Annotated in this window: 192 protein-coding genes and 13 pseudogenes (2 of these 205 only partly in view); 98 read left to right on the top strand and 107 right to left on the bottom strand. The window is 69.8% G+C overall.

Annotated elements, in window-relative coordinates; genetic code table 11:
• The 5 genes from ACIPSJ_RS40930 to araD form a co-directional block, all read left to right on the top strand.
• A protein-coding gene (locus tag ACIPSJ_RS40930; protein WP_401353552.1) for an alpha-N-arabinofuranosidase crosses the window boundary here: on the top strand, window positions 1-1080 show its 3' portion. It extends 426 nt beyond the left edge of the window; only the last 1080 of its 1506 coding nucleotides appear in the window; the start codon falls outside the window, past its left edge; the stop codon is at window positions 1078-1080.
• A 55-nt stretch (window positions 1081-1135) separates the two neighbouring features.
• On the top strand, window positions 1136-2677 hold the full coding sequence (locus ACIPSJ_RS40925; protein ID WP_401353550.1) for an alpha-N-arabinofuranosidase: 1542 nt from the start codon (window positions 1136-1138) through the stop codon (window positions 2675-2677).
• A gap of 90 nt (window positions 2678-2767) precedes the next feature.
• A complete protein-coding gene (gene araB / locus ACIPSJ_RS40920) occupies window positions 2768-4453 on the top strand; it encodes a ribulokinase (protein ID WP_401353548.1) in 1686 nt (561 codons plus the stop codon).
• A 46-nt stretch (window positions 4454-4499) separates the two neighbouring features.
• Entirely contained in the window at window positions 4500-6017 is a 1518-nt protein-coding gene (araA, locus tag ACIPSJ_RS40915; RefSeq protein WP_401353545.1) for an L-arabinose isomerase, read from the top strand.
• 31 nt (window positions 6018-6048) lie between these two features.
• Complete coding sequence (gene araD / locus ACIPSJ_RS40910; RefSeq protein ID WP_401353543.1) at window positions 6049-6753, top strand: L-ribulose-5-phosphate 4-epimerase AraD; 705 nt, start codon at window positions 6049-6051, stop codon at window positions 6751-6753.
• Between the two features lie 401 nt (window positions 6754-7154).
• Here araD and ACIPSJ_RS40905 read toward each other — a convergent pair whose 3' ends face one another.
• Entirely contained in the window at window positions 7155-8219 is a 1065-nt protein-coding gene (locus ACIPSJ_RS40905) for a sensor histidine kinase (RefSeq protein ID WP_401353541.1), read from the bottom strand.
• A complete protein-coding gene (locus ACIPSJ_RS40900; RefSeq protein WP_401353539.1) occupies window positions 8216-8956 on the bottom strand; it encodes a response regulator transcription factor in 741 nt (246 codons plus the stop codon). Before ACIPSJ_RS40900 ends, ACIPSJ_RS40905 begins: the two co-directional genes overlap by 4 nt.
• Window positions 8957-9156: 200 nt before the next feature.
• Between ACIPSJ_RS40900 and ACIPSJ_RS40895 the strand changes: the two genes are divergently transcribed.
• A complete protein-coding gene (locus ACIPSJ_RS40895) occupies window positions 9157-11397 on the top strand; it encodes an MMPL family transporter (protein WP_401353537.1) in 2241 nt (746 codons plus the stop codon).
• Window positions 11398-11672: 275 nt separating this feature from the next.
• Here the strand turns inward: ACIPSJ_RS40895 and ACIPSJ_RS40890 are convergent, their stop codons facing one another.
• Genes ACIPSJ_RS40890 through ACIPSJ_RS40880 form a run of 3 tightly spaced genes read right to left on the bottom strand, consistent with a single transcriptional unit; the run spans window position 11673 to window position 13950 of the window.
• Window positions 11673-11909, bottom strand: a complete 237-nt coding sequence (locus ACIPSJ_RS40890) for a ferredoxin (protein WP_401353535.1) — start codon at window positions 11907-11909, stop codon at window positions 11673-11675.
• Entirely contained in the window at window positions 11909-13102 is a 1194-nt protein-coding gene (locus tag ACIPSJ_RS40885; RefSeq protein ID WP_401353533.1) for a cytochrome P450, read from the bottom strand. The genes ACIPSJ_RS40890 and ACIPSJ_RS40885 overlap by 1 nt, the downstream gene beginning before the upstream one ends.
• An 11-nt stretch (window positions 13103-13113) precedes the next feature.
• A complete protein-coding gene (locus tag ACIPSJ_RS40880; protein WP_401353531.1) occupies window positions 13114-13950 on the bottom strand; it encodes a mycofactocin-coupled SDR family oxidoreductase in 837 nt (278 codons plus the stop codon).
• A gap of 441 nt (window positions 13951-14391) precedes the next feature.
• On the opposite strand from ACIPSJ_RS40880, the gene ACIPSJ_RS40875 reads away from it, so the two are divergent.
• Both ACIPSJ_RS40875 and ACIPSJ_RS40870 read left to right on the top strand, forming a co-directional pair.
• Window positions 14392-14985, top strand: a complete 594-nt coding sequence (locus ACIPSJ_RS40875; RefSeq protein ID WP_401353529.1) for a TetR/AcrR family transcriptional regulator — start codon at window positions 14392-14394, stop codon at window positions 14983-14985.
• A gap of 232 nt (window positions 14986-15217) precedes the next feature.
• Window positions 15218-15826 (top strand): TetR/AcrR family transcriptional regulator, encoded by a 609-nt coding sequence (locus tag ACIPSJ_RS40870; protein WP_401353527.1) that lies wholly within the window; start codon window positions 15218-15220, stop codon window positions 15824-15826.
• A 173-nt stretch (window positions 15827-15999) separates the two neighbouring features.
• Here the strand turns inward: ACIPSJ_RS40870 and ACIPSJ_RS40865 are convergent, their stop codons facing one another.
• A complete protein-coding gene (locus ACIPSJ_RS40865; protein WP_401353525.1) occupies window positions 16000-16581 on the bottom strand; it encodes a TetR family transcriptional regulator in 582 nt (193 codons plus the stop codon).
• A 160-nt stretch (window positions 16582-16741) separates the two neighbouring features.
• On the opposite strand from ACIPSJ_RS40865, the gene ACIPSJ_RS40860 reads away from it, so the two are divergent.
• The 3 genes from ACIPSJ_RS40860 to ACIPSJ_RS40850 all read left to right on the top strand — a co-directional run bounded on the left by ACIPSJ_RS40860 (window position 16742) and on the right by ACIPSJ_RS40850 (window position 19867).
• Window positions 16742-17509, top strand: a complete 768-nt coding sequence (locus tag ACIPSJ_RS40860; RefSeq protein WP_401353523.1) for an SDR family NAD(P)-dependent oxidoreductase — start codon at window positions 16742-16744, stop codon at window positions 17507-17509.
• A gap of 43 nt (window positions 17510-17552) precedes the next feature.
• Entirely contained in the window at window positions 17553-18413 is an 861-nt protein-coding gene (locus ACIPSJ_RS40855; RefSeq protein ID WP_401353521.1) for an aldo/keto reductase, read from the top strand.
• A 632-nt stretch (window positions 18414-19045) separates the two neighbouring features.
• On the top strand, window positions 19046-19867 hold the full coding sequence (locus ACIPSJ_RS40850) for an SDR family NAD(P)-dependent oxidoreductase (RefSeq protein ID WP_401353519.1): 822 nt from the start codon (window positions 19046-19048) through the stop codon (window positions 19865-19867).
• 147 nt (window positions 19868-20014) lie between these two features.
• Here the strand turns inward: ACIPSJ_RS40850 and ACIPSJ_RS40845 are convergent, their stop codons facing one another.
• Window positions 20015-20599 carry a helix-turn-helix domain-containing protein gene (locus tag ACIPSJ_RS40845; protein ID WP_401353517.1) on the bottom strand — a complete coding sequence of 195 codons (585 nt, stop codon included), beginning with the start codon at window positions 20597-20599 and terminating at the stop codon, window positions 20015-20017.
• A 115-nt stretch (window positions 20600-20714) separates the two neighbouring features.
• Between ACIPSJ_RS40845 and ACIPSJ_RS40840 the strand changes: the two genes are divergently transcribed.
• From ACIPSJ_RS40840 to ACIPSJ_RS40825, 4 genes and pseudogenes are all read left to right on the top strand, one after another.
• Window positions 20715-21551, top strand: coding sequence for an EamA family transporter (locus tag ACIPSJ_RS40840; RefSeq protein WP_401353515.1), 837 nt, complete (start codon window positions 20715-20717; stop codon window positions 21549-21551).
• 42 nt (window positions 21552-21593) lie between these two features.
• Entirely contained in the window at window positions 21594-22241 is a 648-nt protein-coding gene (locus tag ACIPSJ_RS40835; protein ID WP_401353513.1) for an FMN-binding negative transcriptional regulator, read from the top strand.
• Between the two features lie 53 nt (window positions 22242-22294).
• Window positions 22295-23002 (top strand): B3/4 domain-containing protein, encoded by a 708-nt coding sequence (locus ACIPSJ_RS40830; RefSeq protein ID WP_401353511.1) that lies wholly within the window; start codon window positions 22295-22297, stop codon window positions 23000-23002.
• A 219-nt stretch (window positions 23003-23221) separates the two neighbouring features.
• Window positions 23222-23536 (top strand): annotated as a pseudogene (locus ACIPSJ_RS40825) (PLP-dependent transferase); the annotation flags it as partial.
• Between the two features lie 14 nt (window positions 23537-23550).
• Here the strand turns inward: ACIPSJ_RS40825 and ACIPSJ_RS40820 are convergent.
• The 5 genes from ACIPSJ_RS40820 to ACIPSJ_RS40800 all read right to left on the bottom strand — a co-directional run bounded on the left by ACIPSJ_RS40820 (window position 23551) and on the right by ACIPSJ_RS40800 (window position 27041).
• On the bottom strand, window positions 23551-24648 hold the full coding sequence (locus tag ACIPSJ_RS40820) for a HoxN/HupN/NixA family nickel/cobalt transporter (protein ID WP_401353509.1): 1098 nt from the start codon (window positions 24646-24648) through the stop codon (window positions 23551-23553).
• 150 nt (window positions 24649-24798) lie between these two features.
• Window positions 24799-25107, bottom strand: a complete 309-nt coding sequence (locus tag ACIPSJ_RS40815; RefSeq protein WP_401353507.1) for a nitrile hydratase accessory protein — start codon at window positions 25105-25107, stop codon at window positions 24799-24801.
• A 46-nt stretch (window positions 25108-25153) separates the two neighbouring features.
• Entirely contained in the window at window positions 25154-25777 is a 624-nt protein-coding gene (gene nthA, locus ACIPSJ_RS40810) for a nitrile hydratase subunit alpha (RefSeq protein ID WP_401353505.1), read from the bottom strand.
• Window positions 25774-26526 carry a nitrile hydratase subunit beta gene (gene nthB / locus ACIPSJ_RS40805; protein WP_401353503.1) on the bottom strand — a complete coding sequence of 251 codons (753 nt, stop codon included), beginning with the start codon at window positions 26524-26526 and terminating at the stop codon, window positions 25774-25776. The genes nthA and nthB overlap by 4 nt, the downstream gene beginning before the upstream one ends.
• Window positions 26523-27041, bottom strand: a complete 519-nt coding sequence (locus ACIPSJ_RS40800; RefSeq protein ID WP_401354046.1) for a DUF1097 domain-containing protein — start codon at window positions 27039-27041, stop codon at window positions 26523-26525. Before ACIPSJ_RS40800 ends, nthB begins: the two co-directional genes overlap by 4 nt.
• 547 nt (window positions 27042-27588) lie before the next feature.
• Between ACIPSJ_RS40800 and ACIPSJ_RS40795 the strand changes: the two genes are divergently transcribed.
• The 8 genes from ACIPSJ_RS40795 to ACIPSJ_RS40760 all read left to right on the top strand — a co-directional run bounded on the left by ACIPSJ_RS40795 (window position 27589) and on the right by ACIPSJ_RS40760 (window position 35363).
• The gene (locus ACIPSJ_RS40795) at window positions 27589-28662 is read left to right on the top strand and encodes a GlxA family transcriptional regulator (RefSeq protein ID WP_401353501.1); all 1074 of its coding nucleotides are present in this window, start codon (window positions 27589-27591) and stop codon (window positions 28660-28662) included.
• Window positions 28663-28856: 194 nt separating this feature from the next.
• On the top strand, window positions 28857-29705 hold the full coding sequence (locus ACIPSJ_RS40790; protein WP_401353499.1) for an alpha/beta fold hydrolase: 849 nt from the start codon (window positions 28857-28859) through the stop codon (window positions 29703-29705).
• 300 nt (window positions 29706-30005) lie between these two features.
• Window positions 30006-30626 (top strand): PadR family transcriptional regulator, encoded by a 621-nt coding sequence (locus tag ACIPSJ_RS40785; RefSeq protein WP_401353497.1) that lies wholly within the window; start codon window positions 30006-30008, stop codon window positions 30624-30626.
• 46 nt (window positions 30627-30672) lie between these two features.
• Window positions 30673-31287 (top strand): nuclear transport factor 2 family protein, encoded by a 615-nt coding sequence (locus ACIPSJ_RS40780; protein ID WP_401353496.1) that lies wholly within the window; start codon window positions 30673-30675, stop codon window positions 31285-31287.
• The gene (locus ACIPSJ_RS40775) at window positions 31284-32408 is read left to right on the top strand and encodes a Rieske 2Fe-2S domain-containing protein (RefSeq protein WP_401353494.1); all 1125 of its coding nucleotides are present in this window, start codon (window positions 31284-31286) and stop codon (window positions 32406-32408) included. The genes ACIPSJ_RS40780 and ACIPSJ_RS40775 overlap by 4 nt, the downstream gene beginning before the upstream one ends.
• Window positions 32409-32431: 23 nt before the next feature.
• Window positions 32432-33352, top strand: a complete 921-nt coding sequence (locus ACIPSJ_RS40770) for a PDR/VanB family oxidoreductase (protein WP_401353492.1) — start codon at window positions 32432-32434, stop codon at window positions 33350-33352.
• A 98-nt stretch (window positions 33353-33450) separates the two neighbouring features.
• Window positions 33451-34311 carry a dioxygenase gene (locus ACIPSJ_RS40765; protein WP_401353490.1) on the top strand — a complete coding sequence of 287 codons (861 nt, stop codon included), beginning with the start codon at window positions 33451-33453 and terminating at the stop codon, window positions 34309-34311.
• Window positions 34308-35363 (top strand): maleylacetate reductase, encoded by a 1056-nt coding sequence (locus ACIPSJ_RS40760; RefSeq protein ID WP_401353488.1) that lies wholly within the window; start codon window positions 34308-34310, stop codon window positions 35361-35363. The genes ACIPSJ_RS40765 and ACIPSJ_RS40760 overlap by 4 nt, the downstream gene beginning before the upstream one ends.
• An 83-nt stretch (window positions 35364-35446) precedes the next feature.
• On the opposite strand, the gene ACIPSJ_RS40755 is transcribed toward ACIPSJ_RS40760, so the two are convergent.
• From ACIPSJ_RS40755 to mhpD, 13 genes are all read right to left on the bottom strand, one after another.
• Window positions 35447-36832, bottom strand: coding sequence for an FAD-dependent oxidoreductase (locus ACIPSJ_RS40755; protein WP_401353486.1), 1386 nt, complete (start codon window positions 36830-36832; stop codon window positions 35447-35449).
• 125 nt (window positions 36833-36957) lie between these two features.
• Window positions 36958-37842 (bottom strand): fumarylacetoacetate hydrolase family protein, encoded by an 885-nt coding sequence (locus ACIPSJ_RS40750; protein ID WP_401353484.1) that lies wholly within the window; start codon window positions 37840-37842, stop codon window positions 36958-36960.
• Window positions 37843-37853: 11 nt separating this feature from the next.
• A complete protein-coding gene (locus tag ACIPSJ_RS40745) occupies window positions 37854-39605 on the bottom strand; it encodes a hydantoinase B/oxoprolinase family protein (RefSeq protein ID WP_401353482.1) in 1752 nt (583 codons plus the stop codon).
• Complete coding sequence (locus ACIPSJ_RS40740; RefSeq protein ID WP_401353480.1) at window positions 39602-41656, bottom strand: hydantoinase/oxoprolinase family protein; 2055 nt, start codon at window positions 41654-41656, stop codon at window positions 39602-39604. Before ACIPSJ_RS40740 ends, ACIPSJ_RS40745 begins: the two co-directional genes overlap by 4 nt.
• 31 nt (window positions 41657-41687) lie before the next feature.
• The gene (locus ACIPSJ_RS40735; protein ID WP_401353478.1) at window positions 41688-42068 is read right to left on the bottom strand and encodes a hypothetical protein; all 381 of its coding nucleotides are present in this window, start codon (window positions 42066-42068) and stop codon (window positions 41688-41690) included.
• Window positions 42068-43009: a LysR family transcriptional regulator gene (locus ACIPSJ_RS40730; RefSeq protein WP_401353476.1), complete on the bottom strand. Its 942-nt coding sequence runs from the start codon at window positions 43007-43009 to the stop codon at window positions 42068-42070. The genes ACIPSJ_RS40735 and ACIPSJ_RS40730 overlap by 1 nt, the downstream gene beginning before the upstream one ends.
• Before the next feature lie 125 nt (window positions 43010-43134).
• Entirely contained in the window at window positions 43135-43680 is a 546-nt protein-coding gene (locus tag ACIPSJ_RS40725; RefSeq protein WP_401353475.1) for a 3-phenylpropionate/cinnamic acid dioxygenase subunit beta, read from the bottom strand.
• A complete protein-coding gene (locus ACIPSJ_RS40720; protein ID WP_401353473.1) occupies window positions 43677-45005 on the bottom strand; it encodes an aromatic ring-hydroxylating dioxygenase subunit alpha in 1329 nt (442 codons plus the stop codon). The genes ACIPSJ_RS40725 and ACIPSJ_RS40720 overlap by 4 nt, the downstream gene beginning before the upstream one ends.
• 97 nt (window positions 45006-45102) lie before the next feature.
• The gene (locus tag ACIPSJ_RS40715; protein ID WP_401353471.1) at window positions 45103-46386 is read right to left on the bottom strand and encodes an NAD(P)/FAD-dependent oxidoreductase; all 1284 of its coding nucleotides are present in this window, start codon (window positions 46384-46386) and stop codon (window positions 45103-45105) included.
• A 74-nt stretch (window positions 46387-46460) separates the two neighbouring features.
• On the bottom strand, window positions 46461-47324 hold the full coding sequence (locus ACIPSJ_RS40710; protein WP_401353469.1) for a fumarylacetoacetate hydrolase family protein: 864 nt from the start codon (window positions 47322-47324) through the stop codon (window positions 46461-46463).
• A gap of 90 nt (window positions 47325-47414) precedes the next feature.
• The gene (gene dmpG, locus ACIPSJ_RS40705) at window positions 47415-48431 is read right to left on the bottom strand and encodes a 4-hydroxy-2-oxovalerate aldolase (RefSeq protein WP_401353467.1); all 1017 of its coding nucleotides are present in this window, start codon (window positions 48429-48431) and stop codon (window positions 47415-47417) included.
• Entirely contained in the window at window positions 48428-49429 is a 1002-nt protein-coding gene (locus ACIPSJ_RS40700) for an acetaldehyde dehydrogenase (acetylating) (protein ID WP_401353465.1), read from the bottom strand. The genes dmpG and ACIPSJ_RS40700 overlap by 4 nt, the downstream gene beginning before the upstream one ends.
• Window positions 49426-50211, bottom strand: a complete 786-nt coding sequence (gene mhpD, locus ACIPSJ_RS40695; RefSeq protein WP_401353464.1) for a 2-keto-4-pentenoate hydratase — start codon at window positions 50209-50211, stop codon at window positions 49426-49428. Before mhpD ends, ACIPSJ_RS40700 begins: the two co-directional genes overlap by 4 nt.
• A gap of 307 nt (window positions 50212-50518) precedes the next feature.
• On the opposite strand from mhpD, the gene ACIPSJ_RS40690 reads away from it, so the two are divergent.
• The 10 genes from ACIPSJ_RS40690 (at window position 50519) to ACIPSJ_RS40645 (ending at window position 60423) form a co-directional block, all read left to right on the top strand.
• Window positions 50519-51310 carry an IclR family transcriptional regulator gene (locus ACIPSJ_RS40690; RefSeq protein ID WP_401353463.1) on the top strand — a complete coding sequence of 264 codons (792 nt, stop codon included), beginning with the start codon at window positions 50519-50521 and terminating at the stop codon, window positions 51308-51310.
• A 10-nt stretch (window positions 51311-51320) separates the two neighbouring features.
• A complete protein-coding gene (locus ACIPSJ_RS40685; RefSeq protein WP_401353461.1) occupies window positions 51321-51923 on the top strand; it encodes a TetR/AcrR family transcriptional regulator in 603 nt (200 codons plus the stop codon).
• Window positions 51924-52335: 412 nt separating this feature from the next.
• Window positions 52336-53658, top strand: a complete 1323-nt coding sequence (locus ACIPSJ_RS40680) for an aromatic ring-hydroxylating dioxygenase subunit alpha (protein WP_401353459.1) — start codon at window positions 52336-52338, stop codon at window positions 53656-53658.
• The gene (locus tag ACIPSJ_RS40675; RefSeq protein ID WP_401353457.1) at window positions 53655-54200 is read left to right on the top strand and encodes an aromatic-ring-hydroxylating dioxygenase subunit beta; all 546 of its coding nucleotides are present in this window, start codon (window positions 53655-53657) and stop codon (window positions 54198-54200) included. Before ACIPSJ_RS40680 ends, ACIPSJ_RS40675 begins: the two co-directional genes overlap by 4 nt.
• Window positions 54201-54213: 13 nt before the next feature.
• Window positions 54214-54597: a bifunctional 3-phenylpropionate/cinnamic acid dioxygenase ferredoxin subunit gene (locus tag ACIPSJ_RS40670; RefSeq protein ID WP_401353455.1), complete on the top strand. Its 384-nt coding sequence runs from the start codon at window positions 54214-54216 to the stop codon at window positions 54595-54597.
• The gene (hcaB, locus tag ACIPSJ_RS40665) at window positions 54584-55387 is read left to right on the top strand and encodes a 3-(cis-5,6-dihydroxycyclohexa-1,3-dien-1-yl)propanoate dehydrogenase (RefSeq protein WP_401353453.1); all 804 of its coding nucleotides are present in this window, start codon (window positions 54584-54586) and stop codon (window positions 55385-55387) included. Before ACIPSJ_RS40670 ends, hcaB begins: the two co-directional genes overlap by 14 nt.
• Before the next feature lie 22 nt (window positions 55388-55409).
• A complete protein-coding gene (locus tag ACIPSJ_RS40660) occupies window positions 55410-56255 on the top strand; it encodes an alpha/beta fold hydrolase (RefSeq protein WP_401353451.1) in 846 nt (281 codons plus the stop codon).
• Between the two features lie 28 nt (window positions 56256-56283).
• Window positions 56284-57180 (top strand): VOC family protein, encoded by an 897-nt coding sequence (locus tag ACIPSJ_RS40655; protein ID WP_401353449.1) that lies wholly within the window; start codon window positions 56284-56286, stop codon window positions 57178-57180.
• Between the two features lie 234 nt (window positions 57181-57414).
• The gene (locus ACIPSJ_RS40650) at window positions 57415-59265 is read left to right on the top strand and encodes an FAD-dependent monooxygenase (protein ID WP_401353447.1); all 1851 of its coding nucleotides are present in this window, start codon (window positions 57415-57417) and stop codon (window positions 59263-59265) included.
• A gap of 270 nt (window positions 59266-59535) precedes the next feature.
• On the top strand, window positions 59536-60423 hold the full coding sequence (locus ACIPSJ_RS40645; RefSeq protein ID WP_401353445.1) for a pirin family protein: 888 nt from the start codon (window positions 59536-59538) through the stop codon (window positions 60421-60423).
• A 286-nt stretch (window positions 60424-60709) separates the two neighbouring features.
• Here ACIPSJ_RS40645 and ACIPSJ_RS40640 read toward each other — a convergent pair whose 3' ends face one another.
• Genes ACIPSJ_RS40640 through ACIPSJ_RS40630 form a run of 3 tightly spaced genes read right to left on the bottom strand, consistent with a single transcriptional unit; the run spans window position 60710 to window position 63359 of the window.
• The gene (locus tag ACIPSJ_RS40640) at window positions 60710-61423 is read right to left on the bottom strand and encodes a maleylpyruvate isomerase family mycothiol-dependent enzyme (protein ID WP_401353443.1); all 714 of its coding nucleotides are present in this window, start codon (window positions 61421-61423) and stop codon (window positions 60710-60712) included.
• Window positions 61420-62247 (bottom strand): fumarylacetoacetate hydrolase family protein, encoded by an 828-nt coding sequence (locus tag ACIPSJ_RS40635; RefSeq protein ID WP_401353441.1) that lies wholly within the window; start codon window positions 62245-62247, stop codon window positions 61420-61422. The genes ACIPSJ_RS40640 and ACIPSJ_RS40635 overlap by 4 nt, the downstream gene beginning before the upstream one ends.
• Entirely contained in the window at window positions 62244-63359 is a 1116-nt protein-coding gene (locus ACIPSJ_RS40630) for a cupin domain-containing protein (RefSeq protein ID WP_401353439.1), read from the bottom strand. The genes ACIPSJ_RS40635 and ACIPSJ_RS40630 overlap by 4 nt, the downstream gene beginning before the upstream one ends.
• Before the next feature lie 94 nt (window positions 63360-63453).
• On the opposite strand from ACIPSJ_RS40630, the gene ACIPSJ_RS40625 reads away from it, so the two are divergent.
• From ACIPSJ_RS40625 to ACIPSJ_RS40600, 6 genes and pseudogenes are all read left to right on the top strand, one after another.
• Window positions 63454-64185 (top strand): IclR family transcriptional regulator, encoded by a 732-nt coding sequence (locus tag ACIPSJ_RS40625; RefSeq protein WP_401353437.1) that lies wholly within the window; start codon window positions 63454-63456, stop codon window positions 64183-64185.
• Window positions 64186-64628: 443 nt separating this feature from the next.
• Window positions 64629-65531 (top strand): annotated as a pseudogene (locus ACIPSJ_RS40620) (cytochrome P450); the annotation flags it as partial.
• Window positions 65515-65946 (top strand): cytochrome P450, encoded by a 432-nt coding sequence (locus ACIPSJ_RS40615; protein WP_401354043.1) that lies wholly within the window; start codon window positions 65515-65517, stop codon window positions 65944-65946. The pseudogene ACIPSJ_RS40620 and the gene ACIPSJ_RS40615, both read left to right, overlap by 17 nt.
• 57 nt (window positions 65947-66003) lie before the next feature.
• A pseudogene (locus ACIPSJ_RS40610) lies at window positions 66004-66964 on the top strand (PDR/VanB family oxidoreductase).
• Window positions 66965-67087: 123 nt separating this feature from the next.
• Complete coding sequence (locus ACIPSJ_RS40605; protein WP_401353435.1) at window positions 67088-67489, top strand: nuclear transport factor 2 family protein; 402 nt, start codon at window positions 67088-67090, stop codon at window positions 67487-67489.
• 1019 nt (window positions 67490-68508) lie between these two features.
• Window positions 68509-70041 (top strand): MFS transporter, encoded by a 1533-nt coding sequence (locus ACIPSJ_RS40600; RefSeq protein ID WP_401353433.1) that lies wholly within the window; start codon window positions 68509-68511, stop codon window positions 70039-70041.
• A 188-nt stretch (window positions 70042-70229) separates the two neighbouring features.
• Here ACIPSJ_RS40600 and ACIPSJ_RS40595 read toward each other — a convergent pair whose 3' ends face one another.
• The gene (locus tag ACIPSJ_RS40595; RefSeq protein WP_401353431.1) at window positions 70230-72683 is read right to left on the bottom strand and encodes a SpoIIE family protein phosphatase; all 2454 of its coding nucleotides are present in this window, start codon (window positions 72681-72683) and stop codon (window positions 70230-70232) included.
• Between the two features lie 321 nt (window positions 72684-73004).
• Here ACIPSJ_RS40595 and ACIPSJ_RS40590 point away from each other — a divergent pair.
• Window positions 73005-73481 (top strand): annotated as a pseudogene (locus ACIPSJ_RS40590) (IS110 family transposase); the annotation flags it as partial.
• A 108-nt stretch (window positions 73482-73589) separates the two neighbouring features.
• Here ACIPSJ_RS40590 and ACIPSJ_RS40585 read toward each other — a convergent pair.
• A complete protein-coding gene (locus tag ACIPSJ_RS40585) occupies window positions 73590-74303 on the bottom strand; it encodes an isochorismatase family protein (protein WP_401353429.1) in 714 nt (237 codons plus the stop codon).
• A gap of 495 nt (window positions 74304-74798) precedes the next feature.
• Here ACIPSJ_RS40585 and ACIPSJ_RS40580 point away from each other — a divergent pair, with 495 nt between their 5' ends.
• On the top strand, window positions 74799-75299 hold the full coding sequence (locus tag ACIPSJ_RS40580) for a flavin reductase family protein (protein ID WP_401353427.1): 501 nt from the start codon (window positions 74799-74801) through the stop codon (window positions 75297-75299).
• Window positions 75300-75760: 461 nt separating this feature from the next.
• On the opposite strand, the pseudogene ACIPSJ_RS40575 reads toward ACIPSJ_RS40580, so the two are convergent.
• Window positions 75761-76012 (bottom strand): annotated as a pseudogene (locus tag ACIPSJ_RS40575) (5,10-methylene tetrahydromethanopterin reductase); the annotation flags it as partial.
• Window positions 76013-76240: 228 nt separating this feature from the next.
• Between ACIPSJ_RS40575 and ACIPSJ_RS40570 the strand changes: the two are divergent.
• Window positions 76241-77194, top strand: coding sequence for a VOC family protein (locus tag ACIPSJ_RS40570; RefSeq protein ID WP_401353425.1), 954 nt, complete (start codon window positions 76241-76243; stop codon window positions 77192-77194).
• 85 nt (window positions 77195-77279) lie between these two features.
• On the opposite strand, the gene ACIPSJ_RS40565 is transcribed toward ACIPSJ_RS40570, so the two are convergent.
• From ACIPSJ_RS40565 to ACIPSJ_RS40555, 3 genes are all read right to left on the bottom strand, one after another.
• A complete protein-coding gene (locus tag ACIPSJ_RS40565) occupies window positions 77280-77510 on the bottom strand; it encodes a zinc-binding dehydrogenase (RefSeq protein WP_401353423.1) in 231 nt (76 codons plus the stop codon).
• The gene (locus tag ACIPSJ_RS40560) at window positions 77504-77869 is read right to left on the bottom strand and encodes a zinc-binding dehydrogenase (protein ID WP_401353421.1); all 366 of its coding nucleotides are present in this window, start codon (window positions 77867-77869) and stop codon (window positions 77504-77506) included. Before ACIPSJ_RS40560 ends, ACIPSJ_RS40565 begins: the two co-directional genes overlap by 7 nt.
• A gap of 1038 nt (window positions 77870-78907) precedes the next feature.
• Window positions 78908-79924: a CE1758 family FMN-dependent luciferase-like monooxygenase gene (locus ACIPSJ_RS40555; protein ID WP_401353419.1), complete on the bottom strand. Its 1017-nt coding sequence runs from the start codon at window positions 79922-79924 to the stop codon at window positions 78908-78910.
• A gap of 548 nt (window positions 79925-80472) precedes the next feature.
• Here ACIPSJ_RS40555 and ACIPSJ_RS40550 point away from each other — a divergent pair.
• The 3 genes from ACIPSJ_RS40550 (at window position 80473) to ACIPSJ_RS40540 (ending at window position 82299) form a co-directional block, all read left to right on the top strand.
• Window positions 80473-80898 (top strand): DoxX family protein, encoded by a 426-nt coding sequence (locus tag ACIPSJ_RS40550; protein WP_401353417.1) that lies wholly within the window; start codon window positions 80473-80475, stop codon window positions 80896-80898.
• Window positions 80899-81098: 200 nt separating this feature from the next.
• Window positions 81099-81665 (top strand): NADPH-dependent FMN reductase, encoded by a 567-nt coding sequence (locus ACIPSJ_RS40545; protein WP_401353415.1) that lies wholly within the window; start codon window positions 81099-81101, stop codon window positions 81663-81665.
• 166 nt (window positions 81666-81831) lie between these two features.
• On the top strand, window positions 81832-82299 hold the full coding sequence (locus ACIPSJ_RS40540) for a MarR family winged helix-turn-helix transcriptional regulator (RefSeq protein ID WP_401353413.1): 468 nt from the start codon (window positions 81832-81834) through the stop codon (window positions 82297-82299).
• A gap of 419 nt (window positions 82300-82718) precedes the next feature.
• On the opposite strand, the gene ACIPSJ_RS40535 is transcribed toward ACIPSJ_RS40540, so the two are convergent.
• Complete coding sequence (locus ACIPSJ_RS40535) at window positions 82719-83147, bottom strand: acyl-CoA dehydrogenase family protein (protein WP_401353411.1); 429 nt, start codon at window positions 83145-83147, stop codon at window positions 82719-82721.
• A 449-nt stretch (window positions 83148-83596) separates the two neighbouring features.
• Between ACIPSJ_RS40535 and ACIPSJ_RS40530 the strand changes: the two genes are divergently transcribed.
• Both ACIPSJ_RS40530 and ACIPSJ_RS40525 read left to right on the top strand, forming a co-directional pair.
• On the top strand, window positions 83597-84076 hold the full coding sequence (locus ACIPSJ_RS40530) for a MarR family winged helix-turn-helix transcriptional regulator (RefSeq protein ID WP_401353409.1): 480 nt from the start codon (window positions 83597-83599) through the stop codon (window positions 84074-84076).
• 120 nt (window positions 84077-84196) lie between these two features.
• Complete coding sequence (locus tag ACIPSJ_RS40525; RefSeq protein ID WP_401353407.1) at window positions 84197-85957, top strand: MFS transporter; 1761 nt, start codon at window positions 84197-84199, stop codon at window positions 85955-85957.
• A 218-nt stretch (window positions 85958-86175) separates the two neighbouring features.
• Here ACIPSJ_RS40525 and ACIPSJ_RS40520 read toward each other — a convergent pair whose 3' ends face one another.
• Window positions 86176-86958 (bottom strand): IclR family transcriptional regulator, encoded by a 783-nt coding sequence (locus ACIPSJ_RS40520; protein WP_401353405.1) that lies wholly within the window; start codon window positions 86956-86958, stop codon window positions 86176-86178.
• Between the two features lie 159 nt (window positions 86959-87117).
• On the opposite strand from ACIPSJ_RS40520, the gene ACIPSJ_RS40515 reads away from it, so the two are divergent.
• Window positions 87118-87828, top strand: a complete 711-nt coding sequence (locus ACIPSJ_RS40515) for a CoA transferase subunit A (protein WP_401353403.1) — start codon at window positions 87118-87120, stop codon at window positions 87826-87828.
• A gap of 11 nt (window positions 87829-87839) precedes the next feature.
• Window positions 87840-88508, top strand: coding sequence for a CoA transferase subunit B (locus ACIPSJ_RS40510; RefSeq protein WP_401353401.1), 669 nt, complete (start codon window positions 87840-87842; stop codon window positions 88506-88508).
• A 131-nt stretch (window positions 88509-88639) separates the two neighbouring features.
• Here ACIPSJ_RS40510 and ACIPSJ_RS40505 read toward each other — a convergent pair whose 3' ends face one another.
• From ACIPSJ_RS40505 to ACIPSJ_RS40465, 9 genes are all read right to left on the bottom strand, one after another.
• A complete protein-coding gene (locus ACIPSJ_RS40505; protein ID WP_401353399.1) occupies window positions 88640-88846 on the bottom strand; it encodes a fumarylacetoacetate hydrolase family protein in 207 nt (68 codons plus the stop codon).
• 592 nt (window positions 88847-89438) lie between these two features.
• The gene (locus tag ACIPSJ_RS40500; protein WP_401353397.1) at window positions 89439-90200 is read right to left on the bottom strand and encodes an SDR family NAD(P)-dependent oxidoreductase; all 762 of its coding nucleotides are present in this window, start codon (window positions 90198-90200) and stop codon (window positions 89439-89441) included.
• On the bottom strand, window positions 90197-91165 hold the full coding sequence (locus ACIPSJ_RS40495) for a fumarylacetoacetate hydrolase family protein (RefSeq protein ID WP_401353395.1): 969 nt from the start codon (window positions 91163-91165) through the stop codon (window positions 90197-90199). Before ACIPSJ_RS40495 ends, ACIPSJ_RS40500 begins: the two co-directional genes overlap by 4 nt.
• A 21-nt stretch (window positions 91166-91186) precedes the next feature.
• A complete protein-coding gene (locus ACIPSJ_RS40490) occupies window positions 91187-92215 on the bottom strand; it encodes a cyclase family protein (protein WP_401353393.1) in 1029 nt (342 codons plus the stop codon).
• A gap of 173 nt (window positions 92216-92388) precedes the next feature.
• On the bottom strand, window positions 92389-93522 hold the full coding sequence (locus ACIPSJ_RS40485) for an FAD-dependent monooxygenase (protein WP_401353391.1): 1134 nt from the start codon (window positions 93520-93522) through the stop codon (window positions 92389-92391).
• Window positions 93523-93621: 99 nt separating this feature from the next.
• Window positions 93622-94647 carry an amidohydrolase family protein gene (locus ACIPSJ_RS40480; RefSeq protein ID WP_401353389.1) on the bottom strand — a complete coding sequence of 342 codons (1026 nt, stop codon included), beginning with the start codon at window positions 94645-94647 and terminating at the stop codon, window positions 93622-93624.
• A complete protein-coding gene (locus ACIPSJ_RS40475) occupies window positions 94644-95702 on the bottom strand; it encodes a fumarylacetoacetate hydrolase family protein (protein WP_401353387.1) in 1059 nt (352 codons plus the stop codon). Before ACIPSJ_RS40475 ends, ACIPSJ_RS40480 begins: the two co-directional genes overlap by 4 nt.
• Window positions 95699-95986: a hypothetical protein gene (locus ACIPSJ_RS40470; RefSeq protein ID WP_401353385.1), complete on the bottom strand. Its 288-nt coding sequence runs from the start codon at window positions 95984-95986 to the stop codon at window positions 95699-95701. Before ACIPSJ_RS40470 ends, ACIPSJ_RS40475 begins: the two co-directional genes overlap by 4 nt.
• A complete protein-coding gene (locus ACIPSJ_RS40465) occupies window positions 95983-96861 on the bottom strand; it encodes a hypothetical protein (RefSeq protein ID WP_401353383.1) in 879 nt (292 codons plus the stop codon). Before ACIPSJ_RS40465 ends, ACIPSJ_RS40470 begins: the two co-directional genes overlap by 4 nt.
• A 364-nt stretch (window positions 96862-97225) precedes the next feature.
• Between ACIPSJ_RS40465 and ACIPSJ_RS40460 the strand changes: the two genes are divergently transcribed.
• On the top strand, window positions 97226-98191 hold the full coding sequence (locus tag ACIPSJ_RS40460; protein WP_401353381.1) for a LysR family transcriptional regulator: 966 nt from the start codon (window positions 97226-97228) through the stop codon (window positions 98189-98191).
• Between the two features lie 339 nt (window positions 98192-98530).
• A pseudogene (locus tag ACIPSJ_RS40455) lies at window positions 98531-98760 on the top strand (hypothetical protein); the annotation flags it as partial.
• Window positions 98761-98779: 19 nt separating this feature from the next.
• On the opposite strand, the gene ACIPSJ_RS40450 reads toward ACIPSJ_RS40455, so the two are convergent.
• From ACIPSJ_RS40450 to ACIPSJ_RS40425, 6 genes are all read right to left on the bottom strand, one after another.
• Window positions 98780-99580, bottom strand: coding sequence for an alpha/beta hydrolase family protein (locus tag ACIPSJ_RS40450; RefSeq protein WP_401353380.1), 801 nt, complete (start codon window positions 99578-99580; stop codon window positions 98780-98782).
• Between the two features lie 124 nt (window positions 99581-99704).
• Window positions 99705-101249 carry an FMN-binding glutamate synthase family protein gene (locus ACIPSJ_RS40445; RefSeq protein WP_401353379.1) on the bottom strand — a complete coding sequence of 515 codons (1545 nt, stop codon included), beginning with the start codon at window positions 101247-101249 and terminating at the stop codon, window positions 99705-99707.
• A gap of 162 nt (window positions 101250-101411) precedes the next feature.
• Window positions 101412-101795 carry a DoxX family protein gene (locus tag ACIPSJ_RS40440; protein WP_401353378.1) on the bottom strand — a complete coding sequence of 128 codons (384 nt, stop codon included), beginning with the start codon at window positions 101793-101795 and terminating at the stop codon, window positions 101412-101414.
• A gap of 777 nt (window positions 101796-102572) precedes the next feature.
• Entirely contained in the window at window positions 102573-103568 is a 996-nt protein-coding gene (locus ACIPSJ_RS40435; RefSeq protein ID WP_401353377.1) for a zinc-dependent alcohol dehydrogenase family protein, read from the bottom strand.
• A 102-nt stretch (window positions 103569-103670) separates the two neighbouring features.
• Entirely contained in the window at window positions 103671-104633 is a 963-nt protein-coding gene (locus ACIPSJ_RS40430; RefSeq protein WP_401353375.1) for an AraC family transcriptional regulator, read from the bottom strand.
• A 467-nt stretch (window positions 104634-105100) separates the two neighbouring features.
• The gene (locus ACIPSJ_RS40425) at window positions 105101-108502 is read right to left on the bottom strand and encodes a glycosyl hydrolase (protein ID WP_401353373.1); all 3402 of its coding nucleotides are present in this window, start codon (window positions 108500-108502) and stop codon (window positions 105101-105103) included.
• A 292-nt stretch (window positions 108503-108794) separates the two neighbouring features.
• Between ACIPSJ_RS40425 and ACIPSJ_RS40420 the strand changes: the two are divergent.
• Together ACIPSJ_RS40420 and ACIPSJ_RS40415 are read left to right on the top strand one after the other, a co-directional pair.
• Window positions 108795-109325: pseudogene (locus ACIPSJ_RS40420) on the top strand (hypothetical protein); the annotation flags it as partial.
• Window positions 109285-109968, top strand: coding sequence for a hypothetical protein (locus tag ACIPSJ_RS40415; protein ID WP_401354041.1), 684 nt, complete (start codon window positions 109285-109287; stop codon window positions 109966-109968). The pseudogene ACIPSJ_RS40420 and the gene ACIPSJ_RS40415, both read left to right, overlap by 41 nt.
• On the opposite strand, the gene ACIPSJ_RS40410 is transcribed toward ACIPSJ_RS40415, so the two are convergent.
• The 6 genes from ACIPSJ_RS40410 to ACIPSJ_RS40385 form a co-directional block, all read right to left on the bottom strand.
• Entirely contained in the window at window positions 109921-111819 is a 1899-nt protein-coding gene (locus tag ACIPSJ_RS40410) for a DUF2264 domain-containing protein (protein ID WP_401353371.1), read from the bottom strand. The genes ACIPSJ_RS40415 and ACIPSJ_RS40410 overlap by 48 nt on opposite strands.
• Window positions 111816-112823 (bottom strand): hydroxyacid dehydrogenase, encoded by a 1008-nt coding sequence (locus ACIPSJ_RS40405; protein WP_401353369.1) that lies wholly within the window; start codon window positions 112821-112823, stop codon window positions 111816-111818. The genes ACIPSJ_RS40410 and ACIPSJ_RS40405 overlap by 4 nt, the downstream gene beginning before the upstream one ends.
• Window positions 112820-115489 (bottom strand): family 78 glycoside hydrolase catalytic domain, encoded by a 2670-nt coding sequence (locus ACIPSJ_RS40400; RefSeq protein WP_401353367.1) that lies wholly within the window; start codon window positions 115487-115489, stop codon window positions 112820-112822. Before ACIPSJ_RS40400 ends, ACIPSJ_RS40405 begins: the two co-directional genes overlap by 4 nt.
• A gap of 244 nt (window positions 115490-115733) precedes the next feature.
• The gene (locus ACIPSJ_RS40395; RefSeq protein ID WP_401353365.1) at window positions 115734-116486 is read right to left on the bottom strand and encodes a sugar phosphate isomerase/epimerase family protein; all 753 of its coding nucleotides are present in this window, start codon (window positions 116484-116486) and stop codon (window positions 115734-115736) included.
• Between the two features lie 93 nt (window positions 116487-116579).
• Window positions 116580-118361: a family 43 glycosylhydrolase gene (locus ACIPSJ_RS40390; RefSeq protein WP_401353363.1), complete on the bottom strand. Its 1782-nt coding sequence runs from the start codon at window positions 118359-118361 to the stop codon at window positions 116580-116582.
• A gap of 126 nt (window positions 118362-118487) precedes the next feature.
• On the bottom strand, window positions 118488-119516 hold the full coding sequence (locus ACIPSJ_RS40385) for a LacI family DNA-binding transcriptional regulator (protein WP_401353361.1): 1029 nt from the start codon (window positions 119514-119516) through the stop codon (window positions 118488-118490).
• A gap of 288 nt (window positions 119517-119804) precedes the next feature.
• Between ACIPSJ_RS40385 and ACIPSJ_RS40380 the strand changes: the two genes are divergently transcribed.
• From ACIPSJ_RS40380 to ACIPSJ_RS40360, 5 genes are all read left to right on the top strand, one after another.
• Window positions 119805-121139: an ABC transporter substrate-binding protein gene (locus ACIPSJ_RS40380; protein ID WP_401353359.1), complete on the top strand. Its 1335-nt coding sequence runs from the start codon at window positions 119805-119807 to the stop codon at window positions 121137-121139.
• Window positions 121139-122050 (top strand): carbohydrate ABC transporter permease, encoded by a 912-nt coding sequence (locus ACIPSJ_RS40375; RefSeq protein WP_401353357.1) that lies wholly within the window; start codon window positions 121139-121141, stop codon window positions 122048-122050. The genes ACIPSJ_RS40380 and ACIPSJ_RS40375 overlap by 1 nt, the downstream gene beginning before the upstream one ends.
• Entirely contained in the window at window positions 122047-122940 is an 894-nt protein-coding gene (locus tag ACIPSJ_RS40370) for a carbohydrate ABC transporter permease (RefSeq protein ID WP_401353355.1), read from the top strand. The genes ACIPSJ_RS40375 and ACIPSJ_RS40370 overlap by 4 nt, the downstream gene beginning before the upstream one ends.
• Before the next feature lie 28 nt (window positions 122941-122968).
• Window positions 122969-124867, top strand: coding sequence for a hypothetical protein (locus ACIPSJ_RS40365; protein ID WP_401353353.1), 1899 nt, complete (start codon window positions 122969-122971; stop codon window positions 124865-124867).
• A gap of 199 nt (window positions 124868-125066) precedes the next feature.
• On the top strand, window positions 125067-126566 hold the full coding sequence (locus ACIPSJ_RS40360) for a DUF5605 domain-containing protein (protein ID WP_401353351.1): 1500 nt from the start codon (window positions 125067-125069) through the stop codon (window positions 126564-126566).
• 243 nt (window positions 126567-126809) lie between these two features.
• On the opposite strand, the gene ACIPSJ_RS40355 is transcribed toward ACIPSJ_RS40360, so the two are convergent.
• The 5 genes from ACIPSJ_RS40355 to ACIPSJ_RS40335 all read right to left on the bottom strand — a co-directional run bounded on the left by ACIPSJ_RS40355 (window position 126810) and on the right by ACIPSJ_RS40335 (window position 130626).
• Window positions 126810-127847: an alpha/beta hydrolase fold domain-containing protein gene (locus ACIPSJ_RS40355; protein WP_401353349.1), complete on the bottom strand. Its 1038-nt coding sequence runs from the start codon at window positions 127845-127847 to the stop codon at window positions 126810-126812.
• Window positions 127847-128251: a metal-sulfur cluster assembly factor gene (locus ACIPSJ_RS40350; protein WP_401353347.1), complete on the bottom strand. Its 405-nt coding sequence runs from the start codon at window positions 128249-128251 to the stop codon at window positions 127847-127849. Before ACIPSJ_RS40350 ends, ACIPSJ_RS40355 begins: the two co-directional genes overlap by 1 nt.
• The gene (locus tag ACIPSJ_RS40345; RefSeq protein WP_401353345.1) at window positions 128251-129321 is read right to left on the bottom strand and encodes an amidohydrolase family protein; all 1071 of its coding nucleotides are present in this window, start codon (window positions 129319-129321) and stop codon (window positions 128251-128253) included. The genes ACIPSJ_RS40350 and ACIPSJ_RS40345 overlap by 1 nt, the downstream gene beginning before the upstream one ends.
• 54 nt (window positions 129322-129375) lie before the next feature.
• Window positions 129376-129777 carry a heme-binding protein gene (locus ACIPSJ_RS40340; RefSeq protein WP_401353343.1) on the bottom strand — a complete coding sequence of 134 codons (402 nt, stop codon included), beginning with the start codon at window positions 129775-129777 and terminating at the stop codon, window positions 129376-129378.
• A gap of 66 nt (window positions 129778-129843) precedes the next feature.
• Complete coding sequence (locus ACIPSJ_RS40335) at window positions 129844-130626, bottom strand: ester cyclase (RefSeq protein ID WP_401353341.1); 783 nt, start codon at window positions 130624-130626, stop codon at window positions 129844-129846.
• A gap of 308 nt (window positions 130627-130934) precedes the next feature.
• Between ACIPSJ_RS40335 and ACIPSJ_RS40330 the strand changes: the two genes are divergently transcribed.
• From ACIPSJ_RS40330 to ACIPSJ_RS40320, 3 genes are all read left to right on the top strand, one after another.
• Window positions 130935-131348 (top strand): winged helix-turn-helix transcriptional regulator, encoded by a 414-nt coding sequence (locus tag ACIPSJ_RS40330; RefSeq protein ID WP_401353339.1) that lies wholly within the window; start codon window positions 130935-130937, stop codon window positions 131346-131348.
• Between the two features lie 156 nt (window positions 131349-131504).
• Window positions 131505-132212 (top strand): alpha/beta fold hydrolase, encoded by a 708-nt coding sequence (locus tag ACIPSJ_RS40325; protein WP_401353337.1) that lies wholly within the window; start codon window positions 131505-131507, stop codon window positions 132210-132212.
• A gap of 19 nt (window positions 132213-132231) precedes the next feature.
• Window positions 132232-132507 (top strand): muconolactone Delta-isomerase family protein, encoded by a 276-nt coding sequence (locus ACIPSJ_RS40320; protein WP_401353335.1) that lies wholly within the window; start codon window positions 132232-132234, stop codon window positions 132505-132507.
• A gap of 30 nt (window positions 132508-132537) precedes the next feature.
• Here the strand turns inward: ACIPSJ_RS40320 and ACIPSJ_RS40315 are convergent, their stop codons facing one another.
• The 7 genes and pseudogenes from ACIPSJ_RS40315 to ACIPSJ_RS40285 all read right to left on the bottom strand — a co-directional run bounded on the left by ACIPSJ_RS40315 (window position 132538) and on the right by ACIPSJ_RS40285 (window position 138346).
• Complete coding sequence (locus tag ACIPSJ_RS40315) at window positions 132538-133497, bottom strand: amidohydrolase family protein (RefSeq protein ID WP_401353333.1); 960 nt, start codon at window positions 133495-133497, stop codon at window positions 132538-132540.
• An 81-nt stretch (window positions 133498-133578) separates the two neighbouring features.
• On the bottom strand, window positions 133579-133854 hold the full coding sequence (locus tag ACIPSJ_RS40310) for a hypothetical protein (protein WP_401353331.1): 276 nt from the start codon (window positions 133852-133854) through the stop codon (window positions 133579-133581).
• A 51-nt stretch (window positions 133855-133905) separates the two neighbouring features.
• Window positions 133906-134265, bottom strand: coding sequence for a hypothetical protein (locus ACIPSJ_RS40305; RefSeq protein ID WP_401353329.1), 360 nt, complete (start codon window positions 134263-134265; stop codon window positions 133906-133908).
• The gene (locus ACIPSJ_RS40300) at window positions 134262-135143 is read right to left on the bottom strand and encodes an extradiol ring-cleavage dioxygenase (protein WP_401353327.1); all 882 of its coding nucleotides are present in this window, start codon (window positions 135141-135143) and stop codon (window positions 134262-134264) included. Before ACIPSJ_RS40300 ends, ACIPSJ_RS40305 begins: the two co-directional genes overlap by 4 nt.
• On the bottom strand, window positions 135136-136008 hold the full coding sequence (locus ACIPSJ_RS40295; RefSeq protein WP_401353325.1) for a citryl-CoA lyase: 873 nt from the start codon (window positions 136006-136008) through the stop codon (window positions 135136-135138). Before ACIPSJ_RS40295 ends, ACIPSJ_RS40300 begins: the two co-directional genes overlap by 8 nt.
• Window positions 135998-137210, bottom strand: a pseudogene (locus tag ACIPSJ_RS40290) (CaiB/BaiF CoA transferase family protein). Before ACIPSJ_RS40290 ends, ACIPSJ_RS40295 begins: the two are co-directional and overlap by 11 nt.
• Before the next feature lie 98 nt (window positions 137211-137308).
• Window positions 137309-138346, bottom strand: a complete 1038-nt coding sequence (locus ACIPSJ_RS40285) for an AraC family transcriptional regulator (protein ID WP_401353323.1) — start codon at window positions 138344-138346, stop codon at window positions 137309-137311.
• Between the two features lie 244 nt (window positions 138347-138590).
• On the opposite strand from ACIPSJ_RS40285, the gene ACIPSJ_RS40280 reads away from it, so the two are divergent.
• A complete protein-coding gene (locus ACIPSJ_RS40280) occupies window positions 138591-140192 on the top strand; it encodes a bifunctional 3-(3-hydroxy-phenyl)propionate/3-hydroxycinnamic acid hydroxylase (protein WP_401353321.1) in 1602 nt (533 codons plus the stop codon).
• Entirely contained in the window at window positions 140189-140617 is a 429-nt protein-coding gene (locus tag ACIPSJ_RS40275; protein ID WP_401353319.1) for a nuclear transport factor 2 family protein, read from the top strand. The genes ACIPSJ_RS40280 and ACIPSJ_RS40275 overlap by 4 nt, the downstream gene beginning before the upstream one ends.
• 14 nt (window positions 140618-140631) lie before the next feature.
• On the opposite strand, the gene ACIPSJ_RS40270 is transcribed toward ACIPSJ_RS40275, so the two are convergent.
• The 9 genes from ACIPSJ_RS40270 to ACIPSJ_RS40230 all read right to left on the bottom strand — a co-directional run bounded on the left by ACIPSJ_RS40270 (window position 140632) and on the right by ACIPSJ_RS40230 (window position 151178).
• Window positions 140632-141489 (bottom strand): class III extradiol dioxygenase subunit beta, encoded by an 858-nt coding sequence (locus ACIPSJ_RS40270; RefSeq protein ID WP_401353317.1) that lies wholly within the window; start codon window positions 141487-141489, stop codon window positions 140632-140634.
• On the bottom strand, window positions 141482-141841 hold the full coding sequence (locus tag ACIPSJ_RS40265; RefSeq protein WP_401353315.1) for a protocatechuate 3,4-dioxygenase: 360 nt from the start codon (window positions 141839-141841) through the stop codon (window positions 141482-141484). The genes ACIPSJ_RS40270 and ACIPSJ_RS40265 overlap by 8 nt, the downstream gene beginning before the upstream one ends.
• A gap of 149 nt (window positions 141842-141990) precedes the next feature.
• Window positions 141991-142644 (bottom strand): response regulator, encoded by a 654-nt coding sequence (locus ACIPSJ_RS40260; protein ID WP_401353313.1) that lies wholly within the window; start codon window positions 142642-142644, stop codon window positions 141991-141993.
• Window positions 142645-142663: 19 nt separating this feature from the next.
• The gene (locus ACIPSJ_RS40255) at window positions 142664-144292 is read right to left on the bottom strand and encodes an ATP-binding protein (protein WP_401353311.1); all 1629 of its coding nucleotides are present in this window, start codon (window positions 144290-144292) and stop codon (window positions 142664-142666) included.
• Window positions 144292-145173 (bottom strand): dioxygenase, encoded by an 882-nt coding sequence (locus ACIPSJ_RS40250; RefSeq protein ID WP_401353309.1) that lies wholly within the window; start codon window positions 145171-145173, stop codon window positions 144292-144294. Before ACIPSJ_RS40250 ends, ACIPSJ_RS40255 begins: the two co-directional genes overlap by 1 nt.
• A gap of 17 nt (window positions 145174-145190) precedes the next feature.
• Window positions 145191-145688, bottom strand: a complete 498-nt coding sequence (locus ACIPSJ_RS40245) for a MarR family winged helix-turn-helix transcriptional regulator (RefSeq protein ID WP_401353307.1) — start codon at window positions 145686-145688, stop codon at window positions 145191-145193.
• Between the two features lie 288 nt (window positions 145689-145976).
• Window positions 145977-147050 (bottom strand): DUF5060 domain-containing protein, encoded by a 1074-nt coding sequence (locus ACIPSJ_RS40240; protein WP_401353305.1) that lies wholly within the window; start codon window positions 147048-147050, stop codon window positions 145977-145979.
• A gap of 305 nt (window positions 147051-147355) precedes the next feature.
• Entirely contained in the window at window positions 147356-150013 is a 2658-nt protein-coding gene (locus tag ACIPSJ_RS40235) for a family 78 glycoside hydrolase catalytic domain (protein WP_401353303.1), read from the bottom strand.
• Between the two features lie 106 nt (window positions 150014-150119).
• Window positions 150120-151178, bottom strand: a complete 1059-nt coding sequence (locus ACIPSJ_RS40230) for a LacI family DNA-binding transcriptional regulator (RefSeq protein WP_401353301.1) — start codon at window positions 151176-151178, stop codon at window positions 150120-150122.
• 340 nt (window positions 151179-151518) lie between these two features.
• On the opposite strand from ACIPSJ_RS40230, the gene ACIPSJ_RS40225 reads away from it, so the two are divergent.
• The 6 genes from ACIPSJ_RS40225 to ACIPSJ_RS40200 all read left to right on the top strand — a co-directional run bounded on the left by ACIPSJ_RS40225 (window position 151519) and on the right by ACIPSJ_RS40200 (window position 160240).
• The gene (locus ACIPSJ_RS40225) at window positions 151519-152853 is read left to right on the top strand and encodes an ABC transporter substrate-binding protein (protein WP_401353299.1); all 1335 of its coding nucleotides are present in this window, start codon (window positions 151519-151521) and stop codon (window positions 152851-152853) included.
• The gene (locus ACIPSJ_RS40220) at window positions 152853-153758 is read left to right on the top strand and encodes a carbohydrate ABC transporter permease (RefSeq protein WP_401353297.1); all 906 of its coding nucleotides are present in this window, start codon (window positions 152853-152855) and stop codon (window positions 153756-153758) included. Before ACIPSJ_RS40225 ends, ACIPSJ_RS40220 begins: the two co-directional genes overlap by 1 nt.
• On the top strand, window positions 153758-154657 hold the full coding sequence (locus ACIPSJ_RS40215) for a carbohydrate ABC transporter permease (RefSeq protein WP_401353295.1): 900 nt from the start codon (window positions 153758-153760) through the stop codon (window positions 154655-154657). The genes ACIPSJ_RS40220 and ACIPSJ_RS40215 overlap by 1 nt, the downstream gene beginning before the upstream one ends.
• Window positions 154658-154708: 51 nt before the next feature.
• On the top strand, window positions 154709-156580 hold the full coding sequence (locus ACIPSJ_RS40210; RefSeq protein WP_401353293.1) for a hypothetical protein: 1872 nt from the start codon (window positions 154709-154711) through the stop codon (window positions 156578-156580).
• Window positions 156581-156648: 68 nt separating this feature from the next.
• A complete protein-coding gene (locus tag ACIPSJ_RS40205; RefSeq protein WP_401353291.1) occupies window positions 156649-158766 on the top strand; it encodes a beta-galactosidase in 2118 nt (705 codons plus the stop codon).
• Between the two features lie 100 nt (window positions 158767-158866).
• Complete coding sequence (locus ACIPSJ_RS40200) at window positions 158867-160240, top strand: glycoside hydrolase family 5 protein (protein ID WP_401353289.1); 1374 nt, start codon at window positions 158867-158869, stop codon at window positions 160238-160240.
• A 25-nt stretch (window positions 160241-160265) separates the two neighbouring features.
• Here the strand turns inward: ACIPSJ_RS40200 and ACIPSJ_RS40195 are convergent, their stop codons facing one another.
• Complete coding sequence (locus ACIPSJ_RS40195; protein ID WP_401353287.1) at window positions 160266-160820, bottom strand: TetR family transcriptional regulator; 555 nt, start codon at window positions 160818-160820, stop codon at window positions 160266-160268.
• A gap of 156 nt (window positions 160821-160976) precedes the next feature.
• Here ACIPSJ_RS40195 and ACIPSJ_RS40190 point away from each other — a divergent pair, with 156 nt between their 5' ends.
• Window positions 160977-162164 (top strand): MFS transporter, encoded by a 1188-nt coding sequence (locus ACIPSJ_RS40190; protein WP_401353285.1) that lies wholly within the window; start codon window positions 160977-160979, stop codon window positions 162162-162164.
• A 199-nt stretch (window positions 162165-162363) separates the two neighbouring features.
• On the opposite strand, the gene ACIPSJ_RS40185 is transcribed toward ACIPSJ_RS40190, so the two are convergent.
• The 4 genes from ACIPSJ_RS40185 to ACIPSJ_RS40170 are packed head-to-tail and all read right to left on the bottom strand — an operon-like array spanning window position 162364 to window position 167211.
• Window positions 162364-163278, bottom strand: coding sequence for a 3-hydroxybutyryl-CoA dehydrogenase (locus tag ACIPSJ_RS40185; RefSeq protein WP_401353283.1), 915 nt, complete (start codon window positions 163276-163278; stop codon window positions 162364-162366).
• Between the two features lie 50 nt (window positions 163279-163328).
• Window positions 163329-164507 (bottom strand): acyl-CoA dehydrogenase family protein, encoded by a 1179-nt coding sequence (locus ACIPSJ_RS40180; RefSeq protein WP_401353281.1) that lies wholly within the window; start codon window positions 164505-164507, stop codon window positions 163329-163331.
• Between the two features lie 50 nt (window positions 164508-164557).
• Window positions 164558-165712 (bottom strand): CaiB/BaiF CoA transferase family protein, encoded by a 1155-nt coding sequence (locus ACIPSJ_RS40175; RefSeq protein WP_401353279.1) that lies wholly within the window; start codon window positions 165710-165712, stop codon window positions 164558-164560.
• Complete coding sequence (locus tag ACIPSJ_RS40170) at window positions 165709-167211, bottom strand: aldehyde dehydrogenase family protein (RefSeq protein WP_401353277.1); 1503 nt, start codon at window positions 167209-167211, stop codon at window positions 165709-165711. The genes ACIPSJ_RS40175 and ACIPSJ_RS40170 overlap by 4 nt, the downstream gene beginning before the upstream one ends.
• A 221-nt stretch (window positions 167212-167432) precedes the next feature.
• Here ACIPSJ_RS40170 and gabT point away from each other — a divergent pair, with 221 nt between their 5' ends.
• Complete coding sequence (gabT, locus tag ACIPSJ_RS40165; RefSeq protein WP_401353275.1) at window positions 167433-168809, top strand: 4-aminobutyrate--2-oxoglutarate transaminase; 1377 nt, start codon at window positions 167433-167435, stop codon at window positions 168807-168809.
• A 7-nt stretch (window positions 168810-168816) separates the two neighbouring features.
• Here gabT and ACIPSJ_RS40160 read toward each other — a convergent pair whose 3' ends face one another.
• From ACIPSJ_RS40160 to ACIPSJ_RS40145, 4 genes are all read right to left on the bottom strand, one after another.
• Entirely contained in the window at window positions 168817-170343 is a 1527-nt protein-coding gene (locus tag ACIPSJ_RS40160) for a PucR family transcriptional regulator (RefSeq protein WP_401353273.1), read from the bottom strand.
• Window positions 170344-170384: 41 nt separating this feature from the next.
• Complete coding sequence (locus ACIPSJ_RS40155) at window positions 170385-170864, bottom strand: allene oxide cyclase family protein (RefSeq protein ID WP_401353271.1); 480 nt, start codon at window positions 170862-170864, stop codon at window positions 170385-170387.
• 2 nt (window positions 170865-170866) lie between these two features.
• Window positions 170867-172342, bottom strand: a complete 1476-nt coding sequence (locus tag ACIPSJ_RS40150; RefSeq protein WP_401353269.1) for an aldehyde dehydrogenase family protein — start codon at window positions 172340-172342, stop codon at window positions 170867-170869.
• Window positions 172343-172429: 87 nt separating this feature from the next.
• Window positions 172430-173947 (bottom strand): APC family permease, encoded by a 1518-nt coding sequence (locus ACIPSJ_RS40145; protein ID WP_401353267.1) that lies wholly within the window; start codon window positions 173945-173947, stop codon window positions 172430-172432.
• 201 nt (window positions 173948-174148) lie between these two features.
• Here ACIPSJ_RS40145 and ACIPSJ_RS40140 point away from each other — a divergent pair, with 201 nt between their 5' ends.
• The 3 genes and pseudogenes from ACIPSJ_RS40140 to ACIPSJ_RS40130 all read left to right on the top strand — a co-directional run.
• Entirely contained in the window at window positions 174149-174898 is a 750-nt protein-coding gene (locus ACIPSJ_RS40140; RefSeq protein WP_401353265.1) for a FadR/GntR family transcriptional regulator, read from the top strand.
• 43 nt (window positions 174899-174941) lie between these two features.
• A complete protein-coding gene (locus tag ACIPSJ_RS40135) occupies window positions 174942-175682 on the top strand; it encodes a cache domain-containing protein (RefSeq protein WP_401353263.1) in 741 nt (246 codons plus the stop codon).
• 1513 nt (window positions 175683-177195) lie between these two features.
• A pseudogene (locus ACIPSJ_RS40130) lies at window positions 177196-177303 on the top strand (MarR family transcriptional regulator); the annotation flags it as partial.
• A 16-nt stretch (window positions 177304-177319) separates the two neighbouring features.
• Here the strand turns inward: ACIPSJ_RS40130 and ACIPSJ_RS40125 are convergent.
• The 8 genes and pseudogenes from ACIPSJ_RS40125 to ACIPSJ_RS40090 form a co-directional block, all read right to left on the bottom strand.
• Entirely contained in the window at window positions 177320-180379 is a 3060-nt protein-coding gene (locus ACIPSJ_RS40125) for a SpoIIE family protein phosphatase (protein ID WP_401353261.1), read from the bottom strand.
• Window positions 180380-180528: 149 nt separating this feature from the next.
• Window positions 180529-181093 (bottom strand): annotated as a pseudogene (locus ACIPSJ_RS40120) (aldehyde dehydrogenase family protein); the annotation flags it as partial.
• A gap of 860 nt (window positions 181094-181953) precedes the next feature.
• Window positions 181954-182246, bottom strand: a pseudogene (locus ACIPSJ_RS40115) (TetR/AcrR family transcriptional regulator); the annotation flags it as partial.
• Between the two features lie 189 nt (window positions 182247-182435).
• Complete coding sequence (locus tag ACIPSJ_RS40110) at window positions 182436-183281, bottom strand: fumarylacetoacetate hydrolase family protein (RefSeq protein WP_401353259.1); 846 nt, start codon at window positions 183279-183281, stop codon at window positions 182436-182438.
• A gap of 11 nt (window positions 183282-183292) precedes the next feature.
• Window positions 183293-183496, bottom strand: a pseudogene (locus tag ACIPSJ_RS40105) (catechol 1,2-dioxygenase); the annotation flags it as partial.
• Between the two features lie 9 nt (window positions 183497-183505).
• Window positions 183506-184312 (bottom strand): acetoacetate decarboxylase family protein, encoded by an 807-nt coding sequence (locus tag ACIPSJ_RS40100; protein ID WP_401353257.1) that lies wholly within the window; start codon window positions 184310-184312, stop codon window positions 183506-183508.
• 13 nt (window positions 184313-184325) lie between these two features.
• Window positions 184326-185546, bottom strand: a complete 1221-nt coding sequence (locus ACIPSJ_RS40095) for an NAD(P)/FAD-dependent oxidoreductase (protein ID WP_401353255.1) — start codon at window positions 185544-185546, stop codon at window positions 184326-184328.
• A 1-nt stretch (window position 185547) separates the two neighbouring features.
• Window positions 185548-185736, bottom strand: a complete 189-nt coding sequence (locus ACIPSJ_RS40090) for a ferredoxin (RefSeq protein ID WP_401353253.1) — start codon at window positions 185734-185736, stop codon at window positions 185548-185550.
• A 348-nt stretch (window positions 185737-186084) separates the two neighbouring features.
• Here ACIPSJ_RS40090 and ACIPSJ_RS40085 point away from each other — a divergent pair, with 348 nt between their 5' ends.
• Both ACIPSJ_RS40085 and ACIPSJ_RS40080 read left to right on the top strand, forming a co-directional pair.
• Window positions 186085-187440: a glutamine synthetase family protein gene (locus ACIPSJ_RS40085; RefSeq protein ID WP_401353251.1), complete on the top strand. Its 1356-nt coding sequence runs from the start codon at window positions 186085-186087 to the stop codon at window positions 187438-187440.
• Between the two features lie 31 nt (window positions 187441-187471).
• The gene (locus ACIPSJ_RS40080) at window positions 187472-188788 is read left to right on the top strand and encodes a cytochrome P450 (protein ID WP_401353249.1); all 1317 of its coding nucleotides are present in this window, start codon (window positions 187472-187474) and stop codon (window positions 188786-188788) included.
• Between the two features lie 558 nt (window positions 188789-189346).
• Here the strand turns inward: ACIPSJ_RS40080 and ACIPSJ_RS40075 are convergent.
• Window positions 189347-189547, bottom strand: a pseudogene (locus tag ACIPSJ_RS40075) (LysR family transcriptional regulator); the annotation flags it as partial.
• Between the two features lie 135 nt (window positions 189548-189682).
• Between ACIPSJ_RS40075 and ACIPSJ_RS40070 the strand changes: the two are divergent.
• The 8 genes from ACIPSJ_RS40070 to ACIPSJ_RS40035 all read left to right on the top strand — a co-directional run bounded on the left by ACIPSJ_RS40070 (window position 189683) and on the right by ACIPSJ_RS40035 (window position 198530).
• Window positions 189683-189766: a putative leader peptide gene (locus ACIPSJ_RS40070; RefSeq protein ID WP_401354038.1), complete on the top strand. Its 84-nt coding sequence runs from the start codon at window positions 189683-189685 to the stop codon at window positions 189764-189766.
• Between the two features lie 333 nt (window positions 189767-190099).
• On the top strand, window positions 190100-190654 hold the full coding sequence (ssuE, locus tag ACIPSJ_RS40065; RefSeq protein WP_401353247.1) for an NADPH-dependent FMN reductase: 555 nt from the start codon (window positions 190100-190102) through the stop codon (window positions 190652-190654).
• Window positions 190655-190659: 5 nt separating this feature from the next.
• A complete protein-coding gene (locus tag ACIPSJ_RS40060) occupies window positions 190660-191844 on the top strand; it encodes an SfnB family sulfur acquisition oxidoreductase (protein ID WP_401353245.1) in 1185 nt (394 codons plus the stop codon).
• A gap of 23 nt (window positions 191845-191867) precedes the next feature.
• A complete protein-coding gene (locus ACIPSJ_RS40055; protein ID WP_401353243.1) occupies window positions 191868-193010 on the top strand; it encodes an LLM class flavin-dependent oxidoreductase in 1143 nt (380 codons plus the stop codon).
• 91 nt (window positions 193011-193101) lie between these two features.
• Complete coding sequence (locus ACIPSJ_RS40050) at window positions 193102-194328, top strand: acyl-CoA dehydrogenase family protein (RefSeq protein WP_401353241.1); 1227 nt, start codon at window positions 193102-193104, stop codon at window positions 194326-194328.
• A gap of 13 nt (window positions 194329-194341) precedes the next feature.
• Window positions 194342-195565, top strand: coding sequence for an acyl-CoA dehydrogenase family protein (locus tag ACIPSJ_RS40045; RefSeq protein ID WP_401353239.1), 1224 nt, complete (start codon window positions 194342-194344; stop codon window positions 195563-195565).
• Window positions 195566-195602: 37 nt separating this feature from the next.
• A complete protein-coding gene (locus tag ACIPSJ_RS40040) occupies window positions 195603-196988 on the top strand; it encodes an LLM class flavin-dependent oxidoreductase (protein WP_401353237.1) in 1386 nt (461 codons plus the stop codon).
• Window positions 196989-197060: 72 nt separating this feature from the next.
• The gene (locus ACIPSJ_RS40035; protein WP_401353235.1) at window positions 197061-198530 is read left to right on the top strand and encodes an APC family permease; all 1470 of its coding nucleotides are present in this window, start codon (window positions 197061-197063) and stop codon (window positions 198528-198530) included.
• A gap of 1082 nt (window positions 198531-199612) precedes the next feature.
• Here the strand turns inward: ACIPSJ_RS40035 and ACIPSJ_RS40030 are convergent.
• A complete protein-coding gene (locus ACIPSJ_RS40030; protein ID WP_401353233.1) occupies window positions 199613-199885 on the bottom strand; it encodes a hypothetical protein in 273 nt (90 codons plus the stop codon).
• Between ACIPSJ_RS40030 and ACIPSJ_RS40025 the strand changes: the two genes are divergently transcribed.
• The 6 genes from ACIPSJ_RS40025 (at window position 199878) to ACIPSJ_RS40000 (ending at window position 206690) form a co-directional block, all read left to right on the top strand.
• Window positions 199878-200297 carry an IclR family transcriptional regulator gene (locus tag ACIPSJ_RS40025; protein WP_401353231.1) on the top strand — a complete coding sequence of 140 codons (420 nt, stop codon included), beginning with the start codon at window positions 199878-199880 and terminating at the stop codon, window positions 200295-200297. The two genes, ACIPSJ_RS40030 and ACIPSJ_RS40025, sit on opposite strands and share 8 nt — an antisense overlap.
• Window positions 200298-200536: 239 nt before the next feature.
• A complete protein-coding gene (locus ACIPSJ_RS40020) occupies window positions 200537-201529 on the top strand; it encodes a phospholipase D-like domain-containing protein (RefSeq protein WP_401353229.1) in 993 nt (330 codons plus the stop codon).
• 149 nt (window positions 201530-201678) lie between these two features.
• The gene (locus ACIPSJ_RS40015) at window positions 201679-202326 is read left to right on the top strand and encodes a tetratricopeptide repeat protein (RefSeq protein WP_401353227.1); all 648 of its coding nucleotides are present in this window, start codon (window positions 201679-201681) and stop codon (window positions 202324-202326) included.
• Window positions 202327-202585: 259 nt separating this feature from the next.
• Entirely contained in the window at window positions 202586-203431 is an 846-nt protein-coding gene (locus tag ACIPSJ_RS40010; protein WP_401353225.1) for a PaaX family transcriptional regulator C-terminal domain-containing protein, read from the top strand.
• Between the two features lie 194 nt (window positions 203432-203625).
• Window positions 203626-205656, top strand: a complete 2031-nt coding sequence (locus ACIPSJ_RS40005) for an NAD(+) synthase (protein ID WP_401353223.1) — start codon at window positions 203626-203628, stop codon at window positions 205654-205656.
• 419 nt (window positions 205657-206075) lie between these two features.
• Window positions 206076-206690, top strand: coding sequence for a hypothetical protein (locus ACIPSJ_RS40000; RefSeq protein ID WP_401353221.1), 615 nt, complete (start codon window positions 206076-206078; stop codon window positions 206688-206690).
• Between the two features lie 110 nt (window positions 206691-206800).
• Here the strand turns inward: ACIPSJ_RS40000 and ACIPSJ_RS39995 are convergent, their stop codons facing one another.
• On the bottom strand, window positions 206801-207490 hold the full coding sequence (locus tag ACIPSJ_RS39995; protein ID WP_401353219.1) for a DUF6215 domain-containing protein: 690 nt from the start codon (window positions 207488-207490) through the stop codon (window positions 206801-206803).
• A gap of 115 nt (window positions 207491-207605) precedes the next feature.
• Between ACIPSJ_RS39995 and ACIPSJ_RS39990 the strand changes: the two genes are divergently transcribed.
• Together ACIPSJ_RS39990 and ACIPSJ_RS39985 are read left to right on the top strand one after the other, a co-directional pair.
• On the top strand, window positions 207606-208355 hold the full coding sequence (locus tag ACIPSJ_RS39990) for an alpha/beta fold hydrolase (RefSeq protein ID WP_401353217.1): 750 nt from the start codon (window positions 207606-207608) through the stop codon (window positions 208353-208355).
• A 56-nt stretch (window positions 208356-208411) separates the two neighbouring features.
• Entirely contained in the window at window positions 208412-210337 is a 1926-nt protein-coding gene (locus ACIPSJ_RS39985; RefSeq protein WP_401353215.1) for a glycoside hydrolase family 5 protein, read from the top strand.
• 67 nt (window positions 210338-210404) lie between these two features.
• Here the strand turns inward: ACIPSJ_RS39985 and ACIPSJ_RS39980 are convergent, their stop codons facing one another.
• Window positions 210405-211262 carry a BTAD domain-containing putative transcriptional regulator gene (locus ACIPSJ_RS39980; RefSeq protein WP_401353213.1) on the bottom strand — a complete coding sequence of 286 codons (858 nt, stop codon included), beginning with the start codon at window positions 211260-211262 and terminating at the stop codon, window positions 210405-210407.
• A 264-nt stretch (window positions 211263-211526) separates the two neighbouring features.
• Window positions 211527-212507: a DMT family transporter gene (locus ACIPSJ_RS39975; protein WP_401353211.1), complete on the bottom strand. Its 981-nt coding sequence runs from the start codon at window positions 212505-212507 to the stop codon at window positions 211527-211529.
• 557 nt (window positions 212508-213064) lie between these two features.
• On the opposite strand from ACIPSJ_RS39975, the gene ACIPSJ_RS39970 reads away from it, so the two are divergent.
• Complete coding sequence (locus ACIPSJ_RS39970; RefSeq protein WP_401353209.1) at window positions 213065-214336, top strand: FAD-dependent oxidoreductase; 1272 nt, start codon at window positions 213065-213067, stop codon at window positions 214334-214336.
• Window positions 214337-214430: 94 nt separating this feature from the next.
• Here ACIPSJ_RS39970 and ACIPSJ_RS39965 read toward each other — a convergent pair whose 3' ends face one another.
• The 4 genes from ACIPSJ_RS39965 to ACIPSJ_RS39950 all read right to left on the bottom strand — a co-directional run bounded on the left by ACIPSJ_RS39965 (window position 214431) and on the right by ACIPSJ_RS39950 (window position 217554).
• Window positions 214431-215045, bottom strand: a complete 615-nt coding sequence (locus ACIPSJ_RS39965) for a ScbR family autoregulator-binding transcription factor (RefSeq protein ID WP_401353207.1) — start codon at window positions 215043-215045, stop codon at window positions 214431-214433.
• 198 nt (window positions 215046-215243) lie between these two features.
• Window positions 215244-215909 (bottom strand): ScbR family autoregulator-binding transcription factor, encoded by a 666-nt coding sequence (locus ACIPSJ_RS39960; RefSeq protein ID WP_355729000.1) that lies wholly within the window; start codon window positions 215907-215909, stop codon window positions 215244-215246.
• Between the two features lie 143 nt (window positions 215910-216052).
• Entirely contained in the window at window positions 216053-216826 is a 774-nt protein-coding gene (locus tag ACIPSJ_RS39955; protein ID WP_401353204.1) for an SDR family NAD(P)-dependent oxidoreductase, read from the bottom strand.
• Window positions 216823-217554: an HAD family phosphatase gene (locus tag ACIPSJ_RS39950; protein WP_359226066.1), complete on the bottom strand. Its 732-nt coding sequence runs from the start codon at window positions 217552-217554 to the stop codon at window positions 216823-216825. The genes ACIPSJ_RS39955 and ACIPSJ_RS39950 overlap by 4 nt, the downstream gene beginning before the upstream one ends.
• A gap of 393 nt (window positions 217555-217947) precedes the next feature.
• Between ACIPSJ_RS39950 and ACIPSJ_RS39945 the strand changes: the two genes are divergently transcribed.
• Window positions 217948-218901 carry a ScbA/BarX family gamma-butyrolactone biosynthesis protein gene (locus tag ACIPSJ_RS39945; protein WP_401353202.1) on the top strand — a complete coding sequence of 318 codons (954 nt, stop codon included), beginning with the start codon at window positions 217948-217950 and terminating at the stop codon, window positions 218899-218901.
• Window positions 218902-218965: 64 nt separating this feature from the next.
• On the opposite strand, the gene ACIPSJ_RS39940 is transcribed toward ACIPSJ_RS39945, so the two are convergent.
• The gene (locus tag ACIPSJ_RS39940) at window positions 218966-219697 is read right to left on the bottom strand and encodes a lamin tail domain-containing protein (RefSeq protein ID WP_401353200.1); all 732 of its coding nucleotides are present in this window, start codon (window positions 219695-219697) and stop codon (window positions 218966-218968) included.
• 452 nt (window positions 219698-220149) lie between these two features.
• On the opposite strand from ACIPSJ_RS39940, the gene ACIPSJ_RS39935 reads away from it, so the two are divergent.
• Together ACIPSJ_RS39935 and ACIPSJ_RS39930 are read left to right on the top strand one after the other, a co-directional pair.
• The gene (locus tag ACIPSJ_RS39935; protein ID WP_359226062.1) at window positions 220150-221484 is read left to right on the top strand and encodes a jacalin-like lectin; all 1335 of its coding nucleotides are present in this window, start codon (window positions 220150-220152) and stop codon (window positions 221482-221484) included.
• A gap of 63 nt (window positions 221485-221547) precedes the next feature.
• A complete protein-coding gene (locus ACIPSJ_RS39930) occupies window positions 221548-222033 on the top strand; it encodes a DUF5990 family protein (RefSeq protein ID WP_401353198.1) in 486 nt (161 codons plus the stop codon).
• Here ACIPSJ_RS39930 and ACIPSJ_RS39925 read toward each other — a convergent pair.
• Both ACIPSJ_RS39925 and ACIPSJ_RS39920 read right to left on the bottom strand, forming a co-directional pair.
• Window positions 222012-223649: an FAD-dependent monooxygenase gene (locus tag ACIPSJ_RS39925; protein WP_401353196.1), complete on the bottom strand. Its 1638-nt coding sequence runs from the start codon at window positions 223647-223649 to the stop codon at window positions 222012-222014. The two genes, ACIPSJ_RS39930 and ACIPSJ_RS39925, sit on opposite strands and share 22 nt — an antisense overlap.
• A gap of 66 nt (window positions 223650-223715) precedes the next feature.
• A complete protein-coding gene (locus tag ACIPSJ_RS39920) occupies window positions 223716-225440 on the bottom strand; it encodes a sigma-54-dependent Fis family transcriptional regulator (protein WP_401353194.1) in 1725 nt (574 codons plus the stop codon).
• A gap of 165 nt (window positions 225441-225605) precedes the next feature.
• Between ACIPSJ_RS39920 and ACIPSJ_RS39915 the strand changes: the two genes are divergently transcribed.
• Complete coding sequence (locus ACIPSJ_RS39915; RefSeq protein WP_401353192.1) at window positions 225606-227354, top strand: FAD-dependent oxidoreductase; 1749 nt, start codon at window positions 225606-225608, stop codon at window positions 227352-227354.
• A gap of 72 nt (window positions 227355-227426) precedes the next feature.
• Window positions 227427-227647: the start of a YceI family protein gene (locus tag ACIPSJ_RS39910; protein ID WP_355725662.1), read on the top strand. The gene runs 694 nt beyond the window's last position; only the first 221 of its 915 coding nucleotides appear in the window; it begins with the start codon at window positions 227427-227429; the stop codon falls past the right edge of the window.

Raw genomic sequence — 227647 nt, 5'->3', positions numbered from 1 at the left:
GAGTACTGCAATCTCCCCGACGGCACCACCCTCGCGCGCGAGCGCGCCGCCAACGGGAACCCCGCCCCCCACGCGGTACGGACCTGGTGTCTGGGCAACGAGATGGACGGCCCCTGGCAGATCGGCCATACCACGGCCGCCGAGTACGGCCGCCGCGCCGCCGAGGCCGGCAAGGCCATGCGCCTGGTCGACCCCGGCATCGAACTGGTCGCCTGCGGCTCCTCGTTCCGTCACATGCCGACCTTCGGCGCCTGGGAGGCGACGGTGGCCGAGCTCACGCTGGACGTCGCCGACTACATGTCCATGCATGCCTACTACGACGGCACCGCCGACCGCCGGGACTACCTCGCCTCCGGACGACGCCTGGAACGCTTCATCACGGACGTCACCAACACCTGCGACGCCGTCAGCGCCAGACTGGGCTCCGAACGCCGCATGATGATCTCGCTCGACGAGTGGAACGTGTGGTCGTCGGCAGCCACCGCCTCGCCCGTCGGCGAGGGCCAGAACCACGAGATCAGCCACGCGCCCCGGATCACCGAAGACCCCTACCGGGCCCTGGACGCCGTCGTCCTCGGTGACTTGATCATCGGGATCCTCAACCACGCCGATCGAGTCAAGATCGGCTGCCTCTCTCTTCTCGTCAATGTCAGCGCGCCGATCGTCACGGAGCCGGGTGGCGGTGCGAGCAAGCAGGCGATCTTCCATCCGTTCGCCGCCGCCGCACAGGCCGCCCGCGGACAGGCCCTGCGCACCAGGCTCTCCGCGCCTCTGTTCGAGACTCCCTCCTACGGCGCCGTCCCCCAGGTGGCGACCGCTGTCACCCACGACCAGGAAGGCGGTCGGGCGGCGGTCTTCGCCACCAACCGGGGCAGCGAACCCGTCGAACTCACCATCGCCCACGCCGCTTTCGCCGCCTTCGACGTCAAAGCCGCGCACACCCTCACCGCGGCCGACCCCCGCGACCCCCGCGACCTCGCGCTGGAACCCCTTCAGCAGATCCACTCCGGCGAACGGGTCTCGACCCTGCTCCTGCCGCCCGAGTCCTGGACTTTCGCCGAAGTCGTCGCCCGAGTCTGATCCCGTCCGCCACGCCCGTCCCTCCCCCCGTCACGCCTGTGTACGAAAGGCCGTCATGCCCCACCCGCCCGTCGCTCCCGCCCGTTTCACCCTCGACCCCGCGTTCACGGTCGGCACGGTGGACCCGCGCCTGTTCGGCTCCTTCGTGGAGCACCTGGGACGCTGCGTCTACACCGGCATCTACGAACCGGGCCATCCCACCGCCGACGAGGCAGGACTGCGCACCGACGTCCTTGACCTGGTCCGGGAGCTGGGAGTGACCACGATCCGCTACCCGGGCGGGAACTTCGTCTCGGGCTACAGGTGGGAGGACAGCGTCGGTCCGGTGGAGCTGCGGCCTCGCCGGCTCGATCTGGCCTGGCGCGCGACCGAGACCAACGCCTTCGGCCTGTCGGAGTTCATGGGCTTCCTGCGCAAGCTCGGTCACGACGGGGAACCGATGATGGCGGTCAACCTCGGCACCCGCGGGGTGGCGGAAGCCGTCGAACTGCTGGAGTACGCCAACCATCCCGCCGGCACCGCGCTGTCCGACCTGCGCGCGGCGCACGGCGACAAGGACCCGTTCAGGATCAGGCTCTGGTGCCTGGGCAACGAGATGGACGGCCCCTGGCAGATCGGCCACAAGAGCGCCGAGGACTACGGCAAACTGGCCGCCGCCACCGCCCGCGCGATGCGCATGATCGACAAGGATGTGCAGCTGGTCGCCTGCGGCAGCTCCAGCCAGAGCATGCCGACCTTCGGCGCGTGGGAGTCGACCGTGCTGGAGCACACCTACGACCTCGTCGACTACATCTCCATGCACGCCTACTACGAGGAGACCGGTGGCGATCGCGACTCCTTCCTCGCCTCGGCCGTGGACATGGAGGCGTTCATCGAGAACGTGGTGGCCACCTGCGACCACGTGGGCGCTCGGCTGAAGTCCAAGAAGAAGATCAACATCTCCTTCGACGAGTGGAACGTCTGGTACCTGTCCCGCTTCCAGCAGGACTTCGACGAGAACCCGCCCGACTGGCCCGAGGCGCCGCGGCAGCTGGAGGACAGCTACTCGGTCACCGACGCGGTGGTCTTCGGCTCGATGCTGATCGCCCTGCTGCGTCACGCCGACCGTGTCTCGGTCGCCTGCCTGGCCCAGCTGGTCAACGTCATCGCCCCGATCATGACCGAGCCGGGCGGCCCCGCCTGGCGGCAGACCACCTTCTTCCCGTTCGCGCAGGCGTCACGGTACGGCCGCGGCCGAGTGCTGCGGGTCGATCCGCGAAGCCCCGTACAGACAACCGCCAAGTACGGAGAGGTACCGCTGCTGCACGCGACGGCGGTACTGGACGAGACCAGCGGAGCGGTGACCGTGTTCGCCGTCAATCGCAGCCAGAGCCGGTCGCTGCCGCTGGAGGTCGCATTGCGCGGCACCGGCGTTACCCGGGTCACCGAGCACAGCGTGCTGACGGACGCGGACCCGGACGCCCGCAACACCCTGACCGAACCCGACCGGGTCGTCCCGCATCCGGCCACGGGTACCGCCATCTACGGCGAGGTGCTCCGCTGTGAGCTCGCACCACTCTCCTGGAACATGATCCGGCTGCTGCCGGACCGTGACTGAGGACCGTGGCGTCGCGGACCCGGTAGCGCCGGGCAACGTGGCCTCTCCGCGCATGTGAACGCTCTGAATGCCGAACAGAAAGGCGATCCGGTGGTGAACGCCAAGACCAGCGAACACACCCATACCGACACCCACGTCGTCGGAGTCGACTACGGGACGCTGTCCGGGCGGGCCGTGGTGGTCCGGGTCGCCGACGGCGCCGAGCTGGCCTCCGCCGAGCACCCGTACACCCACGCCGTCCTCGACCGGCGGCTTCCCGACGGGACCCCGCTGCCGCCCGACTGGGCGCTCCAGGTGCCCGCCGACTACATCGACGTACTGCGCATCGCCGTACCCGAGGCGCTGGCCCGCTCCGGTGTGCGACCGGAGCAGGTCGTCGGTATCGGCACCGACTTCACCGCCTGCACGGTCCTGCCGGTCCTCGCCGACGGCACCCCCCTGTGCGAACTGCCCGGGCTCGCCGGCCGCCCGCACGCCTACGTCAAACTCTGGCGCCACCACGCCGCCCAGCCCCAGGCCGACCGCATCACCGCACTGGCCGAGGAACGGAAGGAGCCCTGGCTCGCGCGGTACGGCGGGAAGATCTCCTCGGAGTGGGAGTTCGCCAAGGCTCTCCAACTGCTGGAAGAGGACCCCGAACTCTATGAGTTGACCGACCGCTGGATCGAGGCCGCGGACTGGATCGTCTGGCGTCTGTCCGACACGTACGTCCGCAACGCCTGCACCGCCGGTTACAAGGGTCAGCTCCAGGACGGCCGCTACCCCTCCGTCGACTACCTGGCGGCGCTCAATCCCGCCTTCGCCGGCTTCGTGATCGACAAACTGGACCATCCGGTCGGTCGACTCGGCGACCGGGCCGGTGCGTTGACGGCGGAGGCGGCGGCGTGGACGGGCCTGCCCGAAGGCATTGCCGTGTGCGTCGGGAATGTCGACGCCCATGTGACGGCGCCCGCGGCCACCGCGGTGGAGCCGGGCCGGATGGTCGCCATCATGGGCACCTCCACCTGCCATGTGATGAGCAGCGACCAGTGGGCCGAAGTGCCGGGCATGTGCGGGGTCGTCGACGGCGGCATCCTGCCGGGGTTGTGGGGCTACGAGGCGGGACAGAGCGGCGTCGGCGACATCTTCGGCTGGTTCGCGCGCACCGGGTTCCCGGCGTCGTACGCCGAGGAGGCCGCCACGCTCGGCCGCGACCCGCACGAGCACCTCACGGCCCTGGCCGCCGAACAGCGGGTGGGCGAGCACGGGTTGATCGCCCTGGACTGGCAGAGCGGCAACCGTTCCGTGCTCGTCGACCACGACCTCAGCGGTGTCCTGGTCGGACTGACCCTCTCCACCCGTCCCGAGGACGTCTACCGCGCCCTGTTGGAGGCCACCGCCTTCGGCACCCGCACCATCATCGAGGCGTTCGAGGCATCCGGGGTGCCGGTGCGCGAGCTGATCATCGCGGGCGGGCTGACGAAGAACGCCCTGCTGATGCAGATCTACGCCGACGTCACCCGCCTGCCCCTCGGTGTCATCGACTCGGCGCAGGGCCCCGCCCTCGGCGCGGCGATGCACGCGGCGGTCGCGGCCGGCGCGCACCCGGACATCCGGGCCGCGGCCCGCTCCATGGGCAAGGCCCGGCCGGCCGTCTACCAGCCCGACCCCGACCGGGTCGCCGCCTACGACCGCCTCTACGCCGAGTACCGCCTGCTGCACGACTACTTCGGGCGCGGCACCAACGAGGTCATGCACCGCCTGCGCGGCATCCGCGCCCAAGCTTCGTCCGTCTGAGCGCCGCCTCCAACCCGGCGGACTCCCCCGAAAGGCATGAATCCTCATGGAAACCCACACCACGCCCTATCCGGAGCGGGAGATCTGGTTCCTCACCGGCAGTCAGGGACTGTACGGCGAGGACGTCCTGCGCCAGGTGGCCGAACAGTCCAGGGCCATCTGCGAGATGCTCGACGGCAACGCGAAGATCCCGGTCCGGATCGTGTGGAAGCCGGTCCTCACCGACGCCGAGTCGATCCGCAGACTGTGCCAGGAGGCGAGCGCCTCCGGCGGCTGCGTCGGGGTGATCGCGTGGATGCACACCTTCTCCCCGGCCAAGATGTGGATCGCGGGACTCACCGCCCTGGACCAGCCCCTGCTGCACCTGCACACCCAGCGCAACCTGTCGCTGCCCTGGCCGAGCATCGACATGGACTTCATGAACCTCAACCAGGCAGCCCACGGCGACCGCGAGTTCGGGCACATCGAGTCCCGCGTCGGCGTCCACCGCAAGATCGTCGCCGGTCACGCCACCGACCCGCGGGTCGTCGGGCGCATCGCCGCCTGGGCCCGCGCCGCCGTCGGCCGCCATGCCTCCCGCACCCTGCGGCTCGCGCGATTCGGCGACAACATGCGCGACGTGGCCGTGACCGAGGGCGACAAGGTGGAGGCCCAGCTGCGGTTCGGTTTCTCCGTCAACACCTACGCCGTCAACGACCTGGTGACCGTGGTCGACGAGGTCGAGGACAAGGCGGCGGCCACACTCGCCGCCGAGTACCTGGAGTCGTACGACGTGGTGCCCGCCCTGCGCTCCGACGGCGTCCGCCATGACTCGCTGCTGTACGCGGCCCGCATCGAACTCGGCCTGCGCGCCTTCCTCACCGAGGGCGGCTTTACCGCTTTCACCACCAATTTCGAGGACCTCGGCGGCCTGCGCCAGCTGCCCGGTATCGCCGTCCAGCGGCTGATGGCCGACGGCTACGGCTTCGGCGGCGAGGGCGACTGGAAGACCTCGGCGCTGCTGCGCACGATGAAGGTCATGGGCGCAGGCCTCCCCGGCGGCACCACCTTCATGGAGGACTACACCTACCACCTCGGCCCCGGCGAGCCCCGCATTCTCGGCGCCCACATGCTGGAGGTCTGCCCCTCGGTCGCGGCCGAGCGCCCCAGCTGCGAGATCCACCCCCTGTCCATCGGCGGCCGCGAGGACCCGGTACGCCTGGTCTTCAACGCCGCCCCGGGCCCCGCCGTGGTCGTCGGCCTCTCCGACCTCGGCGACCGCTTCCGGCTGACCGCCAACACCGTCGACGTCGTCACCCCCGGCGGCCCCCTGCACCGGCTGCCAGTGGCCAGGGCCGTGTGGAAGCCACGCCCCTCTCTCGCGGAGTCCGCCGAGAGCTGGCTGTTGGCCGGCGCCCCGCACCACACAGTGCTCAGCTCCGCCGTGGACACCGAGACCCTGACCGACTACGCCGCCATGGCCGGCGTAGAACTGCTCACCATCGACGAGACCACCAGCACCGGGCAGCTCGCCAAGGAGATCCGCTGGAACGCCGCCTACCACCGGCTCGCCCAAGCCCTGTGACACCCGTGATCCACATGCAAGGAGACCAGCGATGACCGCGCGAGTCCGTGACGGCCTGCGGCAAGAGGTACTGGACGCCAACCTGGCCATCCCCCAGGTCGGACTGGCGACGCTGACCTGGGGCAATGCGAGCGGCATCGACCGCGAGGCGGGAGTCTTCGTCATCAAGCCCTCCGGCGTGCCCTACGAGGACCTCACGATCGACCACCTGGTGACCGTCCGGCTGTCCGACGGCGCGGTGGTCGACGGCGGCCTGCGCCCCTCCACCGACACCGAGGCCCACCGCTGCCTCTACCTGGCGTTCCCGTCCGTCGGCGGGGTCACCCACACCCACTCCACCCACGCGGTGGCCTTCGCCCAAGCTCGCCGTGACATACCGGTCCTGGGCACCACCCACGCCGACACCTTCAACGGGCCCGTCCTGTGCACCCCGGATCTCACCGCCGACCAGTGCGCGAAGGACTACGAGTACAACACCGGCCGCGTGATCGTCGACATGCTGGAGAGCGACGACCGGAGGGCGGCCGAGGTCCCGGCCGCCCTCGTCGCGGGCCACGGCCCCTTCACCTGGGGCGCCACCGCCCAGAAGTCCCTGGAACACGCCATCATCTGCGAGGCCGTGGCCGACATCGCCCTCAGCACCCTCGCCCTCTCCCCGACGGCCCCACCCCCCGCACACCTCCTGGCCCGCCACTACACCCGCAAGCACGGCCCTGATGCCTACTACGGCAACTAGGGTCAATCCCGTGACTCTGTTGGTGATCTTGGCAGGGTAATGACGGCGGTCGCCGGCAGCGCATCCTCGGAGACGCGCAACAAGTCGGTGGATGGGTAGCCAGTCGCCGCCCGACGCAGGTGCGTCGTCGCGGTCCAGGCCTGGTGATGAAACGGGCCTTAGAACCAGTCACTCCTGTTTGCCTTGGCGGACCTCGACGATTGGCAGCATGGTGATGGTGGGGGAGGCCGAGTTCCCGTGGTGTGGGGCCTGCGGGTGTGGGGATGTCGATGAGCCGGGCGAGGAGCGCGTCGATGGCGGATTGGCCGTCGTCGACCGCGGCGCGTTCGTCCTCCTCGATGCATGTATCTTTCGGGAACAGGCTGGGAACCCGTCGGGCCGCCAGACCCGCCGTCCGCCCGTCAGACCACGGCGGGCGGTGTCTCCCACAGCAGCGGGAACACGACCTCGACGCTGGTGCCCTTGCCCGGTGTGCTGTCCAGCTCCACGTGGGCATGGTGAGCCTCGGCGATGGCGGCGACGATGGACAGTCCCAGACCGCTGCCACCGCTGGCGCGGCTGCGACCCTTGTCAGCTCGGTAGAAGCGGTCGAAAACATGCGGCAGGGCGGGTCCGGGGATGCCCGGGCCGGCGTCCTGGACTCGTAGTCTCGCCTCGTCGCCGGACACCGTCAGTCCGACCGCGCAGTGCGTGCCGGGCGGGGTGTGCATCCGGACGTTGACCAGCAGATTGCCCAGCAGGCCGCGCAGTTGGGCGTCGTCGCCCAGTACCAGGGCTCCCGGTTCGACGTGGGTCTCCAAGCGTCGCTCCATGTCGGCGACGGCGGCGTCCCGGCAGGATTCGGCGACCAGTCGGCTCAGGTCCACGGGTTCCAGGTCCGCCGGGTCCTCCTCGTCGAAGCGGGCGAGCATGAGGAGTGCCTCGACCAGGCGGGTCATGCGCTGGGTTTCGGACAGGACACGGGCCATCGCCTCGTCGACGGCCGCCGTGTCCGGCAGGGCACCACGCTGGTAGAGCTCTGCGTAGCCGCGCAGGGACTGCAAAGGGGTCCGCAGTTCGTGGGAGGCGTCGGCGACGAACTGGCGCATCCGGTCCTCCGACCGCTCCCGGGCAGACAGGGCAGCCCGGACCTGATCGACCATCCCGTTCAAGGCGGTGGCGAGGCGGCCGACCTCGGTGGTGGGTGAGGTCACAGCCTCGGGCAGATGCTGGACCAGGTCTCCGGCCGCGACGGCGTCGGCCATGGCGGCGGCCCGTTCCAGGGGTCGTAGCTCACGGCGCACGAGAGCCGTGGTCGCCAGTGCCACCGTGCACAGCCCCAGCAGTTCTGCGGTCACGATCGCCACCGGGTCGGTGCCGCTCGCCAGCCAGGTCAGCGCGACGGCGGCGATGGCGGCCGCGCACAGGGCGGTGACCAGCGCGCTGATGCGAGTCCGTAGCGGCCAGCGGCGGACGCGCCCGCTCACCCGAGTTCCCCGATGCTGTAGCCGACACCTCGCCGGGTGTGGATCAGACCGGGCCCCAGGGCGTCGATCTTGCGGCGCAGATAGCTGATGTAGGTCGCGACCACCGTGTCGTCGCCGTTGAAGTTGTAGGACCAGACGTGCTCCAGGAGCCGGGCGCGCGGTACGACCCGGCCGCTGTGCAGCATGAGGTAGCGCAGCAGGCGGAACTCGGTGGGCGAGAGGTCGACTGTCGTGCCTGCGCGGGACACCACGTGGCGGGCGGTGTCGAGTTCGAGGTCGGCGACACGCAGTACAGGATCGGTGGCCGGAGCGCTGCGGGTGCGGCGGAGCACGGCGCTGACGCGGGCGGCAACCTCGTCGAGGCCGAAGGGTTTGGTGATGTAGTCGTCACCGCCCTCGGTCAGTCCTCTGACGACGTCCTTGCGGGTGTCGCGGGCGGTGAGGAAGACGATCCCATGGGGCAGTCCGTCCGCGCGCAGGCGCCGCATCACCTCGAAACCGTCGCCGTCCGGCAGCATCACGTCCAGCAGGATCAGATCGGGCAGGAAGTCGCGGGCGGTGGCCAGAGCCTCGTGCACGGTGGCCGCCGTACGCACCTCGTAGCCGATGAACCCCAGGAACCGGCCGACGGTGTCGAGGATGGCCGGTTCGTCGTCGACCACCAGCAGCCGGCCCCGGACGGCTTCGGCGGTGCCGGAAGCCGCGGGGGGCGGGGTCACGGGGGGTTCGTCAGCCATCCGGCGTTCCTGTCCTGTCCTGCGTCTCTCATCGGTTCCCGCCGTGCGGCTCTCCTCGATCATGTCCGATCCTGCCGGGGCGCCTCCATGGGAGTTGCATGTGAATCTCAACCGACTGGCAGCTTTTCATGGGGACCGGGCTCGGGGCGCTCCTAGCGTGGAGACCTTCCCTCCTTTCCCCGTCCTTCGGGAGTCTGTGCGTGTCCACGCTCTTGTACCGGCTCGGCCGTTTCTCCTATCGCCGCAAAGGGATCGTTCTCGCCGCCTGGTTGGCCGTGCTGCTCGCGGCCGTGGCGGCGGCGGTGGGGCTGATGAAGCCGTTCACGTCATCCACCACCATTCCCGGCACCGAGGCGCAGCGCGCGCTGGACGTCATGCAGAGCAACTTCCCGACCGACGACCACCTCGCCGGGACGATGGTGCTCCAGGCACCGGCCGGGGCGAAGGTCACGGCGGGCGCTCCCGCAGCGGCCGTGAGGAAGGCCGTCGCCGCGGCCGAGGGCGTGCCGGGTGTGCGGTCGGCGACCGCGCCCTCGGTACGCACCGGGACGGTCTCGCCCGACGGGCGCACTGGCATCGTCCAGCTCACCTTCGCCGTGGAGAAGACGGACAAGATCGCCGAGGCCACCCAGGCCCGGATGGGGAAGGTGGCGGAGCAGGCCCGGGGTGTTGGGCTGACCGTGGAGCTGGGCGGTGACGCCTTCCCCGGCACCGCAGTGCAGGCGTTCGGCCCCGGTGAGGCAGCCGGCATGGTGATCGCCCTGGCCATTCTGATCTTCGTCTTCCGTTCGCTGCGGACAGCAGTCGTGCCGATGGCCACCGCACTCGTCGGTGTCGCCGTCGGTGTGCTCGGCCTGATGGCCATGACCAGCGTGGTCACCATGGACAGTACGTCGATCGTCCTCGCGGTGATGCTGGGCATGGCCGTCGGCATCGACTACGCGCTGTTCATCGTCTCCCGGCACCAGACCCAGGTCCGCGACGGAATGGATCCGGAGGAGTCCGCCGGGCTCGCCACCGGCACGGCGGGCGGAGCGGTGGTCTTCGCCGGTGCCACGGTTCTGATCGCGCTGGCCGCGCTGGCCGTGGTGGACATTCCCTTCCTCACGGTCATGGGCCTGGGCGCGGCCGCCACGGTGGCCGTCTCCGTGGTGATCGCGGTCACCCTGCTGCCGGCGGTGCTGGGTCTGCTGGGCCGGCGGATCGTGGCCAGCAGGGTGCCCGTGCTGCGTCGCTCCGCCGAGCGGTCCCGCCAGAAGGCCTCCGGCAGGCCGACCGCGGGCACCCGCTGGGCGGCGCTGGCGGCACGGCGTCGCTGGACCGTTCTGACCGTGAGCGTCCTGGGACTGGGCCTGCTGACCGTGCCGGTCACCGATCTGCAGCTCGGCCTCGGCGGCGGGAAGGACCCGGACACCTCGGCGGCCCGTGCCCAGAAACTCGTCGACGAGGGCTTCGGCCCGGGTTACAGCGGCAAGCTGGTCGTCCTGGTGCAGGGCACGGGTAGTCAGGTGGGAGCCGCCGCCGGCGAGATCTCCACCACCGTGCGGAAGCTGCCCGGCGTCACGTCGGTGGCCCCCGCGGTCACCTCGCGGTCCGGTGCCGCAGCGCTGGTGACGGTCACCCCGGCCGACGGCCCGGCGACCGAGAACACCAAGCGGGTGCTGACGGAGATCCGGGACGCCCGCGGCGCGGTCCAGGAGCGTACCGGCACGCGGATCGACGTGACCGGTTCGACGGCGGTCAACATCGACGTCGCCGACAAGCTCTCCGCCGCCCTGCCGGTCTACTGCCTGCTGGTGATGGGCCTGGCCCTGCTCCTGCTGGTGGTGGTCTTCCGGGCGATCGCCGTGCCCGTGAAGGCGGCGCTCGGCTTCCTGTTCTCGGTCGGGGCGTCGCTCGGTTCGATGGTCGCGGTCTTCCAGTGGGGCTGGCTGTCCGGCCTGCTCGGCATCAAGTCCACCGGGCCGGTGCTGAGCTTCCTGCCCATACTGCTGGTGGGCATCCTGTTCGGCCTGGCGATGGACTACGAGGTGTTCCTGGTCTCGCGGATGCGCGAGGAGTACGCGCACGGCGCCGCCCCGACCGACGCGATGGTCCGAGGCTTCGGGCACAGTGCGAAGGTGGTCACCGCCGCCGCCCTCATCATGATCGCGGTCTTCGGCTCCTTCCTCTTCGCGGACCTTCAGGTCACCAAGGGCATGGGCTTCGCGTTGGGCATTGGCGTGCTGCTGGACGCGTTCGTCGTCCGCATGGCGTTGGTGCCCGCCGTCATGGCGATCCTCGGCGAGCGGGCCTGGTGGCTGCCCAGCTTCCTCCGGCGGACACTCCCAGACGTGGACGTCGAGGGCGAACGTCTCACGCGCCGGCTGACCGCCGCACGAATGCCCTCCGGACCATCCGGACCAGTGCCGGACCGGACACCCACCGGTGCGACGAACTGACCACGCGCGGCCCACTCGGCCCCATCCATCGCACCGTGCCGGACGCCAACGTCCGGCACGGTGCGATGGTTCACCCGGTAAAGGGGTACGACCTCGCCCGGGCCGAGAGCACCTCGCAGGTAGCCCCGCCTGGCACATCCACACCCGACCGAACAGGCATGCCACCGGCGAATGAACCTGACCGTGCCCGGAACACCACCGTCCAGCATCCGCCCCGCGCATCTGAACTGCCCCGCAACAAGGACATAGGACCTAAGCGAGGGAGGAATCCAGCATTAGACGGTTCGAGGCGGGAAGATTCGCTCGCCGTTCTCCGTCCTCGTGATGCCGATGGCCTCGATCGGACAGGACTCGGCGACTTCCAGGACCAGTTCGGAGGCCGGGAGGGTCCCGGACCGGGCGCGGCCCTGGCCGCTCTCGTCGAGTTCGAACTCCTCGGGTGCGGAGGCCGCGCACAGCCCGGTCCGGACGCAGACCCGTTTGTCGACGGCGACCGTCCACCGTTCGGTCATCACCGGGCTCCCTCGATGACGAGCGGCAGGGTCTTCCAGCCGCGGACGGTCGAGGTCTGGGCCAGTTCGGCGTGGTCCCAGTCCACGTCCCAGCCGGGGAACCGCGCGAGGATCTCCTCGGCGGCGATCCTGCCCTCCAGCCGGGCCAGCGCGGCGCCCAGGCAGTAGTGGGCGCCGACGCCGAAGCTCATGTGCTGGGTGACCCGGTGGATGTCGAAGCGGTCCGGGTCGTCGAAGCGCCGGGGGTCACGGTTGGCGGCAGCCTGGATGAACAGGATGGCGCTGCCGGCCGGGACCGTGCGGTCGTACAGCTCGACGTCCTTGGTGACGTGGCGCGCGGTGAACGGTCCGGTCGGCTCGAAACGCAGGATCTCCTCGATGGCGTTGGGGACGAGCGAGGGGTCGGCCGCCAGCTCGCGGCGCGCCTCCGGGTAGCGGGCCATCAGGGCACCGAACCAGCCGATGAGCCGGCCGGTCGTCTCGTTGCCGGCCCCGGCGACCACCGAGCAGTAGGTCAGGACCTCCTCGTCGGTGAGGGTGCGGGTGACGCCGTTCTCGTCCTCGAACCCGGCGGTCATCAGCTCGGTCATGAGGTCGTCGGACGGGTGCTGCTTGCGCCACTCGATGTAGTCCTTGAAGGCGTCCGTGCTGAGGATGTCCTCGTGGTTGATCCTTCCGCCGCCCTCGGTGCCGAGCGTGTCGTCGGTGTAGTCGCGGATGGCGGGCTGGTCGGCCTCCGGTATGCCCAGCAGCATGCCGATCACCCGCATCGGCATCTCGGCGCCGACCGCCTCGACGAGGTCGAACCGCTCGGCGCCGGCGACCGGTTCGAGCGCGCGCCGGCAGAAGGCCCGTACGCGGGGCTCCAGGGTGGCGATCCGGCGCGGGGTGAACACCCGGGCGAGCAGGCGGCGGTGGATGTCGTGGACGGGCGGGTCCTCGAAGATGAGGGTGCCGGGCGGGAGTTCGATGTCCGCCTGGATGATTTCGAGGATGTCGCCGCGGGCGGACGAGTAGGTCTGCCAGTCCGCGAGGCCGCGCTGGACGTCGGAGTGGCGGCTGACGGCATAGAAGTCGTGCCGGTCGTTGTAGTAAAGGGGCGCTTCCTCGCGCAGCCGTGCGTAGAGGGGGTAGGGGTCGCGGGCGAGGGCGGGGTCGAAGGGGTCCCAGTAGATCGTGTCTGCGGTAGTCACGTACACGCCTCCTACTTGAGCAGGGCGCCGGCGTCGATCGGCAGGGTGACGCCGGTGACGAAACGGGACTCGTCAGAGGCGAGGAAGAGCACGGCGTTGCTGATGTCCAGCGCCTCCACCCACGGGGTGGGCAGCACGTGCATGCTCTGGGAGACCGCCGCGAAGTCGTCGGCGGTGGGGTTCTCCAGGTCGGGGCGGAACATCCGGTAGGTGCCCTCGTGCATCACCATCGGCGTGTTCACCTGGGTGGGGTGCAGCGTGTTGACCCGGATGCCGTGCGGCCCCAGCTCCCCCGCCAGCGTGCGCATCAGGCCCACCACGCCGTGCTTGGCGGCGATGTAGTGGCCGATGTTGGCGTAGCCCTTGAGGCCGCCGACCGAGCTGGTCAGGACGACCGAGCCGCCCCGGCCGCCCGCGACGATGTGCGGGGTGGACACCTTGGTGGACAGCCACACGCCGGTCAGGTTGACGTCGATCATGTCGCGCCAGGTCTTCTCCCCCATGGCGTCGAGCGTGGCTCCGTCGCTGCCGAGGCCCGCGTTGGCCACGACGATGTCCAGACGGCCGAATTCGGCGACACCGTCGTCCACGGCGGTCTTGAGTGCGTCGTGGTCGCGGACGTCCGCCTGCACGGCGTGGATGCGCCGCCCGAGCTTCTGCACCTGGTTGACGGTCTCTTCCAGGTCCTCGGGCGTAGACATGGGAAAGGTGACGCCGTCGAGCTGCTTGCACACGTCGACGGCGATGATGTCGGCGCCTTCTTCGGCCAGCCGTACGGCATGGCTGCGGCCCTGGCCGCGAGCGGCGCCGGTGATGAAGGCGACCTTGCCTTCGACTCGTCCGGGCATGACTACCTCGTTTCCTTGGGTGGGTTGAGGTGGAGAGTGGTGGGGCGGCGGTGGCAGCGGCGGGAAGGCCCGGTCACCGGTCGGTGCGTCAGCGGTCTCACAGGGCGAGCGCGAGGAGGAGCAGGAGCACAGCGGCCAGGGCGATGGCCGGCGACGCGAGGCGTTGGGGACGCTCGTGTCTACGCGGTCGATGAGTACGGCTGCCGGGGGCTCGGCAGGCCCGCTGGCGGACGTCCGGCTGGCTCTCCCAGCAAGTTGCCGGGCCGTACGTCGTCGACACAGGTGCCGGTCAACAGCCGTGGATCCTCGACGCCCAGAGCGCGGGTATCCGTAGAGCGAGCCATCGGCGTGGCCCCCCTTTCGCGCTGAACGAGTGTTTAACACGAGCGCTGAACAACTGTTTAACAGCGCGAGCCCGGGCCGTCAAGGACAATGAGCGGCATGACTGCGCCTCGCCGCATGGGCACCGAGAACTCCAAGACGCGCCAGGTCCTGCTCGACGTCGCCGAGCGGCTGATGCTGGAGGAGGGCTACGCCTCCGTGGGCATCCGCCGGGTGGCCCGCGAGGCCGAGGTGGCACCGGCACTGGTGCTGTACTACTTCCGCACGCTGGACGACCTGTTCCTCGCGATGCTGCGACGGCGCGGCGAGCACGAGATGGAGCGGGTCACCCGCCTGCTGGACGGCCCACAGCCGCTGCACACCCTCTGGCGGATCGCCAGCCACCCGGGCAACGCGCTGACCACGGAGTTCGCCGCCCTGGCCAACCACCGCAAGGCGATCCGCACCGAACTCGCCGCCTTCGCCGACCGCTACCGCGAGGCACAACTGGCGGCCCTCACCCGACGACTCACGGAAACCGGCGTCGAACTGCCACCCGAAGCATCCCCGGCCGTACTGCTCATGCTGACGAACGCCCTCGGCCGGATCATCATGATGGAGAACACGATGGGCATGACGACCCGTCACGCCGAGGCCCTCAACTTCGTGGAGCAGTTCCTCCAGCGCTACGAGGGGACCACCACGGACACTTGAGACACCGCGCCCACAACGCGCGATCGAGAGACCGACCCCGGGAGGGGTCGACTCTTACCAACTGGTCGGCTTTCGCTTCGACGTTAGGCCTGCACGAGAAGGCCAGGAAGTGCACGATCGAACTTCGTAATCAGAGCGTTACATCTTCAGTCAGCCGTCGAAGACGACACGCCAAATTTCGACCGTGTAGTAGATTTTTGAGCTGGGTGCCGTCGAGGAGAGTGAGCACACCGTGGGCCAGGCAAAGGCACGGGGGCCGTACGCGAAGACACCGGCCCGCAGGGCCGAGATCGTACGAGCGGCGCGCGACAGCTTCGCCGAGCGCGGCTACGCCAACGCCTCCCTGCGCGACATCGCGGAGCGGGCCGGCATCACCCACGCCGGCCTCCTGCACCACTTCCACAACAAGGACGAACTCCTCGCCGAGGTGCTCGCCGACCGCGACTCCGAGGACTGGCAACAGGGCGTGGACGAGGTCGACAGCACCGAACGCCTCGGCTCGTACCTCGCCGAGCTGATCCGGCACCACCAGAAGGCCCCCGAGCTGATGCGGCTGTGGATCGAGCTCGCGGCGGCGGCCTCACGCCCGGACCACCCCGCGCACACGTACTTCGTCGACCGCTACGAACGCAGCCGCGCCCAGTTCTCAGACGGGTTCCCGGACGAGGCCGCACGCTTCACGCTCCGCCAGGGCGTCTCCCCCGAGAGCGCCGCAGTCCTCTTCCAAGCCGTGCTCAACGGACTCCAGCTGCAGTGGATCCTCGACCAGGAACTCGACATCGTCGGACCGGTCACCGACTTCGTACGACTGCTGTTCGAGGGCAACAGCCAGGCGCCCTAGCAGGATTGAGGTCCAGTCGGCCAGTCATTCGCCAACCGCGACGACATCACCCCCTCCATCGCCCTCCCAACCAGACAGCTCAACTCCCATGCCGCCCGAGTCCGGAGCAGACCCGCACCGCCAACCCGCCGACTACGACGCCGATATGGGTACACCGTTCAAGAAACGCAGCACTAGGCGACGATCCGGCGCGCAGCCTCGGTCAGCGCCGCGCGGTGCGCGGCGAGTACGGCAGGGTCGTAGGGATCACCGTCCATGACCATGCGGGAGATCTGCGGCGCGGCGAAGTACCAGCCGACGAGGCCAAGCAGCGCGAGGACCAGGCTGCGGGCATCAAGGGAGTCGGCCACAACCCCCAACTCCTGGGCCGCACGGATGGCTTCGGTCTTGCTCTGGTAATAGGCGGTGCGAGACTGCTGGTCCGGTACGTCCGAGGCGCCGTACCTGAACCCCTCGGCCACCATGAGACGGATCAGGTCCGGATGGGCCACGTGGTAGTCGAAGAGCTCACCCACGTATTCGGCGACGCGGTCAGGGTCGATCGAGACGGCTTCGGCGAGCTTCCTGAGCTCACTCATGAGGACGACCGCGAACAGTTGCTCCTTACTGCCGAAGTAGCGGTAGATCAGCGACTTGTTGGCCTGCGCCCGTTCCGCGATCCGCTCCATGCGCGCGCCACCGATCCCCACCTCGGCGAACTCGGCGACCGCGGCATCGAAGATACGGGCTTTCGTGGCATCGGAGTCGTACGGCATAGCCACCAATGTAACGCTTCGGTTGACAACGTGTTCGAGGCACCCCAGGATGGCAATGTAACCGAAGCGTTGCAAAGGGGGCGCGGGAGCGAGCGGAAGATGGGCCGACCACGGGCCGACCGGCTCCCCGCGCCGTGCTGCACGATGTGAGGAAAGACCAATGAACGACGACTTCCGGCAAGCACCGCTCGCCGGCCGCACAGCCCTGGTCACCGGCGCCTCCGGCGGCATCGGATCGGCCACCGCCCTGCGCCTGGCCGAGGCGGGAGCCCGGATCGCCCTCGCCTGCAGCGGCCACCGCGAGGACGCCGAGGCAACCGCGGAGGCCATCAACTCCCACCACGGCGCGGGAAGGGCAGCCGTACTGCAGGCCGACCTGGCCGACCCTGAGGCCGCGGTCGCCCTGGTCGCGGACAGCAAGCGTCTGTTCGGCCCGGTCGACGTGCTCTTCGCCGGGGCCGGGATCGGCGCGCGGACCGCCTGGCGCGATCTCGATGCCGACACCTGGGACGTGACCATGGCCGTCAATGTCCGCGCACCGTTCCTGCTGGCACAGGCGGTCATCCCGGACATGACAGAACGCCACTGGGGACGCATCCTGTTCGTGTCATCGGTCGCTGCCCTAAACGGCGGCATCATCGGCCCGCACTACGCCGCGAGCAAAGCAGCCCTGCACGGCCTCACGCACTCCCTCGCCGCGAGCACGGCCGGTGACGGCGTCACGGTCAACGCGCTGGCGCCGGCGCTCATCGGCGGCACCCGCATCCTGCCCGCCGGCACCGGCGAGGACGGGAAACTCCCCGCACCCATCCCCGTCGGCCGCCTGGGCGAACCCCGCGAAGTCGCCGACATGGCCGTCTCCATGCTGACGAACGCCTATCTCACCAACAAGGTGATCACTCTCGACGGCGGCCTCTACCCGAACTGAGGCCTCCCCCGCCACCTCCCACGCACCAGGAAGCCGAATCGCCATGACAAGTGCCGCATCCCCTGTCCTCACCCTGAACAACGGCGTCACCATGCCACAACTCGGCCTGGGAACCTGGCCATTGAAGGGCACCGACGCACAGCACGCAGTCTCCGCGGCCCTCACCGACGGCTACCGCCTCATCGACACCGCCGCCGTATACGGCAACGAGGACGCCGTGGGGCGTGGGATCCGGGAATCCGGCCTCGACCGACAGGACGTCTTCGTCACCACCAAACTGCATGGCGTCAGCCACGGCTACGACCACGCGCTGCGCGCCCTCGACGCCTCCCTCGCCGAACTCGGCCTCGACTACGTCGACCTCTTCCTCATCCACTGGCCGCTCCCCGCACAGGACCTGTACGTCCCCACCTGGCGGGCGTTCGCCAAGGCGCTGGCCGACGGACACGCGCGGGCGATCGGGGTGTCCAACTTCAAGCCGTCCCACCTCGACCGGCTCATCGACGAGACCGGCACCGTGCCCGCGGTCAACCAGATCCAGCTCTCGCCCCTGACCGCTCAGGCCGGACTGCGCCAATACCACCGAGGCCACGGCATCCTGACGCAGTCGTGGAGTCCACTGGGCAAAGGCACCGATCTGCTCGTCCATCCCGTGATCACCGGTCTGGCCGCGAAGTACGGCAGGACCGCCGGCCAGATCGTCCTGCGCTGGCACATCGAACTCGGCCTCTCGGCCGTCCCCAAGTCCGGCAACACCGAACGCATCAAGGGCAACATCGACATCTTCGACTTCACGCTCGCCCCGCACGAAGTGGAGGCGATCACGGCACTGGACACGGGCGCCCATCAGCCTGCGGACTCCGACGCCGTCCAGCCCGGTCTCAAAGGCTCCGGACCCCGCTGACCCCTCATCTGACATGACGCGCGTCGGGCCAAGCCCCTGGCCGCCCAGATGTGCATGCCACGCCCGTTCGACACGACACCCCACCCGACGACATGTAACGCTCTGGTTACGAAGTCGAACGAATGCCTTCCCGATCGCCCGCGTGCGGTCTATTTTCCAGCGAAAACAAACCACCTGGTAGATGTTGGTACGGCGGTTCATCACCTGCAGGCCCATCACGGTCAACACCCAGGAAGGCAGCCGACATGCCGCATTCGCTCCGGGTTTCTCCGGGATGGACCGCTGCGGTGATTCCTGCGACCGCTACCACCGGTACCGCGAGACACGCGGCCGCTCGCCGACGCCGGCCTCGCCGTCTGTCGCGTCGGTGTCGAGTGGGCGCGGATCGAGCCACTCCCGGGGCTGATCCAGCGGGCCGGCCCGGCCCGCTACCGGTGCGTGATCGAGACAACCGTCGAACTCGGCCTGAGACGACTACGAGGGGGCGCCAGGAGCCGAAGCTCAGCCTGGCCGAGGCCGTCCTGGAGACGTTCGAGCGGCATCCCCGCCCCAGCCTGCCCAACCTGGCCCGTCCGGGCGGGACCACCCGCCGCAACCGCATTCTCACCGCCTCTCCACCGGAAGGACTCACCGTGCAGATACCCGTACCCGACGTCTCGTCCCGCTCCCTCACCGAGCTGATCTCACTGTCCGGGCGGCGTGCCGTGGTGACCGGCGCGGCCCGCGGCCTGGGCCGGGCCATCGCCGAACGTCTGGTGGAGGCGGGCGCGGACGTGCTCATCGCGGACATCGACGCCGAACTCGCCACCGCCGTCGCCGGGGACCTCGGCTGCCGCGGTCAGGGCCGGGCGCTCGCCGCGCAGCTGAACGTCACGGACGCGGAGAGCGTCGTCCAGGCCGCCGACCTCGCGGTCCGGGAACTCGGGGGGCTCGACGTCTGGGTCAACAACGCCGGGATCTTCCCCGCCGTTCCCGCGCTGGAGATGCCCGAGAAGACCTGGGACGAGGTGTTCGCCGTGAACGCGCGCGGTGTCTTCCTGGGCTCCCGGGAGGCCGCACGCCGGATGAGCGAAGCCGGGCACGGAGGCGTCATCGTCAACGTCGTCTCCACCGCAGGGTTCCGGGGCGTCGGCCCCGGGCTCGCCGCATATGTCGGGTCCAAGCACGCCGCGCGTGGCCTGACCCGTCAACTTGCCCTGGAGTTCGCTCCGTTCGGGGTGCGGGTGCTGGGGGTCGCGCCGACGTTCGTGCCGACCGAGGGAAACCTGGCGGCGGCCGCGGCCGCCGGCGTCCCGATGGACGCGGAGACCTTCAAGTCCGTGATGCAGCCGGGCCCGCTCGGCCGGCTGGGCGTGCCCGACGACATCGCCCGTGTGGTGCTGTTCTGCGCGAGCGACCTCTCGGCCTTCATGACCGGCAGCACCCTGCTCGCCGACGCCGGCGAAACGGCCTGACCCCGCCACACCGTACCGGCCGCCGCCCCGCGACGACGTCCAGGACCCCATGCTCCCTCCCGCCCCGCCCCCTCACCTATTCCCCGGTCCTGTTCGCCGCCCCGCAGGACGACCAGATCGGCGACCTGTTCGACGTACGCCGAGCGGTCAGGTTGTCGCAGGGGGACCGGGCGGCAGGTGGACGGTCATGATCAGGTCGCAGGTATCGGTGCCGGCACCGCGGTAGGTGTGCGCGGCGTCTCCGTCGAACGTGGCGGTCTGGCCGGCTTCCAGGGTGTGTTCGGTGCCGTCGACCACCAGGGTCATCCGGCCGGAGGTGACGCTGACGGTTTCCGTGACTCCGGCCTGGTGGGGGTGGCTGGGATACTCCTCGCCGGGTTCCAGTCGCCAGCGCCAGACCTCGACGGGGGCCGGGCCCGAGGTCGTCAGCATGAGCCGGGCCTCACTGCCGCGTTCCCCGGTCCACAGCGGTACCACCGCGTCCGCGGTCGCCACCCGCACGCGGCCTTCCGACGGTCCCTGCATCAGGGCGGACACCGAGATGCCGAGGGTGTCGGCCAGCCGGACCAGCGTGGCCAGGTTCGGGTTGCCCTGGGCCTTCTCCAGGGCAACCAGGGCCCCCTTGCTGACCTGGGCGCGGCGGCCGAGCTCCTCCAGGGACAGGCCCGCGCGGATGCGGGCGGCCCGGACGTTGTGCGCGACCGTCCGCAGGGCTGCGCCCGTCTCCACCATCGATCTCCCTCTTCTCCACTCGGTCATTGCAATGCACTATGCGGTCGGTTGGTTGACAAGAAGCGGTCGTTCCGTTGTACGGTGCAGTCGTTCCAATGATAGTAAGGGATACGCCGTGATCGCTCTGCTGTTGGCCCTGGGCAGCTCACTCGCCTACGGGTGCGCCGACTTCCTCGGCGGCCTCGGCGCCCGCAAGGCCCACGTGCTGCGCACCGTGATGATCGCCGCTCCGGCGTCTCTCGCGGTCGAACTGCTGCTGTGGCCGGTGCTCGGCGCCTCGTTCAGCACCGGTGCCCTGGCCTGGGGCGCCGCCTCAGGCGTGGCCTCCGCCGCCGCGTTCGCCCTGCTCTACCGCACCCTGGCGATCGGCCCGATGAACGTGCTGTCGCCCGTGACCGCGCTGGTCTCCGCCGCGCTGCCCGTCGGTGTGGGCCTGCTGCAGGGCGACCGTCTGGCCGTCACCGGACTGGTGGGGCTGCCGCTCGCGCTGGTGGCGGTCGTCCTGGTCAGCGCCGGGCACGGAGCCGGTGCGACGCGTCCCTCGCGTACGGCGCTGCTGCTGGCCCTCGGTGCGGGCGCCGCCATCGCGCTTCAGCTGGTCTTCCTGCACCAGGCGCCGCCGGACAGCGGGGTGGCACCGCTGATCATGGGCCGGGCGGTCTCCTCTGCCATCACCCTGGCCGCGGCGGGGGCGATCCGACGCAGACTGGGCTCGGAGCGGCCCGCGTACGCGCTGTCCGCGCTGGCCGGCGTGCTCGACTCCGTGGCGAACCTGCTGTTCCTGCTCGCGGCCCGCAGCGGGGACCTCACCGTCGTCGCCGTGATCGTCGCCCTCTACCCGGCCGGCACGGTCCTGCTCGCCCGGACCGTCCTCGCCGAACGCGTCCACCGCAGCCAGCTCGTCGGTCTCGGCACCGCCGCCGTCGCCGTCGGCCTCCTCGCACTGACCTGACCAGAACCCCCGCGCCAGCGCACCGCCCCCGCAGGAGGACGCATGCTCATCCACCCCTGGGACACCAGCCTCGACGAAGCCGAATGGCAGACCTGGATCGCCGAAGGCCACGACTTCGGACAGCTCACTGTCAACGGTCCGCCCGGTCACCCGCCCGTCGCAGTGCCCACCCACTTCGCGAGCGATGAGAACCAGCTGCTGATCCACCTCGCCCGGCCCAACCCGGTCTGGACAGCCATTGAGGACGACCCGAACATCCTCTTCACCGTTCTCGGCGACTACGCCTTCATCCCCGGCCCCTGGCGCGCCAAGGCCGGCACCCCGCCCACCGACGGCGTCCCCACCAGCTACTACACGGCCGTCCAATTCACCTGCCGCGCTCACATCGTCGACGACCCGCAGGCCAAGGCCGAACTCCTGCGCCGCCAGCTCGCCCACTTCCAGCCCGACGGCGACCACGCCCCCGTCGACGTCGACCAACCGCCCTACGGCCGGATGCTCCCGGGTATCCGTGGCCTGCGCCTGGAGATCATCGAGGCACGGGCCAAGTTCAAGTACGACGACCACAAGCCCGTCGAGCACCGCACCGGTGTGGCCGACCGCCTCACCGCACGCGCCCAGAACCTGGACGTGCCCGCGGCGCACCAGCAGCGCCGCCGCCTGGACCGCGTCGGTATCTGGAAGTCCTGACCCTCCGCCACGACAGCACCTGCAGCACGCAGACAGGAACGGAAACCCCGATCATGCCCGCCTTCCGTATCGCCCCCGCCGTCGCGGACGCCTTCCCCGACACGCTCATCGCCCTGGTCACCGCCACCGGCCTGCGTGGCCACGAGCCCTGGCCCCACACCACCATCGCTCTGGAGGACCTGGAGCGACAGTTCGCCGAGGGTATGTGGCAGCCCGCAGACGAGACCGATCCCCGCATCGAGGCCTGGCACACCGCCTACCGCTCCTTCGGCACCAACCCCCGCCGCATCCGCCCCAGCGTCGACGCGCTCGGCCGCCGCCTCGCCAAAAAGGGCACGCTGCCGCGCATCAACCCTGCCGTCGACTCCTACAACACCGTCTCCGTCCGCCACGGCCTGCCCTCCGGCGCCTTCGACCTCGACCAGGTCACCGGCGACGTCGACATCCGCCATGCCGACGGCACCGAATCCTTCACCCCGCTCGGTGAACCCGCCACCGTCGAGAACCCCAGGCCGGGCGAGATCATCTACGCCGACACCACCGGGGTCCTGACCCGTCACTGGAACCACCGCGACGCCCACCGCACCCGCGTCACCGAGGACTCCACCCACGTGACCTTCGTCCTCGAAACCCTCCACGCCGACCGGGACGGCGCCCTTCTCGAGATCGCGACGAAGGAGCTGCGGGCCCTGCTCGCCCCGCACGCCGACCGGACAGCCGTGCACCACCTCAGCCCGGCACAACCCCAGGCCACCGCCTGAGACCCCGCTCGGCCCGAGCGGACAACCCCGGGCCCGACGGTCGCCGCGCCCTCGGCCGGGCGGTGCTGTTCCCTGCCTTCGGCCACCCGACCGTGACGGCCGGGGCACACACCGGCCGCACCTGATCCGGGGACGTACCGTGCCGCACCCGAGCACTCCGCCCTCCCGGCCCGACAAGCACGATCCGCGCGTCCGACGCGACCCGACTCTGGCTTCAAGGCCTGGTTGATCTCCCGGGGTTCGATCACACTGCCGCTTCGGCGGCGCCTCGCCAACGCTCAGCGTGCGGCCAAGTTCCTGGACGGTGATCCCTGCGTGCTGCACGTTGCCCACCCGGGGCTCCTCTCACATCCGCAGCACGAGCTCGCCGAGCGGCAGTTCGGCGGGCAGGACTTCGGCGCGCCGATCGCGTTCGCGCTCGACGCCGGGCACGACACCCGCGACGCCTTCGTCGACACCATGCGGCTCATCACCTCGGCGGTGTCGCATCGCGGACCCAGCGGCGGCTCCGGACAGGTCATGCCCACCGGGTGACGCACAGGACGGGTTCAGGAGCGCCGGGCCGCTTCGTCGGCGGCACCGTGCCGGTCGCCGTACTTCTCGCCCAGGCCGCGGTAGCGCCACATGGCCGCGGCGGAGAGCCAGGAGAGGGCGAATATGGCGACGACGATGTAGCCGAGCAGTTCGAAGTGGTCGGCCAGGGAGGCGTAGGCGGCGATCGGTCCCCCGGCTCCGGTGGCGTCGGCGACGAGTCCCGCGACGTAGACACTGGCGATGAACGCGGCCACGGCCACGGTCATACCGGTGGTGGCGATGTTGTAGTAGAGCCTGCGGGCGGGGCTGCGGTAGGCCCAGGAGTACAGGCGTGTCATCAGCATGCTGTCGGCCGTGTCGAAGGCGCTCATTCCCGCGGCGAACAGCAGCGGGAGAGAGAGGACGGCGAGGGTGGGCAGGCCGGAGCCGTGGGTGGCGGCGCTGGCGGACAGGGCGAGCAGAGTGATCTCGCTGGCGGTCTCCAGGCCGAGGCCGAAGAGGATGCCGACCGGGTACATGTGCCAGGACGAACGGATCAGCCCGCGGGCACGGCGGCCGAGGATCCGGTTCATCAGGCCGCGGTTGAGCAGCTGCAGTTCGAGCTCATCCTGGTCGAGCCCGCCCTTCGTCATGCGCCGCCACAGGCCGACCACGCCGTTCAGCACCATCAGGTTGAGGACGGCGACGAGCAGCAGGAACAGCATGGCGACCACCTGCGAGACCAGACCGCCGACGTGACGGAAGGTGTCGATGCCCGAGCCGGCGGCGCCCGCCGCGAGTGCCACGACGAAGGCGAGGGCGAGGACCACGGTGGAGTGGCCCATGGCGAAGAAGAAGCCCACGCCGACGGGTCTGCGCCCGCGCTGCATCATCAGTCTGGTGGTGTCGTCGATGGCGGCGATGTGGTCGGCGTCGAAGGCGTGCCGCATTCCGAGGGTGTAGGCGAGGGTCCCGGCTCCGGCGAAGGCACCGGCGCCTGCCGGGCCACTGGCGTAGGCGAGGTACAGGCTCCATCCGATGATGTGCAGGGCGGTGATGACGCCGACGATGCCCGTGATGCGCAGCCGTTCTGCGCGGGTCCATCGGCCGGCGGTGATGGTCGTTGTGGTCACACTCACGTCCTTGGCGGGGGGGGGCACCGCGCGGTGCCGTCGTTGTCCGGAGAGGGGGCGGGCCGCACCCGCCGGCCGAAGCCATGCGCGGGTGCGGCCCTGGTGGGCGGTACGGAACCGGCGTCCTGATACGCCGGGCCGCGGAGCGGGTCACGCCGCGAGCAGGGCCCGCATCTCGTCCTCGGCGACCAGACCGTGATCGACCAGTACCTGTTCGAGCGCGGCGAGCCAGTGCTCGTAGTACTGCCAGCTGCCCTGTTCGGCCGTGGGGGCGGCCTCCCATGCGCCGATGGCGGCGATGAGCTGCTGCTGGAAGGCGTCCCACGGGTAGTGGCCGAACTCCGAGAGGGCGACGGCGACGCCGAACGCGCGGCGCTGCCAGTCGGCGTCGAAGGTGGGGGCGTTCGTGTCGGTGACGCAGCTTTCGTGCAGGGGTGTGGTGGGGGCGGAAGCCTCCATGGGGATCCCCAATCTCTGGTCGTGGCTTCTGTGATGCGGGCGCGGTTCAGGCGGCAGGTGCGGGAACAGCGGCGATGCCGATCATCGATTCGGTGGTGACCAGGGACGCGAGTTCCTCCTCGGTCATGCCGTCGGTTCCGGCAGGCCGCTCCGGGACGACGAACCAGCGGGAGTGGCCGCTGCTGTCCCACACCCGCAGCTCGACGGACGGTTCGAGGTCCAGGCCCATCTCCCCCAGCACCACACGGGGCTCCCGGGCCGCGCGGGCACGGAAGGTCGGGTCCTTGTACCAGTACGGCGGCAGGCCGAGCACGGGCCAGGGGAAGCAGGAACACAGGGTGCAGATCACCAGGTTGTGCACCCCGGGGACGTTGGCCACGGCTTGCAGGTGCTCGCCTTCGGCGCCGTCCATGCCGATGGGAAGGTCGAGTTCGGCGACGGCGGCCGGCGTGTCCTTCACGAGCCGTTCGGCGAACTCCGGGTCGGTCCAGGCACGGGCGACGATCTTGGCGCCGTTGAGCGGCGTCATGTCGGCCTCGAAGTAGCCGAGCACCTTGTCGACGGTGGCGTCGGTGATCACGCCCTTCTCGATGAGCAGGGCTTCCAGCGCCCGTACGCGGGCGGCACTGCGGGCTTCGCGGTCCTCGGGGTATCCGAACTGAACGGTCACTGCTGTTCCTCCGTGGCGTGGGTGAGGTAGGCCTGGTAGAGCTCGCCGTAGAGCACGGCTCCGGGCTCGGCGAGTTCCCCCCAGATGTCGGCGGGTTCGAAGCGGACCGCGTAGACGGGCATGGGTTCCCCGATGCCGTCCGGGCCGGTGGAGCAGAAGTAGCCGTAGTCGCCTTCGAAGACACGCTCCACGGTGCCGGTACGACCGCGCAGGTTGCCCGGCAGCCGGGTGTGTTCGGTGGGCGGCACGTCCTTGACGGTCACCCGGTCACCGACCTCGAAGGCCGGGGACTCGGCCGGGCCCTGGCGGGGGGAGTCACCCTCGCGCAGATAGCGGATGACCTGGTCGTCGACGCGTTCGTCCCCGCCCTCGGGCAGGGCGAGTCCCGGATCCCGGAGGTACTCCGCGGCCTTCGCCTCCAGCTCCTCCTCCGTGACGTAGCCCTGGGAGAGGAAGAATCCGCTGATGCCGCCGAGCCACTTCTCGTAGTAGCGGTACTGGAAGTAGGCGAAGGGGTGCATCGCCTCGGCGCCCTTGCGCAGGTCCGCCCAGGTCCAGACCGACGAGAAGGCCGTCGGCACGTCCTCGATGGGGTACTCGGGCACCGCGTCGCCGAGATGGGCACTCAGGCCCATCATCGCCACATGGATGCCGAAGATGCGCTGCTCCCAGTCCTCGACGAAGACGCGGGGCTCGTAGGTGACGGGCCCGAGGTTCTCCAGGCCGCCCAGGTGGTGCTGCAGTTTCATGACTGTCCTTCCGGGGCCGGCTCCGCGGCCGCGCGTGTGGTCATCGCGGCTCCCCAGTACTCCGAGGCGATGCCGAACACAGCGCCCAGGACCATGGACAGCGCCGCGACGAGCGCCGGGTTGTTGATGGAAGCGGTGGTGATGCCGTGGCCGGTGGCGGCCACGGTGCCCACCGTGGAGGCGAAGCCCCACACGATCGCCGGGATCTTCGAGAGCAGGCCGACCTTGGACGCCTGCACCATGGCGGCGCTTCCGACACCCACGGCGACGGCCGCCACGGCGGTGCCACCGCCCAGGGCGTGGATGACCAGCAGGGTCAGTGAGGCGATGGCGATGCCGGTGAGGTTCGAGGCGATCGAGCTCACCATGCCGCCCGTGCCGGCTCCGAGAATGAAGAACGAGGCCCAGGCGATGAAAATTACCCAGACCGGAACGGTCAGGACGGTTGAGGTCATCAACGTGGCGACCCCGCCGAGTACGCCGATACTGATGGACAAAGCATCCAGCTGACGCATGGCCAAACACTCCTCTGACACCGAGTTCTCACGTCGGCGGAATTCGTGCCCGAACAGGGGCAGGTGACGGTTTCCCCACCAAGGGCAGGAACCAAGGACAGGAGAGGATAGAGGTGTCCAGGCACGGGGAAATTCGTATCTCTGCGACCCCCGCTGCCGCCTGAGCCCTCACAGAACACCATCGACCGCGGATACCTTCGGCGCCGATTGTGTCGGCTATGGCGCGGTGAGACATCAACAGGTTCCAGCCGCTTTGTTTCGCGCGAATTAACGAGAGCTGAAGAAATCATTTCCCGGATTGACGTTCGCAGCCTTGTGAGCTAAACGCAGAAAAAGCCACCCGGGGCCTGCCGGTGAGGCCTAGGGAAGCTGCGAAATCAATATGGGGTAATGGAACTGTCAGGTCTTGACGCGGTTATGGTTTCGACTATTTGCTCGGCTCCACGTTCGCGCTTGGAGGGGTTCGGGGCCAAGGACCGCAACGGACAGACGAGCCACAATTTCGGACATGCGGGGAAGCCCCGCACCCCCGGGAGGAGAACGGACCATGAACCGGAGCATCGAGGTGGCGGACAACGGCACCGAACGGACGATGGTCTTCGTGCTGTACGACAAGGTGACGCTGCAGGACGTGGCGGCGCCGCTGGAGATCTTCGCCCGGGCCAACGACTTCGGGGCCCGCTACCGGGTCCTGCTGGTCTCGCCCACAGGACAGCCGGTCGGGACGACCGCGTTCACCCGGCTGAGCGCCGACATCCCGGTGGCGGACGCCCCCGACTCCATCGACACCCTCTTCGTACCGGGCGGTGTACCGGCCGACTTCACCTTCGCCCCGGGTACGCATGACATCCCGGAGGAATTGACCCCGGACACGGTCTCCGAGGCCCTGACGGCAGTCCGCGAACTGGCGCCCCGGGCGTCGCGGATCGCCTCCGTCTGCACGGGGGCGTTCGTGCTGGCCGCCCTCGGGATGCTGGACGGACGCCGAGCGACGACCCACTGGGCACACTGCGCACGGCTCGCCCGGGAATACCCCCGCGTCCAGGTGGATCCCGACGCCCTCTTCGTCCAGGACGGCCCCTTCGTCACCGGCGCCGGCATCAGCGCGGGCACCGACCTGGCCCTGGCCATCGTCGAGAACGACTACGGAACCGACGTCGCCCGCAGGGTCGCCCGGTGGATGGTCGTCTTCCTTCAGCGTCCGGGCGGCCAGGCCCAGTTCAGCGTCTGGTCCCAGGCGGGCGCTCCCACCACACGCGGCCTGCGCCAGATCCTGGACGCGGTGGTCCTCGAACCCGCCGCGGACCACTCGACCACCGCCATGGCCGCTCGCGCCGCCGTGAGCGAACGCCACCTGGCGCGGATGTTCCACGACGAGGTAGGCATGACACCGGCCCGCTACGTGGAACACACCCGGCTGGAGGCGGCCAAGCTTCTGCTGGTGACCGGCGACGAAAGCCAGGAGTTCGTCGCACGGCATGTCGGCTTCGGCTCCCCGGAGACGATGAGACGGATCTTCCGCCGCAACCTCGGAGTCTCACCAGGCAGCTACCGCAGCCGGTTCCGCACCACCGGTATCGACCACCAGAAGCCGGACCAGGAGCAGGAGCAGGAGCGCTGATGGCCCGGCCCCGACCGACCACGCGTCGGCGCGGGTGCCGCGTCAGGCTTGGGCCTGTCGAGCGTTCCCGGCGGGGACATCCGAGCGACGAGTTCTTCTGCCAGGCGGAAATCGTATGGCCCGCGCCAGTCGGATCCGGTCGAATCCTCCGCACCTCGTCTCGACGCACCTCTCCTCGACGCCCAGGAGTCACCATGGCCGCTGGTTCCACACCCCTGATCTTCGTACACGGCTACTGGCACGGGTCGTGGTGCTGGAGTGAGGTCATCTCCCGCGTGGCTGCCATGGGCCGCCCCGCGGCAGCGGTGGACATGGCGGGACACGGGCTTCGCGCCGTCAGACCGCAGTGCCTCACCAGACGCCCGCTCGCTCCTGAGGCTCTGGCGGCCGAGGTGTCCCCCGTGGCCACGGTGGATCTCGATCAGGCCGGCGATCTGCTCGTCTCGCAGATCAAGGAGGCAGGCCGCGGCGGCCCGGTGACGGTGGTGGCCCACAGCATGGGCGGCACCGTGCTCACCCGGGCCGCGCAGCTCGTGCCCGAACTCGTGGCGCACGCGGTGTACCTCAGCGCCTTCATGCCGGCGTCAGACGCCCCCGCCCTCGCCTACGTCCAGATGCCCGAGAACGAGGGCGAACTGGTCGCTCCGTCCGTCCGGGCCGACCCCGCCGTGATCGGCGCCCTGCGCCTCGACCTCGCCTCCGACGATCCCGACTACCGCCGGCAACTGCGCGACGCGTTCTTCGGCGACGTCGACCCGGCCGTCGCCGACGCCGCGCTCGGCCTGCTGACCCCCGACGCCCCGCTCGGTATCGCGCTCGGAGCCACCGCCGTGACCCGCGACGGCTGGGGGTGGGTGCCCCGCACCTACATCACCTGTGCGCAGGACATGGCAGTTCGGCCCGCCCTCCAACAGAGGTTCATCCGTGACGCGGACGCCGCCTTCCCGGACAACCCGACCTCCGTGGTAGCGCTCGACTCCTCGCACTCGCCATTCCTGTCGATGCCCGCACAGGTGGCCGACATCGTCGCGAAGCTGGGCTGACCAGTCGTCACCGACCGATGGGGCGCGGTCGCGACCAGCCGTAGTCGAGTGCCGGGAGCCGGATCGGAACGTCCGCGGGCGAAGTGACGCGCGTTAGCCGTGCCGTCCTCGCGGTCTCCGGAATCACGTCCGGTGCGCCGATGCGGGCAGACGGACTCGCGGGCTGCCGCGCACAGAAGACGCGGCAGCCCGGGCGAGCGGGGCGGTCCGGTCGACTTTGCCGGAAACTGTTGACGCAAGTATGTATGGAGATACATTAATACCTGTCGGCGAGGTTGCCGACCCGACCCGGAGGTCCGTATGTCGCTGCGCCTGGCACTCCTGGCACTGCTGGCCGCCCGCCCGATGACGGGCTTCGACGCCATGCGGCAGTTCGACGCCTCGGTCGGTTACCTCTGGCACGCGCCGCACACGCAGATCTACCCCGAGCTGCGCAAGCTGGAGTCCACGGGCCTCGTGCAGAGCGAGGAGGTTCCTCGGGGGGAGCACGCGAAAAAGCGCCGGTACAGCCTCACCGAAGCAGGCCGGGACCAGCTGCGGGCCTGGATGGACGAGGTCGAGGAGCCACGGCGCGAGCGGGACCCGCAGCGGCTGCGGGCCGCCTACTTCGAGTGGGCCCGGCCGCAAGCGGCTCGTGCCCAGTTGGAGGCGCACGCACGCTTCTACGAGGAGGCGCTGGCGTCCTACGAGAAGCAGCGTGATGACATCCTCGCGCGCCGCGTCCCCCTGCTCGTGGCCCGCCTGGACCGGACCCCGCCGAGTGAGCAGGCGGCGGTCGTGGAGTTCAAGGCGTTCGCCTACAGCGGTCTCATCGCTCGTGCCCGCGCCGAGGTGGAGTGGGCCCTGGAGGGGCTGCGACTGCTGGAGCGGCTCCATCAGGACCGGTCCGAGGAAGACCCCGGAGAACGGACCGGAACCTGACCGCGCGCTCCGTGCGGGCGGTGTTCGCTGTCGTGAGGAGACGGAGATGTCGATGAACGCGGATCGGACGAGCATCAGGCAATTGGTGGAGAACTGGGCACTGTGGCGGGACGCCGGAGCCTGGGACCGCTTCGCCACCGTATGGCATCCGGACGGCTGGATGAGCTCCACCTGGTTCCAGGGTCCCGCCGCCGATTTCATCGCCGCCAGCGAGCAGGGCTTCGACAACGGCGTCAGCATCCTGCACTTCCTGGGCGGCCACACTTCGGATGTGATGGGGGCGCGCGCGATCGCGCAGACGAAGATGACGATCAGTCAACGAGCCGAGGTCGACGGTGTGCAGGTGGACGTCGTGTGCACCGGGCGCTTCTACGACTTCCTGTCGCGGGACGACGCGGGCGATTGGACGGTCGTCCGTCGGCAGCCCATCTACGAGAAGGACCGTCTCGACGTCGTCGACCCGGCGGCCTCCCTCAAGCTCGACCCCGAACTGCTCGGCCGGTTCCCCGTCGGCTACCGCCACCTCGGTTACGTTCAGACGAAGGTCGGATTCACGGTGAAGCCCGGGCTGCCGGGCCTGGTCGGTGAGGCCGTGGAGCGGCTCTACAGGGAAGGCGCCGCCTGGCTGGCGGGCTCCGAGCGAGCGGGAGAACCCCGATGACCGGCACCACGGCGGACGCGGCTCCGCGCGGGTATCCCCTCAACGCCTGGTACGCGGCGGCCTGGGACACCGAGGTCGGCCGTACTCTCCTCCCCCGCACGATCTGCGAACGCCCGGTCGTCCTGTACCGCACGGCCGACGGCGCGCCGGTCGCCCTGGCCGACGCCTGCTGGCACCGCCTCGTTCCGCTGTCCATGGGTCGCCTCGACGGTGACAACCTGGTGTGCGGCTACCACGGTCTGAGGTACGGCCCCAACGGGCGTTGCACCGGGATGCCCGCACAGGAGACGCTCAACCCCTCGGCGGCGGTCACCGCCTACCCGATCGTCGAGCGGCACCGCTTCGTCTGGATCTGGCCCGGCGACCCGGCCCTGGCCGACCCGGCGCTCGTCCCCGACCTGCACTGGAACGACGATCCGGAGTGGACGGGCGACGGCGAGCACATCCAGCTGGACTGCGACTACCGCCTGGTCGTGGACAACCTCATGGACCTCACGCACGAACAGTTCCTGCACTCCGACAGCCTCGCCAACGACGAACTCTCCGAAGCCGAACCGGACGTGGAGCACGACGAGGACTCCGTCACCCTCACCCGCTGGATGCATGGCATCGAGGCGCCTCCATTCCTGGCCATGCAGTTGAAGCGGAAGGCTCCGGAGTACCGCGGGCCGGTCGACCGGTGGCAGATCATCCGCTTCGCCGCGCCTTCGACGGTCACCATCGACGTCGGTGTGGCACCCGCCGGCTCGGGAGCACCCGAGGGGGACCGCAGCGCGGGCGTCAACGGCCACGTCCTCAACACCGTCACACCGGCCTCCGCGGGCGCCTGCCACTACTTCTGGGCGTTCACCCGCAACTACCACCTGGGCGACCAGGGCCTGACCAACCTCCTGCGGCAGAGCGTGTCCCACGTCTTCGGCCAGGACTCGGACATGCTGAACGCGCAGCAGCGGGCCATCGAGGCCAACCCCGACCACGAGTTCTACAACCTCAACATCGACGCCGGCGGCATGTGGGCCAGGCGCGTCATCGACGCCAAGGTCGCCGCCGAACAGGGCCGCGAACGCACCCACCCCGCCACGCTCGCCTCCGTCGCCGCCACGACGCGTCGGTCGGCGTGAAGCGCACAGCGGCCGTGACGGCCGTGCGTGAAGTGGCACCGGACATCGCTCTGATCACGCTGAGTCCGCCGGAACCGGCCCCGACTCCACCGCCCGGCAGCCATCTGGACGTGACCGTGCGCCTGCCGTCCGGCGACGACACCCGCTCGTACTCCGTCGTGGACCTCGGTCACGACGACGGGCTCCTGCGGATGGCCGTACGCCGACAGCCGGAGGGCCGGGGCGGATCCCTGTGGATGCACACGCTGAAACCGGGTGACGCACTCGAAGTCACCGGCCCTCTCGACGAGTTCCGGCCCACCCCGGGTCGAGCCCCCGGCGTGCTGCTCGCCGCGGGCATCGGCATCACTCCCGTCCTCGGACTGGCCCGGGCCCTGCGGACCAGGGGCAGCGACTACCGGATCGTGTACGCGGGCCGCTCCCGCGACCGCATGGCGTTCACGACGGAGCTGGAGTCCGCCCACCCCGGCCTGGTCACCCTCGCCGAGTCCGCGCGCGGAGCGCGTGTCGATCCCGCCGAGGTGGTCGCCGGCGTTCCGGGCGGCGGCGTGCTCTACGTCTGCGGACCGATGGGCCTGCTCAGTGACGTCCGCCGGGCCTGGCAGCAGGACGGCCGGCCGCCCGGGGACCTGAGGTTCGAGACCTTCGGCACGAGCGGCAGCCACCCCGCCCGCCCCTACCGGGTCACGGTGCCCCGCCACGGCGTGACCGTCGAGGTCCCAGCCGGCACGAGCATGCTCGACGCCCTCCAGGAGGCGGGCGTCGAGGTCCTGTACGACTGTCTGCGCGGCGAATGCGGACTGTGCCGCGTCCGCGTCCTGGAGGCCCAGGGCACGATCGACCACCGCGATGTGTTCCTCTCCGCACGGCAGCGCGCCGAGGGCGACCAGATGTGCGCCTGCGTGTCCCGGATCGTCGGACCCGAGGCCGTCATCGACTGCTGAGTGCTCACCCGTCGGGGGGCGGACGCCGCCTCACCCACTCCGGCACTCCTGGTCCGGAAGGAACCACTGTGCCAGGCCCGACCAGGAAGGGAACGCCCATGGACTTCACTGTCGAGACCGCCACCGACGCGGTCGTCGAGAGTTTCCGCAACACCAAGGACCAGCGGCTGCGGGATGTGCTGGAGAGTCTGACCCGTCACCTCCACGATTTCGTCCGGGACGTCGAACCCACGGTGGAGGAGTGGGAGGAGGCGATCGACTTCCTCACCGCCGTCGGCCAGAAGTGCGACGACACCCGCCAGGAGTTCGTCCTGCTCTCCGACGTCCTGGGCGTCTCCATGCTCGTGGAGACCCTCAACGGGACCGAGGACGGCACCGAGAGCACAGTCCTCGGCCCCTTCCACATGACCGAGTCCCCGCACCGCGAACTCGGCGACACCATCGACCTGCTGGGCGGCCGGGCGTGCGTGGTCTCCGGGCGGGTCCGCACGGCGGACGGCACCCCGCTGCCAGGAGCCCGGCTCGACGTCTGGCAATGCAACGAGGAGGGCTTCTACGACGTCCAGCAGCCCGACGTCCAGCCGCCGGGAAACGGGCGCGGGCTGTTCCAGACGGACGACGAGGGCCGCTACTGGTTCCGGACCGTCGTGCCCTCCCACTACCCGATCCCCACCGACGGTCCCGTCGGCCGCCTCCTCGGCGCCACCGGCCGCCACCCGTTCCGCCCCGCTCATATCCACTTCATCGCGCAGGCGGAGAACCGGCTCCCGGTCACCACGCATGTGTTCGTCGCCGACAGCCCCTACATCGACTCCGACGCCGTCTTCGCCGTGAAGAGCGGCCTGATCACAGAGTTCTCCGAATCATTCGACGAACAGGACGCCGAACGCCTCGGCGTGGCCGTGCCCTTCGTGCACGCTCGCTTCGACATCGTGCTGGCGCCGGCGAGTTCCCGATGAGCTTCGTCTACGAGGCCCTGCCCATGCGGGTCGTCTTCGGGAGCGGCAGCCTGCGTCAGCTTCCGGAGGAGGCCGAGCGGTTGGGTCTGCGCCGACTGCTGGTGCTGTCCACGCCCGGTCAGCGCGCCCTGGCCGAAGAGGCGGCCGCCCTCCTCGGCGACGCGTGCGCCGGGACCTTCACCGAGGCCCGGATGCACGTACCGGTCGAGGTGGCCGAGGCGGCCCGGGCGGCCGCGCGAGCCGCCGACGCGGACGGCTGCGTGGCCATGGGCGGCGGCTCGACCGTCGGACTGGGCAAGGCGGTCGCCCTGGACACGGGCCTGGCCGTGATCTGCGTCCCCACCACCTACGCCGGGTCGGAGATGACCCCGGTGTGGGGAGTGACCGAGAACGGGCGCAAACGCACCGGCCGGGACCGCGCGGTCTTGCCCCGCAGCGTCGTCTACGACCCCGAGCTCACCGTCCGCCTCCCCCTGGACGTGTCGATCACGAGCGGCTTCAACGCCGTCGCCCACGCGGTCGAGGCTCTGTACGCCCCCGATGCGTCCCCGGTCGTCTCCGCGATGGCCGAGGAAGCGGTGCGCTCAATGGGTACGGCGCTGCCCGCGCTCGCCGCCGACCCGCTGGACATCGAGCGCCGTGCCGACGCCCTGCGCGGTGCCTGGCTCTGCGGGGCCTGCCTGGGCGCGACGACCATGTCCCTGCACCACAAGCTCTGCCACATCCTCGGCGGCACCTTCGACCTGCCCCACGCCGCCACCCACACCGTCCTGCTCCCGTACGTGGCGGCCTTCAACCTACCGGCGGCGCCGGCGGCGCAGCAGTCCCTTCGCAGAGCCCTGGCCACCGACGACGTGCCCGAGCACCTCGCCCGCACGTCCGCCGCCCTGGGCGCACCACGCTCCCTGTCGGAAGTGGGTCTGTCGGAAGGCGACTTGGACGAGGTCATCCACCAGGCGGTGTCGCAGCCGTACGCCAATCCGAGGCCGATCATCGAGCCGGCGCTCCGATCCCTGCTCACCGAGGCGCTCAGGGGGAGCCTTGCCGCCTGACACCGCGAGGGCCGGCCATCCGTGGCCGGCCCCGCGCGCCCTGCCCTTCCTCGGGCCGCCGACGGTCCCGGTGGACGACGTCGTCAGCGGTCGGCGACGGCGTCCAGCGCCGCGGCGCGGCCGGTGGTGAGTGCGGTGGCCAGACCGCCGGCATAGCCGCCGGCGCTGACGCCGCCGATGTCGGCCCCCACGGCGTAGAGGCCGGGGATGGGTTCGGCGCGGTGATCGCGCGGGTCGGTGATCCAGCGGGCCGACATCGGTGCCGTACTGCCGGAGCGGCGCAGGACCCTCAGGTTGTCGTCCACGGCCAGGCCGCCGGTGGTGAACGTGATCGCGGCCTGGACGTGGATAGCGGTGAACGGGCCGTGCGCCAGACGTGTGCCCGCCCCGGTACGTGGAATGTCGAGTTGCTCCGGCGCACCCGCCGCCATCGCCCGCGCGTAGTCGCGGAGTGTCGTGCCGGCCACCGATCGCGGTACGCCGTGCTCGGCGATCCGCTGGGCCAGTTCGTCCAGTGTGTCCGCCCGCACGACGGTACCGCCGGCCTTCTCCGCGCGTTCCGCGAGCACGGTGGGTGTCACCGTCATGGCGTCCGCGCTCGGCTGGGCGCCGAGTTCGGCGTCGAACACGTAGAAGCCGACCCCGCCGGGCTGTCGGGCCAGTGCGTGGTTGACGTTCTCCTCGAAGGCGCCGGCCGTCTCGTCGACGAAGCGGCGTCCTGCCATGTTCAGTGCGACGGAGCGGCTCCCGTAGTACTGCGCCAGCTCGGCGAACGTCTCGGCGGTGTGGCGGGCCGGGGGTGCGGGCAGGGCGTGGCCGTAGAAGCCGCCGAGGCCGGCGCTGGTACCGGCGCCCACGGAGATGGCGGCGGCCAGGCCGTCGCCCGTGCTGAAGGCGTTGGCCCGGTGCGCGAGGTGGGCGGCGTCGAGGCCCGCATAGCGGGCGAGCAGCTCGGGGCTGCCCTGAAAGCCTCCGGTGGCGAGGATGACGACGTCGCATCGAAGGGCGGTGACGGCGCCGGTGTCGTCCACGACGTGGACGCCCTCGATCCGGCCGTCCTCGATCCAGAGGCGGTCCAGCGCGGTGTCGTACCTGATCTCGGCGCCGAGTCGTCTGATCTCGTCACGGGCGAGGCCGAGGTACTGATCGGGAGAGAAGTGCCAGCCGTCGTAGCGGTCCAGCTGGCGCGGCAGCCGGCGGAGTTCGACGCCGAGTGAGGTGAGCCAGTCGGCTGCCGCGGGCAGGGTCTCGTGCACCAGCGTCTGCAGCAGTTCGTCGCCGTTCGGTGCCGCGGCGCGGAAGCGCTCCAGCTCGCCGAAGGCGATCAGCATGCCGTTGGACAGCGCCGCCGAGCCGCCTGCCCGACCGCTCTTCTCCAGCAGGGTGACGTCGGCGCCGGCCTGCAGTGCGGTGACCGCTGCTGTCAGGCCGCCCATGCCCGCGCCGGCCACGACCACGTGTTTTCTCATCAGGACAGTTCCTCCAAGGACTTTTCGCGGGTCTCTTCGCTCCGGGTCGCTGTGCCGACGCGCCGGTTGCTCCTGGTGGCCGGAGCCGGTGCTCGCTCCGGCCTCGGCGAAGCGAGGCCGAGGGCTCACGCGATGGTGTTCTCCAGCGTGCCCAGGCCCGTGATGGTGGCGGTCATGACGTCTCCGTCCAGGAGGTAGGCGCCCCCGTGCGCGGCGGCGGTGCCGGCCGGGGTGCCCGTCAGCACGAGGTCGCCCGGCTGCAGCGTGATGTACTGGGACAGCGCGGCGATCTGCTCGGCCAGGTCGACGATCATCAGTGAGGTGCGGGAGTCCTGCCGGACCTGGCCGTTGACGGCCAGGGTCAGGCCGAGGTCGCCCGGCTCGGGGACGAACCGGGCCGGTACGACCGAGGGACCGAGCGGGGTGCAGCCGTCGGCGTTCTTGGTGGCGGTCCAGTCGATGCCGAAGATCGGGTGCCGCAGCCGGTCCTCGTCCCGGACGGACACGTCGTTGGCGATCGTGTACCCGGCCACGTGGGACAGGGCGTCCTCGACGCCGACGCGCCTGGCGGCACGGCCGATGACGGCGGCGAGTTCGATCTCCCAGTCCAGCCTGGTCACGCCCGCGGGACGGTTGACCACCGCCCGGTGCCCGCTGAGGACGGTCGCGGGAGAGAGAAAGTGGAAGGCGCGCTTCTCGAAATCGGTGTTGCCCATTTCGGCGACGTGGTCGGTGTAGTTCGCGCCGGCGCACCAGATCGCGGGTCGGTCGACCGCGGGCGGGAGGAAGTCGGCGCTCGCCGCCGGGACCGCCGAGCCGGCGGCGGCCCCGGTGTCGAGGGCGGCGGCCACCGAGTCGACCAGCGGCTCCCACTCCCCCAGCGCCTGTTCGAAGGTCGCCGGAGCGCTGTCGCCGAGCAGATCACTCAACAGGTGCACGGTGTCGTCCTGGACGACGCCCAGCACGGGCCCGCCTTCGTGCAGGACGCGGGCCATTCCGAACGCGGCCATCGGGTCTCTCCTCATCGGGTGCGGAGTCGGGTGGTGGTGGCCTCGTCCACGATCAGGTCGCCGTCGAGGGGGCCGGCGAGCGCGACGCCGTAGTGTTCGCGGGCGGCCTCGGCCGTCACATAGCCGGCACGCACATCGCGCACCACGTCGTCCACGGGTCGCTCGTGCGGCGGGCCGTAGCCGCCTCCGCCACCGGTCTCGACCACGATCCGGTCACCGGCCCCGACCGGCCGGGAGTCGACCTTGCCGTTGCGGAACGCGATCGGTTCCCCGTCCGCGGTGAGCAGGGAGATCCGGTTGGGCAGGGCGTCGCCGCCGCCGTCGATGCCCCATGGAGCGCTGCGGGTGCGTTCCATGAACGTGTTCAGCCGGACCGGGGTGTCCGTGCGTATCTCGTACACCGTGCCGAGCCCCCCGCGGTGCCTGCCGGGGCCTCCGGAGTCGGGGCGCAGCGCGTACCGTTCCACGAGCAGGGACGGGTACTTGGCCTCGCTGACCTCGACCGGTGTGTTGTGGGTGTCGCCGTCGTTGATGCAGATGGTGGCGTTCTCACCGTCCTTGGCAGCGGTGGCTCCCCAACCTCCGCCCTGGGCGCCGCCGTTGTAGAGGAACAGCCGGCCACTGGCGGGATCGGTGCCGTACAGATTGAGCACGGCGAGGTCGGCGTGGTGGCCGGCGATGGTGCCTCCGGGCACGGCTTGGGCCAAGGCGCGGAAGACGCAGTCGATGATGGTCATCGGGTAGGTCATCCACCACCGCATCGCGGCGGGTTTGGTGGCGCTGACGACCAGTCCGGGCGGCAGCACGATCCGCACCGGCCGCAGCGAGCCCTCGTTGACCGGGTACTCGTGCGGCGACGTGAGGAACTTGAAGGCGACCTGCGCGGCGGACCGGCCGGCGGTCGCGCCGGAGTTGAAGTAACCGGCGACCTGGGGGCTGACCCCGCTCAGGTCGATGGTCATCAGGTCACCCTCGATGACGACCCTGACCTTGATGGGGACCGGTTTTCCGAGGGTCACCCCGTCGTCGTCCATGGTGGTCTCAGCGACGTACTCGCCGTCGGGGATCGCCTCCACCGCGTGGCGGGCGAGGGCCTCACCGCGTTCGTAGATCAGTTCGAAGCCGTGGGTGACGACATCGGCGCCGTACCGCTCGATGAGCTCGGTCAGGCGTCGTTCACCGGTGCGGATCGCCGCGATCTGGGCCCGGAGATCACCCAGGGCGAGGTCGGCGAAGCGGACGTTGGTCCTGATGATGCGGGTGAGTTCGTCGTCCTGCACACCGCGCTTGAAGATCTTGACGATGGGGACCTGCAGACCCTCGGAGTAGATGTCCTGGGTGGTCCCGCCCAGCACGCCGCCGACGTCCAGCCAGTGGGCCATGGACGACGCGAAGGCCACGATCTCGCCGTCGGCGAAGATCGGGACGGTGAAGATCATGTGGTTGAGGTGACTGCCCATGATGTAGGCGTCGTTGGTGAGCAGGATGTCGCCCGGTTCGATGCCGTCGTACCCGTAGTGCTCGATCTTGGCCTTGATCGCCTGGGACAGGCCTCCGACGAACATGGGAAGGCCGAGGCCGATGGAGACGGTGTCGCCGTTGCGGTCGAACAGGCCGACGGTGAAGTCCTGGGCCTCGTAGATGATCGCGTTGTAGGCGGTGCGGCGGAGGTTGGTCTTCATCTCGTCGGTGATGGCGACCAGGTTGGCGCGAAGGATCTCCAGGGTGACCGGGTCCACCTGGACAGGGGGCGTGGTGGTCATCGGGTTCCGCCGATCGTCAGGAGCAGGTTGCCGTAGGCGTCGACCTCGCAGCGGTCGCCCTCGCGCAACAGGGTGGTCGTGGTGTCCTCCGCGATGGCTGCCGGACCGGTGATCACGTTGCCCGCCAGGAGGTGCGCGCGCGAGAACACCGGGCAGTCCCGGACGGGAGCATCGGGTCGCAGGATCATCGGCCGGGTGCCGGCCCGGGCGGCGGCGGGGGGTTCGAGGTCACCGGTCCCGATCTTCGCGGGTTCCGGCCGGGACACCGAACGGATCAGGGAGACGCGCAGGGTCACGATCTCCGCGGGCTCCTCCGGGGCGCCGTGCGCGAATCGCTGCTGGTGAGCGAGGTCGAACGCCGTCTTGAGCGCGGCGAGCCCGTCCGTGGTGTCCAGTGGCGGAACCTCCAGCGTGAGGGAGTGCTCCTGCCCCACGTAGCGCATGTCGGCCTGGCGGAGGAACAGCAGTCCGCCGTCCTCGGGATCGTCCACGGCCGCCAGACACTCCTGTTCCAGTTCGCGGAACCGGCTGTCCAACGTGGCGGAGTCGATGTCGTCGAGCCGGTTCACCTGGGTGCGGACGGCGTCGTGGCGCAGGTCGGCCATCAGCATGCCCAGTGCGGAGAACACCGAGGGGATCTGCGGTACGACGACCTGGGTGATGCCGAGTTCACGGGCGACCAGCGAGATGTGCAGCGGTCCGTTGCCACCGTAGGCGAAGAGTGCGAACTCCCGCGGGTCGAGGCCGCGTTCGGTGGTCACCGCGCGCACCGCGTTCGCCATCGACGCCGCCGCGATCGCCAGGATGCCCGACGCCGTGCGGGCCGTGTCGAGACCGACCTCGTCTCCGACCCGTGCCACGGCGGCCTGCGCGGCGGCGCCGTCCAGCCGCAGCCCCCCGGACAGAGTGCCGTTCCTCGGCAGCAGACCGAGTGCCACGGCGGCGTCGGTCACGGTGGCTTCGGTGCCGCCCTGGCCGTAGCACGCCGGCCCCGGGAAGGCACCGGCGCTGCGCGGCCCGACATGCAGACCACCCGCCGAGTCGATCCACGCGGTACTGCCGCCGCCGGTGCCGACCTCGACGATGTCGAGGCACGGGATCTGGATCGGCAGGCCCTCGGCGTAGCCGCCGACGAAGTACTCGGCCGCCTGGGGGAAGGTCAGGTCCCGGATCACGGACGCCTTCGCCGTGGTACCGCCCATGTCGAACGCGATGGCGTCCCGCAGGCCCAGGGTGCGGCACACCTCGATGGTGCCGACGACCCCGCCCGCGGGACCGGACTCCATCATGTGCACACACTGCTCGCGGACGGTCTCGACGTCCGAGAGGCCCCCGCCGGACTGCATGATCAGCAGCGGTCCGGGCGCGCCGGCGTCGGTCAGCCGCTGCGACAGCCGGGTGAGGTAGTCGCTCACCACCGGGCCGACGTAGGCGTTGGCGACGGTCGTCGAGGTGCGCTCGAACTCGCGGTACTCGCGCGTGAGCTGGTGGGACAGGGTGATGTAGGCGTCCGGGCAGTGCTCGGCGAGGATCTCCCCGAGCCGGCGCTCGTGTTCGGGATTGCGGTAGCCGTGCAGCAGGCACACCGCGATGGCATCGGCCCCGCTGCGCCGGACGCGCTCGGCCACCCGGCGGGCGGCGTCCTCGTCCAGCGGCCGGTGCACGCGCCCGTCCGCGCGCATCCGCTCCGGCACCTCGAACACCCTCTGCCGCGGCAGCAGAGGCCGGTGCTGCCGGAAGCCGAGATCGAACGCCTCCGGCCGGTTGACCCGGCCGATCTCGTAGACGTCGCGGAACCCCTCGGTGGTGACGAGAGCGACGTGGGCGCCCTTGCGTTCGGTCAGCGCGTTGATCACCACGGTGCTCCCGTGCACGACCATCGCGGCGTTCGCGACATCGGTACCGCACGCGGTGAAGCCGGCGAGGATGCCCTCGATCAGATCGTGCGGGGTGCTCAGCGTCTTGCCGATGACCGTGCTGCCTCGTTCGTCGTCGTACACCACGACATCGGTGAACGTCCCCCCGATGTCGACAGCGGCGCGGGTACTCATGGAACTCCTCTGCGTACTAGATGTCGCGGCGTCAGCCGCAACGGTGGTGGGACAGCACTTCCTTCACCCATCGCGACCAGACGGACTCGGCGGACCGCCGGGCGGCGTCCGGGTCGGCGGGATCGATCAGCGCGACGATCCGGAGGTCGGCGATGACATGAGGGTCGGGGGAAGGCCGGTCCACGACCAGAATCCGATCGTTTTCCATTTCCAGGACAGCCCGTGCCACCTCTTCGCTGCCGGTCCCGGTCAGACGCGCATCCAATTCGGTCAGAAAGAGCGCCCCGACCGACTGCCCATTGAGGACTTCTAGGATTCGTGTTCGCACATCCTGGGCCATGCCGAAATAAAAGCCGGTTCCTGCATATGCGTCAATTGAATGCTGTTCATGCCCGAAATGCAGCCCGTGCATCAACCGCCCGTCACAGCACTCAGCAATTGCTCACGAAGCCAGCTTCTTGCCGGGTCCTGGGCGAGCCGGGGGTTCCAGACCATGTCGATGCCGAGCGGAGGCACGGAGACGGGGAGCGAGAAGGACCGGACAAGCCCGGCCTCCTCGAACCGCAGCGCGATACGCCTCTGGACCACGGCGACGGCACCGGAGGAGGCCACGGCCCACGGGATGCTCAGAAAGTCGTTGCAGCGGGCCTGCACAAGGCGGTCGATGCCGAGCGAGTCCATGACCGAGTAGGGCGAGATCCGCATGTCCGCCCACTCGAACACGACATGCGGCAGCGTACGCAGATGCTCGACGGTGATCTCACCGGTCACCGCCCTGTTGTCCGATGCCACGACCGCGACCCATTCGTCGTTGTACAGGCGTTCCCTGGGCAGCGAGGTCGCGAGCGCGTCCGGCAGCAGCACGAGATCCACGTCGGGGTGGGCGGACAGATCCTCGGTGATGTGCGGGCCGGCGACGAACTGCAGGGACACCCCAGGGGCGCACTCGGCGAGCAGGGAGAGCAGCGGGCCCAGCACCACGGCGGTGGTCGATGACGAGGCCGAGACGCGGAACCGCCGTCGGGAGGTCTCCGGCACGAACCCCGGCCAGTCCAGCACCTCGCGGGACAGCCCGTGGAGCAACCGTCGCAGCGGTCCCAGCAGGACACGCCCCCGCGGGGTGAGCTCAAGGGCCGGGCCGACCCGCGTCAGCAGATCGTCGCCGATGAGCCGGCGGCACCTGTTCAGGCTGTGGCTCATCGCCGGCTGGGTCAGGCCGACCCGCGTCGCCGCCCGCGTCACGCTGCGCTCCTCCAGCAGCACCTGAAGGTGCACGAGCAGGTTGAGATCGACGCGCGACAACTTCGCGATCTCGGTTGTGTCCTCGCCCTCTGTCCAGGACCGCAACACCATGACTCACCTCATCCGCCCATCGGGGCGCGTCGCGATGCGAGTTCCCATGGCCGATTCATCCGGGGGTGCGTGCGGCATTTCCGCGTCGGCCGTCCGTCCGGGCGGAAATCACGCATCCCGTGCCCTCAGAACATCACGCTCATGTTCTTGCTGAGAACCACCGACTGGTCGAGCAGAATCCGGCGCCGGCTGATCCGCAGGCCGTCCGGAGTACGACGGAACCGGTCGGTACGGCCGCAGACGAACGAGTCCTGCTCGTCCTCCAGGCGGTTGCGGTGGATGAGGAGGTACGAGGACACCGTGAACTCCCCGGCCTCCGGGTCCTCCTCGCTGACGACGACATTGGTGACCACATGGCGGACCCGGGCAACCGGGTCGTCGGTCCATGCCTTGCCGCTGGCGATCTTGGCGATCCGCTCCGCCAGGAAGGGCTTGTCGTCGTGGATCAGGGCCAGCGCGTCGTCGTGCTCGATCGTTTCCGGGTCCCGCCGGGAGTGGTTGCGCCGGATCGGCATGTAGTAGCAGAGATCGTCGGTGAACAGCGCCAGCCACGCCTCGTAGTCGTGCCGGGCCAGGAGGTCCGCCTCGCGGTAGAGGAACTGCTCGATCTCGTACTGGAGCAGCAGCCGTTCCACCGTGACGCCTGGAGCGGTCTCGGGCAGGGTGGTCATGCGATCACCGCCTTCGCGGATCCGGTGACGGGGGCTTCCCCGGTGGTCGGCTCGGCCGGGTGCGGGACGGCCATCAACTCGGACCAGCGCCGGTAGAAGCCTCGCTGGTTGATCTCGCTGTAGACGGTGTCGACGGTGCCGGGGAACTCGGGGAAGCCCTTGTTCGGACCCCGGCCGGCGCCCATGCCGTAGTGCAGGGGCAGCTTGGCGGTGATGAAGCCGTCGTTGCTGTTGGTGCTGTAGTTCCACTGTTCGGAGTCGTCCTGCTCCCAGGTGCCGGACGCGCTGAAGTGGCGCTGGTAGTCGAGCAGCAGGGCGCGGCGCACAGCGGGCGGGGCGCTGTTGGGCAGGAGCGACCAGGAGTGGACTTCCATGGAGTCCGGTCCCTTCGGGTGCCAGACGCGCAGGTGCCAGCGGTTGAACAGCAGGGACAGGTTGGGGAAGCAGGTGCCGTGGATGAAGACGGCGTCCGTGGTGCGGGCCCGCCCCAGCCGCTGCGCCGCGCGCTCCCAGAAGGCGCCCATCCAGTCCTCGACCTCAGGGGAGAAGCCCTGCGACTGCCAGTACGGGTAGGCCGCGTAGCCGCCCAGGCCGTGGCCGCCGTCGACGCCGGCCTGGAAGCCGCGCTCGGGCGGGCGGATCCCCTTGGAGTGCGGCGCCTCGGCGATGAAAGCGGACAGGTGGGTGGAGGCGGCATGGTACATGTCGCCGGCGAACTGTTCGGCCGCGAGCTTCCAGTTGCCCTGCATCCTCCACCGGTGCACGCCGGTGGCGACCGAGCAGCCTTCCTCGTCCGGGTCGACGAGCACGTCGAGGTAGTAGGTGAAGTCACCCAGGTACTCGACCAGTGGCGGGATCTCGGGGTCCCATGTGGCGAAGATGAGGCCCTTGTAGGTCTCCACGCGCGGTGCTGTGGCGAGTCCCCACGCGCTGTGATCCAGTCCTTCGCCGTACGCGGCCGTCTCGTCCGGGACCGACAGCAGACTTCCGTCGGTGGCGTAGGCCCACCCGTGGTACGAACAGGTGAACGCCTTGGCGTTGCCGGAGTCGTAGCGGCACACCCGCATTCCGCGGTGACGGCAGGAGTTGAGCAGTACCTTGTACGAACCGTCCTTCTGCCGGACGACGATGACCGGGTCGGTTCCCATGTAGGTGCTGTGGAAGTCGCCGGGCTTGTGGAACTGGCTCTCATGGGCCAGGAACAGCCAGCTGCGGGCGAAGACCCTGCCTATTTCCTGCCGGTACAGGACAGGGTCGGAGAAGATGGACCGGTCGATCTGTGTTTCGTCGTCGTCGGCGAATGCTCTGCCTCGTTGCAGGCTCATGCCGTTCTCCGTTCGGTGTACGTCCGGGAGGGGGCTCGGGGAAAGCTCCCAGTGTGTGCGGCTCTGGGCGGGGGGGGCGGCACCGATCGCGCCAGTGTCAGACGACACCGGCCTCGGCCGCCAGCGACTGTTCCGGTGGTTTGAACGCCTTCGCGGATTTCGCGAGCGCACGGAGGTTCGTGTCCGGCGAAACCAGCTCCGCGGCCGTCACCGGCGCGGCGGTCTCGATGAGCGTGCGGACCGTCCGGAGATCCTTCGGCCGGTCCAGGGCGGCGGCCGCGGTGACCCGGCCGTCCCGCAGCCAGCAGCCGAGGAAGGAGTCGGGGGTGGCGTCCGCGCGCAGCACGAAGGTGTCACCGGCGGCGAAGCGGCCGTACATCTGCAGGGTGCGGCCGTACTGGTGGGAGTAGAAGTACGGCAGATCCGTGTGCTCCCGGTCGGTCGCCCCCGCCATGACGGCACCGGCAACGGCACCCTGCTTCTGCGCGTTGTCCCAGTGCTCGATGCGGCCGGGTCCGGCCAGGTGGGGGTTGGGCTGGCGTGCGACATCACCGGCGGCGAAGATCCACGGATCACTGGTGCGGCACTGGAGGTCGACGATCACACCCTGGTCGCAGGCGACTCCGGCACGCTCGGCGAGGGTGGTGTCCGGGCGTACGCCCACCCCCACCACCACGGTGGCCGCGGGCAGGACTTCGCCGGTCGACAGCCGGACGCCGTCGACCGCTTCGACGCCGGTGAACTCCAGGACCGACAGTCCGCAGCGGATGCTGACACCCTGGCTGGCATGCAGCCCGGTCACGCGAGCGGCCAGTTCCGGGCCCAGCGGACGTTCCAGCGGCAGGGGCGCCTGCTCGACGACCGTGACCTCCAGCCCCGCCTCGCGGGCCACGGCGGCGATCTCCAGTCCGATGAACCCGCCGCCGACCACCACCACGGGACCACCGCACGCGAGCCGCGCGGACAGTTCCCGCCCGTCCTGCGCGTCACGCAGGGTGAGCACGCCGGACAGCTGGACACCGGACACCTCCGGCAACAGGGCCCGGGCCCCGGTCGCCAGCAGGACGCGGTCGGCCCGCAGTGTGCGGCCGTCGTCCAGTACGACCAGGCGCTGCGCGGCGTCGAGGGCCAGCACCCGCGTGCCCAGCAGCAGATCGATGTCCCGCTCGGTGTAGACCCCCGCCGGCACGATCGGCACGACGAACTGCGCCTCTCCGGCGAGGAGCGCCTTGGACAACGGCGGTCGCTCGTAGGGAAGTTCGCCGCCGGCGTCGACCACGCTCACCCGGCCGGCGAACCCGTGGTCGCGCAGGGCGAGCGCGGCGGCGACCCCCGCCGCGCTGCCCCCGACGATCACGTGATGCTCCGTGCTGTCCCGCATGCGCTCCTCCTCTTCGGTACCGGACGCCGTGCAGACGCGGCCACGCCCGTAGTGCTGTCCTGCTGATGCTGCTGTCAGGCGGTCGTCCCGCGCCCCGCCGCCGCGGTGAAGCGCTGTTCGAGGGACCCGATGCCCTCGATGTGGGTGGTGAGGGTGTCGCCGGGTGCGAGGTATCGCGGTGGCGTGCGGCCCATACCGACGCCGGCGGGGGTGCCGGTGAGGATGACGTCGCCGGGTCGGAAGGTGAGGACCTGGGAGAGGCGGGCGATCAGGGTGGGGATGGGGAATATGAGGTCGCGGGTGTTGCCGTCCTGGACCGTCTCACCGTTGACCTGGGTGGTCAGACGCAGGCCGGCCGGGTCGGGGAGCTCGTCCGGGGTGACGAGCCAGGGGCCGAGCGGGGTGAACCCGGCGTGCGACTTGCCGAGACTGAACTGCGGGGCGGGACCGGACATCTGCAGCACACGTTCGGAGATGTCCTGGGCGACGGTGTAGCCGGCGATGTGGTCCCACGCCTCCGCCTCGGTGATGTGCGAGGCGGTCCTGCCGAGGACGACCGCGAGTTCCACCTCCCAGTCCACGTCGCCCTCGGGGAGCCGGACCGTGGTGTAGGGGCCGGTGAGCGAGGACGCGAACTTGGTGAACACCGGGGGCAGTCCCTCGGGCACGGCATAGCCGGTCTCGGTGGCGTGGTCACGGTAGTTCAGACCGACGGCGACCAGCTGTGAGGGTGCCGGGACCGGGGAGCCGAGATCCTCACGGTCGTAGAGGCGGCCCTCGGGCAGGTCCGCCTCCCGTGCCCAGGCCCGGAAATCGGACCACTGGGCGTAGATCGCCTGCGGGTCGGGGGCGAAACGGCCCTCACTCGCGTCGGCGACATCGACGGCTCTGGCTCCGGTGACCAGATGGAGTCGTCCTGCCAGGTTGGCGAGGTGCATCAGGATTCCTTCAATGGTTCGTGGTCATACGGCCGGTCTGGCCGGCGGGGATCAGGGTGAGGGCGCCGGTGCTCGCCGACGGGTTCCCGATCAGACGGCGGTACGTGCCTCGGCCAGATCGAGCGCGATATCGGTGATCATGTCTTCCTGGCCGCCGACCATTCCGCGTCGGCCGACCTCGACGAGGATCGCGCGGGTGTCGACGCCGTACCGATGGGCGGCCGTCTCCGCATGACGCAGGAAGCTGGAATAGACGCCCGCGTAGCCGAGGGTGAGCGTCTCGCGGTCCACCCGCACCTCGCGGTCCTGCAACGGTCGTACGACGTCGTCGGCGGCGTCCATGAGCGGGAAGAGGTCGCAGCCGTGGTCCCAGCCCATCAGGTCGGCGACCGCGATGAACGCCTCCAGGGGGCAGTTGCCCGCGCCCGCGCCCTGCCCGGCGAGCGAGGCGTCCACACGGGTGACGCCGTTCTCGACGGCGACCACGGTGTTGGCGACGCCCAGGGCCAGGTTGTGGTGGGCGTGGATGCCGAGTTCGGTGGCTGGGTCGAGTACGTCGCGGTAGGCGCGGAAGCGGTCGCGGACGCCGTCCATGGTGAGCCGGCCGCCGGAATCGGTGACGTACACGCAGTGGGCGCCGTAGGACTCCATCAGCTTGGCCTGGCGGGCGAGTTCGGCCGGTTCGGCCATGTGGGACATCATCAGGAAACCGGCGACGTCCATGCCCAGCTCGCGCGCGGCGGCGATGTGCTGGGCGGCGATGTCGGCCTCGGTGCAGTGGGTGGCGATCCGGACCGAGGCGATGCCCAGGGCGTGCGCCCGCCGCAGGTCGTGCAGGGTGCCGATGCCGGGGAGCAGGAGGGTGGTGGGCACCGCGTGGTGGGTGGCCTCGGTGACGGCCTCGATCCACTCCCAGTCGGTGTGGGCGCCGACGCCGTAGTTGATGCTGGAGCCGGACAGGCCGTCGCCGTGGGCGATCTCGATCGCGGACACGCCGGCGGCGTCGAGGGCGGCGGCGATGGTCCGGGCCTGGTCGACGGTGTAGCGATGCCGAAGGGCGTGCATGCCGTCCCGCAGGGTGACGTCCTGGACGTACAGACGGCTCATCGTGCTGCCCCTTCGGTGGCGACGGGGGTCCCCCCGCTCGGGCGAAGCCGGGAGTGGGGGAAGGCGGCCATGCGTTCCGCGGTGCGCAGTGCGGCCGAGGTCATGATGTCGAGGTTCCCGGCGTAGGCCGGGAGGTAGTGCGCGGCGCCCTCCACTTCGAGGAACACCGACACCTTGGCGGCCCCGCCGGACCGGGCGGCGGCCGGCAGCAGGGATCGCAGCGGGTCGTCGGCGGCTACCTTCTCGAACTGCACCCTCTGCTTGAGCCGGTAGCCCGGCACATATGCCTGGACGCGGCCGACCATCTCCTCGACGGACACCGTGACGGCCTCGGTGTCGCAGTCGGAGACGAGGCAGTACACGGTGTCCCGCATGATCAGCGGGGGCTCGGCGGGGTTGAGGACGATGATGGCCTTGCCCTTCGCGGCCCCGCCGACCCGCTCGATCGCCGAGGACGTGGTCTCGGTGAACTCGTCGATGTTGGCCCGGGTGCCCGGCCCGGCCGAGCGCGAGGCGATGGACGCGACGATCTCGCCGTAGTGCACCGGCGCGGCGGCGTTGACCGCGGCCACGATGGGAATGGTGGCCTGGCCGCCGCAGGTGACCATGTTGACGTTCGGTGCGCCGAGATGTGCGTCGCCGTTGACCGGCGGCACCACGTACGGGCCGATGGCGGCCGGGGTGAGGTCGACCAGAGTCCGGCCCAGCGGGCGCAGCACCTCCTCGTGGCGGCGGTGGGCGCCGGCGGAGGTCGCGTCGAACACGATGTCCACGTCGGCGAACTCGTCCAGTCTCACGAGCCCGTCCACTCCTTCGTGGGTCGTGGCGACCTTCAGCCGGCGGGCGCGGGCCAGACCGTCGGAGTCCGGGTCGATACCCGCCATCGCGACGATCTCCAGGCTCTCCGACAGCCGGAGCAGCTTGATCATGAGGTCGGTGCCGATGTTGCCCGACCCGATGACCGCGACCCTGGTGCGGGGGTGTGTCTCTCCGCTCACCGGTTCTCTCCTTCCGTGGCGAACCCGACCCGTACGGAGCCCAGGTTGGAGATACGGGCTTCGAACACGTCGCCCGGGGCAGCGGGGACCATCGGTCCCAGAGCACCGGTCAGTACGAGATCGCCCGCCCGCAGGGGGTCCCCCAGCCCGGCGAGGGTCGAGGCCAGCCAGACGGCCGCGTTGAGGGGGCCGCCGAGGCAGTCGGCACCGGTGCCCTCGGAGACCGCCTCTCCGTGACGGATCATGGTCATCCGCACCGATCGGAGATTCAGGCCGGTCAGGGGTACCGGGGTCGAGCCCAGGACGTAGCAGCCGCTCGACGCGTTGTCCGCGATGGTGTCGACGATGGAGATGTCCCAGTCCCGCACCCGGCTGTCGACGATCTCCAGGGCGGGCAGGGCGAAGTCGACCGCGCGCAGCACGTCCACGACGGTGCATTCGCGATGCGGCAGGTCGCTGCCGAGCACGAGCGCGACCTCGGCCTCCACCCTGGGCTGAAGCAGCCGTCCGGCAGGCACCGTGTCCCCCTCGGCCACGGCCATGTCCGCGAACAGCGCGCCGAAGTCCGGCTGGTCCACGCCGAGCTGCCGCTGTACGGCCGGGGAGGTCAGGCCGATCTTCCGGCCGACGAGCCGGCGGCCGGCTGCCACGCCGCGCCGGACGTTCGCCTGCTGCACGGCGTAGGCGCTTTCGATGTCGCCGTCGTCGAGGAGTGTGCGCACCGGCGGGCAGGGCGTTCCGGTGGCCGTGGCCTCCACGAGGGCGTCAGCCGCCTTGGTCACGGCCGCGGGAGGGGCGTCTGGTCGGGCGCGGGCGGGGAGGGGCGGCACGGGTTACCTCCAGAGGGGAGACGGGGCGCGGGTGCTTGTCGGGGCCACCCGTGTGATGTCTTCGGTATAGACACCGCCGCCCCGGCGGGACAGTTTTTGTTCCGTGCGCCGGAACAGCACCGCCTCCGACGCCTGTATTTACTCGCGCCGAAGAGTGACGTAACCTCACGCTCATCTAGAGCGATCGCTCTAGAGGATCGCTCCAAGCGGCCTCGAATGGCCTCGCATGACTGCCCTGCGACGAAGGAAGGTGGTCACCATGGCCGACCGCGCCACGATGCCGCGGAACGGCTCGTCGTCCGTGCTCTGGAAGGCGTTCGACGTGCTGGAGACCTTCAGCCAGCACAAGCGCTTCCTCACGCTGAGTGAGGTGGCACGCCTGTCCGGCCTCCCGAAGTCGACCGTTCACCGGGTACTGGGCATGCTTGTGGAGGTCGGAGCCGTCGAACAGCAGGAGAACGGTTTCCGCATCGGGCTGCGCATGCTGTCGGTGGCGTCCTGCTCCCCGGAGGGGCTGATACGGGACGCGGCCATGCCGCACCTCCTCGACCTGCACAAGGCGGTGGGCCGGACGATCCACCTGGCGGTACTGCAGGGAACCGACGTCCTGTACCTGGAGAAGCTGTACGCCCGCAATACCCAGTCCAGCCCCACCGACATAGGGGTCCGCCTGCCGGCTCACTGCACCGGCGTCGGAAAGGCGCTGCTGGCCCACGCTCCCGCGGAGACCCTGGACGCCCTCTGCGCCCGGCCGCTGCCCACGCTCACCCCGCACTCACTGCGGGTTCCGGCCGTCCTCCGCAGGCATCTCGACCGCGTCCGGTCGACCGGCGTCGCATTCGATCACGGTGAGGCGTCCGTCGGCCTGTCCTGTGTGGCCCGGCCGGTTCTCGTCGCGGGCCGCGCCGTCGCGTCGGTCTCGATCGGCTTCCGCAGTGACGAGCAGGCCGACCCGGCGCTGACAGGCGTTCTGGCGCGGACCACGACGGCTGTCGCCCGGTCGCTGATCACGCGGCGCGACTACCATCAGTACCCCTCGACACCGATCTGAGGCGGGAACGATGCGTGAAGCCGGCCCGGACTGCAAGAAGTCCGCCCGCGAGGCGTTCATGGACGCCGGCGAGCGCCTCATGGGCAGGCAGGGGTACCACGCCACATCGGTGACCACACTGTGCAGGACGTCCGGCTATCCCACCGGTTCCCTGTATCACCACTTCGGTAGCAAGGCCGGACTCCTGTCGGCCATTCTCGAACGCGGTACCGACCGTATGCGGCGGGCGCTCCGGGACATCGATGTCCCGGACGGTTCATCGACAGAATGGCTCGATGCCCACTTCGACGCCATTCTCTCGACGATCGAGCGGCATCCCGACTTCACCCGGCTGACCGTACTCATCCTCCTCGAAGAGGGTTTCGACCCCGAGGTCGAAAGAAGCGTGGTGTCGTTCCGCGAACACATGACCGAGAACATGTTCGACGTCGTGCACAAAGCGCTGAACGAACACGGAGCCGGAGTGCCGGAAACCGTGACGCGCGAGTTGTCCGACATGACGGTCGCCCTGCTGATGGGAACGCTCACCCTCTCCGTCACCGACATGCGCCGACTCGTGACGCGGTTCCTGCGCCTGCTGGTCGACGGCACCGAGCAACTCGCGCCGCGCTGACACCAGGGCCCGGCGACACGTCCCCGGGCGCCGCTCCCGCCCTTCAGCCACCTGCCGGTCGGCCACCGGTTCCTGATCGGCGTGCGCCTCGGCGGCCTCTCCCGGCGTGCCTCGCGGCCGACCCGGCCGGTCTCTTCCTGCCGTTCGTGGCCCAGCGGGCCGACCGGCCTGCCGCGGGGACGTCGTCCCGTGAGGTCCCCGGTGCCGTGCCGCGGATCGATCCGAGTTTCCGTTCCGGCTTCCGGAACTCCTGATGGCCGCAGACGGCAGACCACCGCAAGATTTCTTCCGTCCGCAACACGGAAGTCACGGACGCTCGGTAAGGCCCTCACCCGTTCGTGAGTCCGACCGACCGAGGCCCGAGTCCACGGACCAGGGCGTGAGTTCTTCCCAGCAGGATAAGGAGCACACCATGATCGATGTCGAATCGATCGACACGGGCGGCGGCTCCCTCGATGCCCGCATCTTCTCGGATCCCGACGTCTACCAGCTCGAACTCGAGCGGGTATTCGGCCGTACCTGGCTCTTCCTCGCACACGAGACCCAGCTGCCGGGCAAGGGAAGCTTCGTCCAGACGTACATGGGCGAGGATCCCGTCCTGGTGGTACGGCAGCGTGACGGTTCCATCAAGGCGTTCCTCAACCAGTGCAGGCACCGGGGAATGCGCATCTGCCGCTCGGACTCGGGCACGGCGAAGACCTTCACCTGCAGCTACCACGGCTGGTCCTACGACCTCGAAGGCGCTCTCGTCTCCGTTCCGCTGGAGGACCACGCCTACCGCAACGGGATCGACAAGTCGCGCTGGGGCACCCTGCGCGTACCGCGTATCGCGGTCCACCAGGGCTTCGTTTTCGGTACCTGGTCGGAGGACGTACCGGAGTTCGAGGAATTCCTCGGTGACATGAAGTACTACTTCGACGGCACGGCCGGGCGCTACGAGGGCGGGGTCGAGTTCCTCGGAAGCGCCACGAAGTGGGTGATCGACTCCAACTGGAAGTTCGCCGCGGAGCAGTTCGCGGGCGACTTCTACCATGCCCAGAGTGTCCACTCCTCCGTCGGTATGGCGCTGTTCACCGACCCGGCACACCAGTCGTTCATGGCCAGCCTCCCGTCGGAGGGGCGCCAGTTCGGCGGGAACGGCCACGGCACCGGCAACGCCCTGACGCCCGACGGGCCCAATCCCTTCCTGGGCCCGGAGTTCTCCGCGTGGTACGCCACCCAGGCCGACGACATCAGGGAACGCCTCGGCGAGGAGCGGCGCCTCAACATGTGGGGACACGCCACGGTCTTCCCGAACTTCTCCTATCTCGGCATGTTCCACACCATGCGGGTGTGGCACCCCCGCGGCCCGGGACAGACCGAGGTCTGGGCGTGGACCGTGGTGCCGAAGAACGCTCCCGACGAGGTCAAGGCCGCGGTACGGCGCAGGAGCGCGTACGCCTTCAGCCCCGCCGGGATCTTCGAGACGGACGACGGGGAGACCTGGACCGAGATCCAGAGCGTGCTGCGGGGCTGGAAGGCCCGGCAGAACACCTTCAACGCCACGATGGGGCTCGGCTGTGAGCAGCGGGACCTTGACGGATACCCCGGAGTCACCGACGACCTCTACAGCGAGATGGCCTCGCGTGGCTTCTACCGCCGCTGGCAGGACCTGATGCTCGGCAGGTCCTGGGACGAGATCGCCGAGGCGGACACCCGTGTCGCGGCACGACCGCAGGAGGTGCGCACCGTATGACCACCTCGACGCCCGTCTCCGCGATGTACCGCGTCGCACCCGAACTGCAGGTGCTGGTCGAACAGTTCTACGCGGCCGAGGCCGAACTGCTCGACGATCACCGGTACGACGAGTGGATCGAGCTGTTCACCGACGACGCCGAGTACTGGATCCCCAGCCGGACCACGCTGCCCATCAGGGAACGCCGGCGCCAGATCGCGGCCCGTGACGAGAACGCCATCGCCGACGACGACATGGACATGCTGCGCGGCCGGGTCAGGCGCGTCACGTCCGGGATCCAGTGGTCGGAGGAGCCTCCCTCCCGGACCCGCCGGCTTCTCACCGGTGTCCGGGTCCGCGAGCAGGACGGCGGTGAGCTGCGGACGCGGACCAACTTCTACGTCTACCGCAGCCGTCTCGAACGTCACCAGGACTGGTTCGTCGGTGAGCGCTTCGACGTGCTGCGGCCGGCCGCGGGCACGTATCCGTTCCGGATCGCCGACCGCAGGATCGTCTTCGACCAGACCACCCTGCTCTCCCCCAGCATCAGTGTCTTCTTCTAGCGCAGGACCGAACATGACTGTCGAATCCCCGGTGACGACCGACGCCAGATGGGTGCCCGCGTGCACCGTCGCCGACCTGGCGGAGGATGAGGGACTGCGGATCGGGACCACTCCCCCGATCGCGGTGTTCCTCACCGACGACCAGATCTTCTGCGTCGACGACACCTGTACCCACGAGACCTTTCCGCTGTCGGAGGGCTGGGTGGAGAACTGCGTCGTCGAGTGCACCCTGCACAGCGCCAAGTTCGATCTGCGAACCGGCGCGGTGCTCAGCCCGCCCGCGAGCAGGGCGGTGCGCACGCACCCCGTCCGTGTCGAGGACGGCACGGTCTTCGTCCAGCTGCCCGGCGGCTACGCCCCGGCGGTGGAAGGGCAGGAGCACCATGGGCTTTCTTGACGGCCGCTCGGTCCTGCTCACCGGCGGGGGCTCCGGTCTCGGCCGCGCCATCGTCGAGCGCTTCGTCGCCGAGGGCGCCCGGCTCACCGTTCTGGACCGCTCGGAGGACAAGCTCGCGGGGCTGCGCCAGGACTTCGGGGCCGCGGTGCGCACGGTGCGCGGCGATGTGACGTCCTACGAGGACAACGAGGCGGCGGTGTCCGCCGCGCTGGACGCGTTCGGTTCGCTGGACGTGTTCATCGGCAACGTGGGGCTCTGGGACTTCGGCAGTTCACTCGCCGCGACCGACCCGGAGCAGTTGTCCCAGGCGTTCGACGAACTGTTCGCCGTCAACGTCAAGGGCTACCTGCTCGGCGCCAAGGCCTCCCACACGGCTCTGCGCGAGACCCGGGGCAGCATGATCTTCACGCTGTCCAACGCCGCGTTCTACCCCGTCGGCGGCGGCCCCCTCTACGTCACGTCCAAGCACGCCGGGGTCGGCCTGGTCAGGCAGCTCGCCTACGAACTCGCCCCCGAGATCCGGGTCAACGCGGTCGCACCCGGTGGCATGGCGACCGACCTTCGCGGGCCCAGCTCCCTCGGCCAGCAGGACACCAGCATCTCCGAGGCCCTTCCGATCGACGAGATCGTGCGGACCCACGGCGCGCTCCAGCGTGCCGTGGACCCTCGCGACTACGTCGGCTTCTACCTGCTGCTGGCCTCCGCGCAGGATGCGTTGACCGCCACCGGCACGGTCATCGACATCAGCTCCCTGGGCGTCCCCAGGCGCAATCCCGAATCCTCCCTCTGAACCGTCAGGAGACCCGTTACCCATGACAAGCGCAGCCATCTCCGCCGATGCGAGCAGTCGGTTCATCACCGCGGGCAAGGCCCGCGTCCATCTCCACGAACTGGGTGAGGGCTCTCCGGTCGTGCTCCTGCACGGCGCGGGTCCCGGTGCCACCGGGTGGAGCAACTTCGAACCCAACATCGGTGCCCTGTCCGAGCGCCACCGCGTCATCGTTCCCGACATGCCGGGCTGGGGCAAGAGCGACTCGGCGAGGCTGTCAGGCGATCCCGTGGACACCCTGCTCCGCCTGCTCGACGAACTCGGCATCGAGCGGGCGGCCCTGGTCGGCAACTCGATGGGCGGTATGACCTCCCTGCGATTCGCGGTGGAGTACCCCGACCGCGTCAGCCATGTCGTGACGATGGGCGCGCCGTGCCCCGGCAACAACATGTTCACGCCGGGTGGCGGGTTCACGGAAGGGCTGAGGGTGCTCCGGGCCGGCTACGAGAACCCCAGCCCCGAGAACATCAAGCGGATGGTGCAGATCATGTGCTTCGATCCGGCCCTGGCGACGGACGAGCTGGCGAAGCGGCGCTCGGCCGCGGCGCACGAGCACCCCGAGCACCTTCAGTACTACCTGGAGGACCAGGTCGTTCCGGGAGGCAGGGAGTTCCACGCCCTCGGTGCCCGGATCTCCGAGATCACCGCGCCGCTGCTCGCGATCCACGGACGGGACGACCGGGTGATGCCCTTCGAGGCCAGCCTGCGGCTCGTGTCCAGCGTGCCGAACTCGCGCCTGCTCCTGCTGAACAGGTGCGGGCACTGGACCCAGATCGAGCACGCCGCAGAGTTCAACCGCGTGGTCGCCCAGTTCGTCGAGAACAGCTGAACCTCCCCAGCGAAAGGCAGGACGAGTCATGAGCACCCTGGTCAAGGCGCTGGGATACATAGTGGTCCGGGGCCCTCTCGACGAGTGGCGAACCTTCGGCACCGAGGTCCTCGGCATTCAGCCGGTCGAGGGCACCACCGTCCCGGACACCCTGTTCTTCCGGACGGACGACCGGAGTTACCGGATCGTCGTCGTCGACGGTGAGCCCGGTGCCGACGCGCTGCAGGCTCTCGGCCTGGAAACGGCCTCCGAGGAGGACCTCGACCAACTGGTGGCCGAGCTGGGCGTCCGAGGCCACAAGACCGTGGAGAATCCCGAGCTGGCCCAGCGGCGCGCGGTGCGCCGACTGGTGACGGTCGACGACCCGGACGGCAACACCCTTGAGCTCTACTACGGGCAGACCCAGGACCACTCCCGGTTCGTGTCGCCGACCGGTGTGGAGTTCGTCGCGGGGGACGACATGGGGGTCGGCCACGCGTTCATCGCCTCGCTGGATCCGGGGGCCGCGGCCGTCTTCTACCGCGAGGCCCTCGGTTTCCGGCTGACGGACACCGTCAAGGTCGGCGGCGAGCTGGCCTACTTCCTGCACTGCAACCCCCGCCACCACTCCGTCGCCCTCGCCTCGGTGCCCGGCCTTCAGGGGCTCGCTCACCTGATGCTGGAGGTCGGCAGCCTTGAGGACGTCGGCCGGGCACTGGACGCGGTGAAGGCCGGGAAGGCCCCGCTCGGCCTGGAACTCGGTGAGCACTCCAACGACCACATGATCTCGTTCTACGTGGTCACCCCCTCCGGGTTCCAGATCGAGTACGGCTGGCACGGCCGGGTGGTCGACGAGGACTGGACCGTCAACCACTACACGGCGATCAGCAACTGGGGTCACCAGTTCCCGGACGGCAGGTTCTTCCCGTCCGAGCGCCCGCTCTGACTCCTGCCGCGGCCCGTCGAGCGGCATCACTCAGCGGTGGCGTCGGTTCACGACGCCACCGCTTCGCAAAGGGGCCGGACCAGACGTCCACGCGGCGCGCGTACTCGGCACATCTGCGTTCCGGGAGCCGATGCCCGACGCCCGCACGGCGCGGTCTCTCGGTGAAGGGTGCACCCATCAGCCAGACCTGCGGCATGGCGGACGTGGCGCGGGACAGAGAACCAGGTAGGAGCCATGCACACCAACGGAACTTCCCCGTCGGCGGCCACCGGTGAGGCCGAGTACGTACCGGTTCTGATCGTCGGCTCGGGACCGGCGGGGTTGACCACCGCACTGTCCCTGGCCCGGCAGGGAATCCGCAGCGTGATCGTCACCCGGCACGCCACGCAGGCGCACACCCCGCGGGCCCACATCACCAACCAGCGAACCGTGGAGATCCTGGCCGACCTCGGGGTCGAGGCGGAAGTGAGCGCGGCCGGCTACGTGCTCGAGGAATTCCCCAACAACCCCTTCATGCTCACCTTCGCGGGACCGGAGGCCGCCCGCTGCACCGCGTGGGGCGGCGGGCTCAAGGACCAGTCGCGCTACCGCTCGGCGAGCCGGCACCTGCCGCTGGACCTGTCGCAGCACCTGCTCGAACCCATCCTGGCGAAGGCCGCCGTCGACACCGGGCTGGTCGACCTCCGCTACCGCCATGAGTTCCTCTCGCTGGATCAGGACGAGACCGGCGTCCGTGCGGCGATCCAGGAGCGGCGTTCAGGACGCGAGTACGTGGTGCACTGCGAGTACCTGGTCGGTGCCGACGGGGCCCGCAGCAAGGTGATGCAGCAGATCGGCCTCCAGCTGCACGGGTTGCGCGACCTGGCCACCAACTGCACCGCGTGGCTGGACGTGGACCTGACCCCCTACACCGCGCATCGTCCGGCGGCGATCTACTGGGCCGTCGACCTGTCGCTCCCGTCCTGGACCATGGTCCACCCGTGGCACCAGTGGGTCGCCAACTGGGGCATCAAGCCTGGCCATGTCCCGGACAAGGACGAGGTGATCGCCAAGGTCCGGGAGTCGGTCGGCGACCCGCACATCGAGGTCGGCGTCCGGTCCATCGGAACCTGGACGATCAACCAGGTCGCCGCCGATCAGTACTCCGTCGGCCGCGTCTTCTGCATGGGCGACGCGGTGCACCAGCACTCGCCCGCCAACGGCCTGGGAAGCAACACGTCGATCGCCGACGGCTACAACCTGGCCTGGAAGCTGGCGTACGTCCTCACCGGCGTGGCCGGGCCCGCCCTGCTGGAGACCTATTCGCCCGAGCGTGCCCCCGTGGGACGGCAGATCGTGGACCGCACTCTGCAGTCCGGCGCGGACCTGCTCACCCTGGGGACCGCGCTGGACATCGATGCGGCGGGGCCCGAGAGCCGGATCTGGGAACGGATCCGTTCGCTGCACGACGCCACCCCGGAGGCCGCGAAGCGGCGGGACAAGGTGGCCGCCATGATGCGGCTGCTGGACTACAACTTCAACGCCCATGGCGTCGAGCTCGGTTACCGTTACGACGTCGTACGGCCCGAGGTCGGGCGCGATGACGATGTCGACGACCGCCGGACGAGCGACGACCTCACCTACGTTCCCTCCACGGCGCTCGGCGAGCATCTCCCGCACGCCTCCGTCGAGTTCAGCCGGCGGCGGCTGTCGACCGTGGACCTCGTCGGCCACGGCAGGTTCACCGTCGTCACCGGCCGCGGGGGCGAGGAATGGGTGGCCGCGGCCGACGAGGCCCGACGGCGATTCGGGATACCGCTCACGGTCCGGGTGATCGGCACCGCGGACGGATACCAGGACGTGCTCGGCGAGTGGGAACGCGTGCGCGGGATCGACGACGACGGCTGCCTCCTGGTACGGCCCGACGGCCACATCGCGTGGCGCGCCCAGTCGAACCCCGGCGGTCAGGCACTGCTCGACGCGATCGCGATCGTTCTCGGCCGGGCCCAGGGAGCCGGCGGGACGGAACCGGTGTCCGCCGTCGGGCACGGTACGAAGGATGCGGACCCGCGCGCGGCAGAGCCCGTGGACGCCCTGGCTGATTGACCGATCCGCAGCCCGGCGCATCCGTCGATCTGCACGCGGTGTCCGGACCGACGAGCCGGCCGGGGAACTCCGATGACGCCGCAGGCAAGCCCTCGCAGCCGAGCTGTGGGTCTTCCCGTCCCTCCCGAACGTGGCGGGAAGACGCGCGGTGGCATCGGGCAAGGGCGGACGGCCGAATGCGAGTTCCCTCTCCGGGAATATTGGTTGACGCATCAACGTTGTCAGGGAAAGTCGTTACTGCTTCTGACACCGCCGCCCCGGAGGTCCCCCATGACCGACCACACGACCCTCGTAGAACGACGGGCTGACCGCGTCCACACCAAGCGCCCCCTCGGGCCCAACGGCCAGGTCGACGACCACGCCATGATCATCGCACCGGACAACTTCCGGCTGACCGACCCCTTCCTGGTCCTGATGGAGGACTGGTTCTCCAGCCCCGGCTTCGAGTGGCACCCGCACCGTGGGATCGAGACGGTGACGATGGTGCTGGACGGTGTCCTGGAACACGGTGACAGTCTGGGACACGCCGGGGCCCTGGAACCGGGTGACGTGCAATGGATGACCGCCGGTCGCGGGATCATCCACCGTGAGCTGGCCTTCCGCAACGAGCACGCGCACACGCTCCAGCTGTGGGTGAATCTCCCGGCCGCCGACAAGCTCGTCGAAACCCGTTATCAGGACCTGCGGCAGGGCGCGCACGCCGTGCACACCGAGCCGGGGGTGCGGGTACAGGTCGTCTCCGGGACCACGGGAGCCGCGGTCGGCCCCGCCCTCAACCATCACCCGATAACCGGCCTGATCCTCGATCTGGATCCGAACACCAGGTACGCCCAGTTGCTCCCCGGGGACGCCCGCTCCTTCGCCTATGTCCTGGACGGCCGGGCCGAGATCGGCCGTCAGCCCGTGGAGCAGGGCCAGGTCGCCTGGTCCGATCCCGTCTCGGCGGCAGGTTCCGGCAGTGCCCTCACGGTTCGCACGCCCGAGGGTGACCAACGGACCCGGATCCTGGTCTTCGCCGGCCGCCCGTTGGGCGAACCGGTCGTCGCGGGCGGCCCGTTCGTGATGAACTCCCACGCCGAGATCGAGCAGGCCTTCCGTGACTACAACTCCGGCAGGTTCGGCACGGTCCCCCGCGCCGCGCGTCTGACCACACGCTGAGGCGGCCGAACCCGGCGGACGGGAGTCCGCCGGAGACTCCGACCGCCCGTCCGTCGTGAAGCCCCTGGCCGAAGCCGCTGAGGACTGCGGCACGTCCAGGGGCGCTGGGATCGGACCGTGCGCCGAACGGCCGGCGCACGGTCCGATCATGTCCGCGGCAGGGCTCGCACCGGAACGCCGTTGCGTCGTGCGCGACGGCGGCGCCGTCCGGCTGTTCCGCGTCGGGGAGGGAAGAGGCCGGCCGACGAGGTGCGGGCTCCCGAGGGATGCGACGCGCGGCCCGTCGTCACAGCCAGGGCGGGAGTTCGGGCAGCGGCTTGCCGGAGACGGTGCGTAGCGACGGAGAGGTTCCGCGGCCCGTGAGCCATCGGGCCAGGGCGTCGGCGGAGCCCTCCACCGGGTCGTACGGCGCGCCGGGCCGGTCGGGGGCCGCCGGCCGGCCGGTGAGCCGGACGGTGACATCGATCCCCTGGGCGGTGCGCCGGCGTGTGCGGGCGTCGTCGATCAGCGCGCCCAGGAAGTCCTCGGGGAAATCGGCGAACTCTCCGCCGGTGGGCAGGTCGCAGGCGTGGATCCACACCTCTCGGGCGCGCAGCCAGGGGATGGTGCTCGCCGGCACCGTGCGGCCCTGGGCGGTGACGACCTCGGCCTGCCACACGGTGTCCGTGAACCCGCCGAGGTCGGCGGCGAGCCGCTCCTGTTCCGCCTCCACGAACGCGCGCAGCCGTGCGACGGGCCAGGTCGCGCCTTCCTCGATCTCCTCGGCGCGTGCCTCGGGGCTCGGGTACATGGGCGTGGGTTCCCCGGTGGCGGCCCAGTGGGTGAGCCTGCCGAGGGCCCGCGCGTTGTGGCCGAGGTGGGAAAGCAGGTGCCTGCCGGTCCAGCCCGGCAGGCGGCTGGGGCCTTCCAGCTCCTCGTCGCGGTTCAGCTTGAGCTGGGCGAGGAAGTACTGGTGGCCCCCAGCCATCCAGCGCAGGCTCTGCGCGGCTGTCGGGCTCACGCCGGCTCGCTTCGCCGCACCGGGTTGGACAGGGTGCCGATCCCGTCGATGGCGGTGGCGAGGGTCTGGCCGTGCCCGAGGTAGCGCGGGGGCTTGCGGGCGTGCCCCACTCCGCCGGTGGTGCCGGTGGCGATGAGGTCGCCGGGGTTGAGGGTGATCAGGGTCGAGATGTAGGCGACCAGATCGGCGGGCGCGAACACCAGGTCGGCGATGGTGGACTTCTGCACCACGTCCCCGTCGACCTCGCAGCTGATCGCGGCGTCGGCCGCCAGTTCGTCCGGGGTGACCAGGCAGGGGCCCAGGGGCGTGCTGGCTTCCCAGGTCTTGCCCTGCAGCCATTGAGTGGTGCGGTACTGCCAGTCGCGCATCGTCACGTCGTTCATGACGGTGTATCCGCCGATCGCGGCCTGCGCGGCGGCCCGGTCCGCCCGGCGCACGCGCTGCCCGACCACCACGACCAGCTCGGCCTCCCAGTCCACCGCGTCGGACTCGGGCGGCAGCTCCACCGTGTCGTACGGGCCGATGAGCACCTCGGGGAACTTGGCGAAGAGGGTCGGGTGCTCGGGCAGGTCGCGGCCCATCTCGGTGATGTGCGTGCGGTAGTTGAGCCCGACACAGACGATCTTGCCGGGGTGGGGGACGACCGGCGCCAGCCGGGTGGGCTCGACGTGTATGACCTCGCCCTCCGCGGCCCGCGCGTACGATTCCCAGTCGGGCCTGCTCAGCAGAGCGCCCACGTCTCCGGGGCCGAGGTCGACGTACCCGTCGCCCGCGACGCGGGCGACGTGCAGGCCGTCCTCCAGGCGCAGGGTCGCCAGTTTCATGCGGTCGGTCCTTCCTGACGGGAGCGGTCCAGGTGCAGCCGCTCGGCAATGGGGGCGTCGGTGAACCGGAACAGGTCCAGGCCGCTCTCCGACGCGAGAGTGAGCGGCACCCACGACGGGACGACGAACAGGTCGCCGCGCTCCACGGTCCACGGGTGGTCACCGACGGTCACCTCGCCGGTGCCGTCGAAGACCTGGAAGACCGACGAGCCGACTTCCCGCAGGGTGCCGGTCTGCGTGTCCGGGGCGAGCCGGTGGAACTCGGCGCGTACCGTCGGCAGCACGTCGCCGCCCGTGGTGGGGTTGGTGTAGCGGACGGCGGCGTGACCGGGCTCGACGGTCGCGGCGTACCCCTCGGCCTCCAGGGCGAGTTGGTCGCCGAGCGCGCGGTCGGTGTACTCCCAGCGGTAGGCCAGCAGCGGCGTGGCCGGTGTGGGAGCGAGGTGGGTCAGCGGGCGCAGCCCGGGGTGGCCCCACAGTCGCTCGGCCTGCGAGCGGGCGGGCGCCTCGCGGGTGTCGACCTCGTCGGCGCCGTATTCGAAGAACGTGGCGTCCGCGAAGTACTGGAACGGGATGTCGAGGCCGTCGATCCAGGCCATCGGCCGGTCGCTGCGGTTGTGGTGGCCGTGCCAGTGCCAGCCGGCCTGCGGCAGGAAGTCGCCCCGCCGCATCGCCACCGGGTCGCCGTTGACGACCGTCCACACGCCCTCGCCCTCGACCACGAACCGGAAGGCGTTCTGGGTGTGGCGGTGGACCGGGGCGTCCTCCCGCGGATTGAGGTACTGGATGGCCGCCCACAGTGTGGGGGTGGCGAACGGACGCCCGCCCAGGCCCGGGTTGGCCAGGGCGATGGCCCGGCGCTCGCCGCCGCGGCCGACGGGCACCAGGTGCCCGGCCTGCTCCGCCATGGGCAGCAGGTTCTTCCACTGCCACAGGTGCGGCAGCGCCTTGGAGACCGGCTCGGCGGGCATCAGTTCGCCGATCTCGGTCCACAGCGGGATGAGTGACTCCGACTCGAAGCCCCGGTAGAGGGCCTCCAGCTGCGGGGTGCGCTCGGGCTGGCCGGGCGTGTCCTTGGCCGTGACCCGCCCGGGGGAAGGAAGGGGGTTCATGCCTGTGCTCCCAGAGTGCAGAACCGGACAGGCGCAGTGCCTCGTATCCGCAAGCCTGCCCATTGTTCCGCAGAGCAGGATAGGATTTTCTGCTGTGAAGAATGAGCCCCCCTATCCCATCGCGTCGGTCGACCATGCGCTGCACCTGGCGACGCTGCTGCAGCAGGAGGGGCCGTTGCGGGTGAGCGACGCCGCGGGGCGCCTGGGTGTCTCGCCGTCCACCGCGCACCGCCTGCTGGCCATGCTGGTCTACCGCGACTTCGCCGAGCAACTGCCGGACCGGCGCTACCAGGCCGGTGACGTGCTGCGGACCGTCGCGGCGTCCTCGGTTCCGGTCGCGCTGCTCCGAGAGGCGGCCCTCCCCCACCTGCGCCGCCTGGTGGCCGAGGTCGAGGAGTCGGTCAACTTCATCGTGCTGGTCGGCACCGAGGCGCGCATCATCGCCACCGCCGAGTGCTCCCAGGTCCTGCGGGTCGGCAGCCGGGCCGGCCGCTCCCTGCCCGCCCACCTCACCTCGGGCGGCAAGGTCCTCCTCGCCGCCCTCCCGTCGACGGAGCTCGCCGCCCGCTACGCGGACCACGAGGAGGTGGATCCGCCCCGGCTGCGGCGCGAGCTCGCGCTCGTCCGCAAGCGCGGCTTCGCCATCAACGACCAGCGCACCGAGACCGGTCTCACCGCCGTCGCCGTGGCCGTCCGCGAGGGCGACGACCCCGTGGGCGCCGTGGCCATCGCGATGCCCAGCGCCCGGTTCAAGCGGGACCTGCTCCCCGGCTGGGCCACCACCCTGCACCGCACGGCCTCCGCCATCCAGCGCTCACTCGGCTAGGGCATCGCCAGGCGGTTTCGCGGTGCCGCCCGGACGCCAGGCGACATCCGCCCGCGGAGCCTTCCTGAGCGGCAGCCCGGGCTCGCCGCTGGGCGTCCGGCCAAGCCGAACACCTGCCGGAGCGCCACACCGAGCACATGGCTGATCCCGCGGGCCAGTCCGTCGCAGGCCAGGCACCGCCGACCTGGAGCACCCGGGATTCGCAGGCCGACCCGCCGCCGTGCTCGGTGCGTGTTCCGGTCGGCGGCCTGCGACGGCGGGGCCGACTGCTGTGTGGGTGACGCCCTCGGCGGCGGTCCCGGCACCGGCTCGGGCGTCGACGAACCGGACCGCACCCATTCAACAAGCTGAGAAACACGCGGTTATGGTCAAGGCCGGACAAGGACATTGACAGGATCCATATCACCTATACAAACGGCACGATTGTCGCGTGTTACATCGGGATGAATAATACTGGGCATGACCGAGAGCACTTGTTCGGCAAACAAGGGTCTCGTGCGAATTCCGGTGCGCAATACACACAGGCGGTAACTCTGATGGAATTCCCCGTCCAGCAGACCACCTCGCAGTCGGAACTGCCGATGCTAGAAATCTTCGAACCCTCCTATATGGGGGTACTCCGGTACGAAGTCGTCGGACAGTTGCGAGAGCAGGATCCTCCGCTCGCCATCGACCCTCTCGGCCAAGTGCACCTGCTCAGGTATGCGGATGTTCGTGCCGCCCTTGAGGATTCCGAGCGCTTCCGTGCGATCGAGACCGGAGCGGCACTCGCCCTGGGCATGACGGAGGGGCCGTTCTACGACTTCGAGAACAACGTGGTCCTCACCCAGAACCCGCCCCGGCACACGCGGGTGCGCAGGTGCGCGGCACGGTTCTTCCAGGGACGCCGCATCCAGGCCCTGGAGCAGTCCATCCGAGACGCCTGCGACGAGTTGATCGACGCTCTCCCCGAAGGCGAGCCGTTCGACTTCGGGGAGGAATTCGTCTTCAAACTCCCGGTCGGCGTCATCATGCGGATGCTGCACCTCCCGGCCGAGGACGAAGCAAAAATCCGGCAGTGGTCCCCGCGGACGCTACCGGTGGGCCCGAGGGACCAGGAGTCGGCGGACGAGGCGAACGCGCACATGCGCGAGTACGCCGAGGCGGTGATCGCCGAGCGCCGTGCCCAGCCGCTCGACGACGACATCATCACCGACCTCGTGCGAGCGCAGGCCGAGGGAGAACTCAGCGAGGATGATCTCTGGGCCCTGGTCGTCGCTCTGAGGCTGGCCGGGCACGAGACGACGACGAGCACGCTGTCCACCGGCAGGGTGGCCCTCCTGCGCCACCCTGAGCAGATGGAACAGCTGCGCCGCGACCGGAGTCTGCTCAGACGCGGTCGACGAGCTGCTGCGCTTCGAGCCGGCCCAGAACGCCGTTGGCCGCATCCTGAGCGAGGACGTCGAATTCTACGGAACGACGATCGCGGCGGGCTCCTACGTCGCGCTCAACCAGGCCTCGGCGAACCACGACCCTCGCGTCTTCCAGGATCCCGAGCGCCTGGACATCACCCGGTCGAATGCCCGCGAGCACATCACGTTCGGGGGCGGTGCTCACCGGTGCATCGGCGCGCCTTTGGCTCAGTTCGAGATACCGATCGCTTTTGATCGACTTTTCGACCGGCTGGGGCCGATCGAGCTCGCGGGCGGGCCGCAGTACGCGCATGCCTTCTTCCGCGGATTCTCTTCCCTGCCGCTGGTGGCCACACGTTCGCCGAAATAACGGCCGTCACACGGAAGCAATTCATCCGGACGCCCCACCTGGACGAGGTGAGATCCCGTGAACAACACGGACGACGCGGTACGCCTTCGCCTGCGGGTCGCCGCACGGCGGACGGAGGCGGAAGGAGTTGTGATTCTGGACTTCCGCGACCCTGCCGACGCCGACCTCCCGCAGTGGTCGCCGGGCGCGCACATCGACCTTCAGCTGCCGACGGGTGTGACACGCCAGTACTCGCTGTGCGGCGACCCGGCTGACCGCTCGATGTGGCGGATCGGCGTGCTGCTGGATGCCGGGGGCCGCGGTGGCTCCGCCCACGTGCACAAGACCCTCCACCCGGACATGGTCATCGACGCCGTCGGTCCTCGCAACCACTTCGAACTGCTGCCGTCGCGCCGTTGTCTCTTCATCGCCGGCGGAATCGGTATCGCGCCGATCCTGCCGATGCTGACCGCGGCGGACCGGATCGGCACCGATCGGGAACTGCGCTACGGCGGGCGAAGCCGTCGGTCGATGGCATTTCTGGAGCCGCTGGAGGCAGTGACCGGCAAATCGAGTGACCTTGTATCCGCAAGACGAGGTAGGTCTACCCGATCTCGACCGGATTCTCGCCGAACCACGGGCGGACACGCTGATCTACTGCTGCGGTCCCGAATCGCTGCTCAAGGCGGTCGAGGAGCGTTGCCGGAGCTGGCCCGCGGGCTCGTTGCACGTGGAGCGGTTCGCGCCGAAGGAAGGGACGCCCGTCCTGAACGGCTCGTTCGATGTGGAGCTCGCGACCCGCGGCCTGACCCTCACCGTGCCGCCCGACCGGTCGATCCTCGATGCGGTCGAGGAGGCAGGCGTAAGCGTCCTGACTTCGTGTCGCGAGGGAACCTGCGGGAGCTGCGAGACCGGAGTTCTGGCCGGGGAGGTCGACCACCAGGACTCTTTGCTCGGTCCCGAGGAGCAGGCAGCCAATGACGTCGTCTTCATCCGTGTCTCGCGTGCGGTCGGCGCCGGACTCGTGCTCGACCTCTGAGGACGCCTGCTCACTCGTTCCGGATGCCACCAGACGTCTGGCACCGCCCGAACACCGTAAGTCACAGGAACACGGGGCTCTTCAGCACACCGCCAAGGGACGACCAGGCCTCAGGGAGAGATCATGACTCAGCCCCACTCGCGCACCGCACAGATCGTCGGCGAGGTACCCGTCTGGGTGGCCGAACTCTACTCGAGCATGGACAGCCTGAACTCCGAAGCGGTCCTCGCGCACCTCAGCGATGACTGCCGCATCCGCTTCGGCAACGGCGAACCGATGGTCGGCCACGAGGAGTTCCTCGCCGGAACGGGAGCCTTCCAGCAGGCGGTGCGCGGCATGCGCCACCACTTCAACCAGGTCTGGCAGTGCGGCGACTCGGCCGTGCTGGTCACCGACGTCGACTACATCCGTCACGACGACAGCGTGGTGACCCTGCCGGCCATCACGGTGCTGCATCGGCAGCCCGATGGACTGGTCGACGACATGCAGGTCGTCATCGATCTCACGCCGGTCTTCGGCGACTGACCGGGGCGCCCAAGCCACTCGGACGTCCATGCCGAATGCGGTCACTCTCTTTGGCGGACACGGATCATCTCCGAGCTGAAGCCCCCGCTCGAGACGTCCGCGCGTGACGTATCGCCGGGGCATGGGAGCAGGCACCGAAATGGGCCGACTGACGAGAAAATCGCCTTCATCAGTGAAACAGAAGCCGGATTCGGTCGGGCCGCGGCCGGATACTCGCCGCGAAACGGGCTCCCGTGTTCGGCTGTGACATCAACGACGACAGCGCGGCCGAGACCGCGAAAATCGTGGAAGCGGTTAGGGAATCAGTGCGATCCCCGGCGCCCGCCGACCTGTCCACGAGGAGGGGCCTGGGAGGGAATCGCACCCGGCGCCGCGGCCTTCGGGGGATCGACTCGCTCTTCACCCTCCGCGACGAACTCGACATTCCGCGTCTCTGCACGCGGGTCGCCTGGCCGCATCTGATCGCGCGGTGGCGGGGCCGTTCTGGACGTCGCCTCCGTGACCGCAGATCGCGGCGCGCGGTGGCTGCCGACGGCACCGCACGGCGCTACCGAGGGCGGAGTACTGGCGATGAGTAAGCACCTGTGCGCGGCCGCCGCACCGCATCCGGGCCAACACCATCGCCTCGGCCTAACCCGCGCATCCGTCACCGCGCCCTTCAGCGACGCCCCGGACGGCTCCAGGGCCCCGTGGGAGGAGCGCACCACGGGCCGGCGGGGTCGGGGAGCCGCAGGACGTCGCCTGGGTGGCCGCCTCCCTCTGGTCGACGGCGGTGACAACGCGGTGTCGCCCTGAGGCATGTGACCTGGGCACCGAGGTGAGAAAGCGCGCCGCGCGGACCGACCGACCCCGGGCTTCCTCCGGGCTGCCGCACCTTCGAGTAGGAGCCATGAGGGCCAGGCCCTCTCCGGAGCCCGGATTGCGTACCGCTTTGGGGAGTGTGCCCGAACGGAACCTCATCGAACTCTCTGGACCGAGAGTCCAACAGCGCACCAACGGAAAGAAAAGTGGCTCGAACGATGACGAATTCGATCTCCCTGAAAAGACTGGACCGCGGAACGCTCATCGCGTGTTGTCTCGCCGTCGCGGTGGCACAGCTGTCCCTTACCCTCCCCGCGCCGATCAGCGGGAGCGTCCAGGCCGCGTTCGGGGCGTCGGGCTCCCAGGTGGCGTGGGTGGCCTCCGCCTTCATCCTCCCCACCGCCATCCTGGAGTTGAACTTCGGTGTGGTGGGCGACATGTTCGGCCGCAAGCGCCTTCTGGTGCTCGGTGGATTCACCCTCGCACTGGGTGAACTGCTCAGCGCCCTCTCGCAGAACATCACCACGCTGTGGATCGGTCAGGCGCTCGCCGGCGTCGGCGCCGCCGCGCTCTTCCCCACTTCCCTGGCGGTGATCGCGGCCGGCACGCCCGATCAGAAGGACCGTGCGAAGGCCGTCTCGATCTGGGCATTGAGCATCTCCGTGGCGTCGGCGGCAGGCCCCCTGTCCTCCGGCGTCCTCGCGACCGTCGCCGATTTCCGCTGGGCTTTCGTGCCGCCGGTGGCGCTCGGCCTGGCCACGGGCATCACGTGCTGGGTCCTCGTCACCGATTCCAAGGAGCCCGAGGGCCGCTCCATTGACTGGCCCGGCCAGGTCAGTGTCGCCGTCGGCCTCACGGCCCTGCTCTGGGGCGTCGTCGAGGGCGGTGACCGCGGCTGGACCAGTCCCGCGATCCTGGGCGCGCTGGCTTTGGCCGCGGTGGCGCTCGTCTCCTTCGTCGTCGCCGAGAAGCGTGCCGCCTCACCCATGTTCAACCTGGACCTGCTGAGGATCCCGTCGTTCTCGGCCGCGGCCGTCGTCGCCCTGGCCGGTATGTTCGGCTTCATCGGCACCGGTTACTGCGTCTCGATCCGACTCGGCGCCGTGATGCATCTGAGTGCGCTGCGCGCCAGTCTGCCGCTGGTGATCCTTCAGCTCATACCACTCATGCTGGCGCCAGTACTCAGCAAGATGCTCACTCGTGTCGAACCGCGCTGGCTGCTGATGGGCGGCCTTCTACCGATGGCCGCGGGACAGTTCTGGATCGCCGCGCTCCCCATCACCTCCACCTCCCTCGCGGCGTTCATCGGCCCCGTGCTGTTGCTCGGCATCGGCTTCATCTGCGTTGTGACCTCCCTGACCGCCGCCGCCGTGAACGCCGTACCCATCGAGATGACCGGCATGGCCAGCGGTGCCACCAGCCTGGTGCGCGAGTTCGGGCAGGGACTCGGCCCCGCCGTGATCAGCTCGGTCGCGATGAGCGTCGCCTCCTCGGCGCTGGCGGGCCGACTGAGCGGCAAGGACGCCGGCGTGGAGGCCGCGGCCGGACCACTCGCCGTGGTCAATGCCGGCAGCGACAGCGCCCGGGCCGCGGCTCAGAGCGCACTGGCCCATGGCATGGCCGTGGGCCTTGTGATCTGCGGCTGTGCCTCCCTGCTGGGCGCGTTGGTCACCCTCGTCCTGGTCCGCAAGAACACCGCCCGTTCGGCGATCGGCACGGACGGGACGTTGGCGCAGGCCGCGCCCGCGTAGCCGGTGATCCGCCGGAGACGAGGGCCGGGGCCGAGGCACCGGCCCTCGTCACGTGCTTGGCGACCCGAGGTCCGCGGCGGCCACGCCCCCGCACTCCCCGGGCAGAGTCCGGCGCGTTGCGGCCACGCGGCCCTGCCCGCCGTCTGCCGCACATCAGCCCTGTCGGGAGCCCGACGGCCAGCTCGGTATCACGTGGTGCCGTCCGGCAGGGCCTGCTCGGTCCAGATGCATTTGCCGTCACGCAGATAGCGAGCTCCCCAGCGCCTGGAGAGGGCGGAGACGAGTTGCAGGCCCCGGCCGCCCTCATCCGTGTCGCCGGCACGCCGGATACGCGGGGTGGTGGCACTACCGTCGTAGACCTCGCAAATCAGCGAACGGCTGCGCAGCAGACGGAGTCGAACGGGACCGCTGGCATGACGGATCGCGTTGCCGACCAGTTCGCTGGCCAGCAATTCGGTGGTCATGGTGAGTTCGTCCAGGCCCCAGTCGGAAAGTTGTGTGCGAACGTATTCGCGTGCCTGCCCGGCTGCCCGGGGATCGTCCGGAAGGCTGTACGAAGCGATGTTACCGGCGGATGTGCCCCGGGTTCGGGCGATGAGCAGTGCCGCATCGTCGCTGGTCCGCCGGTCGTCGGGCAGCAGGGCCGAGACGACCTTGTCGCACAGGTCGTCAAGCCTGCCGACGTCGTCGTCCGGGCTCCCGGCCGGGAAATAAGAGTTCCGGGCCACGAACTTCGCCAGGGCCCGGCTCAGCTGAGCCAGTCCTTGGTCGATGTCCCTGGTCGCGGACTCGACGAGGCCGTCGGTGCAGAACACGAGCAGACTCCCCTCCGGCAAGTGGAGTTCTTGCACGTCGAAGGGGGGTTCGGCGGCGCCCAGAGGCGGGTTCACGGCGACGTCGGGCCGGTGGACACTGCCGTCGGGATGGACGACTATCGGTGGGGGCTGACCGGCCAGGGAGAGCGAGCAGGTCCGGGTGACCGGGTCGAAGACGGCGTACAGGCATGTGGCGTAGTAGTCGTCGCCCAGATCATCGACGAGTGCGCTCAGACGGCTGAGCAGTTCGCCCGGATCCATTTCCAGATCAGCGAGAGTGTGAACCGCCGTGCGCAGCCGTCCCATGGTCGCGGCCTCGGCGATGCCGTGTCCCATGACGTCACCGATGACCATGGCGGCCCGATCGCCGGAGAGCGGAATCAGGTCGTACCAGTCCCCTCCCACCTCGTCGCCCGAGCCCGCGGGCAGATAGCGGGCCGCGGCGGAGACGGCGGGCAGTGAGGGCAGCGCCTTGGGGAGCAGACCACGCTGAAGTTCCTGCGCCCGGGCGTGCTCCGCGTCGTACAGCCGAGCCCGTTCCAGGGCCTGGGCCACCAGAGCACTCAGGGCGGTCAGCAGCGTGCGTTCCTCATCGCTGAAGGAGCGCGGTCGCACGAAGGAAATGGCGCAGCTGCCGATCGCGCGCCCGGATACGACGAGTGGGAGAAACGCCACGGCATGCATAGGGGACGCGGCTACATAGTGCTCAGCCATCGGGTAATTCTTGAGAAACTCAGATCTCGATTCCATGAAGCTTGGAATACGGTTCCGGAACGCGTCGGACAGCACGGGATTGCCTTCCTCCGACTCCTCGTCGAGGCGGCTCAGAAACTCCTTCGGGTATCCGACGGAGCCGACCAGGCGCCCGGTGCCCCTTTCCAGCGCCACCACCAGCAGCCCGTCGGCGCCGAACGTCGGCATGACGTGCTTCTCGACCGCTTCGACCACGTCCCTCGACGTCACGGATTCGGCAAGCGCCACCGCCAGTTCGCCCATGCGGGCGGTCCGCTCTGCCGCGATCCGATCGGCGTCCGTACCCCCGGCTTCGCTCAGCCGCTGATCGGTGACGTCGGCGAAGGAAACTGTCAGTCCGCCGCACCGTTCCGGCACAAGCCGCACCTGGTAGAGGCGCTGATCCGTCGGCCAGCGCACATCGAAGCCGATCGGCCGGCCTTCGGCGCGAGCCCTCCTGCACTGGCCCTCGAAACCGTGCGCCTGACTTGCGGGGACTTCCCACAGCACGCTCCCGAGCGACGCCTGCCCCGCGTCGAGGATGCGCTCGGCCTCTTCGTTGATGAAAGTGATCCGCCAGTCGTCGTCGACTGCCAGCAGGCCGTCCCTCATGTCGCGAAAGGCGCGGACGACCGGATCCCGCGGAATCTCGGTACCGGGGGTCGTGCGGTCGGCAAGGCCTTCCCAATGGCCCAGAACCCATTCCGCCACGGATCGAAGAAATAGCCTCTTCGCGCGGTTCGGCTCACCGGGCCGTGCCGTAAGCACCGAAAGCACGCCTACGGGGCCCTCGGCACCGGGTACCGGCACCGCCGCGACGCCGGAGGCACCGATCCCCAGGCTGTCCTCGGCAAGCCAGACGTAGCCATCGCGGGCGGCGCGCGCCGGTGCGACGTCGTCACCCACCCGCACACGCTCCCACGCTCCGGCGATCTCTGGGGTAAGTCCACTGGACGCCACCAGGTGGAAGAGGTCCGAGCCCGCGGCACGCCGGTGCAGCAGGCCGCCCAGACCGCCCAGGTCCGCCGTCACCTGCTGGAGGGCGAGTGCCAAAACGTCGGTATTCGACAGCCCCTCGGCCGCGGCGGCGAGCACGCCCCATCGTGCTGAACCAACCCGCTGGGCGCTGCTCCCGCCCCCGGAGATACCAGCCGACACGACGCCTCCCACTTTCCGCGAGGAACTGTCATCGTCAACGGTAATTCGTGATGCACCCGCAAGCTGTCCGGGCAGCGTCGGCGCATTGCCTGCCCGCACTATGCGATGGCCTCGTCGAACTCGTCCTGGTCGAGGGCGCGGCGGGGCAGGGGAGTCGGACGGCTCCGGTCATGACACAGGCCGTCCAGTACGACGGTCAACTAGCGCTTCCACAGATCCGGGGCGACCGTCCGGCTGTGCTCGGTGACGGCTCCAAGCATGAGCCGGATGAGGGGCAGGTCGGTGGCAGAGAGGCATCACGACATCGCGCTGGTCGATGAGTCCGGCGAACTGCTGGCCAAGCGGCGGATCAGCGATGACGCGGCCGGTTACCGGATGCTGCTGGAACTCCTGGCCGAACACGGTGACAGCCCTGGGTCGCCGATACCGGTGGCCATCGAGACCAGCCGAGGCCTGCTCGTCGCAGCCCTGCGGGCCGGCTGCCGCAAGGTTTTCGCAGTCAACCCGCTTGCCGCCTCCCGCTACCGCGACGGCGTGCCCCATAAGAAGTCAGTCCCGGGCGACGCCCTCGTGCTGGCCAACATCCTCCGCACCGACATGGCTGTGCACCGACCGCTGCCAGCAGACTCCGACCAGATCCAGGCCATCGCGGTGCTGGCTCGGGCTCAGCAGGACGCCGTCTGGAACCGGCAGCGGATCGGCAACCAGATCCGCTCCCTGCTGCGCGAGTACTACCTTTTGCCGCGAAAACACCCGAGGCCGCCACGGAGACCGCCCAAATCGTCAACGGACTCCCCGCCGATGCGGCAGGGAGTCCGTTGATCACAGCGCAGGGGGCGCTGGTCAGCTCTGGTTGAGCTTCGCCAGTTCCGCCTGGTACCACGCGCCGAGTTCCTTGAGGATCGCCGCGTGCGGGGAGGCCCAGTCGAGCATCCACTCGGCGTTCATGGCGTTCGTCGTGTTGGGCACACTGCCGGCCTGGATCATGCGCTGGATCGCCAGGTCGTGCGCCTCCTTGCTGGTTCCGCCGACCGCGTCCGCGGGGAACGTGGTCTTGAGCCCCTCGGCCTGCATGTCCACGACCGGGTAGGCCAGGCAGATCTCAGTCCACAGGCCGCACATGACGAAACGGCGGCGACCGGTGGCCAGTACCGCACGACGGAAGGTGTCGTCGTCCCACGCGTTCATCGTCGATCGGTCGATCACCGGAACGTCCGGAACCTCTTGGCGCAGTTCCGGCAGCATGGGGTGGTTGTAACCGGCCTTGACCGCGACGGTGCTCAGGACGACCGGGATCCCCACCCTCACCGCGTACTTGGCCAGCAGTCTGGCATTGAGCATCATCACCTTGGTGTCCATGGAGCGGACCGCACTGAGCATCTCCGGCTGGTAGTCGATGAACACCAGCGCGGAGTTGGTCTCCCTGAACAACTGCTCCCCCACACGCCCCTTCGACGCCGCGGCGGCCGACGGAGCCGCGGCGACCGAGGCCGTCATGGCGGCGGCCACCCCGCCGGTGGCCGCGATCACACCGCGGCGACTGATCTGCTTGCTCATCAGAGTCTCCTCGCAAACCCTCTGGCGCCGCGACCTACTTGGCCGCGGGCTCCAAACCAATCGCGGTCGCATGACCCAACACATCATGTGACGCATCAACTAAGTTAGCGCACTTTGATGACACGTCAAGCTCTTCCGGGGGGCTACGGATCTCGGCATAGCCGCGACCGAGGCCGCCGCAATCACGACGACACCCGAACGGCCCGAAGAGCAGTCCAGGTCAGGGGCTCGCGGGTCGGGCAACCTGCAGCCACACCCCCACCTCGCGACCGATCGACACATCCGCACATTCACTTGACATGTCATCAATCTTCTAGAACTGTACATACCGCATCCGCGCCCGTGAGCGGCTACCGCGCGGCGCGGATGTCACGGACACCATGGCGCGTCCCCGTGGCCTCGTCGCGGGTTCCACCTGACGGAACCCGCGACGAGGCAGGCCGAGATCCACGGGAAAGCTCTGCTCGGCGACAACTACCTGACGATGGACCTGTGATGACCACACCGACGACCCACAGCCCCTACGACGCCACGCAATTCCGCCACGTCCTCGGACACATACCGACCAGTGTCGCCATCGTGACCGCGATGCCCCACGGACGACCGGTCGGCGTCACCGTCGGCTCCTTCAGCTCGGTCTCGCTCGACCCGCCGCTGGTCAACTTCTTCATCGACCGTTCCTCACGGACGTGGCCCCGGCTCAACGAGTCGAGCACCTTCGCCGTCAACGTGCTGGGCGCGGACCACGCCGAGCTGTGCCGGGCCTTCTCCCGGCGCGGTGCGGACCGCTTCGAGGGCGTCGCGTGGAAGCCGTCCGACGCCGGCAACCCGGTGCTGGAGGACGCGACAGTCACTCTCGACTGCAGCCACTACAAGATCGACACCCTCGGCGACCACATCCAGGTCGTCGGCAGAGTCGACTCGATGCGACTGCGGACCGGCGAGCTTCCCCTGGTCTTCTACCGCGGAGGCTTCGTGGACTTCGGCGCGGCATGAGCGCCGTCCCGAAGTCAGGAACAACAGGAACAACAGGAACAACAGGAACAAGGTGATCCAGAACACGCGCCGCGCGCCATCGGACCGGGCCGACACCGAGACGGCCGTCCGTCGGGCGCGCACCGCTGTTCCGGGGACGCCCGAGCGATGAGGCGCACCCTACTCCCCGGCGAGTGAGACACAGGCTCCCCCAGCCCGCGTGACCTCGGCGAGGCCCGGGCCCGCACCGGCAGCCTTCGCGGACTCCGTCCACCGACGCCCGTCCATGTATGACAGGAGCATGACAGGGCCACGCCTTCCGGTCTTCAGGCCGATGGCCGGGGTCGTCAGCGGGTGACGACCCCGGGCGTCCCGGATCCGGCGGCAGGATCCCGGATCACGCCCTGACGGGTGCCATTGCCTCGCCGCCGCCGATGCGGGGGCAGCGGCCGGGCTTGAGGGCGGCCAGTTCGCGGATCACGTCGTCCACGAAGTCGTAGTGCGGGGCTGTCGACGGTGAGGCCGATCTTCTCACTGGCCTCCTCCAGCGGGACGTCGCCCTGGGGTCCCTTCTCCCAGCAGGGCCGGTACTCGCGCAGGGCGTCCTGGGAGTTGCGACGGACATGGAAGGCGCCGCCGGCCCCGACAATGGCGTCCTCCGCGCGACCGTGGCCGTGCTCGGCGTCAGGAGTGCGGTAGCAGTCGACGTAGCGCGCGAAGCAGTCGATCGTCATGAAGAGGTTGTTGACGAAGAAGCCGTCGCCGTAGCGGCCTGCCTGTTGGCGCACACTTTCACGGGCATCTCCCATTCGATTCCCGCCCCTATGACGCCGATCACTTTTCGTTGATGTGTCAACTAGTGGGAGTATTGTTGATGCATCAACCAAAGGCCGTCGAGGCAAGGCGATGACGACGCCCCGGCCATAGCGACTTCATGAGATTGACCAGAGGAGAACACGATCATGTCCACGTCCCTCACCCGACGGTCCGCCATCACCGCGGGCCTGGCCCTCGGCGCATCGCTGGCGGTGTCCAGCGCATCGTCGGCGCAGGCGGCGACAGGCCGCTCGGCCTGTGCCCCCGTCTCAGCGGGTATCACCCGGCTGCAGTGGACCGGTATCGCCCTCAGCAGCAGGCAGTACCCGGCCATGAAGGAGTTCACCGAGAAGGCCCTCGGGCTGACAGCGGTCTCCACCTCGGAGGAGTTCAGCGTCTTCGCCCTGCCCAATGGCAACTTGTTCGAGCTCTACGGGCCGAAGGCTCCCCAGTACCCGTGGCGCACCAGCACCACATCGACAGCGGTCGGCTTCGACTCCAGCAGCCTGCCCACGGCCGAGGCGGCGCTGTCACACCACGGCGCTCGGTGGGTCTCCCGTATCTATGAGTTCCCCGGGGCGGGAGCCGGAGGGACCGACTACCGGTTCCGCTTCTTCCGCGCCCCCGACGACCGCGTCTACGGCGTCGCCCAGAGCAACTTCGACCCCCACCAGCCCGTGGCCGCCGGCGCCACGGGCTCGGCCGGGATCAACAAGCTCCAGTGGACCGGCATCGACCTGACCGCCGGCCAGTACATCAGGATGAGGGAGTTCACCGACCGGGGGCTGGGGCTGAACGCACTCAGCACGGTGACCGAGTTCACCGTCTTCGGAACCGAGAACGGAAACCTGTTCGAGCTCTACGGGCCCAAGGCTCCTCAGTACCCCTGGAGGACCAGCCACAAGTCCATCGCCATGGGATTCAACACCATCGATCTGGACGCGGCCATGCGCCACCTGGAGCGACACGGCGCGAAGTGGGTCTCTGGCGTCTATGTGGTCCCCGGTGCCGGAGCGGGAGGCACCGACTACCGGTTCCGCCTCTTCCGCGCCCCCGACAACCGCGTCTACGGCGTCGCCCAGAGCAACGCCACCAGCTGACGCCCTGGCAGGCCCCGGCGATCGTCGCGGCGACCACCCGGGTCGCCGCGACCGCGCCGCCGCACGACGCGGACTCAACGGTCTGTCAGAGTGTGACGACGATCTTCCCTGAGTCGGTGTTCGATTCCAGTTCCCGGAAGGCATCCTGGATGCGGTCCAGACCCTTGAAGACCTGCCTGATCACCGACCGGAGTGAACCGTCGCCCAGGCCCGCCGCCAGGAACCGGTTGACCCTGCGTCGCCCCTCCGGGGTGCTGTTGAGGACTGTGCCGGCATGGCCGCCTACGGTCAACGGCCAGTTCAGGGGCATCAGCATGGGGCGGTCATCGAGGAACCCGTAAGCGACCACCGTGCCTCCCGGGACGGCGCCCTGGCCGCATCGGCGAGCCCAGTACCGCCCACGGCGTCGAAGACGAGTTCGACTCCCGTCCCGCCGGTGATCCGCGGGGCCTCCTGGACCACGTCCTGCTGCTCGGAGACGATCGCCTCGGCCGCACCGGCCTCCAGAAGCGCACGCCGCTTGTCCTCGGTCCGGGTGACCGCGATGGGGACGGCCCCCGTACGGCGGACGATCTGGATCGTGGCAGAGCCGACCCCTCCGGAGGCTGCCGTGATCAGCACATGGCCGCCCGAGCGCAGCTCGCCCGACTCCAGCAGCTCCCCTGGGGGGTTCACGAGTGCGTGTGACGTGCGGCGACAAGAAGCCCTGAAGATCGTTCCCCGTCGGCTTCACATGAGGTCGCCCACCGCGAGTGCGAACGAGCAACGCCCCGGGGGTCCGCTACATGCTCTGCTCGACCTCCAGCATGCGGGGGTGAGCGTCGCCGAGAAGGGCCTGGAGTCGAGGTGTCGCGAGAGCGTCGAGGTTGGAATGCGCCATGCATCGGTCGTACGTCCTCTTCGCGGTGGCCAGGCTCTCGGGAGTGGACCCGTGTATGCCTACGCCGGGGCGGATTTCGGGATGACGGTGTCGGACGGTGAGGATCTCGGCTGCGATGAGGAAACTCTGGAACGCGAAGAAGATTGAACGACGGCACCCGGTGATCGCGGTTTCCGCCTCGTTTTCCGGGTGGAAGGGCCGGAAGCGGCAACCGTTCTCCCCAGCCCATGGCTGGCTGGGCCGGGGAGAACGGTGGACTGCCATGGGCGGTTCAAGTCCCCGTCGAAGGGCCCGCCGGCGGTCAGCTTCTGGCGTTCTCTGGGCAATCGCGTAGTTGCGAGCGCCGTGCTTGGGCAGCACTGTCTCTGCCGTCATGAGGCTCGCACTGTCGAACCCGACTGCTGTCGACGTGATGCCGGTGCGCCAAGGGTACGGGGAGCCTTCGGCCCGTAGAACTCGAACTGGCTGCCCTTCGACGCACTGAATACGGAGAACTCCTTCGAGCTCCCGGCCAGTTTCAGGGCCAGGCCCTTCTCGGCGAACGCCTTCATGGCCGGATACCGCTTGCTGGACAAGCACGACGCCGGCCCACTGCGGTCGGGTGATACCGGCGCCCTCGGTGTGAAGTGACTGGCTGATCTGGATAGTCAGGCTGCCGATGCCGAGAGTGCAGGTGCGCTGGGCGTGCTTGAGGGCTCGTTCGTTTTGGCCGGCACTGTGGCGACGTCGCCACAGTGCCGGCCTGGAAGAGCACGTGTCCGGCCGGGCCTGCGCTCGGGATCATCACCAGGTGACAGGCCCCGGCGGCCGGCGTTCGACGGACGGATCACCGGTTATGCCGGGCTGGGTTCCATCTCGCGGCGCAGGACAGGGAGGACTTCTTCGCCGACGAGGTCGATCGTCTGGTGGAGGGTGGTTTCGGGCACACCGCCGAAGTCGAGGCCGAAGAGCTGCCGCTGGAAGGAGCCGAAGGCGTCTCGGGTGGCTAGGACCTTGTCGACTACCTGCGCGGGGCTGCCGACAGTGAGGCCGGTCTTCTCGCTGGCCTCCTTGAGCGGGACGTCGCCCTGGGGTCCCTTCAGCCAGTAGGGCTCGTATTCGCGCAGCGCGTCCTGGGAGTTGCGGCGGACGTAGAAGGCGCCGCCGGCCCCGACGATGGCGTCCTCGGGACGGCCGTGGCCGTGCTCGGCGTAGAGGGTGCGGTAGTAGTCGACGTAGCGGGCGAAGTAGTCGATCGTCATGAAGAGGTTGTTGACGAAGAAGCCGTCGCCGTAGCGGGCTGCCTGCTGGGCGATCTCGGGAGAGCGGATGGAGCCGTGCCAGACAAAGGGCGGGGTGCCGTCGAGCGGACGGGGGGTGGCCGTGAACTCCCGCAGGGGTGTGCGGAAGCGCCCGGACCAGGTGACGACATCCTCGTCCCACAGCCGGCGCAGCAGGGCGTAGTTCTCGATCGCGAGGGGGATGCCGTCCTCGATGCGCTTGCCGAACCAGGGGTAGACCTCGGGAGTGTTGCCGCGGCCGAGCATCAGGTCCAGGCGGCCGTCGGCGAGGTGCTGGACGGTGGCGTACTCCTCGGCCAGGCGGACCGGGTCGTTGGTGGTGATCAGCGTCACCGACGTGGACAGAGTGATGCGCGAGGTGAGCGCGGCGATGTGAGCGAGGACCGTAGGGGTACTGCTCGACAGGAACGGCTTGTTGTGGTGCTCACCGAGGGCGAACACGTCGAAGCCGGCCTCCTCGGCATGAACGGCGAGACGAGTGATCGCCTTGAAACGTTCGTTCTCGGTGGGGGTGCGGCCGGAGACAGCGTCGGTGACGACGTCTCCGACTCCGAAGATCCCGAATTCCATGAGGGAGCTTTCTCGATGAGGGCCCGCCCGGTGCCCGGCCAGGACGAGGGGTCCTGGCGGATGCGAGAGGCTGGACCGACGGGTCAGGGTGTGTCAGGAAGAGCAAGACCGCGGCGAGGGCGATCGGACCGACGCGGGAACGGCACCCTTGTCAGCCAGCTTCGGCAAGTCCGCTCGCGCGACGGCGAGGACCGAGAGGATGACGGCGACGACGTTCACGGCGGCACTCCGAGGGGCTTCTTTCTTGATGCATCAACCGTACACCTCAATGGTTGATGCATCAACGACAGGTGTCGGCGGCGCGACGCCCACCCCGACAGGGAGGTTGACGGCATCCGCGCGGAGACCTCACCGACCCACTCACCGCATCGAGCGAGACCGCACAGGAGCACCTGCCCGGAGCGCACCCGGTCAAGGCACTGAACCACGCGGGCCACCACGACCCGACCGCCGACGACTCATCACCCGGCTGGCCGCACAGCACCAGCATCATGGTTGACACATCCTCTACCCACCCCTAATTTAGGTGATGCATCAATCATTGCTGTGTGAGCCGCCAGGGGGACGTCCACACAACCCAATCATCAGAGGTACTTGTGAACGTCACTTTGTGGACTGTCGCGGCTCTGCTCGCTCTCATTTTCCTGGCCGCCGGCGCCGCAAAGCTCGCCCAGCCGAAGGAAAAGCTCCTCGCTTCTCCGTCCATGGGCTGGGCCGAGGACTTCCCGTCCGGGCTGATCAAGACGATCGGACTCCTGGAGATTCTCGCCGCGATCGGGCTGATTCTGCCCGCGGCGGTGGACATCGCCCCCAATCTGGTTCCGCTGGCCGCGTCCGGCCTGGCGCTGACCATGTTCGGCGCCACGATCATGCACAGCCGACGCGGGGAGACCCAGTCAGCCGTCGTGACTGTGGCCCTCCTCGCCCTGTCCGTCTTTGTGGCCTACGGGAGATTCGGACCGCACTCCTTCTGACCGCGACCGGAGCGGAAGAGATCCATTCGTGGCACACGGGCCACGTGGGTGAAGCGGAACAGACGACAGCCCAGGCTCACCACAACCGTATCCAGGAGTCCCGTTCTCCCTCGGCGCCTCCCCCACCCAGCACCTTCACCACACTTCCTGAACCTTCGTTCAGGACAGCCCAACCAGGAATACAGACAAGGAAGACTTGTATGACCAGGATCGGCATCATTCTCGGTAGCACCCGCCCCAACCGCAACGGCGAGCAGGTGGCCAAGTGGGTCTACGACATCGCCTCCACCCGCAGCGACGCCGAGTTCGAGCTCGTCGACCTGCGTGACTTCCCGCTGCCGCACCTGGACGAGCCGCTGCCCCCGACGATGGGCCAGTACCAGGGCGAGCACACCAAGAAGTGGGCGGAGAAGATCGCTTCCTTCGACGGATTCGTCTTCGTCACCCCGGAGTACAACCACAGCACCTCCGGCGTGCTCAAGAACGCCATCGACTACCTCTACAACGAGTGGAACAACAAGGCGGTCGGCTTCGTGTCGTACGGCGGCGTCGGTGGCGCCCGGGCCGTGGAACACCTGCGACTGATCGTGGGTGAACTGCAGATGGCCGACGTCCGCCAGCAGGTGACACTGTCGCTGGTGACCGAGTTCGAGAACTTCAGGGTCTTCAAGCCCGGCGACTACAGCGTCCAGGGACTCGGCACCCTGATCGACCAGGTCGTTGCCTGGAGTGGGGCCTTGGCACCGCTCCGCGCCTCCGCCGCCTGAGCCACCGATCACACTATCTGCGGATGCCGGGTCCACTACGACCCGGCATCCGTGTTTCGGAGTCGTGGCGAACCCTCAGACGGGCAGGGCACAGCAAAGTGCTCATGTCGCCAATGGCAAACCCGCATCACTTTGATGAAGCATCAACTACGTTTACAATTCTGACATGGACGAAACGGTGCGGTGGTTGACGACAGATGAGCAGCACGCGTGGCGCGGCTTTCTTCGGTTGTCCGAGAAGCTCGAGGGCCGTTTGGGGCAGCTGTTGCAAACGGAGTCCAACGTGTCGCCCGCGGACTTCTCGGTACTGGTTCAGTTGACGGATGTTCCAGAGGGAAGACTGCGATATCAAGATCTAGCCCGCGCGCTGGAATGGGAGAAGAGCAGGACTTCTCATCACATCGCGAGAATGGCCGGGCGAGGGCTGGTCGTGCGGGAAGAGTGTCCTCAAGACGGGCGTAGCGCCTTCGTGGTGATCACTGAGGCTGGACGTGCGACGATCAGGGCCGCCGCCCCGCGCCATGTCGAGTCGGTACGCGAACTGTTCCTCGACCATGTCACGCCGGCAGAGCTCCGGATGTTGGCCGAGATCTCTGATCGAGTCGTGAGCAAGCTGGACGAACCCCTGTCCTGACCCGGGAAGGCAGCCGGGCAGAGAGAGCGGTGATGCACGCTTCAGGTGTACGACGCCCGCTCGGTGCCAGACGGTACGTGCCGCCCTTGGGCAGCCTGTACCGGTTCTGAGCGAGTGCATCACGTGCCCGGTCCGAGGGGCGCGGCCCAGGCCGGGTCGCCGGGCCCGCGAGTGTCGGGGATCGAGGAGTTCGGTCCGCGCTCGGCCCCAGCAGGACTCCATCGGCGCGCTGGCCGCGCGGTCACCGATCGAGCCCGTCGAGGCCACCCATGGGAACTGGACCCCATGGTCAGAACCCCTGGTCGCCGCATCACGCGCATCCCCCACCGGGTCGCCGAAGAACACACCCGCCAGATGAATCATGCCCGTCACCCCGTGCCGATCACGGGTCCCGGACAGCGCGCCAGTGCCGAGCACGGTCACCGATCGACTGCGACCGCGGCCGGTGCCGACGACCTCGACGCCGCACGGGGATCTACCTGAACAGGGTCCACCGGCCTGTGGCACCCGGGGCAGCTCAGGGCATGTCGCAGCGGTGAGCACTCCAGGGAGATGCCGTTGGCGCCGAAGACCATGCGGCGCTCGCGGGCGATGGCGAGCGCCTCACGGACGTTGTTCAGCTTGCCGACGCTGACCTGCTCGGGCCAGATGCGGCCCTGGCCCTTCAGCCACCCCAAGTGGACGGTGAGCAGGGCGGAGCGGCCCCATGACACCGCCATGTCGGCCGGCTTCTTCTGCGTGAGCCGGAAGACGCTGATCGGCCTGCCGAACTGCACCCGCGAGTCGGTGTATTCGAGCGCCGCCTGGAGGCAGTCACTCCGCGACCTCGGCGACGAGCGGTTCGCCATCTCCGGCACCGCGGCCCGCTTCGCCGCCGAACTGGCCCGCTCCGACCTGGCGCACGGCCTTGACCGGCCACCGGTGACCGCCTTCGAGCAGAGCGCCGCTCCCCCGTTCAAGCACCTGGGGGTGAAGCGGTGGTGATCACCGGCGAGGGGCGCGTCCTGGCCGCGAACACACCCGTCCTGGGCAGCCGGCGCGATGGCACGCGACCTCCTCGACGAGAGCACCGCGGCCTAACGGGCGGCAGTGCGGGTCCCCGCAGTCGACTGGAGCGTCGTCCGAGCGGGCCCCTCTGCCACGGACTGAGCCTCCCGGCGAAGGGCCGCCGGGTCCCTCGTCCGCCGACTGATCGACGTCAGTCACGTTCGGCTGGAGCCTTCCTCTACCGGCGCATCAGCGCACACAGAAAATGAGTATGTTGACATAGGTGTTCCTTCATATCTAATCTGTTGACGTGTCCGATATCAGCGAGACTCGTCAGAGTCGGAGCACCGAGCGTGTGGCCCAAGGCCTCGCCGCGTATGTGCCTGCGCTGAGCCGGTCGATTGAGCGGTACTTGGACAGCCGACTGCCCTACCCAAGGCCCCCGGAGCGCCAGCTGGCGTTGCTTCGGTATGTCGCCGAACACGACGGAGCCACGGTCCACGAGGCGGCCGACGCACTGGTGATGAAACCGAACAACGTCAGCGCACTCGTGACGCGACTGACCGAAGCGGGCCTGCTTGAGCGCCATCAGGACGAGACCGACAAGCGGGTGGCCCATCTGCACGTGACGGCCAAGGCCTGTCAGCGGATCAGCGAAGCCGACACCGTTGCGACGCACCGGCTCTCGTCCGCGTTGCGCACGCTCACCGACGGCGACCTCGACGCCCTCGGCTCGGCGCTCGGCGCCCTCCGCGCGCTTGCCGAGCGGCTGCACGACCACGACGTCTGATCGGGCCCTCCGCACCCGCACGCTCGGCGCCCTTCTCGCTGCCGCGGCGAGGACTGGGCGTGCTCTCCACCCACCACTTCCGCGCCGCGAACGGCGCCGTATGTCCCAAGGACCTCACCCATGTCTGTCTCCCCCGTCTCCGCAGCACGCCCACCTGCATCCGCCCCGCGCCCCTCCAGTCGCCGCGCCAATCCGTGGCTGACGCTGGTCGCCGTCGCCTTCGGCCTGTTCATGGTCGGCCTCGACGGTTCCGTCGTCTCGATCGCCAACCCCGCGATCGGCCGGGGCCTCGACGCCACCACTGCCGAGCTGCAGTGGGTCACCAACTCCTATTTGCTCGCCCTCGCCGCCACCCTGATTCTCGGTGGCAAGCTCGGCGACCGCCTGGGCCGCCGTACCCTCTACCTCGTCGGAGTCGTGGGGTTCACCGCTGCCTCCGTCGCGATCGGGCTGGTCGGCTCGATCGAAGGTGTCATCGCCTTCCGTGCCGCACAGGGCCTGTTCGGCGCGATGCTCATGCCGAACACCCTGGCGCTGCTGCGCGCGGTGTTCCCGCCGAGGAAGTTCGGCATGGCGGTCGGCATCTGGGCGATGATCTCCTCGGTCTCCACCGCGCTCGGACCGATCGTCGGCGGGCTGCTCGTCGAGCACGTCGACTGGGAATCGGTCTTCTACATCAACGCCCCTGTCGGAGTCTTCGCGTTGGTCTTCGGTCTCGCCGTGCTGCCCGAGTCCAGGAACGAGGCGGCCGCGGGTGAGAGGTTCGACGTTCTCGGTGTGCTGCTGCTCGCGGTCGGTCTGCTCGCCGTCGTTCTGGGTGTCGTCAAGGGCGAAACGTGGGGCTGGACCTCGAGCGCAACCCTCGGTTCGATCGCAGGAGGTGTCGTCGTCCTGGTCCTCTTCGGCTGGTACGAGACGCGCGTCGGGCACCCTCTGCTGCCCATGCGGCTGTTCCGCAGCCCGGCGCTGACGATCGGTACGTTCGTCACCGCCCTGAACTTCTTCATCCTGCTCGGCGTGATCTTCTTCGTCATGATGTACATGCAGAACGTGCGCGGGTTCACCCCGGTCCAAGCCGGCGTACGCACGTTGCCGCTCAGCCTCGTCTCCATGCTGGCCTCGCCGCTCGGCGCGAAGCTCACCGAGAAGTTCGGCCCCCGTGTGACCATGCCACTCGGCATGCTGCTGCAGGCCGGCGCGGCGTTCACGATGCTGGCCTGGGGCGCCGACTCCTCGTACAACGTCATGTGGCCGCCGTTCGTCGCCCTCGGCCTCGGTGGCGGCATGGTGATGTCCGCGTCCTCCGACGCGATCGTGGGCAGCGCCCCCGTCCAGGACGGCGGTGTCGCGGGTGGCCTGCAGGCCACCTCGCTGCAGATCGGCGGCGCGCTCGGTACCTCGGTGCTCGTGTCGATCATCAGCAGCCGTGTCGGCTCCACGCTCACCGGCTCCCTCACCGACGCGGGCGTGCCGGACGCGGCCGCGGTCCGCCTCACCGAGGCCAAGGACGCGGTCGCGATGGGGATCAGCCCGGTCACCGGCGCCATGCCCGCACAGCTCAGGGCGGCCGTGACGGAGGGCAGCCAGACCGCGTTCATGAACGGTGTCCACACCGCCGTCCTCGTCACCGGGATCCTCGCCGTTGCCAGCGCCGTCCTCGCGGTGCTCGGCCTGGGCGGCCGCAATGACGAGAAGGCAGCGAGCCAGGTCGTCGCGTCTGGTGCACCGGCAGCGGACACCCCGGCCCAGCCTCTCGCCGCGGTCGGCCAGGCGCCGTCCGCGATCGTGGTGGACGAGGTCCCCTCCCCCGGCAGCGTCATGGACAACGGAAGTGCCCGCAGCGCCGAGTCGGCATCCGCACCGCAGCCGCCGTCACCCTGATCTCGCCGACCGGCACGGCGGCCGGCCGCCGTGCCGGTCGTCGCCGGCCGCGGCCTTGAGCTCTCCCGGGAGCTGACACCCGAAGACACGACAGGGTGATCGGTGGCCTCGCGGTGGCGCGCCGAAGACGGCCGCCCGACGCGAGTGCGGCCGCCTGTACGGCTCCGCCGGGACATCGCCCGCCGGGTTCCGCCGCACCGCTGCATCGCAGGCAGCGGTCAGCCGCGGGCACCCGCGCGGGTGTTCAGCGTGCGACCGAGTGCGTGCGCCTCACGCAGGAGGAGTGCGCCGAGTTCAGGTCTGCGTTCGGCGCGGAACCTGGTCTCCACTCCCGTCACGGTCAACGCCCAGGCGGGCTGCCCGGCGGCGTCGAACACGGCTGCCGCCATGCCCCAGCTGCCTTCCACGACGAGTCCGGGGTTCACGGAGTAGCCGTCGGTCCGGGTCTGCGTGATCCGCTCCCGTACGGCTTCCGGCGCGTGTGCCGGACCCCAACGGTCGACCAGGTCGCTGCGTGCCAGATAGGTGTCGATCTCGGTGTCGTCAAGGAACGACAACACGGCCAGGCCCGCCGATACGACACCTAGCGGGAAGCGCGCGCCCTCGTACAGTACGAAGGAGCGGATCGGGAAGTCCCCGTCCTCGCGCAGCAGGCACACCGTCTCGTCCCCCCGTCGGGCTGAGAAGAACGCGCTCTCTCCCGTCAAGGCAGCGAGCCGGTGCACGCTCTCACGTGCGTGGCGGGTGATGTCGTAGCGAATGCCGGCCACCCCGCCGAGCAGATACAGCTCGGGGCCGAGGAACCAGCGTCCACTGCGTCGATCGCGGTCGACGAACCCCTCCTCGGCCAACGAGACGAGCAGTCGGTGCGCGGTCGGTCTCGGCAGGTTCGTCGCTCTCGCCAGTTGGGCGGTGCCGGCGCCGGCCTCGTTGACCCCCGACAGCGCGCGAAGCAGGGCGCCGATCCTGCCGACGAGGTGAGCTGCTGGGGGTGTGTCCATGCCCTCATCGTACGTTCACTGAGTGAACGCCGTATCCGGTGACAGCTCACTCGTCAGCCGGTTTCCCTACTCAAATCCGCTTTTCCTTGCGTGGGAAGAATGCACAGACGTTGACTGTAGCGCTCGGACAATGAACGCGTCAGATGGGAGGTGGGCGAGTTGATCAAGCTGCGTACGGTTGCGGAAGAGGCCCTGGCCGGAGTGCTGACGGATGGAATGACGATCGCCGTCGGCGGGTTCGGTCTCAGTGGCGTCCCGTACGACCTCATCGAGGTGGTACGGGACAGTGGCGTCACGGGGCTGACCGTCGTGTCCAACAACATGGGGGTCGACGGCAAGGGACTCGGCCTGCTGCTGGAGAACCGGCAGGTGGTCAAGGTGATCGCTTCCTACGTCGGCGAGAACAAGCTGTTCGCCCGTCAGTACCTGGACAAGGTTCTCGACGTGGAGTTCTCGCCGCAGGGCACGCTCGCCGAGCGCATGCGCGCCGGCGGGGCGGGTATCCCGGCCTTCTACACGAGGGCGGGCGTGGGCACGCCCGTCGCCGAGGGCAAGCCGCACGCCGAGTTCGACGGACACCTTCATGTCCAGGAGCGGGGTATCGTCGCCGACCTCGCACTCGTGCACGCCCACACCGCTGACGAGGCGGGCAACCTGACCTACCGGGCCGCCGCGCGCAACTTCAACCCGCTCGTGGCCACGTGCGGGCGGGTGACCGTCGCCGAGGCCGAGCACCTCAGCGACGGGTTCATCGACCCGGAACTGGTCACCACCCCCGGCATCTACGTCAACCGCCTGGTGGTCGCGCGCGAGCGCACCAAGGAAATCGAGCAGCGTACGGTCCGCCCCCGCGTGACCGTCGAAGCCTAGGAGCGAGGACCATGCCCCGGACACGCGATGAGATGGCCGCGATCGCGGCCGCCGAACTCAACGACGGCGACTACGCAAATCTCGGCATCGGCATCCCGACCCTCGTGGCCAACCACATCCCCGACGGGATCTGGGTGACCTTGCAGAGCGAGAACGGCATCCTCGGCCTCGGCCCGTTTCCCTGGGAGGGAGAGGAGGACGCCGACGTCATCAACGCGGGCAAGCAGACGGTCACCGTCGAACCCGGTGCGAGCTACTTCGACTCCGCGACGTCCTTCGGCATGATCCGCGGCGGCCACATCGACATCGCCGTCCTGGGCGCGCTGCAGGTGAGCGCCAAGGGCGACCTCGCGAACTGGACCATCCCCGGTGCCCTCGTGAAGGGCATGGGCGGGGCCATGGACCTCGTAGTGGGGGCGCGCAGGATCGTGGTGCTCACCGACCACGTCGCGAAGGACGGAAGCCCGAAGATCGTCGAGGAGTGCACGCTGCCGCTGACCGCTGCCGGCGTGGTCGACCGCATCATCACGGATCTCGCCACCATCGATGTGAGCCCGGACGGCCTGCGTCTGAGGGCACTCGCCCCGGGTGTCACCGAGGAGGAGGTCCGGGCGAAGACCGGCGCCCCGCTGCAGCTGTCCGCAGCGACAGGAATCGGGAGCACCTCAAGAATGGCGTGATCACGGATGGCGCTGTCGAGGAAGACCGCGGGAGGGCGGGGGCGCGGCCGGAGGGGCTACGGGTGTGTCCTGATGAGACACACCTGGTGGACCGAGGCCATCAGCCCCCAGGAAGACGATCTCGCTGTCGTTCACGTCGCCGTCCTGGAGGAATCTCCGAGCGAGAGGTCGCCGGGCCGCGAGCGGAGGCGTTTTGCGGCGTGGACACCGAGACGGGGGAAGTCGAAGTTCATGTCGTTGGCGGGCCAGTCCTGCATGACGTGGCCGTTGCCCCTCAGGACGATGCGCATGGATTCTTCGACGTCCGCGAAGGCCGCGGGCACGATGACCGGACCCACGGCGGGCGGTGTCGATGGAGCCCACGTCGTCGGCGACCGTGCCAGCCGGCGGTGAGACCGGCCTCAGGCGAGGGGAAGCACGCCGAGCCCCCGATCACTGCGGCCAGTTCGAGTTCCGAGTCGGACTGGCCGCCGATCGGGGGCAGCAACACGTCGGCACACCCTGCCGTCGGCCCGGAGCAACGCCGGGAAGGCGCGACCCCGGTGGGAGAAGGTGGCCGATGCCGAAGGCGTCCTGGCGATGGCCGGTGGCCTCGTGCACGTCCTTGGTGCCGTGCGACAGGGTTGTCCTCTGCGGGCCGTCAGGTCGTGATGGCACCGACCCGGCCCCGAGTTCTTTCATGCGCGGCATGTAGGCGCGGCGAACGGGATGCTCCGCGTGCCCGCCGAGCGAAGAGCGATGACGTGGGGCAGGAACGGGTGCGCCTCGGCGGAGGTCAGCCGTGTACAGGCGGTGCCCGTTGCGAAGCGGGCACCGCCTGTCAGCGGTCCAGATCCCGGCCGACGTGACGTCGCCCGTGGCGTGACCCGTAGCCCGTGCGGACCAGCGGCTCTGGTGATCAGTGCTGCTGCCGGTCAGGCGGCGGCTCATTCACGAGGAGACCGCGCGCAGGGCGTCGCTGAGGGACTTCGCGCCGCCGTGGGCGGTCATCCCGCCGTCGACCGGGATCTCGGCGCCGGTGATGAACGAGGCCTCGTCGCTGAGGAGGAAGGCGACCAGCGGGGCGACCTCCTCGACGGTGCCGGTGCGGCCCAGCGGGGTCTCGGCCACGCTCGCGTCGCGGAACGCCGGTGCCGCCGAGGCGGTCATCGGCGTCTCGATGTATCCGGGATGCACGGTGTTGACGCGGATGCCCCGGGGTCCCAGCTCCATGCTGGCGGCCTTCGCCAGTCCGCGCAGGGCCCACTTGCTCGCCGTGTAGGCCACCGGGTAGTGCCCGGTCAGAGCGGCCACCGAGCCGACCACCACGATCGAGCCGCCATCGCTCATCAGGGGGATGAGCGCCTGGATGCCGAGCAGCGCCCCGGTCACGTTCACCTCCGAGACCCGGGCCAGGTCGGCCGGGTCCAGGTCGTCCAGCCGCGCGCGCCACGTGATGCCGGCGTTGGCGACCAGCCCGTCGGCCCGCCCGAAGCGGCCGCGCAGGTCGCCGGCGAGCGCGGCCCAGCCCTCGGCGTCGGTGACGTCGAGTTGCCGGTACTCCGCGCCGCCGAGGTCCTCGGCCGGCTCCGGTGTGACGTCGCAGCCGACCACGGTGGCGCCCTCGGCGGCCAGCAGCCGGGCCTCGGCGGCACCCTGTCCACGCCCCGCGCCGGTCACGACGACGACCTTGCCCGCGACCCGCCCGCTCACGACGTGCGCTCCCTGATCCGGGGCCGCGGCCGGGCCGGACGGACGGGCGGCAGTTCGGCGCCGGCCACGACCTGGTTGCGGACGGTGCCGATGCCCTCGACGGTCAGCTCCACCACGTCACCGGGCCGCAACGGCGGCGGAGACAGCTCGCCGTTGCGCCCCCACAGCTCGGCCAGGCAGCCGCCGTTGCCCGTGGTGCCCGACCCGAGCAGGTCGCCGGCGCGCACCCAGGTGTTACGGGAGGCGTAGGAGAGGAGTTCCTCGAACGTCCAGCCCATGTTGGACAGCAGGTCTTCGCCGGTCAGCTCCCCGTTGACCGAGACCCGCATGTTGAGCGCGAGGAAGCCCTCGGCGTCCCGGTAGGGCTCGAGTTCGTCGGCGGTGACCAGCCACGGTCCCAGGGTGGTCGCGAAGTCCTTGCCCTTGGCGGGCCCGAGGGTGACCTTCATCTCCCGGGCCTGGAGGTCGCGGGCCGACCAGTCGTTGAGCACGGTGTACCCGAAGATGTGGTCGGGGGCCTGCTCCGGGGTGAGCGAGGCGCCGTCGGCTCCGACGACGACGGCGACCTCCAGCTCGTAGTCGAGCCGCTCCGTCCCCGACGGCGTCGGCACGTCGTCGTACGGGCCGACGGCGGCGTAGGGGTTGGTGAAGTAGAACGTCGGGGCCTCGAACCACTCGGCGACGACGTCGGGCTTGCCGGTAGTCCCCTGCATCATGCCCTCGACGTGTTCTTCGAACGCACAGAAGTCCCGGATCGTCGGCGGGGTGAGCGGCGGCAGCAACCGCACGCTGCTGAGCGGGACGGGTGGTGTCGACAGCGCCGCAGTCCCCGCCTCCAGCGCGGCCGGCAGACCGGCGCGGACCAGGTCCAGCACTGTCAGCTCCGGCGGCAGGGCGTGCAGCCCGTGTTCGCCGACGACGCCGGCGGCGACGGTGCCGTTTTCCTCCCAGGTGGCGAACCGCATGATGTGGATCCTCTTTTCGTGTTACTTGATCGCGAGTGGATTGACCGGTGCGCCGACGGCGCCGGTCACGGGCAGCGGGGCCGCGGCCAGGAAGAACTCCCAGACGCCGTCGGCGGCGCAGTCGGCCGCGAGCGCGTCGAGGTCCCACATCTCGCCGAGGAACAGGCCGATGTGCGGGATGACCACCTGGTGCAGCGGCTGGAAGGCGATGTCGAACTCGTTCGGTCGCACCTCGACGCCCCAGGTGTCGGTGGCGATTCCGGCGATCTCGCTGTCGTGCAGCCAGTCGGCGGTGGTGAAGGACAGGCCGGGTGCCGGGCCGCCCGCGTAGTCGCCCCAGCCGGTGCCGGCCGCCAGCGACCGCCGGGCGCGGCTGAGGTGTCCGGTGCGCACGCACACCAGGTCGCCGCGCCGCACCCGGGCCGTCTCGCCCTGGGCGGCGATCGTGGCCGCCAGGTGCTCGGCGGTGATGGCGAAGCCGTCCGGCAGTTCGCCGTCGGTGCCGTGTTCGTGCCCGAGCGCGCGGCCGACGTCGAGCAGGACGCCGCGGCCGGCGATCCGGTCGGCGACCGTCTCGATGCCGGTGACCCGGTCTCCGTGGCTGCTGACGATGTCGCCGGCGCGACGGCCGTTGTACGCCGTGCCGTGGTCGAAGATGTGGCCGAGACCGTCCCACTGCGTGGATGCCTGCAGCGGCATGGTGATCATGTCGTCGGCGCCGCCATGGCCGTGCGGGAACCCCTGGATGCCGCGCTCGGCGTCCAGGCCGGTGTCGAGCATCGTGTGCACGGGGTTCATCCGCCGCCGCCAGCCCTTCTGCGGGCCCTCGGCGTTGAACTGCTGCGACAGCGAGAAGCTGACTCCCCGACGGACAAGGGCGGCGCCTTCCCGGCGCTTGTCCTCGGTGAGGAAGTTCAGCGTGCCGAGAATGTCGTCGGCACCCCACCGGCCCGAGTTGGACAGGCGCTTGGCGGCGGCGGCGATGGCTCCTTCTGGGTCGGTGCGGTCGAGTTCGGCCCGGACGGGCGCGGCCCGGTGGGATTCAGGCATCTCATCTCCTCTGGGGGTACGGCGGATGTCAACAGGCCGGCCCTGCCGCGCGGCGCGTTGGCGAGCAGGGCAAGGGCGTCGCACCGGTGATGGTGTGAGCGCAAGGGCGCCTGACTCGATCACCGGTGGTCGTCCTCGGGCCGACGGTCCTGCGGGTCGGGGACAGGCGGCTGTCAGTAGGGGGACTTCAGGGAGACGAGGGCACGGCCCCGCAGATCGTTCATCTCCGCCGTGGGGGCGCCGCGCATGAGCATGTCGCTGAGTTCGATGCTCGTCTCGACGACGAAGCGGGCGCGGTCGAAGCGCCGCTTCATGAACCGCTTCAGAGCTTCCTCCACGGTTCCGTCGGCACCGAACTCCTGGCCGAGCACGGCCGCGTCCTCGATGGCCATCCCACCGCCCGAGGCGAGGAGGGCCGTGGTGGCGTGCGCCGCGTCCCCGATGATCAGGACCCGCCCCCGGTACCAGGGGTCGGGAGCCAGCAGCCAGTCGTAGTCGTTGACGATGATCCGCGCGTCCTCGGTGAGGCGCTCCCGCATCGCCCTGAGGAGTGGCGCGGAGAAGGCCTCAAGGTGTTCCGCGATGACGCGACGGGCCGCTTCGGGCGTGAAACGGCCGGGCTTGGTCGGGTACTCCCGGCCGGTGGCGAGGTAGATACTGCCGTCCCGGAGCCGCGCCGTCACGTTCAGGATGACTCCGGAGTGGTAAAAGCCGAGTTGGCCGACGTCCGGGACGTCATCGACGACCCAGCGGAACATCGTCGTGCCCGTGTACTGGGGGACGACCGCGTCGCCGAACACCAGGTTCCGGGTCACCGAGCGGATGCCGTCCGCGCCGATCACCAGGTCGTAGGTGCGCTCGGATCCGTCCGTGAGTGTCGCCGTCACCGAGTCGGGGTGCTGGGTCAGGCCGGTGATGCTCATGCCGGTCCGCACCACGGCCCCGGCCGCCTCGGCGCCCTCGCGCAGCACCCGCGCGAGGGCGGTGCGACGGATGACCACGGCCTGGGGCAGCCCGGAGTCCGGCGCGGGCGGCATGGGCGCTGTCGGTACGAGGTTCCCCGCCGTGTCGAAGTGGCGGAACATGTCCTGCTGGGTACGGGCGAGGCCCGATTCGAGGAATTGGTCGAACAGCCCCAGTTCGGCCAGGGCGTCGATGGCACGGTTCTGGATCGTGATGGCCGCGCCGGCCGGCTCGCCGTGCAGTTCGAGTACCTCGCAGGAGACGCCCTGGCGGCCCAGGGCGGTCGCCGCCGTCAGGCCGGCGATGCCGCCGCCGACGATCAGTGCGTTGTTGATGGTGGGCATGGACGTTTCCTGTTCGTGGGACCGGTGGAATGGATCGGCGGGAAAGACGGACCGGGGCATCGCCGGGGAGTGGACCCGCGCCGAGACGGCGAGCGCCGGCTACGCGGTCGCCGGTTCGGTGTCGGTTCGCTGCAGCAGCCGGGAGGCGTTTCCCCCTGCGATGGCCACGGCGTCAGTCGTGTCGAGACCGGCGGCCTCCAGCCGGTCGAGAGGGTCGAGCACTCCCATGTCGAACGGGTAGTCGCTGCCGAGCAGTACCCGGTCGCCTCCGACCGCGTCGACCAGTGCGCGCAACCCGGCCGGCGTGTACACGAGCGAGTCGAACCACAGACGCCGCAGGTAGGAACTGGGCGGATGGGCGCAGGTGTGCGCGTCGGGCCGCGCATGCCAGGCATGGTCGGACCGGCCCAGGTAGGTGGGCAGGTATCCGCCGCCGTGCACCGAGACGATGTCGAGGCCGGGATGCCGGTCGAGCAGCCCGGAGAAGATGAGGCGGGAGAGCGCCACCGCGGTCTCGACCGGGTTGCCCACCGTGTTGGCGAGGTAGTAGTCGGCCAGCCGTTCTCCGAGGCTGCAGCCCCAGGGGTGGATGACCACCAGGGCGCCCAGCTCCTCGGCACGGGTCCAGAAGCCGGCGAGAGCCGGGGCGTCGAGCTCGTGCTCCCCCGCGCGGCTGCTGATCTGCACTCCACGCAGCCCCAGCTCCTTGACGCACTGCTCCAACTGGTGAACGGCGAGATCGGGATGGTGCAGAGCGACCGTGCCGACGCCGATCAGCCGGTCCGGGCGGACACCCGTGAGGGCGGCGATGCCCTGGTTCGTGGCGACGACGTAGTCGTCGGCCAGGTCGGCGTCGGTCCACTCGTGCGACGACGGCATGGGGGCGACGAGCTGGACGTCGACCCGGGCGGCGTCCATCGCCTCCAGCCGGCGGTCCACGTCGGTGAGCAGGGGCCCGAGCTGCGACAGCTGGTCGCGGTTCACCTCGGTGGCGGCAGCCCCGAACCACCGGGCGTCCCGCTGCCGCTCGTCCGCCAGGCCCGGATACCGACCCAGGAGGGCCTCCGCGGCCGGCACCACGGCGTGTGCGTGCACGTCGACGGTGCGGGCGCCGTTCTCGGTCACCTGTTCTTCCAGAGGCCGAAGTGGGGCTTGCGGCCGCCCGGGTCCTCGTCGACGCACAGGTTGCGCTGGCGGCCGAGGCCGGTGATCTCGGCGTCGATGATGTCACCGTCCTGCAGGAAGCGCCCGTGGTGGGCGCCGTTTCCGGGCGGGGAGCCCATGCAGACGACGTCGCCGGGCGTCAGTCGGACCCGCTCGGAGGCGTAGGTGATGACCTGTGCGGGACCGAAGACGAAGTCGTCGACGGCCCAGTCCTGCCTGACCTGGCCGTTGACCGACAGTTTGATCCGCATGGTGTCGTCGATGTCGACGAACTGCGCCGGGACGATGAAGGGGCCGGCCGGCTTGAACGTCGGCTGGTGCTTGCTGATCCAGTCGTAGTCCCACGGGATGTCCGTGCGGCGGAAGATGTCGGGGGAGCCGAGGTCGTTGACGATCGTGTATCCGGCGATCAGCCCCTGCGCCTCGTCCGGCGTCAGGAGGCGGCCGGTTCCGCCGAGGACGACGCCGAGTTCCAGCTCCCAGTCCGGCTGCTCGCCCAGCACCGGCAGGACGACGTCGTCGTGCGCGCCGGCCAGCGACGAGTGGAGGCCCGCCCAGACGAAGGGTGTGCCCTCTCGCGCACGCTGCTCCATCATCGCGTAGTTGCGGGCGAAGAAGTCCTCGTCGCTCTCCCCCGGGCGCCGGTTGTGCTGGTTGAACTTGTTCTTCGTCAGCATCTGCGCGACGTGCGTCTTGTAGTTCGCGCCCGACATCAGCAGGTTCGGGTGGCTCAGCGGCGGCAGCGGGCGGAGGTCCTCCAGCCGCAACGTCGTGCCTGCCGGGGCGGCGGCGACGTCGCCCAGCACGGCGAAGTTGCGCTCCCAGTCGTCGAAGACCTCGTGCAGGTCCCGGAACCGGTCCGACAGGTCGACCACCGATCCGTCGGGGTGCACCAGGGCGGGGAAGGCGCGGCCCTCCTGTTCGAAGGTGCCGAGCGCGAAGGTGCCACTGCGCAGGCCGGTCGCGGGGTCGAGCTCGGCGGCGGGCCGGGCCGTGCCGGATGTCTCGGTGCTCATGTCTCAAGGTCTCCGATGGTCAGGCCCTGCAGGCGGCCGATGTACTGCTGGACGAACGGCATGCTGAAGCTGCCGGCCAGGCGCAGGGCGAAGTGGTAGAGAACAAAGGGGTGAATACCGAACTCGAACAGCGCGCGGACGTCGGCCTCGGCCAGTGCCGTGCGCTCCTGCTCGGTCAGATCCCGGCCGTCCAGGACGGCGTCGGGGTCGGTCCGGAACCGCTCGGCGAGTTCGCCGTCACGGGTGACCTCCCACATCAGGTGGCTGGTCGCGTACCGGCTCATCGGACCACCGCCGCGGTGCGCGCCGGGACGGTGTCCCACGCCAGGAATCCGGTGGACGGGGCAACGGTGCTGGCGACCTTCTCGGCGTAGTCGGGCGCGCTGCCGCCGACCGCTCCCAGCGCGAAGACGTAGTCGAGGAAGCCGGGTGTGCCGCTTCCCACGGCGGTCAGCTTCTCGTACGTGCTCTCGGCGACCAGGCTCTCGGTGTCTCCCCGGGTGATCCGGTCCCACACGCTCAGGTCCCACGGATGATCCGGCTGCTGTGTGAACGCCGCCATCTGCGGGGAGCCGATGGCGTTGGACAGATGTCCGCTGGCGATGACCGCCACTCGCAGGTCGGCCGGGTGGGCCTCGATCATCTCCACGACCGCCGCGCCGAGGTCGTAGAAGCGCCGGCCCGGCGGCACCGGCGGCGCCATGACGTTGGTGAAGATCGGTACGACGGGGAGGTCCTGCTCGGGCCGCAGGAAGCCCAGCGGCACCGTGAACCCGTGGTCGAGCGTGAAGTCGTCGCTGTAGGAGAAGTCGATGCCCCGCCGGAGCCCCTGACGCAGCAGGTGACGGGCCACGTCCCCCTCAAGGGCGGTGTCGTAGGAGTCGACACCGAACAACTCCAGCTCATGCGGGAACGGGCCGCTCGCCCGCACCGCCTTGCCGATCGAGAAGGTGGGCATGTTGTTGTAGAACCACTGGTTGAAGTGGTCTCCGGACACCACGACGAGCACATCGGGGCGCGCCTCTGCGAGACGGGCCCGCAGGGCGTCGAAGTGGCCGGCCACCCGCCGCAACGGCTCCGGCGCCTCAGCGCCGCGGGCCAAGGCCCTGGGCAGGGTCGGGTCGTGCGGTACGCACAACACCTGGACGACGGTGGACATGCTCGCCTCGTCTCTCATCACGGCATCTGAGACGCCGTGATGTCGTCAGGTCGATTGCGCGCGGTCAGATGGCACGCGCAGGCAGGGGCACACCGCGCTGCCGTCTCACCCCGACGGGGCCGACCAGGACTGCGGTGTCCCCTTCATGGTGAGGGTCACGCGCGTTACGGCCAAGTGTCCGCTTGGTATCGCAAGCATGGAAATGATCAATGCCTGGCGGGTGCCATTCGCTCCGGAGTGCCGTTATGGTCACGTAATGAGGGCAGCATCATCACCGGCGTGAATGCCCCCGCGGCAAAGAATGGAGCGGAGCACGATGGAGCGAGGGCATCCCCGAGCAGGTTCCCCGGCCAGACCCGAGAGGGTGTACTCGGCCACTCCCCAGCCACGCACGACCATCAGCAGCCAGGACCTGGTGTCGCTGCCGGTGCTGCGCGCACTGCTGCGCGCACGCAACGTCACCCGCGCCGGCGAGGACATCGGTCTGACCCAGTCGGCCACCAGCAACGCACTCGCCCGATTGCGACGGCGCTTCGGTGACGACCTCCTGGTACGTGTGGGCAGGGAGTACGAACTCACCCCGCTCGCACAGGGCCTGCTGGAGCGAACCGATCAGGCATTTGACGCATTGGAACGGGTATTCGAGGACCCCTTCGATCCCGCGACCAGCACGCGGGAGTTCGTCCTGGCGTTGTCCGACTACTCCCTGACCATCCTGAGCGGCCCGCTGGTTCCCCTGACCCGGAGCGAGGCGCCGGGCGTTCGACTGGGTTTCCAGCATCTGAACCGACGGGACGACCGGGATGACGCCGACCTCGCGGACCTCCTGCGTTCGTCGGACGGCGTGATCCTGCCGCCGGACTACGTCCGTGGCTACCCCAGCATCCGACTGCTGCACGACTCCTGGGTCTGCGTCGTCGGCAGCGAAGCGCCGGTCGGGGACGCGGTGACCGTCGACCACATGGCGAACCTGCCATGGGTCTCAACATTCGGACCGTCGCTCAGAACGAGTGCACCCCCCGTACGGCAGCTGCGCGCCCTCGGCATGGAGCCGCACATCGAGGTCTCCGTGGACAGCTTCCTGGCGGCCCCCTCTCTGGTGGCCGGCACCAACCGGATCGCCTTCATCCCGAAGCGGCTGACACCACACCTCCCGGACCTCCCGGGGGTCCGGGTGCTACCCAGTCCCCTCAACAGAAACGAGCACCTGCTGTCGCTCTTCTGGGATTCGAGCGAAACCAACGACCCGGGCCATCGGTGGTTCCGCGAGACCCTCCTACGGGCCGCGGCAGAGGCCATGGAGACGCCGCCGAGCGGGACGGCCGACTGAAGCGCCGCGAGTGCAGCGCCCGGACATGGCGGCCGGCACCCGCGTGCACCGACGTCCGGCACGGGCCGGACGGCACGGGCGGGGTCGCCGCGGACGTCGCAGGCGGCCGCCTGGCCGACAGCTGGTGGCGTGCTCCGGGCGACTGCGTGGCCGATGCAGTCGGGCGGTGCGTCAGCGCGCGCCAGGCCCGCGGGGTCCTGGCTGGGCATGGGGAAGCACCAGTCACAGCCGTGGATCGTGTCGGACGAACCGCGGTCGCAGGCCGGGCCGTTGTTGCCCGAGCCGGCGCCAAAGCCGGTGAAGGGGCGGCCGAGGGTGCCCGACCGGCAGGCCTTGTGCGGCATCCGGCCCGCGACCGCCGAGCAGGGACAACCGCACGGTACCGGTCCGGCACTTTCCGCTGGGCCGTCGAGCGGGTCGTCGAGCGGACCATCTCCTGGCTGCATGGTTTCCGCCGCCTGCGTACCCGCAGGGAACGACGCGACGACATCCACGAAGCCTTCCTCGGACCCGCCGTCCGCCTGATCACCTCATCAACGGATGCCTCGCCGAAACCTGCCTCACCTTGACGACATGACGGCGGCAACGTCAGGAGTTCACGATGCTCCCAGATGCCTTGCCTCCAGGCCGTTCCCCGTGGATGTACTGGTCGACCCAGGCGCTGATGATGTGGGCGGCCCGCTGCGCTTGCCCGCGTACGGTCAGGAAGTGGTCTGCGCCTTCCAACGCGACAAAGCTCCGCGGGTGTCGTGCCTCGTTGAAGATCTCGCCGGCGTTGGAGATGTCGACGGTGGTGTCGACGGGTGAGTGCAGGACAAGGAGCGGCAGGTTCAACTCGCTTATCCGGTCGCGCAGCTGAGCACTGCGGACGTCTTCGACGAAGGCGCGCTTCAGGACCAGGGTCCTCCCGCCGACAAACCATTCATGCGCGCCTTCACTGAGAACGCGGTCCATGACGGCGTCGTACTGTTTCTCGACGTGGCTGGGGTCGACGGGCGCCCCGATCGTGGCGACCGCGCGGACTCCTGTTGCCTCGGCCGCGGCGGCGAGCGCGGCGGCACCTCCCCATGAATGCCCCACCAGCAGGCCTGCCGGAGTCCCCCGCTCGGCCATCAGAGTGGCCGCACCGACCGTGTCCTGGACCTTGACGGTGAAGGAACCGTCCCCCCAGTCCCCGTCGGAGTCTCCGATCCCGAGGTTGTCGTAGCGCAGCATTCCGATTCCCTCGTGTGCCAGTTGCTTGCTGACACGCGACGCGGCCGGCGAGTCCTTGCCGAGGGTGAATCCGTGCACGAAGATTCCCCAGCCTCGGATCTCGCCGTCTGGCAGGTCGATCACTCCGGCCAGTTCGGGGCCGACGATGCTCCGGAATCTCACTTTTTCGGTCATTTGTGATCACCTAGGTGTGGCTGTTCTTGGGACAGGGGGAGACGGTGAACGAACCGGCTGATGTCACATGTGTGCTCTGACCAGGAAAGAAGAAGTGAGTGCCGTAACGGACGCTGTCGGCGCGTCAGATCAGCGGTCCCTGGACGGAGGTCGGCTTGGCGGCGAGCAGCGCGATGATCTCTTCCGCGAGGTGCGGGCCGATCTGGCCCCAGCCGTCCTTGTAACCGTAGACGCCGGCCAGGGTCCGGGCGTCGTAGTCGCCGTTCATCACCTCGATGTCGGTGGCTGTGACGAGTGCCGGGTGGGCGACGCCGAGCGCTGCCGAGACCTTCAGCAGTTCCCTGCGCAGGGTACGCAGGTAGACAGCCGCCCTGGTGGCCTTCGACGTCGGGTCGAGGCCGCGGGCCAGCCGCGGGTTCTGGGTGGCGACACCGGTGGGGCACCTGTCGGTGTGACACTTCTGCGACTGGATGCAGCCGATCGACAGCATCGCCTCACGGCCCACGTTGATCATGTCGGCACCCAGGGCGAACGCGACCGCGGCGTTCTCGGGCAGGCCGAGCTTGCCCGAGCCGATGAAGGTCAGCTCGTCGGTCAGCCCCAGCTCGGCGAAGGTGCCGTAGACCCGGGAGAAGCCCATCCGGAACGGCAGCGACACCGAGTCGGTGAACATCAACGGCGCCGCCCCGGTGCCGCCCTCACCTCCGTCGACGGTCACGAAGTCGACTCCGCGGTCTCCAGCCGCCATCAGCGTGGCCAGTTCCTGCCAGAAGTCCAACTCTCCCACCGCGCTCTTGATCCCGACCGGCAGACCGGTCTCGGTGGCGAGCAGTTCGACGAAGTCGAGCATCGAGTCGACGTCGCCGAAGGCGGTGTGGCGCGACGGGGAGGCGCAGTCCTCGCCGAGCGGGATGCCGCGGATCTCGGCGATCTCCGGGGTCACCTTGGCGCCCGGCAGCATCCCACCCAGCCCGGGCTTGGCGCCCTGGGAGAGCTTGATCTCTATCGCCTTGACCGGGGCCCCCGCGACCAGGTCCTTGAGCTTGTCGAGGTTGAAGCTGCCGTCGTCGTTACGGCAGCCGAAGTACGAAGTGCCGATCTGCAGGACGAGGTCTCCGCCGTTGCGGTGGTACGGCGAGAGCCCGCCCTCGCCCGTGTTGTGCATCGTGCCCGCCAGCGCCGCCCCTTTGTTGAGCGCCGTGATCGCCGCACCGGAGAGCGATCCGAAGCTCATCGCCGAGATGTTCACCACGCTCGCCGGCCGGAACGCCTTGGCGCGCCCGCGCGGCCCGCCCAGCACCTTCGCTGAGGGCAGTGGAGCCTGCGGGTCGTGCGCGTCCGGCAGCGCTCCCGCGAACGTACGCTGTTTCAGGTACGCGTGCCCCTGCATGTGTTCGACGTCGTTGTCGGTTCCGAACCCGAAGTAGTTGTTCTCCTCCTTCGCCGACGCGTAGATCCAGGTGCGCTGGTCACGACTGAACGGACGCTCCTCGTCGTTGGAGGTCACGATGTACTGCCGCAGCTCCGGCCCGATCGTCTCCAACAGGTACCGGGCGTGCCCGATCACCGGGTAATTCCGGAGCAACGCGTGCTTCTTCTGGACGAGGTCATAGGTAGCCACCAGCGCCAAGGCCGTCGAAGTGGCCGCGGCGATGCTCCGGACGCGCATAAGGGTTTCTCTCCTCGATACTCGACTCCATCGCCCTGCGATGAACGTCATCGTGCCGTGCCGGACGTTGGGCGGCGGGCACGACCAAGCGGACCGACGGCCTGCCGGGCCTCTTCGCGGGCGTTCGTCTTGAACGGGCCGCAGCGCAAGACACCTTCGCCGTCAGAAGGCATGCGGCCCGGACCGTCCCCAGGACACCAGGACAGCCATGGCGAGGAGGGCCACAGCCACGACCGCCGACTGCTCCTCCCCGCGTCGGATGTGCGTGATCGTGGCGCCGAACATGGTCAGTGTCAGACCGGACGCGGCCAGCGGAACCAGATCGGGGGCGACGTTGACCGCCGCGGGCAGGATCAAGCCGATCGCGGCGAGAAGCTCCAGGAGTCCGATCGTCTTGATCAGCCCGGACGGGAAGTCCTCGACCCAGCCCATGGACGGGAAGGCGAGAAGCTTCTCCTTCGGCTGCGCGACCTCCACGGCACCGGCAGCGAGGAAAACGAGAGCGAGCGGGGCCGCGACAGCCCACAGGGCGACGTTCACAGACACCTCTGTTATCGGGTTGCGCGGATACCTGCCCGGCAGCCCCTCAGGAAGATGATTGAACCAGCATCTAAATTAGGCGAAAATAGATGATGCGTCAACCGCTTGCTTGACGGGAACTCCGCACGGGCCGAACCCTTCGACCAGAGGTCCGCCACCACGAAGCCTCCACCGCGGACCCCCTTCCCGAGATCACGAGACCCCCACACGACTCAAGGCCATGGCCGCACACGCTCCGGACGGAACTCCCGCACGATCCCCACGGGGGCAGGAAGCGAGTCGGCGAGATCCTCGCGGGCGCCGCGGGTCACTTGCGGAGCAGGCGCGCCAGGACGGCGTCGCCCACCTCACGAGTCGCAACGGCACGCAAGGCGTGCCCCCGCCAGAGGCACCCCTCTGCCAGTTCCCGTCCTTATGACGCTGATCACCTTTTATCCGCATGTTGACCATGGGGCATATTGATGATGCATCATCAAAGGATTTCGGAGTCGGCTGCGCCTTCCTTCATGCAGTGGCACTCCCCCTGGGCGCAGCAACTCGGGGCGACCAAATGACGCGGCCCTGAAGCGATGAGCACCATCCCCCGAGCCGCCGGCCCTCCACGCGCCCGGGTCTTCTCCGCCGGACGGCGAGGTTCCCGTGTCCGGCCGCCGCCATCGGCCTCGCGTCACAGCGCCTGGCCCGCCGGGCGGTCGCGCGCACCGGTCACGTGGACCCGGCGTTCTCCGGGACCCGCTGTTGAGGGTGTGGGCCCGCACCCACAGGTGTTCGCGCGACGCCCTCTCAGAGTGTGACGACAATCTTCCCGGATACCGTGTTCGACTCAAGTTCCCGGAAGGCGTCCTGGATCCGGTCCAGTCCCTTGAAAACCTTGCCGATCACCGGCCGGAGTGAACCGTCGCCCAGGCCCGCCGCCAGGAACCGGTTGACCCTGCGTCGCCCCTCCGGGGTGCTGTTGAGCACCGTGTTGGCATGGCCACGTACAGTCAACGGCCAGTTCACGGGCATCAGCATGGGGCGGGTGTCGAGGAACCCATAGGCGACGACCGTGCCACCCAGGACGGCAGCCCTGGCCACGTCGGCGAGTCCAGGACCACCCACGGCGTCGAAGACCAGTTCCACTCCGTTCCCGCCGGTGATCCGCCGCGCCTCCTCGACCACGTCCTGCGTCTCCGAGACGATCACCTCGGCCGCACCGGCCTCCAGAAGCAGCCGCCGCTTGCCTTCGGTCCGGGTGACCGCGATGGGGAAGGCCCCCGTGCGGCGGGCGATCTGGATCGCGGCGGAGCCGACCCCTCCGGAGGCTGCCGTGATCAGCACATGGTCGCCCGAGCGCAATCCGCCCGACTCAAGCAGTCCCCCGTATGCCGTGGAGTAGTTGAACCAGGCGGCCGCCGCTGTCGTCGCGTCGACCGTATCGGGCCGTGCGATCACCGCGGCGACAGGCAGGGCGACGCGATCGGCGAAGACCCCCTGGGCACTGATCTGGATGCCCGGTCCGGTGAACACCGGATCGCCGACCGCGAATTCAGTGACATCCTCACCGACCGCTTCGACGACACCGGCTGCTTCCAGTCCGAGCCGGGAACCGGGCAACGTGGGCTGTTCATAGAACATGCCCGAACGGAACAGGACGTCGGCACGGCTGAGGCCCACCGCCTCGACGCGGATGAGCACCTCTCCCCTGCCGGCCACAGGAGGCTCCAATGCCTCGATGCGGAGCACCTCGGGTCCGCCGGTCCGGTCGAAAAGCACAGTACGGGTGGAAAACTTGGTCATACACAGGAGGCTAGGCACCCGGGACAGAACGATCCATGGTCCAGGATCTTGTCTGCATAGCAGTTCGTCTTGGCGCCGCTCTACGTCGCACGTGCGGGAAGGTCAGATGAGTTGACGGCCTCTCGCGCGGTACAGACCAGGCGCTATCCCGTAATCCCGTTTGAAGGCCCTGGCGAACGCGAACTCCGACGCGTACCCGACGCGCTCGGCGATCGTCTGCAGTGGGGCGTGGTCCTGGAGCAGCAGGCGTCCGGCTTGTGTCATCCGCCACCAGGTCAGGTAGGCGACCGGAGGCGAGCCCACCATCGTGGTGAAGCGCTGGGCGAAGACAGCGCGGGACAGTCCGCTTTCGGCCGCCAGTTTCTCCACGGTCCAGGAGAGTGCCGGCTGCCTGTGAATGGCCTGCAGCGCCGCACCCACGGCCGGGTCGCGCAACGCCGCCGCCCAGCCGCGGTCCAACTCGCTGCCGGGCCGTTCCCGCAGCCACCAGGCACGCAGTATGTACAGCAGGACAGTGTCCAGGAGTCCGGCGACGATCGTGTCCCATCCGATCTCCGCCTCCTCCAGTTCGATGGCGAGCAGCTCTACGGCCGCTCCCAGGGACCGGGGGACCCCGAGATCTCGCCGCAGATGAATCACCGGCGGCAACTGGGCGAACAGAGGGTGCGCGCGGGACAGGTCGAGTGGAATGGTGCCCGTCATGATCACCGCGTCGATTCCGTCCGTGTGCCACGTGGTGGGCGGCCAGTGCGGCTCCACGCCGTCGGGCACAGGCATGACGTCCCGCCATTCCATACCGCCGTCACCGGCCAGAGCGTGCTCCTGACCATGAGGCAGGAGCACGATGTCGCCCGGCGCCAGCGTCAGGAGCGAAGCATCCCCCGGTGCCTGGCCTCCCGCCCCTGCAGCGCCCGGCATCAGCTCGGCCGAGCCTTGCAGAACGACGTGAAAGCGAGCACTGCTGGAGCGATACCAGCGCAAGCCCCACGGCTGTGTGAGAGCTCGGGCCACCGCCGATGGCCGACCGGTGCGCACCGCGGCGATGACTTCACTGAGGATGTCCATTTCCGCAGCGTATGCCGTCGAACCAGCCTCGCGCCCTTGTGAGGTGCGGCGTCCGCAAGGTCCAGGCGGGCGAGAAGTCACCCAGCCGACCGCACGGCCGGACAGGCTTCCGGCCGACCGCCGGGGACGTCCGGATCAGCCGCAGGACGTCGCTGGAACGGCCCGATCCGCCGCCGCACAGAGCGGTGCTGCACATTTCCGCCGACTGGCGGCGACGGCACCTGCCGGTTTGTCCGCGCGGCCGCTTGGCACGACTCCCCCGAGTACGGTGCGTGTGACCGCGCGGCTGGTACGCGATGGGCAGGGGAGGAACGGGCCGCGGGGCGCGGAGCCCGACCCGAAGGCGCGGACGCTCGGCGGTGCTTGCGCCTGACTCAGGCAGAGGGCCGGGCCCCCGGACCGGATGGGTCGGCCGGGAGCGTCCCGCCACCAGAGTGGCGTGACGCTCCCGGCGCTTTCGGTGCCGGTTACCGGGTCCCGGTCACCGCTGTCAGGACGCTGTCCCGGTACGGCGTCAGACTGATCGGCCCCATCAGCCCGGTGTTCTGCCAGTCCGGTATCTGGTAGTTGCTGTCACCGGACGCGCGAACGGCGTTGAACAGCGTCGTGGCGACCTTGACCACGATGGTGTTGCTGCCCGCCCTGAGCGAGTTGCCGAGGTCGACTCGGTCGCGGCCGGACTGGTTGACCGTCACCGGCTTCCCGTTCACCGTCACGGTGGCCGTGTCGAGGACCTTGCCGAGCGAGAGGTAGGCACCATCGGTGTTCTTCCACGTCGCGGGCAGGTCGACCGTGGTGGTGTAGACACCGATGCCGGAGGACTTGCTCAGGTCGACCGGCGTGCTGATCTCCCGCCACGACGGCAGGGTTCCGTCTCCCTTCGCGGTCAGCGTCTGCTGCGGCTGGTCGGTCTTGACCGTCGTGTACTGGTTCGCGCCGGGCGTCCAGGTCTGGGCGTCGAGCGTCCAGGTGTCCAGCCGCCGGCCGGGGGCCAGGCCGTCCACATCGGCGGTACGGGTGGTGCCGTCGCTCAGCTTCGCGGTCACGCGACCGTCCTGGGTGGTGCGCACCGTCAACCTGCCTCCCTCGGCGGAGACGACGTCACCGTTGCTGCTCACCGCGTGCAGGGACGGGGCCGTACCGAGTCCGGCCTTCTGGTTCGCCAGGGCGAGGACGACCTTGTCGTAGGGCGCGATCCGCACCCGCACCTTCACCCCCTCGGGCGTGGCCGTGTAGTTCGCGACCGGCTCGATCCGGCCGGTCCACGTGTTCAGCGTGTACGGCAGGCCCGTGCCGCTGAGCGTGAGATCGGTCTCGACCGTGGACGCGGACCGGTTGTAGACGAAGTCGTACGTGGCGTTCTCTGCCTGACGGCGCACGAGCCCCAGTGCGGACGTCGGCTTCTCCGGTGCCACGTACGGGCGGACACCGGCCGATGCCAATGCTGCCGGCAGGTCCTTCTCGGCCGCGACGCTCCGGACGGACCGCTGGGACAGCAGCTTGCCGACCAGGCCGGGGAGCTGGTCGGCGTCGGGGTTCGCGCCCGGCGTGGTGCTCGGTGCGTCACCGACGACGAAGATCCGCATGCCCTGGCGCGCGAGCTTGAGCAGGTGCTTGGCACTGTCGACCGAGAGCGTGCTCTGGTTGTTGAGGACGAGCGCCTTCCCGGTGGCCTTCCCCGTCCTGAAGCCGCCGTCGGAGTCGGCCTGCGCCCCGTCCAGGAACCCCGGGGCTATGTAGTCGTAGGTGTACCCCGCCGACGCGGTGGCCGAGTCGTCGCCGAGCAGGTGCTGCGGGATACCGGCCAGCACACGGTCGGAGTTCCCGATGTCGTTGTAGTAGACCCCCAGGTCCACGACGTCGCGGCCCTGCCGCAGGACCAGCTGGGTCCGGCTCAGGTTGTCGTTGACGTTCTTGTAGTCCGGCCAGCTGGCCTGGCGCGGACCGAACTCGTCATTCACGTTGAGGGCGCCGAAGATGTCCCAGGGGTGATAGCCGGGCCAGGAGCCGTCGCGGCCACTGGTGCCCACACCCGCGGGGGCGTCCCGGTAGGCGTAGCCGTGCCACACCACCTGGTTCACACCGCCCGCGTAGCCCTTGTAGACGCTGTCGAGCAGACCGTTGGAGTACTTTCCGCCGACCTGCGTCCCGTCGCCGCCCTGGCCGTAGAGGCCGGGCACCTGCGGACCGGCGACGGAGGAACGGTAGTTGCCGAGGAACACCGCGCAGCACTCCGAGGAGACCACGTTCTCACCGCTGACGTGCGCGCCGGACGCGAGTGCGCGGAAGCCCTGCTCCGGTCCGACGGTGCCGAGGAAGTTCCCCATGCCCAGGGACTCGCCCTCGGGCACACCCGCCTGGGCCGACGCCACGCCTCCGGCGATCGGAAGGCCGTAGGGCTGCACCCGGAACTCCAGCCCGTGGCCGCGCGCCCAGCGCTGCATCGGGGCCACATAGCGGTCGCTGTACAGGTCGCTGACCGTTTCGCGGTAGTCCTCCCGGACCATCGCGCCGGTGTCGCCCAGGTCGAAGGCCGCCTTCTGATCGCCCTGTTGCCCCACGCCGAGCAGAGCGGGCAGGAGCTTCGTCGGGTCGTATCCGCGACGGCTCTTGAACTCGTTCAGGAACTTCCAGGTCCACTTCTGGGTGCTGCCCATTTCGAGGGAGTCCTCGAAGACGGCGCCGCGGCCGATCCTGCGGAGATTGGCACGCACCGTGGGGGTCAGGATGCTGTCGTCCCAGAACCGGGTCTGGATCTGCACACCGCCCCGGCTGAGGTGGTCCGGGACGTAGTTCGGCTGAGTGGCGGTGTAGCCGCCCTTCTGCGCGATGAGCCCCGAGGCCGTCTGCTGGATGTCGATCAGTACCCACGGGTTCCCGTTGCCGGTGGGGAAGGAGTAGTCCAGCCCGCCGTCGGTGACCTTGCCGGTCACGTCCCGGATCGACGACGGATCGAGCTTGACCGGGCTCGTCCCGCCGGCGGCGCAGGCCGTCGCGCACTGGGCCACGAGTGTCCTGAGCCGAGTGACGCGAGCCACGTCGACGACCGCCTCCGGGGCTGCGTGAGCGGACGTGAGCGCGGAGACCGACAGGTCGCCGCAGGCGGCGGTCCGGTCTCCGAGCCCCTTGACCACGACCTTCTCGGCCGTCGCTCCGGCGCCCACCGTCACAGTGTCGCCCGGTGCGAATCCGCCGAGGCTCTGCACGTGGAGGACCTTGTCGCCCGGGGACGACGGCGCGCACAGCTGCGCGGTGACCGACGGGGGCGCGGTGGTCGGCGCGGGCAGTGCGCCACTGCGCGAGGCTCCGGCGGCGACGAACTCCCGCCCGTAGATCAGCTGCTGCTCGGCCTGCTTCTGGTTGAAGCTGTTCAGTGTCGGCACGGTGGCGGGATACTGCGGGCCGAGGTTCTGGTCGACCTGCAAACCCAGCTTGGCGGCCTCGTCGGTGATCACCTCCATCTTGTGGGCCCACAGCGGCGTACCCCAGCCGTACTTGGCGAGGAACGCGTTGCTCTGGTTGCCGGCCCCCGGCACCACGAACGGCGAGACCTCGACGCCGCCACCACCACCGGCGGCGATGTCGCGCAGTTCCCTGCGAAGTTCGTCGTCGTCGGTGTACGCCAGTGGCATCCACCACCTGTAGAGCGGCCGCACGCTCTTCGGAGGGTCCGCGAAGGTGGTCGGGGACAACGTCGCCCCGGCGTCGGCGGCCTGCCCGTCGAACCGCGTGGCCGCCGACAGGGGGCTCTCGGGCCCGGCGGACGCGACGGCGGGAATGAGTGTGGCCCCCAGGGCCAGGGCCCCGGTGGCGGCGAGCGCCGCACGCCGGGCGGCCGGTCTGTGACGCCGTGGTCTTGCTGCGTTCATGTACACCTCGATTGAAAGGATTCAAATGAAGCGAGTGTCACAGTAAAGACAAAGCGTTCGAACAGACAATGGGTGTGCACGGGGCACTTTTTCGAACCTCGCGATGCCCCACAGCGTGGATCTTGAGGGCCTGAGATCCACGGATCTTATGGTCAGCGTGTCCGACAGGGGTGACGGCTGACCGCGGTGCGGCGCGAGAGTCCACGCACGCCGCGTACCCTCACCTGCATCCGTTCGGCGCACGCCCCGCCAGATCGCAACAGGGAGCCATTGAAACGTTTTTATCCAGACCGTGCGTCCACGCGCCGTCCCGACATCAACAAGACGTCATCACAAGGGAGTTGCAGCGCACGCAGTCCTGCCGGGACAGCCACCGGGGCACCGCCTCCCCTCACTTTCCTGGCCCCGGATCGAGGCGGCATGGGCGCGGCCGATCCCCCGCCAGGAGTGGGTGGACTCGTACCGCTACCAGTTCGCGTACATGGTGTACGGACTCGGCCTGGCCTGCTACCACCACCTGCCCGCCGCCCCCGCGGCGGTGAAGCCCGCCTTCGAACTGATCATCGCGAAGATGCTGCGGCGCGAGGTGTAGGGCTACTGGAAGGAGACCAGCCGCAGCGGCCCCTTCCTCGACCCGGACCTCACCGAGCCGCGCGAGGGCTGGACCGACCCCGTGGCTCGCGAGAACAACATGTACAGCAGTCACCTGTATGTGATGACCGGCCTGCACGCGGCCCTCTTCGACGGCGACCGCTACGACGCCCCCGGCGCCCTCACCTTCGATTGGAAGCCGCCCTGCCACGGCTTCGGCCCCGAGACGTACAGCTACTCACGCTCCCCCTCGGAGAGGCCAGGCGGAGAACGCCTGGCTCGGCGTGGCCTGCGAACCGAACTGCGTCTTCATCGTCTGCAACCAGTTCCCGCTCCTCGGCTTCCGGTTCGAGGGCCTGCGGCCCGGAACGAACCGCGCGAGGGAGGCCGCCGACTCCTACCGGGCGGCCTGGGCGCGGGCCCAGGTGCCGTGGTTCGCCCCCGGTCCACACCATGGCCACTGCGACGACACCGCAGTCGGTCTCGCGACCCCGCCGGGACATGTTGCGGGCGACTACGGACAGGGGGCAACCACCGGGCAACCACCTTCCGCCCGCAGGAGGGCGGTTGACTCTCACCACCAACTGACGGCCCATCAACCCCGCCGTCCATCCATGCCACCGACGGATCGAGCGAACTACAAGGAGCCGAGACAGTCGTCTTGTGGGACCGCCCGCGCGCCTTCCTGCAAGAGCCCGGTGCCTCGACAGAGAATCACCGCCGCCGAGCGGGTCCTGGTCGCCTTCCTCTGGATCACCGAAGCCGCTCCTCGGCTCATGGCGCGACGCACACCATGGCATCGACGGACCGCTCGCTCCCGTCGGCTGTCAGTCACGGACGTCAGGCTCTGGGCGCCCCGTCGCGACGCGCAGTGACTCGAAGACCACGGCCGTCTCCAGCCCGTCTGCCCACCGGACGCGCAACTCGCCTCCTACGCAGGACACTTCAGTGACAACACCGATGAGCGGAGAAGTCTCGGTGCCCCCGCCCAGGGCTGCCAGCGCGACGAACACCGCGGTCCCGTGGACCTCCGCCGACAACCGGGGCATCCGGACCGGCGCCTCGTAGGCCGTCCCCTCCGGGGCGCTCACCTCGTCCGCCTCGGCCCAGCCGAACAGCCCGACCAGGTCGGAACGATGCGTCTGGCTGGCCCAGCCGGTGAGCGTGAGCCGCGCCCCGTACGGGGCGCCGAGCACGCGATGGATCCGCAGCTCATGACGCCCTCGCGCCACTGTGACGCTCTCGACACGCAGCCCCGGCACCATCGGTGGTCCGGAGGCGAACACGGGCCGATGCCAGGACGCCGCCCAGCCCCATCCGTCTCCCTGCCCGGCACCCAGCGGATGGATGCGCCGCCGTACGCTCGCCGAGCCCGCGACCTCCACGGACAGGTGGTTGTCCGCGGTGTCGGTCTGCGATGTGGGGCCCGTGTGCGTGGAGTACGCCTCACGGCCGTACAACGGGTCGGCCTCCGCCGCGGACTCCCCGTCGTGTGGCCGAACGCGGTCGCTGCCGTGGTTGTGCAGGCGCACGATTCCGTCGGCCCCGGTCGACTGCACGAGCAGCCCGGGCGCGGGCAGGGCGAGCACCTGGTCGGGGCCCTCGCTCGGCGCCGACTCCTCGGTCGCCGTCCACAACGGGTGGTCCTCCGGCGCGAGCAGCGCCACGAAGGCCTTCGACGCCCAGTACGGGGACGCGGGGCCGGAGTAGGTCTGCACCGAGCCGGAGTGCGGGCCGTGCCATCCCAGCTTGAGGAGCCCGTCGTCCGCCACACCGCCCCTGTCGAGGAAGTAGCGCAGGCTTCCGCTGATCAGGCGGCGGGACGTGCCCGGGGACAACGGGGTCTGTCCCGTGACGGCTCCCACGCCGACCGCCGCCGAGGCCCCGAACCGGTAGGTCAGCGAACGCCCGAAGTGGATCGGTGCCCCGTCGGCGCCGAAGAGCAGGGAGAACCCCTCCAAATGCTTGTGCAGACGCGGCCCCAACCGGTCCAGCAGTTCCGCGTCACCCGAGAGATAGGCGTTGAGCATCGGATACAGGTGGAACGCCCAGCCGTTGTAGTGGTCGAAGGCCCGCCCATCGCCGTCCGAGTACCAGCCGTCTCCGCGGTACCAGGCCTCCAACAGGTCCAGCGCACGTTCTCTGGCTCGCTCCGTCACCGGGTCGCCCCGGCCGACCGACTCCAGGAACGACGCCACCGTGAAGGGGAAGAGGTACCAGTTGTTCGGTGCGGGCGTGTACGTGAGCGCGTCGCGCATCCACTTCTCGGCGCGATCCTGTACATCGCTGTCCAGTCGGTCCCACAGCCAGGGTCTGGTCAGGGAGAGGCCCAGGGCGACCGACGCCGACTCGACCATCGGCTGCCCCTGGACATGGTGGTCGAGGATCAGCGGCCACGACTCGGTGTCGTCCCGGCCAGGAGTGCCGGTACCCGCGGCGAGGCCGGCCGCGTATCGCTCCAGCCATCCGTGCGGGTCCTTGCCGTCAGCGCCCGCGACCCGGAAGGAAGCCGCCAGGAAGGTCCGTGCGTAGCCCTCCAGACCGTCCGATCTCAGCCCGGACTTGGAGGGCTGACCCGGCAGATGGAGCAGGGCGCGGCCCGGGGTTGCCCATCTCCACGCGGCGTCGAGCAACCCATCGGCCACGGCCTCCCAATGTGCGCGGGTGTAACCCGTGTGCGGGCTCACTTCGCGGTTCTCAGGGGGAAGTTCGAACGGGATGCTCATGCCTGGAATGCCAGCCTTTCACGTCGTACGGGATGGGCGAATCCGTCGCCGGCGGCCCAGCGGGCCACCTCGCTGACGGCCATGTCGGAGAGCCGCTCCCATTCGTTGCCCTGGGAGCCGGCGAGGTGCGGGGTGAGTAGAACGTCGGTGCAGCCCCACAGGGGGTGGTCGGCCGGCAGGGCATCGGGCTCCGTCACGTCCAGAACCGCCCGGATACAGCCCGCGCTCACCGCGTCCATGAGCGCGTCCTGGTCGACGACGGCGCCGCGCGCCGTATTGATCAGCACTGCTCCGGGCCTCATCATCCCCAGGAGTTCCCGGCTCACCAGCCCGCGAGTGGCGGGAAGCAGTGGGGCGTGGATGCTCAACAGGTCGCTGCGGGCGAAGAGTTCGGGCAGTTCCACCCGTTCCACGCCAAGCTCTGCGACCTCGGCCTCGGTGATGTACGGGTCGTACAGCAGCACCTCGTGGTCGAACGGCCGTAGGAGCTCAATGACGCGTCGGCCGATCAGGGAAGCTGACAGGATGCCCACCGTGCTGCGGTAGTTGCCCACGTCGTACGGGACGCCCAGCCAGTGGCCGCGCTGCCGGGTGCGCCGGAAGTCGCGGGCGCGCTCCAGGACTTGCTTGCCGTGCAGCAGGATCATGCCCAGCGTGTACTCCGCGACCGGCAGCGCATTGGCCGCGGCCGCCGAAGACACCTCGACGCCACGGTCCCAGCAGGCATCGGTGACATGCCCCTGTACCGAGCCGGCCGCGTGCACCACGGCCTTGAGCCGGGGGGCTGACGCGAGAACGCTCTCGTCCAGCCGCGGGCACCCCCAGCTGGTGACGAGTATCTCTACATCGGCGAGTACGTCTCTCGCCCGATCGCTCGACAGGTCGTCGAGGGCCGGCAGCGGCGCCAGATCGCACACCTCCCTGAGCGCCGCCAGTGACCTCGACCGGAAGACGGCTGCCGCCGCCGCGGCCGACATGGACAACGCCGTTCTGGGCTTGTTCATTTGAGTGCTCCAGCCATCGGGCATGACCTCCGGAAGGTGAAGCGGCCCGGGCCCGCTGTCAGCCGTTCGCCGCCGGGGAAGACGATGGTCGCGGCGGAGGTGGGCGGAACCTCGACGCTGATGCGCAAGCTGTCCCCCTCGACGCTCCAGTCGACGGCGATGGTGCCGCGTGGACTGTCGAAGGTGCCGCGCGCCCACTGGACCGAGGAATCGGGTATCGGGGCGACGACGAAGGACTCCCAGGCCACGGACGACTCCTCCTGCCGAAGGCCCAGGGTGTGGGTGTACAGGAAGTGGGTGACCGCTCCCTTGCTGTAGTGGTTCAGCGAGGCGTGCGCCTGGCCCTTCGCGTCGACGCCCTCCCACTCCTCCCAGACGGTGGTCGCACCCCGGTCCAGCATCCCCAGCCACGACGGATAGGTGCGCTGCAGCAGAAGGCGGTAGGCGAGTTCGGGATAGCCGGCGTCGGCCAGGACGGGCAGCAGGTACGCGGTGGAGAGGAACCCGGTGGACAGGTGGTCCCCGGCCGCGCGGACGAGTTCGGCCAGTCGTGCGGCCACCGCGTCACGCAGCGTCTCCGGGGCAAGACCGAAGGCGATCGCGCGGACGTAGCTCGCCTGGGTGTCGACGGTGGTGTGCCCCTTGTCGTCGAGGAACTCCGTCCGCCAGGCGTCCTTCACCCGCTCCGCCAGTTCGGCGTACCGGGCCGCGTCCTCCGGTCGGCCGAGGATCTCGGCGATCTCGGCGAGATCGGCAGTGGAGCGGTAGAGGAACGCCGTGCCCACCTCGCCGTTGTCGGTCTTGCGCCAGGCGCCCGGCTCGGAGTCCGTCACCGAGCCGTCCGGAGCCAGAGGTTTCGGCTCGCACCACTCGCCCCAGTGGAAGGAGCCGTCCCAGACGAACTCCTCGTGCGGGAGCGGCTCCGCCGAGCGCTCGACTCGCGAAGGGTGCCGCGCGCTGCGGGCGGTGGCGAGGGCCCACTCGACCCAACGGACCATCGCGTCCCAGTTCTGGTCGAGCACCTCTCGGTCACCATAGGTGCGGTAGAGCACCCGGGGGACCTCCACGATCGCGTCGCCCCATCCGGCCGAGCCCGTCATGGTGTCCAGGCGCTCGCCGGGGTGGTGCTTGGTCCGCCGCCCGTCGGGGGAGAAGTTGGCGATCCGTCCGTCGTCGAGCTGGTCGTCGCGCACGGAGCGCAGCCACTTGCGGCTGAACCCGTGGATGTCGTAGAGCAGTGCGGCAGTCGGGGCGAAGACCTGGTAGTCCCCCGTCCAGCCGATGCGCTCGCGGGTCGGACAGTCGGTGGGCACGTCCACCGCATTGCCGCGAAAGCTCCAGCGAGCGACCTCGTGCAGCGCGTTGAGGTCCTGGTTCGCGCAGGTGAAGGAGCTGGTGGGCCGCAGATCGGTATGGACGACATGCATGGTGAGGCTCGCCGCCTCCAGGGGCACATCGCCTCGCTCGATTCGGGCGTAGCGAAACCCGTGCACCGTGTGGCGGGGTGCGAAGGTCTCTCCCTCGGCTCCCGAGGAGATCACCTCGTCGTGTTGCACGAACACCGTCATCGGTTCGCCAGGTGCCTGGATGTCGAGGTGGGAGGTCGTCAGGTCACCCGTGTCGGGGTCGAGGTGCTCACCGTAGTCGATCACGGTACGCGTGCCGGCGGGGCCGAGGTCGGACAGCGCTATCCAACCGGAGGCGTTCTGGCCGAAGTCGGCTATCCAGGCTCCGCCCGGCAGTCGGGTCAGCGAGACTGCGCCCCGGTCCTCGATACGGCGCACCGGCGGCGCCGGGGACCAGTCGACAGGGGGTGCGGTGACCACGTCCACGAGGACCGGCTGCCACTCCCCAACCGGCGCGCGGAAATCTATGACCTGACCATCCATCAGGTCGGCCTGGATGACGGGTCCCGAACCGGACGACCAGTGCTCATCGGTCCTGACGAGCCCGCGTGAGCCGTCCGTCTCTTCTATGTGCAGTTCCAGGCGAGCCGCCAGGCGCTCCCCCCAGCCGGCGGGTTTGCGGAACGCGCCCACCTGACCGCGGTACCACCCGTCGGACAGGACGATCTCGATGGTGTTCGGGCCGGGGCGGACGAACGACGTGACGTCGTCGGCCTGGGCGTACAGCGTGCGGTCGTACGAGGTCGACCCGGGTGCGAGCTCGGTGGTGCCGGCCCGTTCCCCGTTCACGAAGACCTCGTAGACGCCCAGGGCCGTGGCGTACAGGCGGGCTCGGACCGCTCCCGAACTGGTGAACGTACGACGCAGAACGTGCGCCGGTCGTGTCCCAGGCGGGCGGTGAGCGACCTCGGGGTCGCCGGCCGGGGTGATCCAGCGTGCCGTCCATTCCTCGTCGAGCAGTCCGGCCTCGAAGGCATGCCACGTGCTCCACGCCGACGCCTCTGTGAGGGCGCGGGAGCGGACGCGCCAACGCACCCGCTCGCCACTCCGCAGCGCGAGCACCGGCCAGTCCACGAGCAGATGGTCGGCGACACGGACGGACTCGACGGGCCGCCCGTGGATACGGATCTCCAGCTCGTATTCGTTCCGCGCCACACCGGTCGCGGGGGGCTTCCACGAGAGCCGGGGTCGGCTGCCGGACGTCGGGAACCGGTCTCCCCCGAAGTCGATCGCGAGGTCGTACGGAGCGTTGTCTGTCATTTCTCCTCATCTCGATGGGTCGTCACGGGGTTGCCGCGTACGGGTCCCGGTGGTCCGGCAAGACTTCTGGGACCTCGGTCGTGGGTCGTGCTCCCGATCTCCACGACGCCCGGGCGCGAGAACGGCGACCCGAAACGGATGACCGGAGCAGGGTCGTGCACGGTCAGGTCGGGAAAGCACCGCGTGCTCGCGAGGCGGGCGTCGGAGATGGACGCGGCGCCGATCACTCCGATACAGACCGGCTTCACACGAGGGGCTCCAACTCGCGCAGGTAGGCGAAGCTCTTCTCGACCGGGTCGAGGATGTCGCCGTCGAAGTCGTCCAGTTCGACCACACGCAGTGCGTTCGGTGCCGCGGTCAGGATGTCCCTGACCGGGATGACACCGTCGCCGACCGCGACCTGTGCCTTGTTGTTCAGGGTCGCGTCCCCGTCCTTGACGTGAAGTATCTTGACCCGGTCGCCGAGCCGGGTGAGCAGGGCCGGCACATCGGCGCCGCCTACGGCGGCCCAGTACGTGTCCACTTCAAGGGCCACTCGGTCCGCGAGGTGGTCCGCCAGTATCTCCAGCCCGTGCACGCCGCCCACTTTGGTCTCGAGCTCGAAGTGGTGATTGTGGTAGCCGACCGTGAGCCCGTGGTCCGCGGCCTCGGCCGCGGCGCTGTTCAGCTCGTGTGCGAGCGTCTTGATGCCGTCGGTCGACTGCCACTGTTCCCGCCTGGTCATCGGGACGACGACGGTGCTGACGCCAAGGCGCCGGGCCGTGGCGAAGGCGGAGGCGAAAGCGCGGTCGTCTCGAAGTAGAGCGAAGTGCGCGGTGGGCACGGCGAGGCCGTACTCGGGCAGGGTTTCGGCCAGGCGGTCCGCGAACTCGGCCGTACGAAAAGCCTCGACCTTCGTATAGCCGATCTGCGCTATGCGGGCCAGCGTGCCCTCGAAGTCCTCGACGAGCTTCGCGCGGACTGTGTAGAGCTGCAGGGATAGGTTGTCCTTCAACATCTCTTCTCCTCATCGACGGGCTGACGCATCGCCGGGCTCAGTGCCCCTGGGCCTGCCAGGGGCCGGAGTCCGGGTCCGCTGCGCCAAGCGCCATCACTGCGATGTCGGCTGACCCGACACCGGCTCCACATGGCCGGGAGTGATGCCGGCTTCGCCGAACGCGTCCACGGCGACCCAGTAGTCCGCACCCGCGTTGAGGGAACGCAGGTCGAGCTCCGTGCGGTCGTGGACCAGCCAGCTGTGGTAAAGCTTCTCGGGGTGGCGTCCGTAGCGGACGTTGTAGCCGGTGGCTCGGGCGGCGGCGTCCCATTCGATCCGGGCGGTGCGTCCGTCCGCCCGCGAGGCCCTGGCGCGGACGGGACGCGGAGCGTCGCTGTCACCTTCACCGAAGACCCGAACGCCGCTGACAGCGAAGAACCCATCGAACGGCATACGCCCGCCGGTGACGCGAACGAACCTGACCCGCAGCGGTGCTTCGAGCACGACGAAAGCGTGCGGAGCGTCGGTACCCGTGCCGACGGAGTCGTGGACGACCGTCCACTCCATCCCGTCGCGCGACATCTCGACGACGATCTCCGTGGGCTGCCGGCCCGGGTAGATGCCGCGCCAGGAGTGACCGGAGTGACCGGGATCGGCTCCGTCGGGTGCGGGGGGAGCGGTGGCGCCGAGTCGGTGGTCCGCCAGATTGATCTGCACGGCGTGTACGGTCTTGTCCGCTCCCAGGTCGACGGTCAGGTGTTCCCCGGACCTGCGGTGGGCCGCCGTCCACCAGGTGCGGACGTCCTCGTCGACAGCCGATGCAGGCTGGTGGCCGGAAGCCGAGGACGAGGCTGTGGCGACCGCCCGGTAGGAAAGCAGCATCCAGGGCGGCGGCGTCCAGGGATCGAACGGCCCGTCCGGAACGGCGAAGGGGTAGTCGGCGAAGTTCTGGTTGCAGAAGAGCACGCCGTCGTCGTCGAACCCGGCGGGGAAGAGGGCGATGCGCCGTTCGAACCGCTCGTTGACCGCTATCCGCATGGTCGCCGCGTGCCACCAGTTCCCGTGTCGGTCCTGGAAGGTGCTGCCGTGCCCGGCTCCGGTGATGAATCCTCCGGGCTTGGAGGAGAACGGGCTGTCGGGCGAGTACTCGAAGGGCCCGAGCGGAGCCGAGGCCGTGTAGTAGCCGTCCGCGTAGGTGTTGAACTGCGTACCGGGCGCCGAGTACTGGAGGTAGTAGGTGCCCTGGTGTCTGGTCATCCACGCGCCCTCGATGTACGGGGCGGGGGGCACCTCCGGTCCGGCCGGGGGAGGTTCGGCGACGTGGTCCTCTCCCACCTGCTCCCAGCCGTGGGCGGTGGTGTCGGACGCGATCAACGGCACCGGTTCGCCGACCTGGCGGAAGGTGTCCGACAGGCGCACGCCGTACAGGGGCGTCTTGTCGTCACACCCCCAGTAGAGGTACACCGCACCGTCGTCGTCCTGGAACAGGTTCGGGTCCCAGAACGGGAAGGTGCCGGGTGTGACCTCGCTGAAATCGTCGGACAACGGAGCGACACTTCGGAAGAAGGGGCAGTTGTCCTGCTTCCTGGAGGCACTGATGCAGAGCGCTCCGTCAACTTCCCGGACGTCCGGCGCATAGTCCAGGACCGGCAGCTTCGAGGTCGCGTGGTACTCCCACCTCAGCAGGTCCTCCGAGTGCCAGAACCCCGCTGACATGGACGCGAACATGTAGAAGCGGTCACGGTAGAGGACGATGGACGGATCCGCCCCCTCACGGTGGACGGACCGTCTCGGCTCCCGGTTCTTCCCGCTACCGACGGGGGTGGTGAAGTGGATGTCCTGGTAGCGGTAGGCAAGGTCGAGGGGGTTGCACATCACGCGTTTCGACAGGCGCATGGGGTTCGGCTCCTGGAGTCAGCGACGTCGGCTGACGGGTACGTCGGATGTCGGTGCCGGTTCGGGTGAGGTCCCCCAAGTTCCGCAGGACACGCCCCCCCGGAACTTGGGGCACAGGTGCTTCGGTCAGTCCTGCGGGGGCTGAGTGGATTCCCGGACGATCAACCGTGTGGCCAGTTCGACATGGTGAGAATCGATCTCTTCGCCGGCAGCCAGGCGCAGCGCGGTGCGCAGGGCCAACGCGCCCATCTCGGGGATCGGCTGGCGGACGGTTGTCAGCGGTGGGACCATCTGGTGGGCCAGCAACGTGTCGTCGAAGCCGACGACACTGAGGTCGTCCGGCACGCGCACTCCGCGCCGCCGAGCGGCCTCGATGACTCCGACGGCGAGCGTGTCGGAGGCGGCGAACACCGCGGTGGGAGCCGGCTCCGTATCCAGCAGGTCACCACCGTGCTTGATGCCTTCCGCCATGTCGAATGACGTGCCGAAGCGGATCAGCTCGTCGGAAACCGGATTGCCGGCTGCGTCCATGGCGCTACGAAACCCGTGGAGTCTGGCCTGGACGCAGGCGAGATTCTGACGTCCGCCGAGATAGGCGATGCGGCGGTGGCCGAGACCGAGCAGATGCTCGGTCGCCTCGTAGCCGCCCGTAAAGTTGGTCGAACCGACGCTGGCAACCGAGGCATCGGGACGGGACTCCGGATCGATCAGCACCAGCGGTAGCCGTGCCCGGCGCAGGGCGTCGACGATGGGACGGGCCAGGGGGTCGGCGGTGGAGGCGACGACCGCGCGCCGACCTACCGCGGTCAGGTCACGTGCCCACGAGGTCGGGTCGACGTTCGGGTCGTGTTCGGTCCGTCTGCTGGCGACCACCGCGACGCCTTCGAGGGCGGCGGCGTCGATGACACCCCGGAGGACCTCGGCGGTGTAGACGCTGAACTGCCCCATGCCCAGGAACAGTTCGACAGTCGGGTACACGCGCAGGTCATCCCGGAATCCACCGTAGTTGTGGCGGCGCAGCGCGTCCTGGATCTCCTCACGTTTCTGCTGGCCCACATCGGGGCGCCCGTTGATGACCTTGGAAACGGTGGCTACCGAGACACCGGCGGACTCAGCGATCTGCGCAAGGGTCACGCGCTTGGAATCGGATGCCATGACTCTCCCTGAGGACACGGTTGCGGGTCAACTATCCGCGTTGCGGGACACCGTAGCACCATATCAGCGAAATTATTTTCGTAACCCCACTCGCTCCGCAGCTGCAGATACACAGCGGAAATCTGGATGTACCAGAGTCTTGACGGGCATCTGCGACGCGCCTAGCGTTCACCGCCAACGCAACTTAGGAAATAAATTTCGCGGCGTTGGGGCTCTCTTTCGGTCTGTCTATGACCGTGGCCTCCTGCGCAATGCCGCCGTCGCCGACCCATGAGGGGCAGATCCAAGATGACGCGATTCCACACGTCGGGCGTGGCCAGATCGGCCACCCGCGCAGAACTCTCCCGGCGCGGTTTCCTCGGCGCCGTCGGTGGCGGGCTGGCCGTCACCACGCTGGCCGCGTGCGGGTCGGGCGGGAGCAGCTCGTCGGGCGGCGGCTCCGAGGTCGTCTTCATGAACCAGTCCCGCGGCCAGGCGGTGGCCCTCGCCGGGTTGGCGAAGGAGTACACCAAGCAGACCGGCGTGAAGATCAGGATCGACGACGTCGGCCCTGCCGACTTCCTGACCAAGCTCCAGTCGAGCTCCCAGGCGCGCAACATGCCGGACCTGTACTCGGCGGTGGACGCCCAGTCCATGGCGCCCTTCTACAAGGCCGGCTGGGCGATGGACCTGACCAGCCAGATGAAGGCCGGCTGGGAGGACACCTTCCGCCCGGCCACGCTGAAGACCACCACGTTCGTGGCGGACAATCCACACGGCGTGAAGCCGGGCATCTACAGCGCCCACTGGGAGACCCCGGCCCTGGGGATCTTCGCCAGCAGCGCGAAGTGGAAGGCCGCAGGGCTGGACCCGGACCAGCCCCCGACCACCATGGGCGAGTTCATCGAGCAGCTGCAGAAGATCAAGAAGTCCGGGACGGGCGCCTTCTGGTTCGCGAGCAGCCTCGCCAACCAGCTGCTCCAGACATACGCCTCCAACTACCTGACCGACGACGAGATCAACGCCACCTTCACCGGCAAGTCCAGCTGGAAGAGCGAGGGCTGGCGCAAGACCATGCAGCTCCTGGTCGATCTGCGCGATGCCAAGGTGATCTCCACGGGGGCGCTTCCGTCCGGCAACGGCGACAACACGAACGTGGAGAAGGCCTTCTTCAACACCCAGGGCGTGGCGGCCATCTTCGACGGCACCGCGGCCGTCGGCGTGGCCCGCGCGACGGCCCCGAACTTCACGGACTTCCGCTCCTTCGCGCTGCCCAAGGCCGACGACGCCACGCAGACATCGCGCCTGGTGGCCGGTGCCGCCAAGGGCGCCGCGGTCAACCCCCGCAGCAAGAACGCGGCCAAGGCACTGAAGTTCCTCCAGTGGCTGACCGCCCCGGCCCAGCAGCAGGTCTTCGCACAGAAGGTCCCCCTCATCCCCTCCGCGCGGGCGGTCTCCGAGAAGGACATCCCCCAGCAGCTGGCCGGTATCGCCGCGGAGACCTCCGATGTCCAGCTCGTCCCGAACGCGATGGCACTGCAGGTCGTCGCCGCCCTGCAGAAGGGCGCTCAGGCGATCATGCTCAAGGAGCGCACGGTCGACCAGTTGCTCGGCGACCTCGACGCGGCGCAGAAGAGCGTCTAGTGCGGCGCCGTAGTCGGGTGCTGGCCGCCTATGTCTTCCTGGCGCCGGCACTGGTCATGATCGGCCTGTTCACGCTCGTCCCGTTCGTCCAGGGCATTCTGCTGAGCTTCCAGTCCTGGGACGGGGTGAGCGTGGACACGCCGTTCGTCGGGCTCGCCAACTACCAGTGGGTGATGCACGACAGCGAGTTCTGGGGCTCGATGAAGAACGCCGCCGTCTTCGGTGTCGTCGGTCTGGTCGTGGCCAACGCGGTGTCGATGGGCATGGCGCTCGCCGTGCACCGGGCCCGCCGCGGCCGGGCGTTCTTCCGTACCGTCTACTACCTGCCCGGGGTTTTCTCCACGGTCGTGGTGGGCGTGATGTTCTCGTGGTTCCTCGACCCGAACATCGGGATCGTCAACCAGGCACTGAAGACCCTCGGCCTCGACGGCCTTCAGCACAACTGGCTGGGCGACCCCAAGTGGTCCCTGATCGCGGTGGCCGCTGTGTTCGTCTGGTACCACTGGGGATTCGGCTTCATCCTCTTCCTGGCAGGCCGGCAGGACGTGCCCAAGGAGCTGTACGAGGCCGCGTCACTGGACGGGGCGCGGGGCTGGGCCCAGTTCCGTCACATCACCTGGCCGGGAATGTCCCATGTCACCGGCATCGTCAGCGTGCTGACCCTGCTCAGCGGTCTGCAGATCTTCGGCACGGTCCAGGTGCTGACCAACGGCGGCCCCGCCGGCCATACCGAGGTCCCCACGCTGCACATCTACCAACAGGCCTTCCAGTTCAACGAGTACGGCCGCGCGGCCGCGATGTCCGTCATCTTCGGCGCGTGCCTGGTCGTCCTCGCCTGCGTCCAGCTGTGGGTCTCCCGCAGGCTCGGCGGCAGCACGGACTCCCGCGCGGAGAAGGGAAGTCGACAGTGAACACTCTGCTCGACGCGGCACCGGAGTCCAAAGCGGCGCCGAAGCCCACGCCGGGCGGTCAGCGCCGACGCCGCCTGCGCGGACCGCGGGTCGCGCTGTACGCCCTGCTGGTCGCCGGAGCGCTGGAAGCACTGGTACCGGTGCTCTGGGTGGTGAGTGGATCCCTCCAGAGTTCCGAGCAGTTGTACAAGGGAACCAACCCGATCCCCCACCCCTTCGAATGGGGCAACTTCGCTACCGCGTGGAACGAGGGCGGGTTCAGCCAGTACCTCCCCAACAGCCTCCTCTACACAGGGGCCGCGGTCGCCGGCATCCTCGTCATCTCCAGTCTCGCCGGTTACGCGCTGGCGCGCATCGAGTTCCCGGGGCGAAACGCGATCGTGGCAGCCGTCCTGGTCATCATGATCATCCCGCTGCCGGCGTCGTTCATCGCCCAGTACAAGCTCATGATCGCGCTCGGCCTGGCCAACACCCGCATCGGCTACATCCTGGTACTCATCGCGGGCGGGCTGCCGATCTCCATCCTGATCATGCGCGGGTTCTTCGCCAGCCAGCCCAAGGAACTGGAGGAGGCCGCCGCCATCGACGGCGCCTCCCTGCTCGGCACCTTCTGGCGGATCATCCTGCCTCTGGCCAAACCGGGCCTGGTCGCGGTGGCCGTCATCCAGGCCATGCACGTCTGGAACGAGTACCTCATGGCCCTGGTGCTGTTCAACGACAGCTCCCTGATGCCCGTGCAGCGCGGTCTCACCAACTTCGTCTCCGCGGAGACCCCGCAACAGCAGATCCTGCTCGCCGCCTCCGTCATCGCGGTGCTGCCGATCGTCGTCTTCTACGCGATCGCACAGCGGAACATCGTCAGCGGACTCTCCGCAGGCGCGCTCAAGTGACCGGCCAATGCCCATTATTGGAGCCGCATTGATCATCCGAGTTCGCAGTTTCCGTTCCCTCCTCGCGAGAGCCACCGCGGCCTGCGCGGTCGCCCTCGCTCTCACCCTGCCCGGCGGTCAGGCCCCGGCCGCCGCCGACTCGTCCACGGCCGGTGCCGCGGCGGGATCGAGCCGCATACCGGTGGACATCAAGGAATTGCCGGTCCCTCCGACCGTCCCGGCCGACGGGGTCTGCACCCACCCCACGGGCTGTGTCTCGGCCAACTGGAGCGGGATGGGAACGCCCGGCTTCAGCTGGAACCCCAAGTACGTCTACCTGGGCCTCAACTACGCCGGGGCGCCCTCATCGGGTCCGGCGAGCATCTACACCGGCAACCAGGTCCTGGCCGTCCGCACCGACGGCGGCACATTCCCGAACGGTGAGGCGTGGAAGTGCATCACCTGCGGAGTGTCCTACGGCTCCGACATCGACACCAGCCAGCTCATCTACCCGCCCGCCCATGAACTGGCCGACCGCAAGCGCGTCCTGGTGGGCAACGGCATCCTGGAGTGCGGCAGCGGCAAGACGACCTACGCCGCCACCGACCCTCGCTGCACTCCGGCGAACACCCGTATCGCCCCCATCTACTGGAACGACAAGCCGCTGGCAGCCCCCAACGGCGACGGCACCACCAACGGGCGCGAATGGCGGCTGAGCCCCGACGGGGTGCACCTGCTGTGGGACGACCTCGATCTGAAGAACCTGACCGAGCTTCCCCTGGTCGGCCGGCTCGCCTACGACGCACAGAACCAGCGCTACAACCTCGTCAACATCTCGGTCCTGATGAACACCGCGGCCGAATACCAGCCGCTTGTCGTCGAGTCCGGCAACCAGCTGCGGCTCAACCACGCCGGCATGGTCGGCGAACCGCGCGGTTTCACCAGCGACGGACAGTCCACTCTCGGCATCCAGACCCTGGAGTCGGACAACGTCGACGGCTGGGCGACGAACCTGAGCACCGGCCGCTCGGTCCCCGTCACCCGCCACGCCCATTACGCCGACCCGCTCGCGATGTCCCCCAACGGCAAGTGGCTCCTCGCCGGTGAGGTCAACGGCTCGGGCCGGATGGACTTCATCTCAGGTATGCCGGGCATCCCGCCCCTCACCGACCAGCTCTCCACCACCGGTTACATCTCCGGCATCCGCAACGACCACAACCGCCGCAATTTCCTGCCCTGGCTCGTCGATCCCAAGACCGGCAACGGCTTCCAGATCAACGCCGGGGCCGACCTGAACTGGAACCTCGCCGCCGACCCGGTGTGGCTGGCCGACAGCACCGCCGCGGTCTACGTCGAGAACCTCGCCTGCGGCGCCAATCCGACACCGCACGCCTGCGCGGACTCCACCGAGCCCGGAGGCCGCAACAGCCGGCTCATGATCGCCCGCTTCCGGACGCTGACGCCCAGCGTGGCCACTCCCCCCGCCCCGACCTCCGACACCACCTGGGGCATCCCCTACACCCCGGGCATGGCCCTGCCCCAGGCGCAGCCGGTGCCCACCGGCACCTACACCCTGCGAGGACAGGCCAAGGGCTCGGCCACCGTCCAGATCACCGACAACAGCGCGGGCACCCGGATTCTCAGCATCGCCGTGGACTACAACGGCTACAGCGACGACGGCACGAACATCATCGACGGTACCGAGCGGGTGGAACGCACCTCCAACACCACGCTCGGCTGCGCGCCCGGCACCGCCCAGGAGCTCAGCTGTGTGACCTGGACCGAGGACCTGACACTGTCCGGCCGACACACCGGTACCAAGCTCACCGGGCCCGACGGCTTCACCCTCGGCCCGCGCACGATCATCGGCGGCAACTTCAAGGCCGTCGGCACCCTCACCACGACCATCGACGGAACCACGTACACGCAGCCGCCCGCCAACTTCTGACCGGCACGCGGCTGCCACCAGCCGGGTGGGTGTGCGGAACCTGAACCGCACACCCACCCCCCACGGAACCGAACCCGGTGACCTGCTACTGCGGCCGGGTGAACTCCCGTCCGGCCCCAGCCAGAAGGTTGATTCCGTGCCTCACCGCACAGTCACCACACCCCGAATACGTTTCGCCGAACACTGTGCCCTGTGGGACGTGTTCGAAATCGAGATGGACGGGCCGTCGGACGGGAATCCGTTCATCGACATCGAACTCGCCGCGATCTTCAGCGACGGGCGGCGCGAACTCCGCGCCGGCGGCTTCTACGACGGAGACGGAACGTACCGGATCCGGTTCATGCCCGATACCGAGGGGCCCTGGACCTTCGCCACGACGTCCACGGCTGCGACTCTCGACGGGCTGTCCGGCCGTTTCGTGGCCGAGCCCGCCGCACCCGGCCAGCACGGTCCCGTGCGCGTGGCGGACCGCCACCACTTCGCGTACGCCGACGGCAACCGCTACCTGCCGGTCGGCACCACCGCATACGCCTGGACACATCAGGAGGAGCACCTGAGGGCCGCGACGCGACGGACACTGGCCGCCAGCGGCTTCAACAAGGTGCGGATGTGCCTGCTGCCCAAGTCGTACACGTACAACACCGACGAGCCCGAGCTGTACCCCTTTCCCGGTTCTCCGGCGGACGGCTGGGACACCACACGGTTCGACCTTCGGTTCTTCCGACGCTTCGAGAACGAGGTGCGCGCCCTCCGGCACCTGAGGATCGAGGCGGACATCATCCTCTTCCACCCCTACGACCGGTGGGGCTTCGCCGAGCTGGGCCGTGAGGCAGACGACCGGCTGACCCGCTATGCGGTGCGCCGGCTCTCGGCCCTGTCCAACGTGTGGTGGTCGATGGCGAACGAGTACGACCTGGTGAAGGCCAAGACGGAGGCCGACTGGGAACGGCTGGCCGGCATCGTCGTCCAGGAGGATCCGTTCGACCACCTCACCTCGATCCACAACTACGACGAGTTCTACGACCACACCCGGCCGTGGATCACACACTGCAGCGTCCAGCGCACAGACCCCTATCGCACAGCGGAGAACACCGACGTCTGGCGCAAGCAGTGGGACAAGCCTGTCGTGGTCGACGAGTGCGGCTACGAAGGCGACATCGACCACGGCTGGGGGAATCTCACAGGTGAGGAGCTGGTACGACGCTGCTGGGAGGGGGCGGTTCGTGGCGGGTACGTCCAGCACGGCGAGGCCTATCTCAACGACGCCGAGGAACTCTGGTGGTCCAAGGGCGGCGTGCTGACCGGCACCAGCTGGGAACGCATCGCGTTCCTGCACCGACTCGTCCGTGAGTCCCCCACCGGCGTGCTCGACCCCCTCCACACCGGACTGAGGGGGCCCGCCCCGCGCGGCGGAGTGCGGGACACGTACGAACTCACCTACTTCGGCTTCAACCGTCCGAGCTTCCAGGTCATCAGCCTGCCCTCCGAAGGCCGCTTCGCCATCGACGTGATCGACACCTGGGCCATGACGATGGACCGGGTATGCGTGACGACGGACCCCCGTGTGCGCGTGCGGCTACCGGGCCGCCCGTACATGGCGATCCGCATGACGCGCCTGCCTGACGCCGTCGGGACCCCGCTCGCACCCGCCGTCCTCGTCCCGCTCGCCGAGGATCGTGCCAGTGGATCTCGCCCATGAGCTTCCGGTAGACGTCCAGGAAGCGGAGGTTCTCCCACCTCGTAGATGTCGTTGTACGGGCCGGGCAGGCAGGAGGGGTTGCGGACGCCCTTCCGCACCGATGTGCAGAGGTGGTTGTCCTGTTCCCGGGCCAGCTTGTGAAGTTCGAACAGAATGGCGGGAACGAGTTCGGGGTGATTGATCGCGCGGTGGTAGCGCTCGAGGGCGCTCTCCCAACAGATCTTCCGGTCATGTCCACGTTTCTCACGCGCCCCAAGGGTCCCCGCGCAGGTGCCGGTCGAAGAACCGCTCGACCAGGCCGGGGGTGAGGGTGACCTCCCGCTCGCGGCTGCCTGCTGCGCCCCGCGATGAGAGCAGGGTGGCCTGGTGCGGTGATTCGGCGTTCTCCCAGGCGGCTGTGTTGAGGAAGCCGTGGTCGACGCCGTGGACCAGGAGGAGATGGGTTTCGGCGTCGGCGGCCACCAGCGCGTCGAAGAGCCTGCGGGCCTGGGCGGGACCGATGACCAGGTCGGCGTCGCCGTGCAGCAGCAGGGTCGGCGGGGCGCCGGAGCAGACCTGGTGGACGGGGCTGGCGTCGCGGGCGAGGTCGGGCAGGTCGGCCGGGCGACCGCCCAGCAGGCCCCAGGACGGGTCGTCGGGGTCCTGGTCGCTGAGGATGCCGCCGGGGAGCGCGTCCTCGGACAGAGACAGCAGGTCGGTGGAGGGGTAGCCCGCGGCCACCGCCCGGACCGGGGGTGCGTCGGTGCGGTCCGGGCGGGCCCCGGCGAAGCCCGCGAGCACCGCGAGGTGGGCTCCCGACGAACTGCCCCACAGGCCGATCGCGTCCGTGTCCAGGCCGTGTTCCGGTGCGAGGCGGCGCAGATGGCGCAGCGCGGCGGTCACGTCGTCGAGCTGGGCGGGCCAGACGGCGACCGTGCTCGGCCGGTAGTCGATGTCGACCATCGCGTAACCGCGCTGCGCGAACAGGCGGGTGAGGTTCGGTCCGACTCCCCGACGCTGCATCCTCCACCCTCCCCCGGGCAACCACACGATGACCGGTGCGGGTGCGAAGGAACGCGGAGGCAGGTAGAGGTCCATGCGCAGCTCGATCTCGCCCTCGGTCCCGGCCACCCGTGCGAACACCATGTCCCGGATCACGCGGACACGTGGCGGGGGGAGAGTGGCGGGGGGCCTGGGCGTTTTGCTGAGACCCTCCATGAAACGCTGGGTGACTTTGGCGTTGTGCGCCCGTACCGCGGCCTCGTCGTGGTGTGCGGCCGAGGCCGCGGACGGGTCGTTCATCAGCGCTCCTTTACGTCGCTGCCCGAGTTCACCGGCGTCAGCGGCAGAAGCCGTCTGCGCTTCTCGGCCCGGTGTGCGTCGAGCTGCTGCCGGTAGTGCGGTGCGAGCCTGTCCTCGGTCCACTCGGTCTCGTGGTCCAGCGTGACGTCGACACCGGTGACGCCGGGCAGGGCGGACAGACGTATCCGCGTCTCGTTGACGAATGTGGTCAGGAGCATGCAGGTGGGGTCGGTGAGGGTGATGCCCACACCGATCCGCCGGCCGTCCGGGCCACTGTCGCCCAACCGGATCTCACTGATCATTCCCATGTCGTCCATGCCGGCCGGGACACCGGCGACGGTGCTGCACGGGTCGATGATCCCGTTGAGCACCTCGCGCACCCGGGCCTCGGTGACGTCGCTCATCACACCGCCCCCGCGAGCTCCACGTGGCCGCCCCAGGCAGGCGCCAGCTCGTCGGTGTCGAACTCGTCGCCGGCGATCGACGCCCGCAGTTCGTCCTCGTCGATGCCGTGCAGGCGCAGGAAGTTGCGACCGAGGATGTTCTTCTTCGTTTCGAGGGTCAGCGGCTCCATGCCCTCCTCCTCGATCAGGTCCTGCGGCATCTCGAAGTTCCAGAACGCCTCGATCAGCGGGCGCGGGTGGACCGCGAGGCAGCCGGTGCCCCAGATGATGCGCTGCGCTCCGTTGTTCGCTTCGAGGAAAGCCCCCATCGCCCTGGCGAAGCGGCGCGGGGCGGTGCGCACCAGGGAGGCGGTCACCTCCAGGTTGACCACGACGTTCGGGGTGGTGTCCATCAGCAGCGCCGTCTCCTCGACGAACGCCAGGCCACCGTGCACGATCTCGAAGGTCAGGTCCGGGAAGGCCTGTGCGGCGGCCTCGACGTCGTCCACTCGCAGGGAGCCCGCCGGTCCCGGGCCGACCGGGAGTGCCTTGTGGATCCCGACGACCTTGACGCCCCGTTCCAAGGCGCGCTCGTACACCGGGAAGGCCGTCTTGGGATCGCCCATGTCCAGGCCGGTAATCCGGCCGTCGATCATGTCGTAGGGGTAGAACTTCAGCGCGTTCACCTGGTATTCGTCGACCAGCTCGTCGACCCGCTCCACCGCGCCGGGCCGTAGCGGAGACACCGCTCCGTACACGAACACCCGGTTCGGCCAGCGCTTGCGCATCGCCACGCCGGTGGCCAGCGGAGAGCCACCGTCGTGGAAGAAGTGGTAGATCGGTGTGTCGTGGTAGACGATGATGTCCGACTGGCTCTCCGCCAGGATCGCCCGGCCGAGAACCTCGGGGCCGGCCCCGTGGTCCATCCACATCGACTTCTCGATGGTGTATTCCGAACCGCCCCATTTGCTGTGCAGCTGGTGCATGTGTTCGCCGACCATGCGGCCCACCTGCTCCTCGTCGACGCAGTTCTCGGGCAGGAAGTTGTAGTCGTGCGCCACACCTTCGACCACGAGAGTGTCATCGATCACTGTCGTCTCCTTCGACGAATCGTCCTTCGGGATACTTGATGTCGTCCGTACCGTTCAGGCCAGCAGCGCTGCGATGCTCTTCAGCGCCTGCACCGCGAGACGGTCGTCGGTGGCTCCGTCCGCGCCGCCGACACCGATACCGCCGATGACCTCCCCGTCATCCGTGGTGATCGGATGTCCGCCGGGGATCGCCAGCAGTTCGCTGTCGATCAGGTGGGGGTCCTTGGCGAACTCCGCGAACCTGGTGGTCGACAGATGTATGACCGCCGCCGTGTAAGCCTTGCGGCGTGACGTCTCCACGCCCATCGGTCCGGCGCCGTCGTCCTGGAGCAGCACCTTGACGACACCGCTGCTGTTGACCACGGTGGCGCACATCCGCAGGCCCTCGGCCCGCGCGGCCTCCAGAACGGCCTCCGCCGCACGGTGTGCGATGCCGTAGCTCAGGGGTTCCCTCATGTCGTCCTTCTCGCCCTTCTCTTCCTTGGCCGGGCGAGCTCGCACGCCCGGCGCACGGTCAGGGGCTCAGAACATGGTGTTGTCGTTGCCCGACTTCTCCGGGATCGGCTGGATGACGTCCCAGTGCTCGACGACCTTGCCGTCGCAGACGCGGAAGATGTCGAGGACGGCGGAACCGCGGTCGTCCGGGGACAGCTTGAAGTGGTGGTGGAACGCCACGTACTCGCCGTCGGCGATGACTCGCTTCACGTCGAAGTTGACGTCCGGGTTCGCGTCGAAGACCGCCGCGAACTGCTCCTTGCCGGCCGCGATGCCGCTGTGGGACTGCGGGTTGTGCTGGTGGAACGGGTCCGCTGCGTAACGTTCCAGGGCCGTGACGTCGCGGCCGTGGATCATCTCGTCGAACAGGGCCTGCACGACCCGCTTGCTCTCGGCGCCGGAGGCGTCGGCCGACTGGTCGGCCGGGGCGCTCAGCGTGGAGTGCATGTCGTTGCCGTTGACCGAGCTGTCCGGCACGTTCTGCATGACGTCCCAGTGCTCGACGATCTTCCCGTCCTGGATCCGGAAGATGTCGACCACCATCTGGCTGATGCCCGGCTCGAGTTCGGCGTGCGAGTGAAGCAGGACCAGGTCGCCCTCGGCGACGGCCCGGACCACGTTGTAACTGAGGTTCGGGTAGCGGCCCCTGAAGCCGGTCACGAACCCGCGCAGCGCAGCGGTGCCGTTGGGTGCATGAGGGTTGTGCTGGATGTACTCGTCCCCGATGTACTTGTCGATGACATCGAGATTGCCGTGGCTGAACAGCTCGTTGTAGAAGTGAAGGACCATCTCTTTGTTCTCGGTGGACATGACTACCGCCTTTCTTGCTGCTTCACATGGGGAAGGGGGCTGAGAACATGGTGTTGTCGTCGGCCGAAGCGAAGAACGCCTCGGCTCCGGAGGCCTCGGTGACGGCCCGCTTCACGCCGCGGCCCGACGGGCGCCGGCAGCTCTTCGGGTACGGCTCGCGATGGTGAGCATGGGGTGCCCTGTCTTCGTGAAGGGACTCCCTCGCGGCGCCGCACCTCGGCATGGCCGAGTCGGCACCGGGGGCAGTTACCACTTGTGCGTAACCCCATGATGGGTGACCATCGGAAGAGACGTAAGGAGGCACTTTCATGTCAGCCACGAACAGCGGTGTGCCCGTGCCCGACCCTCTCGGCAAGGACTGCCCGATCCGCGAGGTGCTCGACCGGATCGGCGACAAGTGGAGCAGCCTGGTCGTCATGCGGCTCGGGCAGCGCACCCACCGGTTCAACGAACTGCACCGCGAGATCGACGGGATCAGCCAGCGGATGCTGACCCTGACCCTGCGCCAGCTGGTCCGTGACGGCCTGGTCAGCCGCACGGCCTACGCCACGGTGCCACCGCGCGTCGACTACGAACTCACCGAACTGGGCCGCACCTTGATCGCCCCGATCACCGCGCTCCACGAATGGGCCGTGGCACACCGCGACGACATCCGCCAGGCCCGCGTCGACCACGACCGCACTGCGGCTGCGGAGCCCGACTACCTGCCGGCGCCGGCCTGATCAGGGCCATCGCGACGGATGACGTAGGCGGTGCGGGACAGACCGCCGCCCGGATCCGGTCATTCGCGCGTTACCGAGGTCGGCTGCCGCTCCCTACCGTCGGTTCCGTCGTCGTCGCACAGCGCGCGGTGACGCAGAGCAGAAGGCGGCCCCCGCATGAGCATGTTCGTCCTCCTCCACGGCGCATGGCACGGCGGCTGGGCCTGGCAGCGGGTCGCCCCCGCCCTGCGCGCCGCCGGTCACGAGGTGCACACCCCCACCCTCACCGGCCTCAGTGACCGCGCCCATCTGCTGAGCCCTCAGGTAGGGCTGGCCACGCACGTCCAGGACGTCGTCGCGCTGCTGGAGGCGCACGATGCCCGTGATGTCGTCCTCGTGGGGCACAGCTACGCGGGCCAGGTCGTCACGGGGGTCGCGGACCGCGTACCGGACCGGCTGTCGACGCGGGTCCATCTCGACGCGTTCGTGGGGGGCGACGGCGACGCCGCGATCGATCTGCTCCCCCCGGAGGTCGCCGGGCACTACCGAGAGTCCGTGGCCCGGTCCGGGTTCGGCTGGCTCATCCCGGTACGGCCGCTGGAACGGCTGGGCGTCTCCGAGCAGGCCGACGTGGACTGGCTCACCCCCCGGCTGACCCCGCACCCCTGGCTGACCTACACCGAGCCCCTCCGGCTGGACGGCAAGGCCAAGCTGGTCCCGGGCGCGTTCATCGAGTGCGTGGACTGGATGCGGGTCTTCACCAGGCAGGCCAGACGTGCCGCGGCCCGCGGCTGGCCGGTGCACGAGATCTCCACCGGCCACGAGGCCATGGTCACCGCCCCGGACGAGCTGGCCGCCCTGCTGCTGGAGATCGCAGCCCGCTGACCCCTGAAAGGGAAACCCGATGGAATTCCTGGTCCGTACCGAGATCCTGCTGCCCGCCGACACACCTGACGACGTCCGGGAACGGCTGCGAACGAACGAGCGCGAGCGCGCCATGGAGCTGCGCGCGGCGGGTGTCCTCAAGCGGCTCTGGCGCGTCCCTGGCCGCAACGCCACCATCGGCCTGTACGAGGCCGCGGACCCGGCGGCTCTGCACGACGCCCTGTCCTCGCTTCCCATGTGGAAGTGGATGGACGTCACGGTGGAGGCACTCGCCACCCACCCTCAGGAGCGGTGACCGCCGGTTCCGGGGCCTCGGCGGGCACGGTCAGAGTTTCAGCAGGCGCTCCGCGTTCAGGTGACAGATCTTCGCCCGGTCGGCCTCGCTGATCGGGGCGTTCTCGATGAAGGCGACGGCCTCGTCGTTCTCCTCCATGGGGTAGTCCGTGGAGAACATGATGCGGTCCGCGCCCAGGGCGAGCATGCTGCCCAGCAGGGGCGCCTGCGCACACACCCCGCTCGTGGTGATCATGATGTTCTCGCGGATGTAGTCCGAGGGCCGCTTCTTGCCGAGCTTGATCCCGCGGCGGTCGGCGAACCGCCAGCGGGTGTCGAGCCGCCAGAGCATGCCGGGCAGGCTCTCGCCCATGTGCCCGAGGATCAGTGTGGCGTCGGGGAAGCGGTCGAAGACGCCGGAGAAGACGATGCGCAGGGCGTGTGTGGCGGTCTCCACACCCCAGCTCCAGATCGGGCCGATGAGCTCCTCGTGACCGCGCAGGTTGTGCCAGGTGTCGAAGGAGTTGGCCGGGTGCAGATAGAGGGGGACACCGAGAGCTTCGGCCCGTTCCCACAGGGGGAAGAACTTCTCCGCGTCCAGGTACTCGCCGTGCGTGTGGCCGTTGACGAGCGCGCCGCGCAGGCCCAGCTCATTGACCGCGCGGTCCAGTTCGGACACGGCCGCCTCCGGGTCCTGCAGGGGCAGGGCGGCGAATCCCGCGAATCGTCCTGGATGCCTGGCCACGATCTCGGCGAGGAAGTCGTTGGTGAGGGCCGCGTTGCGCACCGCCGTGGCGGTGTCCTTCTCCGCCTGGACACCCGGGGAGACGAGCGAGAGCACCTCGACGTCGATGCCGTACTGGTCCATCTGGGGCAGCCGGACCTCGGTGAAGTCGAGTAGCAACCGCAGCGAGCTCTGCCAGTAGTCAGGTGCGAACAGGGCAGCACCTGGCAGGCTGTAGTGCTCCATGGCGGCGGTGGTGAAGTGCTCTTCGAGAGCGATCTTGCGCATGCTGGTTCCGGTTGCCTTTCGTGAGGCGGCGAAGGCCCGGGCCGCTCACAGGGCCGGGCGCCGCCGTGGGGGTCAGGAGGGTCAGACGGCGGAATCGGGACGGAGGAGGACCGCGGGCGGGACGTGCGACCGGGTCCGTGGGCGGCCGCCGCCAGGCGGGACGCGGACGGCGGCCAGCGCTGCGAGCGCGCCGATGGCGGCGAAGATGTAGAAGCTCCATTTCAGATCGAGTCCGGAAGCCAGGATCCGGCCGCCGAGCGAGGGCCCCACGACGGCGCCGAGCCGGCCCACGGACAGTGCCCAGCCCGTCGCCGGGGTTGTGGCGGGTGCGCGCAGGGGGGCGGGGTCTGCTTTCACAGGCGGTGTCCTTCGGGGAAGGCCCTCAGCACCGAGGGCCGCTCGGTCTGCTCATGTCGTGATGTCGGGGTACGGCAACCGGATGTGCCCCATGCGCTCGGCGTAGGCCCGCTGGTACTCCAGGGGGCCGTGGTCGCGTTCGAACAGGGCGATGAAGAGGGTGAGCGTGAGGAACGGATGGGCGCCCAGCTCGAAGAGGGCGACATGGTCGTGGCGGCGCAGCGCGTCGCGCTCGTCCTCGGTGAAGGACAGCCAGGTGGTCCGCTCGGCGTCGGTGCAGTTGAGCAGCTTTCCGGCCGTCTCGGCCTCCCACCACGCGACGGTGTTGTCGGGAGTGGTGCGGTAGCGCTCGACCAGTTCGGGGTCGCGGTCGACGGTGTAGAGGAACTTGTTCAGGAGGTACTTGCTCACCGGGTCACCTCCGCCGTGCGCGGCGTGCCGCCGGGATACCAGGTGAAGTACGCCTCCATGGTGTGGAACAGGTCGAGGGTGTCGACGTGGTCGGCCTTCGTCCCCTCGCCCGCCACGCCCATCATCAGCATGAAGTCCATGAACCCGTGAGTGGCGTTGCCCGGGGCGTGCAGGCTGTCGAGGGTCACCTCGGCCAGGCAGCCCTCGATGTCGCCCGAGGCGATCCACTCCACCGCCCTGCGGTCGAACTCCGGGTCGGGTCCGTGCTCACCGAACTGGCGCGGACCGCCCAGCTCCAGCGACAGATGCCCGGTGCCGATGACGGCGACCCTCTTGTCGCTCTCCCAGGACTCGACCATCTCCCGGATGGCCCGGCCCAGTTGGACGAAACGGCGCGGTTGCGGCAGCGGCGGTGCGAAGATGTTGGTGTAGACGGGCACGATCGGCAGGTCGGCCTCGGGGCGCAGCGTGATGATCGGGCACGTGATGCTGTGGTCGATGCGCAGCTCGTTGGAGAAAGCCAGGTCGAAGTCGCGGTCCAGGCCGTCGCGCAGCAGGTGCGCGGCGAGGTCCTCCTCGCCCTTGAGCAGCATCCTGGGCAGGCCGAACTCGCGTTCCTCGTTGTACCAGTTGGCGTCGAACGACGGCGCCTTGCCGATCAGGAACTGCGGCATGTTGTCCAGCCACAGCTGATGGAAGTGGTCGCTGCCGATCATCACCAGGACGTCGGGTTCCGCGGCCGTCAGGGTCGCGCGGAAGCGCTCGATCTTTGCCACCCACTCGTCGGCGAACGCCGGGCGGTCCTCGCCGGTGGCGGTGCTGGTGCGGTAGTAGAAAGGGTGGTGGGTGGACGCGATGACCGCGGCCAGTTCAGCCATGACGACCTCCGTCGGTGTCGTGGGAGGCAAGGGGGTCCGGCCGATACGGGTCCGGGGCGACGGGCCGGTTGTTGAGGTCCACCGAGAGGAAGACCTCGTTCGCCACCGGGTGGCGCAGTTCCTCCGCCAGTTGCCCGATCAGCCCGGCGGTGCGGGCCAGCAGCGCGAAGCCGCGCAGCAGTTCCAGGGGCAGTCCGAGGTCGGCCAGGGCCGCGCCGCAGACGCCGGCGCCGTTGAGCGGCAGCTTCCGGCCCAGCACCCGCGGGTGGACCCGGCCGATCGCGGCGAACAGGGACAGATGCGGTCCGAGCAGCTCTTCCTCGGCGGCGATCCGCAGCAGCCGCGGGGTGCGGGGGTCGCCTTCCTTGTGCACGTGGTGTCCCAGGCCGGGGACGAACCGGCGGGCCGCGCGCTGTGCCCGTACGGTCTCCAGGGCGACGGCGTCCCAGCCGGCGTCGTCGGCGGGCAGCGGGCCGTCCGCCCCGGTGAGGACTTCGTGGAGGAACCGGCCGCAGTCCTCCGTGACCCCGAGGAAGCGGGAGCCGCCGCCTAGGAGCCCGGCGGCGAGGGCGCCCTGCACGGAGTCCGGGGCGGACAGGTAGGTCAGCCGGGTGACGATCGCCGTCGGGGTGAAGCCGTGGTCGGCCAGCGCCGCGAGCACCGCCTCGAACACCCGGGTCTCCCCCGGAGTGGGCCGCCGCTGGGCGGCCAGCCAGAACGCCAGCTCGCCGAAGCCGATCTCGCCCATCACGTCCCGGGCCAGGTCGGTCCCGAGCAGGGTGATCGTCGTGGGGGTGGAGGCGCCGAGTGCGGTCGGATACGCCGGGGGTTCGATCAGGTCCCGGTCGTCGGTCTCATCGGTCACGGTCGTCCTCCCGTGGAGCGGTGAGCCAGGCACGGACGTCGGTGCCGTGCTCGTCGAGTGCGGGCGGGGGGAGCCGGTAGGTCGGCGGTGTCCTGGACAGCCGGATGGGATTGCGGACTGTCGGGACGGCGCCGTCGCCGGACGTGACAACGGGGTCCAGGCCCAGGTCCTCGGCGAGCCGGACACCACCGGCGACGGTGTTGATCGGCCCGCAGGGCAGCCCGGCTCCGGTGAGGATGCCGAACCAGTCCTGTGCGCTCTTCGTCGACAGCGCCTCCAGCAGCAGGGGGCGCAGTTCCTCGCGGTGGTCGTTGCGCTTGCCGACGGTGTCGAAGCGTGGGTCGTCGGCGAGGTGCGGGCGGCCGATCGCCACCGCCAGCTTGCGGAACTGGCACGTCGTTGCCGGCCACGACGATCAGCTCGCCGTCGCCGGTGCGCAGCGGCTCGTAGGGGAACAGGCTCAGATGCGCGTTGCCCATCCGGGTGGGGACGACGTCTCCGGCGACATAGGCGGAGGTCTGGTTGACCAGTGCGGAGAGCGCCGTGGACAGGAGATCGGTCTCCACGTGCTGGCCCTCGCCGGTCAGGTCGCGGTGGTGCAGCGCGGAGAGGATGCCGATGGCCGAGTGCAGGCCGGTCATGACGTCGAAGACGGAGATGCCGGCCCGGAACGGTGGCCCGTCCGGTGCGCCGGTCAGACTCATCAGTCCGGACATCCCCTGCACCAGCAGGTCGTAGCCGGGCAGCTTCGCCCCGGCGCCGGTGCCGAAGCCGCTGATCGAGCAGTAGATGACCGTCTCGTTGCGGCCTCGGACGGTGTCGTGGTCAAGCCCGTAGCGTGTCAGACCGCCGGGCTTGAAGTTCTGGATGAACACATCGGCCCGTGCCGACAGTTCGTGCGCGAGGGCGAGGTCGCCGGAGTCCTTCAGGTCCAGGGTGATCGATCGCTTGTTCCGGTTGACGGCCAGGTAGTAGGTGGCGACCCCATCGCGCGTCGGGGGGACCCAGCTGCGGGTGTCGTCCCCTCCAGGTCCCTCCACCTTGATCACCTCGGCGCCCAGGTCGGCGAGCAGCATGGTGGCGTACGGGCCGGCCAGCACCCTGGAGAAGTCGGCCACGACAAGCCCGCTCAATGGACCTGCGGACGGTGATGCGGCGCTCACGGAGGCATCTCCCTGTGTGACGCGGACGGCTGTCGGCATCACCGTGCACGGGAGGCAGGGGTCGGGGGCAGCCGCTTCGCGCAAGCCGCGCGGCCGATCCGCGCAAGGCCGGGCCCCGCTGACGGCGTCGGACACCCTCAACGCCGCTCGCGGCCCCGGGCGGCACCAAGGGTGACGGCGGGGAACTCACCGAACCGGTCGCGGTAGGCGCGCGCGAAACGGCTGGGATTGTTGAACCCCCAGTACGCGGCGACATCGGCGACGGAGCCTACGCCCTGCGCGAGATCGTCATGTGCGCGGTCGAGCCGTACCCGGCGCACGAACTGCATCGGGCTGATCTGATACCGGTCTCGGAAGGCGTACTGCAGACTGCGCGCGCTCATCCCGGACAACCGGGCCAGGTCGGCCACCGTGTAGCCGCGGTCGGGCGCCCGCTCTATCTCCTCGACGACCCGGTCCAGCGCACCACGTGGTGCGGAACGCGGCGGGCCGGTCAGCAGTTGTTCGGTGTAGGAGTGCGGCTGGGAGAGCAACAGGCCGGTGACCAGGCTGCGTTCCAGGAGTTCCTGGTGGTGCCCGTACACGGGGCCGCCGGGGACGTCGACCGACCGCAGCAGGGCGGACAGGATCGCCATCCACCGGTGCCCCGGGCCGTCGTCGACGGGAAACGCCAGGTGGAAGTCGATGGGCTTGACGACCGGCCGGCCCAGCAGGGCGGACAGCTCCTCCTCGACCCGGTTGCGGGTGATCTTGATGGACAACTGGGTGGCGTCCGCGTCCCACCGAGGCAGCGAGGTGTGCAGGCCGGGGCTGAAGACCGTCGCCACCCGGGGCGAGGCCACGGCCTCCTGGTCGCCGCACCGGGAGACGACCTGGCCGGCCAGGGCGATGTTCACGTGGTACGAGGGCAACTCGCCGGGGTCGACGCTGACCGTTGTCCCCGGCCGGACGTAGCCAATGGTGGTGAGCGCGAGGTGAACCGCGCTGATCCGTGGCTGCGCCGCCGCCGGCCGACGCTGGAGCACCTCGATGCGCGCCGGGTAGAAGTGCCGGTTCAGAGTGTCCCGGAACAGGCCGAAGTCGGAGACGGTGACCTCGTTCGGCGCGTCGCGGAATGCCTGGACAGGCAGGTCGGGTCCGGCGGGACGGGACGGTCGGCCCTGCTCACCGTTCATGTGCCACCTCTTCGCTGCCCCGCGGGTCGACGTGATCAGCTCCGGACGGCGCCGCGGCTGCCTGCTGTGTACCCCTTCTCCCGTCCACGGTCCACGTCACGGACGCGACAGGAATCCCATGACCCGGTCGTCGGTGCGAAGGGAATGCGCGAACCGGCCGCGGCCGTGCGCGAAGCGTCTCGGTACGCCGTGCGCCCGTTCCTACTGTCCTTGACATGGCGCGAGTCACGGACATGAGGAACACATGATGACGGGGACGGACGAAGTGGCGGACGAGCGGCTGCACGCCGACGTGGCGGTGATCGGCTACGGCCCCGTGGGCCGGCTGCTCGCCCTGCTGCTGGGCCGGCGTGGCAAGCGGGTCGTGGCGATCGAACGGCAACCCCAGGCGTACCCGTTGCCCCGGGCGGTGCACTTCGACGACGAGGTCGGACGCATTCTCCAGTCGGTCGGGATCCCGCCGGACACCATCACCGACGTCGTCACCCCGTACCGGGAGTTCTACGAATGGCGGGCCGCCGACCGGCGGCCGCTGCTGCGCATGGACTGGCGCGGCCTCGGGCCGTCGGGCTGGCACGTCAGCCACTTCTTCCACCAGCCGGCTCTGGAGGCGCTCCTCGACGCGCGGGTCGAACTCCTGGAAACGGTCACGGTGTTGCGTGGCTGGGAGGCCGAGACCCACGTCGAGCAGGACGACGGCGTCCGCGTGGAACTGCGGTCGGCGGCCGACGAGCGGCGCACGGTCACCGCCCGCTACGTCGTCGGCACCGACGGGGCGAACAGTCTCGTCCGGTCGTGGATCGGCTCCGCCCTGACCGACCTCGGCTACTTCCACGACTGGCTGGTCGTGGACCTGCTGATGCTCGCCCCGCTGGAGGACTTCGACTTCTCCCCCGCTGCCTGGCAGCTGTGCGACCCCCAGCGGCCCACCACCCTGGTGCCGGGCGGCCCCGGAAGACGGCGGTTCGAGTTCATGCGTCTGCCGAGCGAGACGGCCGACGAACTCAACGACGAGGAGACCACATGGCGGCTGCTCAAGCCGTGGGGCATCACTCCACAGACCGCCACGCTCGAACGGCACGCCGTCTACACCTTCCAGGCCCGCTGGTGCGACACCTGGCGCAAGGGGCGACTGCTGCTCGCCGGTGACGCCGCACATCTCATGCCGCCGTTCGCCGGCCAGGGCATGTGCAGCGGTCTGCGCGACGCCGTCAACCTCGCCTGGAAGCTGGAACTGGTCCTCGACGGGCGCGCCGACGACGGCATCCTCGACAGCTACGGGCCCGAACGCGCCGAACACGTCCGTCACTTCATCCAGTCCTCGATGGAGTTGGGGGAAGTCATCTGCCTTGCCGACCCGGCCGCCGCGGCGGAGCGGGACAGGGCGATGCAGGCCGACCTCGCGGCCGGTGTCGAGCAGCCACCGCGACCGCTGCCGCGTCTGGGGGCCGGCCTGCGCCGTGACGACGCCGGCGGCGGCCTGCTGTCCGTCCAGGCCGAGTTGGACGACGGAACCCGGCGCGGGCTGTTCGACGACATCGTCGGCCCCGGCGGCGCGCTGCTGCTGGCAGCCCCTCACCTGCGCGAGGGGCTGCGCCCGCAGGACACCGCACTGCTGTCCGACCTCGACTGGAAGATCGTCACCCTGGACGCCGAGCCCGGTGCGGGGCGGGTCGTGGACATCACCGGCACCTACACGGCGTGGCTGGGCCAGTTCCACGCGGTCGCCGCTCTGATCCGCCCCGACTTCTACGTCTACGGCACCGCCGCCGACGCCGAGGACCTCACCGCGTTGCTCCAGCACCTCGGTGCCGCTCTGCACGCGCCTGCCTCCCCATCTCGATGAGCAACGGCGAACGGGCCGCGGACCTGCGTCTGGTACGCGCCCGGCACAACGTGGTCAACTCCCTCCTGCGCTACCTGCGCGCCGTCGACGACCACGACATGGACGGCGTGCTCGCCGAACTGCGGGACGCGAGGGTCGACTTCGGTGGTGCGGAGCTCCACGGCGTCGAGGAGCTGACAGAGGCCTACCGGGCCGCCTTCGCCGCGGGCGGCCGCACTTACCACCTGCTGCACGAGGTCGAGGTCGAGGTCGCCGTCCACGGCCCCGGCGTGGTGGGCCGGGCGGCGTACCAGAGGTGGTCCCTCGACGCCGATCCGCCGGTCCTCACCGCGCTCGGCCGGTACCACGCCGTGTTCATCACCGAGGGCCGCGAACTGCGCCTGCTCCGGCTGACCGTCGGGCGGAACTGGCAGCGGCGCAGCTGAAGCCGTCCGGCACGTCAGTCCGTGATGTCCGCACGGTTGTCGAACAGGGCCAGGCCGGCGGCCGTGTTGGAGGCGGGCACGTGGTAGGCGGTGTGCACCGTGCGGACCCGTTCGTTCAGGGCGCCACGCATGATGAGCCACATGATCAGCTCGATGCCCTCGGAACCGGCCTCACGGATGTAGTCCTCACGGCTGAGCGAGGCGAGTTTCACCGGGTCGTCGGCGATGGCGTCGAAGAACATGCGGTCGAAGTCGGGGTTGACGAACCCGGCCCGGGCACCGGCCAGTTGGTGGGACATGCCACCGGTGCCGAGGACACCGACCGTCGCCGCCCCCCGGTACGACGCGATGGCACGGCCCAGCGCCCGGCCCAGGGCGTAGCACCGGGCGGCGGTCGGTTGGGGGTACTGGATGACATTGACCAGCAGAGGGACGACCGGACACGGCCAGGCGTCGCCGGGTTCCGGGGTCCACACCGACAGGGGGACGGTGAAGCCGTGGTCGACGTCGAGTTCCTGGAAGACGGTGAGGTCGAAGCCGTCGTCCATGAGCCGCTCCAGGAGGTGGAAGGAGAACTCGGGAGCGCCGACGACGTCGGGCACCGGGCGGCGCCCGAAGCCCTCGTCCGCCACCTTGTACCGCTCCGCGGTGCCGAGGGCGAAGGTGGGCACGATGTCGAGGTCGACGCCATTGGCGTGATCGTTGTAGATCAGGATCGCCACGTCCGGTGTGTGCCGGGCCAGCCAGTCACGGGCCGGCCCATAGCCCTCGAAGAGCGGTGCCCACCCGGGATCGGTCGTCCTGCCGCGGTCCATCGCGGCCCCGATGGACGGCACGTGCGACGTGGCCAGTCCCCAGATCACCTCAGACATCGGTACGTCCTCCGGCCAGCATCGCCGCCTTGAACTCGGCCTCGGACATGCCCGTGAAGACGCCGCCGAGATACTGCATGGACAGCCCGTCCACCATGGCGAGCTTGTAGACGTAGAAGATGCTGCCCCCGAGGCCGAGCATCGCCCGCCAGTCCCGCTCCAGGACCGCTCGGGTCTGGTCGTCCGACAGAGCGAACCGCCGGCAGTAGGCGTCCTCGTCGGTCAGGAAGTCCTCGCGGGCCCTCGTCTCCCGCAGGGACATGAAGAGCTTGTTCATCTGGTGCCCCCGACGGCTGGTGGGACCGTCGAAGACATACGTCCACGGCGGCTCCAGCCTGCTCCGGCTTGTCATGCGGTGCTCCCTGGCTCGGGCTGCGCGCCGGCGCGTGGCCGGGCGGTCGATTCCGACGGTAGATCGCGACCGCCCGTGGGCCATCGCCCTCGTGTCCCGATCGCACGGGCTCTATGTCGGTGTCCAGGCGGGACGAATGACGTACGGGCTCATGCGCCGCGCTGCTGCGGGGCGAGTCCCTGGCGGACCGCGACGAGGGCCGCCTGGGTGCGGGACGTCAACTGGAGCTTGCGCAGCACGTTGCTGACATGCGTCCTTGCCGTACGCTCGCTGATCACGAGGGCGTCGGCGATGTCCTGGTTCGAGCAGCCCTGAGCGACCAGGGCGAGCACGTCCCGTTCGCGGCCGGTCAGGGCACCGAGTCCGGTGGGCGGCGACACGACCTCCTGGGTCAGCCGACGGGCCACCGACGGGTGCAGGAAGACGTCGCCTCGCGTCGCGGCGCGCAGTGCGGCGACAACCTCGTCCGGCTCGGCGTCCTTGAGCAGGTAGCCCGACGCCCCGCCCGCGAGGGCGGCGTGCACGCGCTCCATCTCCCCGAAACTGGTGAGCACCACGACCTTGACGTCCGGGTGGTCACGGACGATGTGCGCGGTCGCCGCCACCCCGTCCATCCTCGGCATCAGCAGGTCGACGAGGACGACGTCGGGCAGCCGACTGTGCGTGGCCATCTCCCGGAGCCGGTCCAGGGCCTGCTGCCCGTCGGCGGCCTCCGCGGCCACCTGGAAATCGCCCAGCACCTCCAGATAGGCGCGGATACCGCGGCGGACCACCGCATGGTCGTCGACGATCATCACTCGCATGTGAGTCCTCATCCCTGTGTCATCGGCCGGGAGCCTTTCCCAGTGGCAGGCCCGGGCCCGGGCCTGCCAGCGCACGGTCCGCACGGCCGCCCGAGGCCGCCGGAACCGACAGAGGCAGCGGGATCACCACACGGACAGACGTCCCGGTGCCCGCATGACGGCCGATCCACAGCGTGCCGCCCCAGTGCTCTGCCCGCTCCCGCATGCTGGTGAGTCCGTAGCCACCGCCCGGCGCGGTGTCGGCGGCGTGCTGCTCGGGCATGCCTCTGCCGTCGTCCGTCACGGTCACGGTCAGCGTGTGGTCCCTGACTCCCGTCCGGAGAGTCACGGAGTCGGCTTCCGCGTGCTTGACCACGTTGTGGACGGCCTCGGCCACGATCCGGTACACGTCCTCGGCCGTCTCCACGGCGACCTGTTCCAGGCCCGGTCCGAAGTCGAGAGCGAAGCGCAGCCCCGTACGGTTCTGCGTGCTGTCCACGAAGGCGCGCACGGCTTCTTCCAGGCCGAGTTCGGTGGAGGACGGGGGACGCAGCTCGTGCACCATCGCGCGCAGGTCGCTCAGCGCCGTCTTCGACAGCGTTCCGACCTCGTCGGCGATGCGCCGGACGCTCTCGCCGGGAACCGCCTGCGCCTGAGTGCCGAGCACCGACATCGACTTGGCCTGCATCGCGATGGAGAACACCTGCTGGACGACCGAGTCGTGCAGGTCGCCGGCGAGCCGCCGACGCTCCTCCCGCCGGGCCGATTCCCGTTCGTTGCGCAGCAGGGCCGCGTAGTCCACGGCGACGGCGGCCTGGTCGGTCATCGCCTCCAGGAACTCCAGGGTGCGCCGCCCGACGATCTGGCCGGGGGCGAAGAAGGCGTTCATCACTCCGGTGACCCGACCGCGGATCAGCAGCGGAACGCTCGCGAACCAGTCCCACTCCGGCGTGCTGAGATGCTCCCGCAGGGGCTCCCAGGCCGGGTCGGTCCGGATGAGGCCGCCCCTGTCCGGCACCACGACCGGCGTTCCCCGCTCGATGGCCTCCATCATGTGCAGGGTGGCGCCACGCTCCCGGCACTCCATGATCCGGGCGAAGAAGTCGCTCCGCGGCGGGAAGCCGGCGGTGCCCATGATCTGCAGACTCTCCCCTGGCTCGTCGAGCGTCATGATCTGCACCGCGGCCAGCATGTCCGCGCGCAGGACCTCACGCGCGAGCGCGTCCAGGATGTCGGTGATCGAGCCCTCCGACGCCAGCTTCGCCGCCGTACGGGCCATGGCGACGACCCGGCGCCGGCGCCGGTGCTCCGCGCTCACGTCCCGGTACGCCACCACCGTCCGGTGGCCCGGCACGGAACGCGTCCGGTAGGCGAACTCACGGCGCTCGCCGCTCGGGGTGACCCAGGTGCACACCTGTTCGTCCGGGTCGTCGTCGAACAGACCGAGCCGGCCGGCCGTAAATCCGTGCACGAGCTCGAATGGTGCCCGCCGGCCGACGAGGGCCTCGGCCGGGCACGCGCAGAGAGCGGCCCCGGCCTCGTTCACCTGCACGAAGCGGCCGCCCTCGTCGATGACGGCAAGCCCGTCGGGCGCGTGCTCGACCAGACAGGACCAGCCCGCGCCCTCCCGGGCGCCGCCTCGACGCCGGCCGGTCATACGAGCGCCCATCAGCCCAGTGTGAAGGAGCGTTTGGCGCAGCCCATCGCAAAGCCGTCGATGGCGGTGCGGGCGGGTGCCTCCGGGTCGGTGGCGCTGCCGAGGGTGATGAAGACGGGGAGGAAGTGGTCGGGGGTGGGATGGGCATAGGGCATCCCGGGCGCCCGGGTGGCGTAGGCGGCGAGTTCGTCAACGTCACCGCGGGCCAGCGCGTCGGCCGCCCAGGCGTCGAAGTCGGAGGACCAGGTGGGCACCGCGTCCTCGGTGAACATCTCTCGGGTGAGGAAGGGCAGTCCGTGCGTCATGAAGCCCGAGCCGATGACGAGGACGCCCTCCTCGCGCAGTGTCGCCAGGCGGCGGCCGAGGGCCATCAGACGGGAGGGGTCGTGACTGGGCATGGACATCTGAAGGACCGGGATGTCGGCCGTGGGGTACATGGCCATCAGCGGGACCCAGGCGCCGTGGTCCAGCCCGCGTGAGGTGTGCTGGTAGAGGGGTTCGGCGTCGGGCATGGCGGCGGCGACGCGGTGTGCCAGTGCCGTCGCGTCGGGAGTGTCGTAGCGCATCCGGTAGTAGCGCGGGTGGAAGCCCCTGAAGTCGTAGACCAGCGGGGTACCGGCGGTTGAGCCGGATATCGCGAGGGAGGCGTCCTCCCAGTGCGCCGAGACGATCAGGATCGCCTTCGGCTTGGGCAGGGACAGCGCCCAGTCGGAGAGCTGGCGCAGCCAGGGGCCGTCGTCGAAGGTCGGGGGCGCCCCGTGGCTGAGGTAGAGGGCGGGCAGCGGGCCGTCGTCCGGGGTCCACTCGCGCTGGACGCGGGCGCGCGCCAGGGCTGCGGGCAGGAAGGCGTCGTAGGCGCCACCCGGGATCTCGGGATTGAGGACAGTGGGCATCGGAACCTCTCGGGTGGTCAGCCGCCGCCCGGGCAGGGGGCGTCGGGGCCGATGGTGTGGTCGATACGACGGCCCGTCTCGCGCAGTTGCCGCTGCTGGGTCTTGGTCAAGGGGGTGAACACCAGGCGGCGGACCTCGGCGACATGCCCAGGGGCCGTGGCCACGACCTTCTCCCAGCCGGCGCCGGTGAGCACGGCGAGGGTGTAGCGGCCGTCGACCGGGTCGGGCATGCGCCGGACCCAGCCCTGCCTCTCCAGCCGCTTGACCGTGTGGGACAGCCGGGAGAGCGAGCCGACGGCGAAATCGGCGAGCTCGCTCATCCGCAGCGTCCGTTCCGGGCTCATGGAGAGCCCCGCAAGCACCTGGTACTCGAAGTGACTGATGCCGGCATCACGCTGGAGCTGGGCATCGAGCGCGGCAGGCAGCCGGATCAGGACACTGGTCAACGCCAGCCAGGTCGCCTGCTCCTCGGTGTCGAGCCAGAGTGGTTTCGCGTCGCCCATAACCTCACCCATGACCATTTAATTGAACCGTCAAGTCAAACTCAACCCGCCTTCACTTGATGCGTCAAGTCATTCGTGGGTGCCACGCACGCGCACACCGGTGTGCGCAACTGACATGGAAGTGCCTTCTTACGCCTTTGCCTCTGATAACTGATGATCTGATTGCTGACGAGAGACAACCTGGTCCATGAATGCCCGGCCGACCGCAACACCGTTGCTCATCACAGGTATGGGCCGCCATCCGGACCGAGACGGAGGCTCCATCATGACCGCCGGGAACAAAGAGCTGGTTCTTCACTTCTATGAAGAGTTGTAGCGGTCGTCGGCTGCCGGGTCCATCTCGGAGAAACCCCAGCGGTCGTACGGGGGGGGGAAGAGGATGACATCGGCCTCGACACCGAGCTCCCCGAGCTGGACGATCCGCTCTTCGAGGTGCCGGAAGTAGGCGGGTTCAGGGCGGTGGAAGTCCCATCCGGACTCGGGCGAACCCTCGAAGAGATACAGCTCCGGCTCATTGGTGTCGTAGAGGTACGACTTGGGGAAGACACTCATCCGGATCTTGTTGCAGGGGCTTCCTGCAAGGGACCGAAGGGTCTGCCTCTCCAGTTCGTCCCCCTGGTGGGTCCAGGCATACGCCGTGGTGCCCACGGGAAGGTAGCGGGTGCCGTCGGCGTACCGGAAGTGGAATCCGCCGTGCACGCGCACCGGTCCGTGATCGCCCGGGCGGGCCGGACCACAGTGGAAACCGCCCTCGATCGCCTCCATCGACCGCGCGTTGCTCGCGGTGCGGAAGGCCCAGTCGCCTTCCTCGTCCGGCAGGAACCGAATGCGGTACGCTCCCTGACCGTCGTAGAAACCATGCACGGCCACGGTCCGGTCCCCGAGCCGGAAGTCGGCTCGAAGCGTGAGGTCGACGTAGGGATTCCCGTGTTCAGGCCCGTGCAGTTCCAGTTCGTAGGTCTGCCACCGGATGGCGGCCTCCTGCTGGACGAGCTGGGCACTGCCCACGGGTACGTCAGACGAGTCGTAGTCGGGGGAAGGCGCGACGTCCGCTTCGGCCGACTCGGGAACGGCTTCGGGGACAGGTTCGGGAATGGCTGCGAGTTCAGCGAAGAGCGCGGCCCGGGTCTCGGGGTCGGTTCGCAGCTCGCGGATGAAGCCGGCCAGCTGTCCCAGGGTTCCGTGTCGGAACTGCACGTGCGTCAACTCGTCATCAAGGTGAGGCAGATATGTGCGCACGATGGCTTCGGCTTGTTGGTCGCGCAGGACGTCGCCGAGGACGGATTCGGGTCCATAGGGTATTACGTGCTCATGTGATGTCGAGACGTGTGGTCCGTGGGATCGCGAGAGCGCGATGTCGGCAAGGCCTTCCACACGGTGGACGACCGACAGGGCAGCGGCGGAATTCTCCTGGCCGAGCAGGCGATGCAGAAGTCGATGACCAGTCCACGTCGGCCGCGTCGATCCGCTCGATCAGCGTCGCGGGAACCTTGGCAGCTGCGGCTCCGCGGCCGACCCGTCCTGGAAGGGACAGGCGCAACCGTCCTGCCTCTGACGGAAGTGCGCACAGCGGACTCCCAGCCCGATCGGCCACGTCAGGGTGAGGAGTCCGCCGATCGCGTCGACGGTCGACACTCTCGCCGAACGGGTCGTTGCTGCTCAACGGGAGTCTCCCGCGCTTACTGCGGCCGACGCGCCGTGAACCGGCCCGGGCCCGCGGTCAGCTCCTCTCCGTCGGGGAAGACGAGGGTGGCGGTCGAGGTGGGGGGGACATCGACGGTGATGTGCAGTTCGTCGGCCTCGGTGCGCCATTCGACCGCGATGGTGCCGCGCGGGCTGTCGAAGGTGCCGCGGGCCCATTGCACCGACGCATGGGGCACGGGCGCGACGACGAACCGTTCCCAGGCCACCGAGTCCTCGGCCTGCCGTAGTCCAAGGGTGTGGGTGTGCAGGAACCCGATGACGGCGCCCTTGCTGTAGTGGTTCAGCGAGGCGTGCGCGTCGCCGTTGTCGTCGACGCCGTCCCAGTCCTCCCAGATCGTGGTGGCGCCGCGGTCGAGCATGCCGAGCCAGGAGGGGTAGGTGCGCTGCAGCAGTACCTGGTAGGCGAGGTCGGCGTGGCCGGTGTCGGTGAGGACGGGCAGCAGGTGGGCGGTGGAGAGGAATCCCGTGCTCAGATGCGTATCGGCCGCGCGGATGAGTTCGGCCAGACGTGCGGCGACGGCGTCGCGCAGTTTCTCGGGCGCCAGGTCGTAGGCGAGGGCGCGGACGTAGCTCGCCTGGGTGTCGACGGTGGTGCGGCCGGTGTGGTCGAGGAACTCGGTCCGCCAGGCGTCCCTGATCCGCTCCGCGAGCAGGGTGTAGCGGACGGCGTCGGTCTCGTGGCCCAGGATGCGGGCGATCTTGGCGAGGGTGCTGGTCGAGCGGTACAGGAATGCCGTGCCGACCTCGCCCTTGTCGGTCTTCATCCAGACCTCGGGCTCTTCCTCGGCCGGTTCGACGGGTGAGCCGTCCGCGGCGCGCGGCGTCGGCTCGCACCATTCGCCCCAGTGGAAGGAGCCGTCCCAGATGAACTCCTCGTGCGGCAACGGCTCGGCCGAGCGGGCCACCCGGGAAGGATGGCGGGCGGTGCGGGCCGTGGTGAGCCCCCACTCGACCCAGCGGACCATCGCGTCCCAGTTCTCCGCGAGGAATCTGCGGTCGCCGTAGGTCGTGTACAGCTCCCAGGGCACCAGCACCACGGCGTCGCCCCAGCCGGCCGAGCCCGTCATCATGTCCAGCCGCTCATCGCCGCGGAGCTTGGCACGCCGCCCATCCGGCGAGAAGTTGGCGATGCGTCCGTCGTCGAACTGGTCGTCACGGACCGAGCGCAGCCACTTGTGACTGAACCCGCAGACGTCGTAGAGACGCGTGGCGCTGGGGAGGAAGACCTGGTAATCGCCGGTCCAGCCGATGCGCTCGCGGGTGGGGCAGTCGGTGGGCACGTCGACGGCGTTGCCGCGGAAGCTCCAACGGGCGACCTCGTGCAGGCGGTTGAGGTCCTGGTGGGAGCAGGCGAAGGTGCCGGTGGGCCGCAGGTCGGTGTGAACCACCCGCATGGTGAGACTCGACGCGTCCAGCGGGACCTCGCCGCGCTGAAGACGGGCGTAGCGGAAGCCGTGCACGGTGTGGTGAGGTTCGAAGACCTCGCCGGTGGCGCCGGCGGAGACGACCTCGACGTGCTGAACGAAGACGGTCACCGGGTCCCCCGGACGCTGGATGTCCAGGTGGGAGGTGGTCAGGTCGCCGGTGACCGGGTCCAGGTGCTCGCCGTGGTCGATGACGGTACGGGTACCGGCCGGGCCGAGGTCGGTGAGGGCGATCCAGCCGGAGGCGTTCTGCCCGAAGTCGGCGATCCAGGCGCCGTTCGGCAGCCGGGTGAGCGAGGCGACGGGGCGGTCCTCAATGACGCGCACCGGCGGAGCGGGGGACCAGTCGATCGGGGGCGCCGTGACGGCGTCGACGAGGACCGGCCGCTCGGGGCCGCGGGGAGCGAGGAGGTCGGTGACCTGGCCGTCCATCAGGTCGGCCCGGGCGATGGAGCTTGAGGCCGAGGTCCAGTGCTCGTCGGTGCGCACCACCCGACGCGTCCCGTCCGCGAGTTCCAGATGCAACTCCAGGCGGGCACCCAGGAGTTCACCCCAGCCGGCCGGTTTGCGGAAGGCGCCCACCTGGCCTCGGTACCAGCCGTCGGACAGCACGATCTCCACGGTGTTGGTGCCGATGAGAAGTGAGGAGGTGACGTCGGCGGTCTGGGCGTAGACGGTGTGGTCGTACGAGGTCGAGCCGGGGGAGAGTACGGCGGTGCCCGCGCGCTCGCCGTTGACGAACGCCTCGTACACCCCGAGAGCCGTCGCGTACAGGCGGGCTCGGACCACCTCGGCCGCGGTGAACGTGGTACGCAGGACGTGCGCGGGGCGGGTCCCGGGAGCCAGCCGTGCCGTCTCCGGATCGTCCGCGGGGGTGATCCAGTGTGCCGTCCAGTCCGTGTCGAGGAGTCCTGCTTCGAAGGAGTGCCAGGTGCTCCACGGTGAGAACTCCAGGTCGGAGTGGGTCCGGACGCGCCAGCGCACGCGCTCGCCGCTGCGCAGCGGGCGGACCGGCCAGTCGACGAATAGATGGTCACCCGAACGAACAGTCTGTGGCGGGTGCCCGTCGACGTGTATCCCCAGCTCATGGTGGGCGGGCACCGGTATGCCCTCGGAGGGCTTCCACGACAGTCGAGGGCAGCTCCCGGAGACCGGGAACAGGTCGCCGCCGAAGTCGATCGTGAGGTCGTACGGAGCAAGCGTGGCCATCGATGCCATCGCCTCCAATTCAAAGTGAGTCAGCTGCGCCGCCCGCCGGTTCCGGACAAGCAGGCATGAGGCAGCACGTGGTTCAGGCGGTGACACGGCTCCCGGTCTACTGCGGGCCCTCGTGGTCACGGTCACGGCTGGTGTGCACCGTCCGGGTCGAGTCCCGGACGACCAGCCGCGTCGCCAGCTCGACGTGGTGGGAGTCGATGTCCTCCGCGGCGGCCAGCCGCAGGGCGGTACGCAGCGCCATGGCCCCCATCTCCGGCACGGGACCGTGGATGGTGGTCAGCGGGGGTGAGATCACCTGGGCCAGCGGAGTGTTGTCGAAGCCGACGACGCTGAGGTCGTCGGGTACGCGCAGGCCGCGCAGGCGGGCGGCTTCGATGAGCCCGGCGGCCAGTTCGTCGGAGGCGGCGAACACGGCGGTTGGCGCGGGATCCACCGCCAGCAGCTGCCCACCGTACTCGACGCCCTCGGCGGCGTGGAAGGTGCCGGCGTGGCGGATCAGTTCGCCCAACACAGGCACGCCAGTCGCCTCCATCGCGCTGCGGAAGCCGTGCAGCCGGGCCTGGTTGGACCAGGCGTGCTCGGTGCCTCCGAGGTAGGCGATCCGGCGGTGGCCGAGGGAGAGCAGGTGTGTGGTGGCGGCGTTTCCGCCGGCGAAGTTGGTCGCGCCGACGCTGACGATCGAGCCGTCGGGCAGTGACTCGGGGTCGAGCAGCACCACCGGCAGCCGGACCCGGTTCAGTGCATGGAGGATCGGGCCCGAGAGGGTGTTTGCCGTGACGGCGATGACTGCGCGCCGGCCGGCGGCGGCCAGGTTCCGGGCCCAGGTGGCGGGGTCGGCCGCCGGATCCTGTTCACCACGTCGGCCGACGACCACCGCGACGCCCTCACGGGCCCCGGCGTCCACCACGCTCTGGATGATCTCGGTGTGGTAGATGCTCAGCCGCTCGAATCCGAAGAACAGCTCGACTGTGGGGTGCGCACGCAGGTCGTCGCGGTTGCCGCCGTAGTTGTACTGGCGCATCAGGTCCAACACCAGGTCGCGCGTCTGCTGGGCGACGTCGGGGCGCCCGTTGATGACCTTGGACACGGTGGCCACCGAGACACCGGCGTGCTCGGCGATCTGCGCCAGTGTCACGCGGCTGGAAGTGGATGGCATGACTCCCCCTTTGACGAGCGTGCCGGACAGAGTACTTCCTTCCGGGAAAGACAGTAGCACCGAAATATTTTTCGACACATTATCGAGGCGATCTACTGGAACTTACTGCTGAAACAAGCCTGACTCAAAGGGTTGACGGCCGCCATCGCCGTACCTAACGTTCACCGTCAGCAGTCAGCGGAGGAAGCTCTTTCGCATATGTACGCCGTACATTTTCGGTACGGCGCCCAGGGCGCTGCCGTATCTCGGCCGCCCTCATGCTCGCGCCGCTCGCCTGATTCAGGTGTGGCGTCCGGCGCCCACGACAGCATCGTCACCGACCCATGGAGGAGGACTCGCGATGAGGCGAGACCACACCGCGGAGGCGGCTTCGCCGGCCACCGCCACATTCCTGTCCCGGCGCGGCTTCCTCGGCGCCGTCGGCGGCGGGCTGGCCGTCACCACGCTCGCCGCGTGCGGGTCGGGCGGGAGCAGCTCGTCGGGCGGCGGCTCCGAGGTCGTGTTCATGAACCAGTCCCGGGGCCAGGCCGCGACGCTGAAGACGCTGGCCGCGCAGTACACCAAGCAAACCGGCGTGAAGATCAGGATCGACGACGTCGGCCCGACGGACTTCCTGACCAAGCTCCAGTCGAGCTCGCAGTCCCGCGACATGCCGGACATGTACTCGGTGGTGGACGGCCACTCCATGGCCCCCTACTACAAGGCCGGCTGGGCCATGGACCTGACCGACCAGATGAAGGGCGCCTGGGGCGACAGCTTCCGGCCCGCCACGCTGAAGACCACGACGTTCGTGGCGGACAACCCGCAGGATGTGAAGCCGGGTATCTACAGCGCCCACTGGGAGACCCCGGCACTCGGCATCTTCGTCAACGCCGCGATGTACAAGGCGGCGGGGCTCGATCCGGACCAGGCGCCCGCTTCCATGAGCGAGTTCATCGACCAGATGCGGAAGATCAAGAAGTCCGGGAAGGGCCCCTTCTGGTTCGCCACCAGCCTCTCCAACCAGGTGATCCAGTCGTACGCGTCCAACTACATGTCCGACGACGAGCTGAACGCCACCTTCATCGGCAAGAACAGCTGGAAGAGCGAGGCCTGGCGCAAGACCCTGCAGCTCGTGGCCGACCTGCGGGACGCCGGCGTGATCGCCACCGGCTCGCTGCCGAGCGGGGCCACCGACAACCCCAACGTGGAGAAGGCCTTCTTCAACACCCAGGGCGTCGCGGCCATCTTCGACGGCACCTCGGCCGTCGGCGTGGCGCGCGCCACGGCCCCGGATTTCACGGACTTCCGCTCCTTCCCGCTGCCCAAGGCCGATGACGGCACCCTCACCCCGCGTCTGGTCGGCGGCGCCGCCAAGGGCGCGGCGGTCAACCCCCGCAGCAAGAACGCGGACAAGGCACTGAAGTTCCTCAAGTGGCTGACCGCCGCCAAGCAGCAGCAGACCTGGGCCAAGGGGGTCCCGCTGATCCCCTCCGCGCGCGCCGTGTCGGACAACGACATCCCCGAGCAGCTGGCGGGCATCGCCGCGAAGATCTCCGACTACCAGCTCGTCCCGAACCAGATCCTGGAGCAGGTCAACACCGCCCTGCAGAAGGGCACTCAGGCGCTCGTCCTCAAGGAGCGCACGGTCGACCAGGTCCTCGGCGACCTCGACGCGGCGCAGAAGAGCGCGTAATGAGGCGTAGCAGTCGCGTGCCGGCGGCCTGGCTCTTCCTGGCGCCGGCGCTGGCGATGATCGGCCTGTTCACGGTGGTCCCGTTCGTGCAGGGCATCCAGCTGAGCTTCCAGTCCTGGGACGGGGTGAGCCCGGACACGCCGTTCGTTGGGCTCGACAACTACCGCTATGTGCTGCAAGACACCGAGTTCTGGGGCTCGATGAAGAACGCCGTCGTCTACGGCGTGGTCGGCCTGGTCGTCGCCAACGCGGTGTCGATGGTCATGGCCCTCGCGGTGCACCGCGCCCGTCGCGGGTCCGCGTTCTTCCGCACCGTGTTCTACCTGCCCGGGGTGTTCTCCACCGTGGTGGTGGGGGTGATGTTCTCGTGGTTCCTCGACCCGAACATCGGTGTCGTCAACCAGATGCTGAAGGCCGTCGGTCTCGACGGCCTTCAGCACAACTGGCTGGGTGACCCCAAGACGGCCGTGATCGCCGTCGCTGCCGTGTTCGTCTGGTATCACTGGGGATTCGGCTTCATCCTCTTCCTGGCAGGCCGGCAGGACGTGCCCAAGGAGCTGTACGAGGCCTCATCGCTGGACGGGGCCCGCGGTCTGGCCCAGTTCCGCTATGTCACCTGGCCCGGCATGTCCCACGTCACCGGCATCGTCAGCGTGCTGACCCTGCTCAGCGGCCTGCAGATCTTCGGCACCGTCCAGGTGCTGACCAACGGCGGCCCCGCCGGCCATACCGAGGTCCCCACCCTGCACATCTACCAACAGGCCTTCCAGTTCAACGAGTACGGCCGCGCGGCCGCGATGTCCGTCATCTTCGGCGCGTGCCTGATCGCCCTGGCCTGCGTCCAGCTGTGGGTCTCCCGCAGGCTCGGCGGAAGCACCGACTCCCGGCCGGGGAAGGGACGTTGATGAACACGCTTCTCGACCGGGCCCGGGAGCCCAAGACGGCGGGGCCGCCGCCGACGCCGAACCCGCGACGCCGCGGCAGCCGCCCGCGCGCGGCCCGCATGGCCCTGTACGCCCTGCTGATCGCGGGCGCGCTCGAGGCACTGGTGCCGGTGCTGTGGGTGCTGAGCGGATCCCTGCAGAGCGCCAAGCAGCTGTACAAGGGAACCGACCCCATTCCCCACCCCTTCGCATGGGGCAATTTCGCCACCGCCTGGAACGAGGGCGGATTCAGTCAGTACCTGCCCAACAGCCTCCTCTACACCACGGCCGCGGTCCTCGGGATCCTGGTCATCGCGAGCCTGGCCGGGTACGCCCTGGCGCGCATCGAGTTCCCCGGCCGCGGTGCCGTCGTGTCCGCCATCCTCGTCATCATGATCATCCCGATGCCGGCGTCGTTCATCGCCCAGTACAAGCTCATGATCGCGCTCGGGCTCGCCAACACCCGCATCGGCTACATCCTCGTACTCATCGCGGGCGGGCTGCCGATCTCCATCCTGATCATGCGCGGGTTCTTCGCCAGTCAGCCCAAGGAACTGGAGGAGGCCGCCGCCATCGACGGCGCCTCCCTGCTCGGCACCTTCTGGCGGATCATCCTCCCGCTCGCCAAGCCGGGCCTGGTCGCGGTGGCCGTCATCCAGGCCATGGGGGTGTGGAACGAGTACCTCATGGGCCTGGTGCTGTTCAACGACAGCTCGCTGATGCCCGTGCAGCGCGGTCTGACCAACTTCGTCTCCGCGGACTCCCCGCAACAGCAGATCCTGCTCGCCGCCTCGCTCATCGCGGTGCTGCCGATCGTCGTCTTCTACGCGATCGCGCAGCGCCACATCATCAGCGGACTCTCGGCGGGAGCGCTCAAATGACCACATCCCTCAAATGACCAGGCAACGACCAGCGAGGAAGCTGCGGTGATCATGAGAGTACGGAGAACACGCTCCACCCTGGCGAGAGCCGCAGCTGCGGTCGCGGCGCTGCTGCTCGCCGCGACGCTACCCGGCACCCATGCCCAGGCGGCGGATGCGTCGACCACGAGCCGGCCCCGGGCCGACATCAGAGAACTGCCGGTGCCGCCGACCGTACCGGCGGACGGGGTGTGCACCCATGCCACCGGCTGCGTCTCGGCCGACTGGTCCGGAATCGGGACACCCGGCTTCTCCTGGGACCCGAACTACATGTACGTCGGGATCAACTACGCGGGGGCGCCCGCGTCCGGTCCGGCCAGCATCTACAGCGGCCCGCAGGTCGTGGTCGAGCGCACCGACGGCAAGACGTTCCCCAACGGCGAGGCGTGGAAGTGCATCACCTGCGGGGTGTCCTTCAGTTCCGACATCGCCACCAGCCAGCTCGTCTACCCGCCGGCCCAGGAATTCCCGGACGGAAAGCGGGTGCTGGTGGCCAACGGCGTCCTGCACTGCGGAGCGAACGGTGCCGACTACGCGGTCACCGATCGGCGCTGCACGCCTGCGAACACCCATATCGACCCGGTCTACTGGAACGGCCGGCCGCTGTTCGCCGCCAACAGCGACGGCAGCCAGAACGGGCGGGAGTGGCGCCTGAGCCCTGACGGGGTGCACCTGGTCTGGGACACCCTCGACTACAAGGTTCTCAACGAGTATCCCTTCGTCGGCCGCCTGACCTACGACGCCAGCAACCAGCGCTACCACCTGACGAACGTCTCGGTGCTGCAGAACCCGTCCGCCGCCTACCAGCCGTGGGTCGTCAAGCCCGGCAACCGGCTGAAGTTCAACCCGGCCGGACTGGTCGGCGAGATGCGCGGCTGGACCAGCGACGGTCGATCCACGCTCGGCATCGGTACCCGGGACGCCGACAACATCGACGCCTGGGCCACCGACCTGGCCACCGGCACGTCGCGGCAGCTGACCTCGGACGCCCAGTACACCGACCCGCTGTCGATGTCCCCCAACGGCAAATGGCTGCTGGCGGAGGAGGTCAAGGGCTCCGGGCGGCTGGACTTCATCTCCGGGATGACGGGCGTCCCCTCGCTCACCAACATGATCACCACGGGTTATGTCGCCCAGATCCGGAACAACGGCAACCGCCGCTTCTTCTCGCCCTGGCTCGTCGACCCGGACACCGGGCGTGGCTTCCAGATCAACGCCGGATCCGATCCGGACTGGAACGCCGCCGCCGACCCGGCCTGGCTGGCCGACGGCACCGGCGTCGTCTACTCCGAGAACCTGGCCTGCGGTGCCAACCCGACCCCGCACAAGTGCGCCGACTCCACCGAACCCGGCGGCCGGAACAGCCGGTTGATGATCGCCCGCTTCCCTTGGATCAGCCCGACCCGGGCCGTTTCCCCCGCGCCGGCCTCCGACACCACCTGGGGCCTGCCGTACACCGGGGACACCACCCCGCCGCAGGCCAAGCCGATCGCGACCGGCACCTACACCCTGCCCGGACGTCACAGCGGCTCGGCCACTGTCACCATCACTGATGACAGCACCGGCAGCCTGCTCCTCGCCGTCTCCGCCACGTACCACGCCTTCAGCGACAACGGTACGGACGTCATCAACGGCACGGAGCAGGTGACACGCGGCTCCAACGCGTCTCTGGGCTGCACGGCGGGGACGGCCACCGCCCTGTCCTGCGTCACCTGGACCGAGGACCTGACGCTGTCCGGCCGGCACACCGGCACCAAGCGCACCGGCCCCGGCGGCTTCACCCTCGGCCCGTCCGTGCTGATCGGGAACGACTTCCAGGCCGTCGGCACCCTCACCACGACCATTGACGGCACCACCTACGCCCAGCCGGCCAACGGCAGCTGAACCAGGGGCGGCGGAACCTCCCCTCCGCCGCCCCGCCCACCGACTCTTGCTTCAAGGAGGCCCACTTCATGGCGGACCTGCCCCCCCACGTCCTCTTCGGCACCGCGTACTACCACGAGTACCGGCCCCCCTACGGCACCGAGAGCGCCGAGGAACAGCTCAAGACCGACCTCGACCTGATGGCCGAGGCGCGCTTCACCGTCATCCGGGTCGGCGAGTCCGTCTGGTCGACCTGGGAGCCGGAGAACGACGTCTTCGACCTGGACTGGCTGCAGCCGGTCCTGGACGGCGCCCATGAACGCGGCATCTCCGTCATCCTGGGCACCCCGACCTACGCGGTCCCGCCCTGGCTGGCCCGCCAGTACCCGGAGATAGCGGGCGAGCGGCGCACCGGCGAGCGCATCGGCTGGGGCGCTCGCCAGGAGGTCGACTACACCCACCCCGCGTTCCTCTTCCACGCCGAACGGGTCATCCGCCGTATCCTCACCCGCTACGCCGGGCACCCCGCGGTGATCGGCTTCCAGGTGGACAACGAGCCCGGCCTGGAACTCTTCCACAACCACGGCGTCTTCGAGCGTTTCACCGACCACCTGCGCCACAAGTACGGCGACGTGGAGGCCCTCAACCGCGAGTGGGGCCTGGTCTACTGGTCGCACCGGCTGACCACCTGGGCCGACCTGTGGCGGCCGGACGGCAACACCCAGCCGCAGTACGACGTCGCCTGGCGCGAGTTCCAGGCCAGGCAGACCACCGAGTTCGTCGCCTGGCAGGCCGGCATCGTCCGTGAGTTCGCCCGCCCCGAGCAGTTCGTCACCACCTGCGTCTCGTACATCCGCGCGGGTATCGAGGACCACGAGCTGAACGAGGCCCTGGACATCGCCGCCGGCAACCCCTACTACGGCATGCAGGACGCCCTGGGGGACGGTGAACGCGCCTGGGCCGTCTCCCAGATCGGGGACTGGATGTACTCCTCCCGGCAGGCGCCGTTCCTGGTCACCGAGACCAACGCCGGCACCATCGGGCCGTCCTGGGACAACCGGCCCGCCTTCGACGGCCAGTGGCGTCAGGCGGCGTGGGCACTGGTCGCCCGCGGGGCGCGGATGGTCGAGTACTGGCACTGGCACACCCTGCACTTCGGCGCCGAGACCTACGTCGGCGGCATCCTCCCGCACAGCGGCAGGCCCGGCCGTGCCTACCATGAACTCGCCCGTCTGGGAGCCGAGTTCGAGACCGCCGGGCCGCTGGTCGCCGGTCTCGAACCGGACGCGGACGTCACCCTCGTCTACTCGACGCCGAGCAAGTGGCTGATGCAAAAGTACCCGCCGCTGGCCGACCCGGACGGCGGGCCCGATCCGAAGGCCTACCACGGGATCTTCGACCCCTTCTACCGAGGCGCCTTCGACGCGGGCCGCCAGGTCCGGATCGTGCACGCCCGCCAGTTGCACGACCCGAGCGGCGAACGCCCCGGCCCGAGCCCCGAAGAGGCCGCGCGCCGCCACCCGGTCCTCGTCGTCCCGGCACTGTACCTGGCCGCCGACACGACGCTCGACTGGTTCGCGGCCTACGCGCAGGCGGGCGGCCATCTGGTGCTCGGCCCCCGCACCGGCTACGCCGACCACGAGGCCCGGGCCCGCCAGGAACCCGCCCCGGGGCGCCTCACCGAGGCCGCGGGAGCGAGCTACGAGGAGTTCAGCAACCTGACGGCCGACCTGCCGGTGCGCGCCGTACCCGGCAGCCCCCTCCACCTGCCGGAAGGGGCCGCCGCCACCCGGTGGATCGAGGGACTCACCGCGCTGGACGCCGAGGTGCTCGCCACCTACGACCACCCGCACTTCGGCCGCTGGCCGGCCGTCACCACCCGTCGTCACGGCGCGGGCCGGGTCACCGTCGTCGGCACGGTCCCCGGCCGCGACCTCGCCCGGGCCCTGGCCGGCTGGCTGGCGCCCACCCCGCGCAGTGGCTGGCGGGACCTTCCCCCGCCGGTCACGGCCGCCACCGGCACCGCTCCCGACGGACGCCGCGTCCACGTCGTCCACAACTGGAGCTGGAACCCCGCACACGCCACCGCGCCGACGGCGCTGACCGACGTACTCGACGGGTCCTCCGCACCCGCGGGCACCGAACTGCGCCTGGGCCCCTGGGACGTAAGAGTCTTCGTCACCGTCGACGAGTCCGCCTGGCGCTGAGGGCGCGGCAGCGCCGAACGCCATCCGTCACCCGATCACGAAGGAACCGCCTGCCTTGGCCACGACACTTCCCTCCGGCCCCTCTCATCCTGCCCCTCCATTGAACCCGCTGCTGAGGGTCTCCGGCACCCGGCTGGAGACATCCGACGGCACCCCGGTCCGGCTCCGGGGCGTCGGCCTCGGCGGCTGGATGAACATGGAGAACTTCATCACCGGCTACCCGGGCAACGAGGCCGCGATGCGCTCCGCGGTACGGGAGGTGCTCGGTGAACGCCGCTACGAACTGTTCTTCGACCGGTTCCTGACCGTCTTCTTCGACGAGGCCGACGCCGCGCTGCTCGCCGCCAAGGGCGTCAACTGCCTGCGCCTGCCGGTCAACTACCGCCACTTCGAGGACGACGCCCGCCCCTTCGAGATCCGGGAGGAGGGCTTCGCACACCTCGACCGCGTGATCGAACTGTGTGCCCGGCACAGCATCTACACGATCATCGACCTGCACTCCCTGCCCGGCTACCAGAACCACCAATGGCACTCCGACAACCCCACCCACCTGCCGTTCTTCTGGGAGCACCCGCACTTCCAGGACCGGGTGGTGCGCCTGTGGGAGGTCATCGCCGACCGCTACAAGGACAACCCGTGGGTGGCCGGCTACAACCCGGTCAACGAACCAGCCGACGACTCCGGCCGGATCCTGCCCGCCTTCTACGACCGCCTCGCGGGCGCGATCCGCGCCATCGACCCACACCACATCCTCTTCCTGGAGGGCAACCAGTACTCCACCGACTTCGATCTCTTCAACGAGCCCATCGACAACGCCGTCTACACCTGCCACGACTACGCCCGCGCCGGCTTCGCCCGCAGCAGCGGCTACCCCACCGACGTGGACGGCGTCCGGATCGACAAGGACTGGGTCGAGGAAGCCTTCCTGCACCGCACCGCGTACATGCGCAAGACCAACACCCCCATCTGGGTCGGAGAGTTCGGCCCCGTCTACACCGGTGACCCGGCACGCGACGAACAGTGCGCCCAACTCCTCGCCGACCAGCTCGACATCTACCAGCGGCACAACGCCAGCTGGTCCCTGTGGACCTACAAGGACGTCGGCCTGCAAGGCCTAGTCCACATCGGGACGGACAGCGCCTACCACCGCCACTTCGCCGCGTTCATGGCGAAGAAGCACCGCCTGGGCGCGGAAGCCTGGGGCTCCCCGCAAGGAGAGATCCACGCCCTCGCCGCACCCCTCGAACAACTCGTCATCCGCGAATTCCCGGGCTTCTCCGGCAAACCGTTCCGCACCCGCCAATGGCTGGACGTCCTGCTGCGCCACATCCTCCTGGGCCAGCCCCTGGTCCAGGAGTACGCCGAGCTCTTCCGCGGCCTCGGCGACGACGACGTCCTCACCCTCGCCGACTCCTTCGCACTCGAACAGTGCGTCCAACGACACGGGCTGCTGAACTCACTCGCGAACGGCTGACGGAACCGAAGCGGAAGGCGGGTCTCTAGTCCGTTGCCCGCAGGCCCCGAACGGCCTCGGCGACGTCCGTGCGCAGGTCGTCGAGGTCGTAGTCAGGCCCCAGAACCATGCGTCGCAGCTGGGGCATGGCGATGCTCCAGCCCGCCAGGGCGAGGGTGAAGAACACTCGGGTTCGGGCGTCGCCGCCCGTATCGCCGGAGGCCGCCGCGGCGATCTTGTCCTGATAGTGGGCGGTGCGGGCCTCCTCCGCCGGGACGGGCCTGTCGCCGACCTCCAGGGCCTCCCACATGACCAGGCGCAGGGCCTCGGGGCGGGCGCGGTGGTAGTCGAAGAGACGCTCGGCGTAGGCGGGAAGGTCCTCGTCGGGCGGCACGGCCGCGGCGAGGTCCTCCAACGCGCGCTGGAGGACGATGGCGAAGAGCTTGTCCTTGTCGCCGAAGTAATCGTAGATCGCGCGCTTGTTGGCCTTGGCCTGGGCGGCGATACGGTCCACCCGCGCCCCGGCGACGCCGTGCGCGGCGAACTCGTTGGTCGCCGCCGCCAGGATGCGTTCTTTCGTCGCCGTGGAGTCGTATGCCATGCACCCATGGTAACGAACTGGTTCGTTTGACGATCCGAAGGCAGCCATGTCAGGCTAACCGAACCATCCAGTTCGTTCGGTTGGAGTCGTACGATGTCGCTGAACAACACGCCCCATCCGGCGTCCACGGGCCTGGGATGCCGACTGCCTCTCCTCATGGCTCTGGCCTGCGGTGTCAGCGTCGCGAACGTCTACTTCCCACAGGCCCTGACCCCACTCATCGCTCATAAGTTCCACATCGCCCCGGCCACGGCGGCGGTCGTCGCGACCGTGACGCAGCTGGGCTACGCGGTCGGCCTGTTCCTGCTGGTCCCGCTTGGTGACCGCCTCCCGCGCCGCCCGTTGATCGCCGGGCTGCTCGCGGTGACAGGCGTCGCCCTCCTGGCCGCAGGACTCGCCCCGGCCTCTGGTGTGCTGCTCGCGGCCGGGACCGTGGTGGGCGTGGCGACCGTGGTCCCGCAACTCCTGCTGCCCATGGCCGCAGGCCTGGTCGAGCCGGCGCGCAGCGGCAGCGTGATCGGGACGCTGCAGGCCGGACTGATCGGCGGCATTCTGCTGGCCCGCACCTTCGGTGGCGTCCTGGGCGAGCATCTGGGCTGGCGCGGCCCGTACCTGATTGCCGCGGCCCTGACGGTACTGCTCGCCGTGGTTCTCGGCCTCGCACTCCCGGATGGCCCCGCAGTGGTACATGCCCCCTACCCGACGTTGCTCGCCGACACGCTCCGACTGCTGCACGACGAGCCACAGCTCAGGCGTTCCGTCTACTTCCAGGTCACCGTCTTCGGCGGGTTCAGCGCGACCTGGACAGCGCTTGCCCTGCTGATCACCGGGCCGCGGTACGGCATGGGCGTTCAGGCCGTGGGGCTGCTGGCCCTGATCGGCGCGGGGAGCATGTTCTGTGCACCGGCGGCGGGCCGCTGGGTCGACCGGCTCGGCGCCGACCGGGTGAACCTGTGGTGCATCCTGGCGGCGCTCACCGCGGCCGGCCTGCTCACCGCGGGCCTGCTCGGCGGAGTGGCGGGGCTCGTGGGGCTGGCCGCCGGGCTGCTGCTGCTCGACGTGGGGGTGCAGTGTGGCCAGGTCGCCAACCAGGCGCGCATCTTCGCGCTGCGGCCCGAGGCCCGAAGCCGCCTCAACACCGGTTACATGACCTGTGCGTTCCTCGGTGGCAGTGCGGGGTCGTGGCTCGGTGCCCGTGCATACGCCGCGCTGGGCTGGGGCGCTGTGTGCGGTCTCGCCGCCGTTGCCGCGCTCCTGGCCCTCGTCGCGTATGCGGCGCCGGGCCGTCGTGGTCCGCGGGACGATCAGGCCGAACAACCCCGCCCGACGCTCGAACTGCGATGACGCCTCCGACCGGCGCCCAGACGCCGGGTGTATGCGTCGAGACGAGCGCGAGGAGCCCGGGGTTCCGCACAGGCCCCCCCCGCGAGCGGACATGACCCGGCCGAGTACGGCACGCCGCTGATGACGACGCGTGAAGAGGCGCCGGTCTCCGGCAACTGCGTACCGCGGCGGCGAGCGGTGCTGATGCCGGAGACTTCTGTCAGCGGGGATGGTCGTGGAAACCGCGCCCTGTCTTCTTGCCGAAGTGTCCGGCCTCGACCATCCGCAGCAGGAGCGGCGGCGGGGAGTGCAGGGGCTCCTTGGACTCCGCGTACATGGAGTCGGCGATCGCCTTGAGCGTGTCAAGGCCGATGAGGTCGGCCAGCCGCAGCGGCCCGAGGGGGTGCGCACAGCCGAGGACCATGCCGTTGTCGATGTCGGCGGCGGAGGCGAAGCCCGATTCGAGCATGCGGATGGCCGACAGGAGATACGGCACCAGGAGGGCGTTGACGACGAAGCCGGCCCTGTCCGGGGAGCCGATGACCTGCTTGCCGAGCGTGCCGGTGACGAAGTCCTCGGTGCGAGCGCGCGTGCGGCTGCCGGTGAGCAGGGACGGTACGAGTTCCACCAGGCCGAGGACCGGTACCGGGTTGAAGAAGTGGACCCCGATGACCTGGTCCGGCCGTTGGGTGGCCATCGCGAGTTTCGCGATGGGAATGGAGGACGTGTTGGAGGCGAGGATCGCGCTCGGCCGGCTGACGGCCTTGTCGAGGGCGGTGAACACCTCGGTCTTGATCTGCTCGTCCTCCGCCGTCGCCTCGATCACGAGGTCGCGGTCGGCCATGTCCGCGAGGTCGGTGGTGAAGCGGATGCGTCGTAGCGCGGCGTCGCGGTCGGCTTCGGTGAGCTTGTTGCCGCGCAGGCCGCGGTCGAGGGACGCCACGACTCTTCGGCGTCCCTCGACCGCGGTCTCCGGTCCGGTCTCGCGTACGACGACGTCGAGCCCGGCGCGCGCGCAGACCTCGGCGATGCCGCTGCCCATGAGTCCGGCCCCGACGACCCCCACTCGACGGATGTCCTCGCGGACGTCGCCCTTGGGGGGCGTGGACCGGCTGGAGGGCGTTGACTCGGCCATGGGGACCTCTCTCGCTGGCGGATCTGACCGGAACAGATGAATGGGGCCGGTCAGCGGTAGGCAGCCTGACCGGTCAGGGCCTGGCCGATGACCAGGGTGTGGATCTCGCTGGTGCCCTCGTAGGTGAGCACCGACTCCAGGTTGTTGGCGTGACGCAGCGGTGAGTACTCCAGCGAGATGCCGTTGGCGCCGAGGATCGTCCGGCATTCGCGGGCGATGGCGATGGCCTCGCGGACGTTGTTGAGCTTGCCGACGCTGATCTGCTCGGGACGGATACGGCCCTGGTCCTTCAGCCGGCCCAGATGGAGGGCGAGGAGGGCGGCACCGCCCAGTGAGACGCTCATGTCGGCGAGCTTCTTCTGGGTGAGCTGGAAACCGCTGATGGGCCGGTCGAACTGCACGCGCGCATCGGCGTAGTCGAGGGCCGCCTGGATGGAGTCGCGGGCGGCGCCGACCGCTCCGAAGAGGATGCCGAAGCGGGCTTCGTTCAGGCAGGACAACGGTCCTCGCAGGCCCTCGGCGTGCGGGAGGCGTGCGGAGTCCGGCAGCCGTACGTCATCGAAGGACAGTTCGGAGGTGACGGACGCGCGCAGGGACATCTTCTGCTTGATGTCCTGCGTGGTGAAGCCGGGCGTGCCACGCGGGACGAGGAAGCCTCGAACGCCGTCCTCGGTCTGTGCCCAGACGGTGGCCACGTCGGAGATGCCGCCGTTGGTGATCCACATCTTGGAGCCGTTCAGGATCCAGTCGCTCCCGTCGCGGACGGCCTTCGTGCGCATGCCGGAAGGGTTGCTGCCGAAGTCGGGCTCGGTCAGGCCGAAGCAGCCGATCGCCTCACCGGCGGCGAGCCGGGGCAGCCACTGCTGCTTCTGTTCCTCCGAGCCCCACTTCCAGATGGAGAACATCGACAGCGAGCCCTGGACGGAGACGAAGCTGCGGAATCCGGAGTCGGCGGCCTCCAGCTCCAGACAGGCCAGTCCGTAGGAGACGGCGTTGGTGCCGGCGCAGCCGTAGCCCTCCAGGTGCATGCCGAGCACACCCAGCTTCCCCAGTTCGGGGGCGAGTTCACGGGCGAAGTGGGCGTTCTCGAACCACTCGCCGATGTGCGGACGGACCCGGTCGGCGAGGAACCTGGCGACGGTCGCCTGGATCTCCCGCTCTTCCTCGCCGAGCGTGGAGGAGAAGTCGAGCAGGTCGAGAGGGTCCTTCATCGGCTTGGCGGTGCTCATCGTGTACTCCTGGGGTGATCGTGACGGTTCGGGGGTGGTCGGGGCCGGCGTCATGAGTCCAGCCAGGCCCGGATCTCCTCGGTGTGTTCGCCGAGACGGGGCGGGCGACGGTCGTAGCGGGACGGCGTACCGGACAGGCCGATGGGATTGGCGACCAGGTCCATCGGCTCGCCGTCCGCCGCGGCGACGGTGGCACGTGGGCTGAGGCCCAGCCGGTCGGCCAGGTCGAACGCCTGGGCCAGATCGTTCACGGGACCGCAGGGCACACCCAGCGGAGTGAGCCGGTCGAACCAGTCGGCGGCGGTCCGTGTTCTCAGCAACTCGCCTAGCTGGTGGGCAAGTTGGTCCACATGGGCAACGCGCTCGGTGTTGGTCGCGAAGCGTGGGTCGTCGGCCAGGCCCGGTGCGCCCAGCCCCTGGCACAGGGCACGGAACTGCCGGTCGTTGCCGACGGCGACGACCAGCGGCCGGTCCTTCGCCGGAAAGACCTGGTAGGGCGCGATCGACGGGTGCCGGTCGCCCAGGATGCCCGGCACCTGCCCGGCGAGGGTGTATCCGGCCGCCTGGTTGACCATGCTCGACAGCAGGCAGGACAACAGGTCGACCTGGACGTGCTGGCCTTCTCCGGTGGCCTCGCGGTGCCGCAGTGCGGCCAGCACACCGATCGCCGCGTGCAGTCCGGTCAGGACGTCCACCAGCGCGACCCCCGTTTTCACGGGTTGCCCGGGCGCCGGCCCGGTGACGCTCATCAGGCCGCCGACCGCCTGGATCAGCAGGTCGTAACCGGGCAGCCCGGCCCCCGCTCCGGCGCCGAAGCCGGTGACGGAGCAGTACACGAGGCCGGGGTTGAGCTCGCGCGCCCGGTCGTGGCCGAGCCCGTACTTGTCCATGGTCCCGGGCCGGAAGTTCTCGAAGAGCACATCGGCCCGACGGACCAGTTCGGTCGCCCGGCGCAGGTCCTGTGGGTCGCCGAGGTCGAGGTCGATCGAGCGTTTGTTGCGGTTGACCGAGAGGTAGTAGGTGGCCTCGCCGTGGGCGTGCGGCGGTCCCCAGGCCCGGGTGTCGTCTCCGGTGACCGGACGCTCGACCTTGATCACGTCGGCGCCGAGGTCGGCGAGGAGCATCGTGGCGTACGGCGCGGCCAGGACCCGCCCGAAGTCGGCGACGAGCACACCCGCCAGGGGACCTGCGGGCGCCGCGCTCACTGTACGCGTCCCTGCGACGGGCGCACGTACACCGTCTTGGTCCGGGTGAAGAACTCGCGTGCGGCCCGGCCCTGTTCCTTGGGACCGTAGGCGCTCTGCTTCGACCCGCCGAAGGGGACGTGGGGATCGGCACCCGCGGTCTCGGAGTTGATGTGGAGGACGCCGACGTCCAGTTGCTCCGTCGCCGCCGCCACCGAGCGCAGGTCGTCGGTGAACACGGCAGCGGAGAGCCCGAACTCACCGTCGTCGGCGAGACGGAACGCCTCCTGGACGTCCGGGGCCCGGCGTACCGACAGCACGGGGCCGAAGAGTTCGTCCCGCCACAACGGGTCGTCGCCCGCCAGGGCGACCACGGTGGGGGCCAGGAACGCGCCGTCCGTCCGGTCGTCGTCGTACGGCCTGCCGCCCGTCAGGAGGTCGACTCCCGCGCGGGAGGCACCCGCGTCCACGGCCCGCTGGATCTCGTTCCGGGCGTCGAGCGAGACCACGGGGCCCATCTCCGTGGCCTGCTCCAGCGGGTCGCCGACCTGCAGCGCGGCGGCCCGCTTGACGAGCAGTGCCAGGAATTCGTCGGCGACCGGCTCCTGGACGACGAGCCGGGAAGTGGCCGTGCACTTCTGCCCCGCGGATCGGAAGGCTCCGGCGAGCACCTCGTCGGCGGCGAGTCCGAGGTCGGCGTCGGCCAGGACGACGGCCGCGTTCTTGCCTCCCATCTCGGTCTGGACGGGCCGTGCGAGCCGGCCGCAGGCCGCGATCAGGCTCCGGCCGACGGAGGTCGACCCGGTGAACGTGACCGCGTCCACCCCCGGGTGCTCGACGAGCCGGCCGCCGAGGGCTCCGCCACCGATCAGCAGCGACAGCACCCCCTCCGGCAGCCCTGCCCCGACCAGGGCCTCGGCCAGCCGTACGGCCAGCAGCGGGACCAGGCTGGCGGGTTTCCAGACGACCGTGTTGCCGTAACCGAGGGCGGGGGCGATCTTCCAGGCCGGGATGGCGACGGGAAAGTTGAAGGGGGTGACGACGGCGACGACGCCGACCGGACGGTGGATCACCTGGATCTGTTCACCGGGCCGGGGCGAGGCGAACACCTCGCCGACGGGGCGTGACGCCTCGCTCGCGTAGTAGCGCAGGATCTCCGCGGCGCGCCGGACCTCGCCGATGCCCTCGGCCCGGGTCTTGCCCTCTTCCCAGGACAGTTCCGTGCCCCATTCCTCGGCGTGGGCGTCGAGGATGCCGGCGGCCCCGTCGAGGACCCGGCCGCGCACGTGGTGAGGCGTCGCCGCCCAGCGCGGGAAGGCGTCGCGGGCCGCGGCGACGGCCTGGTCGAGGTCGCGGTCCTGGGCCAGTCGTCCTACCGCGACGGTCTCGCGGGGACGTGCCGGGTTGACGTCGACCAGTTCGTCGCCGCCACCGGACCGCCACTCCCCCGCGACCAGATGACGCAGGGACCGGACGGACCGGTCGGGTCCGTCCGTCAACACTCCCGCACTCTGTGGCATCGGTTTTCCTCTCTGCGTCCCTGCGTCCCTGCGTCCCTGCGTGCCGCGTGGGCGCGCCGAGCTTCATGAGGCCGTCATTCTGGGGACCGGAGCGGCCGCACCGCACTCGACGAAATGTCCCGCGCCGGCCGGTGGGTGCACTCCGATCCGTCCATCGCCTTGCGACTCCGACGGTGCTTGGCTCGGCGTTCCCAGCACCCGCACACCTCGGAGGGCGATTCATGTCCGGAGCTTCCAGGCCGGCCGGCGGCCCCGACCTCGCGCAGGTCCGGCGCGTCGTGAGCGAGATCCCGGGCCCGCGTTCGCGTGAACTCCTCGCCCGTCAGAGCCGGCTGGTGCCGGCCGGCGTCGGCTCCACCCTGCCCGTGTTCGTGGAGGCCGCCGGAGGCGGCGTGATCGTCGACGTGGACGGCAACTCCCTCATCGACTTCGGCAGCGGCATCGCGGTGACCACGGTCGGCAACTCCGCCCCCGCGGTGGCGGAGCGGGCCGCCGCTCAGCTGCGCCGGTTCACCCACACCTGTTTCCTGGTCAATCCGTACGAGTCGTACTTGGACGTGTGCGAGAAGCTGAACGAGCTGGCACCGGTTCCCGGCGAGAAGCGCACGATCCTGGTGAACTCCGGCGCCGAGGCGGTGGAGAACGCCGTCAAGATCGCCCGCGCCGCCACCGGCCGCCCCGGCATCGTCGTCTTCGACCACGCCTTCCACGGACGCACGCTGCTGACCATGAGCCTCACGGCCAAGAACAAGCCCTACAAGCAGGGGTTCGGCCCCTTCGCTCCCGAGGTCCACCGGGCCCCGATGGCGTACCCGTACCGCTGGCCGACCGGCCCCGAGAACTGTGCCGAGGAGGCGGCGGACGCCCTCGCGGATCTGCTCGACCGGCAGGTGGGCGCGGACAACGTGGCGGCCGTGCTGGTGGAGCCGATCCAGGGCGAGGGTGGTTTCGTCATACCGGCTCCGGGGTTCCTCGCCCGCGTCGCGGACATCTGCCAGGCCCGGGGCATTCTGCTGATCGTCGACGAGATCCAGGCAGGCATCGCGCGCACCGGCCAGATGTTCGCCTGCGAGCACGAAGGGATCCGGCCGGATCTGATCACCACCGCCAAGGGCCTCGCGGGAGGTCTGCCACTGGGCGCGGTGACCGGTCGCGCGGAGCTGATGGACGCCGTGCCGGCCGGCGGGCTCGGCGGCACCTTCAGCGGCAACCCCGTGGCCTGTGAGGCGGCGCTCGGCGTCTTCGAGGAGATCGAGGCGCACGGGCTGCTGGGGCGGGCCAGGGCGATCGGTGACGCCATGCTCGCGTTCCTCGGTGAGCTCGGCGACCGGCATCCGGCCGTCGGAGACGTCCGGGGCAGGGGCGCCATGATCGCGATCGAGCTGGTGGAACCGGAAGGCGACCGCGTCCCCGATCCCGACCTCGCCGCACGGGTGGCCAGGCGCTGCCACGGCGAGGGGCTGTTGGTGCTGACGGCGGGCAGCTACGGCAATGTCCTGCGGTTCCTGCCACCGCTGTCGATCTCCGACGATCTCCTCAAGGAAGGGCTGTCGATCCTCGGCGACGCCATCGCCAAGGAGCTGGCCTCGGCCGCCTGAGCATCCCTCAGCGGCCTCGACCGACGACGCCGGGCTCCTGCCACGCGGACAGCGCCAGCAGGAGTTCGGCGCGCGTGTGAGCCGAGTCGAGGTCCGCGGCCAAGAGGCTCCGCACCCGCTCCATGCGGCTGCGCAGGGTGTGCCGGTGTACGCCCAGCACCGCCGAGGCCGCCTCCCACTGCCCGTTGTGCTCCAGAAAGGCGCGCAGTGAGACGAGCAGGTCAGTGCCGTGTTCGCCGTCGTGCGCGGTGAGAGGAGCCAGCTGGGTCTCGGCGAGCTCGATGAGGATCTTCCTCGTCTCCGGCAGCGCGGCGAGCAGTCGGCCGGCCAGCGACTCGAACGACACGACCTCGGTGCTGCCCCGCGCCTCGGCTGTCGAGGCGGCGTTCAGTGCCTCGGTCAGCGCCGCGGGCCCTTCGTCCGGCTCGTGCACCGCGCTCAGGCCGGCCCGAAGGGGTCGGTTCAGCCGGGCACACGCGCCGTCCGTGGCCGTCCGTGCCGTGCGCGTGTGCCCGGCCGGCAGCAGGACCACCGCGTAGTCGGCATGCGCCCGGCCGAACAACGGCAGGCCGCCTTCGGCCAGCTCGTTGCCGACGGCCTGAAGCATCCGCCGCGGGCCGGCCCCGCGCAGGGCGAGGACACGGATGCCGTCGCGTGCGGGAAACCCCGCCTCGGCCAAGTGCTCCGTGGCGGCCGGCGCCGTGACGGTGCCGTCCAGCAGCAGCCGCAGGAACAGCCCGTTGACCCGGTTCTGTTCGTCGCGGAGCCGCAGGGGCTTCTCCGCTTCCAGGGCGATCAGCGAGGCCGCGTGGCCGAGCAGGAGATGGTCGACCGGTGTGAGAGCCCGGTCGGCCACCACGACCAGCCGGCCATGGACCCGCGGTCCCACACGGACCTGCTGCACAGCCGTCGTACCGTCCCGGCCGCTGCTCACCGCGGCAGTCACCTGCTCCGGAGTGCCGAGCGCCGCGCCGGAGACCGCGGCTCCGGGCGGGTGAGCCGCGCGCGCCTTGCTCTCCTGGTCCAGCAGGACGACGGACGTGCCGATGGAGACGGCCAGCTCCCGCACCACCGCCTGAGCCCCGCCGTGCAGCGCCGCCCGGGTCATCCGCGGCTGGATGCGGGACGCCTGGACGACGCCGTCGTACTGCTGTTGGGCCAGACGTTCCATGACCGCCCTGGTGACCGCCACGAACGGTGTCGGCAGCGGTACCTCCAGCAGCGGGAGTCCCGCCTCCTCGGCCGCGCGCACGAGCGCCTCGGGCACCTGCCCGTGGGAGAGGCCGATCCCGAAACCCACGGCGGCCACCCCCACCTTCACGAGGCGGGCGACGTAGTCCTCGCACGCCTCGGCCTCCGCCGCCAGGCGGAGGCCGGTGGTGAGCACCAATTCGCCACCGCTCAGCCACGGTGCGGGATCGGCGAGCTCGATGCTGTGTGCCCAGACCACGTCCCGGTCCAGGCCGCCGCGGCCCGCCAGCACCTTGAGCCGCAGATCCTGATGCCGTAGCAGCCAGAGCAGGGGTACACCCATCGTGCTCACCGTCCCATGACTTCCCTTTTTGAAGGTATCTCTCAATCCTCCACGCGGAACGTGAAGTGGTACGCGCTTCCCTTGGCGTCGAGGGCGTGCAGCTGCATCTGCCCATGTGCCCCGCTCCACCTGCCAGTTCCCCCGGTGATGGCGAGGGTGGAGTCGGCGGCGTCGTAGAACGGGCCCTGTACGACGAGGGAACCGCCGTTCAGCGTCGTCGTCCAGCTGCATTCCCACGCCGTGCCGACCTTGGTGCGCACACAGGAGCCCTGGTCGCTGCCGATCCGGGTGCCGGACGTGCTGTAGACGGGGTTGCCGAAGGCCAGCGTGTCACCGAGGCTGTCGCCGCGCGGCCCGAGGTCGACGACCGTGTCGGTGTCGGCGTGCTCGACGACGGCGAGGGTGGTGGCCCGCTGGTGCCGGCCCTGGGACTGCGGAGCCGCCTGTGCCACCGAGAAACCGACCGCGGCGACCACGCACAGGGTTGCCGCGGGGACGGCGACAGAACGGAGCCACGCCATGGTCACCAGCCCCCTTCGGCACGGCGGTCGTAACGCAGTTCCCCGTCCCCGAGGTCGAAGACGAGCAGCTTGGACTCGGTGAAGGTGTCGAGGAACCAGCCGGAGAGCTCGCGGCCGACACCGCTCTTGCCGGTGCCGCCGAAGGGAGCGAGCTGGTCCCAGTAGTTACTGGTCTCGTTGATGTTGACGGTGCCGTGCTGGAGGGCTTCCCCGACCCGCCAGGCCGTGGCCAGGTCCCGGGTCCACAGGGAGGCGATCAGCCCGAGGTCGGTGGAGTTGGCGATCTCCACGGCCTCGCTCACCGAGGAGACCTTGATGACGGGGGCGACCGGACCGAAGGTCTCCTCCTGGGCGATCCGCATCCCGGTCGTGACACCGGTGAGGATCGTGGCGGGGAAGAAGAGTCCTTCCTCCTTGCCGAACTGCACGATGTCCGCGCCCTTCTCGCGGGCGTCCGCCACATGCTCGGCGATACGCCGCAGGCTGGCCTCGTTGCGCACGGGCCCCATGTCGGTCTCCTCCAGCGCCGGGTCACCGACGCGGAGCTGAGCGGCACGGGCGATGAGCTTGCTCACGAACTCGTCGTGGACGTCCGCGTGGACCAGGAGGCGTTCGGCCGACGTGCAGACCTGTCCCGCGAAGTAGAAACAGCCGTTGACCGCCGCCTCCACCGCGGCGTCGATGTCCGCGTCGGGCAGGATGATGAACGGCCCGTCGCCGCCGAGTTCGAGCAGGTGCGGGCGCAGGGCGGCGGCGCGGGCGATGCGTTCGCCGGTGGCCGTGGAGCCGGTGAAGAACAGACCGTCGACGCCGGGGTGTTCGACGATGGCAGCCCCGACGTCGCCGAAACCGTGCACCACGTTGATCACACCGTCGGGCAGACCCGCCTCGGTGAAGATCTCCGCCACCAGGTTGCAGCTGATCGGGGCGTACTCCGAGGGCTTCCAGACGGCCGTGTTGCCGGCGGCGACGATGTGCGCCAGAGCGATGGAGGAGATGTCGGTGGGGAAGTTGTAGGGAGTGACGACGCCGACGACGCCCAGCGGGCGGTGGTTCAGGACCAGCCGCTTGTTGTTCGTCTGCTCCTGCGTGGAGGGGAACGACAGGCCTCGGTGCCGCAGTACCTCCTCACCGGCCTTCTGCCAGGCGGGGGCCGCGTACTCGATGACCTCCTCACGGGCCTCCGCGACGGTCTTGCCGATCTCCAGGGTCAGCACCCGGGCGACGTCCTCGGCCCGCTCCGCGAAGAGCGCGTGGACGCGGCGCAGGATCTTGACGCGCTCGATGAGGGGCGTCGCGGCCCACTGCGGCTGTGCCCTGCGGGCGGCTGCCACGGCGCGCTCGGCGTCCTCGGCGTCGCAGCGGGTGACCTCCGCGATCACCTCGCCGGACTGCGGGGAGTGCACGGGGAACGTGCCCGCACCGCCGTCCTGCCAAAAGCCGTCGACGAGTGCCTTCGTGGGCAGGGTTGTGGACATGTTCGTCTCCACCTTCGGATTGTGCCGTCCCGCCAGGCGGGACGGCCGTATGGGTAGCGGGGTGTGGTTCCGGGCCGGCGGAACGCTTCAGACCGAGGCGGCCGACGCGGACGGCTCCGACACGTCCCCTGCGGGCAGCGCGTCGCCGGCCGGGGCGTCCCCACGCTCGTGCGGCTTGGACACCGCCATGTACAGGGCTCCGACGCCGATGACGACGGCACCGCTGACCAGCACGATGTAGTTGTCGTACCAGGGCGTACCGGGAGTGCGCGGCCAGCTGATGTTGACCAGCGCGACGATGCCGTAGACGAGGGCGCCGATCGTGACCGGAAGTGCCCAGCGCCCGAGCTGGTAGTCGCCGGACGGCCGCCAGCCGCGCAGTCGCGCCCGCAGTGAGGCGAGGACCACCATCTGGAAGGCCAGGTAGATGCCGAGGGTGGAGAAGGAGATGATCTTCACCAGGGCGTCGGCGGAGTACGCGGAACCCACGATGATCAGTCCGGGGAGAACCGCCGCGAGCAGCAACGCGTACGGCGGTACCCGGAGCCGCTCGGAGAAGGTCGACAGGACACGGCTGCCGATGATCATCCGGTCGCGGGCGAAGGAGTAGGTCAGACGGCTGGCGGCAGCCTGGAGGCTCATCGCGCAGGAGATGAAGGAGAGCAGGACGACCACCAGGACCACGCGGGCGCCCCCGCTGCCGAACGCGCCGGTGAGCACGGTGGTCACCGGGTCTGCGTCCTTGCCCGAGATCACCGCGCCGAAGTCGCTGACGGAGAGAATGAGGGCCAGACACACCGCTGTCGCGGCGGCGCCGCCGATGTAGATGGTGCGCCGCATCGAGGTCGGGATGCGCCGTCCCGGGTTGGGCACCTCCTCGGCGACGTCGCCACACGCCTCGAAGCCGTAGTACTGGAAGACGCCGATGAGCGAGGCCGCCGCGAAGGCGTAGAAGTACGAGTGCCCGCCCTGGGACCCGAAGCCGTCGAACAGTACGCCCAGGCCGTGATGCCGGTTGGCGATCAGCAGCCAGGCGCCCACCACGACGGCGCCGACGATCTCGGCCACGAAACCGAACACGGCGACGGCGGAGAGCACCTTCGTGCCGCCGAAGTTGATGACGGTCGCGAGCAGGAGGAGGGCCAGAGCACACACGATCGTGGACGTGGTGCTGGAGGCGAAGCCGAACACCGCGGCCACGTACGGTCCGGCGCCGTAGGCGACCGCCGAGATGGTGGACAGCAGTGCGAGGAGATAGATCCATCCGGTCATCCAGCCCCACTTGCGTCCCCACAGCCGTCGCGCCCACGGGTAGACGCCGCCGGCCACTGGGAACTGCGCGACGACCTCGCTGAAGACCAGCGCGACCAGGAGCTGGCCGACTCCCGCGATCACGAAGGCCCAGATCATCGGCGGGCCGCCCGCCATCAGGGACGCGGCGAAGAGGGTGTAGACGCCCACGACGGGCGAGAGATAGGTGAATCCCAGTGAGAAGTTGGCCCACAGGCTCATGTCCCGCTTGAACTCGGACTCGTAACCGAGTGCGGCGAGGCGCTGGGCGTCGGTGTCTGCGGGTGACGGCGGGGACTGCGTGGCATCGCTCATCGACGGGCTCCTTGGAAGGAATGACGCTGCTGCGTCGGAGTCGGCGGGACCAGGCCCTGGGGGAGGCCGACGAGGGCCGGCGGAGAGTCCGGCATCTTGAGTGGGCGAAAACCTACTACATTGAAGTTCAAAGGACAATGGTTTGACTGATAGCCTGCAGACGATCTCTCGTCACCGATCCGCAAGCTTCGAGGAGGGGCCGTGACAGCAGTGGACGGCCGCTCGCCGGTGTTGAGCGCCGTCTTCGCGCCCCTGAGCGACTCCGGGCGGGCGGACATGGTGGTCCGCCGCATCGCCGAGGCGGTCACCATCGGACTGATGGCCGACGGGGAGCAGCTCCCGAGCGAGAGCGACCTCGCCTGCCAGCTCGGCGTCGCCAACGGCACCGTCCGTGAGGCCTTGGCGATCCTGCGTGAGCAGGGCCTGGTGGAGACCCGGCGCGGCCGCAACGGCGGGAGTTTCATCCGCAGCCCGGAGACAGGGCTGGCCAGGATCCACCAGCTCCGTCTGAAGGAACTCGGCATCTCGGAGTTGCGCGACCTCGGCGACGAGCAGCTGGCCGTCTCGGGCACCGCTGCCCGCTTCGCCGCCGAGCGCGCTCCTTCCGACCTGGCGAGGAGTCTGGACCGCCTGGTCACCGCATTGAGGAAGGCCGATTCCCCCGCCGAGAGGCGCAAGGCCGATGCCCGCTTCCACATCGAGGTGGCCGTCGCCGCCCAGTCCGTCCGGCTGACGCGACTGGAGGTGCGGCTGCAGTCGGAACTCGGTCCGCTCCTGTGGCTGCCGGGAGGAGACGGCCCCGACGCCGCGGCCTTCGCCGATCAGCACCACGAGATCCTGGTGGCCATCGTGGCCGGGGACGCGGCGGAAGCACGCCGCCTGGCCGAGGAACACACGGTCACCGGCGCTCGCCATCTGGTCCGTACGCACCTACGGTTGACCGACGCCTGACCCGGTGGCGCACCCACGCCGCCCTCCTTGACGGAGCACAGTGATGACCAGCACCCCAGCCACCGGCATCGTCCAGTGCAGCGAATCCATCCGAACGGGGGTGGACTCCGTCTTCTCAGCGCTGGCCGAACTGGAGGCAGAGGCACGAGCGCACCTGCACACGGCCGGCCCCGAGGGCGGGAATCCCGGGACGAGCGACCTGGCCGCGCTGCGACCTACGATCCAGGGGCTGCTGAGGCGGCAGGGAGAGCGGTTCAACGGCGCGGGCGTGGTCATGGCCCCCGGCACCCTGGCCGACGCGGCCCTGCATCTCGAGTGGTGGCAGCAGGCCGGCGAGCAGGACTGCCGGCCCCTGCGACTGAACCTCGATCCGCGCAGTGAGAGCTTCTACGACTACACCCTCAAGCCGTGGTTCGTGATCCCTCGTGACGAGGGGCACGGCACGGTCATGGGGCCGTACGTCGATCTGCACTGCGCCGGTCTCTACATCCTGACGTTCACACGGCCGTTGCTGGTGCACGGCGAATTCGTCGGCGTCGTCGGGGCAGACGTCCCGGTGACCGCCTTCGAGCAGATCGTCATGCCGTCCCTCAAGCTCCTCGGCGGCGAAGCGGTGGTGCTCACCGGCGAGGGCCGGGTGCTCGCTGCCAACACACCCACGTGGGCCGTTGGAGAGATAGCACGCGAACTCATCGGCGGTGAGGCAGAACTGGAGCAGGCAGCCGTGCTCGCTCCGGAGGTCGACTGGACGGTGATCCGCGTACAGCCGTCCACCGTCGGCTGACGTTCCTCTGCGAGCAGCTCAACCTGTTTTGCGTCGAGTCGAGCGATGAATGAGGGAGTTGACCACCTCACAGAACACTCGGCAAGCCGCCTCCAGCTTGCCGAAAGTCTTGCAGCGCTCGGGCAGTCTGGGCCCGCGGGTAGACAGGCGCTTCAGGACGTAGGCCGACACTCCGCCAATGCGGCGGAGCGCCGCGTCCGGCGAAAGCCCGGTTCAGGGCCGGCCGTCGGCAGGGCTGTCGGCCATGGGCGGGAAACCGTCGCGAATGTCCTCTTATGCATCACGTCGGCGCCGATCTCACCCTGCGAACCTCCGCCTGAAGGGCGACGCGCCATATCGCAAGGGGTTGCGATCCTGGGGCGCCCTGCGGAACGATCGCCACCATCGACCTTGATGGTCTTCGCCTTGGGGACCTTCTCGTTGTGACCCTCGATCGGCCCCAGTGGGCGACCGGCACTCGCATGCGAGCCGCAGTACTGGATCTCGACGCCGTTGTTGCGGTCCTCGGCGATCCCGGAGAGCTACCGCCACTATCCCAGGGCGTAAGAGACGGACACCAGCATGGCGCCCCGCACCCGCGGGGACGGTCCCAACGCGACGACCGACAGCCAGACGGCCTGCGTCTAATTTTCCCGCACCTGCAGCTGTCTCATCAAGTTGCCAACTTGGGTTCTCGAACGAGCGCGCACATCACCACCCAACGAACAAGATCCGGACCATACTCGGACCAGATGCCGCCTCTCAGCGACCACGTTGACCATCTATGCTGGTCAGCACTTCGCGGACGATGTGCTACAAGCAGACCAAGAACCTGCTGGCGACCGCAGCCCAGGCTGCAGGGCTCAACGGCCGCTTCCACAGTCACCCGGTTACGTCTTCCGATCACGACCGTGAACTGCGAAAACACCCGGGGAGGGCAAAGTCGACCCGGATTCGCCCCGGAAGCCCCCGATCAGAGCAACGCTCCTTCTTGATATGCGGATATCTAACTTCTGCCGCTGCACCAGCCGTATACCGCCAAGTAAGTGGCGCAAAAGAACTATTAAGAACATAGCTCGCAATTGAATGGTCGCGGATCAACATCGCCCGACAGTGCAGGCACACGGCACGGCTGCTGTCTCCGCCACCAGCGGGCGGCGGCACGACGCCTCACATCAAGGCTCTCACCAGGAACTTTCCAAGCACCCTTCCGCGAAACGGAAGCCGTATTGCGCCCCGTGCACCCCGTCCCGACGATGTCGCCACGCCCCAACCACGGGAGCCGAACGCCATGCCGCACATCGCCGCCTTCGCCAGGAACCAGTCGTACAGCTGGCGCATCTTTCTGACCAGCGCTCATGCGCGGCGATGAGGCTGTGACCTGCTAGGACTGGCCGCAAAGGCGATCGGAGGCAGTCAGAGGAAACCGCTCGGATTCGACCCCGATTCACCCCGGGTCGCTCAGTGGCAACCAGAGGCAGTCGACAGGATCTGCCGCCTGAGCGGCCCGAGTTGGCCGGTGTGGATCACGCGCGTCACGGACGGGCTGCGACAGGTCGGGGAGCACGGTGCGGAGCGCCGCCTGGCTCCCCTCGACGATGCCGAGCCGGCCCCTCGCCGCAGCGGCCGGCGTCCGAAGGGCTGGGTACCCGTCGCCGTCACAGGGACAACGCGTCGTCGGCGAGAAGCTTCGGCAACTCGGGCGGGGTCAGAGGCGTTTCAGTCCAGATTGTCTTACCGGTCGGCGTGTAACGCGTGCCCCAGCGTTCGGTCAGCTGCGCCACTAGGAACAGGCCCCGGCCACCCTCGTCCTCCGTAGCGGCCCTGCGCAGGTGCGGGGAGGTGTGGCCGCTGTCCGAGACCTCCACGATAAGCCCGCGTTCTCGGATGAGCCGCAGCTGGACCGGGGCTCCGCCGTACCGGATGGCGTTGGTGACGAGTTCGCTGACGACGAGTTCGACGACGAAGGCCGCCTCGTCGGGTACGTCCCACTCGGCCAGCTGGCGGCAGGCGAGCATCCGAGCGCGGGCCACCTCGCCCGGGTCGGCGGGGATGTCCCAGGTCGCCACCAGATGCTCCGGCAAGGCGTGCACGCGCACCAGGAGCAGGGCAGCGTCGTCCTCGGGGGGCCGGGGCAGCAGCTCGCCGACGACCGCCGCGCAGGTGTCCTCCAGGGGTCCGGCACCTAGATGGGAGAGCGTGTCGCACAGGGCGCGGACACCGAGATCGATGTCGCGAGCGCGGCTCTCGACGAGGCCGTTGGTGAACAGGGCCAGGGTGCTGCCTTCCGGCAGTTCCAGGGCGACGCTCTCGAACGGGAGGCCCCCGAGGCCGAGCGGCGGACCGGCGGGTACTTCCACGGTCTCGGCATGCCTGTCGGGCATGACCAGGACCGGCTGGGGGTGACCTGCGCGGGCTAGGACGCAGGTCCGCGATACCGGATCGTAGATGGCGTACAGGCAGGTCACACCCAGTGCCTGGTCCTCCACGTCGTCCCCGGTGTCCGTGAGCTGTGGTGCGTTCGGGCGGGCCACCAGATCGTCCAGGCGCGCCAACAACTCGTCCGGCGGGAGATCCAACGCGGCGAGGGCGCTGACCGTGGTGCGGAGTCGTCCCATGGTGGCGGCGGCGCCGAGTCCGTGCCCAGCCACGTCGCCGACCACCAGGCCCACCCTGGCCCCGGAGAGCGGGATGACGTCGTACCAGTCACCTCCGACTCCGGAGGGACCTGCCGTCGGCAGGTAGCGGTGGGCGACCTCCACTCCGGCCGGCCGCGCCAGGCCACGGGGCAGCAGGTCGCGCTGCAGGGTCAGCGCGGTGGCGTGCTCGCGCGCATACCGCCGGGCGTTGTCCACGCAGACCGCGGTCCGGGACACCAGTTCCCCGGCGAGAGCGGTCTCCTCGGTATCGAACGGGTCGCGCGGCGCGGCCCGCTGGAACACCGCCGCGCCCAGGACGGCACCCCGGGCCGTCAGCGGCACGGCGAGCGCTCTGGTGACCGGATCGGTGACGGGGGCGGCGTCCGACAGGCAGCGCAGCCGTACGTCGTTCAGGGCGTCCGCGGCCGTTCCCGTGGCGTCGGAGGCCGCGTCGCGGACATGCTGGGCCATCCGGCACAGAGCTGGCGGCGGACCGGTGCCATGTCCGGCGGTCGGGGGCTCCTGGCCGTTGAGGACCGGCTCCAGCAGGTCCACGGTCACCGTGTCGGCGAAGTCGGGGACCACGAGCCTTGCCAGATCCTCCGCAGTCCCCTGGATGTCCAGGGTCCGGCCGATGCTGCCGCCGGCCCGGCTCAGCAAAGCCAGGCGCTGTCGCGTCACATAGCGGTCGGTGATGTCCAGGCCGGCTTCACAGACGCCCACCGCGTGGCCGGACTCGTCCTGCAGCAGGAAATAGGAGAGGGACCAGACGTGGTCGTGGTCGGGGTCGAGCCGGGTGGCGCTGCGGTACCGGATGTCGATCACCGGTTCACCGGTGCGCAGTACCTGTCGAATGGGGCGCTCGACGTCCTTCAATGTCCCGCCGTCCTCGGTGAGCAGCACCCCCTCCGGCAGGATGTCGTGCACATAGCGCCCCGCGACCTCCTCCAGCGTCACACCGAACTGCTTCTCGATGGCCTTGTTGATCCACCGGACGCGGGAGTCGGTGTCGTAGACAACCAGCTGGATCGGCGACTGGCGGTGAAGTCCGTCAAGCATGGCCCGGTCGATGGCGCGCTGCCGCAGCAGGCGCACGTCCATCGCCACGACCAGCCAGGCAGCCCCGCCGACGCCGTGTGTGAGAGGGTCGAGGGCGACGGCGACGGGCACCGATGCGCCGTCGCGATGGCGCACCGACCGGATGCCGTACGGTGTGCTCCCGTCCGGCGCTCCGGAGTCGCCCGGATCCGGGGACAGACGGGCGGCCGTCACCGTGTCCGCGAGGACCTCGTCGGCGCAACGCCCCAGGACCTCGGATGGCGTGTATCCGAACAGCGCCTCGGCCTGCGCACTCCAGCCGATGATCCGCATCCGGTCGTCCAGTACCGCGCTCGCCCGTCCGGCCGTCAAGGAGTCACGGCCGAGCCCTCGGCTGGCGCCGTGCTGCTCCGGCCTTGCTCCTTGTGGGCCGATGAGACGTGTCATGGCTGTGCCAGGTGTGCGTGGTGCGGGTGCCGTTTGGTCCGTTCTCCTGAACAATGTACTGCCGTAGATGACGGACGGCGGCTGCGCGCGGCGAGCCGCCAGGAGCTGGCGCAGCGCCGCGGTGCCTTCCCGGGTGCATCGGATGTCTCCAGAGGTGACCTGCTGGAAGATGAGACCTTCCAGGGCCGCGAAGACGGTCTCCGTCATCCCCTCGTCGCCCCTGAAGCAGGCCAGCGCCTCGCGGACCGCGCGCCGGTACGCGTCGTGCAGCATGTCCACGTGGGGCCGCGGCTCGGGTCGCCGGCTCGCCTCCGCCTTCAGCTCGTACGGGACGGCCTGCAGGTCGGGACAGCCGGCCACGAAGTCGGCCAGGAAGGCGGCGAAGTCCTCCAGCCTGCCGCTCGCCGGGATCAGCGACACCGTCTCGATGCTGTGGTCGACTGCCCAGCACAGGGCCTGTTCCAGCAGGATGTCCCGGGTGCCGAAGTGGTGGACGACCAGGCCGTGGCCGTGGGGCACGGCCGCCGTCAGCAGCGCGTTGCGCCCTGCGCCGTATCCCGGTCGGTGCTGGTCGTCCGAGGCATGGACTGTCACGCCATGTCCTCCTCGCTCGCTAGGGAGTCGTAACGAAACCGCCTGGTAGGAAGTCGTCGATGCGGTCGCTCATCCCCGCCTCTCGTAGGTGTGTCGCTCCACCGGGTCGCCGTCGTGCCCCCAGGGCCGCGTTGTGACCAGCCCGCCGGTGGCGGCGAAGACCGCAGCCGCGTCCTGCGCCCGAGCAGCAGGGCCGACAGGGGTGAGTTCTCCGACGGCTTCGGTACGACGGCGCAGCCCGCGGCGAGTGCCGGGGCTGTCTTCCCGCCGGCCAGGGTCAGGGGGAAGTTCCACGGCACGACCGCACCGGCGACGCGCCGGCTCCGGGGTGACCTGCGCGAGGGCGTCCGAGGCGGTGTGGAGCGACTCGTCGGGCAGCTTGTCGGCCGGCTGCCCGTACCAGCGGAATGTGGTGATCACGGCCCGCAGTTCGATGTCGTACGGGTTGGTGATCGGCTTGCCCATCTCCAGGCTGACGGTCAACGCCAGCTCCGCGCGCCGCTTTTCGAGCAGATCGGCGATGCGCAGCAGCATCCGGCCTCGGTCGGCGGGTGCGAGCCGCGGCCGGGGGCCGGAGTCGAAGGCGCGGCGGGCGGCGGCCACGGCCGCGGCCACCTCTTCCGCGCCCTCGTCGGCGCCGTCGATGTGATGCAGGCCGGACAGGTCCAGTGCCTTGGCTCGGCGCAGCCACTCCTCGTGGGTGATGTCCAGCATGCGGAACCTCCGGACAAATACCTATTTGCTCCCAAACGATATGATGTGCCGAGAGCCTTCACAAGGGCTCATGGCATTGATCCGGGTGATCCATGGAGGCCGGGAAGGAAGCGCACAGTGCGCGCACTCCTTGTCCAGAGCGCGACTACGTGACGGCCCCGGGGCCGGTCAGCGGCCGGCCCGCGGAACGCGGAGACGACCTGGCCGCCGTGGCCGTCGCCGTCACCACGCACCCGATGTGCCCTGCTTCCCCGACGTCGCCGGCGGGGACGTGATCGTCTCGCCGGGGCCCCTGGTCGGTCCACGACGAGACGGTGATCGGCTCCGGGGCCGGTGGAGAAGCCCGGCCCACTGAGATCGGCTGGTTCGACGTCGACACGGTCGACCCCGCCCTCGTGCCGTCCGGCCCGTGGTTCCTGGCACTACGACCGCTGCGTCCTGCCCTCAGGGCCACCGAGCTCGCCTGCAACACGAGGTGGGAAGGCGTTCCGGGCCGGACGCCCGCTCGGGGTGGAGTTCCATCCGGAGATCACCGTTTCGGCGGTCCAGGCGAACCTCGACCTCCGTGGCCGGCGGCAGTGCGAGCGGGTCGGCGTGGCAGCGGACGAGTCGCTTGCCCGCAACCACGCCATGGCACCTGCGGCCCGTGAGAACGCCCGGCGTGGCTGGTGGACAGGTTCCTGGACGACATGGTGCATCCGGCCGAGAGCCGCTGACCGGCGTCGACGAGGTCGCCGTCGTCCGGTGATGCCCGCGGTGAGGCCGCACCGGACGGCCGGATCAGCCGCCGGACCGCACCGTGCCGTGCTTCAGCCGGTCCGCAGGTCTCATCGGCGTCGGCCGTCCGGCAGCAGCTCTTACTGGAACGCCCGTATGTCCGGATCAGTGATTACGATCTCCGACACGACCGCCGAGAAGTCCGTGACCTCGCCGGTACCGGGTTCCAGCGCGCTGATGTCCAGCGAGGTGTGGACAGCGTGCGCGAGGGCCTCCTCGATCAGCGCGTCACGCGAGCCGAAGTGATGGACGACCAGACCATGGGTGGTCCCCGCGTCCTGAACGACCGTCGGTAGGTCAGTTTGCGCAGCCCGCCCAGGGCCACCACTCGCACGGCCGCGTTCAACAGGGCCTCCCGGCCCTCCCCGTAGTTCATGCGTCTGCGTGGCTCGGGGTCTTCCGGGGTCTCGGCGGGTTCGGTCCTGTCTGCGACCCTACCCGGCACTCCGCCGGCCCGGCGGGCCCTCCGGCACGGTCGGCAGCGAGCGGCCCATAGTCGTGACAGCACCGCACCGGGCGACCTCTTCCGTCAGGCCCGGTGCGGCGCGGTCTCATACCGGCGGCGTCATCGCCGGGGTGGGCGGATGCCACGGAACTCCCAGTCGCCGCCCAGCGCGGTGGACAGCACTTCCTCGGACTCGGTGGGCTGCGCGCCGACGTCGCTGCGGATCGGGGTGGGCCCGGTGACGATGTGGTTGGTCAGCCGCCCGAGCCCCTCCACCTCCACCTCGACGACATCACCCGGCTGGACCGGCCGCGAGTTGGCCGGGGTCCCGGACAGCAGCACGTCACCGGGATACAGGGTGATGGTCCGGGCGATGTCGGCCACGAGATAGTGCATGTCCCACTTCATCTCGTCGGTCGAACCGTCCTGGACGACCTCGCCGTTGACGTACGTACGCAGCCGCTTGCCGTGGAAGTCCCAGTCGGTGACCAGCCCCGGGCCGAGCGGGCACAGCGTGTCCGACCCCTTCACCCGCAGCATGGACCCGGCGTCGGTGTCCCGGAAGTCGTGCAGCCCGTAGTCGTTGGCGATGGTGTACCCGGCGATGTACTCCCCCGCCTCGGCCGGCGAGACGTTCCGCGCGGTCCGCCCGATCCCGATGGCGACCTCGCCCTCGTAGTTGAGCCACTTGCAGCCCTCGGGCCGGACGATCGCGCCCTTGTGGGAGTTGAGGGAGGAGGTCGGCTTGTGGAAGTAGGTCGGGGTGTCGGGCAGCCGGATCTGGAACTCGTCGACGCGGCTGCGGTGGTTGAGATGGACGGCGATCACCTTCGACGGCACGACCGGCGGCAGATGCAGGGCGTCGTCGGTCTTCACGCGACGCCCGTCCCCGGCGACGAGTTCGTCCCCGTCGACGGTGACCTGGACGGCGGCGCCGTCCAGGAGGATGCGGCGGTATTCGGGCATGGCGGGCCTTCCTAGGAGCGGCGGTGCGGGTTGCGGGGCTCGGCGGTCACGGATGTCTCCGTGCCGGTCCAGCCGTCGGCGGGCCGGTCGAACCAGAGGTGGACCTGGCCGGTGCCGATCGAGTTCTCGTACTCGCCGTACCGCCGGGCCCGGGCGGTGCAGGCCTGCTCGCCGAGGGCACCGGCCATCATCAGGTAGTGGAAGAACTTCGCCTCGTAAGGGGGTTACTCGGCACCCGAGGTGCCGGACTCCAGCAGGCGGCCGCCGTCCCAGGCCACCCCGACCTGCCGGTAGTACGCGGCGATCGGCTCCCGGATCTCCAGCCGGGCCAGCTCCTCGGTGGGCGCCTCGAACAGCTCCAGCTCCGCGTCCCCCACCCACGCCTGACCGCCCTCGAAGGACGCGGCGCCGGACTCGATCAGCTCGTCCAGGGCGAGCCCCTTGCCCTTCTCGATCGAAGGCAGCCAGCGGTGGTGGGCCATGGGGTGGCCGTTGACGAAGCCGCTCGTCTCCGAGGGTTCCCGCAGGGTCACCACGGTCTGGGCGAGACGCCGGTCCGCCGCGGCGAGGGTCGCGCCGAAGCGGGCGCCGGCCTCGATCCGCGGAGCGGGCCCGTAGGGGTGCGGCCGCGTCTGGTGGATCGATCCGAGCTTCTTCGGATAGCCCTGGTGCAGCCCCCGGGCGATCGCGAAGTCCTTGTCGACCCAGATGTAGACGCACCGCGAGTACGTCTGCCCCCGGTACGTGCAGCGCACGACCGCGAACGCCTCCTTGTACTGCGAGAGCACCGGATCCAGCAGCTCCTCCCCCGACGCCGAGCAGGACTGCCAGTCGGCCCAGATCAGCGCGACCGCGCCGGGGTCCTCCTCGGCCAACTCCAGCGGCTCGGGCAGCAGTTCACGCACCCGCGCGGGGTCGGTGCGGTACTCGACGGTCAGCAGATCACCCGAGTACCGCCACGGCGGGGACGGGATCAGCGACGATGCGCCCGTCTCCGTCTTGGGGTGGAAGTAACCACGGACAGCAGACATGAGGGAGGGTTCCTTACACGGGGAGGGACACGGCGAGAGCGGGCTGCTTCAGCAGCTGGGCGCGGTAGCGGGCGGCACCCATGGCGGCGGCCTGGCCGCCGAGCGCGACGACGCCGGCGAGTCGGCCGTCGCGGTGGTAGCCGACGAGAACGTCGCCTTCCGGGTCGCCGTCGAGGATCCGGACGTCGTCCTTGCCGAGCACCGGTGCGCCGAAGGACTGGAGCCGGAAGTCGTGCTGGTCGCTCCAGAAGGTGGGCAGCGGCGCGAAGGGGGCCAACTCCCCTTCCTTCCCGGTGAGATGGGCGACGAGCGCCTTCGCGGCGTGCTTGGCCGTGTCCGCGGGGATCGACCAGTGCTCGACGCGGCGGGGCACGCCGTCGTAGCGGGCGTTGGGGAAGCGGGCGACGTCGCCCACCGCGACGACCTCGGGTCGGCCGCCGACCCGCAGTTGCTCGCAGGTGAGCACGCCGTCGCTGAGGTCGAGGCCGTTGCCCTGAAGCCACTCGACGTTGGCGACGGAGCCGACCGACTCCACGACCACGTCGGCGGGCAGCACAGTGCCGTCACCCAGGGTGACGCCGGTGACGCGGTCCTCGCCCTCGAACCCGGCGACCCCCGCCCCGAGTTCGAAGCGCACCCCGCGCTCCTCGTGCCGCTTGAGCAGGGCCTGCCCGAGCAGTTCGCCGAGCGGTCCCACCATGGGCAGGGACAGCGGATCGACGACGGTGACCTCACGGACGCCGAGTCCCACGGCGGTGGCCGCGACCTCGCAGCCGATGAATCCGGCGCCGACCACGACGACACGGGCGCCGGAGCGGATCAGCTCCTCGCGCAGACCCTGGGCGTCGTCGAGGGTGCGGACGGTGTGCCGACCGGCGAGCGGACCCGGGCAGCGCAACCGCCGGGGCCGCATGCCGGTGGCGACGACCAGTCCGTCGTAGGAGAGCCGCGAGCCGTCGTCGAGCACGACCGTGCGCTCGTCGAGCCGGGCCTCGACGACCGTCACGCCGAGCCGCCACTCCACATCGGCGGCGGCGGCCTTCGGGGTGAAGGCCAGCGACTCGAAGGGGGCCTTGCCGGCCAGGACCTCCTTGGACAGCGGAGGCCGGTTGTAGGGCATGTGGGGCTCGTCGCCGACGACCGTGATCGCACCGGTCCAGCCCGCCGCGCGCAGCTGTTCGGCGGCCCGGAGGCCACCCATCGAGGCGCCGGCGACCACGATACGGCCGCCCATGTCAGGCCTCGATCCGGATGGCCTGCAGCGGGCACACGTCCGCGGCCTCTTCGACCTCGTCGCCCAGCGCGTCGTGCGGGTCGGACACGTACGCCAGGTGGCCGACCTCGTCCATCGAGAAGACGTCGGGGGCCGCGAAGACGCACTGGCCGTGGTCCTGGCACTTGTTCATGTCGACGACGACCTTCACGGCCGGTCCTCCTGAGGGTGTGGGCGTCGGAGTACGGGAAAGGAGGGGAGGTGAGGGGGACCCGCGCGAGTGCGGCCGGGCCCCCGTGGCCAAAGGTGAACGGAAATCCGCACCCCTAACTCGTTTGGCTTCAAACAAGGTAGGCAGCCGGCCACCCGCGGTCAACACCTGTCCAGATGGATAACTTTTTGCGACGACCCCCTTGCGGGACGAGGGTCCTTCTCCATACCGTTCGGGCTCAAACGAGCTACTCCTGGAGGCCTTCTCCCTCCCCGCGCCACGGCTCGCGTCACCCCATCCCCACGGCCCCAGGCGCGGGGATCGCCCCACCCGTCCAAGGAGACATCGGTGAACGCATCCGATATTCCAGACATCCGCCTGCACATGGAGCGGCTCGCCGCCGAGGGCGTCGACGTGGTCAGGGTCGTCTACCCCGATCTGATCGGCACCGACCGCGCCCGCGACGTCCTGCTGGACCATCTGCCGGCGGCCTGCGACCATGGCCTCGCCTTCTGCCGGGCCGTCTACCACACCAGTCCGCAGGGCGATGTGGTCGCGGTCGCGGGCGGTCTGGACGCCGGGCTGCCGGACGTGACCGTGCGCCCCGACCTGTCCACCCTGGCCGTCCTGCCCTGGGAGCCCGGCGTCGCCGCCTGTCTCGGCGAGGTCACCGACCCGGCGACCGGGGCCCCGGCGCCCGAATCGCCCCGCGACCTGCTGCGCACGGTCCTGGCCCGGGCCACCGAGCAGGGGCTGCGCCCCGTAGTCGGCCCCGAACTGGAGTACTTCCTGCTGGAGCCCGCCCCCGGCACACCCACCGGCTGGCGCCGCTCCCCCGAGACCACCGGCTCCGTCTACACCGCCGGCCTGCGCGCAGACCCCGGCAACCACCTGCTGCGGACCCTGCGCCACCTGCGTGAACTGGGGCTCGGCGTGATCACCGGCAACCACGAGTTCGACGGCGGACAGTACGAGATCAACCTGACCCACTCCGCCGCCCTGGACGCCGCCGACCGTGCCTTCCGTTTCAAGGCGGCCGTGAAGGAACTGGCCCGCCAGGAGGGCAACATGGCCACCTTCATGGCGAAGCCCTTCGGCGACGCGGGCGGCTCCGGCTTCCATCTGCATCTGTCCTGCGACGACGCCGAGGACCGCAACGCCTTCGACGACCCGGCGGACCCCTACGGCCTCTCCGCCACCGCCCGGCACGCCGTGGCCGGCATCCTCGCCCATGCCCCCGCGCTCGCGGCGCTGGCCAACCCGACCGTGAACTCGTACAAACGCTTCGGTCCCGACACCCTCGCGCCCTGGCTGATCGACTGGGGGCTCGACAACCGCAGCTCCATGGTCCGCATCCCGCCTGAGCGCGGCAGCGGGGCCCGGCTGGAGCTCCGGCTCGGCGACGCCAGCGCCAACCCGTACCTGCTGATCGCGGGCACGATCGCGGCGGCCCTGCTCGGTGTCCAGGCCGGCGAGGAACCCCCGGCCCCCCTGGAGGGCTACGGCTACGACACATCCCGTTCCGACCTGCTCCCGCAGACCCTGTCCGCCGCGCTCGACGCGCTGGAGGCGGATGCCGCCCTGACCGAGGTGCTCGGCAAGGCCTTCACCACTTCCTTCCTCACGTACAAGCGCGACGAACTCGCACGCTTCGGCCGGCATGTCACGGACTGGGAGTTCACCGAATACGCCTACCACCTGTAATCCCCCGAAGCCCCCAAGGAAACCTGCCATCATGACCAGCCCCACCGTTCCCGTCACCCCCGCCAGCGCCGCCGAACTGCGCGAGCGCCTTGCCGAGCCCCTCGCGCTGAGCGACGTCGACCTCGCCGACCTGGACAACTACACCGATCCCACCAGGCCCTGGCGGATGTTCCACACCCTGCGCCACGAGGACCCTGTCCACTGGACCCCCGAGGACGCACCCAACTCCGGCTTCTGGGCCGTCACCCGGCACGCGGACATCGCCACCGTCGACCGCGACCCCGAGACCTTCACCTCCACGAAGTTCGTCAACCTCGAAGAGCTCGACGACGACCAGATCAAGAAGCGCGCCTCCATCCTGGAGATGGACGGAGTCCGCCACCGGGCCCTGCGCAGCGTCATCCAGCGCCAGTTCGGGGCCAACGTCATCAACGGCTACAGCGACTTCCTGCGCGGCCTGACCGCGCAGACCCTGGACGCGGCCCTGCCCAAGGGCACCTTCGACTTCGTCAACGAGGTGTCCGCCGACTTCCCCATCAACGTGCTGGCCCGGCTCCTCGACGTACCGCCGGAGGACAACCAGCAGCTCATCGACTGGGGCAACCGCATGGTCGGCAACACCGACCCCGACTACGCGGACGTCCTGCTGGAGAGCGCCGAGAGCGAGAGGTACAAGGATCTGCCCTTCCGCTCCCCGGCCGCCCTGGAGGTCTTCGAATACGGCCGCGACCTCGCATCCCAGCGCCGCGGCAAGAACGGCACGGACATCGTCTCCCGACTCGTCAACGAGACCCCGCGCGACGGCGTTCCGCTCTCGTCGCAGGACTTCGACAACTACTTCCTCCTGCTGGTGGTCGCCGGCAACGAGACCACCCGGCACACCATGTCCCACGCCATGCTCGCGCTGCTCCAGCACCCCGAGCAGCTGGCCCGCCTCAAGGACGACCCGTCCCTGATCCCCACGGCGGTCGAGGAGTTCCTGCGCTGGGCCTCCCCCGTCTACCACTTCCGGCGCACGGCGACCCGCAACGTCGAACTCGGCGGCAAGCAGGTCAAGGAGGGCGACAAGGTCGTCATGTGGTACGCCTCGGGCAACCGCGACGAGCAGGTCTTCGGCAACCCCTACGACTTCGACGTCGCCCGCGAGAACAACGACCACGTCACCTTCGGCAAGGGCAGCCCGCACCTGTGCCTGGGCAACCTGCTCGCCCGCACCGAGATCCGCATCATGTTCGAGGAACTGATCCCGCGCCTCGCCGACATCCGCCTGACCGGCGAAGTCCCGCGCGTCCGCTCCAACTTCGTCAACGGCATCAAGCACCTTCCAGTCGAAGTCACCCTGGCCTGACGGCCCACCACCAAAGAACGCTGACGCGCCTCATTGCCTCGGGGGCGCGGCAGTTCTGTTTGCACCACGGCGGGCGTCAGCGTTCGCTATCGATGCGGACGTGGGAGATATGGCCCGGGAATGTCATGGATCAGGCGGACACCGGACGAGAACCCATCTCTGCACGGGCGCGCCGCAGATCCGCGAAGGGGCACCCAGCCGACGACAGGCCTTCGGAAGAAGAAGACAGCGGACCTGTGTCACGCGGAGGCGCTCAACGGCACCTGTCGCAGATGAAACAGCCAGGATACCGAAGGAATCCCATGTGGATCTGCCCAGGAAGCCGCCTACACCACCCTCCACCGCACACAACCGCACTGGTTATGCACTCCGCTGGGTGACGGAGCGATCAGGGTCATACACCCCGCCATTGCGCCTGCCCGCAACGGGGCGATCACGACGGCTTCACCATCTCCGCGCTCTTCCGGGCCCGCCTGGCCGACCTTGCCGACCTCGCCGGTGACAGGATGGTCTGGAAACCGCGCTTCCTGCCGCACACCGGACAGGGCAATGCGGCTGATGCGATGTTGTTTCCCGGCCGGCCGTGCTCAGCGCTGCGCCCAAGCACCTGCGCTCCAGCAGGTCTGCTCCGCGTTCCTGTTCCAGGTTGCGCACTGTCTCACTCGACGCCGGCCGGAACAGGCGCAGTTCGTCGGCCGCCCGGCGGAGTGAACCGAGCCGGGTCACTGCCGCCATGTATTCGAGTTGTTCGGTCCGCACCGTCACAGAATGCCTGGGAACCCAGCTGGTTCAAGGTTTTCCCTGTCATACCTTCGCGAAATTCAATGGTCCGGCATGCGAGAACGGCCGGATCTTCCTTGACGGTGCGCGCGGGCTATTGCCACAATCACCAGCATGATGATGGGACTGGATCTCACGAGGCGACGCCACGTCGACCTCGCGCGCGTTTCCAGCGCTTCCTGTTGTCCCGAGGCCTGAATCCTCACCGATCACCGGCCGCCGGGTTTCTCTTGGCGTGTGAACCGAATTCTCATTCCGCTGCCGGAATTCGACGCGCAGTGATCGAGATCGGGTACCGCGCGGGCGGCGAAATCGCCGCCTCGCCGTTCGTGCTGATCGACAGCTGAAGCCCGGCGCCGAATTCTCCCGCTCGGCTCCCGCACCCCGAGGGGCGCCGGAGCGCAAGTCTGGATGTCATCCCCTTCCGCCCCCTGAGACCGGCCTCGATCTCAGGACAGGCCCGTCTGCACCCGCGTCCGACTCCTCCTGTCACGCTCGCCCGACGGGCACCCGCAGAGAAACCAGGTACCCATGGCCACCGTTCTGTCCGTCTCCGGCAGCCCCTCCGCGTCCTCGCGCACCGGACGCCTGTTGCGCCACCTGAATCAGTGGCTGACCGCCCAGGGACATGAGGTGATCGCGCTCGACGTCCGTACGATCCCGGCCGAGGCCCTGCTCGGCGCGGACTTCCGGCATCCCGCCGTCGTCGAGGCGACCGAGCTGTTCGCCCGCGCCGATGGAGTCGTAGTCGGCACTCCTGTGTACAAGGCGTCGTACTCCGGTGTCCTCAAGGCGCTCTTGGACTTGTTGCCGCAGTACGCCCTCGCCAACAAGACGATCCTGCCGCTGGCCACCGGCGGTTCCGCCGCGCACGTCCTCGTCATCGACTACGCGCTGCGCCCGGTGCTCAGCTCCATGGGTGCCGCGCACATCGTGCCGGGCTGGTTCGTCCTGGACAAGGACATCACTGTAGGGGAGGACGGCTCGCTCGGCGTCGCCCCCTCCACTGCGGAGGCTCTGGGACAGGTCGTGCACCAGTTCTCGGCGGCCCTGGAACGCACCGCGCAGCTCGCGGCGGTGAGCTGAGCGCCATGACCGCACATGTCATCACCGACGAGGCGGAGGCACTCGCCGTCGCCGCTGCCCTGGCCGACGACTTCCGCATCGGGGCCGCCGAGCGCGACGCCGAACGGCGCCTCCCGCGCGCCGAGTTGGATCGGCTGTCCGCATCCGGACTGCTTGCCGTGACCGTGCCCGCCGAGTACGGCGGCGCCGATGTGAGCGCGCGGACCCTCGCCGAGGTCTTCCGGCTGCTCGGCTCCGCCGACGGCAGTCTCGCCCAGATCCCGCAGAGCCATTTCGTCTACGCCAATGTGATCCGCCGTCAGGGCACCGAGCCACAGCGCACGTTCTTCTTCGCCGAACTGCTGGCCGGCCGCCGCTTCGGCAACGCGCAGTCCGAGGCGGGCACCAAGCATGTGCAGGACTTCCGCACACGCCTGGAGCGCCGCCCCGACGGCTTCCACGCCCTGAACGGCGTCAAGCACTACTGCACCGGGGCTCTGTTCGCTGACTGGATCCCCGTGCTGGCCTGTGCCGAGGACGACAACATGTACGTCGCCTTCGTCCCCCGGACTGCCCCCGGCGTCACGGTGATCGACGACTGGGACGGCATGGGCCAGCGCACTACCGCCAGCGGAAGCGTCCGCCTGGACGGCGTCCTCGTGCCCGCCGACCGGGTCCTGCCCCATCACCTCACCTTCCAGGGCCCTCAACTCCACGGAGCCATAACCCAGTTGTTGCACGCTGCCATCGACGTGGGAATCGCGGGCGGCGCACTGGCCCAGGCCGTGGAGTTCGTCCGCACCAAGAGCCGCGCCTGGTTCGAGAGCGGCCTCGAGACCGCTGCCGAAGACCCTCTGCTGATCCAGCGCTTCGGTGAACTCGCCATCCAGCTCCGGGCGTCCGAGGCGCTGCTGCGTGAGGCCGCGGGCGCGGTCGACGCCGCCCGCGGCCACCTCACCGACGACACGGCCGCCGAGGCCTCCATCGCAGTCGCGGTCGCCAAGGTGCGGGCAGCGGAGGCCGCCGTCGACGTGGCCAGCGCCCTGTTCGAGGTGTCCGGTACCCGCTCGGCGCTCAACTCCACCAATTTGCACCGGCATTGGCGCGACGCCCGCATCCACACCTTGCACGACCCGCCCCGATGGAAAATCCAGCACATCGGCCGGTACGTGCTGAGCGACATCCGCCCGCCCCGTCACGGCCTTCTCTGACACCCCCCGAACGGAGACCCGACGTGTCCCTCACCTTCCACTGGTTCCTGCCCACCAACGGCGACAGCCGGAACGTCGTCGGCGGTGGCCATGGCACCTTGACTACCGCCGCCGGCCGGGACCGACCGCCGACCGTCGCCTACCTGAGCCAGATCGCCCGCGCCGCCGAGGACCTCGGCTTCGTCGGCGCGCTCACCCCGACCGGCGCCTGGTGCGAGGACGCGTGGCTGACCACCGCCATGGTCAGCCAGCAGTCCGAACGGCTGAAGTTCCTGGTCGCCTTCCGGCCCGGCGCCGTCTCGCCGACCCTCGCCGCACAGATGGCGTCGACCTTCCAGCGGCAGACCGGCGGACGGCTGCTGCTGAACGTGGTAGTCGGCGGCGAGAGCCACGAGCAGCGCGCCTACGGCGACTTCCTGGACAAGGACGGCCGCTACCGCCGTGCCGACGAATTCCTGCACATCGTACGGGCGCTGTGGGAGGGCAAGAGCGTCGACCTGCAAGGAGAGCACCTCCAGGTCGAGAACGCGCGGCTGGTCCCGGTGCCCGATTCCGTGCCGGAGATCTACTTCGGCGGCTCGTCACCGATCGGCGGCGAGATCGCCGCGCGGCACGCCGAGGTCTACCTGACCTGGGGTGAGCCGCCCGCGGCGGTCGCCGAGAAGATCGCCTGGATCCGGAAACTGTCCGCGGAGCAGGGCCGCACACCGCGCTTTGGTATCCGGCTCCACGTCATCACCCGCGACACCGCCGAGCAGGCCTGGGCCGAGGCGAACCGGCTGCTCGACGGCTTCGACCCGCAGACCGTTCGGTCCGTCCAGGACGGCCTCGCCCGCAGCGAGTCCGAGGGACAGCGGCGCATGCTCGAACTGCACGGCGGCAGCCGGGACGGGCTGGAGATCCACCCCAACCTCTGGGCCGGCATCGGCCTGGTGCGCGGCGGCGCCGGCACGGCTCTGGTGGGCAGCCATCAGGAAGTCGCCGAACGGATCGAGGAATACCACGCTTTGGGCATCGACGAGTTCGTGCTCTCCGGCTACCCGCACCTGGAGGAGGCCTACTGGTTCGGCGAGGGGGTCCTGCCCCGGCTGGCCGCGCGGGGGCTGTGGCGGCATCCGCTCGGCAGGACGCCGACGCCCTCAGCACAGGTTCCCTTTACCGGCTGACCCCGCGCGCGGCCGTATCCGGTCTCTCGTCGCCGCGACGCCCGCGGCGGGCTGCTCCCTCGCCTTCTTTTCCACCCACGGAAGGATTTCCATGACCACATCCACAACGTTCCTCCGCTCACCCTGGAACGGACGGGCCGGCGACGCCGAACTCGAACAGTGGCGGCAGGTGGCCGCACGGGTCGCCGACCAGCTCGCGCCGGGCGCGCTGCGGCGTGACCGGGGCAATGAACTGCCTGTCGACGAACTCACTCTGCTGCGATCCAGCGGGCTGGTGAACCTGCTCGTTCCCGAGGCCGCGGGCGGGGCCGGCGCTCACTGGGAAACGGCCTTCCACGTCATACGGACCATTGCCCGCGCCGACGCCTCGATCGGCCAGATCCTCGGCTACCACTATTTCAACCAGGCGTGCGTCACCTTCTACGGTGACGACGAGGACCGTCGGCTGGAGTGGTACCGGGTGAGTGCGGCGAACCGGTGGCTGTGGAGCGACTCCTTCAACCCGGTCGACCCGGACCTGACCCTCACCTTCGACGGTTCCGGCCACCGGCTGAACGGTACGAAGCGTTTCGCCACCGGCGCGCAGGTCGCCGATGTCATCGTGGCCGGTGCGGTTCCCGACTCCGGGCCGTTCGCCGGCCGACTGGTGGTGTTCGCGGTCCCGAACGACCGCGCGGGGATCGAGCACCTGGGTGACTGGGACAATCTGGGCTACCGGGCCTCGGCGAGCAGCTCGGTCCGGTACACCGACGTGGCCGTCGAGACCGCCGACGTCATCGGCGTGGACAACGATGAGCCGTTCTCGTCGATGGTGACGCCGGGTGTGCAACTGCTGTTCGGCAACATCTACCTGGCGATCACCCAGGCGGCGCTGGCCCACGCGCGCACCCTCACGCTGGCCCGGCCGAACGCGTGGTTCCTCTCCTCCGTGGACCGCTACGCCAACGACCCGGTCCTGCACCGAGTCATCGGCGAGCTGGTCGCGCGCACCGCGGCGGTCGAGGCACTGGCCGACGCGTTGAACCGCCGCTTCGGCGATGTCGTGGGCCGTGGGGGTGCCGTTTCGGCCGAGGACCGGGCCGAGATCGAGGTCGCCGTCGCGGCGCTGAAGGTGGTCGCCACCGAGGTCGGCCTGGACGCGACGAGCCGGATCTTCGAAGCCACAGGTGCGAGTTCCACAGCCAGCCGCAACGGCCTGGACCGGTACTGGCGCGACATCCGCACGCACAGTCTGCACGACCCGGTCGAGTACAAGAAGATCGAGGTCGGCGCCCACTATCTCACCGGGGCCGTGCAGCCGGTCTCGCTGTACACCTGAGGGGGGTTCGGTCATGACTTCCCCGACCACGGTGGCAGGGGCTTTCGGCGGGCTGCTCGCCAAGTACCGTCCGGTGATCGACCGGATCGCCGCGGGCGCGGCGGAACGGGAGCTGAGCCGCACGCTGCCGGTCGAACAGATCCAGTGGCTGAAGGAGTCCGGCTTCACCGCCGCTCGGGTGCCGGCCCATCTGGGTGGGGACGGCGCCGGTATGCCGGAACTATTCGGCCTGCTCGTCGAGCTGGCCGCTGCGGACCCGAACGTGGCTCAGTCCCTGCGCGGGCACTTCGCCTTCGTCGAGGACCGGCTGTACGCGCCCGACGGCGCTGAACGCGACGCCTGGCTGCGCCGGTTCGCGGCGGGCGAGATCGTCGGCAACGCCGTGACCGAGGTCGGCGGCGTCGCGCTCAGTGGCACGGCGACCCGCCTCGCCCCGGCGCCGGGCGGCGGCTGGACGATCACCGGACGCAAGTACTACGCGACCGGCAGCCTCTTCGCGGAGTGGATCGACGCCACCGCGCTCGACCCGGACGGCACCGAGGTCGCCGTGCTCGTCGCCACCGGCACCGACGCGGTCGTCGTCACCGACGACTGGACCGGCTTCGGCCAACGGCTCACCGGCAGCGGCAGTGTCGTGTTCGACCGTGCCCCCGTCCGTGCCGGGCACGTCCAGCCCTTCACCCGGCGCTTCCCCTACCAAACGGCCTTCTACCAGCTGGTTCTCGACGCGGTACTCGCCGGCATAGCCCGTGCCGCCGAACGCGACCTCGCCACCGAGGTGGCCCGGCGTACCCGCAGCTACAGCCACGCCAACACGCCGCTGGTCCGGCAGGACCCACAGATCCTCGAACTGGCGGGCCGGGTCAGTGCGACCGCGTTCGCGGCGGAGGCCGCCGTCGAGAAGGCGGCGCGCGTCCTGCGGACCGCCGCCGACGCTCGTGGCCAGGACGCCGAGACGGTCACCGTAGCCCGAAGAGAGGCGGAACTCGCGTCCGCACAGGCACAGCTGATCACGGCGGACGCCGCGGTCGACAGCGCCTCACGGATCTTCGACGCCCTAGGAGCATCCGCCACCGGCACCGCCGCGGCACTGGACCGGCACTGGCGCAACGCCAGAACGGTCCGCTCCCACAACCCCGTCGCCTTCAAGGCCCGCATCATCGGGGACGCGCTGATCAACGGCTCCGAACCGCCCTATGAGTGGTCCGTCGGCACACCCCAGATCCCCTCCTCATGACGTCCCATCAGCCGGCAAACCACCACCGGAGTCCCTCGTGGCCGCCTCATCCCGACACCTCACCCTGAACGCCTTCACCATGAACACCGTCGGGCACCTCTCACCCGGCTCCTGGCGGCACCCGCGCGATGCTTCGCGCCGCTACACCGATCTCGGCTACTGGACCGAGCTGGCCCGCACCCTGGAACGCGGACTCATCGACGCGGTCTTCATCGCCGACGTACTGGGTGTGTACGACGTGTACCAGGGCAGCCGCGACCCGGCCGTACGCACGGGTGCTCAGCTGCCGGTCAACGACCCCCTGCAACTCGTGCCCGCGATGGCCGCCGTGACCGAGCACCTCGGCTTCGGCATCACCGCCAGCGTCTCCTTCGAGCATCCGTTTCCGTTCGCACGGCGGATGTCCACACTCGACCACTTGACCCGTGGCCGGGTCGGCTGGAACGTCGTCACCTCCTACCTCAACAGCGGCGCGCTCAATCTCGGGGTGGACGGGCAGGTCGCGCACGACCGGCGCTACGACATCGCCGACGAGTACCTCGAAGTCTGCTACAAGCTGTGGGAACACAGCTGGGACGACGACGCCGTACGCGCCGACGGCGCCGCCGGAGTTTACGCGGACCCGGACAGGGTGCACGCGATCGAGCACGAAGGCGAGTTCTTCCGGGTGCCCGGCATCCACCTCAGTGAGCCGAGCCCCCAGCGCACCCCGGTGATCTACCAGGCCGGAGCGTCACCGCGGGGCCGGCGCTTCGCCGCCCGGCACGCCGAGAGCGTCTTCACCGCCGCACCCAGCAAGACGGTCCTCGCGGCACAGGTCGCCGCGATCCGCGACGCGCTGCGGGAGGCCGCGCGCGACCCGCACAGCGTGAACGTCCTCAACCAGCAGACGGTGGTCCTCGCCGAAACGGACGCCGAGGCCCAGCGGCTGATGGACGAGTACCTGCGGTACGCGTCCCCCGAGGGCGCACTGGCCCTGCTGTCCGGCTGGACGGGCATCGACCTGGCCGCGCTGGGCGAGGACGAAGCCCTGGTGAACCAGCACTCCGAGGCGATCCAGACCACCGTCAAGGCGTTCAGCTCCGCCGACCCCACGCGGCGCTGGACCGTCCGCGAGCTCGCGGACTTCGCCCGGGTCGGCGGTGATGGGCCGGTCTTCGTCGGTTCCCCGACAACCGTTGCCGACCAGCTGGAGACGTGGGCCGAGGAGACCGGAGTGGACGGCTTCAACCTCGCCGCCGCCGTGGTTCCCGAGACCTTCGAGCAGGTTGTGGACCTGCTCGTGCCGGAGCTCCAGCGCCGCGGCCGCTACAAGCGCCGCTACGAACCCGGAACCCTACGACACAAGCTGACGGGTAAGGGCGCGCGCGTGGCCGACGACCACACCGCCGCGCGGGTGTCGATCCCGACACGGCAGCGTTAGCGGCAACCCTTCGCCGCAGAACCACTCACCGAAATTCCACTCAATCCACTCAAGTAAAGAGGAAGACTCCCCATGCCCACAGACGACGTACAGTCACCAGAGACCAACGCGGCACCATCTGACGCAACTGCACCACTGGACGAGACATCCCCCGACGCGGACAGAACCCGGCTGCGCGGCAACCTCGGCGTCGCGAGCATCGTCTTCATGGTCGCCGCGGCGGCCTCACCGCTCGGCGTGATCGGAGGCCCGGTACCGCTCGGCATAGCCCTCGGTGACGGCACGGGCTTCCCGGCGAGCTATATCCTCGCCGGCCTCGTGCTCCTGCTCTTTGCCGTCGGCTTCACCGCGATGTCCCCCTTCGTGAAAGACGCCGGGGCGTTCTACTCCTACATCGAGCGCGGCTTCGGACGCGGCACCGGTCTGGGTGCGGGCTTCGCCGCACTGCTGTCCTATCTCACCCTGGAAGCCGGCGTGTACGGCCTGATCGGTCCGGGGATCGACTCACTGCTCGTCAGTTATCACGTGCCGAGCCAGCCGTGGTGGCTGTACGCCGGTCTGACCTTCGCCGTGGTGGCCTTCCTCGGCCATCGCAACATCGAGTTGTCCGGGAAGGTGCTCGCCGTCGGCCTGGTCGCCGAGGTGCTCATCGTCGTCGTGTTCGACGCGGTCGTCGTTGTCACAGGCGGCGACAGCGGCCTGTCCACGGGGATCGTCGACCCCGAACGGATCACCTCCGGGGCGCCCGGCATCGGCATCCTCTTCGCTGTCCTCAGCTTCATCGGTTTCGAGGCCACGGCCGTCTTTCGCGACGAGGCACGCGACCCGGAGCGTACCGTCCCCCGGGCGACCTACCTCTCCCTGACTCTGGTCGGCCTCTTCTACGCCGTCTCCAGCTGGGCGCTGGTCACCGCTGTCGGCGACCGACACGCCGTACGGACCGCCACTGACAACAGCGGATCGATGCTCGCTGACGCCACCGAACGCTACTTGGGCACCGTCGGCGAGCACATCATTCAGGTGCTCTTCGTCACCAGCCTGTTCGCCTGCATCCTGTCCTTCCACAACATCGTCGCCCGGTACGTCTTCACACTCTCCGGCAGCGAGGCCCTGCCCTCAGGCCTCGGTGTCGCACACCTGCGGTTCCGTTCCCCGCATCGCGCCTCCGCGGCCACGGCCGCCGTCGTCGTCGTGCTCTTGCTGATTTCCGCGCTCGCCGGTCTCGACCCGATCAGCCAGGTCTACACCTGGCTGGCGGGCTTCGCATCGGTCGGTGTCGTACTGCTGTACGGGCTCACCTGCGCCGCCGTCGTGGTGTTCTTCGCCCGCCGCCGCGAACACCGCACCAGTTCCTGGAAGAACACCGTCGCTCCGGCCCTCGGCCTGGCCGGTCTGGTGTTCTTCTTCGCACTCATCCTGAGCAACCTGACCACACTTGTGGGAGGTAGCACTCCGCTGGCTATCGGAATCCTCGCACTGCTGGCGCTCTCCCTGCTGCTGGGCCCGGTCGTCGCCCGACGCCGCGTGAACAACAAGCGCTGACGGATGCGAAACGAAAAGACAACCGTGCGCTCCCCCACGCTCAAGTCACTCGGATCGGTACAGGCGAAATCACCGGACAGTTAAGGCAGTTGATAAATTCAAGGCCAGAGCCCAGATCGCGCAAGCCATAACCACAGATGTCGCTCGTCCAGGGTTCCGAACCGCACGTCTCCGCGTTCAAGGTCGGCGAGGACGGGCCAGCAGTCCGACATCTCCTGTCTCACATCGCCCGAGGCCAGGTACTGCACGGAGTTGTAGGGCACGAGGGTCTGCCGCAGGTTCGGGTGACAGGTTGACCTGCCCCACCTCTGAGGTTCCAGTTCTGGTGGCTGACTGACAGCCCTTCACGGAAGGCCGGCAGTCATGCCCCGTCCCTGTCTTCCGGAGTTCCGGGCGCGCGCCATCGCGCCGATCCACGCCGGCAAGCAGGCCGAACAGACAGCGGTGGAGCTCGGCATCCATCCCGTCACGTTGTCGAAGTGGTTGCGGTCGGCCAGTTTCGGGCCGGGGCTTCAACGAGAAGTGACGTGCCCGCCGTCAGGATGGCCGGGCTGCCGCCAGAGACCCGGTTCCATGACCTCAAGCACTTCTACACGTCTCAGCTTGGCGCTCCGGTCAGCACGATCCGAAGACGGTACAGGCTCTCAGCAGACACGCACGGTTCGCCGAGACATGGGAGACGTATGACCACCCGCTGCGAGCCGTGGAGGGCGTAGCCGTCACGACCTTCAGCGGTTTGTTCACCCCATTGGATCCGCACGGGGAACCAGCGGCCTGATGGCGAGTCCGGGAAATTGACTTGCCCCGATCCGCCCCCCAATGTGAAAGACTCCCCGGCGAGCGAGGCTAATCATCGCGGCATGAGGGCACGCCGACCCGCGGAACGGACGAAGTACTCGATTCGCCCCCGATTCGACCCTGCGAGTGCAGGACCAGAAGGCCACCTCTCCCGGTCTCGGCAGGAGCGGTGAAGCGAACTGAACACCACGTAGCAGGCAGCAAGGTGCTGACCAGGGGTTTTCCGTCCGACGGAAGTCCTATTCCCGTTGTCCCGGCTGCCAGCAGCAGGCCTCGGGGGTGCGTTACCAGAGGTGGACGAGACTGACGGCCTCGAAGTCGTCGCAGTCGGCACGGCGGTCGAGCATCGCCAGCGGACCGTCCAGGGCGGCCTGGTTCAGCGGGGCTTCGGGATCGAGGGCCTGCCGGGCGAGGGCCCGGGCCGCGCCGGGGGTGGCCTGGCCGACCTGCCGGAGCAGTGCGGCACGCCATACGGCGGGTCGTCTCCGTTCGGCTTCGCGCGGCGCGGCCGTGCACCTGGCGCTGCGCCACGCCGACCAGGCCGTGTACGTGGACAAGCTGGAGGGGCTGCGCGCCTACCAGATGCGCTCCCGCGTGGGCCTGGCGATCCCACCGCACTCCACCGGCATCGGCAAGGCGCTGCCGGCCGCACTCCCCACGGACGAGGTAAGGAGCATCCTGCGAAGGTCGGGGACACCGGCCGTGACCCCGCACACCATCGACGACCCGGACGAACTGCTGCGCCACCTCGCCGAGATCGCCCGCCGCGGCCACGCCGTCGGCAACGAGGAGAACGAGCTGTCCACTCGGTGCGTCGGGGCGACTGTGCACGACTACCGCGACACCCCGGTCGGCGGTATCAGCGTCTCGTCGACGGCCTTCGAATCGGACGAGCGGTGCGTCCGGGTGCTCGCGCCGCTCGTCGTCGGCGTGGCCGGCGAGATCTCCCGGGCGCCCGGCCGCCGCTGATCCACCGTCAGCGGGGCCACCGCGCGGGCCGGCCCGCGATCGGCTACGAAGATTTTGCGTTCTCGCGGGACGCTCATGAACCGGCCGCCACCTGCACGGAGTCTACTTTGTCCGGCGGTACGGCCCCCAGGTAACGGCGAGTTCACCAGCCCTCTCTTCCTCGGCAGTCTACGCGCGTGGTGTCATGCACACGCTCACCCACCCCCCACGTGAGCGTCTACTCGACTAGGAGTCACGCAATGCTGTCGAAGCTTCTCGGTCGCGCGGGTGTCGCCCTGGCCGCCAGCGCGGCCGTGGTCGCCACCGCGGTCCCCGCGAGCGCCGCGAGCTACACCGCGTTCGCCTTCTCGCTCAGCAGCAGCGAGCCCACGATCTACGACTTCATCAACTCGGCCACCAGCTCGCTCGACATGACGATGTACGAGCTGGAGGACACCACGGCCGTCAACGACCTCATCGCCCTGGAGAACAAGGGCGTCACCGTCCGGGTCGTCCTGGACCGCCAGCACAAGAGCGCCAACAACTCCGCCTACACCTCCCTCACCAACGCGGGCGTGGGCGTGGTGTGGTCGTCGTCCAGCTTCGTCTACACGCACCAGAAGACGATCACGGTGGACGCCACCAAGTCGCTGGTCCTGACCGGCAACCTGACCTCGCAGTACTACTCGACCGGCCGGGACTACGGGGTGTTCACCGACGACACCCGCGATGTCGCCGCGATAGAGAAGGTCTTCGCCGCCGACTACGCCGGCACCTCGATCACCCCCACCGACGGCGACCACCTCCTCTGGTCCCCCACCGACTCGCGCAGCCGCCTGCTGTCCGTGATCAACGCCGCCACCACGACGCTGGACGTCGAGGAGCTGGAGTTCAGCGACAGCACGGTGGTCGACGCGATCGCCGCCAGAGCCGAGGCCGGCGTGAAGGTACGGGTGGTCCTGGAGACGCCCGCCGACTACTCCAGCGAGGTCTCCGAGATCGAGGACGCCGGCGGCACAGTGGTCGGCTACTCCGACCCCGACGGGTTCTACATCCACGCCAAGGCCATGGTCGCCGACTACGGCCTGTCCACCCAGGAGGTGGAGGCCGGTTCGATGAACATCAGCAGCAACTCCCTCTCCAACAACCGCGAGCTGGGCATCATCCTCACGGGCACGGGGGTCGCGCAGTCGGTGGCCACGACCATCGAGACCACGTTCAACAGCGACTACGCGGGCGGCACCGCCGCGTGACGCCACAGACCCTCGCCCCGGCCGCGTGATCGCGCGGCCGGGGCGAGGGCCGTCCCGGGTGCCCCGGAAAAATGCCAGGTCCCGACGGGCACGCGGAGATACCCTCGCCCCGCGCATCGTCATCGTCGCCGTACGGGGAGGGGCCGTTCATGCCGGGGCAGGACTGGGTCGCACAGACGGAAGAGTTGTTCGAGGCCGCGATGTTCGGCGGGGACACGGCGGCGCTGGACGCGTCCGACGACGCGCTGGACGCGGTCGAGGCGGCCCTGTGCATGGCGCGGGGAAAGGTGCTGCACGTCCGCTTTCTCGACGACCGCGTGGAGAACGGCCGGGAACCGGAACTGTTCGAGCGCGCTGCCGAGTTGTACCGACGGCTGGGCGACACGTCGGGTGAGGCGGACGCGCTGTTCTGGGTCGGGTGCTGGCACCAGGTGGTGGAGGGCGACGGCGCCACCGGCGGGCCGTACTTCGAGCGGTCGTACACGCTGGCGCGCTCCGTCGGCGACCGCAGGACGATGTCCTACGCGATCCGCCATCTCGCCTTCGCCGACAAGGACGCGGGCCGCTTCGACCAGGCACGCGAGCGGTTCACCGAATCGGTGGCGCTGCGCCGGGAGATCGGGTTCCGCCCCGGGGAGGCGGCCGGACTGGTGGCGCTGGCCTACCTCGCGGCCGAGACCGGTGACGCGCCGACGGCGCTCCGGCACCTCGACGAGGCGCAGTCGGTCGCCGAGGAGTGCGACGCCAAGGCCGTCCTGGGGTGGATCGAGGAGGCCCGCACACACCTCCGCGCCTAGCGCCGGGAGCCGGCCGGACCGGCGGGGCGACTCCAGTGCGCGCGGGACCCACCCGCGCCAAGGAGTCCGAGCCCATGACGCACCGCACCCGCCGTCGTACGCTCATCGCCCTCGCGACCCCGTCTCGGCGGCGCGCCGCACCGCGGACGAGTCGAGCGCCCACCCCGTCCGTACGGCCTGTCCCACCCGGGCGACCAGCACCGGACGTGAGATCACCCGGGCCGCCGCACGTCCGGCCGGGGGCCGTAATCTTGCGCACGTGACAGCCGAGATCGCGCCAGAGTCCCCGGAGCCCCTGGACACCCCGCAGCTCCGGCCGCAGTCGCTGCTGCTCGCCTTCTTCGGCAACCACGTGCTGGAGCAGGGCCCGCTGGGCGTCTACTCAGGGAGCATCATCACGGTCCTGGGGCGGGCGGGCGTCGGCGAGCAGGCGGTGCGCTCCACGCTCACCCGCATGGTCAACCGGAACCTGCTGCAGCGGCAACGGCAGGGCCGCAAGATGTACTTCGGCCTGACGCCGTCCGCCACGCAGATCCTCCAGGACGGGCGGCGCCGCATCTGGCGGACGGGAGCCGTCAACGACGACTGGGACGGCTCCTGGACCCTGCTCGGCTTCTCGCTGCCCGAGTCCTGGCAGCGGCAACGGCACGATCTGCGCTCACAGCTCGGCTGGTCCGGCTTCGGGCCGCTCTACAGCGGACTGTGGATCGCGCCGGGCCGGGTGGACGTCTCCGCCGTCGTCGCCGAACTCGGGCTCTCCGCCCATGTGAAGATCTTCCACGCGCTGGCCGACGAGGCGACGGACATCGACCTGATGATCCGCGACACCTGGGACCTGGGGTCGATCGCCGACCGGTACGAGGACTTCCGCACCCGCTGGGAGGCCTGGCACCCCGGATCCGGCGACGACGCCGTCGTCACCCGGCTGCGGCTGGTCAGCGAGTGGCTGGACATCATCCGCACCGACCCCCGGCTGCCCGTCCGGCATCTGCCGGCCGACTGGCCGGCCCACCGCGCGGAGGCGACGTTCCACCGGGTCGCCGCCGAGACCGAGGCTCCCGCCCGCCTGATGGCCGCGGACCTCCTGGACACCGTCCCCCTCTGACCCGCCGGGCCCTGCCGACGGCCGCGCGGCCCCGTACCTGGGGCGGAATCCCCTGGTCAGGGCCGAGATCGTCGGGCGATCTATGCTTCTTGGAGCAGGAAGTCCGCCGGACCGTCGAAGGAGAGGCCGCCCGTGTACGGCGACACCCTCCGTCCGGCGTCCGCACCGTGTTCGTCTCTCCCGAGGAAGCCCCGTTGAACTTCTGGTCGATCTATGAGCACGGCTTCGCGCGCGTCGCCGCGTGCACGGGCCACACCGTCATCGCCGACCCGCTCGCCAACGCCGAGGCGGTCCTGCGCCAGGCACGCCGTTGTGCCGAGGACGGAGCCGCCGTCGCCGTCTTTCCCGAGCTCGGCCTGACCGGCTACTCGATCGAGGACCTGCTGCTGCAGGACGCGCTGCTGGACCAGGTCGAGGAGGCGGTCGCGACGGTGGTGGCCGGGTCGGCCGGCCTGCTGCCGGTGCTCGTCGTCGGCGCCCCGCTGCGTCACCGCAACCGGATCTACAACTGCGCGGTGTTCGTGCACCGGGGCCGGATCCTCGGGGTGGCACCCAAGTCGTACCCGCCGAACTACCGGGAGTTCTACGAGCGCCGCCAGATCGCCTCGGGCGACGACGAGCGGGGCGGCACGATCCGGATCGGCGGCGAGAACCTGCCGTTCGGGACCGACCTGCTGTTCGAGGCGGAGGACGTGCCCGGGCTGGTGCTGCACGCCGAGATCTGCGAGGACATGTGGGTGCCGGTGCCGCCGAGCGCGGAGGCGGCGCTCGCCGGGGCCACCGTGCTGGTGAACCTCTCGGGCAGCCCGATCACGGTCGGCAGGGCCGAGGACCGCAAGCTGCTGTGCCGCTCCGCGTCGCAGCGCTGCCTGGCCGCGTACGTCTACGCGGCGGCCGGGCTGGGCGAGTCGTCCACCGACCTGTCCTGGGACGGCCAGACCATGATCTACGAGAACGGCGCGCTGCTCGCCGAGTCGGACCGGTTCCCGCTCGGCGACCAGTACGCGGTGGCCGACGTGGACCTGGACCTGCTGCGTCAGGAGCGGGCCCGGATGGGCTCCTTCGACGACAACCGCCGTACCCACGCGGCCCGCACCGGCGGCTTCCGTACCGTCGCCTTCCGGCTCGACCCGCCGACGGCCGACCTGGGCCTGCGCCGCCGCGTCGAGCGCTTCCCGTTCGTGCCGGCCGACCCGGAGCGGCTCGCCCTCGACTGCTACGAGGCGTACAACATCCAGGTCGCGGCGCTCCAGCAGCGGCTGGCGGCGATCGGCGGCCCGAAGGTGGTCATCGGGGTGTCCGGCGGCCTCGACTCCACGCACGCGCTGATCGTGGCCGCGCGGGCGATGGACCGGGCGGGCCGTCCGCGCGGCGACATCCTGGCCTTCACGCTGCCCGGCTTCGCCACCGGCGAGCACACCAAGGGCAACGCGCACCGGCTGATGAACTCGCTCGGTGTCACCGCGGCGGAGCTGGACATCACGCCGACCGCGCGGCTGATGCTCAAGGAGATGGGCCACCCGTTCGCCGCCGACGAGCCGGTGTACGACATCACCTTCGAGAACGTCCAGGCGGGGCTGCGCACCGACTACCTGTTCCGGCTCGCCAACCAGCGCGGCGGCATCGTCCTCGGCACCGGCGACCTGTCCGAGCTGGCGCTCGGCTGGTGCACCTATGGTGTCGGCGACCAGATGAGCCACTACAACGTGAACTCCGGGGTGCCGAAGACGCTGATCCAGCATCTGATCCGCTGGGTCATCAGCAGTGAGCAGTTCGACGCGGAGACCGGCGAGACCCTCGCCGCGATCCTCGACACGGAGATCAGCCCGGAGCTGGTGCCGGGCGAGGAGCTGCAGTCCACCGAGTCCAAGATCGGGCCGTACGCGCTGCACGACTTCACCCTCTACCAGGTGCTGCGGCACGGGTTCCGGCCGTCGAAGATCGCCTTCCTGGCCTGGCACGCCTGGCACGACCGGGAGGCGGGCGCCTGGCCGCCCGGCTTCCCCGAGGGTGACCGGAAGGCGTACGACCTGGCGGAGATCCGGCACTGGCTGGAGTACTTCTGCCGGCGCTTCTTCGCCTTCGCCCAGTTCAAGCGCTCGGCCATGCCGAACGGCCCGAAGGTGTCGGCGGGCGGTTCGCTCTCGCCGCGCGGCGACTGGCGGGCCCCGTCCGACAGTTCGGCGAAGGCCTGGCTGCGCGATCTGGCCCGGATCCCGGACTGACGCCCCGGGGTGGCGCGCTCCCGATGTGGAGCGCGTCACCCGTCTGCGCTAGAGTCGATCTTGTGCTCGACACCCCGACTCGGGGCGGCGGGCGACGCGTTGGTGGTCCAAGGAAGGACGCCCCGCTTCCTGCGGGGAGATGCAGGTGCAAGGCCTGCCCGGCGCTCCGGCACAGGAGGCCCGCCTCCGTTCTCACGGAGGCGGGCCTCTTCGCGTGCGCGGATCCCGGCGTCGGCCGCGCGCACCCTTACGGGCGAAAGTTCCGCCGACACTCGGAAGGACGCTTGACTCGGAGCAAAAGACCAGTTCAGGGACGTGGTGTCGAAAGGCGGGGCGACACCTGGGCCGGGGTACCGGTTGCGGCGCCCGGCACCGCTTCACACGGTGGGCGCAACAACAGCAGTCCTGAAAGGAAACCCATGCGCGCCCTAGTCTCCCGCGGCCTCCTCGTCTCCCCCCTGGTCTGCGCCGCCCTGGTCCTCGGCCCGGCCGCCGCCTCCGCTGCCGCCGCCGACGGCGGCCGAGAAGCGTCGGGACCCGGTGTCGCGCAGACGGTTCCTCGGTCCGGCACCGACATCGCCTCGCTCCTGGACCGCGTCGAGGCGATGGACACGACGCGGTACGACCGCGCCCTGACCCCGCTTCTGGACACGCTGCCCGACCTCATCACGGCGCACGGCACCCGTCTCGACCCGGACCGGGCCGCCGCCTACGCCAAGGCGGTACGGGAGTGGAGCAGCACCGTGCAGCAGCGGCTGCGGCACCTGGAGCCCGGCGCCGCCGACCGCGCGCACCGGACCCCGACCCGAGCCGCCGATCCCGTCACGGACCTGCTGAACGCGGTGCAGGCCGCCGTCGACGGCCTGCTCGGCTCGCTGACCTCGCTGGACCTCGGCGGGGTGGTGAGCGCCGTCACCGGGCTGCTCGCCCCGATCCTCAGCGCGGTCACCGGCCTCCTCGGCGCGGTGCCCGACCTGCCGGCACTGCCCGCCGTGGACACCCTCACCTCCGCCACGACGACCGTCACACCGTGAGGCACTGACACCGCCCCGCAGGGGTGGCCGGGAATCCGGCCACCCCTGCCTCACGTCCGGTCCCTCCCGCGGCCCCCGGCCGTCAGTCCTCTCCCGCGCCCTTCCGGCCGTCAGCTCCCGGTCCAGCCCGGGACAGTGGGCAGGACCCGCTCGGCGGCCCGTACGAGGGCGGTGTCGTCGGGCAGTACGTCGTCCTGCCGCCAGATCGAGACCTCGAAGGTGCCCTTGCCGTCGTCCTTGGCGTGCTTCGAGACGAGGACGCAGCGTGCCGTGCCGCCGGGTCCCGTGGTGGCCTTCCCGCCGCCGAGGTTGAAGCCGATGGAGATGGTCGGGCTGGAGTAGAGGACCGCCGGGTGCCCCTGGATGGTCGTCTTCCGTGCGTCGCCCATCAGGTCGCCCATCTCGGCGACGGTCAGGTCCTCGTACGATGCCGACAGCTTCACGGTGTAGGTGTCCAGCGACACCGTCGCGTCGGGGTCGGCGATCTCCCCGCCGCCGGCGAGGGTGATCCAGTCCCCGCTGCCGCTGGCGGACTCGGCCTGTTCCCCGGGGGTTCCCAGCAGGGCCGGCAGGTCCGGGCGGTTCAGTGCCTTGCACAACCGCGCGCCGGATATGTAGCGGGCCGGGAGGCGGTCGGTCGACTTCGAGCAGGCCGCCGGCTCACTGGTCACGCTCTTCTGGTGGACGAACTTGCTCTGGGCCCACAGGCCCCCCACGACGACCGCGAACAGCCCCACCGCCGCGATCGCCTGAACCACCGGTCTGCCGTCCTTTTCCGGCGCGCCGATACCATCGGTCATGTCCCCCACCCCCGCTGTGCGTCCCCTGTGCGCCACGGAGCCTAACCGATGTTCACGGGTACGGCACCGGCCGCACACACCCCTCGGTGGCCGCCGATTCCCGCGGCGGTGTTGGATGGCTGGAGCAGCCTGGGTGCCGGAGGAAGCAGAGGTGGACGGGGTGGCCGACGGACGGGTCGTCGAGGCGGGCGGGGGCGCCCTGGTGGTGCGTCGCGCACCGCGGGAGAGGGCGCGCGCGGCGGTGCTCGTCCTGCACGGCGGTCAGGAGAACGGCCGCCGTCCGGCCCGCCCTTGGCAGCCGGCCGCCCTGCGCATGCGTCCCTTCCTGAGCGCCGCGGCCTCGGTCTCCTCGCCCCGTGACGTGCTGATCGGCCAGGTGCGCTACCGCTACCGGGGCTGGAACGACGACGCCGACCCGCTCCAGGACACCCTGCGCGCCCTCGACGAGCTGCGCGGCCGGGCCGGGGACGTCTCCGTGGTGCTGGTCGGCCACTCGATGGGCGGCCGGGCGGCGCTGCGCGCGGCGGCCGATCCGTCGGTGCGCGGGGTGCTGGCGCTGGCGCCGTGGTGCCCGCCCGGCGACCCCCTGGCCGGTCTCACCGGGACGCGGATCATCGTCCTGCACGGGGACCGGGACCGGGTCACCGAGCCCGCCGACTCGGCCACTTATGTGCGCGGGGCCCGCGAGGCCGGGGCGCAGGCCGGGATGGTGCTGCTCAGGGGCGGCGACCACGCGATGCTCCGCCGCAGCCGTGACTGGCATCGCGCCTCCGCCGCCGCCATCAGGCGGCTGCTGCGGCCCGAACGCGACCTGGAGGGCTGGACGGCGGAGGCCTGCGAGACGGACGGGCCGCTTCTGCGCTGACCCTCGCCCTGATAAGGTGCCACGCCCCCACGCGGCATCCACCTTGAGGACGGCTGATGTCGATCACGAAGTCGCTCACCGCATCGCTCAGATTTGTCACGTACCTGACAGTGACGCTCCTGGTTCTCGCACTCTCCGGAACCGCCCCCGCGACCACGGTGTCGCGCTCCCCCGACCTGGCACCGGCCGCGTCGGCGACCGGCACCTGGCAGCCCCCGCTGTCCACCCGGGGCCGCTACATCGTCGACGCCGACGGGAACCGCTTCCGGCTCAAGGCCGCCAACTGGGACGGCGCCCAGGGCTCCTGGACCGGCAGCGGCAGCATCAGCGACCCCGCCCAGCACCACGCCGGCCAGGACTCCTACGGCATCCCCCTCGGCCTGGACCGCGCAACGCTCCCCCAGCTCCTCGCCGACTTCCAGGCGCTCGGCATCAACAGCGTCCGGCTCCCCTTCTCGAACGAGATGATCCACACGACGGCCGCGGTGCCGGACGCCGCGGTCGCGGCCAATCCGCAGCTGCGCGGAGAGACACCCCTGGAGGTCTACGACGCCGTCGTGGCCGCCCTCACCGGTGCCGGCTTCGCCGTCATCCTCAACAACCACACCAACACGTCCCGTTGGTGCTGCGGCGTCGACGGCAACGAGCGCTGGAACAGCGGCCAGTCGACCCAGCAGTGGGCCGACGACTGGGTCTTCATGTCCCGCCGCTACGCCACGAACCCCCGCGTCGTGGGCGCCGACCTCTACAACGAGGTGCGCCGGGACGTGCTCGACGACCCCAACTGGGGCCTGGGCGACGCCCATGACTGGTACGCGGCCGCCCAGCTCGCCGCCGACCGCATCCTCACCGAGGGCAACCCGAACCTCCTCATCGTCATCGAGGGCATCAACTGGACGGGGCTGCCGGTCGACGGACTCCCCCACGACCGCCCCACCCTCAAGCCGGTCCGCACCCTCTCGAACACCCTGGTGGACGCCCACAAACTCGTGTACTCCGCCCACTTCTACGGCTACACGGGTCCCCGGCACAGCGGCGCCACCGGCATCGGCGAGACCAGCGATCCCCGCTACCAGGACCTGAGCCGCGACGACCTGTACCAGGCCCTCGCCGACGAGGCCTTCTTCGTCACCACCGAGGGCAAGCACTACACCGCCCCCGTGTGGGTCAGCGAGTTCGGCATCGGGGCGAACGAGACCGGGACGGCCGCCCGCACCTGGTTCGGCAACATCACCGACTACTTCGCCGACCACGACACCGACTTCGCCTACTGGCCGCTGGTGGGCTGGGAGGGCCACGACGACTGGGCGCTGCTGCGCTACGACACCGCCGGGCACCGCTCCGGCCTCCTCGACGGAGGGGACTGGCGGGCCACCGCGTGGGACCGCCTGATGAACACCCCGGGCCGCACCGGGTACATCGCGCCGGGGACGACCTGGCGCATGCTGTCCACGGACCACGGCGACCAGGTCGAGTCGCTGCGGGTGCGGACGAACGGCGACTGGGACTCGGGGGCCTCCAAGGCGGCCTGCCCGGACGGGCTGCGGCTCATCGGTCTCGCGCACTCCGGCGGGCGCGGTCTGTGCACCGACGCGACGGCGGGCGACCTGCGGGCCGCGGGCACCGCCCAGACGGTCGTGACCGACGAACGGTACGTTCCGGCGGGCGGCGACTGGGCCTCCGGGTACACCAAGTTCCAGTGTCCCGCAGGCCAGTTCGTCATCGGGTACAGCCGGCGTGGTGAGCGGGTGTCGGCGGCGTTGTGCGCGCCCGCCGGCCGGACGCTGGGAACCGGTGGCCGGACGCTGTGGTTCGACCGGTCCGACAACCGTCCCGCCGACGGCGCGGGCGACGACTACGCGTACGGCGCCTACAAGGGCCAGTGCGCGGCCGACGAGTACCTCGCCGGAATCGCCTTCACGACCAGGGTGGGCAGTACGCCCGGCCCGGCCGCCGTGCGGTGTGTCCCGCTCCAGCCCTGAACACCGTCGAGGCCCCGTCCCGGACGGGGCCTCGACGCGCGCGGGCCGCCGGGCCCGGTCGCAGGGCTCAGGGCACCCGTGCCAGGCCCCCGCCGGGTGCCGGTGCGGCAAGGTCGTCGTGGTGCGACGGCGTGCCCGGGTTCTCGGCGGTGGCCGTGAGGATGGCCTGCTGGAGGCGGCGCAGCCGTGGGGAGGGTTCCAGGCCGAGGTCCCTGACGAGGTGGGCGCGCAGCTGCTGGTAGACGTGGAGGGACTCGCTGCGCCGGCCCGAGCGGTACAGGGCCAGCATGAACTGGGCATGCAGGTTCTCGTGGGAGCGGTAGCGGCTGGTCAGCACGGTGAGCTCGGCCAGGAGTTCGCGGTGCCTGCCGAGGTGCAGATCGGCCTCGATGCGCTGGTCGAGGGCGCACAGCCGGCTCTCCTCCAGCCGCCGTGCCTCCACGGCCAGCTGGGCACCGGTGTGCACGTCGGCGAAGGGCGGGCCGGTCCACAGGTCCAGCGCCTGGCGCAGGATGCGTGAGGCGCCGGCGTGGTTCTCGTCGTCCATGGCGCGGCAGCCCAGTTCGACCAGCCGCTCGAACTCCGCGGTGTCGCTCTCGCCGCCTCCGGTGGCCAGCAGGTAGGCGCCCGGCAGGGTCGTCAGGACGTCCTTCGCGGACCGCTCCGGCGCGCCTCCGGAGTCGTCTCCCTCGCGCAGCGCGGTCGCGATGAGGTCGCGGAGCTGGAGCACATAGGTCTGCAGGGTGGTGCGGGCGCTGCGCGGCGGGGTGCCCGCCCACAGTTCCTCGACGAGGGTCGTGACGGTCACCACCTGGTCGGCGCGCACCGCCAGCAGGGCCAGTACCTGGCGGGGCTTCGGCGCGGTCGGGACGATCGAGATCCCGTTCTCCCGCACCCTCAGTGCACCCAGCAGCCCGATGTCCACACGCGTCTCCCTGATCCTCACACCTGACACTCCGCCAGTAGAAAACAGCACGAGCGGTCTGTCAACCGACCCGTCGCTAGGCCGTCTCTAATGAACCGCCGGAGAACGGCCGGAGGACTCCACACCTCCCCCGGGCCTCCCGAAATGGCCGCACAGCACTGCCATTTCGGGACCCACGGGGGCAAGCCGACATCCCCACGATCGTGCGACCCGGCCGTCCGGCCGCCAAGTCACCCACTATCGGCGGCCCTCACGAAACAGACCCTACGGTCGGTTACTTGACTGGGGCTCAGCCCGGCGCTCCCGGGTGAGCAGGACAACTCCCAGCGCCAGCACCGCCAGCCCGCACCAGGACACGGCCGGCAGGCGCTCGCCCAGGACCGCGACCCCCAGGACGGCGGCCACGGCCGGCTCGACCAGGGTCAGGGTCGTCGCGGTCTGGGCGGTGGTGTGCCGCAGGCCGTATCCGAAGAGCCGGTAGCAGAGGAAGGTGGTGACCACCCCGAGATAGAGGACGACCAGCGCGCCGCGCGCCGTCGGCAGCCACGGCCCGGCGCTCCACAGCACCACCGGCAGCACGAGCACCGCCGCTCCCCCGAACATCACGCCCATCACGGCGCCGGAGGCGTGTCCACGGGCGATGAGCTGTCCGCCGACCAGGGCGTAGACGGCGTACGACAGACCCGCCGCCGCTGCCAGCAGGACACCGGGCAGGTCGACGGGGGTGCCGGCGCCGGTGAGCCCGGGGCCGAGGACGAGCGCCACGCAGCCGAGGACGGCCGTGGCGGTCGCGGCCGCCCAGCGGACGGTCGGCCGGGACTGCCGGGTGAGCCAGGCGAGCAGGCCGGCGAGGACGGGGGCACCGCCGAGTGCGACCACGGTGGCCACGGCCACGCCGGTGCGTGCCACGGCGGGATAGAAGGAGAGCGGGTATCCGGACACCGCGAGGGCGCCCACGGCGAGCAGCCCGCGTTCGCCGCCGGTGCGGGTCCTGGGCAGGGAGCGGCCGCCGGGCGCGGTCAGGAACAGCAGGAGGCCGCCGAGGACCAGGCCGGCGGCGCCGACGGCGGCGGCCGGTGCTCCGGTGGGGGCGAGGGAACTGGCGGTCCCCGTGGTGCCCCACAGCACGGCGGCCGTGAGGATCGGCAGCGGCCCGGTGAGCAGGCCGGCGTGGCGGGCACGCGGGTGCGTGGGAGCCCGGCCGGTCAGGGCAGGGGAAGGCTGGGATGAGGTGTCGTCGGGCACAGTCGTGAACTTCCGTCGTCGAATACCGTCTGCGGACTGGTTTCGAAACGGGCGCACGTCACAGTCGCCCAGCCGCCGGGAGGCCCGGGCCGGAGCGTGGATTCAAGCCGTCAGCGGGTGCGCCCGGTCAGGCGCAGAGCGGCGGCAGAGCGACGTGCCAGTAGGTGTTCACCCGTCGATCGTACATGGGCGGCCGCGCCGCTCCCCTGTGTGACCGGCTCGTACGGCAGCGGGCGCACCGGAGGACCCGCCCCGAAGGGGTGCGCCTCGGCGAGGTCCCCGGCCGGTGGCGCTGCCGGAGCCCGCGCCGACCGATCTTGTCGGGCCGGTGATCGCCGAGACGCAACCCGCGTACGTCAATGACACGGTCGCCGTCGCTTGTCGTATAGTTCGACCAAGTTTTGGCCAACGTGCGTCGATATCGTTTCCCGGCGCCTGCTCGTGGGAGAGACTCACCCGCGGAGGGGGGACGGGCACGGCCGATTCACGCCGGGCGTGCCATCCCGCAGTGTCGCGTCGCCCAGGGGAGGGCGGCGAGCAGACCAGCGGAGGGATGCATGACGCAGTCGCTTCCGGGGCAGCGCCCTGCCCAGGAGCAGGCGTTCGCCGGCCACGGCCGGTCACCGGTCGTCGTGGTCGGTGCCGGGCCGTACGGACTGTCGGTGGCCGCCCACTTACGGGCGGCGGGGACACCGGTCCGTGTCTTCGGTGACGTGATGGGCAGTTGGCGGCACGCCATGGCCACCGGGATGTTCCTGAAATCGACGCCGGCCGCGACCGATCTGTCGGCGCCGGAGCCCGGTGGCCGGCTGGCGGACTTCCGGCGCGAGCACGGCGAGCCGGAGCTGACCGAACTGACCCCGATCCCGTGCGACGTCTTCGTACGGTACGGGCAGTGGTTCCAGAAGCGGTACGTCGGCGAGGTCGAGCCGGCCCGGGTGACCGCGGTCGAGCGACCGCCGTCCGGACCCGGCTTCCTGGTCCGGCTGGACGACGGGCAGGAGATGGCGGCCTCGGCCGTGGTGGTGGCGACCGGCCTGAACGGACTCGCCCATGTCCCGGCGGAGTTGCGGCAGCTGGTGCCCGAGGGGCCGGGTCCCCGGGCGCGGGTGTCGCACACCAGCCAGCACACCGATCTGTCGGTGTACGCGGGGCGGCGGGTGGCCGTCGTCGGCGGTGGCCAGTCGGCGCTGGAGAGTGCCGCGCTGCTGCACGAGGCGGGCGCCGAGGCGCAGGTCCTGGTGCGTGAGCCCAAGGTGCTGTGGGGCATGACCCCGGACCTGGCCCGGCCCTGGCCCCAGCGGCTGGCCAAGCCGGCCTCGCCGCTGGGCACCGGCTGGATCCTGGCGGCGGTCTGCGCGGCGCCGGGGAGTGTGCGCTGGTGTCCGCCGGCCGCCCGGCTGCTGCTGTTCCGGCGGGCGCTCGGCCCCTCGGGCGGCTGGTGGCTGCGGGACCGGGTCGAGGGGGTCGTGCGCGTGCGCACCTCGCGCCGGGTCACCGGTGCCGCGATGTCCGGGCCGGCGGTGCGGCTGGACGTCGCCGGCCCCGGCGGGGAGCGCGAGTCCCTCACCGTCGACCATGTGCTGGCGGCCACCGGTTACCGGCTGGACCTGGACGCCCTGCCGTTCCTGTCCGCGTCGGTGCGGCGCGCCGTGGCGTGCGTGCCGGGTTCGAAGGCGCCCGCGCTGCGCGGGACCTTCGAGTCGTCGGTGCCCGGTCTGTACTTCACCGGCTCGCTCGCGGCACCGATGTTCGGGCCGATGATGCGGTTCGTGGCGGGTACGGAGTTCGCGGCCGGCCGGATCGCCCGGCACATCGGGGCCGCCTGACGGCTCCGGGACGATTCCTGCCCCCGAAGTCGCATACGGCACGGACGGTTTGCCCGGCCGAACTCCCGTGTCCGCGCGCGCTGCTGACTCCGGGTCAGGAATCGGACCGGGCGGCGCCCACGAACTCGTTTCCGGGCGCCGCCAGTTGGGGCAGCACCAGTGACCAGAACTGTTCGACGTGCTGGGGCGAGATCCGGTCGTGATCCGCCGCGCCGAGCACCTCGAACCCGACCGTCGTGGCGACGATCACCGCGGCGACCCGGTCCGGCGACACTCCGTCGGCCAGTTCCCCCTCGCGCTGCGCCCGCAGCAGCTGTTCACACACCCAGGCGCGCCACCAGGACCCGAAGTCCGTGCCGTTCTTGCGCGAGGGGTCGACGCTCAGCTTGAAGCCGGCGCGGACGACCGCGTCGGTGGCGCCCGCGGCCAGCAGGTCCCGGGTGACCGTGATCAGCAGCCGCAGTGCGGAGGTGGCCGACCGCCGCCGCCCCGCGACCAGTTGCTCGACGGACTGCCGGGCCGCCCCCTCCACCTCGCAGGCGAGCGCGTCCTTGCTGGGAAAGTGGAAGTGCAGCGCGCCGGCGCTCACTCCCGCCCGCCGGATGATCGCGGGCAGCGAGGACAGTGCGTAGCCGTTGTCGGCAAAGTTCTCGGCGGCGGCCAGGACGAGTGCCTGGCGGGTTCGGGCCGCCCGGAGTTGCTTGACCATCGCGTCCCCCTGTTGATCCGGGCGAATCCGGGATCGCACGGTCCGGTTCCCCCTGGGCCTGCAACAATTGCGATCTGAGAACCCTAACAAAGAGCATGATTGGCAGGTTTCGCGGACATTCGGGGCAGTCCGCGATCCACCGCACGGCGGGTGGCACCGCCCAAAGAAAACCAGGCGGATGGTTTGGTCCGAGGCGGGTCAAGCCTCGGCGGTCACCGGTTCTTCCTGCCGCCGGCGTTCGACTTGCTCGACGACCCGGGCACCGCGGTCGGGTGCGGTGTCCAGCCGGATCAGGGCCGCCGGGGTCGCGATGGCCGGCAGTACGTGGTTGTAGAGGACGGAGATCCGGTCGTTCAGGTCCGTCCAGTCGGAGAGCGCCTCGGACATGAACTGGGTCCCGATCCAGGCCCCGAGGAAGCACTCCGCGGTCTCGCGGGGATCGACGTGCGGCAGCACCTCGCCGCGTTCCTTCGCCTCCACCAGCTTGCTCGTCACCAGTTCGGTCCAGGCGGGCCAGGCGCTGCCGAACAGCGAACGCCCCTGGAGGTCGGCGGACAGCCGTATCCCGGCGAGCAGGATGACCTCCTTGGGAATCCGGTGGGCCAGCGTCATGCCGATGTCCACCCACTCCTGGAGCTTCAGCTCGCGCGGCACCCAGTAGTCGTCACTGATCTGGGCGTTGATCACACCCCGGGCGAGGGCTTCCTTGGAGTCGAAGTGGAAGTACAGGGCACCCTTGGTGACTCCGGCCCGCTCAAGGATCTCGGAGATGGTCGCCGCCGTGTACCCGCGCTCGGCGAAGACCGCCGCGGCGGCCTCGACAACAGCACGCCGGGTCCGAATCGCACGCTCCTGACGCGCCATGCGGACCCCCTCCTGGTCAAAACAAAACCGGACGTGACGTACCTTACCCCAATCGGGGGTCCATATTTCGGCCGCGCAGGGCCGATTCCCGGTCGCTCCCGCGCCGTCGGCGCGGGAGCGTCGACGCGGGCTCGTCGGGCAGTTCACCAGGCGGTGCGTCCACCGTCCACGGTAAGTGTGGCACCCGTGACGAAGCTCGCCTTGTCGCTGCACAGCCAGGCGGCGGCCTCCGCGACCTCCTCCGGGTCGGCGGCGCGGGCCTGCGGGGCGGAACGGTAGGCGCGCGCCTCGTTCTCCGGCGACTTGGCGAACCACTCGTCGATCATCTCGGAGCGGGTCAGGCCCGGGGCGATGGCGTTCACACGGATGCGGTGCGGGGCGTACTCGACGGCCGCCGCCTTGGTGAGTCCGATCACCGCGTGCTTGGAGGCGATGTACGGCGCGGCCGTCGAGGAGGCGACCAGGCCGCCCACGCTGCTGGTGTTGACGATCGACCCGCCGCCGCTCTCCAGCATGGCCGTGATCTCGTGGCGCAGGCAGTTCCACACGCCCCGCACATTGGTCTCGGTGACGCGCTCGTAGTCGGCGTCGCCGATGAGGTGCAGGGGGGTCTTCGGCAGGGCGACGCCCGCGTTGTTGAAGGCGGCGTCGAGACGGCCGTACCGCTCGACGACGAACTCGACGGTGCGCCGCACCTCCTCCCCGTCGCGCACGTCCAGGGTGCGGTGGCTCGCCTGGGCTCCCCGGGCGCGCAGTTCGCCGGCGAGCTCGCGCAGCTTGTCGTCGCGGCGGGCGGTGACGACGACGGTGGCCCCCTGCCGGGCGAACACCCGGGCCGCGGCCGCGCCGATGCCGCTGCTGGCGCCGGTGATGAGGGCGACCCTGCCCGCCAGGACGGCTCCTTCCGCGGCGGTCACCGGGTCGCCTCGGAGACACCGGTGAGCGAGCCGGCGCCCTGCCAGACGGTGCCGAGCCCGGCCTCGCGGTCGACGGTGCGCAGGAGCTGTTCGTCGATCTCGGCGAGACCGCCGACCAGGTGCCGGACTCCGAGCTCGCGCATCAGCTCGGGCTGGAAGCCGTGTTCGAAGGTGCTGGGGTGGCCGACGAACGGCACGTCCAGCTCCTTGGCGTGGCCGGCGAACCGGGCCACGTCGTCGATGAAGAGGACCTGGTGGTAGTCGAGGCCGAAGTGGTCCTGGACGATCTCCCGGATGCCGGGGCGGACGGCATCGGTGCAGATGTAGCGCGGGGCGGTGAACAGCTGCTCCCAGGCGCCGAGATGGCGGCGGAAGTGGTCCTCGTCGAGACCGCCGTAGCAGACGACGTCGAGGCCCAGGGCGCGCAGCCGGTGCACGAGCTCCTCGGCGCCGTCGAGGGTGTGGACGGGGTGCGTGCGCAGATAGCGCTCGCGTTCGGCGAAGTAGTCGGCGATGGCCTCCCGCTCGCTCACCCCGGCGCCGGTCTCCTCCAGCAGCACCCGGGCGGCCGCGAGCCGGGACTGCGAGAAGAGCCGCTGTTCCAGCTCCCGGCTGTACGTACCGCCGTACTTGAGGACGAGGCGGTGCAGGACGGGGCTGAAGCTGTCGTTGAGCAGGACGCCGTCGATGTTGACGGCGGCGAGGCGCAGGGTGCGCAGCGCTTCCATCGGGGTCTCCCTCCCGCAGGCCGTTCGACAATCATGCAGTGGCTGTCGGGTCCGGAGGAGCGCGGGTACCGCGACAGGGCGTCAACTTCCGCGGGCCTGGCCGAAAGAGACCGCCGGACAGGTTTTGGCCGAATCGAACCGGGCTCGTCACCCACCGATAACCAGCCGTCGACATCTGACAGTTAGTCCGTTTTTCGCCGTGCCTTCGACTTGATTGAGCGCGAAAATACTTGGCCAAACCACTACTGAGCGGAGTCATGCATGTATCGAGTCGTACCACGCTTGGTGAATCCTTTACCTTGTGGCCGACCCGAGAAAACCGGTAGGTCCGTATCTTATAGGCGTCGAACAGAGCTTCAAGCCAACGAAGAGCGTTCCGACGGGGGGTTGTCGATGAGCCTGTCCGCCAGCGAGATCGGAGTCGGTCTGCCCGCACTGCCACGGCTGACCACCACGGTTCCCAAGGAGTACGTCCACCGGGCGTCCCTCGCCGAGGTGTTCCTCAGTGGCTGCACCGCCCAGGACGACGGGCAGCGGTTCTCCCTCACCGGACAGTGGCCGCGCGCCCATACGTTCTTCAACAGCGCCGACGGTTCGAGTCACGATCCGCTGCAGGCGGCAGAGACGTTTCGGCAGGCAGGCATGTTCGTGACCCACGCGGAGCACGAGGTTCCGCTCGGCCATCACTTCGTGCTGTGGTCGCTCAGCTGCCACGCCGATCTGGACCAGTTGCGGATCGACTCCCGCCCGACCGACTTCGACCTCGACGTGACCTGCCCGGACTCCGTACCGCGCGGCAGGGCGTCCGCGCGCCGGATGGACATCGGGTTCGCGCTGCGCAGGGACGGCCGGCCGGTGGCCCACGGCGACGGGCTGTACTCCGTCGTCACGCCCGCCGTCTACGCCCGGCTGCGGGCCAACCGCCCCGGACGGCCGCCGGTTTCGGGGGGACCGGCCGTCGCCGCCGGCCCGATGCCGCCGGCCGCGGTGGGCCGCACCTCCCCCGCCGACGTGGTGCTGACACCGACGGACACCCCGGACCGCTGGCTGCTGACCCCGGACCTGGACCACCCGATCCTGTTCGACCACGACGGCGACCATCTGCCGGGCATGGTCCTGCTGGAGGCCGCCCGCCAGGCCGCCTGCGCCCGGCTGGCACCCCGCGCGCTGATACCGGCGAGCACGTCCACGACGTTCAACCGGTACGTCGAACTCGACAGCCCCTGCTGGATCGACGTGACCGGGGTGACGCCCGGGAGCGACGACACGGTGACCGTCGAGGTCGTCGGCCGGCAGGACGGCGAGACCGTCTTCACCTCCACCGTCAGGGGACCGCTGGTCCGCTGACCGCCGCGGGACACGGCCGTGGCCGGACCCCGAAACCAGGGCCCGGCCACGGCGACCGCGCTCGTCAGTGACGGTGCCCGAACCCGCGGTGGTCGTCGGCGTCACGACCGTGGCCGACGTCGCGCCGGTCGTCCGCGTCCCGGCCGTGCCCGAACCCGCGGTGGTCGTCGGCGTCACGACGGTGGTCGACGGTGCGCCGGTCGTCCATGTCACGCCGGTGGTCGACGACGTGCCGGTCGTCCATGTCACGCCGGTGGTCGACGACGTGCCGGTCGTCCGCGTCCCGGCCGTGGCCGAAGGCGTGCCGGTCGTCCAGGTCGCGGCGGTGGTGCACACCCCAGGAGGCGGAGTCGACGTAACGCCCGCGGTCGGTGCGCAGGGTGACCGTGTCGGAGTCGTGGTTCAGCACCGAGCGGCGTCGGTCCTGGTACAGGTCCTGCACGGTGTCCCGGCCCTCCCCGGTGTGCACGCGGACCGTGGAGCGGCCCTCCAGCCGGTAGTGGTGGAAGGTGTAGCTCTGACCGTCGGCGTCCGACAGCGTCCAGCCGCTCAGGTTCACGTCCCGGCGGGAGGTGTTGGTGACGTCCACCCACTCCCGGTTCAGAGCGCGGTTGGAGAAGGCGGCGCGGCCCTGCACGTCGTGCTGGACGGCGCTGATGACGACCGCGTCGCGGGGCGCGGCCGCAGCGTGCGGGGCGGCGGCCGCGGCCGGCAGCGCCAGCGCGCCCACCAGGGCGGCGGCCACGGCGGTGGCGGAGCCGAGACGACGGGCGGTCACGGAAACGGAAACGGACACGAGGTCTCCCTTTGCAGGGTTCGAGGTGGCGGCCGGCCGGCCGCGCATCCACACCCTGCAACCCGGCCCGGTCACCTTCGGGACGCACACGACGCCTATTACACATCCTTCGCTTTCCTATGACTCTCGCATGTAACGTCCATTTATTAGGTGAATGGGAGGATTTGCACCGCCTTGACGGCCGATCGGCCCCGTGGGCAAAGGCCTGCGGCGCCTCCGCCGCACCACGGGCCACAGGGTGAACAGGGCCCTGGTCACCCGAAAGTGAGTAACAGTCACCGCCCGATCGGCCGCCCCGAGGCAGAAGTCGATCTTCCGGGTGTCACATGGAATTTCCCGACTCGTTGGTAACAAAGGGGGGTCGGGGGAAAGCGTTTGCCGCTACGGTTCGGCATGCCTCATTGGCATGCCCACAACCCGCAGCGCACACCCTCCCCGTAGGAGACACCCCCATGCGCAGACTCGTTGCCTGCCTGGCGGCCGCGGTCGCCGCCCTCGGCGGGCTCACGGCCGCGGCCACTCCGGCCGCGGCGGCCGGGGGCACGTTCAGCGTGCTCACGTACAACGTCGCCGGGCTTCCCGAAAGCCTGTCGAGCGCCTCCACCCCGCGCGACACCAGCACCACCGAGATCGGCACGCGGATCGCGCCGTACGACATCGTCAACGTCCAGGAGGACTTCAACTACCACGCGTACCTCTACGCCACCGACACCCACCCGTACCGCACCGCGACCAGCGGCGGCGCGGGCATCGGGAGCGGGCTCAACACCGTCTCGAACTACGCCTGGGACGGCGACGACTTCGAGCGCGTCGGCTGGAACTCCTGCCAGATCGACTCGGGCGACTGCCTCACGCCGAAGGGCTTCACCTTCATGCGCGAGCGGCTCGCCGAGGGCGTCTACGTCGACTTCTACAACCTGCACACCAACGCGGGCACGAACGACGGCGACGAGGCGTCCCGGGCCGACAACCTGAGCCAGCTGACCTCCTTCATCGGCACGCACTCGGCCGGCAACGCGGTCGTGGTCATGGGTGACACCAACACCCGCTACACCCGTTCCGCCGACACCATCGCGGAGTTCGCCTCGAACAACGGGCTCACCGACGCCTGGGTGCAGCTGATCCGCGGCGGCAGCGCGCCGGCCAAGGGCAGCGACGCGCTGGTCTGCGACCAGTCCGGGGCGACCGTGCCCAACACCTGCGAGGTCGTGGACAAGGTCCTCTACCGCAGCAGCAAGCTCGTCACCCTGAACGCGACCTCGTACAACAACGAGCACGCGAAGTTCCTGACCTCCGACGGGCTGATGCTCTCCGACCACGACCCGATCACGGTCGGCTTCTCCTGGACGCAGAACGCGAACTTCCAGCTGAGCGACCAGTTCGGCGGTCCGCACGGTGACTACTACCAGGACATCGACAAGGTGGCGGCCGGTGCCCGCGCCACCACCATCTCGCTGCGCACCGGCTCCCGGGTCGACCAGGTCGGCATCACCCTCGCCGACGGTACGACGCTCACCCACGGCGGCACCGGCGGCACCGCGTCCTCACTGACGCTGGGCAGCAGCGAGTACGTGACCACGGCGTACCTGTGCGAGGGCAAGTACAACAACACCACCCGCATCTTCTACGCCAAGTTCACCACCAACCTGGGCCGCACCCTCGCGGGCGGTGCGACGACCTCCGACTGCGTGACCCGCACCGCGCCGTCGGGCTGGCAGATCGCCGGCTTCCACGGCCGCTCCGGCGACGAGCTCGACAAGGTCGGCTTCATCTACACCAAGCGCTGACCCCACCGGGCCGGCCGGCGGACCTCACGGACGGTCCGCCGGCCGGTCGGTGATGATGGCCGTATGCGCATCCGCATCGACGCCACCGACCTGCCCGGACGCTCCTGTCCGGCGCCCGCGGACAGCGGTCTGTCCGGCTACGACGACATCCATGTGGCCGTGCAGCGCCGGAACCGTCCCGCCGAGCTGCTGGACCCGCAGCCCGGCGACGCCGTCACCGCGACCTGGACCCTGCCCTGCACGGCGGCGGTCACGGACGCGGGCGTCGACCTCACGGGGCCCTACGTCCAGGGCGGTCCCGGGGGCAGGTTCGTCTATCTGTCCTGGGGGGCCGTGGACGCGGGGGGCGGTTTGCGGATGTTCCGCCGGGCGAAGCTGATGCTCGACGCCGTCCCCGGCGCCGTGGCCCGGGCGGCGGCGCGGGACGGTCTGCTGGTCGGGCGGCTCGGGCTCACCGACGCCTGTGGCATGCCGCTGTGCGCACGGGTCGTACCGCCGGCCGTCGAGTGGAGCGCGGAGAGCGACGGTCAGCCGAGGGCCTCGCGGTAGTCGGCGAGGGCGGTCTCGGTGTCCGTGAGGGGGAAGCGGGCCGCGAGGTGGCCGTCGGGGCGGACGACGAAGCCGGTGGGTCCGTCGGGGCGGTACAGGCGCGCGAACTCGCCCGCCGCGTCGAGGTATTCGGGGACGAGGGGCACCGGGGTGCCCGCCTCCTCGCGGATGACCAGGACGTCCCAGCCGGGGACGAGCACGGCCTTGATCAGGTCGGTGGGGTCCGCCGCGTAGAGGAGCACGACATGGCCGGGGCGGTCGCGCAGCACGTCGAGCAGGCGCAGCGGGTAGGCGGCCAGGGGTGTGGTGAGACCGGCGCAGTCCGGGGCGCGGTCGCCGGGTTGCGGGGCGGTCGGCGGGCCGTGCGGGGTGGTGGCGAGAGGGCCGTCCCGGTAGCCGACGAGGAGCTGGGCCTCGCGGAGCAGCACCGTCGCCGGGTCGTCGGGGTCGGCCTCCATGCCGTGCACGGCGTGGCGGACGGTGCGGCCGACGACCTCCTCGCCGACCGGGCGGCGCTCGGCGTCGTAGCTGGCGAGCAGGGCGGGTCCGGCCCCGCCGCGCAGGACGAGGGCGAGTTTCCAGGCCAGGTTGCAGGCGTCCTGGATGCCGGTGTTCATGCCCTGGGCGCCGGTGGGCGGGTGGATGTGGGCGGCGTCGCCGGCGACGAAGACGCGTCCGTCGGCGTAGCGGTCGACGATGCGGTGGCTGATCCGGAACACGGAGGACCAGCGCAGCTGGGAGAGCGTGGCGGCGCGGGGGCCGAGGCGGTCCACGACGGTCTGGAGGTCGGGCAGTTCGGGGAGCCTGCCGCCCAGCGGGCCGTGGGCCACGCCGTCGGCGTCGGCCGTGCCCCGGGCGGAGAGTCCCGGCGGGACCGTCATCGACATGCGGTAGCGGCCCGGTCCGGGCAGCGGAATGCAGACCAGCAGGTCGTCCGTGGCGCCGTCGGCGTCCCGGTGCACGGACCGGATGCCGTACCCCTCGGGCAGGTCCCAGTCGGCCACCACGTCGCCGAGCATGTACTCCTCGGCGAAGGCGCCGCCCGCGAAGTCGAGGCCGAGGCCCTTGCGGACGGTGCTGTGCGCCCCGTCGCAGCCGAGCAGATAGCGGACGCGCACCTCCTCCTCGGCGCCCGCGGCCGTGCGCAGCCGGGCGGTGACCCCGTCCTCGCCCTGGGCGAAGGAGAGCAGTTCGGTGCCGCGTTCCACGACCGTGCCGAGGCCGTTCGCATACTCCTCGACGATCCGTTCGACCTCGTACTGCGGCAGCGCCGCGAACCCGTACGGCACCTCGGGCGGCAGCGTCAGCTCGATCCGGCCGGTTTCCTCGCCGTTGACGTAGAGCAGCTGCCCGCGGATCGGTGTGGCCTGCTCGACGACGGTGCGGGCCAGGCCCATCCGGTCCCAGAGTTCGAGGGTGCGCGGCTGGATGCCGACCGCCTTGGCGTACGGCAGCCGGGCCGGGAGCCGGTCGACGAGGCGGCAGTCCGCTCCGTGCCGGCCCAGTTCGGCGGCGGCGCTCAGCCCGACCGGGCCGGCGCCCACGATGAGGACGTCGGTGGTGTGCGTCACGGGTGTCTCCCAGCAGGTGGCCCCGGACCGGTTCCGTCCCTCCATGGTGGCCCCGGCACGGGCGGGCGGCGAGCCGAGCCGCCCGCGCCGGGAGGGGCGGCGCCCGGACGGTCAGCCGTGGGAGCCGTAGGCGCGCAGCTTGCGGTACAGCGTCGCGCGGCCGATGCCCAGGGCGGCCGCCGCCCGGGCCTTGTTGCCGCCGTGCCGGCGCAGGGCTTCCAGGATGGCGGTGCGTTCCGCGTGCTCCATGGGGCTCAGCGCGCGCCCGGCGGGTCCCTCGCGCACGGGATCGGGCAGTTCGGCCCGGCGCACCGGCCCCGTCGTCCGGCGGCGTCGCGCCAGGGACCGTACGACATGGGCGAGTTCGGTGACGTTGCCCGGCCAGGGGTACCGCTCCAGTGCGCGCCGGGCGTCCAGCGACCAGGTGAGCGGGGGCAGCCCGGGCTCCGGTGCCGGGGTCACGGCGGTGAGCAACTCCCGGATGTCCTCGGGGCGTTCACGCAGCGCGGGCAGGGTGACCGAGCGGGCGGCGAGGGTGTCGAGGAGCCGCTGGAGGCACGGGCCGGGTGGCGCTCCCGGCGTGTAGGTGACCAGCAGGGGGATGTCCGGGCGGTCTTCGAGCAGGGTGACGAGGGCCGCCACGTCCGGCTGGGCCAGGCGCTCGGCGTGGCGGAGCACGAGGCTGCCGCGCGGGTCGGCGGGCAGTGCCTCGTGCACTTCCCCCTCGGCCGCGTCGAGGACGAGCGGGTCGGGTTCGTCGAGCAACTCGCGGGCCAGGAAGGTCTTTCCGGTACCCCGCTCGCCGACGAGCAGCAAGGGGGCGCGGGTGGTGGCCAGTTCGGCCGCGCGTTCGGTGGCGTGCCGCCACGGCACCGACTGCCCGGCCAGGGTGGTCGACGGCCGACCGGCGGGGGCGGCCGGTTCGCGGTCGTGGGCCGGGCGCAGTACGGCGACGGCGCCGACGGTCTCGCCCCGGTACCGGACGGGTTCGGCCTCCGCGCCGTACGGGAGCCGGGTGCCGGGCGTGTCCTGGCGCGCCTGCGCGTGCACGGCACGTTCCAGGTCGTCGATGTCCCGGGCCGACAGCAGCCGGCCCGCCGCCTCGTTCACCAGCCGGCTGTGACCGGCGAAGGCCACCACCGGCCGGTCCTGCCCTTCGTCCGCCGCGAGATAGGCGTCCAGCAGGGCCCGCTCCGGCGGCCGGGCGTACGTGCGCAGTTCCGCCTCCACGGCGGCGGCCGCCGCCTCGGCCAGGGCGGCCTGCGGATGCGGCGCGCAGCCGGCGCACAGGGCCGACGCCACCGTGACCGTGCCGGCCGGCCTGCCGTCGCCGGGGGCCCGCAGCGGCACGCTCACCGCGGAGACCTCCTGCCAGACGTCGAGGAAGTGCTCGGGTCCGTGCACCTCGGCACGGTGGCCGGTGCGCAGGGCCAGGGCCGCGCTGTTGGGGCCGACGCGCTGTTCGGAGAGGTCCGGGCAGTGCGTGTCGTACGGGGCGTGCCCGGCGGACCACAGCACCCGCGGCCGGGCGTCGGTGAGGACGAGGGTGGTGCGCTCGTGGCCGAGCAGCGGGCGGAGCCGCTCCAGCACCGGCCGGGCGGCGTCGAGCAGGGCGGGGTCGGCGGACCGCGGGGGCCGGGCGGTGAGGGATTCCGCGCCGTCGGGCCGTACACCGTGGAAGCGGGCGCGCCGCCAGGCGGCGGCGACCTCGTCGGGCACGTCCTCCGACAGCGGGTGTCCGGCGAGGAAACGGGCGCGGGCCCGGCGCAGTTGGCCCAGGGTGGGAGGGGCCGAGGGGTGCCGCTCGGCCGTGGGGGGATGCTCTGCGGTGGTCATGGCGTCCCTCACCGTACCGGGAACAGTTGAAGGAGCAACGACCGGTGCGCCCCGCCGGGTTCCGCCGTACACCGCGTGTCTCGGATTGAGACACCCATGGCGGCGCGGAACGTTTCATGATCTTGAACGGTCGGTTTCCGCCCTTCCCCCTCCGGAGCGTTCCCCGTGCACACCGATGTCGTGACCGACGTCCTGATCGTGGGCAGCGGCCCGGCCGGCGCCTCCGCCGCGCTGGCCCTGAGCACCTACGGCGTACGGAACATGGTCGTCACCCGTTATGCGAGCCTCGCCGACACCCCGCGCGCCCACATCACCAACCAGCGCACCATGGAGGTCCTGCGCGACCTGGGCGTCGAGCAGGAGGCCCTCGCGAAGGCCACCCCGCAGCACCTGATGGGGAACACCACCTTCTGCACCAGCCTGGCCGGCGAGGAGCTGGGGCGGGTGCGGTCGTGGGGCAACGAGCCGCTGGTGCAGGCGGCGCACGAGCTGGCCAGTCCTACGGTGATGTGTGACATTCCACAGCACCTCATGGAGCCGGTCCTGGTGGACGCGGCCGTCGCCCGCGGCACCGTCTTCCGCCACAGCACCGTCTACAAGTCGTTCACGCAGGACGCGGACGGGGTGACCGTCACCGTCGAGGACCGGGTCCGCGGTGACGAGTACACGATCCGGGCCAAGTACCTCATCGGCGCGGACGGCGGGCGCTCGCAGGTGGCCGAGGACGCCGGGCTGCCGATGGGCGGTCAGATGGGCGTCGCGGGCAGCGTCAACATCGTCTTCGACGCCGACCTGAGCAAGTACACCGCCCACCGCCCCTCCACCCTGTACTGGGTGCTGGCCCCGGGCGCGACGGTCGGCGGTATCGGCGCGGGCCTGGTGCGCTGTGTGCGCCCGTGGACCGAGTGGCTGATCGTGTGGGGGTACGACGTCACGGCCGGCGCCCCCGACCTGACCACCCAGTACGCGGAGTCGGTCGTCCGCCAGCTGATCGGCGACGACGAGATCCCGGTGACCGTCAAGTCGTCCTCGGCGTGGACGGTGAACGAGATGTACGCCGAGACGTACTCCAACGGCCGGGTCTTCTGCGCCGGGGACGCCGTGCACCGGCACCCGCCGTCCAACGGGCTCGGCTCGAACACCTCCATCCAGGACTCCTACAACCTGGCCTGGAAGCTGAAGCTGGTCCTCGACGGCACCGCCGGCCCCCGGCTCCTCGACACGTACACGGCCGAACGCGCGCCCGTCGGCCGGCAGATCGTGACCCGCGCCAACAAGTCGATCGGCGAGACGGCCCCGATCTTCGAGGCGCTCGACGGTCTCACCCCGCAGACCCCCGAACAGCTCTGGGCCAACATCGCCGCCCGCAAGGAGGCCACCGAGGCCGCCGAGAAGCAGCGGGCGCGGCTGCGGGACGCGATCGCCCACAAGGTGTACGAGTTCAACGCGCACGGCGTGGACCTCAACCAGTGCTACTCCGCCGGGAGTTCGACCGCCGTCGTGCCCGACGGCACCCCCGACCCCGGCTTCGCCCGCGACCCGGAGCTGTACCACCAGCCCAGCTCCCGCCCGGGCGCCAAGCTCCCGCACGCCTGGATCACTTCGGGCACGCGGACGGTGTCCACCCTGGACACCGTCGGCAAGGGCCGGTTCACCCTGCTGACCGGCATCGGCGGCGAAGGCTGGCTGCGCGCCGCGCGGGCCCGCTCCCTCGACATCGCGACGGTCGTCATCGGTCCCGGCCAGGAGTACGAGGACCCCTACGGCGACTGGGCGCGGCTCCGTGAGGTGTCCGACGCGGGCGCGCTGCTGGTGCGCCCCGACGGGTACGTGGCCTTCCGGCACGAGAGCGCCGCCGAGGACGCGGAGGAAGTGCTGGCCCGGGCGCTCGGCCGGATCCTCGGCCGTGACTGACCGATCCCCCCGGGGCCGTGGCGGCGGCGAGGCTGCCGTCGCCGGCCCCGACACTCACGAAAGGTGAACGGCATGGCCCTCGGGCTGCTCAGGCGCCGGTGGTCCAAGGACGCCCCGGCCCGCACCGCAGGTCTCACCCTGCCCCTCCCGCCCGGCGCGGGCGGTGTCGCCCGGACCGTCCTGGACCCGGTCGACCAGCCGCTCGGCGGCGCCGAGGTCACGGTCACCGCGCTGGACACCCACCAGGTGGCCGCGCGGGGCACCACCGACCCCTTCGGCTTCTTCATGGCGGC

Source organism: Streptomyces sp. NPDC090088, assembly GCF_044747345.1.
Taxonomy (GTDB): domain Bacteria; phylum Actinomycetota; class Actinomycetes; order Streptomycetales; family Streptomycetaceae; genus Streptomyces.
Note: the sequence above shows the minus strand (reverse complement) of the source record. Positions and strands in the feature narration are given on the sequence as shown.

Excerpts from the sequence above, each read along its gene's own strand:
- ACIPSJ_RS40925 (WP_401353550.1), top strand. The coding sequence starts at position 1,136 with ATGCCCCACCCGCCCGTCGCTCCCGCCCGTTTCACCCTCGACCCCGCG.
- araA (WP_401353545.1), top strand. The coding sequence starts at position 4,500 with ATGGAAACCCACACCACGCCCTATCCGGAGCGGGAGATCTGGTTCCTC.
- araD (WP_401353543.1), top strand. The coding sequence starts at position 6,049 with ATGACCGCGCGAGTCCGTGACGGCCTGCGGCAAGAGGTACTGGACGCC.
- ACIPSJ_RS40900 (WP_401353539.1), bottom strand. The coding sequence starts at position 8,956 with ATGGCTGACGAACCCCCCGTGACCCCGCCCCCCGCGGCTTCCGGCACC.
- ACIPSJ_RS40890 (WP_401353535.1), bottom strand. The coding sequence starts at position 11,909 with ATGACCGAACGGTGGACGGTCGCCGTCGACAAACGGGTCTGCGTCCGG.
- ACIPSJ_RS40880 (WP_401353531.1), bottom strand. The coding sequence starts at position 13,950 with ATGCCCGGACGAGTCGAAGGCAAGGTCGCCTTCATCACCGGCGCCGCT.
- ACIPSJ_RS40875 (WP_401353529.1), top strand. The coding sequence starts at position 14,392 with ATGACTGCGCCTCGCCGCATGGGCACCGAGAACTCCAAGACGCGCCAG.
- ACIPSJ_RS40865 (WP_401353525.1), bottom strand. The coding sequence starts at position 16,581 with ATGCCGTACGACTCCGATGCCACGAAAGCCCGTATCTTCGATGCCGCG.
- ACIPSJ_RS40860 (WP_401353523.1), top strand. The coding sequence starts at position 16,742 with ATGAACGACGACTTCCGGCAAGCACCGCTCGCCGGCCGCACAGCCCTG.
- ACIPSJ_RS40855 (WP_401353521.1), top strand. The coding sequence starts at position 17,553 with ATGACAAGTGCCGCATCCCCTGTCCTCACCCTGAACAACGGCGTCACC.
- ACIPSJ_RS40845 (WP_401353517.1), bottom strand. The coding sequence starts at position 20,599 with ATGGTGGAGACGGGCGCAGCCCTGCGGACGGTCGCGCACAACGTCCGG.
- ACIPSJ_RS40835 (WP_401353513.1), top strand. The coding sequence starts at position 21,594 with ATGCTCATCCACCCCTGGGACACCAGCCTCGACGAAGCCGAATGGCAG.
- ACIPSJ_RS40830 (WP_401353511.1), top strand. The coding sequence starts at position 22,295 with ATGCCCGCCTTCCGTATCGCCCCCGCCGTCGCGGACGCCTTCCCCGAC.
- ACIPSJ_RS40815 (WP_401353507.1), bottom strand. The coding sequence starts at position 25,107 with ATGGAGGCTTCCGCCCCCACCACACCCCTGCACGAAAGCTGCGTCACC.
- nthB (WP_401353503.1), bottom strand. The coding sequence starts at position 26,526 with ATGAAACTGCAGCACCACCTGGGCGGCCTGGAGAACCTCGGGCCCGTC.
- ACIPSJ_RS40800 (WP_401354046.1), bottom strand. The coding sequence starts at position 27,041 with ATGCGTCAGCTGGATGCTTTGTCCATCAGTATCGGCGTACTCGGCGGG.
- ACIPSJ_RS40795 (WP_401353501.1), top strand. The coding sequence starts at position 27,589 with ATGAACCGGAGCATCGAGGTGGCGGACAACGGCACCGAACGGACGATG.
- ACIPSJ_RS40790 (WP_401353499.1), top strand. The coding sequence starts at position 28,857 with ATGGCCGCTGGTTCCACACCCCTGATCTTCGTACACGGCTACTGGCAC.
- ACIPSJ_RS40785 (WP_401353497.1), top strand. The coding sequence starts at position 30,006 with ATGTCGCTGCGCCTGGCACTCCTGGCACTGCTGGCCGCCCGCCCGATG.
- ACIPSJ_RS40780 (WP_401353496.1), top strand. The coding sequence starts at position 30,673 with ATGTCGATGAACGCGGATCGGACGAGCATCAGGCAATTGGTGGAGAAC.
- ACIPSJ_RS40775 (WP_401353494.1), top strand. The coding sequence starts at position 31,284 with ATGACCGGCACCACGGCGGACGCGGCTCCGCGCGGGTATCCCCTCAAC.
- ACIPSJ_RS40765 (WP_401353490.1), top strand. The coding sequence starts at position 33,451 with ATGGACTTCACTGTCGAGACCGCCACCGACGCGGTCGTCGAGAGTTTC.
- ACIPSJ_RS40760 (WP_401353488.1), top strand. The coding sequence starts at position 34,308 with ATGAGCTTCGTCTACGAGGCCCTGCCCATGCGGGTCGTCTTCGGGAGC.
- ACIPSJ_RS40755 (WP_401353486.1), bottom strand. The coding sequence starts at position 36,832 with ATGAGAAAACACGTGGTCGTGGCCGGCGCGGGCATGGGCGGCCTGACA.
- ACIPSJ_RS40750 (WP_401353484.1), bottom strand. The coding sequence starts at position 37,842 with ATGGCCGCGTTCGGAATGGCCCGCGTCCTGCACGAAGGCGGGCCCGTG.
- ACIPSJ_RS40745 (WP_401353482.1), bottom strand. The coding sequence starts at position 39,605 with ATGACCACCACGCCCCCTGTCCAGGTGGACCCGGTCACCCTGGAGATC.
- ACIPSJ_RS40740 (WP_401353480.1), bottom strand. The coding sequence starts at position 41,656 with ATGAGTACCCGCGCCGCTGTCGACATCGGGGGGACGTTCACCGATGTC.
- ACIPSJ_RS40735 (WP_401353478.1), bottom strand. The coding sequence starts at position 42,068 with ATGCACGGGCTGCATTTCGGGCATGAACAGCATTCAATTGACGCATAT.
- ACIPSJ_RS40730 (WP_401353476.1), bottom strand. The coding sequence starts at position 43,009 with ATGGTGTTGCGGTCCTGGACAGAGGGCGAGGACACAACCGAGATCGCG.
- ACIPSJ_RS40725 (WP_401353475.1), bottom strand. The coding sequence starts at position 43,680 with ATGACCACCCTGCCCGAGACCGCTCCAGGCGTCACGGTGGAACGGCTG.
- ACIPSJ_RS40720 (WP_401353473.1), bottom strand. The coding sequence starts at position 45,005 with ATGAGCCTGCAACGAGGCAGAGCATTCGCCGACGACGACGAAACACAG.
- ACIPSJ_RS40715 (WP_401353471.1), bottom strand. The coding sequence starts at position 46,386 with ATGCGGGACAGCACGGAGCATCACGTGATCGTCGGGGGCAGCGCGGCG.
- ACIPSJ_RS40710 (WP_401353469.1), bottom strand. The coding sequence starts at position 47,324 with ATGCACCTCGCCAACCTGGCAGGACGACTCCATCTGGTCACCGGAGCC.
- dmpG (WP_401353467.1), bottom strand. The coding sequence starts at position 48,431 with ATGAGCCGTCTGTACGTCCAGGACGTCACCCTGCGGGACGGCATGCAC.
- ACIPSJ_RS40690 (WP_401353463.1), top strand. The coding sequence starts at position 50,519 with ATGGCCGACCGCGCCACGATGCCGCGGAACGGCTCGTCGTCCGTGCTC.
- ACIPSJ_RS40685 (WP_401353461.1), top strand. The coding sequence starts at position 51,321 with ATGCGTGAAGCCGGCCCGGACTGCAAGAAGTCCGCCCGCGAGGCGTTC.
- ACIPSJ_RS40680 (WP_401353459.1), top strand. The coding sequence starts at position 52,336 with ATGATCGATGTCGAATCGATCGACACGGGCGGCGGCTCCCTCGATGCC.
- ACIPSJ_RS40675 (WP_401353457.1), top strand. The coding sequence starts at position 53,655 with ATGACCACCTCGACGCCCGTCTCCGCGATGTACCGCGTCGCACCCGAA.
- ACIPSJ_RS40670 (WP_401353455.1), top strand. The coding sequence starts at position 54,214 with ATGACTGTCGAATCCCCGGTGACGACCGACGCCAGATGGGTGCCCGCG.
- hcaB (WP_401353453.1), top strand. The coding sequence starts at position 54,584 with ATGGGCTTTCTTGACGGCCGCTCGGTCCTGCTCACCGGCGGGGGCTCC.
- ACIPSJ_RS40660 (WP_401353451.1), top strand. The coding sequence starts at position 55,410 with ATGACAAGCGCAGCCATCTCCGCCGATGCGAGCAGTCGGTTCATCACC.
- ACIPSJ_RS40655 (WP_401353449.1), top strand. The coding sequence starts at position 56,284 with ATGAGCACCCTGGTCAAGGCGCTGGGATACATAGTGGTCCGGGGCCCT.
- ACIPSJ_RS40650 (WP_401353447.1), top strand. The coding sequence starts at position 57,415 with ATGCACACCAACGGAACTTCCCCGTCGGCGGCCACCGGTGAGGCCGAG.
- ACIPSJ_RS40645 (WP_401353445.1), top strand. The coding sequence starts at position 59,536 with ATGACCGACCACACGACCCTCGTAGAACGACGGGCTGACCGCGTCCAC.
- ACIPSJ_RS40635 (WP_401353441.1), bottom strand. The coding sequence starts at position 62,247 with ATGAAACTGGCGACCCTGCGCCTGGAGGACGGCCTGCACGTCGCCCGC.
- ACIPSJ_RS40630 (WP_401353439.1), bottom strand. The coding sequence starts at position 63,359 with ATGAACCCCCTTCCTTCCCCCGGGCGGGTCACGGCCAAGGACACGCCC.
- ACIPSJ_RS40605 (WP_401353435.1), top strand. The coding sequence starts at position 67,088 with ATGACTCAGCCCCACTCGCGCACCGCACAGATCGTCGGCGAGGTACCC.
- ACIPSJ_RS40600 (WP_401353433.1), top strand. The coding sequence starts at position 68,509 with ATGACGAATTCGATCTCCCTGAAAAGACTGGACCGCGGAACGCTCATC.
- ACIPSJ_RS40585 (WP_401353429.1), bottom strand. The coding sequence starts at position 74,303 with ATGAGCAAGCAGATCAGTCGCCGCGGTGTGATCGCGGCCACCGGCGGG.
- ACIPSJ_RS40580 (WP_401353427.1), top strand. The coding sequence starts at position 74,799 with ATGACCACACCGACGACCCACAGCCCCTACGACGCCACGCAATTCCGC.
- ACIPSJ_RS40570 (WP_401353425.1), top strand. The coding sequence starts at position 76,241 with ATGTCCACGTCCCTCACCCGACGGTCCGCCATCACCGCGGGCCTGGCC.
- ACIPSJ_RS40565 (WP_401353423.1), bottom strand. The coding sequence starts at position 77,510 with ATGCTGATGCCCCTGAACTGGCCGTTGACCGTAGGCGGCCATGCCGGC.
- ACIPSJ_RS40555 (WP_401353419.1), bottom strand. The coding sequence starts at position 79,924 with ATGGAATTCGGGATCTTCGGAGTCGGAGACGTCGTCACCGACGCTGTC.
- ACIPSJ_RS40545 (WP_401353415.1), top strand. The coding sequence starts at position 81,099 with ATGACCAGGATCGGCATCATTCTCGGTAGCACCCGCCCCAACCGCAAC.
- ACIPSJ_RS40540 (WP_401353413.1), top strand. The coding sequence starts at position 81,832 with ATGGACGAAACGGTGCGGTGGTTGACGACAGATGAGCAGCACGCGTGG.
- ACIPSJ_RS40535 (WP_401353411.1), bottom strand. The coding sequence starts at position 83,147 with ATGGCGAACCGCTCGTCGCCGAGGTCGCGGAGTGACTGCCTCCAGGCG.
- ACIPSJ_RS40525 (WP_401353407.1), top strand. The coding sequence starts at position 84,197 with ATGTCTGTCTCCCCCGTCTCCGCAGCACGCCCACCTGCATCCGCCCCG.
- ACIPSJ_RS40520 (WP_401353405.1), bottom strand. The coding sequence starts at position 86,958 with ATGGACACACCCCCAGCAGCTCACCTCGTCGGCAGGATCGGCGCCCTG.
- ACIPSJ_RS40510 (WP_401353401.1), top strand. The coding sequence starts at position 87,840 with ATGCCCCGGACACGCGATGAGATGGCCGCGATCGCGGCCGCCGAACTC.
- ACIPSJ_RS40495 (WP_401353395.1), bottom strand. The coding sequence starts at position 91,165 with ATGCGGTTCGCCACCTGGGAGGAAAACGGCACCGTCGCCGCCGGCGTC.
- ACIPSJ_RS40490 (WP_401353393.1), bottom strand. The coding sequence starts at position 92,215 with ATGCCTGAATCCCACCGGGCCGCGCCCGTCCGGGCCGAACTCGACCGC.
- ACIPSJ_RS40485 (WP_401353391.1), bottom strand. The coding sequence starts at position 93,522 with ATGCCCACCATCAACAACGCACTGATCGTCGGCGGCGGCATCGCCGGC.
- ACIPSJ_RS40475 (WP_401353387.1), bottom strand. The coding sequence starts at position 95,702 with ATGAGCACCGAGACATCCGGCACGGCCCGGCCCGCCGCCGAGCTCGAC.
- ACIPSJ_RS40470 (WP_401353385.1), bottom strand. The coding sequence starts at position 95,986 with ATGAGCCGGTACGCGACCAGCCACCTGATGTGGGAGGTCACCCGTGAC.
- ACIPSJ_RS40465 (WP_401353383.1), bottom strand. The coding sequence starts at position 96,861 with ATGTCCACCGTCGTCCAGGTGTTGTGCGTACCGCACGACCCGACCCTG.
- ACIPSJ_RS40450 (WP_401353380.1), bottom strand. The coding sequence starts at position 99,580 with ATGACCGAAAAAGTGAGATTCCGGAGCATCGTCGGCCCCGAACTGGCC.
- ACIPSJ_RS40445 (WP_401353379.1), bottom strand. The coding sequence starts at position 101,249 with ATGCGCGTCCGGAGCATCGCCGCGGCCACTTCGACGGCCTTGGCGCTG.
- ACIPSJ_RS40435 (WP_401353377.1), bottom strand. The coding sequence starts at position 103,568 with ATGACCAAGTTTTCCACCCGTACTGTGCTTTTCGACCGGACCGGCGGA.
- ACIPSJ_RS40430 (WP_401353375.1), bottom strand. The coding sequence starts at position 104,633 with ATGGACATCCTCAGTGAAGTCATCGCCGCGGTGCGCACCGGTCGGCCA.
- ACIPSJ_RS40425 (WP_401353373.1), bottom strand. The coding sequence starts at position 108,502 with ATGAACGCAGCAAGACCACGGCGTCACAGACCGGCCGCCCGGCGTGCG.
- ACIPSJ_RS40410 (WP_401353371.1), bottom strand. The coding sequence starts at position 111,819 with ATGAGCATCCCGTTCGAACTTCCCCCTGAGAACCGCGAAGTGAGCCCG.
- ACIPSJ_RS40405 (WP_401353369.1), bottom strand. The coding sequence starts at position 112,823 with ATGAACAAGCCCAGAACGGCGTTGTCCATGTCGGCCGCGGCGGCGGCA.
- ACIPSJ_RS40400 (WP_401353367.1), bottom strand. The coding sequence starts at position 115,489 with ATGACAGACAACGCTCCGTACGACCTCGCGATCGACTTCGGGGGAGAC.
- ACIPSJ_RS40395 (WP_401353365.1), bottom strand. The coding sequence starts at position 116,486 with ATGTTGAAGGACAACCTATCCCTGCAGCTCTACACAGTCCGCGCGAAG.
- ACIPSJ_RS40390 (WP_401353363.1), bottom strand. The coding sequence starts at position 118,361 with ATGCGCCTGTCGAAACGCGTGATGTGCAACCCCCTCGACCTTGCCTAC.
- ACIPSJ_RS40385 (WP_401353361.1), bottom strand. The coding sequence starts at position 119,516 with ATGGCATCCGATTCCAAGCGCGTGACCCTTGCGCAGATCGCTGAGTCC.
- ACIPSJ_RS40380 (WP_401353359.1), top strand. The coding sequence starts at position 119,805 with ATGACGCGATTCCACACGTCGGGCGTGGCCAGATCGGCCACCCGCGCA.
- ACIPSJ_RS40355 (WP_401353349.1), bottom strand. The coding sequence starts at position 127,847 with ATGAACGACCCGTCCGCGGCCTCGGCCGCACACCACGACGAGGCCGCG.
- ACIPSJ_RS40350 (WP_401353347.1), bottom strand. The coding sequence starts at position 128,251 with ATGAGCGACGTCACCGAGGCCCGGGTGCGCGAGGTGCTCAACGGGATC.
- ACIPSJ_RS40340 (WP_401353343.1), bottom strand. The coding sequence starts at position 129,777 with ATGAGGGAACCCCTGAGCTACGGCATCGCACACCGTGCGGCGGAGGCC.
- ACIPSJ_RS40335 (WP_401353341.1), bottom strand. The coding sequence starts at position 130,626 with ATGTCCACCGAGAACAAAGAGATGGTCCTTCACTTCTACAACGAGCTG.
- ACIPSJ_RS40330 (WP_401353339.1), top strand. The coding sequence starts at position 130,935 with ATGTCAGCCACGAACAGCGGTGTGCCCGTGCCCGACCCTCTCGGCAAG.
- ACIPSJ_RS40325 (WP_401353337.1), top strand. The coding sequence starts at position 131,505 with ATGAGCATGTTCGTCCTCCTCCACGGCGCATGGCACGGCGGCTGGGCC.
- ACIPSJ_RS40320 (WP_401353335.1), top strand. The coding sequence starts at position 132,232 with ATGGAATTCCTGGTCCGTACCGAGATCCTGCTGCCCGCCGACACACCT.
- ACIPSJ_RS40315 (WP_401353333.1), bottom strand. The coding sequence starts at position 133,497 with ATGCGCAAGATCGCTCTCGAAGAGCACTTCACCACCGCCGCCATGGAG.
- ACIPSJ_RS40300 (WP_401353327.1), bottom strand. The coding sequence starts at position 135,143 with ATGGCTGAACTGGCCGCGGTCATCGCGTCCACCCACCACCCTTTCTAC.
- ACIPSJ_RS40285 (WP_401353323.1), bottom strand. The coding sequence starts at position 138,346 with ATGAACGGTGAGCAGGGCCGACCGTCCCGTCCCGCCGGACCCGACCTG.
- ACIPSJ_RS40280 (WP_401353321.1), top strand. The coding sequence starts at position 138,591 with ATGATGACGGGGACGGACGAAGTGGCGGACGAGCGGCTGCACGCCGAC.
- ACIPSJ_RS40275 (WP_401353319.1), top strand. The coding sequence starts at position 140,189 with ATGAGCAACGGCGAACGGGCCGCGGACCTGCGTCTGGTACGCGCCCGG.
- ACIPSJ_RS40270 (WP_401353317.1), bottom strand. The coding sequence starts at position 141,489 with ATGTCTGAGGTGATCTGGGGACTGGCCACGTCGCACGTGCCGTCCATC.
- ACIPSJ_RS40265 (WP_401353315.1), bottom strand. The coding sequence starts at position 141,841 with ATGACAAGCCGGAGCAGGCTGGAGCCGCCGTGGACGTATGTCTTCGAC.
- ACIPSJ_RS40260 (WP_401353313.1), bottom strand. The coding sequence starts at position 142,644 with ATGCGAGTGATGATCGTCGACGACCATGCGGTGGTCCGCCGCGGTATC.
- ACIPSJ_RS40255 (WP_401353311.1), bottom strand. The coding sequence starts at position 144,292 with ATGGGCGCTCGTATGACCGGCCGGCGTCGAGGCGGCGCCCGGGAGGGC.
- ACIPSJ_RS40250 (WP_401353309.1), bottom strand. The coding sequence starts at position 145,173 with ATGCCCACTGTCCTCAATCCCGAGATCCCGGGTGGCGCCTACGACGCC.
- ACIPSJ_RS40245 (WP_401353307.1), bottom strand. The coding sequence starts at position 145,688 with ATGGGTGAGGTTATGGGCGACGCGAAACCACTCTGGCTCGACACCGAG.
- ACIPSJ_RS40235 (WP_401353303.1), bottom strand. The coding sequence starts at position 150,013 with ATGGCCACGCTTGCTCCGTACGACCTCACGATCGACTTCGGCGGCGAC.
- ACIPSJ_RS40230 (WP_401353301.1), bottom strand. The coding sequence starts at position 151,178 with ATGCCATCCACTTCCAGCCGCGTGACACTGGCGCAGATCGCCGAGCAC.
- ACIPSJ_RS40225 (WP_401353299.1), top strand. The coding sequence starts at position 151,519 with ATGAGGCGAGACCACACCGCGGAGGCGGCTTCGCCGGCCACCGCCACA.
- ACIPSJ_RS40220 (WP_401353297.1), top strand. The coding sequence starts at position 152,853 with ATGAGGCGTAGCAGTCGCGTGCCGGCGGCCTGGCTCTTCCTGGCGCCG.
- ACIPSJ_RS40215 (WP_401353295.1), top strand. The coding sequence starts at position 153,758 with ATGAACACGCTTCTCGACCGGGCCCGGGAGCCCAAGACGGCGGGGCCG.
- ACIPSJ_RS40210 (WP_401353293.1), top strand. The coding sequence starts at position 154,709 with ATGAGAGTACGGAGAACACGCTCCACCCTGGCGAGAGCCGCAGCTGCG.
- ACIPSJ_RS40205 (WP_401353291.1), top strand. The coding sequence starts at position 156,649 with ATGGCGGACCTGCCCCCCCACGTCCTCTTCGGCACCGCGTACTACCAC.
- ACIPSJ_RS40195 (WP_401353287.1), bottom strand. The coding sequence starts at position 160,820 with ATGGCATACGACTCCACGGCGACGAAAGAACGCATCCTGGCGGCGGCG.
- ACIPSJ_RS40190 (WP_401353285.1), top strand. The coding sequence starts at position 160,977 with ATGGCTCTGGCCTGCGGTGTCAGCGTCGCGAACGTCTACTTCCCACAG.
- ACIPSJ_RS40185 (WP_401353283.1), bottom strand. The coding sequence starts at position 163,278 with ATGGCCGAGTCAACGCCCTCCAGCCGGTCCACGCCCCCCAAGGGCGAC.
- ACIPSJ_RS40180 (WP_401353281.1), bottom strand. The coding sequence starts at position 164,507 with ATGAGCACCGCCAAGCCGATGAAGGACCCTCTCGACCTGCTCGACTTC.
- ACIPSJ_RS40170 (WP_401353277.1), bottom strand. The coding sequence starts at position 167,211 with ATGCCACAGAGTGCGGGAGTGTTGACGGACGGACCCGACCGGTCCGTC.
- gabT (WP_401353275.1), top strand. The coding sequence starts at position 167,433 with ATGTCCGGAGCTTCCAGGCCGGCCGGCGGCCCCGACCTCGCGCAGGTC.
- ACIPSJ_RS40160 (WP_401353273.1), bottom strand. The coding sequence starts at position 170,343 with ATGGGTGTACCCCTGCTCTGGCTGCTACGGCATCAGGATCTGCGGCTC.
- ACIPSJ_RS40155 (WP_401353271.1), bottom strand. The coding sequence starts at position 170,864 with ATGGCGTGGCTCCGTTCTGTCGCCGTCCCCGCGGCAACCCTGTGCGTG.
- ACIPSJ_RS40150 (WP_401353269.1), bottom strand. The coding sequence starts at position 172,342 with ATGTCCACAACCCTGCCCACGAAGGCACTCGTCGACGGCTTTTGGCAG.
- ACIPSJ_RS40145 (WP_401353267.1), bottom strand. The coding sequence starts at position 173,947 with ATGAGCGATGCCACGCAGTCCCCGCCGTCACCCGCAGACACCGACGCC.
- ACIPSJ_RS40135 (WP_401353263.1), top strand. The coding sequence starts at position 174,942 with ATGACCAGCACCCCAGCCACCGGCATCGTCCAGTGCAGCGAATCCATC.
- ACIPSJ_RS40110 (WP_401353259.1), bottom strand. The coding sequence starts at position 183,281 with ATGCCCGAATACCGCCGCATCCTCCTGGACGGCGCCGCCGTCCAGGTC.
- ACIPSJ_RS40100 (WP_401353257.1), bottom strand. The coding sequence starts at position 184,312 with ATGTCTGCTGTCCGTGGTTACTTCCACCCCAAGACGGAGACGGGCGCA.
- ACIPSJ_RS40095 (WP_401353255.1), bottom strand. The coding sequence starts at position 185,546 with ATGGGCGGCCGTATCGTGGTCGCCGGCGCCTCGATGGGTGGCCTCCGG.
- ACIPSJ_RS40080 (WP_401353249.1), top strand. The coding sequence starts at position 187,472 with ATGACCAGCCCCACCGTTCCCGTCACCCCCGCCAGCGCCGCCGAACTG.
- ACIPSJ_RS40070 (WP_401354038.1), top strand. The coding sequence starts at position 189,683 with ATGATGATGGGACTGGATCTCACGAGGCGACGCCACGTCGACCTCGCG.
- ssuE (WP_401353247.1), top strand. The coding sequence starts at position 190,100 with ATGGCCACCGTTCTGTCCGTCTCCGGCAGCCCCTCCGCGTCCTCGCGC.
- ACIPSJ_RS40060 (WP_401353245.1), top strand. The coding sequence starts at position 190,660 with ATGACCGCACATGTCATCACCGACGAGGCGGAGGCACTCGCCGTCGCC.
- ACIPSJ_RS40050 (WP_401353241.1), top strand. The coding sequence starts at position 193,102 with ATGACCACATCCACAACGTTCCTCCGCTCACCCTGGAACGGACGGGCC.
- ACIPSJ_RS40045 (WP_401353239.1), top strand. The coding sequence starts at position 194,342 with ATGACTTCCCCGACCACGGTGGCAGGGGCTTTCGGCGGGCTGCTCGCC.
- ACIPSJ_RS40035 (WP_401353235.1), top strand. The coding sequence starts at position 197,061 with ATGCCCACAGACGACGTACAGTCACCAGAGACCAACGCGGCACCATCT.
- ACIPSJ_RS40020 (WP_401353229.1), top strand. The coding sequence starts at position 200,537 with ATGCTGTCGAAGCTTCTCGGTCGCGCGGGTGTCGCCCTGGCCGCCAGC.
- ACIPSJ_RS40015 (WP_401353227.1), top strand. The coding sequence starts at position 201,679 with ATGCCGGGGCAGGACTGGGTCGCACAGACGGAAGAGTTGTTCGAGGCC.
- ACIPSJ_RS40000 (WP_401353221.1), top strand. The coding sequence starts at position 206,076 with ATGCGCGCCCTAGTCTCCCGCGGCCTCCTCGTCTCCCCCCTGGTCTGC.
- ACIPSJ_RS39995 (WP_401353219.1), bottom strand. The coding sequence starts at position 207,490 with ATGACCGATGGTATCGGCGCGCCGGAAAAGGACGGCAGACCGGTGGTT.
- ACIPSJ_RS39990 (WP_401353217.1), top strand. The coding sequence starts at position 207,606 with ATGGCTGGAGCAGCCTGGGTGCCGGAGGAAGCAGAGGTGGACGGGGTG.
- ACIPSJ_RS39985 (WP_401353215.1), top strand. The coding sequence starts at position 208,412 with ATGTCGATCACGAAGTCGCTCACCGCATCGCTCAGATTTGTCACGTAC.
- ACIPSJ_RS39970 (WP_401353209.1), top strand. The coding sequence starts at position 213,065 with ATGACGCAGTCGCTTCCGGGGCAGCGCCCTGCCCAGGAGCAGGCGTTC.
- ACIPSJ_RS39965 (WP_401353207.1), bottom strand. The coding sequence starts at position 215,045 with ATGGTCAAGCAACTCCGGGCGGCCCGAACCCGCCAGGCACTCGTCCTG.
- ACIPSJ_RS39960 (WP_355729000.1), bottom strand. The coding sequence starts at position 215,909 with ATGGCGCGTCAGGAGCGTGCGATTCGGACCCGGCGTGCTGTTGTCGAG.
- ACIPSJ_RS39950 (WP_359226066.1), bottom strand. The coding sequence starts at position 217,554 with ATGGAAGCGCTGCGCACCCTGCGCCTCGCCGCCGTCAACATCGACGGC.
- ACIPSJ_RS39945 (WP_401353202.1), top strand. The coding sequence starts at position 217,948 with ATGAGCCTGTCCGCCAGCGAGATCGGAGTCGGTCTGCCCGCACTGCCA.
- ACIPSJ_RS39935 (WP_359226062.1), top strand. The coding sequence starts at position 220,150 with ATGCGCAGACTCGTTGCCTGCCTGGCGGCCGCGGTCGCCGCCCTCGGC.
- ACIPSJ_RS39930 (WP_401353198.1), top strand. The coding sequence starts at position 221,548 with ATGCGCATCCGCATCGACGCCACCGACCTGCCCGGACGCTCCTGTCCG.
- ACIPSJ_RS39925 (WP_401353196.1), bottom strand. The coding sequence starts at position 223,649 with ATGGAGGGACGGAACCGGTCCGGGGCCACCTGCTGGGAGACACCCGTG.
- ACIPSJ_RS39920 (WP_401353194.1), bottom strand. The coding sequence starts at position 225,440 with ATGACCACCGCAGAGCATCCCCCCACGGCCGAGCGGCACCCCTCGGCC.